We start from the raw sequence: 170076 nt of genomic DNA on the forward strand, positions 1-170076 counted from the left end.
TTCACATCGACGTGGATCATCGCTCCAGGAGTCTCATGCTCGTAGCGGCGGATGACCTCCCCGGTGCGCTTGTCCACGTGATGCAGCCGGTTCAGCCGGCACCGGACCAGAACCGCGTGCACGGTCGAGGCCGGCATGGCCAGCTTCGCCCCGATCGCGACCGGCCCCAGACGCTGCTTCCAGCGCAGATGCACGACCTTGCGCACCAGCTGCTGCGGCGTCCGGTTCGCCACCCGGTGCGGGCGCGAGGACCTGTCGGCCATGCCGTCCTGACCCATCGCGGCGTAGCGGGTCGCCCACCGTTTGGCCGTGGGCCAGGCGCAATTGAACTGCTCGGCAGCCCGGGACACCGGCCAGCCGTGATCTACGACCAGACGCGCGACGCGCAAACGTTGGCGTGGAGTCAAAGCGGCATTAGCGTGAGACATTGAGGACCTCCTGGTCGCTGCAGCGGTTGTCTAAGCAACTCCACTGTGCAACCGGAGGTCCTCACCTTTAGGTCAACGACTCCAGCGAGTCATCACATTCACCGAACCAACGTCCCTGGGCAGTACAGCTAGGGCTGCGGCTGGGGTTCGGCCCGCCGCGCGAAGGCCGGTGCGTGCTCGGGGCGCGGGCCAAAGGCGATGAAGCGGGGAATGATGGTGCGGAACACCGGAACGTGCCGGGCAAAGAACAATGCCGCGGCCGGAGCCTTGGACCGCTTCCCGGTCAGGATCGGGCCGAAGACTGCCCTCTGCATGAGCCGTTGGACGCTCTGCACAATGACGGTGGGCAGCCGGCGCCGCCGCTCGACTTTCTCCAGGTCTGCCGTGGTCACCCGGCCCCGGAGCAGTGCGGGGGCAAGGTACTCGGCGGCGGCGGCCGCGTCCTGGATGGCGAGGTTGATTCCGACGCCGCCGGCCGGGGACATCGCGTGCGCGGCGTCCCCGATGAACAGCAGCCCGTTGATGTGCCACGAGTGCAGCCGGTTCAGCCGCACGTCGAGCCAGTGGAGGTCATCAAGGGATTCGATGGCGTCAACCCGGTCCGCAAGATCCGGGCGGAGGGCCGCCACCCGCCGTCGGAAGCCCTCGACGCCTTCCGCGCGGATCCGGGCGTCGGCGCCCTTGGCGGCGAGGTAGCCCATTTGGTAGTAGTCGTTGCGGAACAGGGCCAGCAGCGCCTCGCCGGGGCCGAACGCCGGCACGAGCCCGGCCACCTCACCCGTTTCGGAGGGATAGCGGGGCAGCCGGAACCACCACGTGTCGAAGGGTACCGGGAACTCCTTTGGCGCCAGCCCGGCCGCGGTGCGCAGCGCGGAATGGCGGCCGTCCGTGGCAACCACCAGGTCCGCCAGGAGCTCGTCCTGTGTGCCGTCGGCGGTCCGGAAGCGGACTCCGCGGACACGGCCTCCGTTGCGGACCAAGCCCGTGGCGGTGTGGCTCATGAGCAGCGTAAACCCCGGCTCCTGGGCTGCGGCCTCGGCGAGGAAGCTCAGGAAATCCCATTGCGGCATCATGGCAATGTAGTTGTACGGCGGCGGCAGGGCGTCAAAGTCGCCCATGGTCACGGGCGCCCCGCCCGGGACCGGGAAAACGACATTCTTCAGGCGGCTCTGCGGCAGCCGGCGGAACTCCCGGCCGAGTCCGAGTTCGTCAATGAGCCGGATCGTGGACGGGTGCACCGTGTCGCCGCGGAAGTCGCGCAGGAAGTCGGCGTGCTTCTCCAACACCGTCACCCGCACCCCGGCCCGTGCCAGGAGCAAGCCCAGCATCATCCCTGCAGGTCCACCGCCCACCACCGCGCATCCGGTCTTCTCCATGGCCCCACGCTACGCCTGCGAGGGGTGCCGCGGGAGGGGTTTTTCGCGCCGGTTTCGGGCTTTCGCGGCGCAAAATACCCTGCGCTACGGGAATCCTCGTAGCGCCGGGTATTTTGCGCCGCGTCAGGTCAAGAACGCAGCGTGGCTTAGAGCCGGGTGTCGAAGGAGTCGCAGAAGACGTTCTCGTTGAACGTGCCCTGGAACTCCGACTTGCCCTGGATCTTCTCGATGGCGGCCCGGATGGCTGCCGGCGTGCCCGCGTGGGCGTGGATGGCGGTCTTGACCATCGGCACGTCAATGAGGTGGTTGGGCTGGTTGAGCGAGACGAACACCGTGGGGACCTCGGTGGTGTACCAGGGGATCTCGGCGGCCATCGGCGTGGACCACTTGATCCGGATCGCTGCCTCCTGCGCGAAGCCCTTCACATTGGCAAACACGAACGCGGCGTCATATTTGTCCGCGTAGTCCCCGGTGGCTTCCTCGGAGATGACGGACATGAAGTTCACGCCTTCCTCCCCTGCCGCCTTGCGCTGCGCCGCCGTCTTGAAGAGGTGCACCTCAAAACCGGCCCGCTCCAGTTCCTCGGCCACCACATCGAGGTAGGCCAGGGGATCCGCCATGGTGAAGTCCGAGCCGCCGGAAATGCCGTACAGCCGGATCCGCTTGTGCGTCCGCGGTGTGATGGGCAGGTTCTGCGCAGTGTCCTTCACCAGGGTGACGGTCTTGTCCGCAATTTCGGCGGCGATGGCCAGGTGCGCTTCGCTGCCGATTCGGGCCAGCGCCTCGGCTGGCGGAACCAGCGCCCCTCGGGACTTCAGGTGCAGTCCGAGCGAGGCCTTGAGGGCCAGGATCCGGCGCAGCGCGTCATGCAGCCGCGCTTCGGTGATGACCCCGGACTTGTAGCCGTCCAGCATGTACCCGAAGTCCTCGGCCGGGTTCCGGAAGAACAGGAACATGTCACACCCGGCCGCAATGGTGGCCGGGACGAGCTCGCTGCGCTTCATGGCCTGGGTGAGGCCGATCATCTGGGACGCATCGGTCAGGATCAGCCCGTTGAAGCCGAGCTCGCCGCGCAGCAGGTCCTGGAGGAGTTCCGGCGCCAGGGTCGCGGGCAGGATGTCCCCCGCCGCGAGGCCCGGGCGGAAATGCCGTGACAGGTCCGGCGCACCGATGTGCCCGACCATGATGGACTGCACGCCGTGCCCGATCATCTCCCGGTACACGTGCCCGTAGGTCGCGTTCCACTGCTCGTAGCCGAACGTGTTGTAGGACGTGACCACGTGCTGGTCCCGCTCGTCCAGGCCGTCACCGGGGAAGTGCTTCATGGCGCACACGGTGGGCGATTCGCTGATGCCGTCGAAGTACTCCTTGGCCCGTTCCACCACGATCTCCGGGGTGTTGCCGAAAGCCCGGGTGGAGATGACGGTGTTGCGCCAGTTGTAGTGGATGTCCACGATCGGCGCGAAGGCCCAGTTGCAGCCCAGCGCGGCGGTCTCCACCCCGGCAACGCGCCCCATCTGGCGGGCGATGCCCTTGTCCGGGTGCGAGCCCGCCTGCAGGTGGGTCGAGACGAACGTCCCGTCGTCGCAACTGCCGGCGCCGCCCATTTCCGGGTTCGATGCGATCAGCAGCGGCACCCGTGTCTTGGACTGCGCGTACCGGATGTGCTCCTGCACCTCGGCCGACGGCCCCGGCCGGTACCGCATGCCGCCCACGTGATACTGCTCCAGGACACCGTCGAGGTATTCCGGGGAGTAGTCGTTGTTGTGGTTGATGAACAGCTGCCCGATCTTTTCCTCGTCCGACATGGAGCCGATGGTGGACTCCACCCACGCAATCGCGGCATCGTCGAGGTTGAACGGCGCGGCCTTCAGGTCCACCAGGAACCGGGTGGCTCCGCCCTGCAGCCCGTCAAGGGCCGCAACAGTGTCGTCAACGATCTGGTTCACTGGCGTGGCGATATCCACTACAACACTCGCTTCATCCGTTTGGAGTTCTTCCAGGGTTTCGAGCTGCGAATCCAGCAGCGAGAGCGGCATGAAATGGCCCGGACGCGCTGCCATGCGGCTGCCGAGCAGTTCCCGGGTGCCGTGCAGGTGCACGAACACCACGGAGGAGTCCCCGCTGCGGATGATGTCGCGGTAGGAACGCTTGAGCGCGCTGCACGCGATGACCAGCCCGGAGTCCGACGCCGCGAAGCGCCTGCCGACCTCGGCCAGCCAGGGTGCCCGGTCGTCGTCGTCCAGCGGGGTACCCGAGGCCATCTTGTCGATGTTCGACTGCGGGTGCAGCGAGTCGCCGTCGAGGAATTCCGCCCCCAGGCGGTCGGCGATGGCCGCGCCCACGGTGCTTTTGCCGCAACTGGTCACGCCCATGACGACAATGTGGGCGGGACCGGCGGACTTCAGCTCACCAGTCATGGACGGTGCCGTCGACGAGGCGGTTGTAGGGCAGGTAGGCCTGCTGGTAGGGGAACGCGGCGGCGGCTTCTTCGTTGAATTCCACGCCGATGCCGGGCGCCTCGCCCGGGTGGAGGTAGCCGTCGACGAAGGTCATGGATTGTTCGAAGACCTCGTTGGTCGCATCCGAGTGCTGCATGTATTCCTGGATGCCGTAGTTGTGGATCGCCAGGCCCACGTGCAGCTGCGCGGCGAACCCGACCGGGGAGATGTCGGTGGGGCCGCCAGAACAGGTCGTAGGGTTCGAGGGCCTTGCCCAGCTTCGCGGCCTGGATCGGGGTCATCCGGTGRTGCCCGTCGTGCAGCARCGGGAGTTCCGGGCCGAACTCGTTGCGCACCGCCTCGAACACGGTGGGCAGGTGGCGGAGGTAGGCGCGGGTGTCCCAGTCCTCTTCCTGCGGGAACGCGCCGCGCCCGGCCGGTTCGTAGTCGTAGCGCTCCCCCGAGGCCTGGGCCTGGGCCGCGACGCCGTAGACGGCCTTGATCCCGGGCACCGCGGTCTGGATCCGGATCGACTTGTAGCCCAGTTCCAGGTGCTCACGGACCGAATCGAACAGGGACGGCAGGTCCGCGCCGGAGGCGTGCCCGTAGGCGCGCAGCCCGTTCCGGGACGCCCCGCCCAGGAGCTGGTAGACCGGCATCCCGGCGAGCTTGCCCTTGATGTCCCACAGCGCCATGTCCACCGCGGCGATCGCGGCCATCGTGACCGGGCCGCGGCGCCAGTACGAGGACCGGTACAGGAACTGCCAGGTGTCCTCGATCCGGTGCGGGTCCTTGCCGATCAGCAGCTGCGCGACGTGCTCCTTCAAATAGGCGGCCACGGCGAGCTCGCGCCCGTTCAGGGTCGCCCCAGTCCCCCGCGGTGCTGACGGCGAAGGCTCCCGCCAGGGCGCCGCGCTGCAGGCGGCCGGCGACGTCGGCGCCGTCGAGCAGGGCGGACAGGTAGCCGGCGGTGAAGGCATCCCCGGCGCCCACGGTATCGATGCTGGTCACAGGCACGGCGGGCACTTCCCATCGCCCGTCGGCGGTGTGGACACCGGCGCCGGCGGCGCCGCGCTTGACCACGACTTCGCGGACGCCGCGCTCCAGCAGTTCGGCGGCCATGGCTGTTTCGGCGGCATCTGCATCTGTATCGGCATCGCCGGGGTGCGGTGATCCCTCCGGGCCAGCCCCCACCGGGGCAGCGACCAGCCCGAGCTCATCGTCGGAGGCGATCACGATGCTGGCGTGCCGGGCGAGCGGCGAGAGCGCGGCGCGGGCCTCCTCCCGGGTCCAGAGCTTGCTGCGGTAATTGACGTCGAGGGAGACCTCCATGCCTTCGGCGGCGGCGCGCTCGGCCGCGTACTCCACGGCCTTGCGGGCGTCGGGGCTGAGGGCGGCGGTGATGCCGGTCAGGTGCAGGATCCGTGCCCCGGCCGCCAGGGCACGGTCCAGGTCCTCCCGACCGAGGGTGGACCCGGCGGATCCGGCGCGGTAGTAGAAGGCCCGGGTGACATCCGCGGTGCGCTGTTCAAGGAACATCACCCCGGTGTTCCTTGCCGCGTCAATCCGGTGCCGCAGCCCGATCCCCTCGGCGCGCAGCTGCCGCAGAATGTACTCCCCGTGCGGGTCGGCGCCGACAACCCCGGCCCAGGTGACGCTGTGCCCGAGCCGGGCGACCCCGACGGCCACGTTCGATTCGGCCCCGGCCACGTGCATGCCGAGGCTGCCGCCGGCGGACAGCGGGCCGGCGGACCGCAGCGAGACCATGGACTCACCAAACGTCAGCAGGTCGACGCCCTCCCCAGCCAAAGCCGGGCCGACGGCGGCCATCACCGCAGGCTCTCCGCGCGTGGGCGGCCGAACCCGGCGGCCAGGGTCAGGAAACCGCGGGCCCGCTCCCGCATCGGGGCGAGGTCGCCGCCGGAGCCGGCATCGCCGAACAGCGGTCCGCCGAGCCCCACGGCAATGGCGCCGGCTTCCCAGTAGCCCTCGGCTTCATCCAGCCCGACGCCGCCGACGGCGATGAACGGGATCCCGGGGAACGGGTCGCGGAGCGCCTTGAGGTAGCCCGGACCGCCGATGGAAGCGGGGAAGAGCTTGACGGCCGTGGCGCCGCGGTTCATGGCTTCGTGGGCTTCGCTGGGTGTCAGCGCACCGGCGAGCACAGGCAGTGCCAGCCGGGCCGACTCGGCAATCGACTCTGCCAGCGACGGGGTCACCATGAACTGGCCGCCCGCATCGGCGACGCGGGCAACGTCCTGGGCCGTCAGCACCGTTCCGGCACCGACGAAGCAGCCCGCGGGGGCGGCCGCGCGGACTTCACGGATGGCTTCAAGGGCCCGTGGCGTGGTGAGCGCTATTTCGACATACCGGAAGCCCTCCTCCATCGCCGCGAGGGCTGCCTTCGCGGCGGCCGCGCCGTCCGTGCCGCGCACAATGGCCACCAGCCGGCTTTCCTGGATCCCGGCCAGCAGCAGTTCGGGCGTCAGGGTGTTCTCCATGTCAGGCTTCTCCTTCGGGGCAAATACGTCAGGGCAAATACGCCGGGGCGACAGGTCCGGTCCCAGCGTTCCGGCGTTCACCACTCGGCGAAGGCGCCGTCGGGGTGCCGCCAGACGGGACCGCGCCAGGCATGCCCGCGCTTGTCCGCGGCCCGGACCACGGCCTCGTCAATCTCGATGCCCAGGCCCGGGCCGGTGAGCCGTTCAATGTGTCCGTCCACGAACTTCAGCGGGGACTTGTCCACCACGTAGTCCAGGACTTCGGCGCCCTGGTTGTAGTGGATGCCGATGCTTTGCTCCTGGATCAGGAAGTTGGGCGTCGCGAAGCCCACCTGCAGGCAGGCGGCGAGCGCCAGCGGGCCCAGCGGGCAGTGCGGGGCGAGCTGGACCTCGTAGATTTCGGCGAGCGAGGCGATTTTGCGGACCTCGGTGATGCCGCCGGCGTGGGAGAGGTCCGGTTGGGCCACGGCGATGCCGGCCTGCAGCGCGGGCAGGAATTCCTGCCGGCTGTAGAGCCGCTCACCGGTGGAGACCGGCGTCGTCGTGGAGGATGTGAACTCGCGCAGCAGGTGCGTGTTTTCCGGGACCACCGGCTCTTCGAGGAAGAAGGGCCGGTACGGTTCCAGCAGCGGCGCCACCCGGCGGGCGTTGGCGAGGCTGAAGCGGCCGTGGAAGTCCACGGCGACGTCGCGGTGATCGCCGAGGACCTCGCGGGCGGCGGCGACGCGGCGGACGACGCCGTCGAGCTCGGCCACGGAGGCGATGGGGCTCATCCGGCCGCTGGCGTTCATCTTGACCGCCGTCAGGCCGACCTCCAGCTGCGCGCTGATCTGGTCCGCCACCTCGTTGGGCTCATCCCCGCCCACCCAGCCGTACATCCGGATCCGGTCCCGGACGTGGCCGCCGAGCAGCTGGTGCACGGGCGTGTTGAAGTGCTTGCCGGCGATGTCCCAGAGGGCCTGGTCCAGGCCGGACACGGCGCTGGCCAGGATGGGCCCGCCGCGGTAGAAGGACCCTTTGGTCATGACCTGCCAGTGGTCCTCGATCCGGAGCGCGTCGTTGCCGATGAGCAGCTCGGAGAGCTGGTCGACGGCGGTGCGCACGGTTTCGCTGCGGCCTTCGCAGCTCGCCTCGCCCCAGCCGACGATCCCGCTGTCCGTCTCGATCCGGACGAAGAGCCAGCGCGGAGCGACGAGGAACGTTTCAATCCTGCTGATGAGTGTCATCTGTTGCCTAGCCCTTGGTCGCGCCAGCGGTCATGCCGGAGACGATGTACTTCTGCGTGAAGAGCGCAATGATCATGATCGGAATGGTGACCACGGTGGCGGCCGCCATGAGTCCGCCCCAGTCGATACTGGCGTAGGAGACGAAGTCGAAGATCGCGACCGGCAGGGTCTTGGTCTTGGAGCCGGAGAGCACCAGGGCGAACATGAAGTTGTTCCACGAGAAGATGAAGGACAGGATGCCGGCGGTGGCCATGCCGGCGACGGAGAGCGGCAGGGTGATGCGGCGGAAGGCGCCGATCGGGGTGAGGCCGTCCACCTGGGCCGACTCCTCCAGCTCCAGCGGCAGGGAATCGAAGTAGCTCATCATGATGTACACGATCAGCGGCAGCGCGACGAACATGTGGCTGAGGATCAGCACCTCGAAGCCACCCACCATCTTCAGGTTGGAGAAGACGTAGTACCAGGGCACCAGCAGGGAGACGCCGGGGATGACGCGGGCCATCAGGACCACAAGGGCCGAGCGGTGCATCGTGAACCGGCTCATGGCGTAGGCGGCGGGCACGCCCAGGACCAGCGACAGGGCAGTGGAGACGAAGGCCACCCAGAAGCTGTTGAAGATGAAGACGAAGTAGTTGTTCCGCTGCAGCACATTGGCGTAGTTCTCGAACGTGGGCGTGAACAGGAACGACTTGCCGGTGTCGTAGATGTCCACGTTGGTCTTGAGGGATGCCAGCAGCATCCAGAACAGCGGGGCGATCAGGAACAGCACCACGGCCACCAGTGCCGCCACGCGGAACACCTTGTACGCGCGGGTGCCCAGCGGCTTCCGGGGGCGCGGCGCCGGTGTGGGCCGGGCGGGGTCTGCGGTCCGGGGCTCGGTGTTTTCTGTGTTTTCTGTCAGTACGGTCATTTGCTTACCGCTTTCTTGCGCATGGTCAGCAGCCACATGGAGCCGATGATGATCATGAAGAACAGGATCAGCACCGCGGAGGAGAGCCCGTACTGGTTGTAGTCGAAGCTCAGCCCGTAGGCGTAGACGTTGAGCGTTTCCACTTCGTGGAAGGACCCGCCGCCCTTGCCCTTGGTGGCGTAGAGGATGTCGAAGGTCTTCAGGGCGTCGATGCCCCGGAGCAGGATGGCGACGATCACGGTCGGCATCATGAGGGGCAGCGTGATGAAGAAAAAGCGCTGGAAGGCGTTGGCGCCGTCCATCCGGGCCGCCTCGTCGGGTTCCTCGGAGAGCGAGGTCAGTCCGGCCAGGAGGATCAGGACCACCATGGGGGTCCACTGCCACACATCCATGAAGATGGTGGTGCCGAGCGCCGTGTCCTGGCCGGAGAGCCAGGGCTGGGCGGGAATCCCGACCATGCCGAGCAGCTGGTTGACGAAGCCGATGTTGGGATCGAAGATCAGCCGCCACATCATGCCGACGGCCACGGGAGTGGCGACGAGCGGGAGCAGGATGGCCACGCGGACCCATTTTTCGCCGCGGAACGGGCGCCACAGCAGCAGCGCAATGCACATGCCGAGGACCACTTCGCAGACAAGGGCAACGCCGGTGAAGCTCAGCGTGCGGCCGACGGCGGGCCAGAAGCGTTCGACGTCGGAGAGGACCGTGAGGTAGTTCTGCACGCCAACAAACTCGGAGGTCGCCCGGACCGAGCCCTGCGAATCGGTCAGACTCAGGTACAGGGTCCAGCCGAGGGGGAAAACGATCAGGACGCCGACGAAGATCATGGCGGGGGCGGCGAAGAGCCATTTGCGGTGCCGGTTGGCCCAGCCGGAGAAGTTCTCGCGTGCACCGGGGGTGCGGGCGCCCTTGCGGCCGGACGGCGGCTGGGTCTGGGCGCTGCGGGGAGTGGTCAATACAGACATGGTTCACCTAAGGAGTTGGGGGTGAAGTGAAAAGCTGGCCGCGGCGGGACGACATCGGACCGCCGTCCCGCCGGGCTGTTTGGTGCTCAGGCGCAGTGCTCAGGCGCGAAGCCTGGCTGGCGCGCCGGGGGCGCTACTTCTTTTCGCTGTCCAGGAACTTCTGGAAGGCGTCGTGCGCCGTGTCGGCTGCGGCGGACGAGTCAGAGCCGGTGATAGTGGCGACGATCGGGCCGCCCACGATTTCGCGGGCCTTGCCTACGGTGACAACCTCGGGACGGTCGTGCCCGACGCCGTTCTTGGCGCTGGCGGAGATGGCCTCGGCGAGGTCCTTCGGGTAGGTGGAGGTGCCGGCCTGGTCCGCCCAGACCGAGGCGCGGGGTCCGGGGACTCCGGCCTTCTGTGCCTCGAGGGTGCGTTCCTTGCTGGTGGCCCACTGGATGAACTTCCAGGCGTTGTCCTGGTTGCTGGATGCCTGGTTGATGGCGAGGCCCCAGGACGGGATGTTGTACGGCTTGGAGCCGGCGGGGCCGGCGGGCAGCGCGGCGAAGCCGACGGTGTCGGCGACCTTGGACTTGGCCGGGTCGGTGGCGTTCTTGTAGAGCGAGTCGGCCTCCGTGTAGAAGGCGGCCTTGCCCTGGGTGAAGATCGCCATTGCCTCGGGCCAGCTCATGTCGGTGCTGACGTTGGCGGGGCCGTAGTTCTTGATCAGGCCGCCGTAGAACGCGTAGGCCTTCTTCGCAGCGTCGGAGTTGACGGCGGACTTGCCGCTGGCGTCGGTGAAGTCGCCGCCGAAGCTGTACAGGAAGCTGGAGAACTGGGTGACGGCGGCGGACTTGCCGGTGCGGGCCACGAAGCCGGCCGTGCCCGGGGAGGAAGCCTTGATGGCCTTGGCCGCGGCTTCGAGCTCGTCCATGGTCTTGGGAACCTCCAGGCCGGCGGCCTTCAGCAGGTCCTTGCGGTAGTAGAGGACTTCGCGCTCGGTGATGATCGGGACGCCGACCACCTTGCCGTCAGCGGTGGTGGCCTTGACCGGGCCCTCCTGGTAGTCCTTCCAGTCCCACGCGGCGTCCGAGGAGACCTTGGACGTCAGGTCCGCGAGGTAGCCGTTCTTCGCGAACGCCTTTCCTTCCTGGAGCGGGCGGTACATCATGACGTCGATCTCGTCGCTGCCGGCGTTGAGCTTGACGTTGTACTGGTCCGAGAGCTGGTCTTCGCCCAGCTGGGTCAGTTCGACCTTGAGCCCGCTGGACTTCTCGAATTCCGGAATGGCTGCCTTGATGCCCTCGGTCCAGACGTGGTTGGCGAGGGTGACCCGGACGGTGCCGGAGGTCTTGGCGTCGGCGCTGCCGCTGGCCCCGCCGCAGGCAGTCAGGCCCAGGGACAGGACGGCGGCGACGGCCGCGTACTTCGCAATTGAACGTCGCTTCATTACGACTTCCTTTGGTTTTCAGGGCTGGGCGTCTCTGTCCAGCCGGCTGCAAATGCATCTTTACATCTGCTCTGGAAGTGATCTTAGGTAAATAAAGCAGATTTATACAAGACCTTGAGGGCTCCCAGTATGATTTATTTATGAAAACTCCAAAGGCGGAGCCAACAGCAGACCTGCACGCCGTGCTGCTCCAGAACCTGGGGCTTGCCATCGCCGAAGGGACGCTGGCACCGCACTCGATCCTGCGCCTGGACGAGATTGAGGCCCGGCACAACGTCTCCCGGTCCGTGGTGCGGGAAGCCACCCGCGTGCTGTCCTCCAAGGGGATGCTGGAGTCGCGGCGGCGGCTGGGGACGGTGGTGCAGCCGGAGGAATCGTGGAATGCGTACGACCCGCAGGTAATCCGCTGGCGGCTGGCCTCGTCAAAGCGGCTGGAGCAGCTGCAGGCCCTGAACGAACTCCGCGGGGCAATCGAACCGGCGGCCGCCCGCCTCGCCGCCGGGAGGGCTTCCTGGGATGCCGGGAGCGACCTCGTCTCGCTGGCCGCACGGCTGTGGGCATCCGGCCAGCGCGGAGACCGGGACGAGTTCCTGCGGCTCGACATCGAATTCCACGCGTCAGTACTCCGGGCCTCCGGCAACGCCATGTTCGCCCAGCTGCATAACCTGGTCACCGAGGTCCTGACCGGGCGCACCCAGCACGGCCTCATGCCGCACTTGCCACACCACGAGGCCCTGCAGCTGCACGTCGATGTGGCCAGCGCCATTCAGCGCGGCGAGGCGGACGCCGCGCACGCCGCCATGAGCAGGATCGTGGAGCAGTCCACGGAGGAAATGGGCGACATCTGGTCCAGCTATCATGCCGGCGGCCCCGCCTCCCCGGAAGGGCAGCACTCCCCCGAATGACAGCGCGGGGTCACTTCCGGCCCATTTGCGCCCCCCGGACCGGCGCTAAGTGACCCCGCGTTGCCTTGTTAGCCCGTTGCCTTGTTAGCGGCCGCCCTCGAGCTTCCGGCTGCGCTGTTCCTGGGCCATCGGCCCGTACGGATAGACTCCGACGCGCGGCCGGCTGGCCTCGGTCAGCCGCTCCGTCTCCCCCGCGGTGAGCCGCAGATCCGCGGCCGCGAGATTGTCCGCCAGCTGCGCGGTGGTGCGGGCGCCCAGGATCACCGAGGTGACCGCCGGCCGGTCCGCCAACCAGGCCAGCGCCACCTGGGAAGGGCTCACGCCGTGGCGCCCGGCGGTCTGCTCCACCTCGGCAATCACGTCCCAGGTGCGGGGATCGGCGTTGCGGGCCGCCCAGGCCTCCATCCCCCGTTTCGGGTTTTCGCCCAGACGGGTGGCCCCGGCCGGCGGCTGGTCGCGCTTGTACTTGCCGGACAGCCACCCGCCGCCCAGCGGCGACCATGGCAGCAGCCCGATCCCGGCGTCGAGTGCGGCCGGAACAATTTCCGACTCGATCTCACGGACCAGCAGGCTGTACTGCGGCTGCAGCGTCACCGGGGCACTCCAGCCATGTGCCTTCGCCACATGGACCGCCTTGGTCAACTGCCAGCCCAGGAAGTTGGAGAAGCCGTAGTAGGCGATTTTGCCGCTGGTGACGGCGTCGTGCAGGAACCGGAGGGTCTCCTCGAGGGGCGTAACAGGGTCCCACGCGTGCAGCTGGTAGAGATCGATCTGTTCTACGCCGAGCCGGCGCAGCGAGTCATCGAGTGCCCGGACAAGGTGCCGGCGGGAGGTTCCGACGTCGTTGGGGGCCTGGCCCATCGGGAAGCGGCCCTTCGTGGCCACCACCGCCCGGTCCCGGACCTCGGCCCGGTCCGCCAGCCACCGGCCGATGATTTCCTCCGACACCCCCGAGCTGTAGACGTCGGCGGTGTCGATGAAGTTGCCGCCCGCCGCGAAGTAGTCATCCAGAATCGCGCGGGATTGCTCCTCGGTGGCCTCGGCGCCAAAAGTCATGGTGCCCAGCGCATAGTTGGAGACGACGGCGCCGCTGTTGCCCAGGGTGCGGTATTGCATGGAGCTCCTCAAGTTGGGGTCAGTCTTCAGTGGGGGTGGTGCGCAGCGGGTGGTAATTCCGCCAGGTGTGCTCCGGCGCGTAACCCAGCAGCCGTTTGGCCTTGTCGATCGAGAGCATGGTCTCGTGCTCGGCCAGGTCCTTGACCACTTTGACGTTCGGGAACACCTCGGCGGCCAGGCTGGCGCTGGAGCGGCTCATCACCGTGTCCTCGTTGGCGATGATGAACGCCTCGAACCCGGGCTTACCGTGCTCCAGGGCTCGGGCCACGGCCTGGGCGCCGTCCCGGCCGTCAATGTAGCCCCAGAGATTCCACTTGCGCGCCCGCGCGTCGTGGTCGAAGGAGGGGAATTCCTCATAGTCCTCCGGGTCCATCACATTGGAGAACCGCAGGCCGGTGATGCTCAGGACCGGGTCCCAGCGGGTCAGCTGGATGGCCATCTGCTCCTCAAGGTGTTTGACCAGGGAGTACGTGCTTTCCGGCCGGGCGGGGTAGTCCTCGTCCACCGGGATGTAGGGAGGGTCGACGTCGAAAGGCAACCCCAGCACCGTCTCACTGGACGCGTAGACGATTTTCTTGATCCCGGCCCGCCGGGCAGCCTGGAACACGTTGTAGGTGGACTGCATGTTGTTCTCGAAGGTGGCGGCATCCGGGGCATGTCCCGGTGCGGGAATCGCGGCCAGGTGCACCACGGCGTCAAAGCCGGCATGGCGGTCCTCCAGGCCGAGGAACACGTCCACCACCTGGCCGTAGTTGCGCAGGTCCACCTCCGTGAAGCCCGGGCCGCGCACACCGGTGCGGTCAAGGTTGGTCACCTCGTGCCCGTCGTCGCTGAGCCGCCGCACGACGTTTCGGCCCAGCTTTCCGCTTCCTCCGGTAACAGCAACTTTCATCAGGAACTCCTCGGGTGGCAGGCTCGGCTGACCGTCATGGTCAGGCCGGGGGGCCGGCACCTGCTCCGGTGCCGGCGGTCACCGTTCCACCCTAAGCGGAGGCGGCCACGGTGCCCAGCCCCGCGTGACTTTCGGCCCTAGGCAGTCCCGGGGGCAGGGGCAAGGCTGGGGACCATGAACGGTGATCAGCGCATTGTCGTGGGTGTGGACGGTTCCGAGTTTTCGACGACGGCGCTCCGCCTCGCCGGGCGCATGTCCACCGCTCTGAACATCCCGTTGGAAGTCATCACATGCCTGGGAACTTCCGATTTCTTCCTGGCCTCCCACCTGCCCGAGGACAGAACGCCCACCCTCGATGAGCTGGAGGAGACCGCCGAACGCCTCGTGGACCAGGCACTGGAGCGGGCCTTCGGCGAATCGCGTCCGGAAGGACTTACCCGCTCGGTCAAGTTCGGGGCGCCCGCCAAGGTCCTCGTCGAGGAAAGCCAGCACGCCGAAATGCTCGTGGTGGGCCGGCGCGGCAAGGGCGGCTTCCTCCATCAGGTCATGGGCTCGGTGAGCGCGGCCGTAGCGGCCCACTCCCACTGCCCAGTGGTGGTGGTCGGGCCGGAATCGGACGACCCCAGGGGCCGGACCAGCGCATGAGGTCCCTCGCGTGAACGGTCAGCACGTCCCCGGCCGGTTGCGCGGACCGCTCGCGGCGCTGGCTGCGGCATCGGCGGGCGCAGCCTACGTCCTGGCCGTCCGGCCGCGGCTCCTGCGCTGGGGGGCTACCACCCAGGAGGCCGCCGGCCCGCTCGCCGGGGACGAGATCGTGCCCGCCCCGCGCATGCAAAGCACCCGCGCGATCACTATTGCGGCCCCGGTGGCAGAGGTCTGGCCGTGGCTTGTCCAGATGGGCGCCGGGCGGGGCGGCTTCTACTCCTACGACTGGCTCGAACGCGGCGCGGGTCTGGGCATCCGGAGTGCGGACCGGATTCTCCCGGAGCTGCAACGCCTGAAAGTTGGCGACGTCGTTCCGCTGTCCCCCGACGGCGGCCTTCCGGTCCGGCTCATCCAGTCCGGGGCGGCGCTGGGGCTGGGCGGAACCATCGATCTGCGCACGGGGAGGATGTCGCCGGCAGGGGTCCGTCCCATCGGGCGCCGGCTGGACGTCGGCTGGACGTTCGTGTTGCGACCTGCTGGGCCCCAGGCCACCAGGCTGCTGTCCCGCACCCGGTACGACTTTTCGCCCCTGGCGGAGGGTCTGGCCCTGCGTGCACTGCTGGAACCGGTGCAGTTCCTGATGGAACGGCGGATGCTCCTGGGGATCCGGTCCAGGGCAGAGGGCCGCCGGCGCTAGGGTCCGCGGGATTCGTGGTCCCGGCCCTCCCCGGTTCTGGCCACCTCAGACGCCCGCGGCCCCTCAGACGCCCGCGGCCCGCGCGCCGGCACCGTTCGGGGGCAGCAGGTAGTCGACAAACCAGTCCCGCGCCAGGATGGCCGCCGCCGCGAGCGTGCCCGGCTCTTCAAACAAGTGCGTTGCCCCCTGCACGACGGCGAGCTGGCTGGGACTGCGCATCATCGCCTTCGCCCGGCGGTTCAGTTCCAGGACCTCGTGGTCCAGGCTCCCCACAATCAGGAGCGTGGGCGCCTTGACGGCGGACAACCGCGGGCCGGCGAGGTCGGGGCGGCCGCCGCGGGACACGACAGCCGCGATCCGCGCCGACGGCTCCGACGCCGCCCACAGCGCAGCCCCGGCTCCCGTGCTCGCACCGAAGTACCCCAGAGCGCAGGAGGCCGTGTCCGCCCGGGTGGAAAGCCAGTCCGTTGCCGAGGACAGCCTGCGGGCCAGGAGTTCGATGTCAAAGACGTTGGCGCGGTGGCGCTCCTCCGCCGGCGTCAGCAGGTCCAGCAGCAGCGTGCCGAGACCGGCCTGCTGCAGGACGCCGGCCACGTACCGGTTCCGGGGGCTGTGGCGGCTGCTGCCGCTGCCATGGGCGAACAGCACCACGGCGCTGGCCGGCACCGGAAGGTGCAGCTGGGCCTGGAGCCGCACCGCGCGGGACGGGATCTCCACTTCCTCGTCGACGTCGGCGGCAGTGCCGGCGCGGGTCGCCGTCGAGGTCCAGAAGGGCGGCGGTGCGGCCTCGACGCGTTTGGCCGCAAGATCGAGCAGGCGCAACACCTCGTCGTCGTCAGTCGGCGAGAAGTCCCGGTAGTGGTATCCGACGGCGGTGAACTGGCGCGGCGTCGCCAGGCAGACCACTTCGTCCGGTTCCGTCAGGTCGGCGAGGGTCTCGGCGGGGGCAACCGGAACGGCCAGGATCACGCGGGCCGCACCCTGTTTGCGGGCGACCCGGCAGGCCACGCGGGCGGTGGAGCCGGTGGCGATCCCGTCGTCGACGATCACCGCGATGCGTCCGGTCAGGTCGTGCCGGGTCCGGCCCTTCCGGAACAGGACCACCCGGTTTTCCAGCACGCCGCGTTCGCGTTCTTCAACAGCCTGGAGTTCCGCACCGCTGATCCGCGCATGGGCCAGGACCTCCTCGTCCAGGACTTTGGCGCCGCCTTCACCGATAGCCCCCATGGCGAGCTCGGGCTGGTAGGGAAGCCCAAGTTTCCGCACCACAATCACATCCAGGGGAGCATCCAGGGCTGCGGCGACTTCGAAGGCCACAGGCACGCCGCCGCGCGGCAGGCCCAAGACCACAATGTCCTGGCCACGCAATTCCGCCAGACGCCTGCCGAGCTGCCTGCCGGCGTCGACCCTGTCTTCAAAAATGCTCATGGGCTATGGCTTTCAAGTCGAAGCGTGGGCCATCGGCCATCAGTCGTGTGCTGCTGAAACTGGTGCGCTCCTACGGGTTCCCCTAACCCGAACAGGACCAGGTGGCCGCTGACTCCAACTATCCGCCCGCGCCCGAAACCCTGTGAGGGCCTTTATGCCCGAGTTTGCGTCGGCGGCGCCAGCCCGGGCCACGGTGGACGAGCAGCGGCCTGGCCGCCGGGATGCTGAAGCGGGCGGCCCGGCGGGCGATGCGGTGGGTCTGGCCGCGGTGCCGGAGCGCCGCCGGCTCGCGTGAGACAGGCTGCTGGGCGGCCCGGGAGTAGAACCAGACTTTCGCCATTTCCACCAGCACCAGGTACACCACTGCCATCCCGAGCAGGGCGAGGAAGAACGGCACAGGCAGCGGATCGAAGCCCAGCACGCCGGCCAGGGGCGAGAACGGCAGGTACACCCCGAGGGCCACCACGCCCAGGGAGGCCCCGACCAGGCCCAGCGACGGCCTGCTCCGGAAAAAGGGCACGCGCCGGGTCCTGATGACGAAGATGATCAGCGTCTGCGTCACGATGGACTCGATGAACCAGCCGGCCCGGAATTCGCCCGGAACCGCGTCGAAGACGAAAAGCATGAGGGCGAAGGTCGCGAAGTCGAAGATGGAGCTGATGGGGCCAAACAGGAACATGAAACGCCGGATGAAGCCGATGTCCCAATGCGATGGGGCCACCAGCTGTTCCTTGTCCACCCGGTCGCCCGGAATGGCCAGCTGGCCGGCATCGTAGAGCAGGTTGTTGAGCAGAATCTGGCCCGGCAGCATGGGCAGGAAACTCAACACCACGGAGGCCGTGGCCGCGCTGAACATGTTGCCGAAGTTGCTGGACGTGCCCATGAGAACGTACTTGATGGTGTTGGCGAAGATCCGCCGGCCTTCCATGACGCCCTCGGCCAACACCCCCAGGTCCTTGTCGAGCAGCACGACGTCGGCAGCGTCCTTGGCGACGTCGGTGGCGCTGTCGACCGAGATGCCGATGTCCGCGGCATGCAGTGCGAGGGCGTCGTTGACGCCGTCGCCCATGAACCCGACGGCGCCGCCGCTTAGCCGCAGCAGCCGGATGATCCGCGCCTTCTGTTCGGGCGACACGCGGGCGAAGATGCTCGCCTCCCGTGCGGCGGCGGCCAGCTCCGGATCGGACATGGCCTCCACGGCGGCGCCGCTGAGCGTCCCGCCGGAGAGCACGCCGAGTTCGTCACAGACCTTTTCGGCGACCCTGGCGTTGTCGCCGGTGGCGATCTTGACCGTAATGCCGAGCGCCTCGAGCTGGTCAAGGGAGGCCCGTGCATTGGCTTTGGGCCGGTCCAGGAAGATGAGGAAACCGGCAAGGACCAGATCCTTCTCGTCGGGCGGCGTCAGGTCCTCCAGGCCGCCAGCGGGTCGCGTTCCGACAGCCACCACCCGGGATCCGGCGTCGAACTGCTTGTCCAGCATCGCCTGCACGTCCGCCGGCGTGCCCACGCAGAGGGCCAGGACGTCTTCCGGCGAGCCTTTTGTGATGATGCGGGCAGGTCCGTTCGCTTCGCGCACCAGCACGCTGGTCCGGCGGCGCTGGTGGTCGAAGTCTATGACGTCCAGGCGTTCGTAGCGCTCCGGCCGGAAGCCCGCCGCGTCGGGTGATTCCCAGAGGGCTGCATCCAAGGGGTTCAGGCCAACCGTAGAGAGCCTCGCCTCGGCGTATTCGGCCTCTGTCGCCAGCAGTCCGAGCGTGAGCAGCTCAGCGGGCTCGATGCCCGCGCCGACGGGCAGCGCGGCGGTGAAGCTGATCCGGCCCTCGGTCAGCGTCCCGGTCTTGTCCGTGACCAGGATGTCCATGTCGCCCAGGTCCTCGATGCAGACCAGGCGCTTCACCAGGACCTTGCGCCGGGCCAGCTGCCGGGTGCCCGTGGCCAGGCTGGTGCTGACCACCGCGGGCAGCAGCTGCGGAGTGATGCCGACCGCGATCGCCAGGGAGAACAGCAGGGATTCGATCACGGGCCGGTGCAGCAGCAGGTTCGCGACGAAGATGAGCGAGCTCAGTCCGATGGCCACTTGCAGCAGCAGGAAGGAGAACCGCTTGAGGCCCAGCTGGAACTCGGTCTGCGGCTGCCGTTCGCCCAGGCCCAGTGCAATCCGGCCGAATTCCGCCCGGCCCCCGGTGGCTACCACCACTGCCGTGCAGCTGCCGGACTGGAGCACGGTCCCCATGAAGACGCAGCTGGTCAGGTCCGCCAGCGGGGCATCCTGCGGCACAGGCGCAGGATCCTTGGCGACCGGCAGCGATTCCCCGGTCAGGATGCTTTCATCACACAGGAGGTCCTTGGCCGTCAGCACCCGCATGTCCGCCGGAATGATCGCGCCGATCCCCAGGTGGACGACGTCGCCGGGCACCAGCGCGGTGACGTCGATTTCGCCCGGACTTCCGTCGCGGACGACGACGGCGCGGTGCGTGACGCGGGAATGCAAGGCCTCCGCAGCGCGTTCGGCCCGGTATTCGTTGCTGAACCCCAGCCCGACGCTGACCAGCAGGATCACGCCGATGACGATCGCGTTCGTGGCGTCCCCGAGAAACAGTGAAAGCCCGGCGGTGATGAGCAGGAGGAGCAGGATGGGGCTTGCCAGCTGCCGGCCCAGCACCGACCACCCGCTGGCCATGTGGGTCCGCACCGCATTCGGCCCTATTTCCGTCAGGCGCCTGCCCGCTTCGGCACCCGTCAGTCCGTTCCCGCCCGAGCCCAGCTCGGCCAACACGGCGGCAACAGGCCGGCCCGCGGCGCGGGCGATCGCCAGCGGGGCGGAGGGTAAGTCCTTGACGTCCAGCTCTGGCATACGGAATCCGTTCGCGACATTTCGCCTAAGGCACAGCTTATGCCCGGGACGAACGGTTCAGGAGCCGTCCGGCCCGGAGCCCTGTGTGGAACCTGCGTTTCCCGGATGTATATACTCTCCCGGTACGGTTTTGCAGCGAGCCGTTGGATTGTTCTTCGATCCGGCCGCTGCCGTATCCGCTCCTTGCCGCGGTGGAAAGCACAGCCGGGTCGTCTTGACCTGAGTGAAACGGCACAACAGATAAGTGGTCAGCGAGTCAACCGCAAATTCAATAAACCAGCAGCTGCATGAACTGGTGCTCAGCAGCTCCGACGTCGAGGACTTCCTCTGGGAGCTGGCCCGCGTATCCGCGCGCAGCCTGTCCGAGCCCGGGGACGAGATCCTGTGCGGCATCACGCTTTTTCGGGAAAAGAAGGCGGCCACCGTCGCGAGCAGCAGCCCCGCCGCGCAGGCCATGGACGAAATCCAGTACACCTTCGGTGACGGCCCTTGCATGACGGCTTCCCGGGAACAGGTAACCGTCCACGTTGAGGACCTTGAACTCGATGGCCGTTGGCCGCAGTACGCCGCGGCGGTGCGGGGGCACGGCTTCCGGTCGATCCTGGCGCTGCCGTTCCTGCTGGAAGGCGAGACCCGGGCCGCCCTGAACCTCTATTCGCACCGGCCGGGCCGGTTCGATCACCGCGCCACGGAGCTGGCCCGTGACTTCGTCCACCAGACGTCCATGGCGCTGCGCCTCGCCGTCCGGTTCGCGCACAGCAGCGATACAGCCGCCAACCTCAAGGCCACCCTGGAGACGCGGACCGTGATCGACGTCGCCGTCGGCATCATCATGGCGCAGAACCGCTGCAGCCAGGACGAGGCGTTCGAGCTCCTGAAGTCGGCCTCGAGCGCCCGGAACATCAAGCTCCACGCCGTCGCGGCCGGGGTGGTCGAGTCACTCGGGCAGGGCCCCACCCGGACCCACTTCGACGTCTAACCCCGGCCCCGAGCAGCCAGTGCGGTCAGGCCGGGCTTCCGGGCAGCGGCTCGCCCGCCGCCGCGCCAAGGCCCGTGAACGCCAGAATGCCGTCCCGCACTTCGAGGGCCCGGTTGTGCTGGACGACATGCCCGGTTCCCTGCACTTCCAGCAGCCTCCCGCGGCTGGCGAGCCCGGCCAGCCGGCGGCACCAGTCTGCATCCGCGATGGGGTCGTTGGCGCCGCGCACCACGAGGACCGGTGCGCTGACGCCGGCGATCTTCTGTTCCATCGGGTACTCCATCATGACCTGCAGGGTCTTGAAGTACCAGGACGGGCCGCAACGCAGGTAGTCGGTGAAAACCAAGGCGTTCGAGGAGGGACTCTCGTAGAACAGGCAGTCACGGCCCAGCGCCAGGCCCATCTGTGCCACGGATCCGTGCCTGGGGTCCACCACGGGACCCATCAGCACCACATTCGAGATCTGTTCCGGCTGCTGAAGGGCCGCTTCCAGAGCCATCTGTGTTCCCATTGAGTGCCCCACCAGCACTATTTCCGCCACGCCAAGCTGTTCCATGGCGCCGAGGATGTAACGGGCGTGGTCGGCAATGGACAGCTGGTACGCGGGCTTGGGGGTGGCACCGAATCCCGGCAGGTCGATGGAGTAGGTCTCCCTCGACCCGGCCAGGAGCCGGTGCAGCCGGCGCAGGTAGCGGTGTGACGCGCCGATTCCGTGGATGAGCACGACGGCGGGCGCGGACCCGCCGGCCATTTCGCGCGAGGCGAAGACGTGGCCGGCGTGGCCCGCGGCTGAAATCTCCAGGCGGACCGGACCGGTCATGCTGTAAACGACCGCGGCGGGGAGCACGGGTACAGGAGGGACCGCGTGGCAGCTGCCGGGGTCATGAAGGGCTCGTTTCGTCGCCGGGTGGTCAGCCCAGTCTAGTAAGCCTGCTGGCTAGAACCCTGACGCCGTGCGGGGCGGCCGGCCCTTCAGGATGATCGGGCGGATCAGTTGTCCCGTTTGTCCCGCTCCTCGAACTCCTCATCGAGGTCATAGTGCCGGAATTCCGTCTCCGGATTCGGCTCCCCCTCCACCACGTACTCATAGTCCAGTTGGCGCTCGACTTGGCTGTCGAGTACCTGAAGATCCTTGTCCGGCAACTTGCTGAGATCCTCCGGGAAGTCATCTTCCGGGCTGAGGTGCAGCTTCTCGGTCATTGCATGGCTCCCTTGGCCAGGGGTTGGACTCGCGCTTGCACTGTCCTGGCTGCATTCAGGATAGCCCTTACTGCCGGCGCGGCCGAGGGCCCGTTTTAGGCGGGCTCGGAGCCTACGTTTACCAGCCAGTCCACACCAAACCGGTCCTTGCACATGCCGAAGACGTCGCCCCAGGGTGCCTTCTCCAGCGGCATGGCGACTGTGCCGCCATCGGCCAGCTTGTCGAAGTAGCCGCGGAGCTCAGCTTCGTTGGATCCGCTCAGGGACACGGAAAAGTTGTTGCCCGCGGTGTAGTCCATGCTGTTGGGCGTGTCCGCGCCCATCAGCACCATGCCGGCGTCCGTCCTGAGCTGGGCATGCATGATTTTCTCCTGCTCCGCCGGGTCTTCGCTGGCGTGGTATTCGGCGAAGGTACTCATGGTCAGTTCCCCGCCGAACACCGACTGGTAGAAGGTCATGGCGTCTTTCGCGTTGTTGCGGAAGCCGAGGTAGGGATTGAGCGTAGTCATGTCCGAAACTCCTTGCTGTTGGGGGCGCCGGCCGGGCGGCAACGACGACGGTGCACGGTACAGGGCATATCCTGCCGCAAAACCAACAGCGTGGGTAGATGTCCGGCCGCGGAACCGGGCAGCCCGCGACTAAGCAGGTGAACGGCCGGCCGAATGCGTCCGACGGCGGCCGGTGCCGCCGTCGGACGCTGCGGCGGGATTGCGGCTAAGGCGTCTGGCCTGCGTGCTCGCCTTCGGCGATTTCCTCAAGGAGTTTGGCGTTGAAGGCCGGAAGGTCACGCGGGCTGCGGCTGGTCACCAGGCCCTGGTCCACCACGACCTGTTCGTCAGTCCAGATCGCGCCGGCATTCCTCAGGTCCGTCTGCAGCGTGTGGTAGGAGGTCAGGTTCCTGCCGCTGACCACGCCGGCGTCGATGAGCAGCCACGGGCCGTGGCAGATGGCGGCGACGGGCTTGTGCTGCTCGAAGAAGGCACGCGTGAACGCCTGGGCCTCCTTGTCGACCCTGAGGTGATCGGCGTTGACCACGCCGCCGGGGATGACCAGGGCGTGGAAATCGGCGGCGTCGGCCCGCCCCACGGCGAGGTCGACGGCGAACCGCTGTCCCTTTTCGGTGCCGTCATAGCCCTGCAGCTCTCCGCTCTTGGGCGAGACCAGGGTTGGCACACCGCCGGCTTCCTTGACGGCATCCCACGGGCTGGTCAGCTCCACTTGCTCCACACCGTCCGTCAGCAGGAACGCGACTTTCTTGCCGGAAAGATTGTGCTCTGACATGTGTCCTCCTCGTGCCGGGCGCGGGCCGGCAACATTCGTTCAGTGCCGGCGCCACGCGCAGTGTCCCACTTGGTTTGCAGTGTTAACTCTAGAAAGCCGCCAAGTCGTAAGCAAGCTGATGATGCATTGCAGGGATCCCGCCGGCACAGGACGGGAAGCTGAGAGAATGGGCCCATGGAAGTCGCTTTCGGGCTGCTGGCCCTCGTCGCCATCGTCTGTGCCTGCAGCGCACTGGGCCAAAGGATCAACATCTCCGTCCCACTGCTGCTGGTGCTGGCCGGCGTGGTGTGCTCGTTCCTGCCGTTCGTTCCGACCATCGAACTGAACCCCGAAATCGTTCTGGTCGGGCTGTTGCCGCCGCTGCTCTATGCGGCGGCGCTGCAGACCTCGCTGTTCGATTTCCGTTCCAACCGCCGCTCCATCGGCCTGTTGTCGGTCGGCTACGTCATTTTCGGCACCGTCAGCGTCGGGCTGGTGGTCGCCTGGCTGTTTCCCGAGATCCCGCTGGCGGCCGCCATGGCCCTGGGCGCCGTCGTCGCGCCCCCTGACGCCGTGGCGGCGACGGCGATTGCGCGAAAGGTGGGCATGCCCCGCCGGGTTGTCACCATCCTGGAGGGCGAATCGCTGGTCAACGACGCCACGGCGCTGGTCTGCCTGCGTGCTGCCATCGCCGCGATCGCCGGAGTTGTCTCCGCCGCGGAGATTGCCGGCGGCTTCGTCCTGGCGGTTGGCGGGGGCGTGGCGGTGGGCGTTGCCGCGGCCTTCGTGCTCACGGCGCTCCGCAAGCGGATCCGCAACGTGGCCATCAACACTTCCACTTCCCTGATCGCCCCGCTTGTCGCCTACCTCCCGGCGGAAGCGATCCACGCCTCCGGCGTCCTGGCCGTCGTCGTCACCGGGCTGATCATGGGGACCAAGGCGCCGTCCATGCCAAACGGGGCGGCACGGCTGAGCCAGCGCAGCAATTGGCACACGGTCCAGTTCCTGCTGGAGAACTCCGTTTTCCTGCTGATCGGGCTGCAGGTCCGGACCATCATCGAGGGCGTCCGGGATGACTCGCTGGGGCCGGAACGGATCTGGTTCGGCTGTGCCGCCGTGCTGCTGGCCGTGCTGGTCCTGCGCCCGGTCTGGGTCTTCCCCGCAACGTACCTGCCGCGGCTCATTCCCGCGGTCCGGCGCAAGGATCCCGCGCCGCCCTGGCAATTTCCGGCGATCGTCTCCTGGGCCGGCATGCGCGGCGTGGTGACGCTTGCCGCCGTCCTGGTCCTGCCGGCGGAGCTGGAGCACCGGTCGGTCCTGATCCTGATGGCCCTCGTGGTGGTGGCCGGCACGCTGACCCTGCAGGGTTTCACGCTCCCGGCGCTGGTCCGGTTGCTGCGCGTGAAGGGACCGGACCCGCGCGAGGACGCGCTCAACGAGGCGTCGCTGATGCAGATGGCGACGGCGGCTGGCGTGCAGCGGCTCCAGGAACTGCGTTCGGACGCCGATCCCCCCGAAGTCGTGGCGATGCTCAAACGGCGCACCCAGGAGCGCGGGCTGGCCGCATGGGAGCGGCTGGGCCGGCCGTCCGCCGAAGCCGCCACCCCCAGCCAGCGGTACGCCCAACTCCGGCTGGCGATGCTGGACGCCGAGCGCACCAAGGTCCTCGAGCTGCGGCGCGGCGGCGGATACGCGCACGAGGTCCTGGTCAACGTCCTTGACCGCCTCGACGTCGAAGAGTCCATGCTGGACGCCGCACTGGAGGAACCGGATGCGGACGGCAGCGGCGGCGAGGGAATCGCCCGGCCCCGCGGCGTTTGTCCGCACCTGGAGTCCGCCCCCGATCTCACCGTCCCGTCTGGCCCCTTCTGCGAGGCGTGCGAACGGGAGGGGACGACGACGGTGCATCTGCGGATGTGCCTGCAGTGCGGCAACGTGGCCTGCTGCGATTCCTCGCCGGGAACCCACGCGTACAAACACTTCCAGCTCAGCGGCCACCCCGTCATGCGCAGCGTCGAGCCCGGCGAGGACTGGCGCTGGTGCTACCCGGACGAACTTCTTGGCTAGGCCGCAGGCGCCGGCCAGTGCCGTCCGGCGTCGGTCCCGGGCGCCCCTGTTCACCGCACCATCCCCTCCGTAGGCTGGAAGGGGACCTGCTGGAAGTGGACCCTGCGAAGAGAAGGCTGTCTGCCGCCGTCGGACGAAAAGAGGACACCATGGACAATCAAGACATCCTGGAGCGCATCAAGGCCCTGGTGGAGGAGGAACACGGCCTCCGCGAAGGCTCAACCCAGTCTGGCGGGACCGGAGGCCCGGACATCCTCCGGCTGCAGCAGGTGGAAGAACAACTGGATCAGTGCTGGGACCTGCTCCGCCAGCGGCGCGCGAAAAAAGACTATGGCGAGAACCCCGACGAGGCGGAAGTGCGGCCGGTCAGCGAGGTCGAAGGCTACCAAAGCTAGCCCCCGGGCCCTGACCTGACAGGCAGGCAGGCAGGCAGGCAGGCAGTCCATGCTGATCGCGCTGCTGGGAGACGTCATGCTGGGCCGGCTGGTGAACCGGCACCTGGCAGCGGCCAGGCCTGCCTATCCGTGGGGCGACACGCTGGCGGTCCTGGAGCAGGCGGACGTCCGCGTCGCCAACCTCGAGTGTGTCCTGGCGGCCGGCGGCGAGCCCGAACCCGGCAAGATCTTCCATTTCCGCTCGGACCCGAAGAACGTCGCCAGCCTCCTCGCGGCCGGGATCGACGTCGTCTCGCTGGCCAACAACCACGTCCTGGATTTCGGCCAGGACGCGTTCGGGGAGATGCTGCCGGCGCTGGACGGCGGCGGCATCCTCCATGCCGGGGCCGGCCCCGACCTGGAGGCCGCCCGCCGCCCGGCCGTGTGGCGCGTGGGCGCCGTCGCCGTCGGATTCATTGCCTTCACGGACAACGAGCCCGGCTGGGAGGCGGGCACCGCGGCTCCCGGGGTCTACTACGTCCCGGTGGAGGATGTCCCCATCGATGACGCCGGCCGGCGCGGCGGGACACGATTGGACGGACTCTTGGAACTGGTCGCCAGGACCAAGGCCCGCGTCCAGGTCCTCATCGTGTCAGCCCATTGGGGCGGCAACTGGGGCTACGACGTCCCGGCCGGGCACCAGGACCTTGCCCGGGACCTCATCGAGGCCGGGGCCGACGTCGTGTTCGGCCACTCGCCGCACATATTTCGCGGCGTCGGCATCCACCGGAACCGTCCCATCATCTTCAGCGCCGGGGACTTCATTGACGACTACGCTGTGGACCCGGTCGAGCGCAATGACCAGTCTTTCGTGTTCATGCTCGACACCGACGCCGGCGCACCCCGAACGCTTCGGCTGCATCCGACCATCATCGCCGGATTCCAGGCGCGCCTGGCCCGCGGATCGGCACCCGGCATTGCCGCCCGGATGCAGCGGCTGAGCGGTCAGCTGGGCACGCTGGGCTACTGGAACGCCTCCGGCCGCTGCCTGGAGATTCCGCTGCACCAAAACTGAATCGCTGTAGTGGGCCAGCCGGCGGGCTGATTGTCAGACTGGTTGCTTGCCGGTCCGGCTGCTTACCAGGGCGGCCGAGACCTCCCTGTTGACGGCGGGCATGATCTCCGTGGCCAGCAGTTCAATCGACCGGGCCGTCTCGGCATAGGGTAGGCCGCCCAGTCCGATCTGGGCCAGGTATCGCGAGTTCCCCAGAGTCTGGTGGATCTCCAGGAGCTTCTCGGTGATCTGCTGCGGGCTCCCCACCAGCAATCCGCCGCCGGGCTCGGTCCAGGAATCGAAGGTGGATCGGGGGAAGTGGTCTACGGGTCGCGGCATGTTTTGTTCGAAGTAGGCCCGGTAGTAGGGGTAGAACGTGTCGCGCGCCTGCTGTGACGTCGGCGCCGCGTAGAAGTGACCGCCGGCCCCCACCGGCAGCGCGCCGGCATCGTGGCCGGCCTCGGCAGCGCTCTCGCGGTAGAGCTCAACAAGGCGGCGGAAACGGGCCGGCCCTGACAGCAGGGCGATGAAAAGAGGAAGCCCGAGCCTGCCCGCCCGGGAAAAACTGGCCGGGGTGCCACCGACGCCCACCCAGACTGGCAGCTTCGCCTGCACCGGGCGCGGGGCGATGTCCATGTCCGGGATGCTCTGAGTCAGTCTTCCGGCCCACTGCACTGTGGAGTTGTCCCGGGCGTTGTCCCGCAGTTCCAGCAGCAGGCGCAGCTTCTCATCAAACAGGGCGTCGTAGTCGTCGAGCTTGTGGCCGAACAATTGATACGACTCCACGAACGCGCCGCGGCCCGCAATGATCTCGGCCCGGCCGTCGGAGATCAGGTCCAGAGTGGCGAACTGTTCAAAGAGCCGCACGGGGTCCTGGGTGGAGAGCACAGTCACGGCCGTGCCCAGCCGGAGATTGGATGTTTCCCGGGCGATCGCGGCGAGGACGACTTCCGGGGCCGAGAGGGCGAAGTCGCGCCGATGATGCTCCCCCAACCCCAGGAATCCGAGGCCCGCCTGATCGGCCAGCTTGGCGAGTTCGATGATCTCTTTTAGCCGCTGCTGCGGGGACAGCGCGATGCCGGTGCTGCTATCGCGGGTGAGCTCGCCGAAAGTGAAGATACCAAAGTCCATGTTTATTGAACATTCAATCATTTGAATTCATTCTTGGCCCACCCGGCAGCATCAAAACCGGCTGGTGATTGAGGTCCCGTTTACATTTCTGAAACACGCCGGTCACGCGAACTTCACGCCGTCGCGATTCCCGTAACGTGCCCGCAACTTTTCGCCTCACTGCCGGAAACATGGCTCCGCGAGGATTAAATCCGGATCGGGGGGCCGGCGGCGACGTGTCCCGGTACGGAAGACTGACGAGAAGGGACCCGCCGGTGGAGCTCACTGCTGGAAGCGTCTGGATGATTGTGTCGGCGGCGATGGTTCTGCTGATGACCCCGGCCCTGGGCCTGTTTTACGGCGGGATGACCCGGGCCAAGGCCTCGCTCAACATGATGATGATGAGCTTCGTCTCGGTGGGGATCGTCGGCGTGGTGTGGGTCCTCTGGGGCTACTCGATGAGCACCGGGCAAGGTGTCCTCGGCGTGTTCGGCAACCCGTTCGCGAGCTTCGGCCTGAGCAGCCTCATCGGTTCGCCGGACTTGATCAAGGCCGGCTACAGCGCCACTTTTGCCATCCTCACCGTGGCCCTCATCAGCGGCGCCATCGCGGACCGCGCGAAGTTCACCTCCTGGGCCCTCTTCGTCCCCATCTGGATCACCCTCGTGTACTGCCCCCTGGCCTTCATGGTCTGGGGCGGAGGCCTCATGAGTGCCGGCGGCGCGGTAAGTGCCGTCTTCGGCCAGGTCATCGACTTCGCCGGCGGCACCGTAGTGGAAATCGCGTCCGGAACGGCGGCGCTGGTCCTGGTCCTGATCCTGGGCAACCGGCACGGCTTCGGCAAGGACCCCGGCCACCGCCCCCACAACATCCCCTTCATTATGCTTGGCGCGGGCATCCTGTGGTTCGGCTGGTTCGGCTTCAACGCCGGCGCCGCCACCACAGTGGAGCAGGCCGGCCTGATCTGGGTGAACACCTTGGCCGCCCCTGCCGCAGCCATGATCAGCTGGCTGGTGACGGAGAAGGTCCGCCACGGCCACCACACCTCCTTGGGCGCGGCGTCCGGCGCCGTCGCCGGCCTGGTGGCGATCACGCCGTCGTGCGCCAACATCAGCCCTCTCGCCGCGCTGGGCCTTGGCTTCGTGGCCGGTGCGGCCTGCGCCGTGTTCGTGGACCTGAAATTCAAGTTTGGCTTCGATGACTCGCTCGACGTCGTCGGCGTCCACCTCGGCGGCGGCCTGATCGGCACGCTCGCCCTCGGTTTCATTGCGCTCCCGGTGGACGGTGCCGGCGGCGGGCTGTTCTACGGCGGCGGGCTCCACCAGGTCATCGCGCAGGCCGTGGCCGTCCTCATCACGGTGGCCGTGTCCGGCCTCGGGACCGCGGTGATCGGACTCGCCATCCACAAGACGCTGGGTTTCCGGGTCAGCCGCGAGGACGAACTCGCCGGAGTCGACCGGTCCGAACACGCCGAGACCGCGTATGCCTTTGCCGAGCTCGGTTTCAGCCGGTTCAACCCGTTCGGCCACCACACCGGCGCGGCCCACGCCGCGACGCCTTCCCACGCCGCGACGTCCGCCCACGCGGCCGGCCGGGCACCGGCCGGCCGGGCACCGGAAAATGCCTCCGCGCGCGCAAAGGAAGACAGCCTCGTCTGAGCCGGCCGCTGGGGCCGGCTCAAGTTTTTCCAAAGGGCCCGGGTGTAAGACGCGGTCGGAGGCTTAAGATATGGGCGGGGGGCACTCGAATTAGCGAACTCGCTTAATGGGAGGCCACGATGTTCAGCCAAGCCAGCCGCAAGGCATCAAAACCGAAGCTAACATCGGTGGCGCGGACCCCGCGCAGACACCGGCGCAGCTCCCTTCCCAGACCGGACACATTTTGGTTCGGGCGCGGGCTGGCCTCGCTGGCGGCCTTTGCCCTGGCGGCGGGCGGCGGCCTGGTGGCGGCAGCTCCTTCGAACGCCGCCAACCCGGCACAAAACTACATCGTGGTGCTCAAGGACGGCGTCGTGGACGCCGGAGCGGCGGCGGCCGCCCAGCAAAGCGCCTACGGATTCACGGCATCGAAGGTCTACCGCAACGCTGTGAACGGCTACTCTGCCACCCTGACGGCGGCCCAGGCGCAACGCGTCAAGGCCGACCCCAACGTCGACTTCGTCACGGCAGGCCGGACCTTCCAGCAACCGCGGGATCTTGGAACCGCGGCCACCCAGGAGACGCCGTTTTGGCGCAAGCGGATCGCCGGAACCAGCTCAGACGTCCGGAAGGCCCTCGACCGGGGGCCAAGCCGGATCAACGTCAACGTAGCGGTGATCGACAGCGGCATCGATGCGACCCACCCGGACCTGAACGTCAAGGGCGGCGTCGACTGCCAGTCCGGCTCGCCCGTCGATGTGACCCCCGTTGACGTCCTGGGGCACGGGACATTCGTTGCTGGCGTGATCGGCGCCCGGAACAACCGCCTGGGCGTCATCGGGACCGCCCCGGGCACTCCGCTGTGGTCTGTCCGGGTGGTTGACGACAACGGCCTGATCTCCGAGCAGAGCCTGATCTGCGCGATTGACTGGGTGACCTCGACGCGCAAGGACCATGACGACAGCAACGACATCGCCGTGGCCAACATCAGCATCGCCGGCGGCGCCGCGGACACGCCCAACTGCGGCAAGGGCACGGACGCAATGCACTACGCCATCTGCCGCTCGGTCCGGGCCGGTGTCACCTATGCTGTCGCGGCCGGCAACGCCGGTGAGGACTTCGCCAACACAGTGCCGGCCACGTACGACCAAGTACTGACCGCCACCGCCATGGGCGATTTCGACGGAAAGTCCGGCGGGGATGCCGCCCCGATCTGCGGCCCCGACGACTTTTCGAAGTACGGGCAAAAGGATGACCAGCCGGCGTTCTTCTCCAACTTCGCCACCACGAGTGACGACAAGGCCCACACGGTCGCCGGCCCCGGCGTCTGCATGCTCTCCACCTGGCCCGGCGGCTACAACGTAAGCAACGGCACCAGCTTCGCCAGCCCGGCCGTGGCCGGGTCCGTGGCCCTCTGCATCAGCCAGAAGGCCTGCACGGGCTCAGCCGAGCACGTCATGGAGCAGTACCTGGACCTGACAAAGTCGTACTCGAAGCGGCACCACGACTACGGCTTCGGCGGCGATCCCATCCACCCGATCGGGGGACAGTACTACGGATACCTGACCCAGACGGTGAGCTTCTGACGCTACGGCGGTGAGGAATCCGGCGGCGCAAGTCGCCGCGCCAGAGGCCCTCGGCGAGTCTCAGCCGGGGGCCCGGCCGGGTCTCAGCCGAGGGCCCAGCCGGGTCTCAGCCCAGCAGCCGGCGCTCATAGGCGAAGGCCACCAGCTGGAGCCGGGTCCCGAGGCCCAGCTTGCCCAGCACGCTCCTGAGGTGTGTCTTGACCGTCGCCTCGGATACGAACAGGCTTCCGGCGATCTCACCGTTGGCCAGCCCCTTGGCCGCGAGCAGGAAGACGTCCCGTTCCCGGACAGACAGCACCTCCAGCGCGGACAGGTCCGGTCCCCCGGCCGGCACGGTCCGGGCGGCATGCTGGAACAAATCCTGCACTGATCCCGGCGCAATCACGGAGTACCCGGCGTACACGGTCCGGATCGCGGCGAGCAGGAACTCCGGTTCGGCGCTCTTGAGCAGGTAGCCGCTGGCACCGGCGTGCACGGCGTCAACCACCGCCTGGTCCCGGTTGAAGGTGGTCAGGGCGATGATCTTCGGCGCGCCGGTGCCTGCGGCCTCCGCCTGCCGCACGATCCGCCGTGTGGCGCCGACGCCGTCAAGGACCGGCATGCGCAGGTCCATGAGCATCACGTCGGGGCACCGTTCGACGGCGAATGCCGCCGCCTGCGCGCCGTCGCCGGCTTCCCAGGCCATCGCCATGTCCGGCTGGCTCTCCACCAGCATCCGGATTCCCGCACGGAACAGGGCCTGGTCATCGACAATCGCCACGGTAATGGCCGCCCCGGCATCAGCCACGGTCGCCGGCTTCGGCCAGCTGCATTCCCGGGCGCGCTGCAGGGCTTCCCGCGGGAACCAGGTCCGGCTCCGCGCTGGCGGCGGCAGCATCGGCGTCGGCCGTCCTTGTGCCGTAGGGGATAAAGACTGTCACCCGGTACTGCTCGCCATCCGGGCCGGACGTCATCCAACCTCCTGCGAGGTGGGCGCGTTCCCGCATCCCGGCGAGGCCGCGGCCCACCCGCGTTTCGGCGGCGGGGTCCGGGCTGTCCCTGCCTGTGGTCTCCGGGATCCCGGACGCTGCATGCAGGGTCAGCCCCGGGCCGCTCCAGTCCAGGTGCAGCCGCACCGCGGTGCCGCGGCCGCCGTGTTTCAGTGCGTTGGTCAGGCATTCCTGGATGATCCGGAATACGGCGAGTTGCTGCCCGGCGGAAAGCTCGGCGGGTGCGCCGGACTCGCTCTGTTCGATCTCGAGGCTGCCCTGCATACGCGCCACGAGGGGCCCGACGTCGCTGAGCCGGGGCTGGGGCGTGACCATGCCGTCGTCGTGCACCCCCTCGATGACGCGCTGCGCGTCCACCAGGGCGCTCCGGGCCGACGTCGCGATGTTCTCCAGGGCGTTTAGCACTGCCCTCGGCTGGTCCTTGCTCAGGTAGCGGGTGCCATCCGCCTGCGCCGCGATCACGGCGAGTGAGTGGGCCAGGACGTCGTGCAGGTCCCGGCCGATCCGGGTCCGTTCCTGCTCCACGATCAGGTCCACCTCGGCTTCCCTGAGGCTGGTCTGGGCGATGGTCCTGGCCTGGAACAGGCTGCCGCGTTCCTGGTACATCGCCAGCAGAAGTCCGACGGCGGCGCAGGCTGCCGCGATCACCAGCAGCAGCGAAAAGAGTTGCCAGCCGTAGGCTTGAAAGGTCCACCGGTCGCCCATGTACAGCGGAAGGAACCAGCCGACGCCGTTGCCGTAGCGCCAGGACAGCATCAGGAAGGCCATGGCGCCGGCGAACACCACGTTGGCGGCCGCCGCGATGAAGCGTGTCCTTCGCCGGGCCGTCCATTGGATGAAAGCCAGGGACACGAACGCCCCGAGGTAAATGGCCCAGTGGTTGGCGTGCATCGCGGGAATGGCGTACCCCAGTTGGCCCGCGAGCAGCCCTGCCGTGAATCCAAGCGACGCGTAGGGCTTCCAGGCGGCGCAGGCAATCGCTGCCGTCATGAGGATCAGCGGCCACGTCCCCTCCCAGGTGTGGAGGCCGGGGCCCATCCGCCCGGCCTCGGCCACGCACCACAGCGTGAAGAAGAGAACGGCCGCCGCGGGGGCGCCCCAATGCCGCAAAACTTTCAGTAGTGGTTCCATGCTGTCACCCTATCCACGGCGGCTGTAACAGGCAGGTCACATCCGGCCGCGCTCCACCTTGGGGCCAGAAGATTCATCTTTCGAGCCAGCCCTCCGTCGATAGCGGGCGTAGTATGGCGGCCATGACCAAGGCAGCGGTTGAGGTCACAGCTCCCGCCGAAGCGGTGCCGTACTCCGTGCTGGACAGCGTGTTCTTCGTGGTGGGCGGCGTTGCGGCTGTGTGGCTGACCGCGCTGCTGGTGCAGTTGAGCTTCGAATGGGGCTGGGCGCAGGTCTGGTTCCTCTTCATCTTCTGGGCCCTGCTCGCCTATCTGGTGCTTCCCCGTCTGCACCGGATCCTGACCCGGCTCTACGTTCCGGACTACTTCATCGGCCGGGCGCGCACCAGCGACGGGCTGCTGGGCGATCCCGTGAACATAGCCCTGCTGGGATCGGAACCGCAGATCCATGGCGTGATGCGGTCCGCGGGCTGGACAAGGGCCGATGACGTGACCCTGGCCAGCAGCCGGCGGATCGTCTCTTCCACCCTCCTGCGCCGCAGCTATCTCGAGGCCCCGGTCAGTCCGCTGTTCCTGTTCGGCCGCCAGCAGGATTTTGCCTACCAGCAGGAAGTCGACGGCACCCCGGGCAAACGGCACCACGTCCGCTTCTGGCGGTGCCCGCCCGGCTGGCTGCTGCCGGGCGGGCTGGCCGTCGACTGGTTGGCGGCCGGCACGTATGACCGCAGCGTCGGGCTGTCCCTGTTTACCCTGCAGATCACCCACAAAATCGATGAGAACACCGACGCCGAACGCGACAATGTGGTCGGCGCCATTACCGGGGCCGATCCCGCGGCCGGGCTCAGGGTGATCCGTGATTTTTCCACCGGCTATCACGCGCGCAACGGCGGGGGCGACACCATCACCACCGACGGCAATCTCCCCATCGTCGATCTCAGGCCGACCGTCGCGGAGCCGACCGCCGCGGGCTCGCTTGGGAGCGACACACCCCCGGGCGAGGGCCGCGCCAGGCGTCCTTCGACCACGATTGTCGGGGCGGTCTTCGTCGGTGCCCGCGCGGCGGCGGCCGCGCTGCTGGCCCTGTCCCTGGTGCTCTTCAAGGACGCGCACGTCAGCTCACTGGTGCAGCCCGTAGCCGGCCCGGCGGTCACAGAGGCCCAGGCGGAATTGGCCGTCAGCGCCGCAACGGCGGTTGTCCTGCTCTTTGCCGTGGCAGAGATCCTGCTGGCGTGGTTCGTGTTCCTCGGCCGAAACTGGGCCCGGACGGTGGCCATGGCACTGAGTACGGCCGCCATCTGCTTCCAGGCCGTCGATGTTTTCCACGGCGGCCCGGACATCACCCTGAAGTCCAATCTCCCCGGCCTGACCCTGGACATCCTGTTGCTTCTGGCGCTCTCCAGCAAGCGGTCCCGCGACTATGCCCTGCGCCCCCGCAAGGTAATCAAACGGGATTCCAGCCTTCCCGGCGGCCGGACGCCCGTCTGAATCCGCAGGATCAACGGGCCCTTGACAGCCCTCTCGCAGCGGGAGCTAGATGTTCAAATAGCCAGCAATCCACCGCAGGAGCAGCTAAGGAGCGGACATGAGCGACGACTCACAGGCGCCGGAGCGCCACCACAGCGAGACCCCGGCCGAAGGTGATGCAACGGCTGAACCCTTCGACGACCGCGCCCATTCCCAGGACGCGGCAGAAGGCCCGGACACCGACGACGAACCGGGCCCCACGGCCTAGCCTCCCTAGGCGCTAGCCTCTCTACGAGCGAACTCGCCGGAACTCTGCGGGCTCGCCGGAACTTTCCGGCGAGCGGGGAGGCTTCCGGCGATTTGGACTCGCCTGCCCCGACCGGTGTCCTGTCGGTCCCCGGCGCACACAGTCCTGAACCGGCGAAATATCTTCGCTCGCCCGGCTGTTTCTCCGGCATGACAACAATCGGAATCATCGGTGCAGGACACATTGGCGGCCAGATCGCCCGCAAGGCCGTGGAGGTCGGCTACGACGTCGTGATCAGCAACTCGCGCGGGCCGGAAACCCTGGCGGAGCTCGTCGCGGAACTGGGGCCCAGGGCCCGGGCCGCAACGCCGGCCGAGGCGGCCGCAGCCGGCGACTTCGCCGTCGTCACCGTGCCGCTCAGGAGCCTCCCGGACGTCCCCGTGGAACCGCTGGCCGGCAAGATCGTCCTCGACACCAACAACTACTACTGGGAACGCGACGGGCATGTCCCGGCCCTGGATGCCGGCGAGGCCACCACGTCCGGCCTGCTGCAGGAGCACCTTCCCCAGTCCAAGGTGGCCAAGGCTTTCAACCACATCATGTACTCCCAGATCACCACGGACGGGACCCCGGCCGGCACCCCGAACCGCCGGGCCCTGGCCACGGCGAGCGATTTCCCGGAGGCGGCCGAGCTGGTGACCAGGCTCTACGACGAATTCGGCTTCGACACCGTCAACATGGGCCCGCTCGCCGAAAGCTGGCGCACGGAACGGGACCGCCCGGCCTACGTGATCCGGCAGAACGCGGCCGAGCTCACAGAGAACCTGGCCAAGGCTCCGCGCACCATCTGACCCGTCCTGCCCCGGGCCATCTGACCCGTCCTGCCCCGGGCGTGCGAATTCGCCGGAAGCTTGCGAGGTCGCCGGACTTTTCCGGCGGGCTCGCAGGCTTCCGGCGAATTCGGCCGGGGGGGGTTAGGGGTCAGCGCTGGACGGCGGGCTCGAGCTTGAGCATCTTGGCGATGACGTAATCGAGCTCGGAGTCGTCGAAGATCTTCTTCCAGTCGTCCTTGATGATGGTGTCCTTGCCGTACTGGATGGCGATTTCGCACGCTTCGGAGAACGGGTTGGAGCCGCGCAGGGCGTTGGTCAGGGCGATCTGGACGTGCCCGAACAGCATGGCCTTGGCTGCTTCCTCGGGGACGCCGGCGGTGTGCACAGTCTCGTGCAGGGCTTCCTTGAGCAGGGTCCCGATCATGCAGGCGACGGTCTCCACGAGGGTGGGCTCGAGGATGGCGAGCTGCTTGACGGTGACCCAGTGGACGTCGATCACCGGGGCGTAGATCACCTTGATGGTGGCCTCGGCGGCGGCGCGGGCGGCATCGGTGGCGGCCTCGTCGATCGCGGCAACCACGTTCTGCGGGGCGCCCTGGCCGCCGAAGGTGTCGGCCCATTCTTCCTTGGTGGTGCGCTCGAGGAAGACCGAGGGGTGGCACGGGTGGGCCACGGCCTGGACGACGTCGTCGCGCTTGGCAAGCAGGCCGGCGTAGGCGGCGGCCGGGTCGAGGGTGAGCAGGATGGCGCCGGACTTCATCTGCGGAACCACGCCGTGGGACACGACGCCCAGGACGGTGTCCGGGACCGCGAGGATCACGACGTCGGCGTCCTTGATGGCGTCCTCGGTGGCGCTGATTTCCCGGCCTTCGGCGCGGACGCGGTCCTGGCCTGCCGGCGAGTTTTCGCTGTAGTAGACGGTGTGGGCGCTCTTCTGGAGGTTGGCTGAAACACGCAGCCCCATTTTGCCTCCGGCTCCGATGACGGCCACGGTCAATTGTTCTGCTGACATTTCAGTTACTCCTTAGGAAATCGAGGCTTTGCTGGGTCCACTGCTTTTCGAGGCGGAGGGTCTCTTCTTCGGAGGCCTGCCACGGCAGCCAGTGCTCGATGATCTGGTTGATGTTTCTTTCTTTGGGCTGCAGCTTCCGGGCCATGTAGGCATAGTCCAGGAGGCCTTCGCCGAGGGGAGCGCCGGAATACGTGAACCCGACCCATCCCTCCTTGCGGCTGAACGCAAAGTCTTTGATGTGCATGTTCAGGACATACGGCGCGACGGCGTCAATCACCTCGCGCGGGGATTCCAGCGCCGCCACGGTGTTGGCGGGATCGCTGCAGATGCCCAGGTTCGGGCTGTCCACGCGGGCGATGACCTCCAGGACCCGGGCTGTGGGCACCTGTTCGTAGGTCTCCACGGCGATCTTCACCCCTGCGGCCTCGAATTCGGGCAGGAGACTGGTGAAGATCGCCACGGCCTCGTCCGCGTCCGGGGTGTGGCCCGGGACGTTGAACATGGTCCGCAGCAGCGGCGCGGCCAGGATCCCGGCGATCCGCAGGAACTTCTTCAGATGCTCCGGCCGGATGCCCTTGGTGCCGAGCTCCAGGGAAATCCCCAAGGCATCGGCCGTGGCCCGGACGGCGGCCAGTTCGGCGTCCGTCATGGATTCGAGCGGGGCGTAGTCGCAGATCTGGAAGAGGTCCACGCCCAGGGCCGCAGTATCGGCCAACGCATCCTGGAGGGTCAGCGGCGCGGAGACCTGGTCCGAGAGCTGCCAGAAGAAGGCGTAGCTGCTGAGACCGATTCGTGAACCCTGTCCGTTCTCTAAACCCTGCCCGTTCGTGGAGCTCATGGCCGGCCTCCCGCGGTCAGCAGGAGTCCGAATCGGGCGGCAGTTTCGTCCAGGATGGTCTTGAGCGCCTGCGGGTCGTGGGCAAAGCGGCCCAGGAACAGCCCGGCGACGGCGTCGTCGAGCCGGCCGATCAGGCCGGGGCCGGCGCTCCCGCCGTAAATGACCCGGCTCTCGGCCTGGCCGGGAAGGGAACGCAGATGCGCGTCCAGCCCGGTGATGACGGCGCTGATGTACTCCGGGGTGGCCGGTTCGGGGGCACCGATGGCCCACTGCGGTTCGTAGGCCACGATGGTCCGGGCCGCGGGTCCGAGAGACCGCGCCCGGTTGAGGGCGGCGTCGATGTCCGCAGTGCAGTGACGGACAGCCTCCTCCACGGAGCCGGGCTGCAGTTCCCCGACGCAAAGTACCGGCGTGAGGCCGTTGCGGTAGGCGGCGGCGGTCTTGAGGCCGACTGTCCTCTCATCCTCGCCGAAGATTCGGCGCCGCTCGGCGTGGCCCACTTCGGCGTAGCGGCCGCCGAGTTCGGCGACGGTCCGGCCGGAGACCTCGCCGGTGTAGGCGCCCTCGTCTTCCCAGAAGATGTCCTGCGCGCCGGCGCCCGCGCCGGCCACTCCGAGGACCCGGGCTGCCTCGGGCAGCGCGGGCAGGGCCGGCAGGACAAACAGTTCGATCTCGCCGTTCTGCACGGCGGGGTGTGCCAGTGCGACGACGGCGACCTCGCGGCAGTAGTCCAGCGTGCGCTGGTAGCCGAAGTACATTTTCAGGCTGACGCCGATGACGGCTTGCGGCTGCTTTGTACGGGCGGCACGGCCGGCGGCTTCGCCTGTACCGCCTGTGGCGGGGTTAGCAGGAAGTGACACCCTCGTAGTCCTTAATCAGTGTGACCTTCTCGGCCGAGGCGGAGGTTTCGTCGAACGTGTAGGTCAGCCATTCCCGGGCCAACCGGCGGGCCAGTTCCAGGCCGACGACGCGCTGGCCGAACGTGAGGACCTGGGCGTTGTTGCTGAGGATGGCCCGTTCCACCGAGAAGCTGTCGTGCGCCGTGACGGCCCGGACCCCCGGGACCTTGTTGGCGGCGATGGCCACGCCGAGGCCGGTGCCGCACACTAACAGGGCGCGGTCGGCCTCGCCGGAGGCGATGAGTTCGGCGGCCGCGATGGCCACGGAGGGGTACGGGGTGTGGCTGGTGGCGTCGACGCCGACGTCACGGACGGACTCGACGAGCCCGCTGGCTTCCAGGTCTGCCTTCAGGGCTTCCTTGTACTCGAATCCGGCGTCGTCGGCCCCGATGACCAGGCGCAGTTTGGCGCTCATGCGTTCTCCTTGACTGTTTTTCCCTCGACTGTTTCCGCGAGGAGAGTGTTGTGAATTGCTCGGACGATCAGTGCCATGGACACCGCGCCCGCGTCCGGGGTGCCAAGGCTCTTCTCGGCGTGCGGGCGGGCTCGGCCCACGAGGGGCAGGAGCTGGGCGGTGTCTTCTGCGGCCTGCTGCGCAACGGCGGCCGCGGCGCCCCAGGCCTTCGTGAGGGATCCCCCGGCGTCCACGCCGCCGGCGAGGGCGTCGCGGAACGGGACCAGGACGTCCACGAGGGTTTTGTCGCCCGGCGCGGCCTTGCCGAAGTCCATGATGGCGGCCGCGGCGCCGGCGACTCCGGCGGCGACAGCGCCGGCGTCGGGGGCAGCGGTGTTGCCGAGCGCATCCCCGACGGCCCGGAGGGCCATGCCCCACAGTGCGCCGGAGGTGCCGCCTGCTTTGTCGGCCCAAGCGTCGCCGGCAAGGTGGAGGGTGGTGGCTGCGCCGGCTCCGCGGGCGACGGCGGCTGCCGCGGCGTCGACGGCGGCGCGGACGCCGCGCTCCATGCCAATGCCGTGGTCGCCGTCGCCGGCGACCGCGTCGATCCGGCCCAGTTCCTCGGCGTTGGCGTCCACCACGTCCTTCGCGGCTCCCAGCGCGGCCAGGACACGGACGGCCGTGGCGCGGGATTCGTCGGAGGCATCCGGGATGGCCGCCTCGATCTCGGCGAGGTCGGTGAAGTCCGTGGCTTCCAGGGCCGCCGCCGTGACGGCGCCGCGGCGGAAGGCCGGGGCGTCGGCGGGCGCGTGCCAGAGGGTCTCAAGTTCGTCGTCGAGCCAGAAGAGGGTCAGGGAGGTGCCGGCCATGTCGAAGCTGGTCACGAGCTCACCCACCTGCGGGTCGACGGCTTCCAGTCCGGCCTCGGCCAGGAGCTGGGCGACGCGGCGGTAGACCACGAACAGTTCCTCGTATTTGACGCTGCCCAGGCCGTTGAGGATCGGGACGACGCGCCGTGTCCCGCCGGAAGCCATACAGCCTTCGACGCCGTCGGGAATTTCGGTGAGGAGTTTCGCGACGAGGAGTTCGGCGAGTTCATCCGCCGTCGGGACGCCTGTTTCGCCGATGCCGGGCTCGCCGTGGATGCCCATCCCGACGGCCATGCGGCCCTCGGGGACGGAGAAGAGCGGGTGGTCCGCGCCCGGCAGGGTGCAGCCGGAGAAAGCGACGCCGAAGGAGCGGGTGCGGTGGTTGGCGCGCTCGGCGATCTCGACTGTCTGGTCCATGGTGTACCCGGCCTCGGCGGCGGCGGCGGCGACCTTGAAGACCGTGAGGTCACCGGCGATCCCGCGGCGCTTGGCGTGCTCGGCCGGCGGGGCGGACGAGACGTCGTCGGTGACGGCGATGCTGCGGCAATCGATGCCCTCGGCGCGCAGCCGGGCCTGGGCCTGGTTGAAGTGCAGGACGTCGCCGGCGTAGTTGCCGTAGCCCAGGAGGACGCCGCCGCCGTTGCTGGCGGCCTTGGCCACGGTGTAGATCTGCTGGGCGGACGGCGACGCGAAGAGGTTGCCCATCGCGGCACCGTGGGCCAGACCCTGGCCCACGAGCCCGGCGAAGGCAGGATAGTGCCCGGAACCGCCGCCGATCACGAGCGCCACGGTGCCCGGGGTGCTCCGGGTGTTGCGGACGACGCCGCCGGAGACACGCCTGACCCAGCGGCTGTGGGAGGCGACAAAGCCTTCGATCATTTCGTCAGCGAAGGCTGCGGGGTCATTGAACAGGCGGGTCATGGGGGTACTCCTGGAAGAGGGAAAGCTGCTTGGTGGGTGCCCGCCGCGGCTGTGTGGCACGCGGCGGGCACCGGATTGTTGGGAGCAGGCTGCGTCCGTTAGCGAACGGCGGCTGACTCCGCGGCCGCTGAGTCTGCTGCTTCAGGGGCGGCCGTTGCGTTGCCGGCGCCGTTGCGGGCCAGCACCATCATGAGGACGGCGGAGAGGAGCATGAAGCCGCCGACGACGAACATGGGGACGGTGTAGCCGCCGGTCCAGTCCTTGAGCCAGCCGGTGACGTAGCCCGCGCTGAAGCCGGCCAGGTTGCCCACGGTGTTGATCAGGGCGATCCCGGCGGCGGCCGCTGCCCCGGTGAGGAACTGGGTGGGGACGGTCCAGAAGTTCGGCAGCGCCGCGAAGATGGACATCGCCGTGAGGGTGATGATCGCGATCGTCGCCGCCGGCGAACCCGCAAAGAGGGCCAGCGGGATGCTCAGGCCTCCGACGAGGGCGGGGACGGCGATGTGCCACGTCTTGACACCCCGTTTGGTGGCGTCCTTGGACCAGAAGTACAGGGCAAAGGCGGCCGGCAGGTAGGGGATGGCCGTGATGAGGCCCTTCTGGACGACGTCGAACTTGGTGCCGTACAGGCCCTCAAAGCCGGAGATGATGGTCGGCAGGAAGAAGCCGAGCGCGTACAGGCCGTAGATGAAGCCGAAGTAGATCAGGGCGAGCATCCAGACGCGGCCGTTGCCGAAGACGGTGCGGACGCTGACGTGCTTGTTGGTGGCGGCGGTTGCGTTCTTTTCCTTCTCCAGCGCGCCGGTCAGCCAGGTCTTTTCGTCCGATGTCAGCCATTTGGCCTTGGCCGGGGAATCCGCGAGGTAGAACCAGGCGGCGACGCCGATCAGGATGGCGGGGATGGCGACACCGAAGTACATGACGCGCCAGCCTTCGAGTCCGAAGAGGCCATGCTGCTGGATGAGGAGGGCGGCGAGCGGGGCTCCAATGACCGTGGTCAGCGGCTGGGCCAGGTAGAACAGTGCCAGGATCTTGCTGCGGTGCCGCGACGGGACCCACAGGCTGAGGAAGAGGATGGCGCCGGGGAAGAATCCGGCCTCGGCCACACCCAGGATGAAGCGCAAAATGTAGAGCTGCTCCACGCTGCCCACCCAGGTGAAGAGCAGGGAGACAATGCCCCAGCTGACCATGATGCGGGCCAGCCACCGGCGGGCTCCGAATTTGTGCAGGGCCAGGTTGCTGGGGACTTCCAGCAGGATGTAGCCGATGAAGAAGACACCGGAGGCGAAGCCGAACTGGGCCGCCGAGAGGGCCAGATCAGTGTTCATGCCGTTGGGGCCTGCGAAGGAGATGGCCGTGCGGTCCAGATAGTTGATGAAGAACATGAGAGCGACAAACGGCACCAGCCGCACTGCCACTTTCTTGATTGCAGATCTTTCGACCACTGATTGCGTGGTGTCCACATTGACTCCTTGATGTCGGGATCCCGCAGCCTCCTGCGCTGGAAGCATGGGGATTGGTCTCACCGCGTAGTTCCAGGGAGCTGGCCAGGCCCAACTAAGCGTGTGATAAAAACCATAAGGCGTCCAACTCGAATTGGTCAACCGGTTGACATGTTTATTTACTGCGGCGGCCGTCGGCATGGCCCGGGCGGTGCGTGTTGTTACGCTTTGAAGGTGTCCGTTAACTCCGCTAACTCCGCCGCTTCGACGGCCAAAATCAGTGCCGCGCTCGGTTCTATGGAGCAAGGCTCTGTCGTGTCCGAAGTCGCGGAACGCCTCTTGGGCTACTTCACGAGCGGTGAAATTGCCGTGGGAACCCGTCTGCCGGCCGAGCGCCAACTCGCCGCATCTCTGGGGGTCGGTCGCTCCGCGGTCCGGGAAGCCCTCGCGGCGCTGGAGATCCTCGGGATCGTCATTGTCCGGCCGGGCTCCGGAACGTACCTTCGCGACGGCATTTCCGAGCTCCTCCCCCGCACGCTGAGCTGGGGCCTTATGCTGGGCGCCCCCCGCACGCGCGAACTCGTGGAATTGCGCGGCGGGCTCGAGGTACAGGCCGCCCAGCTGGCGGCGCAGCGGATTACCGACGATGCCCTGGACCGGATGCGCGCCAATCTGGCCACGATGGACGGCAGCCTGGAGGACCTTGTGACGTTCGTGGAGGCGGATGCGGCTTTCCACCGTGAAATCGCCGCAGCCTCCGGCAACCAGGTCCTGCAGGAACTGCTGCAGAGCATCCGGTCGCTGCTGCGCATCTGGGTTGACCGCGCCCTGACGGACGAAGGGCACGCGGCATCGGCCCTGGCTGAGCACCGCGGGATCTTCCTTGCCCTGGAATCACGCGATGAGGCCGCCGTGACGGCGGCCATGCGCTCCCACATGGACACGGCCTCCCGGCGCCTCCTGGCCGGATTCGACGCGGACCAGGGCTCCGCCGGAGGCTGAACCGCCTAACGCCTTCGCCCCTCTGTTACTCCCCCCGACGCGCGCATTCGCCGGAAGCCCGCGAAGTCGCCGGACCTTTCCGGCGCTCTCGCAGCTATCCGGCGAATCCGGACGGGAGCGCGCGGCTACGCCACCGCAGTACCCGGGGAAACCCTGAACGGGGGACGATTCACGGATGGTCATTCCCCTATGCTGTAGTGGATCCATCTGGGGAGATGGGTTGCATGCAACGAGGGGGACAAGTTGCGTTCAGACTTTGGCGACCGGGGCTATCCGACTGCGGACGACTCACGCTTCCATGAAGGCGCCCCACGGGGCGGCGTCCGCCGCTCCGCCAGCGGGCGAATTCCACAGTGGGCAGTCGACGAGGCCCTGGGCAAGCTCGAGGACCCCGCCCCGTGGCGCGAAGTCCCCGGCACTGGCGGCAAAACTCCGAAAATTGTTCGGCCCCGCCGGAAGCGGCCACGGCGGCCACGTCAATGGGGCAAATCCGGCACCTTTGTTGCCCTTGCTCTGATCGTGGGGTTGAACTTCCTCCCTCCGCTGTTCGAGCAGTTTGTAATGGCCCCCGTGCGCCCCTACCTGCCCGGCGCCACCGCGCCGCCGCCCGGGGTTGACGCCGCAAATTCCCCGCTGGGAAGGCCGCCGGTCAGCAGCGGCTCGTATGCTTACGCACTGCATCCGGCTCCGGACGGCGTTCAGGGCTTCGCTGCCTACGACCCCTGCCGGCCGGTCCACTACGTCGTCCGGCCGGACAACGCGCCGCCCGGCGCAGAACGGTTGATCAGCGAGGCTGTGGATGAGGTTTCGGCTGCCACCGGGCTGCACTTCGCGGCCGATGGCGTCACCTCCGAGGCACCCACCGAGCAGCGCAGAACCTATCAGCCGGACCGCTACGGCCGGAGGTGGGCCCCCGTTCTGATCGCGTGGTCTTCTCCGGAGGAAGTCCCGCAGCTTGCAGGAAACGTTGCCGGGCGTGGCGGAAGCACAGCCGTGAGTGTCTCCGGACGCCCCGCCGTCCTGGTGTCGGGCCAGGTGGCTTTGGACGCTCCCGATCTCGCCAGGATCATGCTGCGGCCGGACGGTCCCGCCGATGTCCGCGCCGTCATCCTGCATGAGCTCGGGCACGTTGTAGGACTGGACCACGTGGACGATCCGACCCAGCTGATGCACGCCGAAAACAGTGGGCTGACCGGGTTCGCCGCCGGCGACCTCGCCGGACTGGCTTTGCTGGGCTCCGGACCCTGCGTCCCGGAACTCTGACGGACGCGACGACGACGACGGCGGCTGAACCTCCCGCCGTCGGGGTCCGCTAGCCGCGTCACCTGTCGCGGGCGGGCGCGTCCTTCCCGAACCATGCACTGACCAGCAGCCACACGGACCACACGAGGACGAGGACAATCCCAGCGAGTGTAGGAATGGAGTTGGCCGGAGAGAAGCCTTCGGCGCCGACGATCCAGCCCTGCGCGAGGTAGGCGAGCCCGGACAGCGCCATAAGGTAGCCGATCAGCCTGGAGACGCGGCGCGCCCCGACAACCACGGCACCGGTCAGGACCAGGGCCACGCCCAGCACAAAGCTCTGGTAACTGCGCATGCCCCACTCCAGCCAACGGATACCCTCGGCCGTCGCAAACCGCGCAGCTTTCTCCGGTTCCGGAGCCGCAACCCAGGCGTCCACTGCGTGCTTGAGGGCAACGCCGTCGACGGCTTGGAGCGCGGCGTAAAGTGCCAGCGCGGCGACCGCAGCGACAGCGCCGAAGCGGGCCGTCCAGGCCATGGCCCCGGCCGGTGCTTTCAAGACCACCAGCAGGACCAGCAGCCCGGAGATGAGAAGCGCCATGCCGACGAACTGGCCGAGGTGGACCCCCGTCCAAATACCGCTGCGGGCGTACTCCGCGAACGTCGCCGGGTGGTCATTTGCGCTGGCCGTATCGGCATGGAGCAGCCCGGCGACCACGGACAGCGCGAAGCCGGCAAACGCCAGGGTGGCGGCCAGGCGAAGCGGTGCACGGGCTGATGCCGGGCGCCCAGACCCGGCCGAAGCCGCCGGCCGCGGATTATGATCTGTGCCGTATTTCTTCATGGCATCGCCCGTTTCGTGCCGACGCGCCGGTGCGCGAAGTGCGCGCCTAAGCGCAGGCTACGCCGATTGCTTCCGCGGAGCCACGGGCCTTTGACCGGCATGTGGCGGCGGCACGTGTGACCCGGCGGGACCGCCCGTTAATCCGGACACCGCCGCACCCACTAGGACTGCGCTCGTCCGTGGCCCAACCGCGCAGCGAAGCGCGCGACCGCGTCTTCCGGAGTTGGCGCGGGGCCGAAGAGTTCTGCCTGGCGGCTCGTGTTGGCCACGTAGCGGCCGGTTTCGAACCACGCCGCCATGGCTCCCATGTCGCTCATGCGCGAGCCGGACTTTCCCGAAATCTTGCCTATCCTGAGGAGCAGTTCGGTGGGAAGGGAGAGCACCCTAATTTTCTTGTTCGCCAGCCGCGACGCCAGTTCAGCGCCTTCCCGCATGCTGATGGGGCGCGTCCAGCCGATTTCGATGCGTTCGCCGTCGGCGATGTCGGCGTCGACGGCTTCGGCGAGGTAGGTTGCGAGGTCGCTGGTCAGAACGAACGTCAGGGGGACGCTCTTTGAGCCGAGCCAGATGATGCGGCCCTTCTCGAACGGGTCACCGCCGAGCCGGGCAATCTGGTCGAAAAATGCTCCGGGGCGCAGCGCGACGAACGGGACGTTGAGTTCTTCGAGCTTGTCCTCGGCGAGCTTCTTGTGCCAGAAATGCGGCACACCGGGTGTCTGGTCACTCGTGAGGATGCTGGTGAGCACGAAGCGCGGCACCCCGGTTTTGCTGGCGGCGATGGCGAGATTGGCGTTGCCACGCGTGTCGATCTCGTGGGCGTTCTTGTTCTTCCCGGTGTACCCGGCCGCCGTCGTGATCACAGCGGCGGCGCCGGTCATCGCGGCGACGAGCGAATCGAGGTCGAGCATGTCGCCGCGGGCTATCTCGACGCCCTTGGCCTCGAGTTTGCCCGCGTCCGAGCTCGGGCGGACAAGCGCCCGCACCTTCTTGCCCCGGTCAAGAAGCCGGTCGACGACCTGCCCACCGAGCGATCCCGTTGCACCGACCACCAGCACGGGTTCCTGTTCAGACATTGTTATCTCCTAAATGTTATCTCTGCGGCAGTTGCGAAGGGCCGGCCCCCGGGTAATGAGCCGAAGGAGTTCGACGGCGCCCGTAGCCTGTGAGCGTTTAGTTCGGCGGCGCCTGGCCCGCCCCGCTCCACAGCCGCCGCCACCAGGGCCGCTTCGGCTCCGGCTCCGGAGGGGCGATGGCGGCCGCGGCAGCCCGGCGACCCCGCCAGCGGTCCAGTTCGGCGTCGACGTCCCGCGTTTTGGTGATCACGGGCGGCCCGCCCTGGAGCTGCCGCCGGGCATCGATGACCCGGGCATTGAAGTCCTCCACGATCTCGCGGACCTGCTTTTCGCTGAACTGGGCATCGAGCCGCGCGTCGAGCTCGGCGTCCTCGGTGCGGAGCAGGATCGCCTTCGGGCCCAGGCCGGAGATGTTCTCCCGCTGGATCAGGCCCTTGACCCACCAGTCGGGGTCGTACGCCTCGCCCAGCCCGGGAATGGGTTTGCCGGCGTACTTGAGGTTGTCGAACTTGCCCTGCGCCATGGCATCCCGGATCAGGTACTCGGCCTTGGCGGCGTCGTCGATCTTGGCGCGCTTTTGCCGGAGTTCCTCCTCGGCGGCGTTGAGCTCGTCGTTCTCCTGCGCCGTGCTGCCCGAGGCCCGCACGGCCCGGAGTTCCGCGGCACGCTCCACCCGGCGCCGGAAAGCGCTGTTGGAACCACTGAACCCGCTGCTCATCAGTCACCACCGTCCTCGCCTGTCGGAATCGCGGATCTGCCTTCCAGTATGAGGAACAGCGGGGCGGCGGCAAAAGGTCCGCGCGGCGGCGAACCGCGACGATGGCAACCCGCCCCCTCGCCGAGACGGGATCCTTACACTCCCGTAACCCGGCGTTAACTCACCCGTGCGAAGCTGGGGACTTCGGATAAAACTAAGCATCCTTCCCATCTTTTCTGCACAGCAGATCCCGAGGAGTTGCAGCCGTGAACAGCCAAAACCAGAGCGCGTCCGGAAGCCCCCTACAAACCAGCCGCGAGGAAGCGCCAGAGGATCAGAGCAGCACGCATGTCACGCATGTCCGCGAAGACGTGGCCATGGCGGGCCGGTGCGCCAACGTCCACCTGCCCACCGGGCGCACGTGCACGTTGCCCAAGCGCCACCCCGGCTCGTGCAATTTCGTCGGGCCCGAGGACGCGGAGCACGTCGCAAAGCAATAGATCAAAGCAGTAGGACGAAGCGCACGCCCTCCGCAGTTTTGCGCAAGGATTCCGGCGGCTCCGGTCACTGGTGCCATGCCGCGGCTACGCTGATCGGACATTGAGCACCGGATCTAGCTGAGGGAGATCACGTGCCTCGAGAGAATCTGCGTGAAGATCTGCAGCACGCCGAGAACGCATCGGCTCAAGGACTGCCGACTGGAAGATTATCCGCTGCGCCGCGGCCCGTACCACTGGACGCCACAGCCCTGACCCGGGCCGGCATTGCCGGCTGGGCCGCCCGGCTCGGACCTCCCGGAGCGGAAGCACCCCGGTCCCGGAGGCTGGCCCATGTCGGCGGTATCGCGGCCATCGCCGCCCTGGTCCTCTACCTGACGTGGCGCGTCCTGTTCACGATGCCGTCGGGGGAATGGAACCTGGCCATCGCCTGGATCCTGGTCACCTTCGAGGCCTTGCCGCTGGCCGGCCTCATCCTGAAGGCCTGGTCCGTGTGGAACATTGACAGCCATCCGCCGGCGCCCGTGACGGAGGCCCCGAACGGCATGCGGGTGGCGGTGCTGATCCCCACGTACAACGAGCCCATCGAGGTTCTGACGCCCACGGTCGCGGCGGCCTGCGAGCTGGCCCCGGCGCATGAGACGTGGGTCCTCGACGACGGCGACCGGCCTTGGGTCGAGGAAATGTGCGTCGCCTACGGCGCCCGGTATGTCCGGCGGCCCGTCCACGACCACGCCAAGGCCGGCAACATGAACCACGCCCTGGGCCTGATGGCCTCGGAGAAGGCCGCCGGCGGCCCCGGCATCGACATTATCGCCGTCCTGGACTGCGACCACGTCCCGCTGCCCACTTTCCTCACCGCCACCCTGGGCTGGTTCGAAGACCCCGGGATCGCCCTGATCCAGGGTCCGCAGTCGTTCTACAACGGCGGCGCGTTCGACGACGACGGAATCACGGGTGAGCAGGGCACCTTCTTCAACGTCCTCATGGCGTCCCGCAACGTACCCGGCGCCGGACCCTTCTGGTGCGGGTCGACGTCGTTGTTGCGTCTGAGCGCCCTGCAGGAGGTGGGCGGCGTGGCGACCGAGACCATCACCGAGGACATGCACACCACGCTCAAACTCATCCGGCGCGGCTGGCGGACCGTCTACCACCACCAGACGCTGGCCGTCGGGCTCGCGCCGGCGACCCCGGACCAGTACCTGCTGCAGCGCCGGCGCTGGGGCATGGGTGCCATGCAGATCCTCGTCCACGAGAAGCTGTGGGCGGCGAAGGGGTGGCTGTCGTGGCGGAATTACCACGAGTACCTCAACGGCACGCTGTGGTGGCTGGAGGGCATCGCCACGCTCGTGGCCTTCCTGATTCCGGTGGTGATCATGCTGTCCGGGGCGCAGACCTCCACTGCCGGGCCGCTGCTTTTCACCGGGGTCTTCCTGGTCATGTTCACCGTGCGCCTGGGGGGGTCCAAGCAGCTGATGCGCAACGAAATCCACTGGCCCACGGCCTTCGTCCTGCGGATTTTCCGCGTCCCGGTCGGCCTGGCGTGCCTCTGGTGGCTCATGTCCCGGAACATCCTGGAGTTCCAGGTGACGCCCAAGGGTGCCGCCGACCTCCGACTCCGGGGCCGGACGCCGCGCATCCTGATCGTGATGGTTGTCCTCATCTCCGCGGTGATTCTGTATGCGGCGGCCGGGTTGGCCGGGCTGGTGCCCTGGCGCACGACGCCCGGTTCTACGGTAGCGTCCGGTGCCTGGCTGGTGCTCGCCGGCGCGGTCCTGGTGCTCGGAACACGCAGGATCCGGGCCGCCGAATTCGCCACATCCCGCCGCAACGCCTACCGGATGGAGGTGTCCGCGCCGGTGGAGGCCGAGGGCACGAGCGGAGAGCTGCTGGACATTTCGGTCGGCGGCGCCGCAGTCCGCTTCCCCCACGGCACGCTGCCGGCTTCGGGGTCCGTCATGCTCCGGTTGCCGGAGGCCGCGCCGGTCCGGCTGCAGGTCATCCGCACCACAGGGCAACCCGACGGCACCGAGATCGCGTCCCTGCGGGCGGCCGACGACGACTGGGCCACCTACCGTGCGCTCTCGTTGTGGATCTTCCACACGCCCGCAGGGGCGTTGCCCGATTTCCCGCCCGGCGTCCCGGCCGCGGCGTCGCTGCGGGGGCGCTGAGGGCTGGAGGCCGGTGGTCCCGCCCGCTCATTCCCCCTCGAGGCAGAGGATGAACCCGGGAAACACATGCCGGCCGGGGCGTCCGCCCACCTCGTCGATGGCCCGGCGGATCTGCCGGAGCTGCTCCACGGTCATCTGCAGCGGTGGTTCGTCGGGCTGGTAGGTGGTGAAGATTGGATAGTCGACGCCGGGCTGCTGCGACATTTCGATGTGGCAGCCCAGGACATGGGTGACGGGGTGGGTGGCGCAGAACCCGATCAGCCGCTCGATGGTGCTCACAAACGCTGGCCAGTCCTGGATGTAGAGCCGGCCGGGATAGACCGTGTCTCCGGTGAGCAGGAACCCGGTGTGGGGATCGTAGAACGTCACGGCCGCGTTGTGGTGCCCCGGGCTGGGCCAGCATGCCAGGACGCGCCCGCCGAGGTCCACCTGCGCGGGCTGAACGGCGCCGCCGCCGGCGTCCGGGTCGCCGTCGTCCGAGTCGCTGGCGTCACTGAATCCGAAGAATTCCCAGGCATTGTCCCGGGCCGCGTCCACCAGAACGGTGTCGGGACGGCCCGCGAACTGGGCATCGCCTGCGACATGATCGCCATGCGGGTGGGTGTGGAGGACAAGGAGACCGTAGCCGTCGCGGGGATGGGCGGCAAGCCAGGCCGCCACAAGGCCGTCGACAACGCGGCGCAGCGGGAAGAAGTCCGCGGATGCGGTCGCGCCGGTATCGATGAGGACGGCCCGCGCGTTGCCGAACAGCAGGAACATGAACGGCGCCTCGTAGTTGACCGCCATGTTCTGGCGCAGGATGAACGTGTGCCGGTCGTAGGCGTGGACCTGGATGTCCGGGTCCGTGTTGTGCTTCGCCGATTCCGAGCCGTGGATCCAGGCCACCTCCAGGTCTCCGGACCGGGCGCGGCCTGCCGTGAAGTCGATCAGGTCCGGGGGCGTCTCCATGGGTTCTCCTAGGGGCGTCAGCGCCAGTGGCGGCGGGTGCGGCGGACGTCGGGTTCCGCAATGACGCACCAACACTCCATGATGACCGGTCCCCTTCCGGTCCTCAAACCCCGTCGGTTGCTCCGTAGTTGCCCTTTTGACGAGTGATTACGGCACTTACGAAGCAATCGATGGGGCCCCGCAGCTCTGCAGACCTCGCCTTGGTCCGTAGACCTAAAACGGGCCGCGTAATTTAGGAGCTTTTCCATACTTTCGGCGATGTCTGCTGGATAGGCTGAGGTGTCCGGACAAAGCCGTCCGGGCGGTGCCAATGTCAGAAAGAAGCCCATGGCCGCAGCTACAGTGGACGACATCCTCGCGGATCTTCCGCTGGGTTTCGCCAGCCTGATGCTTCGGCCGTCCCGCACGGATGCTGCGATCGAACGCTTTCTGATCGTCGACGCTGACGACGAGACCGCCGACGGCGGGTCTGCGTTTGTCCTGCTGATCGGCGTGCGCGGACGCTCCGCGTTGCCCGCAGTGCGGCGCCTCTTGAAAAGCCCGCCCCTGGTCCTGGCCGTCAAGGGCAGCCACGAGGAACTGGTGGAAGCGGAAGAGCTGCTGCGCGCCGCCGGAACCGGGCTGCTGCTGGTGGACCCGGCGGCAGACTGGGACCGATTGCTGTCCATCGCCAAGGACCGAATCCAGCCGCCCAGCTACCAGCGCGAAGTGCTGACCCTGCTCGAAGAAGACCTCTTCGCCATCGCCCAGACCACGGCCCGCCTGACCTCCAGCCACGTGGTGATCGAGGACGCCGCCAACAAGGTCCTGGCCTACTCCACGGTCACCAACGCCATTGACGAACTGCGCAAGGCCTCGATTCTGGCCCGGCGCGGCCCGCGCAAATACGAACTCCTCCTCAAGGACCTCGGCGCCTACCGCGAGCTGCACCGGACGCGCCTGCCGGTCCGGGTTCCCGCCCGGCCCCAGGACGGCCTGCGGGAGCGCGTCGCCATCAGCCTGTTCGCCGGTGACCGCATCATGGGCTACATCTGGCTCCAGGAAACCGGCGGCGGCTTCGGCGACGACGTCGACTATGTGCTCACCGGCTCGGCCGCGCGGGCCTCCGCCGAGCTGATCCGGTACCGCAACCAGCAATCCGTGCACATGCGCGAGGACCGGATCGTGCGCCTCCTTTCGGGTCCCGCGGAGGCTGCGGCGAGCGCGCACAGCGAGAAAATCCCTGCGGACCGCCCCGCGGCCCTGATCCTGATTGGCCTCTCGGCGTCCGAAGCCCAGGAGAACGACGCCGCACTCAAACACGGCGAGCTGGCCAACCTCGCTTCAATCCATGCAGCCGCCTACAAGTCCTCAGCCATCGTGGGACAGTTTCACGGCGACACCGCCGTGATCCTTCCCGGGCTGCAGTCCGCCAACGCCGGGGCTGGTCTGCGGAGCCTGGCCGAGGCAATCGTCAAGGACGCCAACAAGCACCTCGGCATCAGCCCCTTTGCCGCCGTCGGCCCCGCTGTTCCCGATCTGCTATCAATCCATTCCGTGACCGGAATATGCGAAGCGCTGCTGGGCTGCATGCGCCGCTCCGGCGAAGTTTCGGTTGCCACGGTGGACGACTTCGAAGCCGAGATCCTCTTCCACGACGCCGTGGAGAACTTTACGACGGCGGCCTTCCGGCACCGCAGCCTCTGGGCCCTGCTCCGCGACGACGCGGAACTGGCCGTAACCCTGCGTGCCTTCTTCGACGCGTCACTCGACGTGGCCGAGTGCGCGAAGCGGATGCAGCTGCATAAGAACACCGTCTACTACCGGATCGGCAAGGTCAGCCGGGTCACCGGCCTGGACTTCGGCAATCCCCGCCATGCACTGGTCGCGCTGCTGCATGTTCAGGAGTGGTCCGGCACGCAGAAGGAGCATGTGGGCAAGAAATGATGACAACACTTGATTCGCCGCCGCTTGCCTTATTACTGGATGACATTGTCCGCGGCCACCGGCCCCGGACGGAAGCGGGGTCAGTCCCCGCAAACATTCCCCACCTGCAGTCCCCGCCGTTCGACCGTTTCGGCATCGCGGTTGCCACGACGTCCGGGGAACTATTCAGTTCCGGCGACGCCGATCTTCCGTTCTCGATCCAGAGCATCTCCAAGGTCTTCACCCTGGCGATGGCGCTCAGCGCCGATGACTCCGGCTCGTTGTGGTCCAGGGTCCTTCGCGAGCCTTCAGGGACGCCCTTCAACTCTTTGGTCCAGCTTGAAGTCGAGCACGGGATCCCACGGAACCCCTTCATCAATTCGGGCGCCCTGGTGGTCACCGACCATCTGATGGAAAGAACTCCCGACGCCGCCGCCCAGGTCCTGCGTTTCCTCACCGGCCAGGTGGGACACCAGAATGGAAGACAGAGCCCTTTCATCGACGAGATCGCCGCAAAGAGTGAACTCTCCAGCAGCAGCCGCAACCTGGCCCTCGCCCACTTCCTGAAGGAATTCGGCAACCTGCGGCAGCCCGCAGAGGCAGTGGTCGAGAACTACGTCAGGCAGTGCTCAATCATGATGACCTGCGCGGAGGTGGCCAAGGCGGGTCTATTCCTAGCGCAGGATGGTCGTGGAGTTCAAGGCGCGGTGATCTCCAGGAGCGAGGCTAAGCGCATCGGTTCCATCATGCTGACCTGCGGCATGTATGACGCAGCCGGCGAGTTCGCCTACCGTGTGGGACTTCCCGGGAAAAGCGGTGTAGGCGGCGGCATCCTGGCGATCGTCCCCGGCCAGTGCGCCATCTGCGTCTGGAGCCCGCGGCTGGATTCCAAAGGAAATTCCCTGGCAGGCACGGCGGCTCTCGCTGACCTGTCCGACCGGACCGGGTGGTCGATTTTCTGATCTGATGTCCGGCTGTCCCCACAATCTCCCTCCAGAACCCCATTTAGATCTCTGACAGATCGAAAGGAACACCCATGCCCAACAACCCCAATGACGAGGTTGGCTTGTACCAGGCCGATGGCGGCCACGCCCACGCTTCGGATGCCCTGATCCACGCGGAGGACTCGGGCTACCACAAGAGCCTGAAGCCCCGGCAGATCCAGATGATCGCGATCGGCGGGGCCATCGGGACAGGCCTGTTCCTGGGTGCCGGCGGCCGGCTCAACGCGGCAGGCCCGTCACTGGTCATCGCCTACGCAGTCTGCGGCTTCTTCGCGTTCCTGATCCTGCGCGCCCTGGGTGAACTGGTGCTGCACCGGCCCTCGTCAGGTTCGTTCGTGTCCTACGCCCGCGAATTCTACGGAGAGAAAGCCGCGTTCATCTCCGGCTGGTTCTATTGGATCAACTGGGCCACCACCACCATCGTGGACATCACCGCCGCGGCCCTCTACATGAACTTCTTCGGCAAATACATCCCCTGGATGGGGGCCGTACCGCAGTGGGCGTGGGCGCTGATCGCCCTCGTCGTGGTCCTTTGCCTCAACCTCGTCTCCGTCAAGGTGTTCGGCGAGCTCGAGTTCTGGTTCGCCCTGATCAAGGTCGCGGCCCTGGTCGCATTCCTGTTGGTCGGCACCTACTTCGTCATGTTCGGCACGCCCGTGGAAGGCCAGGAAGTCGGATTCAGCCTCATCACCGACAACGGCGGCCTCTTCCCCAACGGCCTGCTGCCCATGATCATCCTTATGCAGGGCGTGCTGTTCGCCTACGCGTCGATCGAACTGATCGGTACCGCCGCCGGCGAAACCGAAAACCCCGAAAGAATCATGCCCAAGGCCATCAACTCCGTGGTCTTCCGGATCGCCGTCTTCTACGTCGGCTCGGTCATTCTGCTCGCCCTGCTGCTGCCCTACACCTCGTATGAAAAAGGCGTCAGCCCGTTTGTGACGTTCTTCGGATCCATCGGTATCCAAGGCGTGGACGTCATCATGAACCTCGTGGTCCTCACGGCCGCCCTGTCCTCGCTGAACGCCGGTCTCTACTCCACCGGCCGCATCCTGCGTTCCATGTCAGTGGCCGGATCGGCCCCGAAGTTCGCCCAGCGGATGAACAAGGCCGGTGTCCCCTACGGCGGCATCGCCATCACCGCCGGAGTCTCCCTCCTCGGGGTCCCGCTGAACTACCTGGTCCCCGGCCAGGCTTTCGAGATCGTCCTGAACGTCGCCGCCGTAGGCATCGTCGTCACTTGGGCCACCATTGTGCTCTGCCAGATCCAGCTCAAACGGTGGGCAGACAAAGGCTGGCTTGAGCGCCCCTCTTTCCGGATGTTCGGCGCCCCCTACACCGGGTACCTCTCCCTGGTATTCCTGCTCGGCGTCCTCGTCATGGTCTTCATCGATTCCCCGCTCACATTGCTGGTGACCCTGGTGGCCTGCGCGCTGATGGTAGGCGGCTGGTACGCCTGCCGGAAACAAATCCACGACATCGCCGAAACCCGCGACGGCTTCACGGGCGCCGCGCCCGTGCTGGCCAACCGGACTCCAATCCGCTAATCGAACATCCCAGTGCCGACCAATCCCGCAACCCGGCACCCAACGCGAAAGCCTTCATGAAGCCACTAAACCCGCTGAGTCCCGGCCGAACCAGCACTCTGCAGGAACGCCACCCGCCAGACGCGCACAAGGACAAGCCGCCGGCGTCGAACGACAGTTGCGAGGACGGCTGCTTCTTCTGCACCGGACCGGAAACAGACTAGCCACCGTTCCGCTGGATTCAGTGGACATGCCATGCCCGCCAACCCAACCCAAGAAGACAAGTAGTGATGAAAACCGAGTCTGCATCCACAATGACCGCAACCGACACGCACCCAGTTGAAGGCGACACCATCAAACCCCTGCAGACGGCCCCAGGGGCTGTCCTGGATAACCGCAACGGCGCCAGCACCCTCAAGTCCGCCGGCCACGTGATTGTTGATTCGCTCGCGGCGCACGGGGTGGAACGCACGTTTGTTGTCCCGGGGGAAAGCTTCCTGGACGTCCTCGACGGGCTGCACGGCTCTGAGATCGAGACCGTGGTCTGCCGGCACGAGGGCGGCGCCGCCTACATGGCCGAGGCCGACGGCAAGATGAACCAGCGCCCCGGCGTCGCCATGGTCACCCGCGGCCCCGGGGCAGCGAACGCCCATGTGGGCCTGCACACCGCGTGGCAGGACTCCACCCCGATGCTGCTCTTCGTCGGACTGATTCCGTTCGCGCACCGGGACCGCGAGGCGTTCCAGGAGTTCGACATCAAGGCGTGGTTCGACACCGGCGCCAAACGCGTGATGGTCCTCGACCACCCCGAGCGGGCCTCCGAAATTGTCGCGGAGGCAATGTTCGCGGCCATGAGCGGCCGTCCCGGGCCCGTGGTGGTGGGCCTGCCGGAGGACATCATCCGGGTCCCCATTGATCCGGCCCTGCACCCGGCCATCCCGGTTGCCGCGGGCGGCATGAGCAGCACCGATGCCGGTGCGCTGGCTGAGGCGCTGGCACAGTCGAAGAAGCCGCTCTTTGTCACCGGCGGGAACGACTGGACCCAGGAAGCCGCCTCGGAACTAACCCGCTGGCTCGAAAAGCACCACATCCCGGCCGCGGCGGAGTGGCGTACACAGGGGACCGTCTCCTTTGATTCGCCCAGCTACGTGGGGCCGATCGGCTACGGCCGGCCCCGCCCGACGTATGACCTCCTGGAGGAAACCGATCTGCTCGTTTTCGTCGGGACGGTCCCGGGGGACGTGATCACGGACGGTTTCGTCTGCCGGCAGGACTGGAACAAGAACAACTTCCTCGTCTCCATCGATCCCTCGCTGCGCGGCCGCTCCGGTCCGGTCTCCCGCCAGATCCTGGCCAAGCCGGACGCCTTCGTCCGGGACTTGGTCAACATCGACCTGCCCGTCAGGCAGGAGTGGAAGGCGTGGACGGCCCGGATGCGCGCCGAGCAGTGCTCCTTCGCCAGCCTGCCGCCGTCCGTCCCCGGTGCCGGTCCCGCGAAGATGGACACCCTGATGGCGAACCTTGTGCCGCTGCTGCCGCAGGACGCCCTGGTGACGTTCGGGGCGGGCGAGCACACCAACTGGGCGCACCGGTACTTCCCCACCCGGCGCTACGCCTCGATGATCAGCGCCCGGAACGGTTCCATGGGGTACTCGGTGCCCTCGGCCATCGCCGCATCCCTGGCTAGCCCGGAGCGCCGGGTGGTCACCATCGCGGGCGACGGAGAATTCCTCATGAACGGCCAGGAGCTCGCCACGGCCGCCCAGTACGGAGCCACGCCGCTGATCATCGTGATGGATAACCAGGAGTACGGCACCATCCGCACCCATCAGGAACGCCACTACCCGTCCCGGGTGTCAGGCACTCAGCTGAAGAACCCCGACTTCGGCATGATGGCCCGGGCGTTCGGCGGTTTCGGCATCACCGTCACCGAGGATAAGGATGTGCCGGCCGCCCTCGAGGCGGCGCTGGCCGCCATCGACCGGGACGGTGTGTTCGCCCTGGTCCACCTCATCGTCGAACAGCGGGTCAAGGCCTACTAAATCCACCCTGCCTAACCTGGTTGCGCTATCAGTCCTGGTCGTCATTCGGCGTCCATAACCGCCAAGACTGATAGCGCAACGGGTGGTTGGAGGGGTGCCTCGAGGCTACTCCCCCGTTTCGCCGCCTATTCCCCCGTCTCGCCGTCTAGGGCCTCGCGGAGGAGGTCGGCGTGGCCGTTGTGCCGGGCATACTCCTCGATCATGTGGCACAGGATCCAGCGCAGGCTCGGTGCCGAACCGTCCGGCCACGGGCGACGGGCCAATTGGTCCAGGCCGCCGGCGGCCAGGGCCTCCGTGACGCTGGCCCGGGACCGGTCCACGGCGTCCTGCCACAGGGTGCGCAGCTGGTCCGGGGTGTCCCCGGCGGCGGAATGCCACTCCCAGTCCGGGTCGGCCTTCCAGTCCACGGCGGCAAACGGGGCCTCCCGGTCCCGGGCGTGCAGGGAACGGGAGAACCATTCGCTCTCCACATAGGCCATGTGCTTCAGGAGCCCGCCCAGTGTCATCGATGAGGCAGCGGTAGTAGCCACAAGGCCGGCCGCGTCCAGCCCGGCGCATTTCCACGCCAGCGTGGCCCGCTGGTAGTCCAGGAATCCCAGGAGGGTCGCGGTTTCGTCGGAGGCGAGGGGAGGCTCCGGGCGGCCCTGATCGTCCACAATTGTCATGCGCGTGAGTCTAGCCGCCCGGCCTCCACGTCGCCGGAAACCGTCCGCTTCGCCGGAAAAGTACGGCGTGCCGGCACGCTTCCGGCGACTTCGACGACGGCGGCAGCAGGCATGGGGACGACGGCGGCAGGTTCGGGCACGGTCCGCCTGGAGCGCACGGTCCGCCTGGCGCGCCGGTGGATGACGTACTCCGCCACCACAAGGTTGATCACCCAGGCTGCCCCCAGGAGCACAGCCCGGGTCGGCTCGTCGGGCGGGCCCACCAGCAGCATCCACGGCAGCCCCGTCAGCGCCTGCGTTCCCGCGGCAACGCCGATCGCATAGCCGCGGGTCATCCACGCGCCGTGCCGCACAAAATCCCGGCGCACAACCGCCACGACTCCCAGGACAATGCTCGCCGCCATGGCCGAGCCGAAGACCAGCCGCAGCACCAACAGCGCCGGTCCGTCCCCGGGCGGCAGCGGATAGAAGACGGCCATCCACAGGCCGGACAGGGCGGCCAGCAGGCCCGCCGGCGCGAGGATGCGGCCGGCGATGCGGTGCCAGCCCCGGCGGCCCCGCAGCGCGGGGAGGAACTGAAACGCACCGAGCAAGCTGTAGGTGGTGACACTGAGGATGTGGGTCACCACGGGCACGGGTGAGGCGAAGAACCGGGCGTTCTGGGCGGTGACGGCGGCACCGCCGGTCAGTTCCGTCAGCCGCGCCGCACCGGCGATCACCGGGATGAGGCTGAGAAGGATCAATCCGGCTGGCACTGGCCACTGGGGGCGGCGGCGGACTCGGGGGACGGGGGCGCTGCTGGCGTGTGTTGTCACGGCGTGGTCCTTGGCTGGTATGGCTGGCGGCGGCGGTACATGATACGCGAGGTGTACGGCGTACACCTGATGCGGCCACGTTAGGTGTACGGCGTACACTTGTCAATAGGGAACCGTTAGGGAAGGGTGGCCGGATGACCCAGCAAGCGGAGCGAACGCGCCGGATTCCGTTGAGCCGGGACCGCGTCCTGGCTGCCGCCGTCGTGCTGGCCGATCAGGTGGGGATCGAGGCGCTGAGCATGCGCCGGCTGGCGCAGGAACTCGGCGTCGTGCCGATGGCGCTTTACAAGCACGTGGCCAACAAGGAGGAACTCCTTGACGGCATGGTGGACGCCCTTGTCAGCGAGATCGATCCTCCCGTCCGCGATGCCGGCTGGAAGGACGCCGTGCGCCTGAGGGTGCTCTCGGCGCGGGGGGCGCTGCTGCGGCATCCGTGGGCCCGGCAAGTGCTGGAATCGCGCACGAATAAAACTCCAGCGGTCCTTGGCTACATGGACTCGTTCATCGGCATGTTCCTGGCCGGAGGCTTCTCCGTGGACCTGACCCATCACGTCATGCACGCCCTCGGCAGCCGCATGTGGGGGTTTACCCAGGAGCTGTTCGACGACTCCGCCGGCGGGAACGCCGCAGGGCTGGCCACCCTTCCGCCGGAGGCGCAGGCGGCCATGTTCCAGGAGATGGCCGAGCGGTATCCGAACATCCTGAAGGTCGCCACCGCCTCCGCGCACCAGGACTCCGTGGTGGGCCAGGGGTGCGATGACCAGTTCGAGTTCGAGTTCGCCCTGGATCTGCTCCTGGACGGCTTCGAGCGGCTGCACCGGCAGCACTGGACCTCCAGTCCGGCACAGACCAGCCCGGCACAGACCTCGACGCCGGCGAGGCCCTGACCGGGCCCTACTCCTCCAGGAACCGCAGCAGGTACGGGAGAGTGGTCCGCATGGCCCGCAGGTCGCCCCCGCTCGCGGCCAGCTCGCCCAAATAATCGCCGTGGGTACCCGGCACGATCATCAGGCGCGCCCCGGGAATGACCCGTGACATCCGCACGGCGTGGTCAGCGCTGACGACGTCGCGGTCGGCGCTCAGCACCAGGGTCCGGGCCGTGATGCGGCGCAGGTCCTCGTCCGACCATCCGGGGAAGCTCAGGATCCGCTGGCGGTCCAGTTCGAACATCCGCTCGAGGTGTCCGGGGTCCGGGTTCAGCCGGCGGTCCGCGTCCTGGTACACCTCCGGCATGTCATCGAGGGTTGCCTTTTCCATCCCCTCCCAGAATTCATCGCCCACAGCGTCGCGGCTGGCGAAGGTGGAGGCGGCAATCAGGCACCGCACCATGGACGGATGCCTCATGGCCAGCGCGAGCGCGGTGTGGCCCCCGGCGCTGAACCCGAGCACGTCCACGGAGTCCACGTTGAGCTCATCGAGCACGGCCTTGATGTCCCCTGCCGATCCTTCGGCGGTGAGCGGCCGGGCGGTAGCCGCGGTCCGGCCGTGGCCTTCCTCTTCGACGGCGATCACCTGCAGGCTCTCGGCCAGCAGCGCGGGGATGAGGCCGGCGAAATTGGTCTCGATGCTCGAGCCTCCGCCGGGAATCAGCAACAGCGGGGGCTCGCCGACCCGCGGGTGACCGTGGACCTCGTAGTACATGCGGAGGTCGCCGTTGGCCGCGTAACCGTGGGTGAAAGTCACATGGCATGTTACCGCCGCTAATACCGGGCTGAATAGGGCCTTGCGGACGACGGCGGGAGATTCCCGCCGTCGTCGTGTTGCGTTGCAGGTCAGGCGTTGACGGACTCGGCGATGATCGCGTCGACCTGGCCCAGCGCCTCCCTCATGCCTTCTTCCATGCCCATGGCGACGATCTTCTCCATCTGCTCCTCCGCCTCGAAGGTGGACAGGATGGTCATTCGGGTGCGGTCGCCGATTGGCTCCAATGTCACAACTCCGTGGATCGTTCCCATATCGGCCACGGGGTCGCCGTTGTCGTCCGCGAAGCCATCATCGAACTCCAGCCGGTGCGGAGCGTTGATGGTCACGAACCGCCACCAGCCGCGGGCCTTCTCCCCCTCGGGTCCCGTCATGTAGTAGCTGGCCTCGCCGCCCGGGACGAACTCGTGCTTCTCGAACGTGGCCGGCCACGTGGGCGGCCCCCACCAGCGCTCGAGCTGGCGCGGGTCTTCCCAGATTTGCCAGACGCGCCCCACTCCGGCATCGAACTCGGCGACCACGGTGAGGCTCAGCGCCTCAAGATTCTTGACTGAACTGACAACCGTCATGACGAACTCTCCTATCCTTCAGTTTCCTTCAGCTTGGCCTTGCGATTTCTTGATTGGTCTGGCGCCTGCCTGCGTCTCGTCAGATTCCGGGGCGGCCGCTTCGGCAAGCAGGTCCGCAATCCGGTCGGCGCGCTGGCGCCAAATGACCTCGTAATCGTCCAGCAGGCGGCGGGCCCGCTGCAGGCCGTCATGGTTGGCCCGCACGATCTGCTCCCTTCCCCGCTTCTCCTTCGAGACAAGGGAAGCGCGTTCCAGCACCGCCACATGCTTCTGGACGGCCGCGAAACTCATGGCGTAGAGGGCGGCGAGCCCGGAGACCGAGTACTCGCCCACTGTCACCCGGCGCACGATGTCCCTGCGGGTCGCGTCGGCGAACGCGTGGAAAAGACGGTCGAGTTCGTCGTCGTTGAGCTGGGTTCTGAGCTGATCTACAACCATTTGGTTGTAGGATAGTCCGACCGCTCGGGGGTGTCAATGGTTCACGAAACGACCCCGGTGGAGACAAGGACCGGGCGGCAAGAGGGCGGTGTGCGGAGCGTGTGCCGAGCGTAGAGTGAGCCCATGAAGCGTGTGGTGATCGACCGCTTCGGCGGCCCCGAGGTCCTGCAAGTGGTGGAGGTCGACGATCCACGGCCCGGCCCGGGCGAAGTCCGCGTCAGGGTCCTGGCTTCGGGGGTCTCTTTCACCGACGCCCAGCTGCGCGCCGGCACCTACCTCGGCGGACCGAAGCCGCCTTTCACGCCCGGCTATGAGCTCGTCGGCATCGTTGATGAGCTCGGGCCCGGTTGCTCGCGGGTACGGGTCGGGGACCGCATCGGCGCGCTGACGGTGTGGGGCGCCAACGCCGAGCGCGTCTGTGTGCCAGAGGCATACGCGGTGGATGTGCCTGAGGACCTCGACCCGGCCGAGGTCGTAAGCCTCGTCTTCCCCTACATGACCGCCTACCAGCTGCTGCACCGAACGGCCCAGGCGAAGCCCGGGGAGAGTGTTCTGGTTCACGGCGCGGCAGGCAGGGTAGGGGCCGCCATCCTCGAGCTCGGAGCACTGGCCCGCCTCCGCCTCTACGGGACCGCCGCCGGCCGGGACCGCGCCGCAGTGGAGCGGCTGGGCGCGGTGGCTATCGACTATCAGAACGAGGATTTCCTGGCCCGGGTGCGCGGGCTCACCGGCGACGGCGTAGACATTGCCCTCGACGGGATCGGTGGGCCGCTGTCTCTGCGCTCCTTCCGCGCGCTGCGGCCCGGCGGTCGGCTCGTTGTGTTTGGCCGCTACGCCACCATCGCGCAGGGGCGCAAGAACTGGCCGGGCGTGATCGCCTGGTACGCGGCAACGGGGAGCGTCGCCCTCTGGGGCTGGCTGTCACCCCGCCGAAAGGTGCTGTCCTACCGGATCCAGAAGCTGCGCATCCACCACCAGGACTGGTTCAGGGCAGACTTCTTCGCGCTGCTCGAGTTGCTTCGCCGCGGCGAGATTCACCCGGTGGTGGCCGAGCGCCTGCCGCTTTCCGACGTTCGCCGCGCCCATGAGCTGCTGGGGAGCACCGCGTCGAAAGGGAAGATCGTGCTCGTACCCTGATCCGGCATGGTCGCCGCCGAGTTCGCGGGAAGCCTGCGAGGTCGCCGCAATGTTACGGCGTGTCCGCACGTTTCCGGCGACTTGGCGCGCCGGCGCTGCGAGGGAGGATAGTTTTAGGGCATGACGGCAAGCTACAGGTACGACGTCGAGATTCTGCACCTCCTTGTCTCGCCGGCGCACGCCTACTTCGGCCGCGCCCGCGATGGTGCGGCGCAGGTTCCCACGACGGACGCGGACCAAGTGGAACTGGTGGCCGGCAAGGGCATCGTCGGCGACCGGTTCTTCGGCAAGGCCGCGCACATGGACGCCGCCGTCACCCTCCTCTCAATCGAGGCCCTCGAGGCGATGGCCAAGGAACTGGCAGCCGGCCCCTTCGACCCGCTCCTGACCCGGCGCAATGTGGTCCTCCAGGGCGCCCACCTCGCTCCCCTGCTCGGCGAAGAGTTCGCGCTCGAATCGAAGGGCAACGTGATCCGGCTCCGGGCCGGACGGCCAGCCCACCCCTGCGCCTGGATGGACCGGATGCTTGCCCCCGGCGCGCACGCCGCCATGCGCGGCCGGGGAGGCGTGCGCTGCCAGCCGCTTTCGACCGGCCTCCTGAGCCGCGGCCCGGCCGTGCTGGTCAGCCCCCTCCCGCTCGACCCCGGGCAGGCCGGCGTCCCCACACTGCTGCGCCCCTCCCGGCTGCCGTAGCGGCGCGGACGACGTCGAGCGTTGCGTGATCCGGCGAGCGGCGATCATGTTCTTTGCCGCGGAGGTGGAACAAATGCTCATCCGAATCGTCGGCAGGAAATAGGCTCGGACTCATCGATCAGGCGGCCGCACGGCAACCGTCAAGCGCAAAAACCGGTGAAGGAGCCAGGGTGGAGACCCGAAAGCTGAAGTATTTTCTGGCTGTTGTTGACCACGACGGGTTCAGCCGGGCCGCGGAGCACCTGCTCATCGCCCAGCCATCGCTCTCGCAGACCATCGCCGCCCTCGAGAAGGAGCTGGGCGTGCCGCTCTTCCACCGGATCGGGCGGCGGGCGGTGCTCACCGAGGCGGGCAAGGAGCTGATCGGGCCGGCCCGGCTCGTGATGCGCAACCTCGATGCGGCGCAGTCCGCGGTGCAGTCGGTGCGTGGGCTGCGCAGCGGACGGCTGGACATCGTCACGATGCCCTCACCCGGGATCGAGCCCCTGTCCTCGATGATCGCCGCCTTCACCCGGGCGCATCCCCTGGTCAGGCTCAATGTCAGCGCCGCCTTCACCCCGGAGGACGTCATCGAGTCTGTCCGAAGCGGCAGCACGGAGATCGGGCTGGCAGGCTCCCCCACGCCCATCAAGGTTCCCGGCGTTGAGGTGCTGGAGCTCGATCGCCAGCCGCTGATCCTTCTCGTCAATCCCCAGTCCGATACGTTTGGCGCCGCAACAACGATCCAACGCGAGGAGCTGGCCGGCCACCGCCTGGTCGCGAGCCAGCGCGGTTCGCTGATGCGCTGGCTTGTGGACGACGCACTGGCGCGGGGGATCGACGCCGAAATCGTCGTCGAGGTCGCCCACCGGACCTCGATCCTGCCGTTGGTCCTGGCCGGGGTCGGCCACGCCGTGATGCCGTCGTCATGGGCGCCTCTGGCCCACAAATCGGGGCTGCGGACGCTGCTGATCGAACCCGTGTCCTACCTGGATGTTGCCGTTCTCAGCCGGAGGGACGACCTGACCCCCGCAGCCCGGTCCTTCCTGGCGGTGGCGCGGCTGCACGCGGCCCCGCAACCGCAAGGAGGGACAGAAACGCCTCCCCCGGCGCATCATCAATAGGCTGAACCTATCTAGCGGATCGGATCTTGGTCTTGGACGGCATGTGGTGCCGGCCCGTCTACTTGAAGAGGAAGGCAGTGTGACGCTGCTAACACACTCAACGAGGAGGTAGGCACATGAGCGCCACCCAGACATTCAGCATCGCTTCAATCCCCGCAGACGGAGTCGGCAAAGAGGTCGTCTCCGCCGGACGCCGGGTCCTGGACGCCCTGGCGCAGAATTCCGGCGGCAAGTTCGCCTTCGAATGGACCGAGTTCCCATGGGGCTGCGAGTACTACGCCAAGACCGGCCAGATGATGGACCCCGACGGACTGGACACCCTCAAGGACTTCGACGCCATATACTTCGGCGCTGTCGGCTGGGAAAACGTCCCGGACCACATCAGCCTCTGGGGCCTGCGCCTGAATATCACGCAGAACTTTGACCAGTGGGCGAACATCCGTCCGGTGAAGTTCCTCCCGGGCGTCCAGTCCCCGCTGCGCAGGGCCGACACCACCGAGCTCGACTGGATTGTGGTCCGCGAAAACAGCGAAGGCGAGTACGCCGGCCTCGGCGGGCGGAACCTCAGCGGCCGCGGTCCGGGCAACGAGGTCGCCCTGCAGACCGCACTGTTCACCGAGAAGGGCTGCGAGCGCATCATGCGCTTCGCGTTCGATCTGGCCCGGACCCGCACGGTGAAGAAGGTCTCCTCCGTCACCAAGTCCAACGCCCAGCAGTACGGCATGGTCCTCTGGGACGAAACCTTCCAGCGGGTTGCCCTGGACTACCCCGATGTCGCCACCGAGAGCGTCCTGGTCGACGCGATGAGCGCCAAGTTCATCCTCCACCCGGAAGACCTCTCCGTGGTCGTCGCCTCCAACCTGAACGCCGACATCCTCTCCGACCTCGGCTCGGCCCTGGCCGGCAGCCTCGGCCTGGCGGCCAGCGCAAACCTGAACCCGGAGCGCCGCTTCCCGTCCATGTTCGAGCCCGTGCACGGCTCGGCCCCGGACATCGCGGGCAAGGGCATCAGCAACCCGATCGGCGCGATCGCCAGCGCAGCCCTGATGCTGGACCACTTCGGCCTGCACGAGGAAGCCCGCCGCGTCGAGGCCGCCATCGAAGAGGCAACCGGCGCGGGCCACCTGACCCGCGACGTCGGCGGCGACGCCACCACCGCGGACGTCACCGACGCCATCATCGAGGCCCTGGCCCGCACCCTGGCGGCCGTCTAACGCTTCCGTCTGCCGCTGCGGCGCACTGAAACGGACGACGGCACTGAAACGGACGACGCCGGCCGCGCGGCCGCCGTCGAACGCTACACACTGCACGGGGCGGCTGCGCCGAACTGGCACCCGCCCCGCGCAAACCCCCACACTTAAAGCATCTCCAGAGAAATTCCACAATGAGGTAGGAATCATGGGACACATCACCACCGCGGGCACGGAAATCCCGGCCCCCAAGAAACGCTGGTACAGGCAGCTGTACTTCTGGGTATTGACCGGCATCGTCCTCGGCATTCTGGTGGGCTGGCTGGCCCCGGCCGCGGGCATTGCCATGGAACCGATCGGCACCACCTTCGTCAACGCCATGAGAATGCTGATCGGCCCGATCGTGTTCCTGACCATCGTCGGCGGCATCGCCAGCGTCGCGGATCTGAAGAAGGTCGGCATGACCGGGCTGAAGGCCCTGACGTATTTCCAGATCGGCACGATCTTTGCCCTGCTCTTTGGCCTGGTCGCCATCAACATCTTCCACCTCGGCGACGGCGTCAACGCAGACGCCAGCGCGATCAAGACGACGGACTCCGCGGCCAAACTCATCGACGCCGGCGCCCACCAGGAATGGTGGCAGTTCCTGACCCACATCATCCCCACCAGCGTCGTCGCGCCCTTCGTGGAAGGCGACATCCTCCAGATCATCTTCATCGCCGTGATCTTCGGCGTCGCGCTGAACGCCATGGGCAAGGTCGGAGCGCCCGTCCTGGACGGCGTCCAGCGCCTCACCGGGGTCATGTTCAAAATCCTGGGCTTCATCATGAAGGCCGCCCCGCTGGGTGCGTTCGGCGCGATGGCCTTCGCCGTCGGCAAGTACGGCGTCTCTTCCCTCTCCAGCATGGGCGGGCTGATCGCCCTCTTCTACGCCACCTCGATCCTCTTCGTCGTCGTGGTCCTCGGCTCCGTCATGGCCTTCCTGAAGCTGAACATCTTCAAGATGATCCGCCACCTCAAAGAGGAGTACCTGCTCATTCTGGGCACCTCCACTGCCGAACCGGCCCTCCCGGGCCTGATGCGCAAGCTCGAGCACGCCGGTGTGAAGAAGGAAACGGTCGGGCTCGTGGTCCCCACGGGCTACAGCTTCAACCTCGACGGCGCCGCCATCTACCTTTCGCTGGCCGCCGTCTACATCGCCCAGGCAACCAACACGAACCTGACCATCGGCCAGCAACTGGGCCTCATCGCGGTCATGCTGCTCACCTCCAAGGGCGCGGCAGGCGTCGCCGGCGGCGGCTTCATCGCCCTGACCGCCACCCTGGCCACGCTCGGCACCATCCCTGCCGCCGGCATCATGCTTATCTTCGGCATCGACAAGTTCATGTCCGAGTGCCGGGCCCTGGTGAACTTCACCGGTAATGCCGTCGCCACCTTGTTCATCGCCTGGTGGGACCGCACCCTGGACGCGGACCGCGTCCGCCGCGTCTTCAACGGCGAAACTGTTGAGCCGCTGCCCAGCGAGGATCCGATCCTCCCGGACGGCTACGGCGACATCGACGATGACCTGATCGAATACGGCCACCACACGCACCCGGACAACCACCCGGAGCGCACAGAAGCCGCCGATGCCGATTCGACGGCCAAGGACACCCGCCGCCCCGCCTACTCGGAAACCATCTGACATGTTCAACACCACCGCCCCGAAAACCGTGCGGACCCTCATCGCACCGGACAAGTTCAAAGGCAGCCTCACGGCCGGCGAGGTGGCCGACGCCCTGGCCGCAGGGCTCCGCGCCGGAGCCGGCTCCACCGGCGGGGCCGGAGCGGTCCACTGCGAGCTGCTTCCCCTGGCCGACGGCGGGGACGGCAGTGTGGACGCCGCCGTCGCCGCCGGCTTCACCCGGCACCGCCACACTGTCACCGGGCCCACCGGCCAGCCCGTCCCGGCCGGCATCGCGTTCGACGGCACCACCGCCGTCGTCGAGGTCGCCAACACCTGCGGCCTGGCGCTCCTGCCGGCGGGCCGGCTGGAACCCTTGGCGGCCTCCAGCCGGGGCTTTGGGGAAGCGATCCTGTTCGCCCTCAGTCTCAACCCGGTCAGGATCGTCCTGGCGCTGGGCGGAAGTGCCAGCACCGACGGCGGCATGGGAATGCTCACCGCCCTGGGCTACGGCTTCCACGACGCCCGCAGCCGGCAGCTCCACGGCAGCGGAGAGTCACTGGCGCAGATCCACACCATCCGCCGGACCAGGTTCCCCGAACTGGACAGCACGGAACTCGTGGTCGCCAGCGACGTCCACAATCCACTGCTCGGGCCCGGCGGCGCGCCGGCGGTCTTCGGACCCCAAAAGGGCGCCGGACCGCAGGACGTTGCGGCACTGGAGCACGGGCTGGCGCACCTCGTCGCCACGTTGACGGACGCCGGGTTTGAGGACGCCGCCGAACTGGCGCAGCGCGAGGGCGCCGGAAGCGCCGGCGGGATCGGCTTCGCCTGCCTGCTGCTGGGCGCCAAGCAGGTCTCGGGCGCCGACTACTTCCTGGACCTGCTCGATTTCAACAACCGCAGGGACAGTTGCGACGTCGTCATCACCGGCGAAGGCAGCATCGACGAACAGACCCTCGCCGGCAAACTTCCCGCGGCCGTCGCCCGGAGGTCCGGAACCCGCCCGATCATCGCGGTGGCCGGCCGTTCCCTCCTCCCCCGGGAAAGGTGGTCCGAACTGGCGCTCACCCGGGTCTACACCCTGGCCGAGTACACCGACCAGGACTCCGCCAAAGACCCCGGACTTTCCGCCGCCCTGCTGCAGAGGATCGGGAGGGACATCGCGGCAAGCCTGCTGTAGGCGCTCTTCCGCCGACGAGGGGAACGCCCGCCGGGGGAAACCCGGGCGGGCGTTCCTGTCGCGTTCCTGTAGCGTTCCCTTTGATGTCCGCTTGCTGTCCGCCCAACGGCGGGCCGTTGTCAGCAGTAGCGGAATCTGGCCCCGCGGTCCTACTGCCTAATCGCGCCCTGGCTCTTCCCGCCCTGACTCTTCCCGCTCGGCGATCGCCTTCACGCTCTTCACCAGGCTGTCCCACATGCCCTTGGAGTGGTCGGCGTCCTCGGCACTGGCGTTGTTGTCCTGGGCGAGCGTCAGTTGCGTGGCACCGGCCTGGTCCTCGAGCGTCCAGGTCAGCGTGTGGTAGTTCTCCGGCGCATCCGCCTGGCCGCTCAACGGGCTGAAGTGCGTGACAACAAGCCGCCGTCCGGGTTCAAACTCGAGGATGCTGCCCCTGTCCTCGTACTCCTTGCCGTCCCAGGTGCCCCGCCACAGGATGGGTCCGCCTACCGTCCAGTCGGTCACGAGTTCGGTGCCGAACATGAACTCCTTGGCGGCATCGGGATCGGTGATCACGGACCATACGCGGCTCGCGGGCGCCCCGATGGTGATGGTCGAGGTCGCCACATACATTCCAGGCATAGCTTCCTTTCCTCGCGGAGTCGCTCGGCGCCGGCAGCGCCCGGCACCGAGACTACTCCGCCGGGCGGAACGTGCGGAAGCTCCCTAGGCCGGGTAGATCGCGATGGCGGCGGCCTTGATGACGAAGTAGACGCTCATTCCGGGGATGAGGCCGAGGTCGGCTGACGCGGCCGGGGTGATGTCGGCGGAGAGCCGACCGGCACGGACACGGATCTGATCGCCGTGGGGCTCCAGGTCCGTGATGATCACTTGGAATGAGTTTCGCGGACTGCCGTGCTCTTCGGTGAGGAACACCGATACCGCCGACGGCGGAAAGACCGCTACTCCGTCCTGCCCGGGCTCGATGGTCTCGTCCCGGTGGCCCGCGACGACCATGCCCTGGGCGGTGGTCACCCCGGCGTCGCTGACAGTCCCCGCCACCAGGTTCAGCCCGGCCAGCCCGGCGGCGAACCGGCTGCGCGGTTTTTCCAGGACTTCGCGGGTGGGGCCCTGTTCGGTGATCCGGCCGTCCTCGAGGACGATCACCCGGTCGGCCAGCATGAGGGCGTCGAGGATGTCGTGGGTGATGATGATGGCCCGGCGGCCGGCGAGGACGCGCTTGAGGAGCCGGCGGAGCAGCGGGGCGGCATGGATGTCGAGCGCGGCCATGGGCTCGTCCAGGAGCAGCAGGTCGGGGTCGGCGGCGAGGGCGCGGGCCACGGCCACCCGCTGGGCCTGTCCGCCGGAGAGCTGTCCGGGGCGCCGCGAGGCGAGGGAGCCGGCGTCGACTTCGGTGAGCCAGTGCATGGCCGTTTCGCGGGCCGCTGCGCTGGAAGCGCCGGCGCTGCGTGGCCCGAACGCGACGTTGTCCAGTGCGCTGAGGTGCGGAAACAGGAGGGCTTCCTGGGCCAGCAGCGCCGTGCCCCGGGTGTGCGGGGCGCGCCAGATGTTGGTGTCCGCGCTCAGGTCGAAGAGGACTTTTTCGCCGATCGTGGCTTTGCCGGCATCGGGGCGCAGCAGGCCCGAGATGATCGAGAGGAGCGTCGATTTACCGGCCCCGTTGGGCCCGAGGATGGCGATTGTCTCGGCGGGTCCGAGGCTGAAGGAGACCTCGAAGCCCCGTGCGGCAAGGGTTGCGTCCAGCTGAAAGGTCACCGGAATGCTCCTTCCGGTGCCACGCCAAGGCGCGGGCGCCGGTAGGAGAGCCCGACGACGGCCACCGCCACGGCGACCAGCAGGAGGGAGAGCGCGACGGCGGCGTCGGCGTCGGTTTCGCGCTGCAGATAGATCTCCAGCGGCAGGGTGCGGGTGACGCCCTGCAGGCTGCCGGCGAAGGTCAGGGTGGCACCGAATTCGCCCAGGCTGCGGGCGAAGGACAGAACGGCGCCGGAGGCCAGGCCGGGGAGCACCAGCGGGATGGTCACCCGGCGCAGCACCGTGCCCGGGCGCGCCCCGAGGGTGGCGGCGACCGCCTCGTACTTGTTGCCGGCGGTGCGCAGGGCGCCTTCGAGGCTGACCACCAGGAACGGCAGGGCAACGTACGTCTGAGCGAGGACGACCGCGGTGGTGGAGAAGGCGATCTGGATTCCGGCCAGTTCCAGGCTTTTGCCCAGCAGTCCCTGGCGGCCGAAGGTGTAGAGCAGGGCGATGCCTCCCACCACGGGGGGCAGGACCAGCGGCAGCAGGACGAAGGCCCGGAGCAGGCGCTGGCCCGGGAACGGGCTTCGGGCCAGGATGAGTGCGAGCGGCACGCCGAGGACGATGCAGGAGGCGGTGCTCGCCGCGGAGGTACGCAGGCTCAGGCCGAGCGCGGTGAGTGAGGATTCGGAGGTGATCAGCGGGATGAACTGGGACCAGTTGACCTTGGCGACCATTGCAACCAGCGGCAGCAGGACGAAGAGTGCCCCTGCTGCCGCGATGGCGTAAATCCATGCCGGGATGCCTGTGTACCCGGTGCCGCTGCGCCTGTGCATGCCGTTTACGGGGTGCCGAATCCGGCGTCGCTCAGCACCGTCTTGCCCTCGCCGCCGGTGACCGCGGCGATGAAGGCAGCGGCGAGCTCCTTGTTCTTGCTCGTGCCGACCGTGGCGATCGGGTAGGTGTTTACGGCCTGGTCCGACTCGGCGAAGGGGATGCCTTTGACCTTGTCTCCGGCGTTCCTGACATCCGTGACATAGACCAGCCCGGCGTCGGCCTCACCCGAGGTGACCTTGCCCAGGACATCCGTGACGGACGATTCCTCGCTGACCGGCGCCAGGGTGGTGCCGGTGGCTTTTTCGACGGTCTCGGCAGCGGCGCCGCAGGGAACCTGCGGTGCGCAGACCACCACCTTCACGCCCGGTTTGGCGAGGTCGGCGAAGGAGCTGATCGATGCCGGGTTGGACGGCGGAACCGCGATCTCCAGGACGTTCGTGGCGAAGTTGGCCGGGGCGCCGTCGATCAGTTTCGCATCGGTCAGCTTGGTCATGTTCTTGGTGTCGGCGGAGGCAAAGACATCGGCCGGGGCGCCCTGGGTGATCTGCGTGACCAGGTCCGAGGAGCCGGCAAAGTTCAAAGTGATTTTGGTGCCGGGGTTCTTCGCCTCGAAGTCGCTGGCCAGCTTGGTGAAGGTCGATTTCAGCGAGGCCGCGGCGTAAACGGTGATCGCTCCGGACAGCGTGGGGGTCTCACTGGCCCCGGCGCTGGAGTTGGAGGCGGTTCCGGCTGCCCCGGGCGTGCCGGCGGCACAGCCGGCCAGGCCCGCGGCCAGGGCGCCGGCCGCCAGCAGTGCGGGGACGTGCTTGCGGGCGGTCCTCATATGAGGCTCTTTCCGTGGGGCGTTTCGATGATGACGGTGGTGGCTTTGACCACGGCGGTCGCCACGGATCCAAGTTCCAGGCCCAGTTCCCGGACGGCTTCGCTGCTCATCAGGGACACGACGCGGAAGGGCCCGCACTGCAGCTCAACCTGTGCCATGACTTTGTCAGCGGTGATGCCCGTGACCAGGCCGACGAACCGGTTGCGGGCGGAGCGGCCTATCTTGGTGGGGTCATCGGGAAGCTGTGCCTGGTCGCGGGCCAGGTGGGCAAGTTCCAGGCCATCCACGGCCAGCCGGCCGGAGTCATCCTTGACCGGGGTCAGTATCCCATTCTCGGTCCAGCGCCGGACGGTGTCGTCACTGACCCCGAGAAATCGTGCTGCTTCGGAAATGCGGATTTTCGGCATACCTCCATAATCACCTATTTGCGGCAATTATGGGGAAACTGATCCGCAAATCAGTAAATAATCCTCGTTTGGGGTCATCCGAGGCGCAGCCGGGTCCGGCCCCCGGGATCCTCGAACTTAAGGCGCATTTCAGGCCGGCCGGTGGCGCCGCCGCCGGGCGCCGCCCGCTGGGTGGCCACCAGGAGCGACGGCGGGTCGATTTTCCCGCCGCCCGGGACGATAATCGGAGGTGACCGGACAGCTTCTGCCGAGAGGAGCCGGCCGTGGCACCCACCACCCTGCTGGCAGGATTCAGATCTGCGATCGCCGCCCTCACGTTGGGGGTGCTGCTGCTGACCGGAACCGGCTGCTCCTCCGACAACCCCGCGGAAACCACGAAGATCACGCCGGCGACCAACGGGATCAACACCGTGGTCGGTCCGATGAAGCTGGCGGACATGCTCATCCTCTCCCACGGAGCGGACCAGCCCGGACGGATCATGGGCACCGTATTCAACACGTCCGCCAAGGACGCGGTTGTCACCATCTCCGGCGCTTCCGGATCGACGGTATCGATTCCGGTCAAGGCCAACGGAGAAACGTCTTTGGCCCAGCCTCCGGCCATGATGCTGGACCCCACCACGGGATCCCCCGGGTCCCTGGTCACGGTCCGGGTGAGCGAGGACTCCACAGGTACGTCGGCCGAGCTGCAGCTTCCGGTCCTCGACTCCACGCTGCCCGAATACCAGTCGTACATGCCCGCGACGCCCGGATCCGGGGCTGCCTCCGCCAGCCCGTCACCCACGCTGCCCGGGAACACCACCACCCCATCCGGTACCGGGTCCCCCAGCCCCTCCCCCAGTCCGTAGCCCGAAGCCCGGCCCCAGGCGCCCGCTAGGGAATCGCGGCGACGACGTCGATCTCCACGAGGAAGTCCCCCAGGACAGGGCTTAGTTCTCTGGCGCGGTCCCGGGCCGGCGGATTAACTTGAACTGCAGGGGAACGTTTAGTGCAATCGGCGGAGGGAGCGTGATCCCTGTGGGCGGACCCACCCGGCTGCTGGAATCGGGCCGCCCTCACGCTGCGCCCACGGAAACGGGCGCCGATCCGCCATGGAGCTGACGGTCATTGTCCTCATCACCGCCCTCCTGTTCGCGTGGGCGCTGGTGTCGGCGCAGCTGCAGCAGGCGGACCTGACCGCTCCTATTGTGTTCACCGCTGTCGGCGCAGCCCTGGCCTGGTCCGGGCTGGTTAGTGGCCCGTCGCCCTTGGCGAGTATCACCCCGGTTGTCGAGGTCACCCTGGTGTGGGTGCTCTTCTCCGACGCCGCCCGCTTGCCGCTCCAGCAATTGCGCCAAGACGTGAGCCGCTACGTGCGGCTGCTGGGAGTCGGTCTGCCGCTGACGATTGTGTTCGGGTGGGCCCTGGCCGCTTGGTTCTTTCCCCAGTTCGGGTTCTGGCTGGCCCTCCTCGTCGGTGCTGCGCTTGCCCCTACCGACGCCGCACTCGGAATACCCGTGGTGACGAATCCGGCGGTGCCGTCGCGGATCCGCCAGCTGATCACGGTCGAAAGCGGCCTCAACGACGGCATCGCCACCCCGGTCGTCATGCTCGCCATCGCCGGCGCGGCCGCCGCAGCAGGCCTGGAGAGCGCCGAAGGCCCAGGCAGCGCGGCCATGGAGCTGCTCATCGGCGCCGGTGTCGGCGCAGCGGCCGGCGCCGCGGGAGGGTGGCTGCTCCAGCTGGCCCGCCGGCGCGGGACCGCAACCGAGGATTTCGCCGGCATCGGCGTCCTGGCCCTGAGCCTGCTCTCCTACAGCGCCGCACTCGCGGTGGGCGGCAACGGCTTCGTCGCCGCGTTCTGCGCCGGGCTGGCGTTCGGCACCTGCGCCGGGGAACGGGGGCCGGCCGAACTGGCTTTCGTTGAGCAGATGAGCGGCCTGGTGTCCCTGCTCGTGTGGCTGGCCTTCGGAGCCATCACCGTGCCGATCATGCTGGAGCACTCCCTCCCCCTGACCATCGCGTATGCCGTGCTCAGCCTCACGGTGGTGCGGATGCTGCCGGTGGCGCTGGCCTCAATTGGCGCCGGCCTCGACCGGAAAACCGTCCTGTTCGTGGGCTGGTTCGGCCCGCGCGGACTGGCGTCGCTCGTGTTCGCGCTGCTGGCGCTGGAAGCCCTTGGACCATTGTCCGATCAGGCTGTGGCCGTCATTGCCGCCACCGTACTGCTCAGCGTCCTGGCCCACGGCTTCAGCGCCGCACCGTTGGCTGCCCGCTACGGACGGGCCGCTGCCGCAGCGGGACCGGAGCCCGGCGGACCGGTGCCGGTCTCTCCGGCCCCCGCCCGGGGGCTGAGCCGCATGCACATCCACCCTCCGCATTTTCGGTCGAAGCGGTCCCGTCCCTAGACCGCACTGAACCGTCCGTGCCGGACTCGGGTGCCGTCGTCGCCGTCCACGTTCCGGCACAGCGGCTGTGATGAGTCTCACGCGCAAATTTCGCCATCTGGCTTGAGCCTCCCGCGCGGCGCTGTGCACTATGGAAAGGCAAGGCAGGGACTGCGACGTTCCTGCCGGTGCAGCCTGACGAATTTCTGCGACGTTCCGCGTCCGCAGTAAACGCCGGGCACCCATCCTGGTGGACGCAATGAGGCCAAACCGGTGAGCTCGCAGAGCTGCCCACGGTCTCAGGCGTTCCTGGTTTGGCCCCTACGGCGGCTCCGCATCGGTGCGGCAGCCGGACATCCGGATTCATGAAATGGAAGCACTGAACAATGACGTTTGAAACTGCCAACTCTGTAACCCACAAGCTCTGGGACCGCTCCACCATGCACCACGAGCTGGACGCGCTGGTCCACGAGCTCTCCGAGCGCCACAACACAGCCAAGAGCAACATCGCGGTCCACGCCAGCGGCCCGAACACCTTCACCCTCAGCCTGAACCACGGCGCCTAAAGCCCGGGTTCCAGGCAGCAAAGCCAAACGACGACGGCGGGAGCCACATCCCGCCGTCGTCGTTTGACCTTAAAGCCCGCGGATCAACCGGCGCCCACGGCCCCGCGCATTTCCGTCTTGACCCGGTACATGTCCTGATCTGCGGCCAGCAGCAGGGCCGTGGCCAGTTCTTTGTGCGCGGCCGGATCCGCGTCCGCCGGAACAGCCGTTTTCGCCTGGCCAACGGACATGCCCAGCCGGAGCTCGCTCCCCCCGATGGTGACGGCGCCGGCCAGGCAGCTCCGGACGCGCTCTGCAACCGCCTCGAGCTCCGCCGCGTGCTCCAGCCGAGGGATCAGGACAACGAACTCGTCCCCGCTGTAGCGCGTGACGGTGTCCGCGCCGCGCACGGCCTGGGAGAGCATCAGCGCCACGTGTTCCAGGACCTGGTCGCCGGCCGCGTGGCCCAGGGTGTCGTTGACCTGCTTGAACTTGTTGACGTCGCAAAAGAGCACGCCGACGCGGTTCCGCTGTTCGCCGGCGCTGGCCAGGGCCGCCAGCAGGTTTTCCTCGAGGTGCCGCCGGTTCGGCAGGCCGGTCAGCGGGTCATGCAGCGCCCGATGGTGTGCTTCCCGCAGGAGCGTGGCGCGGTCCGCCTCGGCATCCTCGAGTTGCCGGTGAGCGCTGGCCAGTTCGCGCTCATACCGCCGCCGCTCGGGGGCCGCGAAAAAGATCATCAAATCCCTCGGTTCTGCCCCGTCCACGGTCCGGGTGACGGACAGCAGGACGGCCCTGCGCTGCCCGTCCTGTCCCAACAGCTCGATCGAGAGTTCGGCGAGGTGCCCGTCGCGTTCCAGCTTCGGCCCGGCGTGCGTCCGGTACATCAGCCTGTCCCCGGCCGGCATGAGGTCCAGGAGGCGGGTGCCGTCGAGGCTGCCTTCGGGGATTCCGGTCCAGGCGCACATGGTGGCGTTCGCGGCCAGGATGGTCCCGTCGGTACCGGCAACGATGTAGCCGGCGGGCGCCTGGTGGAAGAGCTGCCCGTAATCGACGGCCGTGGTGCTGGTCCGGGTCATGCCGGCTTCAGGAATTCGAGGATGGCGGCAGACGTTTCCTCCGGCGCGCTGCTTTGCGGGAAGTGGCCTGTGGCCGCAAGCCGGACCAGGGTGCTGTTCGGGAGCGCGTGGTGCAGGTAGGTTCCCACGTGGTCCGGCGTGACGACGTCGTCGGTGCTTTGCAGGACCAGCACCGGGATGGTGACCCCGCCGAGCAGGTGCCGGACATCGGAAAGGAACGCGACCCGGGCAAAGTCACGGGCAACCCGGGGGCTGATCCGCCCGAAGCTGCCCTGGATCTCATGCTCCAGTTCGGGAGCGTGCGGCGTATTCATGTAGACCGGGGCCATCGACTCGGCCCAGACCACATAGTTGGCATCCAGGGATTCGAAGACGTCGTCGATGTCCTGCCGGGTGAACCCTCCCACGTAGCCGTCCTCGGGGTGGTCAAGATAGCTCGGCGAGGCCGTGACCAGCACGAGCCGGCCGAACCTGCGCCCTGCGTCCCGGGCGGCCGCGCTGATGGCCATCATGGACCCGACGCTGTGGCCGATGAGGGTCACGTCCTGCAGGTCGAGTTCGCCGCAGACTTCCACCAGGTCACCGACGTAGGCGTCAAGGGTGGCGTAGGTGGCCGAATCGTAGGCGGACTGGTCGGAGCCGCCGGAGCCCACATGGTCCAGCAGAACCACCCGGTAGCGGTCGGTGAACCGGGGCAGAATCTTGCCCCACATGCTCTGGTCGGTGCCGAACCCGTGGGCGAACACCAGCGCCGGGCCGTCTTCTGGCCCGTGCACCTGGACGTTGTTGCGCGCTGCCGCACCGGACATCATCGGCCAACCTGCTCTTCCAATTCACACATGGACCCACCTATCGAGACCGACGGCTGCACAATTCGTCCGGGCCTCGGGCCCAGAAAAATCCGTCCGGCGCCTGCAGGCGCCGCCCCACGAAAATTCCCATATTACAAGGATGTATTTCGACGACGTGGATCCATCTTAGTCCGGTGGGCCGCGGGCCTGGACATGCGTCTTCGCAGGTCACGCGGGGTTTCTGGCGTGGATGCTTACAGTCGAAAACTGGCCGTAGCAAGCTGTTCCTGCGCGCGCGGCCGATCCCGGATACACGTATGGACCTCCTGTTCCCGCCATGAGGTCCGGCACACGGCGGCAACTGGGCAACCAAGCGGGCACCCCTGGCACGCGCCGCCCTCCTGCTGGCACACTGAGCCGATGAGTGATCCCCTCCCCCAGTCCCGGCGGCCTGGCATCCGTGCCGCGATGTTCGTGGACTTCGACAACGTCTATACCGGCCTGATGGCCTTGGACCCCGCGGCCGCGAAGAGATTCGCCGAGGACCCCAAGCACTGGACGGAGGCGCTGGCCGCCGGCGGCGCGGGCGAAGAATCCCGGCGCTTCCTGATCCGCAACTGCTACCTCAATCCGGTGATCTACTCCAAGTACCGGCCGTACTGGACCCGCGCGGGCTTCCGCGTGATCGACTGCCCCTCCCTGACCCAGCGGGGCAAGTCCAGCACCGACATCAACCTGGTGCTGGACGCAATGGATGCCCTGGCCGGCGCGGCACATATTGAGGAGTTCTTCGTCGCGTCTGCCGACGCCGACTTCACGTCGCTGGTCCAGCGGTTCCGGGCGGCCGACCGCATGACCACCGTCATCGCTGCCGGCGCCGTGGCGTTCGCATACCGGGAGATGGCGGACAGCGTGGTGGAGTCCCACGACTTCGTGGCAATCCTCAACGGGACCGCGGCCGGCATCCCCCGCATGGTCCCGTCCGCCGGACTTGGCACCCCGCTCCGCACCGCCCAGGGCACGCCCGGGTCCGCGACGTCGGCCGCCGACGAGGTCCGGGCCCTGGTGCAGGCCGCGCCGGGTCCGGTCACGGGAGCGGTCGCGGCGCACCGGGCCCTGACCGCGGACCCGTCGCTGAAGACCGATTGGGGCGGGCACGGCAAGTTCGGGGCCTGGATCGCCCAGATCGGCCAGGGGGTCCAATACTCGTCCACGCCGTCGCCCGGCTGGGTGTGGGACGCGAAGCGGTTCTCCCCGGAGCCCTCCTCGCTGGCCTCCGACGCCCGGCCCGCGATCGAGGAGCAGGTCACCCGGGTCACGGACGTTCCGGCGCTGTCAGCAGAACAGTTCAGACAGGTCTTCCTGTCCCTGGCGGCGAAGCTGCGCGACCATTCGGGCAACCGCAGCGAATTGGCACGGTCCGTCCGGGACGACTGCGTGGCGGCCGGGCAGCCGGTGTCCCGCTCTGCCGTCAACTTCGTGATCCAGGGCGTGGTGTACGCCGGCGGCTCCCTCGCAGAGGAGATATCAGCGGCGGAACTCGCTGCCGCGTGGACCAGAAACGTGGAAGAGCTGTGCCGGCTGGCCCTCATGGAGTTCGACGACGCCGAAAAGCTCGCGCTCAGGCGCTGGGCCGGCGGCGGGCTGCTGGAGTCCGGCCCCGGCGGCTCCCGGGCGTAGCGAACCTCCCGCCGTCGTGGGCTTGCGTCGGGTGCCAAACCGATCCACAGTGTGATCTATCGACATCGGGTACTCCCAAACGAATTCGGAAAGGAGCTGGAAATGCCCAACGACCTTACGGAGCTGGTCAGCGTCCGATATATGGTGGCCGACGTCGATGCCGCGGTCGACTTCTATACAGCGCATCTCGGATTCACCGTCAGGATGAGCGCCGCGCCGGCGTTCGCCGATGTCACCCGCGGCCGGTTGCGGCTCCTCCTGAGCGGGCCGGCCAGCTCTGCAGGCCGGCCCATGCCGGACGGCACGGTGCCCGTGCCGGGGGGCTGGAACCGCATCCACCTCATCGTGGGCGATATCGCGGCCGAAGTGGAGCGGTTGCGCGCGGCAGGCGTCACGTTCCGGAACGACATTGTCAGGGGCCCGGGCGGACAGCAGATCCTGCTGGAGGACCCGTCCGGGAACGTTGTCGAGTTGTTCCAGCCCGCCGGCGAATAGCGGCCGTTTAACACGCAAGCGGACGACGGCGGGATTTCTTTTCACCGAGGTCGCCTAGCTGGGCTCCCGTTCCTGTCTAATGGGGAGCCCAGCTGCGCTTGGGTCCGGCTGACGGAAGACCTGAGGAGATCTCCCGGAGCGGGGACATCTTCGCTACGGCTTCAGGACCACCTTGATGCAGCCGTCTTCCTTTTTCTGGAAGATCTCGTAGGCGGCCGCGGCACCGTCGAGGTCGACCTCGTGAGTCTTCAGGTCCATGACGCCGAGCGGGTCTGCGGAATCTTCCACGAGCGGGAGCAGCTCGTCCGTCCACCGGCGGACGTTGCACTGGCCCATCCGGAGTTGGATCTGCTTGTCGAACATGCTCAGCAGGGGCATGGGGCTCGCTGTACCCCCGTACACCCCGCTTAGCGAAACGGTGCCTCCCCGGCGCACGGAGTCGATCGCTGCATGGAGAACCGTCATGCGGTCTACACCCGCAGTTTCCATGGCCTTCTTTGCCAAGGCATCCGGCAAGAGCCCCACCGCATTCTGCGCAAAGGCGCCGACGGGCGAATTGTGCGCTTCCATGCCGACGGCGTCGACGACCGCGTCGGGGCCCCTTCCATCCGTCATATCGCGAAGCTGGTCGCTGACGTCCTTTGTGAAATCGATCGTTTCCACCCCGTGCCGCTCGGCCATGCGGCGGCGTTCCGGAACCGGCTCGATGGCGATGACGCGCTGACCCAGGTGTCGACCGACGCGGCTGGCGAACTGCCCCACCGGGCCGAGACCAAAGACCGCCAGGGTGCCGCCGGCGGGGACGTCGGCGTATTTCACTCCCTGCCAGGCGGTGGGAAGAATATCGGAGAGGTAGAGGTACCGCTCATCAGGCAGTTCGTGCCCGACCTTTATCGGCCCGTAGTCGGCGTGGGGCACGCGCAGGTATTCCGCCTGCCCACCGGGGACCGAACCGTAGAGCTCGGAGAACCCGAACAGGCTCGCCCCGCTGTTGTGGGCATGGACCTGGGTGGTTTCACACTGGGACTGCAGCCCCTGTTTGCACATCCAGCAATGGCCGCAGGAGATGTTGAAGGGGATGACCACCCTGTCGCCCGGCTTGAGGTTCCTGACCTCGGAGCCGACCTCCTCAACGACGCCCATGGGTTCGTGCCCCAGGATGTCGCCGGCCTTCATATAGGGGCCAAGGACCTCGTACAGGTGGAGGTCCGAGCCGCATATGGCCGATGAGGTGATCCTGACGATGGCGTCCGTCCCCTTCTCAATGACCGGATCCGGAACCATCTCCACGCTGACCGACCGCTTTCCCTGCCAGGTAAGTGCCCTCATATTCGCTCCTTCAGTCGCAACCAAATTAGTAAGTCTACTGATCAATAAGATCATTCCTTGTTCGCGCCCGGATGGGAAGGAGCGTCGGGCTGAGTCCTACGAGGACGGCGACTTAGATGGTCGGACCGGCTGGCGATGAGCTCGTTCGAAGGGCGGGTGCCCGCGGCTGAGGGCAGGGTGCGGTCACGGCCTGGCATCCGCCCTGGCCGCCCGCCCCAAATAGCCGCCCGGCGGCTCAGCGGCACCTTCGCACAAAGCGGACGACGGCGGGACTCCCGGCCGTCGTCCGTTGCGTTTGGTCTCGTTTACCTACAATGCCGGCGCTCGAGTGGTTGTGACGATTTCGGCTGCGTCCGTGCTCGCTATTATGCGAGCACCGCCGCCACTGCCACCGCCACCGCCGCCGCCGCCCTCGTTAGTCAGAACATCGTTAATTGCGTCCCAAGCGCGACCGGTGAGGTCCTTAGCCGCGTCCCATATACCCGACAGACTGAACGCAGCTGCGTCAAACCCAGGGCTCGCTGTCCTTGAGACCACGAGATCTGGCGTCTTGCGTTCTGCATCGCATTCGGCTGTTAACAGTGCTGCCCGACCGTGCACCATTGCACGAATTCGATCGCTCTGGCCGGACGCTAGAGGTTCAGATGTAAAAACACCGGGCGCGTCTGCAGCCGGCTTTAAGGAATTGCTAATCATTTTCTCTCCGTTGATCCCCAGATTCGGAGCTGTCTAACAGACGCGGAAACACGAGCTTCGGCGTAAGTGATATTCCGCAGCAGCCTAAAATTTGGCGCGGGAATAATCGGCACACATACATATTTTCGGCAGGTCAGAACTTTGAGTTATCCCCCCATCATTGACTTTCACTCGTCATGGTCCTCGCAGGAGACGCGAAAGTCAACGGGCTGTTTACACGTGATTCCGCGCGGAAGTTTTAACCAAAGCAACTCGCGAGGCAAAGCACCGGAACCGGGCCGCCGCTCCCCCGAAAATCAATCGGCTATCGATCTTTGGGGCGATGTTCAAGGGAGGTTTGTGGTGGTTATGATTCGGTCATGCCGAACCCGCGATTGTCTCTCGCCCTAGAACGGATTGGCCCTGGAGACTGGGAGATATTCGAATCGTTCGCGTCGGAGTTCTTAGCCGTCGAATATCCGGCCCTGCGGACGATGGCAGCTCCGAACGGAGACAAGGGTAGAGACGCCGAAATATTCACGATTGATGGGGTGCCTAAAGTTGCATTTCAGTACTCTGTCACGGCGGGTTGGAAGTCGAAAATTGCGAGCACGCTGGACACCCTCAAGAGGAATTTTCCTTCGGTCAGCACCATGATCTACCTGACTAACCAGGTGATTGGTCCGGCTGCCGATGAACTCAGGGAAGAGTCTCGACGTGATCGGAATATAACCGTAGACATCCGGGACCGGTCGTGGTTTGTGGACCGCGAGAAGTCCTATCCGCAACGACGAGTGGCCAGTGAAGAGCTGGCTCAGCGATTTGTGGATCCGCTCCTGTCCAAACGAGGGGTCCTCGAAAGAATATCGACCTTGACCGCCGATGAGAGCAAGGTCGCGGTGCTGCACTTGGCTCTCGACGGCGAAGATCAGGCAACCGATCAGAGTCTTACCAAGAGCTGCTTCGAGTCATTGGTCTTGGCGGCGCTTCACGATTCGAACACATACAACAGGCTCAGCCTTAGCGAAATCAAAGATGGCGTCGCCCTCCGCATGCCCGTGGGGAAGCGAGGGCAGGTCGATGCTCTGACCCTGAGCGCATTGAACCGCCTGTCTCGGAAGGGCCCCATCAAGCAACACAAATCAGCGTCCGGGGCCGAGGACACGTACCATCTCAGTTTTGAGGAGGCCAAGAGGATAAATGATCAGACGGCCAAGTTCCTTCTTGATGAAGCTGCCCTCGATGCGAAACTCATTGCGGCGGTTCGAGCCGTCGAAGCACCGAAGGCACTGAGCGAAGCACAGTTGACCGAGATTTCTCGGGAACTGCGAACAGTCTTGGAAGAAACACTCCTGGAACGAGGTGAGTCTTTTGCCGAAGCCGTGGAAACAGGAGCACCGTTCCAACTCAGCCCTGTAGCCATAGCGGACCGAATCACAGCAAATGGTGGCATCCGTGAGCTCAGTTCTGATGCCGCGGCCGCGGCCATAATGCACCTACTGGAACAGCCTTCGCCGCAAACACAGTCGCATCTTCGGCGACTAGCCGACGCATACACGCTTTTCGCGTTCCTGAAACAAACCCCGGACGTCCAGAAAGTCGTGCTCAACGTCTTCAGTGAAGGCGACATATGGATGGACACCACCGCGATCCTGCCCCTTATCGGAGAGAGCCTGGTAGACGATCCGGAAGAGCGCCACTTTACGATTCTGATGCGCGCAGCGGTCGACGCAGGGTTGCTCCTATATGTAACGGACGGAGTCGTTGAAGAAGTTGAAAGACACCTCAACCTGGCGGTTGCTTATGGTCACAACAGAACGTCGACTTGGTCAGGAAGAGTGCCCTTTCTTTATTCGGCCTTCGTGCTCTCGGGCCGACCGGAGACCGAATTCCTGGACTGGCAACGGAACATCTGTGGACGAGAACAGCCGTTGCAGGACGTCAGCGACTACCTTGCCGACGAATTCTCTATCGAGACCAAGAGTCTTCTTGAGCACTCGAATGCCGCATCGACCGAACTCCGGGGTGCAGTTCAGGAACTATGGAATGAGACTCACGAGAGAAGGCGTCAACGAGGTGACTACGGAGCCGAGCAAGGGACGCGGTCTCGCTTGGTTGCCCACGACGTCGAAAACTCAGTCGGCGTCATCGAGTATCGGCGGACGATTGGACCATCACCCATGGGCTACCTTGCATGGTGGCTGACGTTCGACAGAACAGCCATGAAGATGAAGGACCACCTCCGGGAGCGCCTTGGCCCGCAAGCGCCTGCGTCGCCGGTGTTGAGCCCGGATTTCCTCACTCAATTGCTTCGGTTGGGCCCGCTCCGCACCGCCATCGAACAGGATCTGAGAGTGCAGCTACCCCTGCTCACGGACATGAGCGTCAATCACTACGCTCCGCAGGCTCTGCTCGATTTAGCCAGGGAAACGCGAGAAAAGTCGTCGAGCCAGAATGAACGGGTAGTGCGTCGCGAAGTCCGCGACGCGGTGAACCGCGCAAGGCAGCAGATGGGGCCCGCGGCGGTCGGCGGCGTTCGAGCCATGGAGGATCGAATTTCAGCTTCCATCAGACGACAGTCACCCGGATGAATCCCGCCGGCGGACGCACATAACCGGCAGTCGGACGGCAGCCAGGACTGCTGATAGCGGAATGGTTTCGCTCCGATCTGGGCTGCCGCAGCCGCACGCTCACTGCTGTCGCATGGGAGTATTCACCTATGACTATCGATAATGATGCTGCCAACCTCCCGGCGCAATTGGACTCTCGCGGCACAGACGACTCGATCGAAGTCAGTCGTGGCTGGGGCCACATCGGGGCCATCGTTGTCGATGCGACCCTGCAGCGGCGACAGAACTACCACGCGACCGTTAGGCCGCGCGTTGTCGCTTTGGTCGGGGCATGGCCTGATGCCGCCACGACCAGTGGATTCCGGCGGCGCCTCGATACCGGGACGCTTTCCGAAGTTATCAGCTGGCCTTCCCCTGGCCGTCTCGCCCAGGTAGAGGACATGACGCGCGTGTTCGAGAGCCAGGGCATCGAGACTGTAGTCGAACTCCGAGGAGCACTTGGTGACGACGCCAGCAGAGCCGTTCTCCGGGAGGCTCTTGGGGCCGTGCGGCATGTCAGTCCCAAAACGCTCGATTACATTGACACCCTGAGCGGAGTGTCCACGGGCGGGGCCGTCGAAGTGTAGAAAGCGGGGAGTGATCCAGGTTCGCCAGCGGACTCCAGGTCCACCCCGAGCGGCGGAGTTGTGGGCACTCAAACGTCGATTGTGACGATGGCACAGGAGGCTGCCGAGTCTGCACGGGCGCCGGATTTTAAGCTGACGGCCCGGGAGACGCAGCAGCACATCTTGGCTGCGGAATGCTGCTGGCGTTCGCTGTAGAAGACATCGCGGTGGTCGATGGAGCCCCGCAGGCCGAGCAAACGCACTTCACACAGTCCGCATTCGCCCTTGCGGCAGTCGAACATCATGTCGACGCCGGCGTCCTCGAGCGCTTCCAGCATGGACTTTCCGGCGGGGACGGTTGCCTCGACGCCCAGGCGAGGCACGCGCACCACGAACTCCTCGGGGTCGAACCAGCCGCTGTTGCCAAAGGTCTCGTAGCGGAGGTTTGTCACGTTGAGCGCCCGGGCATCCCAGCCCCGTTTGACGGCGTCCATGAGCCGGATGGGGCCGCACATGTACAACTCAGTGTCCGGCTCAATCGTGGCCAGCAGCTCATCTACGTTGAGTGCTGTGCCTTCATCGTCCACGTGGACTCGCAGCGCGTCGCCATGCAGCTGCTCCAATTGCGCCAGGTAGGCCATGGCGGGGCGGCTGCGGCCGGCGTACACGAAGGTGTAGTCGGCCTTGATGTTTCGGAGCACCCGGGCCATGTTGATCATGGCGGTGATGCCGATCCCGCCGGCCAGCAGGACGTAGCGCGGAGCGCCGATCCGCAGAGGGAAATTCTGCAGCGGCTGCGTGATCTCCACCCGGTCGCCTTGCTCTAGGGCCTGCATGAAGTGGGAGCCGCCCCGGGATTGAGGGGCCCTGAAGACGCTGATCGCCACACGTCGGCCGTCCCCGCTCGAATCGACGATGGAGTAGGAGCGCCTGTGCTGCTCGCCGTTGATCGAGACCATCACGTCAATGTGCGAGCCCGGCTCGGCTTTCATGGGCCTGGACTGTTCCAGGACCAGGCGCCGGGTCTTTGCGGTAATGTCCTCCGCCTCGACCACAGTGCCGATCTGCCAGACTTCGATGTTCGTTGCAGCCATGTCTTCTTCTAACTTCCTGGGATCGGGCGATCGGGTCAGGCGGTGGGGATCAGTCGGCCTTCGGCGGCGAGTTGTCGCTCTATCAGCCGTCGCACCCACATGCCGCCCGCGTCGATGTTGAGGTTGTAGAACTCGTAGTCCGGGTTGGCGTCGATAGCATTCTGCTGGGCCGCCAGCATTTCTTCGTCCTCGCCGAACACGCCGTGTACGCCGTTGCGCAGCTGGGTGGTGATCAGCTGGCTTTCCAGCCGGTAGTTGCGCATGAAGGCCCAGAAGTAGTGGCATGTTTTGGCGCTTTCCGGCGAAATCGTGTTCATCACGAAGCCGTTGACGCCCTGGCTGCGGTCGCCTTCGGGGGCGCCAGTGCCCGCCTTGGCTACTCCGACGTCGATGTTGATGGTCGAGGGCGACTGGAAGGTGATGATCTGCCAGCGGTCAACCCGCCCTTCGAAACCCGGGAACTTGTCCCGCATGTTTTTGAGCCAGAACGGCGGAGCCTCGATGTCGAGCATCCAGCGCGATACCGTGACGGTGTTGTCGTCATGGGTCACGACGAAATCGGACTCACTCAGCTCGTCCTGGCCGATCGAGGAAGAGTGGACGAATTCCTCATGGGTGAGGTCCATCAGGTTGTCCAGAACGAGCTGGTAGTTGCACGGCGCCAAAATGGTCTCGCCATCACCGGCCCAATCATCCGAGCTCATTTGGTGCATGTCCGGGATAAGGGCCGGATCCGCGAGGGTGGCATCCCCCAGCCACACCCACACATAGCGGTAGCGCTCGATCACGGGGAAAGACGGTACGGTGGCGCTGGGATTAATGGTTTCCTGGGCGGGCATGGAGACACAGCGGCCGGCGGAGTTGTAGATAATGCCGTGGTACGGGCACTGGATTTGGTCCTTGCCGAGGGTCTTGCCCATGGACAGCGGGGCTAGGCGGTGCCAGCAGGCGTCCGCCAGCGCCACTGCCTTGCCATCCTCGGTGCGGTACAGGGCGAGCGGGCGGTCCGCAATCCGGCGCGACATCGGCTTGCGGGTTACCTCGTGGTCCCACGCGGCGACATACCAGGCGTTAAGCGGATAACCAAGCACTTTGTTCGTTGTAGAGCTCATGGACTGCATCAGCGCGGTCATGATCGATCCTTCCCCTCACGGTATACCTATGCTCATAGGTAGTGGCTTGGATCACAGCATAACTATGTTGATAGGTAGTGGCAAGGCCCCCCAGCTGCCCCCATAAGCGAACCGCAGAAGGGTACGGCAAAAGGCCCGGACACCCGGGCGGGCATCCGGGCCTTTCGGCACTCAAGACTCGAGCTTGTCTATCAGTTCCAGGCCGCGCCTGGCCCACTCGATCTCCGCTTTGGCGCGTTCGATCATGCCTTCATAGGTGAAGATTTTGTAGCCGGCAATCTTGGCCCGGTCCTCCTCAGGCGCGGCCTCGAGGCGGCGCGCAAGCGTGGGGTTGCTCCGGTCTTCCAAGGCGGCAACCATGTCCTGCCATTGCTGCGCGCGCGAGGAGTGATAGGCAATATGGGCGCGCATCTGCGCTCGCGCGGCTTCGGGGTCGGCCCACTCAAGGTAGGCCGCCTTAAGATGGATCGGGTCACGCTCCCGGGCGTAGTCCAGGGTGGTATTCATCCATGCCCGGAAAGCCTCGACTCCTTCCGGAGTGATGTGATAGCGCTTCTTTTTGCCTTTCTTGCCCCAGGGCTCTTCCACTCCGCTCAGCAGGCCATCCTTTTCCATTCGCCGGAGTTCGGGATAGATCTGCGAGTCCGGTGCGTGCCAGACGTAGCCGACGGATTGTTCAAAGTGCTTGAAAACGTCATAGCCCGTGAGGGGCTGAGACGTCAGCAGCGCAAGCAGGGCATAACGCAAACTCACCCGTCACCGATCCTCTCCGTCAGGGCGCCCTGCTGCCGATGCCTTGCGGCAGGGCCGGGCGCCGCCTCCATTAAACCCCTTGTCAACTAACTACGTTCATAGTTATGCTGTGTCCCGCGCCACATTTACCTATCAGTATAGATAGTTTCCCGGCTGCCAGCCTTCAACGACGAGGCCCGGCCTCCGCCTCCAGAAGAGCCACCAGATCTTCTGCACTTCAGTTTCAGCATCTGCCCGGACCGTCCGTGGCCTCTAGAAAGTAGTCCCATGCAACTTCAAGAACGCATCGACGCGTCCCGTATGTCTCTGTATCAATGGCTGATCGTGGGCCTGTGCATCGTCCTAAACGCCCTCGATGGCTTCGATGTGCTGGCCATGGCCTTCACCGCCAACAGCGTGACCCGGGACTTCGGCCTTAGCGGCGCCGAACTGGGTATCCTGCTAAGCGCCGGACTGGTCGGGATGGCCATCGGCTCGCTGGGCCTCGCGCCCTTTGCCGATGTCATCGGGCGCCGGCCCATGGTCCTGATTTCGGTCGGTCTCGCAACTGCCGGGATGCTGCTGGCCTCCGTAGCGCACTCTGCCGTGGAACTCGGGATTTGGCGCGTGGTCACGGGCCTCGGTATCGGCGGGATACTCGCCTGCACAAATGTCATCGCCAGCGAGTACTCCTCCAAGCGCTGGCGCGGGCTGGCCATCAGCATCTACACCGCGGGATATGGCATCGGGGCAACGCTCGGCGGCGCAGCGGCGGTGACTCTGCAGGCCAGCTTCGGCTGGCGTTCTGTGTTTCTATTCGGCGGCATCTGCACTGCCGCCGTCTTCGTACTGCTCGCTGTCCTTCTGCCCGAGTCTGTGGACTTCCTCGCTAACCGGCGTCCCCGCAATGTCTTGGACCGCCTGAACAGGATCGCGCGCAAGATCGGACAGCCCGCCGTCACCGAACTGCCCGCAGTGGCGGCCAAGAATGATCGCAGGAACAAGGTCTCCGAACTGTTCACAGCCGGCAACCGCCGCTCCACCTGGCTCGTCTGGCTTGCCTTCTTTGCCACCATGTTCGGTTTCTACTTCGTGAACAGCTGGACCCCGCGGCTCCTCGTCACGGCCGGCATGACCGAAAGCCAGGGAGTCGTCGGCGGGCTGATGCTGACCTTAGGCGGCACCTTCGGGTCGTTGCTCTATGGACTGCTGACCATCCGCTGGAACAGCCGGAAGGTGATGGTCATCTTCGCCGTCCTGTCGGCGGCCACCATGGTGATGTTCATTTCCACCGCGGGTATGCTGGTCCTCGCCTTCGTCGCGGGCGGCGTTGTCGGCATGCTCATCAACGGCTGCATCGCGGGCATGTACACAATTACCCCGGCGCTCTATGGCGCTTCCGTCCGGAGCACCGGCGTGGGCTGGGCCATCGGGATAGGCCGCGTTGGTGCCATCGTCGCTCCGCTCATCACCGGAGCCCTGCTCGACGCGCATTGGACAGCGTCCATGCTGTACATGGGCGTCGGCGTAGTAGTCCTGGTGGCAGGCGGCGCAGTCGCGGCAATGCGGCCATCCCAGCAAGATGGCGACGCCCTAATCGACGGAGAGAAGGAACTAGCTCTGCCTGCATAATCCAGGGTCAATGTGCGAGGCTCAGACGGCCGTAGGCGATGTTGTTCCGGATGCTCCCGCCGAATCAGACGGCAGCACAACGCTATGCGCCTCAACGCCGACGAAACCAGACCCACACAGTGCGGACGACGGCGGGACTTCCCGCCGTCGTCCGCTCCTCCCTGCTGAACCCACAGCACATGACTCTGCGGCCCGCCATCCCTTGAACGCGTCGACGGTCTTGTAGCTAACCCGGTGGGGGGAGAGCGCCATAGGTATTTGCCAGCGCATGAGGATTGACGGGCCTGTCCGCGTCGGACGCGGATGGCTCCCAGGTGTCGTAGGGTCCCTCAGGTCTGGTCCTCTGTGGAGGCGGCGCGCAGGTCGGGGTCCACGCCCCTGGTTCGCTGCGTATCCACGGACGGCACCGGCTCGTTATCCGCACGGTGAAAATAGAGCCAGGCCGCGACTCCCGCGCTCACCGCGACGGCCGCCACTCCGGCAATCACCCAGGCCTTCCCGGACGCCGTCCGCCGCGACTTAGCCCGCGCGGGTGCCGTGACAACACTCGGTGCAACCCGTTTCAGGCCCTCTTGAACACGGGGAGCCAGAGTTTCCACTCCACCGGCGAGGTCGTCAGCGAGCCGCCGTAGTCCGGTCTGGATCCTCGGAGACGCAGATTCAATCCCGGCATCGAGCCCGGCCACCACTCTTTTCAATGCCGCCTCGACTCCGGGAGTGGCCCACTCCCTCCCCTCGGTGAGCTGAGAGATGAGATTCTCTGAAAGATGGCGGATCTGGTCGGCCTGGTTCTTGGGTGCTGCCGTGCGCATGAGTGCCTCCTCGATGTGGTGGATGCCCATAGCCTACGGCGGTCGGCACCGTAGAAACAGGCCCTTCCGGCCGCAGCCAATACGAACGCGCGGGTTCCTCGGTGCGCTCCCCTCCTACAGGAACGCGGACGACGGCGGGACCTCCCGCCGTCGTCCGCCTGCGTTCTGGTGAGGTGCTTTACAGGGCGGACCAGCCGCCGTCGGAGGCGAGGATGGCGCCGTTGATGTTGGTGCCGTCGTCGCTGAGCAGGAACGTGATGGACGCGGCGAGCTGCGCCGCGGTGGCGGGCGCCGGGACGGTGGCCTGCATCAGCGGGCCGAGGCGTTCGGCCGCGAGCTGGGATCCCCAGGTGGCCACGATGTTGGTGATGGTGGGGCCGGGGGCCACGGCGTTGAAGCGCAGGCCCCTGGGCCCGTACATCACGGCCGAGTTCTTGGTCAGGCCCACGACGGCGTGCTTGGACGCGGTGTAGGCGGCGCCGGCTGCGGACCCGCGCAGGCCGGCCTCGGAGGCGACGTTGACCACGGAGCCGGTCCCGGCGTCCAGCATCAGCGGCACCACCGCGCGGGTCAGGCGCATCAGGGCGGTGACGTTGATCCGGAAGACACGGTCCCAGAGGTCGTCGTCCACCTCGTGGATCGGGGCGAAGTTGTCCATGATGCCGGCAACGTTCGCCAGGGCGTCGATGCGTCCGCCGGCGGCAGCGACGACGGCGGCCACGGTCTCTTCGGTGGAGATGTCGCCGGCCACGGGGACCAGGTCCAGCGCGGCGTTCTCGGCCACGAGGTCATCGAGGCGTTCCTTGCTGATGTCGGCGGCGATGACGCGGCCGCCTTCCCTGGCGATCCGCAGGGCGGTGGCCTGGCCGATGCCGGAGGCGGCACCGGTGACGATGACGGTCTTGCCGGCGAACCGGCCGGTGGTGGTGGCTTCCTGCCATGAAGCTTCGTTGCCCATGATGTCCTTCCAGACGTTGCTGACGGTGATGCGATCCACCTTATGACACTCTGTGTCATTATGTAAGGGTGAATACTGGTGGGATGCCTTCGGATGCTGTGACCACCGCCGTTCCGCGCTCCGCCGGGCGTCCGGTGACGATTGATCCCGACGCCGTGGCCGCGATCGCGCTGCGGCTGTTCGCCGAGCGCGGCTACGAGCAGACCTCCATGGAGGACATCGCCCGCGAGGCCGGGATCGGGCGCAAGAGCCTGTACCGGTACTTCTCCAGCAAGGCCGAGCTCGTCTGGGGCGGCATGGAGCCGGTGGTCGAGGCCTCGGGCCGGGTGCTGGACTCCGCCCGCACTGCTGGCGCGGCCGACGGCGATGTCCTGGCCGGGCTGCGCGACGCGGCCGTCGCGGGCGTTACTGTCCTGCCCGACCTGGCACTCACGCGCGGCCGGCTGCGGCTGATCGCCGAACACCCCGAACTGGCCAGCCGCAGCCACGAGGCGCTGGCGCCGCAACGCGGGCGGACCAGGGCCTACCTGCTGTCCGCGGGCGTCTCTGGGGACGTCGCGGGGTATCTGTGTGCCGCGTTGATCGGCGCGACGTTCGAAGCGTGGATGCGGTGGGCCGCCGGGACGGACCCGGATCCGGTGCCGTATTTGGTGGCGGCGGTGGGGGTATTGCGGGTGCCGGAGTCGACGCGGGCGGGGTGACAATGGGGAGATGAGATCCGCATCGAACCGAAGCCGGCCGAACGGCCGCCGCCTGCCGGTCCGGACCCGGGGTCCCGCCGTCGTAGTTTGGCTGGTGCCACAATGAGCACCTTCGTCCTGATCCCAGGAGCGGGCGGCGCGGCCTGGTACTGGAGCCGCATTGTTCCGCTGCTGCAGGGGGCCGGCCACGAAGCCGTCGCTGTCGATCTGCCCGGCGACGATGATAGCGCCGGGCTGCCCGAGTACGCGCGCCTGGTGCTCGAAGCCGTCGGTGGACGCCAGGACGTGGTGCTCGTTGCGCAGTCGCTGGGTGGCTTCACCGCCCCGCTCGTGTGCGAAAAAGCCCCCGTCGCCGGGCTTGTCCTCGTGAATGCGATGATCCCCTTACCGGGCGAGACCCCCGGCGCATGGTGGGGAAACACCGGCTGGGCTGCGGCGCAGCAAAGCGCGGCCCAGGCCCACGGGTACAGTGCCGAGTTCGACACGGACACCTATTTCCTGCACGACGTTCCGCCGAAAGTGGCCGCGGAAGGCGAACCGCATCAACGCCCCGAAGCAGAGGCGGTGTTCGAATCGGTCTGCACGTTCACGGCCTGGCCCGGGATCCCGACCCGCGTCCTGGCCGGAGAGGGAGACCGCTTCTTTCCGCTGGACTTCCAACAGCGGCTCGCCCGCGAACGCCTCGGCATAGAGCCCGACGTCCTGCCCGGCGGCCATCTCCTCGCCCTGGCAAATCCCGACGGTGTGGCCGATTACCTGCTGCGCCGCTGAACGTGGGAATTCCGGCCTAGCGGCTGCTCACCTGGCCGAACAGTTTCGCGATGGGCGCGAGCACCAGCGGGCGGGCGGCGTACCATCCGGCCGCCGTGATGGCGATGGCGGCCGCGAAGAGCCAGAACCCGACCCAGTTCACCACGTCGGTGCCGCCGAACATGTGGTTCAGGTTGCGCAGCGCACCGGTCGCGAACACGAGGAACACGTGGACGAGAATGAACAGCACGAAAAACAGCATGGTCGGGAAGTGCACCGCGCGCGCAACCTCTAACGGGTAGACCTTGTTCAGCGTTTTCGCGTTCTTCGGCCAGAACTCGCTCATGCGCGCACCCGTGATCGCAGCGACGGGGGCTGCGATGAAGACCACCACGAAGTACATGATCTGTTGCAGGCTGTTGTAGTTCACCCAGCCGGTCTCAACGGGCCAGTCGAGTGTCATGTACTGCAGGAGCGCGGAGAGCGCGTTCGGGACGGCCTCCCAACTGCTCGGCACGATCCTCAGCCAGCGGCCCGAGGCAAACAGCAGCACCACAAAGATGAGCCCGTTGGCCAGCCACAAAATGTCGAGCGACTGGTGCAGCCACAGGTTGATGCTGATCTTCTTGCCACCGCGCTTCGGCGTCCAGTACGCCGGCGGCTTCTGCTGCGTGCGTACCTGATAGCCGGAGCGAATGATGAGCACCATCAGGAAGATGTTCAGGAAGTGCGCCCACTGTGCCCACCACGGGAAGCCGGGCTCCACCGTATCGGGCAGGTCATAAGCGCCGGGGTATCTCTCAAGGAACTCGGGCACGCCCGGCAGCGTCGTCACGCCGCGTGCGGCGAGCACAAGAATCGCTGCGGCGGCCACTCCGCCGATGCCGAAGAGCACGACGAGCTTGATCCACTGGCCCAGGGTACGTGAGCCGTAGAGCCTTGCCTCGGCCTTGGGCTTCACGGGCTTTTCGACGGCGGCGGGCCGTGCCGCGGGCGCCGGGGCGGCGGCCGCGGGTGCCGCGACGACGGCGGGCTGTGCCACCGGTGCCGGGGCGGTGACGGCGGGCGGTGCTTCGGGCGCCGGGACGGCGGCGGCCGCGGGTGCGGGTGCGGGTGCGGGTGCGGGTGCACTCGACGCCGAGGGCTCCGTCTCGACGTCGGCCTTCACCACGCTGGCAGCCGGGGCAGGGACAGCGTCGGCAACGCGTTCGGGATGTGTCTGCACCGCAGGGGCGGCAGCGACCGCCGGAGCAAGCCCAGCCGGCGGCCACGGCTCGCCACCGGGAACACGGGGAAGCCCGCGACGCAGCGAGGCGGTTCCGGTCGTCCGTGTGGCAGGCGCGGCTGCCGGAGCAGCTGCAGGCGCCGCCGCCGCCGGCATTGCTGCTTTCTCAGCAGCACCAGCCACGGCAGCATCTGCGGCCACATCTACGGCAGATGCCGCCGTGGCGCCGATGGCCGGAGCCCCGGACAGAGCCGCCACCGGTACCGGAGCTTCTCCCGCTGGCGGCCAAGGTTCACCGCCCGGCACGCGCGGCAGGCCGCGGCGAAGCTGCCGCGCCACCGCGGCGCCTGGAATCACCGCCGGGACCGGCGCGGACAGCGCCGCACCCGGCGCCGTTTCCTGGACAGCAGCCGGGGCGGAGGGCGCGGCGGCAGCGGGGGCGGAGGGCGCGGCGGCAGCGGCCGATTCCACCCCGGAAACTGACGTCGACAGATCGGCCGCTTCTGCCGCTTCTGCCCCTTCTGCCGCTTCTGCCGCTTCTGCCGCTTCTGCCGCTTCTACCGCTCCCGCCGCGGCAATGCTGGCGGGCGCCTGGCCCGCTGGAGGCCAGGGTTCGCCACCTTCGACGCGCGGCAGGCCCCGCCGGATGGACCGAGACAGAGTTGCCATCGCTACTTCTTCCGGGCCTCAAGTGCGCTAATGAGCTGGGGAACAACCTTGAAGACGTCGCCCACCACACCGTAGTCCGCGACCTCGAAGATCGGCGCGTCCCCGTCCTTGTTGATGGCGACGATCATCTTCGCGGTCTGCATGCCGGCCCGGTGCTGGATCGCGCCGGAAATGCCCAGCGCGACATACAGCTGTGGTGACACGGAAACCCCGGTCTGGCCGACCTGATGCGACGTCGGGACGTAGCCGGCATCCACCGCGGCGCGCGACGCACCAACGGCGGCACCGAGGGTAGCGGCGAGCTGTCCAACGAGTGCGAACTGTTCTTCCGAGCCGAGGCCTCGGCCACCGGCGACAACCTTCGCGGCACCACGCAGCTCCGGCCGCGAGGTGGCGGCAGTTGCCTCCTCGAAGGAGTCGATCCGCGCGGCCGGTTTCGCGGAGCTTGTCACGGCCAAGGTCTCGGACTCTTGCGGCTGAGCCGCCGCCCGCGCCTCGATGGAGCCCTGGCGGACCGTAATCACCGGTGCCCCAAACGTGGACGTCGACGTCACGTTGTAGGCGCCGCCGTAGACGGAGTGCTGTGCCACGACGCCCTCGTCATCACGGGACACACCGACCGCATCGGCGGAAATCGCCGCACGCGAACGGGCAGCGTAACGTCCGGCGAGGTCGCGCCCGTTCAGGGAATGCGAAATCAGGATGGCGTCCGGCTGCACCTGCTCCACGGCGGCTGCAAGCGCGTCAACGCCCGGCACCCCAAGCGCGGAAGGATCCGGGGTCTCCGCGATGAGTGCGCGGGCGGCACCAAGGACCGCGGCCTCCTCGGCGGCGGCGCTCCCGGCGCCGGGTGAGGCAAGTACCAATGCAATCGGAGTGCCAACGGCAGCGGCGGCACCGAAGAGCCCGGCCGCGGCCTTCTCGAGTTCACCGGATGCCCGGGCTTCTACGACGACGAGGATTGCGTCACGAGGGAATTCAGTCATGTCGTTGATCCTTAGGCCAGTCGGTTTTCGATCAGGAACTCAGCGAGCTTCTCGCCGGCATCACCCTCGTCGATGATCTTCACGCCCGCCGCGCGCGGGGGCCTCTCCGCAACGGTCAGCATGATCGAACGCGCCGCCTCCGGATTGTCGGCCGTGACCCTGAGGTCCGCGAGGGTCAGGACCTCAAGGGGCTTCTTCTTCGCGGCCATAATGCCCTTGAAGTTCGGGAAGCGCGCCTCGGGAAGTGCCTCGGTAATGGAGATCACCGCGGGCAGGTTGGCTGAGACCTTCTGCACGCCGGAGTCAACGGCCCTGGAGCCAGACACCGCACCGTCGCTGATCTCGACGAAGCTGAGGCCGGTGGCATGCGGCACGTCAAGCAATTCTGCAAGCATCGCGGGAATCATGCCGCCGGATCCGTCAGTGGAGACGTTGCCCGTGATCACCAGGTCAAACCCCATGCGGCGGATCGCTGCGGCGAGGGTTTCAGCGGTAAGTCCAAGATCCGCACCCCGGAGCGCCTCGTCAGAGACGTGGGTGGCGCTTCCCGCGCCCATCGCAAGCCCCTTGCGGATGGTTGCCGTCGCACCTTCGGGGGCGAGGGAAAGAATCGCGACCTCAGTGCCCTCGTTCGCGTCGGCGTGCGTCAGTGCCAGCTCCAGGGCCCGCTCACCGATCTCATCAATGACTGCCTCGCTGACTCCTCGATCGGCGAGGCCGGTTTCAAGGTTCAGTTTTCGGTCCCCGTACGTGTCGGGGACCTCCTTTACTAGGACGATAATCTTCATCGATGGCTCTTCCTGTGGCGGCTTGTCCCTGGAGAGGAGACATTGTCGAACCCATCGAGTCTACGAAACTAGTGCCCTTTCCGGCTGACAGAGCCCGTGTCGTGAAGTGAAGTGCCTGGCCATGGGACCGGGATCAAGGTAAAGCCGGACGTCCCGTTGACAACTGCAAAACGTTTTGTGTAACGTGTCTCACACCAGATACAAAACGTTTTGCAAAGGGAAGTCAATGACGACAAGAGTGGGAATACGCGACGTGGCCAAGGCCGCCGGGGTCTCCGTCACCACGGTGTCGCATGCCCTGAACGACGCCACGAGCTTCCGGGTGAAGGCAGCGACGCAGCAACTCGTCCGGGACGTGGCCAGGGATCTTGGGTACGCCCCGAACAAGATGGCCAGCGGACTGCGCAACCAGCGCTCCCAGATCCTTGGCCTGGTCAGTGACGAAATCACCACCACCCCCTTTGCCGGGGCCATGATCCGCGGGGCGCAGGACGCCGCCTACGACCGCGGCTACGTGGTGATGGTGGTCAATTCGGGCCTGGACAGCGAGCTGGAAAACCGTGAAATCAATATGCTGCGGCAGCACCAGGTGGACGGCGTGGTCTACGCCAGGATGTACCACCAAAGCGTGCAGGTCCCCGCGGAACTGGAGGGACTTCCCACCGTGCTGCTGGATTCCATCACTGACGACAAGTCCATTTCCTCGGTTATCCCCGACGAGGTGGGCGCCGCCGAGACGGCCGTTGAAGCAATCATCCAGGCGGGCCACACCCGGATCGGGATGATCAACAACATCGACGACATCCCCGCCACGCACGGCCGCAGGGAGGGCTTCCTCAACGCTCTCCGGCGGCACGGCCTGCAGCACGACCCCCGCCACCTCGTGATCGGCCAGCCCGAAACCACGGGAGGCCGCGAGGCCGCGCTGGGCCTGCTCGGTCAGCCCGACCGCCCCACAGCACTGTTCTGCTTCAGTGACAGGGTTGCCATGGGCGCCTACCAGGCGGCCACCGCATTGGGCCTGCGCATTCCGGAGGACGTGTCCATTGTGGGAATCGACAATCTCGAAATCATCGCGGACGCCCTTTGGCCGGGGCTCACCACCGTAGCCCTCCCCCACTACGAAATGGGCAGTTGGGCGGTCCACCGAATCCTGGACGACATCGAAAATCCCGGCGCACCCGCAGTCCAGACGCAACTGGACTGCCCCCTGATTGAGCGGGGGTCGCTCGGCCCGCCGCCAAGTTAGCCGATTGCCGGCATCAAGCCGGCAGCACCACACCGTTCCACTGCTCCGCCGCCCGGGGACCGCAATAAGAAGGGACGCAGCCGTTGCACCGGCCGCGTCCCGAAGGACCCGGGGCAATCTCCCACGCCAAATTCAGCAGAAAGATTGACCATCATGAACAAGCGATTCACCCGGATCCTCGCCACCAGTGTAGCTGCGGCGGCACTTGTCGGCTCCCTGGGCGCCTGCGGCAAGGGCAGCGCCTCCGCCCCGTCCGCCGGCTCCAATGAGATCACCATGTGGACCCACAACGCGGGCAACGCCGAAGAACTCAAGGCGGTTGAAAACATCGTCGATTCCTACAACAAGAGCGCCGGTGCCAAGGCCAAGATCAAGGTCCAGGCGTTCCCGCAGGACTCCTACAACGACTCCGTGGTCTCGGCCGCGGCCGCCGGAAAGCTCCCCTGCATTGTTGACATCGATGGCCCCAATGTTCCCAACTGGGCCTGGGCGAAGTACCTGACACCCCTGAAACTCGACGCGGATGTTTCCAAGAACCTGCCGAGCACGGTGGCCAAATGGGAGGGCGAGACCTACGCCGTTGGCACCTATGACGTCGCACTGGCGATGCTCGCACGCGCCTCTGACCTCAAGGCAGCCGGTATCCGCGTCGCCACGGTCGAGAAGCCGTGGACCAAGGACGAGTTCCAGGACGCGCTGACCAAGCTCAAGGCGCTGGGCAAGTGGGAATACCCGCTGGACATGGGTACCGCCGGAACCGGCGAATGGCTGCCCTACGCCTACTCCCCGTTCCTGCAGTCCTTCGGTGGGGACCTGATCAACCGCGACGGGTTCCAGTCGGCAGACGGCGTCCTCAATGGCGACAAGGCCATCGAGTGGGCCCAGTGGTTCCGCGGCCTTGCCGACCAGGGCTTCATGGCTAAGAAGAGCGGCAAGGACTCCACCCAGGACTTCCTCAACAACAAGAGCGGCCTTCTCTACACCGGCTCCTGGGCCGCGGACAAGGCACGCGCAGCGGTAGGTAAGGACCTTGTGGTCATGCCGTCCGTGGATCTCGGGACCGGCCCCAAGATCGGCGGCGCCTCCTGGCAGTGGGGCGTGACCAGCGGCTGCAACAACTCCGCGGCAGCCATGGACTACCTCTCCTACTCACTGAAGCCGGAAAACCTGGCCGCGGTGGCTAAGGCAACGGGCACCATCCCGGCCACCGACGAAGCCGCCGCGCTCATCCCCGCATATGCCAAGGACGGCACGAACCGGATCTTCATGGAACTTTCCCGCAACTACGCGGTGATGCGTCCCGAGACCCCGGCCTATCCCTTCATCGCCACCGAATACGGCAAGGCGGTTCAGGACATCCTGGCCGGCGCCGACCCCAAGACGGCGCTGGACAAGTCGGTCAAGGCCATCGACGCCAACATCAAGTCCAACGGCGGCTACAAGAACTAGCCGGCTGCCAAACGGTACTTTCGACGGCGGTGCGCAACCGCCGTCGAAAGTACCTCAGGCCCTGACTGTCGACGGAGAAAACCATGACAACCACCCAACTCCCCTCCCCCGGCCGCCGTCTGGCGGACCCGGCCCCGGCCGCACCGCCCAGCAAACCGCGTCGCCGGCCGCGCCACCTTCGCGAACAGATCAGCGGGTGGGGCATGATCGCCCCGGCCGCGGTCCTCCTGCTCGCCTTCGTCTTTCTCCCGGCGATCCTGGGCTTCGGCCTGGCATTCACGAACGCCAGGCTTGTTTCCCCGCGGCCCGTCGAGTTTGTCGGCACGGACAACTTCGCGCGGCTCTTCGCGGATCCCGTGTTCTGGCGCTCACTGCTGAACGTCAGCTACTTCGCCGTCGTGGTGGTGCCCGTCCAGTCCGGACTCGCCCTGGCGATGGCCCTCCTGATCAACAAGAAGTTCCGCGGCGTGAACTTCTTCCGCACCATCTACTTCCTTCCCGTGGTGACGTCCATGGTGGTGGTGTCCCTGCTGTGGATGTTCATGTACCGCAAGGACGGCCTGATCAATGAGTTGCTGTCGGCGGCCAGTTTCGGCCTCATCAACGGCCCGGACTGGCTCAACGATCCCGCCACCGCCATGCCGGCCATCATTGCCCTGTCCATCTGGCAGGCCGCAGGCTTCCACATGATCATCTGGCTCGCAGGCCTGCAAAGCATTTCCGGGGAACTCTACGAGGCCGCCCAACTCGACGGGGCCAGCCGCTGGCACCAGTTCCGCTTCGTGACCTGGCCCGGCCTCACCCACACCCGCACCCTGGTCCTGGTGACCATCACCATCCAGGCGCTCGGGCTCTTCGACCAGGTCAGCGTCATGACCCAGGGCGGGCCCCTCGATTCCACCACCACCATCATCTACGAGGCGGTGCGCTCCGGCTTCAAGCAGCAGGAGACCTCCTACGCCTCGGCCATCTCGCTCGTGTTCTTCGTGCTCGTCCTGCTGATCTCCGCAGTGCAGCGCTACCTGACCCGAGAGAAGGACTGACGTGAAACAGACACTCATTTCCAAGGGTCTCGGCAATGCCGCGACCACGGCGGTCCGCCTCCTGTTCGCCGCCGTCGCCGCCTTCCCCATCGTGTTCATGATGGTGTCCTCGCTCAAGCCGGACCAGCAGATCTTCGGCGACATGTCCTCGGTGGCGGCGTTCCTGCCGGTCGGCAACATTTCGCTGGACAACTACGCGGCCGTGTTCGACCGGGTGCCGGCCGCCCGCTTCCTGATGAACTCCATCGGCATTTCCGCGGTCACGGTGGTGCTAGGCATCTTCATCAACAGCCTATGCGCGTTTGCCCTGTCCCGGATGGAGGTCCGCGGCAAGCGCGTGGTGTTCACCGCGATCCTCGCCACCCTCATCGTGCCCTTCCAGACGCTGGCGCTGCCGCTGGTGTGGTGGGTCAACCAGCTGCCGTACTTTGAGCTCAACGGGTTCAGCCTCGAGATCTCGAAGGGCTGGCTGGACACCTACCAGGTCCAGATCATCCCGTTCATCGCCAACGCGTTCTCCATCTACCTGTTCCACCAGTACTTCGAGTCCATCCCGAAGGAACTGGACGAGGCCGCCCGGATCGACGGCGCGGGCTGGTTCACCATCTACCGCAAGGTGGTCATGCCGCTCGCGGGACCGGCCACCGCCACCGTGGCCATCCTGACTTTTCTGCCCGCCTGGAACTCCTACCTCTGGCCGCTCATGGTGGTCCAGTCCGAGGAACTCCGCCCGGTGATGATCGGCATCCAGTACTTCTTCCAGCTCAACGTCTCCTGGGGCGAGGTGATGGCTTACGCGTCCCTCATCACCATTCCCGTGGTGGTCCTGTTCATCGCGTTCCAGCGATCCTTCATCAACAGCATCGCCTCCAGCGGCGTCAAGGGCTGACCAGCCTCCTCACGCGAAAGCCTGCAAAGAACCCTCATGAAAGCACTCACAGAACTCGACTGCCAGTACCGGCCAAAGTGGCACTACTCGGCGGAACGCAACTGGCTCAACGACCCCAACGGACTGGTCTACGCCAACGGCACCTACCACCTCTTCTACCAGCACAACCCGCACGGCGATGGGTGGGGCAACATGTCCTGGGGCCACGCCACCTCCACAGACCTGCAGCACTGGGACGAGCAACCCGTGGCCATCGCGTGCGATGAGCAGGAAGCCATTTTTTCCGGCTCCGCAGTGCTCGACGTCCATAACACCAGCGGCTTCGGCGTCGGAGGCGTGCCTCCGCTGGTGGCCATCTACACCAGCGCGTATTCGCCCGCGTCGCCGCTCGCCGGGCGGCAGGCACAGTCCCTCGCCTACAGCACGGACGACGGCGCCACCTGGACCAAGTACGCCGGGAACCCGGTGCTGGACCGCGCCTCCGCGGACTTCCGCGACCCCAAGGTCTTTTGGCACGACGGCGCCGCCGGCAGCTACTGGGTGATGGTCGCCGTCGAGGCGGTCCACCACGAGGTGGTCCTTTACAAGTCGGCTGACCTGTTGACCTGGGAGTACCTGAGCACCTTCGGCCCGGCAAACGCCACGGAAGGGGTGTGGGAATGCCCGGACCTGTTCGAACTGCCGGTGGACGGCGACGCCTCCAACACCCGGTGGGTCCTGGTGGTCAACCTGAGCCCCGGCGGCATCGCCGGCGGATCGGGCGGCCAGTACTTCATCGGAACCTTCGACGGCGTGACGTTCCGTTCCGAAACCACCGTCACCGACGGCGTGCAGGCCGACGACAGCCGGATGGCCGACTACGGGTGGCTCGACTGGGGCCGGGACTACTACGCGGCCGTGTCGTTCAGCAACGTCCCGGACGGACGGCGGCTCATGATCGGCTGGATGAACAACTGGCAGTACGCCGCCTCAACGCCCTCGGACGGCTGGCGCAGCGCGATGTCCCTGGTCCGCGAGGTCAGGCTGGTGTGCCGCGGCGGCCGCCCGGTGCTGGTGCAGGAGGCGGTGGACCCGTTCCACACCCACGGTACCGAGGTGTTCGCCCTGGACCGGCAGCCGTTGGCGGACGGGGTGACCTGGCTTCCGGCCGAGGCCTGCGGTGATGTGCTGCGCATCGATGCGGACTTCGAGCCCGGCGCCGCCGGCAGGGTGGGTCTGGTGCTCCGGGCCGGCGGCTCAACGGACGGGGAATCCGGCTCCAGGTCCGGGCCCGGAGCCGGAGCCGGAGCGCGCACTGTCCTGGCCTACGACTGCCGCACGGCGGAGCTCAGCCTGGACCGGACCGAATCCGGCAACGTGGGCTTCCACGAGTCGTTCCCGTCGGTGGAGCACGTTGCCGTGTCCTTGGAGGACGGCCGGCTAAGGCTCCGGGTCTTCCTGGACCGCTGCTCGGTCGAGGTCTTCGCGCAGGACGGCCTGGCCACCATCACCGATCTGGTCTTTCCCGCGAACTCCGGCACCGCCGTCGGGCTGCTGGCCGAAGGCGAGGGCAGCACCCTGGCGGGCCTCGCCGTCCTCGCCTGAGCGGCTGAAAGGGCCCAAAGCCAGCGACGGCGGGGGCAGATCCGTGTTGAAACGAAGCCGGTCCGCCGGACCGCTGCCGGCCATCTGCCGTTCACCTGCCCGTATCGGGGATTAATTACCGGGAAGTAACGTTGCGATCTCTTGTTGAGATCCAACCTTTGAGAGGCTCCCGAATGAGCACGACTCACACCCGAGGCATCCTCACGGCCGCCGCAGCAATCGTCCTGGCCGCGTCCGCAATCAGCATCACCGCGGCCGCCCAGGCCGCAGACAACCCCACCGGCGCCGGCAACCACGGTGACAGGAACACGGCCCTGGCCGACGCCTTCAACGGCGTTGACCGGAACACGAACTGGCAGCAGACGTCGAAGCTGAAGCTGAATTTCCCGACCTACCACACGGAGGGAATCGCCTACAGCCAGGACCACATCTTCCTCTCGGCCGTTCAGATCATCGAACCGACCGTGAAGTTCCCGACCCCGCAAAACGGCTTCGACCGAACCCCCGGCAAGGGCGTCGGCCACCTGTTCGTCATGGACAAGTCCGGCGCCCTGCAAAAGGACATCGTCCTGGGAGAGGGCGACATGTACCACCCCGGCGGCATCGACTTCGACGGCACCAACGTCTGGATCCCCGTGGCCCAGTACCGGCCGGACAGCAGCGCCATCATCTACCGAGTCGACGCGACCACCCTGGACGTGCACAAGCAGTTCGAGGTGAAGGACCACTTCGGCGGCATCGTGATGGACAAACAGACCGGCCACCTGGTCGGCAACACCTGGGGCTCGCGCCGCTTCGCCGAATGGGATCTGCAGGGCAGGCAGCTCTCGACCTGGCAGAACCCGAACAACTTCATCGACTACCAGGACTGCCAGTACGTGGCCAACTCCCGGATGCTCTGCAGCGGGATCACCAACCTCCCGCAGACCCCGCCGGCCGGCGGCACCGGCGCCACCTACGAACTCGGCGGCATGGCGATGATCGACCTCAAATCCCGCAGCGTAATCCGCGATGTCCCCTTCCAGCAGTGGTCCACCGCAGGCCATGTGGCCACGCGCAACCCGTTCAAAATGACGGCCGACGGCGGGCACCTCACCATGAAGGTGGCCCCCGACAACGGCGAGGAAGGCAACGGCACCGAAATCCTCACCTACGAGGCCACGGTCACGCCGGCCAAGTAACGCAGGCCGGTCACCCACGCAGCATACGAATGCCTGCCATCAGCCGCCGGCATCCCTGAACACCAACGATTGGCTACCCCCATGCCTCATCCAGCACAACGATTCACCCGGAAGCGGGTCGCCGCCACGGGCGCGGCAGCCCTGGCCGCCTCGGCACTGACAGCCGGAATGTTCGGTATCGGCGCAGGTCCGGCCTCCGCCGGTGAAAACCACAACGGTACCGCGACGCCAATCAAGCACGTGGTGGTGATCTTCCAGGAGAACGTTTCCTTCGACCACTACTTCGCCACCTACCCCAAGGCCGCCAATCTCCCGGGTGAAACCCAGCAGGGCACCGGCACCGCGACGGCCTCCTTCACCGCCGCCAAAAACACCCCCAAGGACATCAACACTCTGGCCACCGCCGGCCTCCTGGCACCGAACAACCCCAACTCTGCGCAGCCTGCCCGGCTCTCGCCGGCGCAGGCCCTCACCTGCGACCAGGACCACGGATACACCGCCGAGCAGAAGGCATACAACGGCGGGGCGATGGACAAGTTCGTCGAGTTCACCAGCCGCGACGCCTGCGGCACCAACCAGTACGGCCGCCCCGGCCTCACCATGGACTACTACGACGGCAACACCGTCACCGGCATCTGGAACTACGCCCAGAACTACTCCATGAGCGACAACCACTTCAGCACTGTCTTCGGACCCTCCACACCCGGGGCGCTGAATCTGGTATCCGGCCAGACCCACGGGGCCACCGCGTACACCGCCGCAGGACAACCTGTGGCCACCCCGGCGGCCGGCAGCAGTGCCGTCAGCCTGCCGGATGCGAACGGCGTCGGCACCGTCATCAACGACCCGGACCCGGTCCACGACGACTGCTCGAACAGCAGCCACGCCAAAACCGGCAACCTGGCCGGCATGAGCGGCAGGAACATCGGCGACCTGCTCAACGCCAAGGGCACGTCCTGGGGCTGGTTCCAGGGCGGTTTCACGCCGACCACCGCCGCGACCGCGGACTCCCCGGCGTCGTGCCTGTCCAGCCACACGAACGCCGCCGGCGCCAGCGTGGTTGACTACTCCCCTCACCACCAGCCGTTCCAGTACTACGCCTCCACCGCCAACCCGCACCACCTGGCACCGGCGTCCGACGCGGAAATCGGCCACAACGGACAGGCGAACCACCAGTACGACCTCACCGCGTTCAACAAGGTGGTCAACACCGACAACATGCCCGCCGTGTCCTTCCTGAAAGCCGGAATGTTCCAGGACGGCCACGCCGCCTACTCTGACCCGATCGACGAGCAGAACTTCATCACCAGCACCGTGAACCAGATCCAGAAATCCCGGAACTGGGACAACACTGCCGTGGTGCTTGCCTACGATGACTCGGACGGCTGGTACGACCACGTCGCCGCCAAGACAAAGAACTCCTCCAACACCGCCGACGACGACGCCTGGTGCCAGCACGCCGCAGCCAGCGGCGTCCCGATGGCCGGCGGCTACGCTGACCGCTGCGGCCCCGGCCCGCGCCAGCCGCTGGTAGTCATTTCCCCCTACGCGAAGAAGAACTTTGTGGACCACACCCAGACCGACCAGACCTCGATCCTGCGCTTCATCGAGGACAACTGGCACACCGGCCGGATCGGCGACGCCTCCGCCGACGCCACCGCCGGGTCGGTGAACGCCATGTTCAACTTCGGCAGACAGCGCAACGACCAGGTCCTGCTCAACGAACAGACCGGCGCCGTCGCCTCCACCGAACACGGCAACAACAACTCCCACAACAACTCCGGAAAGTAAACACCTGCAACAGCACGGTCATGGACCGCCGGCAAAACACCCCCTTGGAACGCCACCCGGCCAACAGCCGGGTGGCGTTCCTGTCCGCGCCGCCTCAACGACTCGTCCTCCCACCGAAGCATCAACAGTTTGTTGACAACAGGATGTTGATGCCAGAAGCTGGTGGTGTCGAGGGGTGCCGAGCCGACGGGAAAATGGAGTCTGGAATGAACGAGACCGACTGGACCCGTCCGGGCGGCGACGCTGCGGAGGCTCAGCGCCAAGGCCAGGCCACGCGGATGTTGCTGGACCGGGGCGCCGCCGAACTCCCGCCCCGGCCCTGGCTCGGTGAGCGGCAGCCCCCTTCGGCGAGTGACCTGATCCAGCACGTTTTGTGGCGGGCCAACGGGACCGGCCGCGGGGAGGCCGTGGATGGGCTGGATGTGCGGGCAGCCCTCACCCTTGTGTCAGCCGCGCGGGCAGAGATGGATGGCCTGGAAACGGCACTCCTGTTCCTGGCGCGGGCCGAGGGGCTGACCTGGCCCCAGATTGCCCAGAGCCTTGGTCTCCGCTCGGCGCAGGCCGCGCAGCAGAGACTGGATCGGCTGTCCGGCAGGCCCGAGACGGGTGTGGTGGGCTGACGTGGAATTCACTCCTCAGGCCAGTGCCGGAAGGGAAGGCCGCGATCCCGCCGGCGCGGTTCTCACCGGCATCGGCGCCAGCCCGGGCACCGCCTGCGGGACGGCCCGGACAGTTCACAGCGTCGACGAATTCTCCGCGGTGGCCCCCGGCGACGTTTTGGTCTGCCGCACCACTGACCCCGCCTGGACGCCACTGTTCGGGATCGCCGCCGCCGTCATCACAGAAACGGGCGGGATGCTCTCGCACGCCGCCATCGTGGCCCGCGAACAGGGCATCCCCGCCGTTCTGGGGGTAACCGGCGCGCTGACCCGCATCACGGACGGAACGACGCTCGTGGTCGACGGAACCCACGGAACCGTCCACGCGAAACCAGCAGGTCCCGGAGCGGGTCCATGAGCCCGCAGCAGCCATCCATGCTGCTCACCCTCCACGCCCTGAGGCTGCTCGGCTTCGCTGACACTGAGTCAGTTGCCGCCCGGTTCGGCCAGGATCTGCACGACGTCGAACGGCTCCTCATTGACGCCGGCGCGAACGGGTGGGCGTCGAGCTCCTCATTCGGCGGAAACCGGGGCTGGTCCCTGACCGTGGCCGGAAGGACTGAAAACGAACGGCTCCTGGCCGAGGAGCTGGACAGCGTGGGCGGCCAGGCAGCAGTCACCGCCGTGCACGCGAAGTTTGCACCCCTGAACGCAGGAGTCGTGGCCGCCTGCAGCAAACTCCAACTCCGCTGGCTCGCCGAGGGAAGTCAGTCCAACGATGGGATCGACGAGCCGACACAGCAAACCTTCACCCAGGCGTTGGTGTCCTTCAGCGATCTGGAAGTCCGCCTGACCGCTGTGTTGCCGCGGTTCAGCGGATACGCGGAACGCCTCGAGCTGGCAGTGGAAAACGCAGCCACGGAGCCGGCATGGCTCACCGCCTCAGACCGCGACTCCTTCCACCGCATCTGGTTCGAATTGCACGAAGATCTCATCTCCACCCTCGGCATCCGGCGATGAACGCCCCAGCACTACCCCAAAAGTGACAGCGGAACCGCGGTCACCCGGTGCTGGATGACCCGCGCGCGGCGGCTTGGACCTGTGTGGCGGGTTTGGTGGCGGGCATGCCGAGCACGGCGATGACGGTGAGGACGGCGGCGATCATGACGGCCAGGAACACGGCGGATGAGGCCGCCACGATGGTGTGGGGATCCGTGTCGCCGTGCGGGGTGCCGGCGTAGACAGCGTTCGCTATCGCACCGAAAACGGCGACGCCGATGGAGCTGCCGATGGATCGGGCGAAAAGGTTGGTGCCCGTGACCACGCCGCGCTCGTTCCATTCGACGCTCGTCTGGGCGGCGATCAGGGTGGGGGTCGCGACCAGGCCGAGTCCGAGCCCGACGATGAAGCAGCTGACGGCGACCAGCGCAACGTTGGGGACGGAGGCCGTGACGGCCAGGACTGCTGTGCCGATGACGGTGACCGTGATGCCGATCAGGGCAGTGTTCCGGAAGCCGATGCGCAGATACAGGCGCCCCGATTGGGAGGCACTGATCGGCCAGCCGATGGTCAGCGCTGCCAGGGCGAGTCCGGCCACGATCGGGGAGGTCGAGAGGGCTCCCACGAGGAACGTGGGAACGTACGAAGTGATGCCCAGCATGACCGCTCCGACCCCGAAGGCGACCATCGCCGTCGTCGCCAGCAGCCGCCGGGAAACCACCCACGGCGGCAGCACCGGCTCCGCCGCCCTCCGTTCGACGAGGATAAACGCGACGAACAGGAGGGCACCGCCGGCGAACACTGCGTCGCTGATGGGGGAGTCCCAGGCCCAGGCCTGGCCGCCCTCGAGGGCCCCGAGAATGAGCAGGGTGAGCGACACGGTGAGCAGCCCCGCGCCGAGATAGTCGACCCGGTGCTTTACGGGCTCGATGTTCTCGTGGAAGGACCGGACCAGCATCCAGCCGGCCACCAGGCACAGCGGGATGTTCACAAGGAAAATGCCGCGCCAGATGCCGAGTGAGGCAAACACTCCCCCGAGCGTCGGACCCACCACTGAGGAGACCGCCCACACGCTCGCCAGGTAGCCCTGCACTTTTGCCCGTTCGGCCAGGGTGTAGATATCGCCGGCGATGGTGATGGCCATCGGCTGGACCGCGCCCGCGCCCAGGCCCTGCACCACGCGGAAGGCGATGAGGACCGGCATGCTCCAGGCCACTCCGCACAGGATCGAGCCGAGCAGGAACAGACCGATTCCGATCAGCATGATCGGCTTGCGGCCGATGGTGTCGGAGAGCTTTGCGTAGACCGGAACGGACACGGCCTGCGCCAGCAGGTAGGCGGAGAACAGCCAGGGGAACGAGCTGAACCCGCCAATGTCGTGCACGATCGCGGGCACGGCTGTCGCCACCACGGTCGCGTCGATCGCCACCAGGCCGGTGGAGAGCATCAGGGCAATGAGGACGGGTCCGCGTTTGGAGCGGAACCCGACTCCCTCGGCAGGCATGGTGGTCACGTGCATCACTCCCATCGGCGCCCGAAGCGCGGTGCGTGAACCGGTTACGGCCCCGACAACATAACTTCCCCGTTCGACAAATTAGTCCCGGTCCAGGATCTTGCAGCCCGGGCAGACGGGAGATTGACCGGCCTGTCCCTTCAAAAGGCGTTCCACTGCGGCTTCCTGATCTGTGAAATATTCCGAAGAACTCCGATGACACAAATGATCAGAAGGCTTAGCATTATGGCGGGGGACGGGCTGATCAAACCCACAGGCGTATCCGCGTGACGGTCTCATATTCGACCAGAGGATCCGCCATGAACCAAAAGCGAGTTGCTGCCACCGTCTTCTGTTCCCGCCTCACGTCTCGCGACACGGGCATGGCCGTCGTCACGTATCTGTTCATGGCGAAGCTTTGGATGATGCACAGGCGCACTTCCGGCTTCCTGGTCTTTCTCGTCGGCGTCGCCGCTGCATTGACGCTGACATCGGCGGCCAGTCCTATGCCTACTCCATCTGCCACATTGAAGAGCGATGCCGAGGGGTCCAAGGCTGCTCTCGTGCGAATCGACCTCCTTGCCATCGCGGAGATCGCCCATATTGACCACAGCACAGGCGAGGTAGTGATCTCCCGTGGCCGGTCCACAGTGCCGCTCGGTTCCGCTACCGGCGTGGTCGTTTCAGCAGACGGGATTGTGGCGACCACTTGGGAGAATCTTGCCGTCGACGAGGGCGCTGTGGCCGCATACAGCGCGAACGAGCTCTTCGCCAAAGTGATCGGAGTGCCGATCGTTGGAAACGGCGGGAATCCGCTGCGGCGAGGCTCGACGCCTGATCGATACTGGGCGGCGCACCTGCAGCACTGCTACGACCAGGTGGAGCACTGTATCGTCTTTCGCGTCCCCCAGTACCGAGTGCACACTTACACGGCGGAGCCTGCGACCGTCATGGCCGAGCTGCTCAACCACCCGACCGGGCCCAAGGACATCGCGTTGCTCAGGATCAGTGGCGGCGGTGGCGCGCCGACAGCCACGCTGGCCGCGCCGGCCGCAGCACCAGGTGCGAATCCCGTACTGGTCGGCTTCACCGAGGATCCGAGCCCTAAGGCGGGACCGGCGCAGTTTCCGGTGGCGGTGGACACCGCCGCGGGCCGAATCCGCTCTAGTCAGGACCTTGCCGGGCCACTCGAAGCCGGCGTGTCCGGCGGCCCCGTGCTGGACGGGGCAACCGGCCAGGTCCTCGGCCTGATGGGGCCCCGCCAGCCAGACGGCCAGGGCACTCTGGTGCCGGCCGCGTCCATTCAAGCAGCTATGGCCGCGGCGGGCGTTGAGGCCTCCCCATCGAAGTTCGATGCTGTATTCCGGCGGGGCATCGATCACCTCTCATCGGGCATGGGCGGATCGGCCGAGAGCGCACTCGAAGAGTCCTTGACCTACTTCGATTCCGCCTTGGCGACAAGTTATCTTGAGCAGGCCCGAAAGATGAGTAGCGAGCACCCGATGGGAGACCAGGCGACCGCCGCCGCAGACGCTGGCAAGGACGGCCCCCTGCAGGCTGCCCTCCTGCCCGGCTTCGCCGGATTCCTGCTCCTGGCCGGAATCCTGGCCGTCCTGGTCCTGCGTCGCGGCAGGGCGTCAGCCGCTCGGGGCGTCCGCGGGGCCCCGCCTCGCCCCGCTGACCGTTCAAGCTCAAAGGGTGCCGAAGGGAGACCTGTTGCCCCTCTGAAACCCCAAACCGGCGATAGCCAGACCGCAATGACCCGGGCTGCGCGCGCTGATGAAGATCAGGTCCTGCGACAGCAGGCCGGACACGGCGGGACGGGCCCCGTGCGGACCGAAGCAGCCGGGCACAAGAGTTCTCCTCCCTCGCAATCTCCGGCATCTGGCGGGCGAGGTCAGCCGGCTTCGGGGGCGACCGGGGACGTAAATACGGGCCTGAACGGTGGCGAAACCCGCACGGCCGGACCGCTGGCACCCCGCTCCGCGGAGAGACAGGGCAGGACGTTTTGTTCCCAGTGCGGCAGATCAGTGCGCCCCGGAGCGCGGTTCTGCTCCAGCTGCGGTTACCCGGTCGGGTGAACCGTGGAGCCCGTTCAGGATTACCTCTATCCCGGGGCAGAATTCGCGGGTTACCAAATCCAGTCCCTGGTCGCCCGCGGCGGCATGGGAGTCGTTTACCGGGCGCTGGACGTGCAGCTCGGCCGACCCGTCGCCCTCAAGCTCCTGGCCCCGGAACTTGCAGCCAACGAGAAGTTCCGTCAGCGGTTTGTCCGTGAGTCCCGGCTCGCCGCCTCGGTGGACCACCCCAACATCTTGCCGATCTACGCTGCCGGGGAATGGTCGGGACTGCTCTACATCGCCATGCGCTTTGTGCACGGCACTGATCTCAAGGCAGAACTTGACGCACGCGGCCCTCTCCCGCTGACCGAGGCCCTGGGCATTCTTTCCCACACGGCCGCGGCCCTGGACGCCGCGCACGGGGCGGGCCTTGTCCACCGGGACGTCAAGCCCGGCAACATACTGCTCTCTGACGACCCGGCAAACGGCCACCGGCTCGTCTACCTCACGGACTTCGGTCTCACAAAGCGCACCACCTCCGCCACCGGCGTGACGACGGCCGGTCACTTCCTCGGCACCTTGGACTACGTCGCACCCGAGCAGATCCGCGGCGGGACCATCGATAGTCGGGCCGATGTGTACGCCCTGGCGTGCGTGGCCTACACGCTGCTCGCAGGCCACCCGCCGTTCGACCATGACGACGACTCGGCCCAGCTGTGGGCGCACATGACCGAGGAGCCGCCGCGCCTCACCTTGGAACGGCCGGAGGTCCCTCCTGCAATGGAGGCTGCCATCGTCAAAGGCATGGCGAAACAACCCGAGGACCGGCCCCCAACATGCGGCGCCCTCGTTACCATGATGTCCGGCGGCCCGCCTGGCAAGGTTGTTCCAGCGCAGCCCCGAGGCGCGGGGAAACACGCGGTCCCGCCCCGCGCCACTAGACCCGGCAAGGACAACGTCGGCGGCGCCCCGGTGGAAGCAGGGACCCTCGCCCGCGCGGGCGGGAACGCCCACTTGGGCGGACGATCCACCGGGTCCCGGGGTAGGCGCGCTGATCGGCGGCCGGGCCGGGCCGCGCGGCTGGCTGTGCTAGGCGGGGCGCTCCTCCTCCTAATCCTCGCCATCCTCGCCGGCGCGCTGCTCCCGCCGATGCTGTCTGGAGAAAAGTACGTAACCTTTCGCGCGGATGGCGTCCCGTACACCCTCGATGTCCCGCAGAGCTGGACTGCCCGAACTCACGAAGCGGGCGACAGCACCGTCAGTGTGCTCTCGGACGCAGACCTGACGGCGCTTTTCGCCGACGAGCCGGACGCTCCGGCTGCCGCGGCCCGAACGGCCAGTGAACCGGAGAAAGTCGCCGGACTCGCCATCTACCACCGGCCCGCCGGGCTGACCAATCAATCCCCGACCGCCCGCGTCCGCACGGCGGAAGCGCTCCTGCCCGGCCGGGACGCGCATCTGGTGGACCGCGGGCCAGCTACCGTCGGGGAGGTTAAGGGGCAGGCCATGGAGGGGACGATTCCCCTCTCATCCGCCGTCACGCTGCAGGTCCGGGTCTTCGTCGTTGAGACCGATCCGGTCCAACTCCTGGTCTTTTTCGCCCCCTCGTCGCTGTTCGAGCAGCGCACGGAAACTTTCGATCACGTCGTCGGTTCTCTACGCCGGACGAAGTAAGGAAGGTCGCCATGCCGGACCAAGTGCCACCCCCGGACGGAACTGCGCTTTTCGTGCGCGCAAATGGCCGTGAGTGGAGCTTTCCGCCGCAGCAGACAGTTCAGGTTGGTCGGGATGCTGGCGCCGATGTTTCTATCGATGACGATCGTGTCAGCCGCGAACACGTCCGGCTTTGGCACAGCGAGGGCAGATGGTGGGCGGCAGATCAGGCAAGCCGCAACGGCACCTGGGACATGGAGTCGGACCGGGTGCTGGACGGCCCGGTGCCGCTACTCACCGGCGGGCTTCGGCTCCGTCTTGGCGCTATGGACGGACCCGAGGTGCTCCTCATGCCCCACCCGCCCGGACAGCTGGTGAGGCCACGCGTGCTCACTCTCGGGCGGTCGCACTCGTGCGACGTTGTGGTGGATGACCCCCTCGCGTCCCGGAGTCACGCCGTGGTCGAGGTCGGCGAAGCCGCCGTCCTGCGCGACGCCGGCAGCTTCAATGGAACATTCCTCAACGGGGAACGCGTCCACGGTGACGCCCTGCTCTCAATCGGTGACCTCATCGGTATCGGATCGAGCACTTTACTCTGGGACGGCGCCACCGCGGCCATGCCGCCACCGCAACGTCCCGCGTTCAGCGCCCGGCACCTGGAGGTCACCACCAAGACTGGCGCCCACCTGATGGACGATGTGTCCATCACCGTCCCGGCCGGGACGCTCGTGGCGGTCATAGGGCCTTCCGGCGCTGGCAAATCCACCCTCCTGGGCGCCCTTACCGGGCTGCGCCCGGCCACTCGCGGGCACGTCAGCTGGAACGGGCGGGACCTCTACGCCGAGTACGCCCAGCTCCGGTTCCTGGTGGGCCTGGTTCCCCAGGAGGACATCCTCCACCGGCAACTCACTGTCCGCCGCGCGCTCCATTTCGCCGCTCAGTTGCGCCTGCCCCCAGACACTAGCTCCGCAGAGCGCGACGAACGGGTCAATCAAGTCGTCTCCGAGGTCGATCTGACGAACCAAATCGACCAGCGCATCGATTCCCTCTCCGGTGGGCAACGAAAGCGGACCTCGATCGCCCTCGAGCTGCTCACAGCGCCCCAGCTGCTCTTTTTGGACGAGCCTACCTCCGGGCTCGACCCCGGCCTGGACAAGCAGGTCATGGGCAGCTTGCGCTCACTCGCCGACGCCGGCCGCGTCGTGCTGGTGGTCACCCACAGCGTCCTGGCCCTGGACGAATGCGACCGTGTGCTGGTCCTCGCCCGCGGCGGACGCGTGGCGTTCTTTGGACCACCGGCCGAAGTACTCCCATTCTTCGGTGTGGACAACTACCCTGCGGCGTTTGCGGCACTCGAGGACCCGACGTGGGTGGGCAAATACGCCCAATCGCCTGCTCGTGACGCGTACATAGGAAGGACCGCTTCAGCCAACGTGCCCGTACCTGTGGGCGACGCGCCCCCTCCGCCCCGCGCGGCCCCGCTGCGCCAGTTGTGGACGCTGATGCGGCGCAACGCCGCCGTCGTCGCCGCAGACCGCCTCTTCGTCGTCCTCCTTGTCGGCATGCCGATGCTGCTCGCCCTGATGGCGCACGCCTTCCCCGGCGAGGCCGGGCTGTCCATGCGGGAGGCCGGGGGCGATCTGTATCAGGTCCAACAGCGGCTCATTGTCCTCGTGGTCGGAGCAGCGCTCATGGGAACAGCCCTCACGGTGCGCGAACTGGTCGCGGAACGGCCCATCTACCGGCGGGAACAGGCCGTTGGCCTCTCCCCTACGGCTTACCTGCTCGGCAAGTTTGTGGTGCTTGGCGCCTTGGTCGCAATCCAGTGCATCCTGTTCACCGTGATGGCTCTCCTCGGTCTGCCGGGACCGGACGATGCCTTGGTACTCGGCAATGGGCACCTGGAGATTGCGGTGGCTGTGGCAGCGGTTGGCGTCGCCATGACCGCCGCCGCGCTGGTGATCTCGGCTGCCGCGACATCGACTGAACAAACCATGCCTGCGCTCGTCGCCTTGGTGATGGCTCAATTGGTCCTTTGCGGTGGGCTGTTCGCTATCCAAGGCCGCGCCGGACTTGAGGAGGTGTCGTGGCTGCTCCCTGCACGTTTTGGCTACGCGGCTGCGGCGGCCACTGTCGGGCTCCAGAAACCGCCAGCACCCGAAGTGGACACGCTCTACGACCCGACAGCCGAGCAATGGCTCACAGACACCGGGTTCCTCGGAATTCAGGCCGTCGCGTTCCTCGCACTGGCCTATTGGGCGTTGCACCATTCTGTCAACCGAAACCCTTGGCGGTGAGATCGAACTGCGGTCAAACCCCGACGGCGTGGCCAATTACCCCCCCCCCCCCCCAGTGGTGGAGAGTCGCCGCGGATCTATTGGGCCCAGTCGGCGTCGTCGTAGGGGCGTCCGCGGAAGTGGGCGCGGAGGTACTCCCCCACCACGGCAGCGCCCAGGTCTCCGGCCTCGGGCGCCACCACGCGGCCGTCGATGCGGCGGGCCATCCGCTGGACGAAACGTTCCAGGGAAGGGTCGTCGCCGAGCCGGAAGAACGTGGCCTGCGTGCCGGCGCGGGCCAGGCGGTCCAGTTCGGCGACCGTGACGCGGATGGTCTCCGGGTCCGGCGGCCAGCAGAACCACGACTCGCCGTCGGCCAGCAGGTGCGCGGTGGGTTCGCCGTCGGTCACCACGAGGAGGACGGGCTGCATCGACGGGTGCTGACGAAAGAACCGGCCAGCCAGCAGCAGGCCGTGGTGCAGGTTGGTTCCCTGCTCCCGCAGGGCCGGCAGGGCCGTGAGCTCGCCAATGTCCATGGTCTGCGCGTAGCGGCCGAACGTGATCAGCTGCAGCCGGTCGCCGCGGAACCGGGTTGAGACGAGGTGGTGCAGGGCGAGGGCGGTGCGTTTCATGGGCACCCAGCGTCCCTCGGCGGCCATCGAGAAGGACACGTCCGCAAGCAGGACGACGGCGGCCTGCATGCGCGCCTCCGTCTCCGTGACTTCGATGTCGCCCACGGCGAGGCGCAGTCCGCGGCCCGGGTCACCGCCGTCGGCGATCGTGCGGCGGATCGCGTTGGTGATGGTGCGGGTGACGTCCCACGGTTCGGCGTCGCCGAACTCCCATTGGCGGCTGGAGCCGGTCTGCTCCCCGGCCGCCCCGGCAACCCGCGTGTCCCGGCGGCCCTGCCGGCCGGAGAGCTGCTTGGCGGTGTCCCGCAACAGCGACCTGCCGAGCCGCCGCATGGCCTGCGGGGACAGCCGGAGATCGCCGTCAGCGCCGCGCTGGAGAAAACCGCCGTCCTGCATGGCCCGTTCGATCTCCGCGAGGGTGCGGGCCGTCACGGCAGCATTCTGTCCGAGCTGGCGGGCGAGGGCGTCCAGGTCCAGGTCATCGAGGCGTGACCCGCTGTAGGCCTGGGAGAGCTGTTCGGCCAGCTCGTCCAGTTCGGCGATGTCCTGGAGCACGCCGGTGCCGTCGCCGAGTCCGAGTCCTTCCTCGCCCTCGAAGCGTTCGGAGCCGGACCAGTCCTCGCCGGGGCGCAAAGCCTGCAGGTTGGAATCGAGTTGGCCCAGCTGTGCCATAAGCTCGGGCGAGCCGAACGCCTGGGCGGAGAGCCGCATCAGCTCCTCGCGCTGCTCGGCGGACATGGATTGCAGGAGCCGCTGGGCGGCGGCCGCGCGCTGGGCGAGCGCGTCCACCAGCTCCTCGACCGACTGCGGGTTCTCCGGGAAGAACTGGCCGTGCTTGGCCATGAATTCCTGGAAGTCCGCGTCGGTGTCCTCACCGCGGCGGTGTTTGCCGAGGAGCCCGTTGAGGTCCTGCAGCATCTCGGCCACGGCCGCGCGGTCCTCCTCGGTGGCGCCCTCGAGGGCCTCCTTCATGCCGGCGAACCGCTGGTCCAGGAGTTCGCGGCCGAGCAGGTCCTTGATCCGCTCGTAGGCCTCCCGCGCGGTGCTCGACTGCCAGTCATAGGAGGCGAGTTCGTTGACCGCCGCCGCCGTGGAGCGCGGCAGGTTCTGCAGCTGCATCTCCCGGAAAGCGCGGTCGGTGTTGTCCATCATCGCGTCGCGGGCGAGCTGCTTGCGTTCCTCCAGCACCGCAGTCTCAAGCAGCTTTTGGACTTCGCTGAGGGTGCCGTCCAGGTTGTGCCGGCCCAGCAGTTCACTGCGCCGCTGCTGGACGCGGCCGGCGAGGTCGTCGAGGCCTTCCCGGTTCCGGCCGCCGCGGCGCAGGAACTCCCGGAGGGCGTGCCGGGGCGAGTAGCCGGCCATGACGTCCTCGGCGACGGCGTCCAGCGCCTCCGCCAGGTCCACCGGCGGGGCGAGCGGATCCGGTCCTCCCGTGTACCGGCCGTACCTGGACCGGTTGTGAGCGGTCATGAGGCCTCCTTAGCCGTAAAGCTGCCTACCCGTAGATCGTCTCCTCGTCGTCGGACTCCTTGGAGATCCGCCGGGCGAGGTAGAGCCCTTCCAGTGCAAGTTCGACGGCGGCGGCGCGCTGCCCGTCGTTTTCCGCGCCCAGGCGCTCACTGATGTCGTCGTAGAGGCTGGATCCGTTGAGGGACGGCAGGTTGTGGAGGAACTCCCGCGCAGTGACCAGTTCACCGGTGGTGACCGTGGCGTGGCCGTCGAGCGCGGCCACGAGCGGGCCCATGTCCAGGCCGTGGAAGTGGGCCCGCACGGCTTCCGCGGTGGCCATGCGCAGGAGGTGGTCCAGGACGTCCTGTTCCCGGCCTTCCTCGCCGGATTCGAACTCGATCTTCCCGGCGAGGACGTCCACGGCGGCGTCCAGGTCGATGATCCGGGCGACGGCCTCGTCTTCGCCGCGCACGCTGGCCCGGCGCAGGGCCGCCGCGGCAACGGTTTCGGCGCCGGCGATGGCGAACCGCGCGGAAACCCCGGAGGTCTGGTTGACCGCCGGCGACTGCCGCAGCGCCCGGGTGTAGCGGGCCAGGATCTCGAGGATGACGGGCGGGACGCCGGCCACCAGCTGCCCCTCCTGCCGGATGACGGCGACCTCGTCGTCGAGCTCGATCGGGTAGTGGGTGCGGATCTCGGCGCCGAAGCGGTCCCGCAGGGGCGTGATGATCCGGCCGCGGTTCGTGTAGTCCTCCGGGTTGGCGGACGCGACCACCAGGACGTCCAGCGGCAGTCGCAGCACGTAGCCGCGGATCTGGATGTCGCGTTCCTCCATCACGTTGAGCATCGAGACCTGGATCCGCTCGGCCAGGTCGGGCAGCTCGTTGATGGCGATGATTCCGCGGTTGGAGCGCGGGACCAGGCCGTAGTGGATGGTTTCCGGGTCCCCGAGACGGCGTCCCTCGGCCACCCGCATCGGGTCGACGTCGCCGATCAGGTCCGCGACGGAGGTGTCCGGCGTCGCGAGTTTTTCGACGTACCGTTCCGAGCGGTGCCGCCACGCCACCCGAAGCCGGTCCCCCTCGGTGAGGGCCTGGGCGCGGGAGTGCTCCGTGATGGGTTCGTACGGGTGTTCGTTCAGTTCCGAGTCCTCGATCACCGGCGACCACTCGTCCAGCAGCCCGGCCAGGGTGCGCAGGAGCCGCGTCTTGCCCTGGCCCCGTTCGCCCAGCAGGACGACGTCATGCCCGGCGAGCAGGGCCCGCTCGAGCTGGGGCAGGACGGTCCGGCTGAACCCGAACATCCCGGGCCAGGGATCCCGGCCGGCGGCGAGCGCGGCGAGCAGGTTGTCGCGGATTTCGCGGCGCAGGTCCTTGTGGACGTGGCCGGAGGCACGCAGTTCACCAACAGTGAAGATATCGGGGCGATCACTCACTCCTCCACCGTAGACCTCTACCGTGCGGTGAATCGAGGGATTCTTGCAGATTCCTGCGCATTGGGGCGGGGTGCAAGAGAGCCGCCCGGGGTCCCCGGTCCGAGGCTGCGAGGGACGGGGCAGGCGGTGAGCGTTAGGCTGATTCTTGATGACTGCATCAACCGCGCCGAAACCATCTGCCGGGCCCTCACCCGAGCAGCAGGGCACGCTCCTGCTGCTGGTGCGCCACGGGGAGACGCCGACGACGGGCAGGTTGCTGCCGGGGCGGGCACCGGGGCTGCATCTGTCCGACCGGGGCCGGGACCAGGCTGACCGGGTCGCGGAACGGCTCGCGGGACTTCGGGTCGACGGCATCTACTCCTCGCCGCTGGAGCGCACCCGCGAGACGGCGGAGCCGGCGGCCTCCCGCACCGGATTGGGCGTAAAGCAAGATGCCGGCCTGCTCGAATGCGACTTCGGCGAGTGGACGGGCGCCTCGCTGGCCGAACTGGCGCGCTTGCGGGCGTGGCAGACAGTCCAGCACAGCCCATCGACCTTCCGTTTCCCGAAGGGCGAGAGCTTCACGGAAATGCAGGCGCGGATTGTCGGAGCGCTTGAGGTGCTGCGCACAGCCCACCCCGGCGGCGTCGTCGTGTGCTTCTCCCACGCCGACCCCATCAAGGCCGCCGTCGCCCACGCCCTGGGCACGCCCCTGGACCTCTTCCAGCGGATCGTCATCAGCCCTGGCTCGGTGTCCGCCATCTCCTATGTGGACGGCCAGGGACCCGCCGTGCTCATGGTGAATTCGACGTCGGAACCCCTCAGCGGGCTGAGGACGCCGTGAATTCGGGACAGACTGTGGGACCGCCAGTGATACGGTACAGCCGGTGTCCGGCCGGGAGCTGACCCTGCTCGCCGAGGGCCGCGTCGAGCTGCTCGGACGCATCCCGCGCAGCAGCAACGAGACGTTCCTCGCCCAGGTCTCCTGCGGGGACGACGCAGCCTATGCGGTCTACAAGCCCGAGGCCGGCGAACGGCCGTTGTCCGATTTCGAGCCCGGACTGTACCGGCGAGAACGCGCCGCCTACCTGCTCAGCGAGTCCCTGGAGTGGGGCCTCGTGCCGCCGACCGTGATCCGCGAGGAAGCTCCGCTGGGGGTCGGGTCGCTGCAGTGGTTCATCGAGTGCGACTTCCGCGAGCACTACTTCACGCTGTTCGAGGACGCCCCAGAGACGCACCGCGACCTGGCGCGGATTGCCCTGTTCGACTACGTCGCCAACAACACCGACCGCAAGAGCGGGCACGTGCTGCGCGGCGACGACGGACGGGTCTGGGGCATCGACCACGGACTGTGCTTCTCCGCCGCTTTCAAACTCCGCACCGTGATCTGGGACTTCGCCGGCGAACCTATCCCCGATGCCCTGCTCGAGGACATCGCCCCGCTCGCCGAGGCCGCTCCTCCCGAGGTGGCCGAGCTCCTCGACGACGACGAGGTCACCGCCCTGCAGCGCCGCGTCCAGCGCCTGCTGCACGCCCGGGTCCTGCCGGTTGACCGCACCGGCATGCGCTACCCCTGGCCGCTCGTTTAGGCACCCGCCCGTCCGGGTGGCTCGGATATGCCGCCGGGGACCGCGGCCTGTCCAACGATCCCGCCATCTGGCGCAACGTCCGGACGGACGGCCAGCTAGAATCGGGCCCGTAAAATGGGGCCATGGTGAAATCCGCTCCGCGGTTCGCGGGATGAAGAGCGCTGGTGGCCGACTGCTGGCCGGACTTGAGCTCGACCGCGCAGCGGCTGAGCCTTTGCACCAGCAGCTGTATGCGCAGTTGCGCACCCAGATCCTGACGGGTTCAATGCCGAGCGGAACCCGCTTGCCCTCGACCCGCACACTCGTCACCGAGCTGGGAGTATCGCGGATCACTGTCGTGTCTGCGTTCGAGCAACTCACTGCTGAGGGCTTCCTGCGCTCACGTGCGGGTGACGGCACATACGTCGACACCCTGTGGAGCGATGCCGCCCCGCAGCGGCCGATGTCCCGGCCGCCGCTGTCCGAACGCGGAGCCGCCACCTCTTCGCGGGGCACCGACCTGTTCAGCGAGGCGCCGCACACGTGGGCGCCCGCCGAGACCGAATCGTTCGTTGCCAGCCAGGTTGCGTCCTCGGCTTTCCCCGCGGCGACCTGGAAACGCCTGTTGGGGCGCCATGCCGGGCGCACCGATCCGCTTGCGATCGGGTACAGCGATCCCCACGGCTACCGCCCACTGCGGGAAGCGATCGCGGAATACGTCAACGACGTGAGAGCCCTGGGGTGCACGGCGGACCAGGTGGTCGTCACCTCCGGTGCGCAGCAGGCCTTCAACGTGCTGGCGGTTCTCCTGCTCGACGCCGGCGACCCCGTCGTCGTCGAGGACCCGGGGCACATCTCCGGACGGCTCGCCTTCCAGTCCCAGGGCTGTCCTGTCCGAGGCGTCCCAGTCGACGACGAGGGAGCAGTCCTCCCGGACGACGACGCGGCTCCGGCACGCCTGGCCTGTCTGACCCCCGCGCGGCAGCATCCGCTCGGCATTGCGATGAGCCCGGGGCGAAGGGCGGAGTGGATCGCGTGGGCGCAACGGAACGGGAGCTGGATCGTCGAGGACGACTGCGACAGCGAGCTGCGCTACCGCGGGAAATTCCTCCCCACCCTGTTCGGGCTCGATTTGAGCAGGCAGGTGATCACTGTGGGCTCCTTCAGCAAGGTGCTCGCGCCGTCGATCCGCCTCGGATACTGCGTGCTGCCGGAGGACCTGGTGAAGCCGTTCGCATCCGCATCATCGGTCATTGGGCGCCCGCCCGCGATGGTGCTCCAGATGGCCCTCACGGACTTCCTGTCGGAAGGGCATCTGCACGCCCACCTTCGCCGCACCCGGCGTCTCTACGCGGCACGTCAGGACGCCCTGCTCGAAGCAATCGATCACCAGTTGAGCCACAGGATTGAAGCCGCCCCGGTCGACGCTGGCCTGCACGTCATGGGTTGGCTCCGTGAACCGGTCGACGATATCGAGGTAGCCAGGGGACTGGCCGCGGGCCGGGTGTACACCTACCCCCTCGGCGAGTACCGGCTCACCCGGCAGCTCCCCCCGGCGCTGCTAATCGGGTTCGCCGGCACCGCGGAGGAGCACATGCCGCAGGCTGTCGGCAGGATGGCCGCCGCGTGGGACCGATGGGAGCGCATCGCCGCAGGTTCCTGAATGGACTTAACGACTGTGGCCTTAATGGACCTTTTTTGCGATCCATTACCGGCGTACAAATGATGAGTGACATTCGCCACCACCCCTGACACGCCTCCCGAGGAGCCAACGATGCCCCCTGCCGACGCCCAATTTAAGGCGCTCCTAAGATCCCGCCTCAACCAAGAGGAGATCGACTCCCTGCCCCGCCTGACCGACGAGCTGGCCCGGACCCTGATCGAACGGATCGACCGCGCCCCTCTGTTCGCCCACGCCTACGCCCTCCTTGGCAACCTGACCTACGGCGGGTACGGGCCCGATGACGTGCTCGACTTCGCGCATCGGCACGGCCTGGCCGGCGCCTGCATCCACCTCCTCGACGGCGAGGAGCGGAGCCTGGGCCGGATGAGCGAGAACAGGCTTCGCGAGTTCGCCGACCGCGCGCGCCACCTGGGCCTGGGGATCCACCTCGAAATCAGCACCACCCTGCGCGCGGACGTGGACGAGGTAGTCCGCATCGCGGGGGTTCTCGGCGTCCGGCACATCCGCGTCTACTCGCGCTTCGAGGGCACGCTCTCGCAGGTGATGACACTGATCGAGCAGGACCTGCGCCGCCTCGCCGTGCTCGCAGACGAGCACGATCTGCACTTCTCCTTCGAGCAGCACGAGGAACTGCGCTCCACCGAGATCGCCGAGTTGCTGCGCCGGGTCTCCCATCCGCGCCTGCACGCCATGTTCGATTTCGGGAACATGATCAATGCCTGCGAGCGTCCCATGGATGCCCTCTCCGCGCTCGCGCCGCACATCCTGCAGGTTCACCTGAAAGGGGTCCATGTTCTTCCCGAGGGAGACGGATACGGTCACCGCGGTGTCCTGCAGGGAAGCCCTGAGGACGACTTGCCCGGTGCGCGGATGCTCTTCGAGCTCCTGATGCTCGGCGAGGACGAGCCTCAGGTCATCGCCCTGGCCCTCGAACAGGAAAATCTTTACTACGCTCCCGCCTTCCGCCACGCCGGCGAAGGCGCGGACCCGTTCATCCCGTACCGCGATCTGAGCACTACCGGCATCCCGCCCGGATGGACCCGGGATGAACTGCTCGCTGCAGAACCCGGCTGGGCCGACCACCAGGTGGCCCACGTGAAGGAGCTGCTCGCCTCGCTGCGCGACATCGCCGTCGCGCAGCTCGACACAACGAAGTCCCTGGCAGGTGCACTATGACCACATTGACTCAGACCCCCGGGAAGTCCACGAACCGCGTCGACTGGAGCAAGTGGATCCGCTTCGCTCTGCTCGTCATGGCGGGCGGCACCATCTACAAGCTCGCCAACCTCAAGGACGCGTTCTACGTCCCCATGCAGGAGGCAATGGGCCTCAGCCACACTGAGATCGGCACCCTGCTGAGCGTCAACTCGATGGTCGCGACGGCGCTCTTCATCGTCGGCGGCTACCTCGCCGATCGCTTCTCCACGCGGATCCTCATCCCGCTCGGACTCGTGGGCACCGGAGCGCTGGGCCTGTTCCTCAGCACGTTCCCCGGCTTCAGCACGCTCCTGCTCCTGTTCGCGCTGCTCGCCGTGTGCTCGGACTGCCTGGTCTGGCCCGCGTTGCTGAAGAGCATCCGTCAGCTTGGCGGCTCGAAGGAACAGGGGCGGCTCTTCGGCCTCCTCGAGGGCGGTCGCGGCGTCGTCGACACTGCCGTGGCGTTCTCCGCGCTGGGAATTTTCGTCCTGCTCGGTTCGGGTACCGGCGGATTCCGTGCGGCCATTGCCTTCTACGCCATCATTGACGTCGTCGTCGGCGTGCTGTTGTTCCTGCTGCTTCGCAGTCAGCCAAGCAATCAGACAAGCGAGCAGGCGAGCGAGCAGCCCGTGGCGAAGAAGCAGAAGGCCGGCCTCGGCGAAATCTGGCGTGCCGCTCAGCAGCCGCAGCTGTGGTGGGTGAGCTTCACCGTGTTCATGGTGTACGTCGTGTACTGCGGCCTCACCTATTTCATCCCGTATTTGACCTACGTGTACGGGCTGCCTGTCGCGCTGGTCGGCGCCTACGGCATCATCAACCAGTACGGCCTGAAAATCATCGGTGGCCCGATCGGCGGAGTCCTCGCGGACAAGGTGGTCAAGGGTGCGAGCCGGTACATCCGGTTGGCGTTCCTGTGCCTGATCCCGGTGGTGGCGGTGCTGCTGCTCCTCCCGGCCGATCCCGGCAGCCAGATCCCGGCGATGATCGTGACCCTGCTGTTCTCGCTTATCGTCTTCACCATGCGGGGTGTGTTCTGGGCGCCGATGGACGAGGTCGGGATTCCGGAGGAGACCAGCGGCACGGCTTTCGGAATCGCATGCCTGGTCGGTTATGCACCAGGGATGTTCGCTTTCATCGTCTACGGGACAATCCTCGACGCAAATCCGGGAGCCGCCGGTTACCACATCGTGTTCCTCGTGCTCGCGGCGCTCGCCCTCGTGGGAGCGGCCGTGTCCAGCGGGCTCGTGCGAGCCGCCCGGGCCCGACGGGCTGCGGCCGAGGTTTGATCGTGTACCGGACGACGGCGGGGACTTCCCGCCGTCGTCCGCTTCCGTTTTGGTGAGGTGCTGGACAGCGCGGGCGAGCCGCCGTCGGAGGCATGGATGGCGCTGAAGATCTACCGTGAGAAGCGTCTCAAATTATTACGGAGGCAGCCGGGGGCAACCCGCCGGCAGGGTAAAGTTATCTGTTCGTAACATTTATCTGACTGAAATGTGTTTGAAGATGCCTGCAGACTCCGCTATTGAAGACAAGCCGAAACAGCTCCTCGGGCTAAGTGGCACCCAGACTATTGGCTCGGCGTTGGCCGCGGTGACCTCTGCCTTGGTGGGGTCCTTTCTAGGCGTTGCCGGGACGCTTATTGGCGCCGCACTCGGCTCCATCGTTGCCACGGTGGGCGCCGCCCTGTATGCCCGGACACTCAGTTCGGCCGCCACCGTGGCAATGACGAAAATCCCAAAGCGACGCAGGGGTGGACTGCCCGCTGACGACGCCGGCGTGCTGGCCGCCAGCGCCCCGGCCGAAAGCGACGGACCTCAAGCCAACCGGCTGAAGAGGCAGGTCACCCCAAAGACCTGGATTAAGATCGGGGCGGTCAGTGCTGCCGCATTCGTGATCGCGATGGTCGGTGTCACTGCAGTCGAATTCGGAACCAATAAGCCCATCTCCAGCCTGGTCTCGTCGGCGTCGAGCATCGACGGTGCGGCTGGCCCCACGACGACGCTGGGCACGGCCCTGGGTGGCACTCCGACTGTCCCGGACAAAACGGACGCATCGACCAAGGACGTGACGGAAGGACCCGGGCAAGTCGCGCAAGTGCCCGGGCAGGTCGAGCAAGGTGCCACCAAGACAGATGGCCTGACCACGGAGGGTAGCCCCAGTGGCACGGACAGCGGCTCGGCCGGAACCGCAGTGCCGGGAGCCGGCGCACCAAGCGACACCACGCCGGCGGACGTCGCCCCCGCAACCGAACAGACCCCGCAGCCTGCCCCCGCAACCGAACAGACCCCGCAGCCCGAGGTGTCCTCGGATTCGGGATCGGCCGAGCAGCCCGCACCGTAATGGCGATGATAGGGATCAAGGACCGATAGGAACCTGTTAAGGATGGCGGGGTCGGGGCCGCGGTGTTGTGGCGGCTGGCACATCCGACGAGGACCACCGTATTCTCAGCGGTCAGCCGGCATTTCGTTGCCGCGTTGAAGCAAAGGCATTCACGAGCTCCGGCTCAGTTGCCGGGGTCAACGCGACTGCTCGCCCGCAGGTAGTTTTGCCTGATGGCCGGGTGGAAGTCCGGGGCGGGTGCGGCGTCCACCGCGACCGGCCAATCCGGCCGGTTGCCGCTGGAGGCCCAGACTGCCTGGACGGCAGCACCCCGGGCCACGTACTCCCCCGGGCTCGGGACCACGACCGGCAGGTCGAAGACCTGGGCCGCGATGGCCTGCACCGCGGGGTTCTGCACGGCGCCGCCGATCAGCAGGAGCCGTGTTGCGGGGCTCCCTTGCGCCCGGAGGGCATCCAGGCCGCCGGACAGTCCGCAGAGCATGCCTTCGATGGCGGCCCGGGCCAGATTGCTCCTGGTGCTGGAGGCAATGCTGAGCCCGTGGAAGCTGGCCTTGGCGTGGGGCAGGTTGGGCGTGCGCTCACCTTCGAAGTAGGGCACGAGCACCACGCCGCCGGCGCCGGGTTCGGCGCCCAGGGCAAGTCGCGCAAGTTCGTCGAAGTCCACGCCCAGGATGCCTGCCACGGAGCCGAGCACGCGCGCGGCATTAAGCGTGACGGCGATGGGCAGGTATTCTCCGCTGGCGTCCGCGAAGCCCGCCACCGTTCCGCTGGGATCGGCGACGGCACGGGACGCCACCGAGAACACCGTGCCACTGGTGCCGACGGACACCACCACGTCCCCGGGTTCGGCCCCCAGACCCAGGGCGGCGGCCGCATTGTCTCCGGCGCCGGCACCGAGGAGAATGCGGTGCCCGGGTCCGGCCGGGCTTGATCCGGACTGGCCGGGCAACTGAGTCGCGGAGCCGAAGCAGCCGGGGTGAACCGCCCCGGCGGAGCCGCCGGGGCCCAGCACCCGCGGCAGAACCACGGTGCCTGGATCCCGGTGCCCGGCACCCCCGCCGGCTTCCCTGGCGTCCCGGCCGAAGGCCAGTTTGAACAGCTCCACATCGTATTCGCCGGCCGAAGGGCTCCAGTATCCGGTGCCGCTGGCATCGGAGCGGTCGGTGGTGAGCTGGTCCAGGTCCGGGCCCAGCGGGCTGGTTGCTGCCGGGCCGTAACCGCGGAGCCGCCAGGTCAGCCAGTCGTGGGGCAGCGCAACAGCCGCCACCCGGTCCGCCAGGTCCGGTTCGTGGTCCCGGACCCAGCGGATCTTGGTGATGGTGAAGGAGGCCACCGGGACCAGCCCGGTCCTGCGGGCAAAGTCCTCCGCCCCCACTTCGTCGGTGAGAGCGGCCGCTGCCGACGCCGATCGGGTGTCGTTCCACAGCAGCGCCGGGCGCACCACGTTGCCGGCGTGGTCCAGCAGCACCATGCCGTGCTGCTGTCCCCCCACCGAGAGCGCGCTGACGTCCGCCAGCCCGCCGGCGTCGTCGAACGCCGCTGACAAGGCCCGCCACCACTGATCCGGGTGGACTTCCGTTCCGTCCGGGTGGGCGGCCCGGCCCTCGCGGACCAGCGTGCCGGTGCCGGCGTCGAGGATTACCACTTTGCAGCTTTGGGTGGAGGAGTCGACGCCGGCAACAAGGTTCATGGAAGCAGCCGTCACGGTCTTAGCGGGCGCCGAGCAGGTGCTCGATGAAGAGCTGCTGCAGCTTCACGAAACCGAAGCCCTTGCCGCCGAAGTAGGCGTCGGCGTCGAAGTCCTCGTAGGAGGCGCGGTCCGCGCGGAGCTGTTCGTAGCCTTCGCCCGGGTTGAGGGTGGGTTCGTTGATTTCCGCCACGCGGGAGGCCTGCAGCGCGGCCTGGACCTCGGGGTCGGCGCGGAAGGCCTTGGCGCGTTCCTTGAGCAGCAGGTAGGTCTGCATGTTGGCGGCCGCGGAGTCCCACACGCCGTCGATGTCCTCGGTGCGGCTGGGCTTGTAGTCGAAGTGGCGCGGGCCGTCGTAGGCCGGCCCGCCGTCGGGGCCGCCGTTTTCGAGCAGGTCCACGAGCGAGAACGCGTTCTGCAGGTCGCCGTGGCCGAACACCAGGTCCTGGTCGAACTTGATGCTGCGCTGGCCGTTGAGGTCGATGTGGAAGAGCTTGCCCTGGTAGAGCGCCTGGGCGATGCCGTGGGTGAAGTTCAGTCCGGCCATCTGCTCGTGCCCGGTCTCGGGGTTGATGCCCACCAGTTCGGGGCGCTCGAGGGTTTCGATGAACGCCAGGGCGTGGCCGAGGGTGGGCAGGAGGATGTCGCCGCGGGGTTCGTTGGGCTTGGGCTCGATGGCGAACCGGATGTTGTAGCCCTTGTCCGTGACGTAGTCGCCCAGCAGGTTCACGGCTTCGCGGTAGCGTTCCAGGGCGCCGCGGATGTCCTTGGCGGCGTCATATTCGCTGCCTTCCCGGCCGCCCCACATGACGAAGGTTTCCGCACCCAGCTCGGCGGCGAGGTCAATGTTGTCCAGGACCTTGCGCAGGGCGAAGCGCCGGACGCCGCGGTCGTTGCTGGTGAAGCCGCCGTCCTTGAAGACGGGGTGGCTGAAGAGGTTGGTGGTGACCATCGGGACGATCATGCCGGTGGCCTTCAGCGCGCCGGTCAGCCGGTCGATTTCGCGCTGGCGGTCAGCCGCGGAGCAGCCGAAGGGAAAGAGGTCGTTGTCGTGGAAGGTGATGCCGTAGGCGCCGAGGTCGCTGAGCCTGTTGACGGCTTCCACCGTGTCCAGCGGCGGGCGGGTGGCGGAGCCGAACTGGTCCTGGGCCTCCCAGCCCACTGTCCAGAGGCCGAAGGAAAACTTGTCGTCACGGGTGGGCTGAATCGCCATTGAATGCTCCGAAGGTAGGTGTGGCTGCTGTTGCGCGGCTGGCGGGGAACCAGAGGGAATTGTTCTTGACCCAAACATATTATGAATTTTTGCGGTGTCAACCCCACCAAGCACGGAATGGATACCCGGCTCTGGCCCTGCGGGTGGGTGAATGTTAAGTTGTTCGTAACAGCAATTTGGCCGGCAGATCAAGCAATGAGGCCCTTGGGGGAAGGATCCCACCGTGATTGATCAGATGGTGACCGAACGCAACTGGCCGGAAAACCTCAGCTACGAAACCCATCCGCGCACTGCGTCGGAACCGCAAGACCTCCGGCTGGATTCGGATGAGAAATTCCGCAACGCCTTCCTGGACCGCGCGGTGGCCGGCCGCTGATAGTGTCACGATGATGCCTCCACGTACTCTTGCTTCCGCGGCGGCGAGGGAGCCGGATCCGTCCCGCCGCAACAATTTGTCGCTGCTGACCTCCCTCGTCCACCACCACGGCGTCCTCAGCCGTGCCCAACTGACCCGGCACACGGGACTGAACCGTTCCACCGTCGGGACGCTGATCGGACAGCTCGTTGCGTTGGGCCTAGTCTATGAAACGGCGCCCGCCGGCGAAGGGCACGTCGGCAGGCCGAGTCCGAACGTCCATCCGAGCCCGTCGGTCGCGGCGTTGGCAGTCAACCCAGAAATCGACGCCGTCACTATCGGCCTGGTCAGTCTCGGGGGGAAGGTGCAAAAGAAGATCCGCTTCGACACGGAACGGATACCGAGCGCCCGCGAAGCGGTGAATATCGCATCGGCCGTGATCGCCGGGATGCGCTCCGAGCTGGATGCGTCCTACCGGATCACGGGCATTGGCATGGCCGTGCCGGGCCTGGTCAACCGCGACGACGGCGTGGTCCGGCACGCTCCGCACCTGGGCTGGCGGAACGAGCCGGTCGCCCGAATGCTGAGCGAAGCCACCGGCTATCCGTGCCAGGCCGCGAACGACGCCTCCCTCGGCGCCGAAGCGGAGCTGATTTTCGGCGCCGGCGCCGGGCAGGGGAACCTGATCTACCTCAACGGCGGCGCCAGCGGCATCGGCGGCGGAATCATCTCCGACGGGCAATTGCTCAGGGGCGCCTCCGGCTACGCAGGGGAGATCGGCCATACCTTTGTCCGCTCCGGAGGAAAGCGCTGCCACTGCGGCGCCACCGGCTGCCTGGAAACCGAAGTCTCCCAGTCCCGCCTCCTCGAACCGGCCGGGCTAAGCCGCGGCGACACCGCCGACCTCGAAAAGGCGCTGGCAACCAGCAGCAGTGCTGAGGTGAACGACGAAGTGGCACGCCAGCTCATGTTCCTGGACATAGCCCTGCGCAATGCCGTGAACATTTTCAACCCCGAGGCAATCGTCCTGGACGGCTTCCTGGGAACGCTGTACGCCCTCGCACCGGAGTCGGTGGACGGAGTGCTGCTGTCCCAGGCAATGGACGGCCCCGCCGGGCAGGTCGAGATCTACCGTGCAGCGCTCGGTTCTGACCTGATGATGATCGGGGCCGCGGAGCTGGCGTTTACCCCGTTCCTGGCCGACCCCGCGGGCCTCGGCACAACCACCCGCACCGCGCCCGCGGCGGGCTAGGAACCCGACACTGGTTCACCCGACACTGGTTCAAAAGCCGGAGCAGCCGGTACGGCGTTGCGCGCGGATCGACCCCTCAGGCCAACTATCCGCCATACAAATAGGTGGCATCAGTAAACGCCTCTTCACCGAATACCTCTCTTGCCTCAGTCTGGTTACTAGACCTGCAGCGACCCCACTCAAGGCAATCAGTACTTAGAAGGAATTCAACGTGGAAACTCCCCTCTCCCATCTTGCCCACCTCGAGATCACCACTCCCGACGTCGAAGCCTCGGCACGGTTCTACGAGGAAAAGTTCGGCATGCGCATCATCGACCGGGTGGACGGCAACGTCTACCTGCGCTGCTGGGGTGACTACTACCGCTACAGCCTGGTCCTCACCGAAGGTCCGGAAGCTTCCCTGGGCCGGATGGCCTGGCGCGCCAACTCCCAGACCGCCCTGGAAGCCGCAGCCCAGCGCGTCGAAGCAACCGGTGTCCAGGGCAGCTGGACCGCCGGCGGCCACGGCTACGGCAAGGCCTACGAATTCACCGGCCCCTATGGCCACCCCATGCGCCTCTTCTTCGACGTTGAGAAGTTCGTGGCTGAGCCCGGTTTTGAATCCACCTACCCGGACCGGCCGGAGCGCCGCAGCAGCCACGCCGCAGCGCCCCGCTTCCTGGACCACGTCACCGTGGCCTCCTCCGATGTCCGAGGCTTCGCCAAGTGGTACAACGAGGCCCTGGGCTTCCGCGTCATGGCCTTCGTGGACCTGGACGAGGCACCCATCACCGTCTTCTCCGTGCTCACGACCAACGAAAAGTCCCACGACCTGGGCGTCGTCCTGGACACCTCCAGCCGCGCGGGACGCGTGAACCACATCGCCTTCTGGGTGGACGCCACCGAAGACCTGCTGCGCACCGCGGATGTCATGATGGAAAACGGCACCGCCATGGAATACGGCCCCTCCATCCACGGCGTGGGCGAGCAAAACTTCCTCTACTTCCGCGACCCCTCTGGCCTGCGCGTCGAGCTCAACTCCGGCGGATACCGCAACTACGTCCCGGACTGGGAAGCCAACACCTGGAAGCCCTCCGAAGGCTCCAACAACTTCTACAAAAACGGCGCCATGCCGCACTCCATGACCGAGTCCTTCCCTCCCGCGGAAGGCTTTACCGCCACCGAAGAAGGCGCCTCCCCCGAAATGAAGGAAGCCCTCCTGAACCCCTACGCCAAGCAGGGACGGGGCTAGGACACCATGGCCGAAACACAATATGCACTCATCCGGTTCCAGGAGACCGGTGACAGCAAGGCCCGCGCGGGCCTGCTGGTCGGCGACCGCGTCGTGGCCCTGAATGAGGAGATCAATACACTGATCGAGCACTGGGACACCACCGAGAGCCAGCTGGACGCCATCGCCGCATCGGCCGGCGAGGACACCGGCCTGGCGATGGCCGACATCGAGGTCCTCGCCCCGGTAGAGCCTGTCCAGGTCCTTCAGACCGGCGCCAACTACCGCAAGCACGTCATCGACCTCGCCGCAGCCCACCGCGAACCCGGCCAGGACGAGGACGAAGTCCGGGACCGGACCGCCGCGATGATGGACAAGCGCGCGGGCCAGGGAACGCCGTACTTCTTCATCGGGCTGCCGACGGCGATCGCGTCCGCCACGGACGACCTCACTCTTCCTGCCTACTCCAAGTCCCACGACTGGGAACTTGAACTGGCCGCGGTGATCGGCAGGACGGCGTTCCGGGTCACCCCCGAGGAAGCCCTGGACTACGTCTTCGGCTACACCATGGTCAACGACATCACAACCCGTGAGTACGTGTTCCGCAAGGACATGCCGGCGATCGGCTCGGACTGGTACCGCGCCAAGAACGCCCCCGGCTTCCTGCCCACCGGACCGCTGCTGGTACCCGCCAAGTTCTTCGGCGACCCGCAGGACGTCCAGGTCACGCTGAAGCTCAACGGCAAGGCCATGCAGGACGAGTCCACCTCAGACATGATCTTCGGTGTCGCCAAGCTGATCAGCGAGGCCTCCCAGATCATGCCGCTGCGCCCGGGAGACCTGGTGCTCACCGGAAGCCCCGCCGGCAACGGCCAGCACTGGGGAAGGCTGCTCCAGGACGGCGACGTCATGGAGGGCACCATTACGGGCCTGGGCACCCAGCTCATCCATTGCAAGGACGAAGTTGTCACTGAAGGCAGCCAGCAGTGACCAGCCAGGACACAGCACCAACCACCACCGGCACCGGGGAATCAGCCACCGATTCCCCGGTCATCCGGCGTGAGGATCCGCTCGGCAGCATCCGCGCCATGGCCGAATCCCACAACAACTGGGGCCGCTGGGGCCAGGACGACGTCCTTGGGACCCTGAACTTCATCGACGCGGACAAGCGCATTGAAGCAGCAGCCCTGGTAAAGACGGGCGAGGCCTTCTCGCTGTCCCAGCCGTTCGACACCAACGGCCCGCAGAAGGGCTGGCGGCGACGCACCAACCCTGTCCACACCATGACCGACACCGGCGTGGACGCCGAACGCGGCAACCAGGGCTTCCCGCACGGCTTCGGCGGCGCGGACGACGTCATTGCCATGCCGCTGCAGTGCTCCACCCAGTGGGACGGCCTCGGCCACATCTTCGACCAGGGCAAGGCCTGGAACGGCCGCGCCGCAGGGGACGTGGTCACCTCCGAAGGCGACCTGGTCACCGGCATCGAAACCGCCGCGGCCAAGATCGTCACCCGCGGCGTCCTGCTGGACGTCGGCCGCGCGCTCGGACCCGAACTGGGAAGGAACGACGGCGAGCTGCCGGACGGTTTCGCCATCACCCCCGAACACCTCCAGCGGACCATCGACCTGCAGGGCCCCAGCTCAAAGGTTGGCCGGGGCGACATCCTGGTGATCCGCACCGGACAGCACACCCGGGTGCGCCGCGACGGCTGGGGCGACTACGCCGGCGGCTCAGCCCCGGGGCTGTCCTTCAGCACCGCACCCTGGCTTCACCGCAGTGAAATCGCGGGGATCGCCACGGACACCTGGGGTTTCGAGGTCCGGCCCAACGAGTTCGACGGCGCCTTCCAGCCCCTCCACCAGATCGCCATCCCCAACCTTGGGCTGTTCCTCGGCGAAATGTGGGACCCGGACGGCCTCGCGGAGGCTTGCGCGGCAGACGGCAGGTACGACTTCCTGCTCACCGCGGCGCCCCTGCCCATTACCGGCGCCGTCGGATCGCCCGTCAACCCGATCGCCCTCCGGTAGCTTTCAGTACAACAGCACGACAACCATCATCAGTCAGGCCGTCAATACAAAGGAGTCAGCGATGGCAGCAGTACAGAACGTCGGAATCGTCGGGGCGGGAGCCGCGGGACTGACCGCCGCCATCCTGCTGGCCGACGCGGGAATCCAGGTTGAAATCCTGGAGAAGGCCGATGCCCCGCAAACCCTTGGCTCTGGAATCACATTGCAGGGGAACGCCCTGCGGGTCCTCCGCCAGCTGGGCGTCTGGGAGCAAATCGAGGCGAAGGGCTACGCGTTCAGCACCCTCGGCCTGCGCGCCCCAGACCCCGCCGGCACCGTCATCGCCGTATTGGATGACATGCGGACCGGCGGCGACGACCTCCCAGCCACCCTGGGCATGTACCGCCCCGACCTCACCGCCATCCTCCGCGAGCGTGCCGGGCAGGCAGGCGCACGGATCAGCTACGGCAAGACGGTCACCGAAATAACGGACGACGGCGGTTCCGTCACCGTGAGCACCTCCGACGGCGGCACCGACCGCTACGACCTCCTGATCGGCGCCGACGGCCTGCACTCAGCTGTCCGCAAGGCCATCGGCATCGATGTTGAACCCCGGTCCACGGGCATGGGCATCTGGCGCGCGTTCGTGGAACGGCCGCAGGACGTGGTCCGCACCGACCTGACGTACGGCGGCCCTTGCTTTATTGCCGGCTACTGCCCCACCGGCCCTGACACCATCTATGCCTACCTCGTGGAAAGGGCCCAGGAGCGCAAACACGAGGACGGCCCGCGCATTATGGCCGAACTCGCCGCAGCCTACGGCGGCCCATGGAACGAGATCCGCGCCAACCTGGACCAGAGCGCCCGTATCAACTACACCTGGTTCACTACCCACCTGGTGGACGGGCCGTGGAACCGCGGCCGCACCGTCATCATCGGCGACGCCGCCCACAGCTGCCCGCCAACCATCGCGCAAGGTGCTGCCATGGCAATGGAAGACGCAGCCGTGCTGGCCGATCTCCTGATCGGCGCCGACGAGATCACCGAGACACTCTGGAAAGAGTTCACCGACCGCCGACTGGACCGGGCAAAAGCAGTGGTCGACGCCTCCGTCCAGCTGGGCCAGTGGATGCTCGACGGCGTCCGGGACGCCAACGTTCCGGGCCTCATGCATTCAGTCTCCAGCTTGGTTAGGGAGCCCGCATGAGCACCGGCCCTGCTGAAAAACCCACCGTGGACGTCCACGCCCACATCCTGCTTCCGGCCCTGCAGCAATTGGTGGCCGAAGCTGATCCCGAGGGCTTCGGCGCTCAACAGGCTCTGGAAGTCCGGCGCAACGGACCAGAGTCGATGGCCGCTTCGGGAAAAATGATCAAGGAGCGCTGGCCGCAGCTGACGGACCTGGACCGCCGTCTTGCGGACATGGACGCCCAAGGCGTGGACGTGCAGCTCGTCTCGCCGTCGCCGTCGCACTTCTACTATTTCGCCGCGGAAGAGCTGGCCCTGCAGGTTGCCAGGGCCGCCAACCAGGCGGTGCGGGAGTTCGTGGCCCGCGCCCCGGAACGGCTGAACGGCCTGGGCCTGGTCCCGCTGCAGCACCCTTCCTTGATGGTCGAAGCCCTGGAACACGCCATGCTGGAGTGCGGGTTGCTAGGCGTGGAAATCGGCTCGTTCGCCGCCACCCCCGCCGACCCGGAGCGCAGCACCGTTGAGCTGTCCGACCCCAGGCTGGAACCGTTCTGGAGCCGGGCCGAGGAGCTTGGTGCCCTGGTCTTCCTGCACCCGTTCGGCTGCTCGCTGGACGAGCGGCTGGACCGCTTCTACCTCGCCAACACCGTCTCCCAGCCCGCGGAAAACGCGGTGGCCCTGTCCCACCTGATCTTCAGCGGTGTCCTGGACCGGCACCCGAGCCTGTTGGTTCTGGCCGCGCACGGCGGCGGCTACCTTCCCACCAGCCTTGGCCGCTCCGATCGCGCCTGGAGGGTCCGGCCGGAGGCACGCGGCTGTGCTGAGCCGCCGTCGTCGTATGTGAAGAAGCTGTTCTTCGACTCCCTGGTCCACAGCCCGGCTGAACTGCGGGCGCTCGTGGCCGCCGCTGGCCCGGAGCAGGTCCTGCTGGGCTCGGACTACCCGTTCGACATGGGCTCCGACCGCCCCGCGGCCGAGGTCATCGAGGCACAGCTTTCCGCCGAGGACGAGGCCAGGGTGCTGTCCGGCAACGCCGCTGCCCTCGGCATCACGCCCGCTTCCCTCCTCGCCGCCCGCCGCACAGCTTAAGGACTTTTTTATGGTCAAGATTGCTAGCTGGAACCACGACGGCGGGACGCAGTCCGGCTTCGTTGACGGCGGTAACTGCTATGCCCTCCCCGCAGGCCACACGGTCCAGACACTCCTGGAAGCAGGGCTCGAGGAGACCCTGGGTTTGGCCCGGCGGATCATCGGGTCTGGCCCGGCCGTTAGACTGGCGGACGTGCGGCTGCTCGCCCCACTGGCGCCCGCCACCATCCGGGATTTTGTCGCGTTCGAGGAACACGTCGAAGGCGTGCGGAAAAGCATCGACGGCGTGGCCGGCGTGGTGCCCGAATGGTACGAGGCGCCCACCTTTTACTTCACCAACCCGCATACGGTGACCGGCACCGGCGAGGTGATTGGTATTCCGGCGGGTTGCGAGGATCTGGACTTTGAAACCGAAGTCGCCGCCGTCGTCGGGCGCGTCCCCGGAAGCGACGGCCGGAACCTGACTGCAGCGGAGGCGCACCGGCACATTTTCGGCTACACCGTCCTCAACGACTGGTCGGCGCGGGACCTGCAGCGCCGGGAGATGAGAGTCAGCCTGGGGCCGTGCAAGGGCAAAGACTTCGCCAATACGCTGGGGCCTTGGATTGTCACCGCGGATGAGTTCGAGGACCTGCACGACGCCGAAGGGTTCCTGCCGATCTCCATGGCCGTGGAAGTCAACGGGAAAGCCATCGGCCAGGACCTGCTGTCCAATATGGGTTGGCCGTTCGCCGAGCTAGTGGCCTACGCCTCGCAGGACTCCGTGGTCCGGCCCGGCGATGTGCTGGGCTCCGGCACGTGCGGCAGCGGTTGCCTCGCGGAGCTCTGGGGACGGAACGGCGCGAAGACTCCCCCGCCGCTGAAGACGGGAGACGTGGTCCGCATGACGGTGGAAGGCATCGGGACCATAGAGAACACGGTAGGTGAACGCCGTAACGCCGGGACTCTGGTGCGTGCCCGGCAGCGTCCGCGCAACCGGGTTGCCGCTGCGGTTCCTTCCGGGACGTAGGGTGGTCTCCCTTCAGCTCGATGGCCGGACCGTGGTGGTCACCGGCGCTGGCCAGGGCCAGGGCGCTGCCGAGGCTCGCATGCTGGTGGAGGCCGGGGCCCGCGTCATTGCCACAGACCTAGCAGTGGACAAACCGGCCGAGCTGGCCGCCATGTCATTGCCTTCGGCCGGTGCGCTGGTGTACCGGCAGCTGGACGTCAGCGATGCCTCCGGCTGGTCCGAACTCGCTTCCTGGATCGAGTCCCATGGGTGGCAGGTGGACGGGTTGGTCAACAATGCAGGCATCACCCAGCGGAGCCGGTTGCTGGATGCCTCTGTGGCTGACCTGCAGCGCGTCTATGAAGTCAATGTCGCCGGATGCCTGCTGGGGATCCAGGCGCTCGCACCGCTGATGGGCAGTGCCGCATCCATCGTCAATGTCGGTTCCGTCGCAGGCCTGACCGCGCACTATCCGGTGGCCTACACCGCCAGCAAGTGGGCGTTGCGGGGACTCTCGCAGGTGGCCGCCATGGAACTCGGCCCGCGGGGGATCCGCGTTAATACTGTCCATCCGGGCTTCATCGAAACGCCCATGACGGCGAGCGCTAAGCCGGAATTCAGGCAGGCCACCCTGGCCGAGACCCCGCTGGGCCGCACTGGAAGCGTGGAGGAAGTGGCCAGCGTCGTGCTGTTCCTCCTCAGCCCGCTCTCGTCCTTCGTGACCGGCGCCGAGATCCCGGTGGACGGCGGCCAGTCGGGCCACGGCGGAGCAAAGTCTGTCTCCGACGCCATGCGCTGACGCGGTGCACGATTCCAACTAGCCCGGCAGCACGGCCGACCAGCCGCCGTCGACCATCAGGTTGGCGCCCGTCACGTATGACGCTTCGTCGGAGGCCAGGAACAGCGCGCATTTGGCCACTTCTTCCGGCGTGCCGATCCGGCCCAACGGGATGCTGCCGGCGATGGACCGCATGGGGTGGTCGGCGGCCAGGAGGTTGCCCTCGGTCGCTGCGGTGCGGATCATTCCGGGGCTGACAGTATTGACGCGGAGTCCATGCGGAGCCCCTTCGGCCGCGAGCTGCCTGGTCATGGCCACCACGGCCCCCTTCGTGGCGGTGTGGGCCAGCCGGCCGTTGGTCATGGAACCGCTAACTCCTGCCGTGGATCCCACCAGCACGATGGCGGCGTCCCGCACCCGGATCAGTTGTGGCCAGAAGTATTTGACCGGCAGGAACACCACATCCATCTCGTGTTCGACATTCCACTTCCAGTCGGCAAACGTGAGCTGCTCCACCGGGGCGAAGCGGGTGACCGCCGCGTTGGCATACAGGATGTGCACCTGGCCGTGGTTTGCGGCTACGTCCTGCGCCCATGCCGCCACAGCGGCCTCGTCTGTGAGGTCAACCCGGCTGCTGCTCATCCGGCCCCCGGCGGCGGTGACCTGGCGGACGGTGGCCGCGGCGCCGTCGTCGTCCATGTCACAGCCCACCACCACGGCGCCCGCCTCGGCGAAGGCGAGCGCCGCCGCCCTGCCTTGGCCGCTGGCCGTTCCGGTGATGACGGCGGTCTTGCCGTCGAGGCGCTGGCTGGAGACAGGCATGGGGGATCCCTTTCGAAAGTGCGTTTCTTCGACTTTCGCAGGGATGGTCCGGATGGGGAACGGCGCTTTGGTTCTAGGTGGTATCCGCCGCGTGGATAGTTACCGGGTGCGCGGTGATGGGGAAAAGTTCGTGCAGCCGCGAACAGGCCCGCTGGACCACGGAACGCAGCCAGACGCTGGCAGGGTCCTCCGCCTGGGACGGGTGCCAGTACATCGCTTCCACGAGGGACGCTTCAGCGCCTTCGGAGAACCCCAGCACAACGATATCCGCGCCGCGCTGGGCCCGTGCTGCCAGCATCCCGGGGACGAGCGCCACGAGGTCTGTCCCTTCCACCAGGAGTGGCAGGGACAGGAACCCGGCCACCACAGCCGCCACGCGGCGCTGGATACCTCGCGATTCGAACAGCTTGTCCGCCGGGGTGCTGATTCCCTCACCGAAATAGCCGACGGCGTGGGGAACGGTGGCCAGGTCCTCCACAGTGAGCCGGGGCCGCTGGAGCAGGGGATTTCCGGTGTCAGCCACAGCAACAAAGCTGTCCCGGAACAGCTGCTTGCTGGCGCCCTGCATCTGGTATCCCGTGGGCCCGACGAGCAGGTCGATTTTTGAGTAGTCAGCCATCTGGCCCTGGATCCCGGACTTGGCTGTGGGAACGAAATCCACCGACACTCCGGGGGCCTCCTCGCGCAGGATCCCCCGCAGCGGCCCCACGATCAGGGCCGCCGCGTAGTCCGAGGCGGCGATAATGAACTCCCGCTCACTCGTGGCGGCGTCGAAGCCGGACCGCACCCGCGTGGCCCGCTGGATGTGCAGCATGGCTTCATCAACCAGCGGGACCAGAGACTGTGCGAAGGGCGTGAGGTCATAGGTGCGGCCGTTCCGCACCAGGAGTTCGTCGTCGAAATGGCGCCGGAGCCTGGCCATTGCGGCGCTGGTGGCCGGCTGGCTGAGCTGGAGCCTCTCGGCTGCCCGGGAGATGTTGCGCAGTTCCAGCAGGACCTGCAGTTGGGGCAGCAGGTTGAGGTCCAGGTTCTTCATACCCACAGGTTATCCGTGCCTCGACGTCAGCCCGGCCACAGCTGGCGGGCGTCTGAGCCCCAACGAGCAGCTGACCTAGGCACTCTGCGAACCAAGCTCCTCAGCAACCTTCCGGGCACCGCGGACGGCGATGGCCACGCTCATCAGCGTGGGATTCATGGCCGTTGCCGTCGGAATGAGCGCATTTCCGCCCACCACCAGGTTGTTGTAGCCCCACACGCGTGACCAGGGATCCGCCACCGAGGTGCCGTCGTCGGTTTCACCCATGCGCATGGTGCCCTGGTAGTGCAGGCTCGAGCCGTTCGGCATGAGCCTGGGCTCGGCCACGAAGGCGCCAAGGGCCTTGCCGGCCCGCCGCAGCCGCTCGGTTGCCTCGGCGATTTCCGCGTTTTCCCGTTCTGTGAGCGCATACTCGATTCTCATGTTGGGGAATCCCCGGTAGTCCGGCTCATTGTCGTCGAACGTGACGGCATCCTCGTAGCGCGGGTGCTTGCGCATGCCGTAGCCCATGTTGACGTAGCCCCAGCGGTTCTCGGAGTACGGGGTTCCCGGCTCCATTGGGAACGGCGTGGTCTCTGTGTACATCACCTGGACGGAGAAGGGGTGTTCCGGCTCTGAGAACGGGATGCGGTTGACCGCCGCGACGGGGTCTGCCGGGTTCAGTGCGCGCCGGGCCAGCTCGGCCTTAAGGTCCTCTTCGGTGGCGTACCGCCCCATCCTTTCGGCGTCCAACGCCACCGTGGAGATGACCACGGGATGCTCGGTCAGGTAGTGGCCGAGGGCCTGCGGCCGCACACCGGATGCCCAGAGGAGCTGCGGGGAGCGGAAGGCATCGGCGGCCACCACCACGATGTCTGCTGCCACGAATGACTTCTCCCCGGTGCGGAGGTCCTCGACGGTGACCCCGGTGACCCGGTGTCCGTCCAGTTCCACGCGGCGGACCAGGGTGAGGTCACGGAGTTCGAACTGCTTCGAGAGCGGGCTGTCCTTGTCGATCAGCGGGCCGAGGACGACGTCGGCCCCCGCCCAGCGCACGGAGCCGTCGGGCTGCGGGTCCCCGGCAACCGGAAGGGTGCCCACGCCGTACCCTTCCGGCAGCTCCGCGCCGAACTCTTCATCGAGGAGGGTCCGAATGGCCTCACCAACGGCGGAGTCGGCAAACGCTGCGCTGTGGACGTGCAGCAGCTGCTTCGCGTCCTCAATCAGACCGTCCCATTCGTCGTCAGCTATGAAGGGGACTTTTTCACTGAAGGCGGGCGACGGCGTCGCGCAGGTCCAGTGCGCACCTTGGCCACCCACGTTGGTGGCCGCAGCCGCCGCGGGAAAACTCGGGGCGTGGGCGGAGCCCGCGCCGCCGAAGTCCAGAAGGTGGGTTCCCTGGCGGGCGGTGAACATGCCCTCGGTGACTGTGGCTGCCGGGATGCCGAGCGACTCCCGGTAGGCGCCGGCCTGCGGCCCCTGCGACATTTCGCGCGCACGAGCCTTTTCGCCAGGGTCGGCAATGTTGCGGACGCTTTCGCCGGGAACCTCCGTCACCTGCGGTCCGGCTTCGAACATCACCACCCGCGCGTTCGGGACCTGCTCGAGGAGCACCCGCGCATAGGTGGAGCCGATGGGCCCGCTGCCGACGATGGCGATGGTTGGGTTGGACATGATGTCTCCTTTGAAATCAGGCCGAAAGGGATTCGGAAGTTGTTTGGGGGGCGGGAACGGGTTCGTCGGAGAGGCGCCCGTGCGGAAGCAGGACCGCCGCGACTATTCCCACGGCGTACGTGGCCGCCAAGGCAATAAAGATGGGGGCGAAGACTGAGCCGTAGATCTGAGCCACGCTGGCCTGCACTGCCGGAGCGGCCCCTTTGACCAGTTGCGGGGTCAGGGTGGAAGCGTCCAGGCCCGCCGGCAAGAGGGCCGCCACGCCGAAGCCGATCACCCCGCCGATAATCGCCGTCGCCACTGTTGAGCCCACCTGCCGCACCAGGTTGATGGTCGCGGTGATGGTGCCGGTCTGGCTGGCGGGAACAGCTCCCTGGACCACAGTGACGATCAGGCTCATGAACGCGCCGGTGCCCATCCCAACAACGGCCATGACGATCATGGGAACCCACAGCGGAAGCCCGGCGGGCAGCACCGCCATCACAAAGAGTCCGGCGGCCCCCAACGATGTTCCCAGGATGGGGAAGATCCGGTACCGCCCCGTCCTGCTGGCCAGCCATCCGGTGAGCAGGTTGCTGGTCAGCATGCCGAACACGGTTGCGATGGGCACGAGCCCGGACACGGTGGCGGTTGTCTGGTACGCCATTTGGACGTATGTGGGCAAATAGGCGGTGATGGAGAAGAGGCCGACGCCGATAATCGCCGAGAGTGCGGTGCCTGCCGCGATGGTCCGGTTGGCGAAGAAATGCAGGGGGACGATGGGTTCGGGTGCGCGGCGCTCAACAAAGTAGAAGGCAACAAAGCCCAGCATGCTGACCGCGAGCGCGGCAGCGGTGGCGGGGCCCGCGCTGCGTTCTGCGGCCCAGGTGGCGGCGAGGACTAGGGCCACCAGTGCGGCGGTAAATACAGCCGCCCCGGCAACATCGAAGTGGCGGGGCATGGGGCCAGGCTCCAGGTGGGGAACGGCAACCAGGGCAAGGGCCAGGGCTGCAGCGCCCACCGGGATGTTGATCCAGAAAACCCACTGCCATCCCCAGTAATCGGTGATGGCGCCGCCGAGAACGGGTCCAACCAGGACCGCGATGGGGAAAGCTGCGCCAATGATGGCCATGTAGCGCGGACGTTCCCGCTGCGAGGTGACCCTGGCGATGATGGTCTGCGACATCAGCTGCAGGCCCGCGGAGCTCATCCCCTGCAGGACGCGCGCGGCGATAAGCCAGGCCATGTCCTGCGAGAAGCCGCAGGCCAGGGAGGCCGCCAGGAACATCACCAGCGAACCGAGGAAGATCCGGCGGGCTCCCAGGACATCACCTAGTTTGCCGAGCACCGGCAGCAGCACTGTGCTCGCGAGGGTGTATCCCACAACAACCCAGCTCATGAGCTTCAGCGCGCCCAGCTCACCCGCAACCGTAGCCAGGGATGTGGACACCACGGTGTGGTCCAGGGCCCCGAGGAACGAAACCGTGAGCAGGGAGATAACAAGGAGACGGAGTCTCAAAGGTGAAAGTGGCATAGTGATCTACCCGAACGATCGGGCCGTCGACGCGACGTATTGTGCCTCCGGCGCACCATCACGACGGAGAACGGGTTCGGAAGGAACCCCGGCGCCGTTACTCATGCTACCGCACTTTAGTTTGAAAGCAACAAAAGAATGCGTGAATTAGACGCGTATGGCGGGTGCCCATTTATGTAGCAAGCACGGCGCGCGTGAGGGACATGTCCTCGAGCAGCTCATCCAGGTCCGTTCCGGGCTGACCGGAAGACCGCGCCTCGATAGCCCGGCGCAGCGCCAGACGGGCTGATGATTCATAGCGCTCCGGAGCCCTTAGTGTCCCGTCCCCGGTGGACGTCTCCAGCCGCGTCAGCCCGGCCTGCTGGTCCATGGTGACTTCGGTTCGCACCTCGCCGAGGCCCAGCACCTGGAGCAGGCCGTCGGCGTGAAGGCCCGCTGCCGCCGTCGCCCCCAGGGTGACGGGTATTGCCGCGCCCGCGGATCCCCCTGAATCCAGCAGGGCAATCCTGGCTTGCGCCGTGGCACTGCACACCTGGAGCGTCAACGGGCCCCGGACCAGTGACCGGGCCCAGCCCAAGCCGTCGCGGATTACCGCTTCAAGACCTGCCGCGGGGGCAGCGCACTCGACGGTGACGATCCGGGCCGGCCTGCCTCGTCTGGCCCGGAGGGCATCGGCAACCACATCCGGGCGCAGCCGGGGACGCTCAACGATGACCGGGATGTCACCGGGCCACGGGTAGGCTCCGATTCCTTTCTGCGGGAGCGCAGCAGGGTCCGCAATCACCACGGCCGCCGCTCCCCTGGCCCGGGCGTCCAGCATGCCCTGCCACCAATCGCCGGATCCAGGCACCACAGCCACCGCCCCGCTGACGTCTCCGGTGAGTGCAGCGCTGACGGAAAGCTCGGCGACAGCCGCGACATAGGAGGGCAACACCGTGAAGATGCCGAGCCCTGGATCTGCCGAACTCATTGCGGCACCCCTTCCAGAACCTTGGCTGCGGCAGCATCGGCCAGGTCGATTGCAAAGTGCGAGTCAGCCAGCAGCTCGTCGTACTCCACCGGGACCCCGCCTTCAAGGAGCGAGGCAAGCAGGCGCCACTCAGCCATATAGCCGTCTTCCGGATCCCGCCTGTACTCCGTCCACTGCCCGTCCGTGCTTCGCACTCGGGTGGCCGCGCTTCCGGCATGGACAAAGGCGGGCGGGAAATTCACCTCGATGCGGTCGTGGGAGGTGGCGATATTCATCCTCCAGAGGGCATCCGGTCCTTCCGGAAGCATGGTAAGCGCCAACTGGACCAGGATTCCGCCGGCCCGATACCCCACAAGGTAGCCGACTGGCGGAGCGACCCTGGCGTAGACAACCTCGTCGATGCCTGGCGCGATGTCCCTCACGGCCGGGAGATCATGGATCGCAAGACCGGTCAGCAGCTGCCGCAGGACGCCGGCCGCAACCACAGGACTGTCGAGGTCCAGGCGTCCCCGCCGGGCGGCCTGGAAAGGGCCGCCCTCGGCGACCAGCCGGTGGTACCTGTCATTCGGCGGGAGCGCCAGCGTCACGGAGATCGCCTGTACCCGGCCCGCGAGGGCCACAAGATGATGCCTGGCCCGCCCCCACGCGGCGTCAAACAGGTGGTTCGTCCCCACCAGAAGGACCGTTCCCGCGAGCCGGCAGGCAGAGATGACTTCGTCGGCTTCTTCCCTGCTGGTGGCCAACGGCTTCTCGCAAAAGATGGCAGGCTTCCCCGCGGCTACAGCCGCCAGGATTTGGCGGGCATGTTCAGCGGGCGGGCTGCAGATGGCCACCAGGTGGACAGCCGGGTCCGCAAGCAGGTCCGCCTCCCCCACTGACCACCGGGCACCAAGCCTTTCGGCCAGGTCCTGGGCGCGCCCACTTCCCGCATCGGCAATGTGCACCACCTTGAACAGCTCCGCCAGGCGCCCCAGCACCGGCAGATGCAGGGCCGCGACGCCCGGCCCGGCCCCAAGAACTCCTATATTCCAAGGCATCGTCGCCTCCCCCTCTTTTGTCCTTATTATTCATAAGTACGAAAATATCCGGCTATAGTCGCGTTCAACCCCACCTTAGTCCCCCCTTATGTGTGAGAATTGTGATCATGACGACAGAGTCCACACTCCGCTTTGGAGCACAAACGGATGAAGTGACGAGCCTGCTGAGGATCGTCAACCTGGTGCGAACGGGCGAGGCAACAACGCGCCCTGAAATCGGCAAGGTCACCGGGCTGGGCAGGGGAGTTGTCAGCCAGCGTGTGGACCAGGCCATTGAGATCGGCTTTCTCGGGGATGGAGAATTCGGTGCCTCCTCCGGTGGCCGCGCGCCCCGGACCCTTCGCTTCCGCGCGGAGCAGGGCCGGATCGTCATATGCGCCCTCGGAGCCGCTCATATAAGGGTTGGCGTCACTGCCCTGGACGGCGACATTCTGGCACACACGCACCGCACCTGGGACATCGCCCAGGGCCCCGAGAAGACCATTGACGCCGTGATGGCGCTCGTTGACGACGTGCTGAAAAAGGATCACCAAGTGCCCGTCTGGGGTGTGGTGGTGGGCCTCCCCGGCCCGGTTGACTTCGCCACGGGACAACCGGTGGCACCTCCGATCATGCCCGGGTGGAATGGATTCGATGTCCGCACACCCTTCGAGGACCGCTTTAACGCACCGGTGTGGGTGGATAACGACGTCAACCTGCTTGCCCTTGGTGAGCGCGCCCGGCGTCGCGAATCCCTCGCGAACCTCATCTATTGCAAGATCGGTTCCGGCATCGGTGCCGGCCTGCTGTCCCAGGGCAGGATCCACCGCGGCGCCAACGGCGCGGCCGGCGACATCGGCCATGTCCGGGTTTCCGACTCCCATGCCCAATGCCGCTGCGGCAAGATCGGCTGTCTCGAAGCGGTGGCCAGCGGCTGGGCCCTGGTCAGGGACGCGGAAGAGGCTGTCAGGGAAGGCACCCACAGCTCCGTGGCTCCGCTGGCAAAAAAGGGGACACTGACCCTCGAGGAGATCACCCTCGCGGCCCAGGCCGGGGACCCGCTGGCCATCACACTGATTCAAAAGTCGGCCCGGGTAGCGGGTGAGACCATTGCAGCCCTGGTGAACATGTTCAACCCCGGAATCATCGTCATCGGCGGGGCCATGGGATCGGCCGGCGAAGTATTCCTGGCCGAAGTGCGCCAGCGGGTCTACGAACTGTCCCTGCCGCTCGCCACCCGCGACCTCACCATCACCTTGTCCGTCAACGATGAGCGCGAACCCCTGCGCGGAGGAGCCGAGCTGGCGCGCGAGCAGCTGTTCGATGTCACCTTCCCGCGCTGGTTTGCTGACGGCAGGCCCTCACCGGAACGGCACGCCGTTCCCGCATAGGGTCCACTGCGTGGCCTGGGCATAGCCGCTCAGGCCACGTCGCGGGAGACGCTGGGTACCGGCGCCCGGTCAAGCTCCAGCTGGGCCTCCAGATGGAACGGCAGGACCAGCGGCGAACCGGGACGCGCCTGAAGGTAGGGCACCAGCAGCTGGAAGTCGACGGCGATGGCGTGCACCCCGAGGGAAAGCTCGCGCCTGCCGGCCAGGACCAGCCTGTCCTGCACGAACCACCACCCGGACTCCGCCTGCAATGCGTACGCACCCACGCGTCGGGCCCCCAGCACCACCACCAACTCCCGTGGTGCCACCGGGATGCCGTCGACCTCAACTGCGAGCTCAGCCACGCTGGAAAGGGGCATTGAGCGGATCCATGACAGGCCGAGCCGGAGTTCAAAGCCTTCCGGCGTGGCCGTCAGCGCATCTTCGCGCAAAGCGGTTTGCAACATGGCTTTTGTCCTTTATCCTAAAAGTGACATAAGTTTGTCATTAACAAGCATAAATGGGAAGGCATCTCATGGCCTCCGCACTTCCTGAGAACTGGACCCTCTGCGCCAGCTCGTTCAACTGGACTCCGGAGATCACGGCAGCCCGGCGGACAGCCGCGGACGTTGTGATTGGCATCGCGGAGTCCGTGACGAAGACAATAGAGCTCGAACCTGGGCTGCTGTGGCGGTCCTTCCCCGCTCCGCAGGACGCCGAGGTAGACGAACTGCGGGATTCGCTGGCGGCAAGAGGGGGACGCGTCAGCATCGTTGGCGCCAGCCTCGACGACTTCACGTCCGCAACCGACCGCCGCTCGTTGCAGGAGCGTTTGGACTTCCTGGTCCCCCAGCTCAGCGCCGCCAGCCGAGTGGGTGCCCGCGGGATCCGGTTACCGATCGGACAGGCAGGCACGGAACTGCTCACGTTGCTGCAGCCGCTGCTGCATGAACTCGACCTGGTGCTCTACGAAGAAATCCAAGGGCAGCAGGCTCCAAACAACCCTTCGGTGGCACCAGCACTGGATGCGATAGCCGGACTGGCAGATGAGCGCGTGCGGGTACTCGTCGACATCAGCATGCTCATGCCGGCCCTTCCCGTCACCTACCTTCATGAGTTGCGGCAGGGCGGCGTACCTTCCGATCTTCTGGCGCGCCTGGAGAACGACTGGCGCGATCCCGCCACCCACGATGCTGTCACCGCCCTGCTCCGCGCAGGGAAGATTCCGCCGCGCATTCACACCCTCTTCATGAACCTGCTCATCCGCTTCGGCCGCAGTGACGCCGCAGACCTGCAGCGCATCCTCCCCCTGGTGGGCGCCTTCCATCTGAAGTTCTGGGATCTGGACGACGACGGCGGCCGGGTTTCCCAGCCGCTGCATGACCTCGGCAGCCTGCTGCGCGGGACCGGCTTCACGGGCACGCTGACCAGCGAGTGGGGCGGCCACGAGTGGCTGCAGGACGACCCAACGGAGATGACGCGGAGTCACCTGGCCCTGGCGGGGGCAGCCCTCACGGAGCCAGCATTGGTGGAGCCGACACCAGCGGCCCGGGCTGCCCTCTGACCGATATAAAACGCTGACCGGATACAAGAAGCTCATGGCACAGGAAAGGCCGGCCCCGCGGGGCCGGCCTCACTTGTCTGCGAATTATTTCGTGCTGAATGCGGCGTCGAAAGCTGCGGCGGAGGGTTCATAGCCGGAGAGCCGGCGCACGAAAGCCAGCGCCTCGGGGGCGCCCTTCAGCCGGTCCATTCCGGCGTCCTCCCACTCCACGGACAGCGGCCCGCGGTAGTCGATGGCGTTCAGCATCCGGAACGCATCCTCCCACGGCACGTCGCCGTGGCCGGTGGAGATGAAGTCCCAGCCGCGGCGCGGATCAGCCCAGGGCAAATGGGAGGACAGCCGGCCGTTGCGCCCGTTGGACAGACGCTTCTTCGTGTCCTTGCAGTGCACATGGTAGATCCGGTCCTTGAAGTCCCACAGGAACCCCACAGGGTCGATGTCCTGCCACACCATGTGGCTCGGGTCCCAGTTCAAGCCAAAGGCCTCGCGGTGCCCGATCGCCTCGAGGGCGCGCTGCGTTGTCCAGTAGTCGTAGGCGATCTCTGATGGGTGCACCTCATGGGCGAACCGGACGCCCACCTCGTCAAAGACATCGAGGATGGGGTTCCACCGGTCGGCAAAATCCTGGTAGCCGGCGTCGACCATCTTTTCGGAGGCGGGCGGGAACATCGCCACGTACTTCCAGATGGACGATCCCGTAAAGCCGGTCACCGTTTTCACGCCCAGCTTTGCGGCGAGCCGTGCAGTGTTCTTCAGTTCCTCGGCGGCACGACGGCGGACCCCTTCAGGATCGCCGTCGCCCCATACGACGTCCGGCAGGATGCCGCGGTGCCGTTCGTCGATCGGGTCGTCGCAGACGGCCTGGCCCTTGAGGTGGTTGGAGATGGTCCACACTTTGAGGCCGTGGCGTTCAAGAATGTCCAGCTTGCCCTGCACATAGGCGTCGTCGTCCCAGCGCCAGGGATCCAAGTGGTCACCCCAGCAGGCGATCTCCAGCCCGTCGTAGCCCCACTCGCCTGCGAGCCGGGCCACCTCCTCGAACGGCAGGTCGGCCCACTGGCCGGTGAACAAGGTAATTGGTCGTGCCACGTACTTCCCCTCCTCAACTGGCCGGCACGGGAACGCCGGCAGCGACCCGTGTCCAGGCGGAATCATTTTCGGAACTGCGCTCGACAGCGTCGAGCACCCGCTGCACCCTCAGCCCGTCGGCGAACGACGAATGCGGGGCGGAGCCGCCCACGATGCCCTCCACGAGGTCCTTGACCTGGTGGGAGAACCCGTGCTCGTAACCGAGCATGTGGCCTGCCGGCCACCACGCCGAAACGTAGGGATGCACCGCTTCCGTGACCAGGATCTTCCGGAAGCCCTGGCGGTCCGCAGGGGCCGTGCGGTCGTAGAACTGGACGCTGTTGAGGTCCTCCAGGTCGAAGGCCAGGGCGCCCTTGTCCCCGGAAACCTCAATCTGCAGCGCGTTCTTCCGGCCGGTGGCAAACCGGGTGGCCTCGAACGACGCCAGCGCGCCGGATTCGAAGCGGCCCGTGAAGATGGCGATATCGTCCACCGTCACCTGGCCGGAGCCGACGCCGGCAGCGCCGGAAAGCCCGGTATCGGAAGGGCCGGAGCCTGAAGTGGAGCCCGTCAAAAGAGGCCGCTCCCTCACGATGGTGTCGATAACGCCGGACACCTTCTCCAGGTTCAAGCCGGTGACGAACTGGGCCAGGTCGATGGCGTGGGCACCGATGTCCCCCAGGGCCCCCGAGCCGGCGTGTTCCTTCTGCAGACGCCACGCCAGCGGCATCTCCGGGTCCACCAGCCAGTCCTGCCGGTAGGAGGCACGCACCTGGTTGATCGTGCCCACGGCGCCTTCGGCGATGAGGTTGCGGAGGAAGGTGACGGCCGGAACGCGGCGGTAGGTGAACCCGACCATTGCCTGGATGCCCCGGGCAGCCGCCCGTTCGGCAGCTTCGGCCATCGCTTCGGCTTCCGCCACCGAGTTGGCGAGTGGTTTTTCGCACAAAACGTGCTTCCCGGCCTCCAGCGCGGCGATCGCGATTTCGGCGTGGGAGTCGCCGGGGGTGACGATATCGACGACGTCGATATCGTCACGGGCGATCACGTCCCGCCAGTCTGTTGCTGACTCGGCCCAGCCCCACTTGCTGGCAGCGGCGGCGACCGCTTCAGCGTTACGGCCGACGATAACCGCCATTTCCGGCTCGGCAGGCAGGCCGAATACCCGCGGCGCCGTCCGCCAGCCTTGGGAGTGGGCAGCACCCATGAAGCCATAACCGATCATGGCCACGCGCAGGGTTTTCATGCGAGCACCACCGTCCGTTCAACCGCGACGCGGTTGCCCACGTAGCGCATCGGCGCGATCTGCATATACAGCAGGCGCAGGGTGAGGATGACCTCGACGTCGATCTCCTCGCCGGCGTCGGGGACGCGGTCCAGCGGGATGATCACGTCGGGCTTGTCTGCGACGAACCACAGGGTTTCCCATTGCTCCGGGAGTTCAGCTATGGAGTAGGACTTGTCCTGCAATTCGAAGCGGAGGGACTCCTTGGGAATCTCCACGCCATTGACCGTTGCAACGACGTCGTCAACGGCGGACAGCCAGAGGCTGCGGTACCAGGGCAGCTGCACCGATACGGCAATCCCCTCGGGGTGCCTGCGGACGTCGGTGTCCTGGAACAGGGAATTGTGAGTAGCCATGGCTTTCCTTACTTAACAGTCTCGACCAGGGTCGCGTGGGAGTCGGATGCATTTGGATCAACGGCCTCTTCGATGGCATGCCGCATCAGCGTGTGCTGCTTCTTGACGAGGTCGATCGGATCGGATTCGCCCAGGTCGGCGAACGCGTGGCCCTCCCACTCGCTGGACAGGTAGCCCTGGTAGCCGCCCTTGACGAACTGGCGCACAATGCGGGGAATGTCCATCGCGGGTTCATTGCCGTGTTCGTCGATGTCGTAGAACTTCGCATGCACATGGAAGATCTGCGGCATGATATCCAGCCATTCCTCCGGCGGAACCAGTCCATGCATGTTGAACGCCAGACGGGTGAAGGGACCAAGGCGCGCGGGGTCGAAGTTGTTGGCGTTCAGGTAGTCCTCGAACTCCTGGTTGCGCTCCTGCATCGGCAACGGCTTGCGCCAGATCTCCTGCATGACGGCAAAGTGCTCCTCGGGCAGCCCCATTTGCGTCAACGTGCGGAAGAGGGTCGGGGAAAGGCTGTGCATCGTCGAGCTGAAGTCTGCGGTGAAACCGAGCCGGTCGCTTCCCAGTTCCTCGTACATCTCGCGGATCTGCAGGATCTTGGGATCGTTCGGCCCCTGCGGCGCGTGAATTTCGTAGCCGAGCTTCTGGTCGTACTTCTCGGCCAGGGGAAGCAGCCGGCGGAGCAATTCCTTGCCCGCGGAGCGGATCACCACGCGGTGAAAACCAAGCTTGTTGGCCGTGTGCAGCTGCGCGGCGAAGAAGTCGTACTCCTCATCGGGTGTCATGTCCCGGTCCTTGCGGCGGCCCATGTCCAGGTTGGTGCCCAGTGCGCTGGGGGTCAGGCCGTAGCGGTCCATGCTGTCGCGCCACAGGCGGACGAAGTCGTCGTCGACGTCCGGGTAGGTGCGCAGCATCTGGGCGATGTTGAACTCAACCCCCGGGCCGAGGCCTTCATCTGCAACAGCTTTGATCAGCGTCTCAGGGGTGTAGAGCCCGGCGGCGAACTCGGAGGTGAGCGAATAGAGGGTAATGCCAAGCTCGATGCCCGAGCCTGCGATGCCTTCTGACATGATTTCTGGTTCCTTCGTTGTCAGCCGCGGACGGGCTGGGCGAGATGGCTGTTGAGGATGCGGCGGGCTTCTGAAGCGTCGGTGATCATGGCCGAACCGGCGTTGGCGGCCGCTGAGCGCTGGACGGCCTGCTCGCCGCGGATAATGTCGAACGGGTCCTGCCAGTTGTTCCAGTGCCAGCCTTCGTATTCGCTGGAGATTGCGCCGGAGTAGCCGTGCTCAACCAGTTGCCGGACAAGGCTCCGAACCGGCACCGAGGGCTCCTCGCCGGTCTCGTCGATGCCGAAGAACTTGCCGTGCACGTGGCGGACCCAAGGCATGATCTCCAGCCAGGTGTCCAGCGGGGCAGGACCGAAAAGCCCTGTTCCGTTGATGGCGAAGTCAATGCCAAGGTCGGGCCGGCCGTTCCGGGCGGCCAGGCCGATGAAGGCACCGAAGCGTTCACCGTGAACCTTTTGCGTGTTTGGCGGTCCGTCGACGTAGAAACCATTCCACAGGTCAACCACCTGTCCGAGAAGTTCCTCCGAAGCACCACGGCGGCGGTAGGCCTCCAGCAGGGAGGGCGCAAAACCGGTAACGGTGGCACCCCAGTCGGCGGTGAAGCCGAGCAAGGGGGAATTGAGTTTCTCGTAGCGGTCGCGAAGGGCCAGGACACGCTCGTGGGCGCCGTGCTGGTCCGCGTGGACTTCGAGGGCCAGGGTGACGCCGTACTTCTCGGCCACGGGCAGCAGGCTTTCCATGGCGTCCGGAGTCAGTGAGATCTGCACCCGGGCGATCGGGAAGCCGAGCCTGGCGGCTACTTCGATCTGCTTGCGCATGTATTCGACAAGCTCGTCATGGTTCATCAGCCGGTCGCGGCGGATACCGGTGTCAACGTTGACTGCGAGCGAGGTGGGGACCAGGTCAACCTCGGCCACAAGATCACGGAACTGGCCCACGAAGTTGTCATCGATCCGGTCCGGGAAGCCGCGCAGGCTGGAGAATCCGATGACTTCGAGCCCTGGGCCGAAGCCTTCGGCCGCCACTTTGCGGATCAGGCCATCGAGGTCGTACTGCCGGGCGTGGAAGGCCCGGGTGAAGCTGTAAAGGGTGACGCCCTGGATCGGCGTGCCGAGGCTGGTCATCGCTGTCCCACCTTCATGGTCTTGGTGTCGTGCTCTTCGATGTGCAGCACGCCGTGGTCGGTGATGATGTAGGGGATGTAGAGCTTCAGGTCCACCCTGACCTCGTGCTCGGTCCGGCTGTCCGGGACGGGAAGGTCGCCCGAAAGGACTGCCGAGTCCAGCGGGAACCACCATTCGCCGGTCTCGTCCACGAGTTCCTCGAAGCTGAAAGTGCGGTTGTTCATGGTCCAGCGCAGTGAGCCCTCGGGGGCGGCGACGCCGTCCACTGTCAATGCAGCTCCAGCGATGCAGGAACCCGGCAGGGCCCGGTACCAGGGGATGCGGACTTCGACGGCGGTACGGCCGTCCTGGGTGATCAGTGTTCCCTGCTCGATTATGCGGTCGGCGATCATCGAGACCTCCTTGTCTGCGGCATGCCTTGCCTGTGATGGAACGAAATAGCAGCGGCATCGCACCACTTATTCATTATTTAGTCAGTCTATTGTCTGATTCAGACATAAGTAAAGAGCTGTTGAGTTCTTCTCTGAGTTTCCGGGCCCCGCGCACTGCGAGCGCCACAGCGGTCAGCGTGGGATTGCAGGCCGTGGCGGTGGGAATGACGCCGTTGCCGGCCACGAAGAGGCCGGGGACCTGCCACACCTGGCTGTCGGGCGAACACACGCTCTCGCCGTCGTCCCTTGCACCCATCCTGGTTGTGCCCTGATAGTGAAGCGAAGCGCCGGGCGGCATGACGAACGGACGCTCGTCGAGCGGTTCACCCACCGCCTTGCCCAGGCGGACAATTTCCTGCTTGGCGCGGTCCAGCACCTCGTGATCCCGCCCTGTGAGGCGATAGTGGATGCGCATGGCGGGCATCCCGTACGAGTCGCGGACACCGTCGTCGAACGCCACCCGGTCCTCGCGCTGCAGATCCTTGGCGCAGAACAGGCCAAGCCCCACGATAGAGCCCGGGACAACGGGGTCATCGTCGGCCAAGGGAACCGGTGACGCATCCAGTTGCATGATCTGGCCGTGGAAGGGCGCCCCGTCCGTGTAGGGAACCCAGGCAACTCCGCTCTGCTCACTGAGCGCGCCGTTGACGGCTGCCCGGCCCTGCGGAGCCGTGACATCACGCAGCCGGCTCGCGAACACCACCTGCGCCTGGTCGTTGAGGTAACGGCCCAGGGCGTCAGGCCGGATCCCGGAAGCCCACAGCAGCTGCGGCGTGCGCAGGGCATCCGCACCCACCACAACGTAGCGGGCGGTCACCTGATGGGTTTCGCCGCTGCGGCGGTCCTGGACTTCGATGCCGGCAGCAGCGCCATCCTCCAGGAGCACACGCGTTACCAGCGCCTCATCAAAGAGTTCAAACTGCGGATTTTCGCGGGTCACATCCCCCATCACGACGTCGGAACCTGACCAGACCAGGCCGCCGTCCTCCCGCCGGTGTACAGCAAGAGGCATGGGCTGGACGCGGTAGGCGGTGCCACGGCCCGCGTCCACGGCGGCGGCGAGTCGTTCCCGGACGAGGTCAGAGAACGGAGCCCCGTCAAAGGCGCGGGTGGTCACCCCCAGCAGCCGGTCGGCGTCCTCAAGAAGCTCTTCAAGGTCCGGCAGGAACGGAATGCGCTCTTTGCCGCCCGGGCGGGGGCAGGCAGCGGTCCAGTGAGCGGCCATGCCGCCCACGTTGCTGGACATGGCGGCAACGGGCATCCCGTCCTCGCCGGGGAAGACGTAGCCGTCCTGGAGCAGGTAGGTGCCGGGCCTGGCCCTTCGCTCCCCGCTTTTGACGGCGCCGGGTGAGTTCACCGTTTCGGCACCTGCACCGGGGCCTTCCGATGCCCGCTGCGCGAGGCTGCGGCGTTCAGGATCCTCAATGTTCTTGACGTGCGCCCCGGGTGGATTGCTGACCGTGGGGCCCACCTCGAACATGGCGATGGTGGCACCAGGGGCTTCCTCGCTGAGGATCCGCGCGTATGCCGATGCCGTGGGGCCGCTGCCGACGATGGCGACGTCGACCGCAGCGGGATACCGGTTACCGCTCACCATCCCGCCACCAGTTCCTGGATGCGCCGGACGGACTTCGCCGAGTCGATCGTGGGGTAGTACTCGAGCCCGATGGGGCCGCCATACCCGCTGTTCCCCAGGTCCGTGAGCCGGGCGTGCCAGTCGATGGATCCCGAGCCGGGTTCGCCGCGCCCCGGCGCATCGGCGATCTGAACATACTTGATGAGGTCGCCGGCGTTGGCGAGCTCGGCGGCCACGTCCTCGCCCTCGACCGTGGAGTGGTAGAGGTCGTAGAGAACGCCGAAGTTGGGCGAGTTGACGCCCTTGGCGACATAGACGGCTTCCGAGGTCCGGTCCAGGAGGGCTCCCGGGTGGTCAACCCTGACGTTGACCGGTTCGAGGACCAGGGTGATGCCGGAACCCTCGATGTGCGCGACGCCTCGGGTGAAGATCTCGATCAGTTCGTCCAGCTGGTCCTGCCGCTTGCGCCCGCCGAATCCGGTACCGCTGCCCACTACCATCCGGGGGCAGCCGAGCTGCTGTGCCACTTCGACGCCGGCGTCCAGCCCGGTGTAGAAAGCATCGTGGTTGCGGGGCGGGATCATGAACTGCATACGCGGTTCCGCCAGTTGGGAGGTGAGCTGGACTCCGGTTTCCTCGAGTGCGTGCTTCAGGGCCGGGATGTCTTTGCCCGTTGGGCCCCACATTTCGACGGCGTCGAAGCCGGCTGCTGCCGCCGCGCGAACCCGATCGGCAGCACTTTCGCCTGCTTCGGCGAACAAAAGGTCGATATTGGGCGAAAGTTGAAACATGGATGTCTCCTAGAGAATTGAGATGGTGGTCTAAAACATGGGGTGGTCGTGGACCGGGTGCTCGGGAACCGGCTGAAGCACGTCCCAGTGCTCAACAATCCGCCCGTTTTCGAAGCGGTAAATGTCTGCGACGGCGGCGTCGGGACGCCCGGGACCTGAAGCGCGCACATGCACCAACGCCAGGTCACCGTCCACCAGGATGCGCTGAACCTCGAACCGGGAGTCTGGCGATCCGTCGAACTTCGGCGTCAGCATTCGTACTGCCGCCTCAGGCCCGTCAGGAATGGTCGGGTTGTGCTGCCGGTAGTCGTCGGCCACAAGGAAGTCGAAGGCTTCACGCACCCGTTTTTGGGTGTAGAAGATCTCCACGAAGCGCTCAAACGCTGCGCGGTTGTCAACCATCGCGGGTCAGCCCTTCAGGCCGCCGGAGAAGCCCTGGATGAACCGTTTCTGCGCGAACAGGAACAGCGCCAGGATGGGAATCATGGAGACGATCACTATCGCGAAGATCGAGTTCCACTGGGAGACCAGGGAGCCGATGTAGTAGTACATGGCCACCGGCAGCGTCTGGTTGGCGGAGCCGCCCAGGAAGATCAGCGACGTGAAGAAGTCGTTCCACACGATGAGCCCAGCGAAGATGGTGACCGTTCCCGTGGCTGGGGCCATCATGGGGAACACCACCTTGGAGAAAATCTGGGATTTGCTGGCGCCGTCGATGGTGGCCGCTTCTTCGTAGTCCGTGCCGAGGCCGCGGAAGAAGTTTGCGTAGAGGAAGATCGACAACGGCAGGAGCATGCCCGTGTAGAGGATGATCAGGCCCCAAGCGGATCCGGTGAGCCCAAGGGCCCGTGCACCCATGTAGAGCGGGACGGCGCCGAGCTGGCCGGGGAGGATGATGGCGATCAGGAAGAGGTAATACGCGCCCTTGCTCCAGCGTCGGGTGCTGCGGGAGATGACATATCCGGTGATGGAACCGAGTGCGATCAGCCCCACGATGCTGCCTGCGGTGATGATGGCGCTGTTGACCAGGCCCATCACCACGTTGGAGTTGCCGGTGGCGGTGAGGACGTCGATAAAGTTGCTGAAGTCGGGGCTTGTTGGCGGAGCCAGGGCCGAGGTGGTGAACAACTCGTTGTCCGGCTTCAGGGCAGTTGTCACCAGGAAGTAGAACGGCGCGAGGAACACCAGGGCCAGCGCCCAGAGGCCGACTTCGCGGAGCAGGGTGAGCTTGGTGTAGCGGAACATGGCTTAGTCCTCAGGGTTCGAACGCGTCAGCCGCTGCTGGAGAACGGCGAAGATCAGGATGATGGCGGCGAGCACCAGGGCCAGGGCGGCACCGCCGCCGAAGTTCCCGAGCGCAAAGGCCTGCTTGTAAACCAGCGTGGCCAGCGTTTCCGTCGCTCCGGCCGGTCCGCCGCCGGTGAGCGCCATGATGGGATCGAAGACGCGCAGCCCCTGGACGATTCCCAGAGTGGTGGCGATGGCGACGGCGGGGCGGATGGCGGGCAGGGTAACGTTGCGGAACCGCTGCCACAGGTTGGCGCCGTCAATGGCCGCCGCCTCCTCCACTTCCACGGGGACACCGGCCAGGCCGGCCATAAAAATCACCATGGCAAAGCCGGTGGAAGACCAGACCAGCACCACCAGCACGGTCCAGATGGCCCACTGCGGGTCGGCCAGCCACGGCCTGGCCTGGTCGCCGGCGCCTATTGCCGTAAGGAAGGCATTGAGCGGACCGTCGAAGTCGAAGATGTATTTCCAGATGTAGGCCGTGGCTAGCGGGCTGAGCACCACCGGCATGAAGAAGAGGGTCCGGAGGATGTAGCGCGTCTTGACGACGCGGTTCAGGCCCAGCGCAATGACCAACCCGGCGATGTTGCCCAGGAGAACCGAGCCAAAGGCCAGAAAGAGGGTGTTGGAGAGGGCTCCGAGTTTCGTGGGGTCCTTGAAGATGGCCTCAAAGTTTGTCCAGCCCGTGATTTTGAACGAGCCGATGCCCGTCCAGTTGGTAAAGGCGAAGAATCCGCCGATTCCGGTTGCCACGTAGTGGATGGCAAACACCAGGGCGATCCCGGGCAGCGCCCACCACCAGTGTCCGAACTCCATGGGCCCCCGCCGGGGACGGGTGTTCTCACCCGTCCCCGGCGTCCGCTTGCCTCGCCGGGGTGCTTCAGCTGCTTCGCTTTTCGGTTGCATCGTCGCAGTCATTGGTATTCCTTGCTTGTCCCTTTGAGTCGTCGGAACGTTGATGGTGAAGAACTCTACTGTTCCCAGGCCGCGTCCATGGCCTGCAGGACCTGGTCAGGGCTCTTCTGGCCGGTGATGATGCCCTGGACCCCCGTGGCCAGTGCGTCGTAGACGGCGGAATTCGGCCACTGGATGTTGGGCAGCGGGCCGTACTTGCCGTCCTTGATCAGGCCTCCGACGTTCTTGTAGGCGCCGCCGTCGAAATCGTACTTGTCGAGTCCGCTGACCGGCAGGGCACCGTCGATTTCTGCGAAGGCCTTGGTCTGCTCAGGCTGGGCGGCCCAGTCGAGGAAGGCCTTGGCAGCGTCCTTGTTCTTGGAGGCCGCGTTGATGGAGAAGGCGTAGTTTGCACTGGCAAATACGTAGCTATTACCTGAGCCCTGTTCCGCGGGGAACGGCCGTACGGCAAACTGGGAGCCCCCAGCGGCGGACTGCAGCTGCTTCCAGCTTGGGGCCGGGATGAAGCCGCTCACGGACGTTCCGCTGGCAAGCCCCTTGGTGATGGCATCGAAGCCGCCGCCGGCAGCACCCTTCTGGAAGCAGCCCGCGTCCTTCAAGGTATTAACTGCTTCGAGGGCCGACTTCCAACCGTCCGAGCCGGCGAAGGTGGCTTCCTTGGCAGCGCGCTTATCGTTCCATTTCGGGTCTTCCGCGTAGACGCGCGAGGCTGCCAGGGACATCGCCATCAGCCCTGTGTTGGGAGGGGCTGATCCGGCAAGGGCAAAGAGGGATTTACCGGAGGACTCCAGAGCCTTGCACTGCTGCTGGAGGGAGGAATAGTCGGCAGGGAAGCCGCCGGCTGCAGCTGCAGCCGTCTCATTACTCACCAAGGCAGAGATCGTAATTTCCGTGGCCTGGCCGTACACCTTGCCGTCGGTTCCAAAGGTGCTGGCGCTTCCCTCGGGGAGCAGTTGCTTCGCGGCATCGTCAAGCGGTTCAAGGAAACCTGCCTGGACGAGCGGCAGGATGCTGCGGCCGGTGCCGGAGCCGGGTGAGGTCACTACGACGTCTGAGGCGTTTCCGGCCTGGAGCTGTGTGCGCAGGGTCTGGTCATAGGAGTCGTTCGGCTGAGGATTGAAGGTGATTTTCACGTTCGGGTGTGACTTCATGTAATTTTCTGCCAACACCTGGAAGGGGCTCTCGATGGTGTTGGATGTCGCGAAGGACAGTGAAAATTCCTGGGAACCACCCGAAGAGGAGCTGCTGCCGGTGGAGGCCGAGCAACCGGTAAGAATGAGTGCTGCGACGGTGGGGACGGCGAGGGCGCCGACCTTCAGGCCTGAATAGCGACGGTGCTGTGTCATGTCCAGCCTTTCTGACTTCATTGTCCAAAAATCCGGGTGTCGTGACCCCGGTCACTCACAAGTATGCAGGAGATGTGCCTAAAACACACATAAGTCTTTGCTATGACGGACATAAGTTTAACGGGGGTCCGCGGAAGGTCTATCCAGATCCCTGATGACTTCGCCTACGTTATTGATCCCGCTGATACACTCCCTTGAAACGGTTCCACTCCCAAAGGATCGCTGCGCCGTGACGAAACATGTCCTGCTTTCCCGTCTCGACCTCAACCTGCTGATCTCGCTGGATGCCCTCATTACCGAGCGAAGCGTTACCAGGGCGGCCGAGCGGCTCCACCTCAGCCAGCCGGCGCTCAGCGCCTCACTCGCCCGGCTCCGATCCCACTTCGGGGACCCGATCCTGGCCCGCCGCGGCAATGCTTACGAGCTCACCCCCTTCGCCCTCCGGCTCGCCGAACACACCACCACCGCGCTGGAGGCCGCACGCCGCGTCTTCGAAAGCCAGGCCACCTGGGAGCCCACAGAATCCGAGCGCGAGTTCTCCATCTACGGCTCGGATTACGGCTTCACCACCATTGGCCGGGTTGCTTCCGAGCTTGCAGCCGAGCGCGCCCCAGGAGTCCGGTTCCGGTTCATGCTCCACAATCCGATGGTGGTGGAGGATGCAGCCAACCGCCTTCGATCGGTGGACGGCATGGTGATTCCCCATGGATTCCTCACCGGGCTGCCCTACCTGGACCTGTGGAGGGACGGGTGGGTCGCCGTGGTCTCCACGTCCAATGAAGCCGTCGGCGAGCAAATCACCATGGAAAACATCGCTGAACTTCCCTGGGTGATGACCTATCAGACGCGCTCAGCCTCAACGTCGGCGGAACGGCAGATCCAGCAGCTGGGCGTTGAGCCCCGCGTAGACGTGGTTGTTGAAAGTTTCCAGTCCTTGCCGCACTTTGTGGTTGGAACCAACCGGATCGCGCTCATCCAGGCGGCCCTGGTGCCGTTCGCCCTGCGCGTGGGCGGGATTCGGATCCTGCCGCTGCCCTTCGATGCCACGCCGCTGGTTAATGCCTTGTGGTGGCACCCCGTGCACAACCGCGACTCCGAGCATGAGTGGATGCGGGGCCTCTTCAAAGAGGCTGCCGACATCGTGGCAGCCGCCGCAACCAAGGAAGCCCCTTAAATGCCTCGATGCCCGGCCGGCTAAACGGACGGGCATCGAGGCTATGGGACGTCGGCCTTTCAGGTCAGGCTGATGCCAGCGCCGTCCGCATGCTCTTGCGGATGAGGTCATGCTGCTTCCGCACCAGCAGCAGCGGATCCACCTCACCGAGCTCAGCGAAGGCATGGCCTTCCCATTCGCTGGACCAGTAACCGCGGTAGCCGCCTTCGACGAATACGCGGACCAGTTCCGGATAGTCGATGGCCGGCTCGTTGCCCTGCTCATCAATGTCGTAGAACTTCGCGTGGACGTGCATGATTTGCGGCATGATGTCAGCCCACTCCTTCGGGTTGACGTGGCCGTGCATGTTGAACGCCAGGTGGGCGAAGGACCCAAGCCGGGCAGGATCGAAGTCATGTCCCCGCAGGTACGCAATGAACTCCTCCTGCCGCACCCGCATCGGTGCCTCAGTGCCCCATATAGCCTGCAGCCTTTCGACAGCTTCATCGTCCAGCCCGGCACGGCGAACCGCGCGCAGGAGCGTGGGAGACATGCTGTGCATGGTTGAGGAGAAGTCAGCCACGAAGCCCAACAGCGGTGAATCCAGCTCGGCGTAGACGTCGCGGACCTTCATGATCTCGGGCGAGTTGGGTCCCAGCGGTGCATGGATCTCGTAGGCAAGTTTGAGTTCGAGGTCCTCGGCGAGCGGCAGCAGCCGGCGAAGCAGGTCCGGCTTCGCGCTCTGGATGCGGACCAGCGGAAAACCGAGCTTCTTGGCGCCGTGGAAGAGTGTCTGCGTGAACTCGTACTCCTCGTCCGGGGTCATGTCGCGGTCACGGCGGCGTCCCATGTCCAGATTGGCGCCGAAGGAGCTGGCGGTGAAGCCGTGCTTGTCGAAGGCGCGCTGCCACGAGCGCACGAAGTCGTCAGTCACGTTGGGATAGGTAGGCAGGACCTGCGATGCCACAATCTCGATCCCGGGGCCGATGCCGAGCTCGGCCACGCGGTTCAGCAGACCGTCGAAGTCGTACCAGCCGGCCCGGAATTCGGCGCTTGCCGAGTACAGGGTGAGCCCCAGCGAGAACGGATCTTCCTCCGCTTTCGGTGGGGGCGGCGTGACCGCCGTCGTCAGTTCCGGTGCCGCCGCAGCCCTGTCCGTGACGGTCAGCTCCAACGTCTGGTTCACGAAGTTGGGAACGTACATGCCGGGACCGCCGTCCTGGCCGGGCACAATCTGCATGTACGGCAGGCGCAGCTCACCGATGAGCCGGACGGTGTGCTGCTCGCCCAAGGCAACAGGGCTCTCCGTTGTGGCGATTAGCAAGGGATGTTCCTGGAGGTACCAGAGCGTTTCGCTTTGAGCGGGCAGGTCCGGGAGCGCATAGCGGACACCGCCCAGTTCCAGGGACAAGTTCCCGGCGGGGATATCCTGGCCGTCGACGGTGAGCCGCAGGCTGGAGACCGAGGAGAGCCACAGACTTCGGTACCACGGCAGGGTCAGGGCAAGCGCGAGACCGTCGGGATGGGTGCGGAGGCTTGCATCGTCAAGAAGTCCGTTTGGCATTGTTGCTCTCTTTACTGGGAAAAGGGGATGGGTCAGGTAAGTTCGCCGGTGATGCGGCGGATCAGGGCGTGTTGGCGCCGCACTTGGTCAATGGCGTGCCATGGCGTGCGTTCGCCTTCATATTCACTGGAGAGATAACCGGTGTAGCCGGAGTCCTTGAGGGCCTTGAGCACGGGCAGCCAGGGAATCTGCTGGTCTTCCAGCCGCTCGTTGATGTCGTGGAACTTCGCCTGGACGAACACCACATACTGGGCGATATCGGCGAAGTCGGCGGGGTCGACGCCGATGCCGTCGAGGAAGGCGGGCCGGGTCTCGCGGGTCTCACCTGCACGCAGCGGAATGGGCCGGTCCTGGAAGATTCCGGTGTCGATGAGCAGGCCGAAGTTCTTGGTGCCTGTTCGTTCGATGAGGCCGATGTAGTCCTCGACGACGGGGTGCCTGATGGGAGTCGGCGAATGAATCTCCGGGCAGATGATGATCCCCAGCTCGTGGGCCAGATCAAGGGAGCGTTCCACGGACTCGGTCCAGATGGGGTCTGGGACCAGATCGCTGGACACCACGCCGATCTTGGGGCGCACGAAGCCGAAACCCAATTGGTTGGCAAGCCGCAGGTCCCGTTGCAGGGCCTCCGCACCCTCGGCGACCGTCATGGTGCGGCCCGGGTGAAGACGGGTGTCAATCCAGGAACCGTAGTTCGTCGGCTCCAGCGAATACTTCTCCAGCAGGCCGAACCAGTTATCGATCCAGGCCGGGGACGGTTCCGGATAGTTGGGAACGTGGCCCTCGCCGAGAATCTCGACGCCGGTGGCGCCCACGTCGGCGACGGCGGCCAGCGCCGTCTCAAGGTCCATCACCGTGCCGTAATCGCCCATAAAGCTGTAGAGGGAAACGCCGTAGCGGAAGGTACCTTCGCCGCCTTCCGGCGCGAGGGTCACCTTGCGGCTGGTCCGGTGGGTGGTGGGCTGGTGCTCGACTGGTATGTAGGACATCCGCAGCCGCAGCTCGATGGAGAGCTCGTGGACGCCCTGCGGCAGGCCGCCATCGAGGGGAACGGTGACCACTGCCGCTTCCTCAAGGGGCCAGCGCACGCCATCACTTTCCCAGAGCTGCTGCAGGGTGTAGGTCCGCCCGCCGAAGGTCCACAGCGGAACGTCAGGTCCGACGTCGACGATGCCGCCCACGCGAACGGCGATGCCATCGATGAGGGACGCGGCCATGCCCCGGTAGGAAGGCATCCGGACCCGGAACTGAAAGCCGGTTACACGTCCGCCGTCCATTACGTTGCGGAAGCCGACGGACTGGATGAGGTCTCTTTCGAGAAGCATCATTGCTCACTCTCTCTAGGTGCAGAATCCAGAGTAGCAATCATTCTGTCGCTTTTACACCTAAGTGAGCGGCTAACCGGCAAAACATGCCAAGGGCTCGCCGGGCTGGCCGCTTCGAGGGCCTCAGCTCCTTTCGGCCCGTTCCGCGAGGACGCCGATGGCCAGAGAGAAGCGGCCAGGTAGCGGCGAAAGTGCCAGACGGAGCCAGATGGCGTCCGAGTACGCATCGAACCGGGCTGGACTGACGCGCAGTTCCTCGGCCACGGCCAGCACCTGCGTGTGAGCCGTCAGGTAGCGTGCCGGCGTCATGCGGTTATTGCGTAGATGAAGCTCCAGATGGACGTCCAGGCCGGCCAGATCCCGGGCGGCCTCGTGCCGGGCCGTACTGTCGAAGTCCAGCAGTCCGGGCGGGATGTCGCCGTCAGGAACGATGATTTGCTTGTCGTACAGGTCTCCGTGGGCCCATACCACCGGATCCGGTGCCGTCCCTATCAGGTTCATGGCCACGTGCTCTGCGGCGGCGCGCAAGACAGCGCGCTGAGACGACAACTCGGGGACGTTTTCATTGTGCCGCAACCAGTCGTCCACCCGTCGACACACCTTCGTCGCTTCCCACTCTGCTGAACGGAGCGGAAGGCTGTCGAGAGCACCTCGTGCTGCTGGACCATGGGAGCCGTTCAGTTCCGCGACCCAGGCGCGCGACCATTTCTCCCATGCCCTGGCGAACGCTTCATCGCAGACGGCCGCTTCCACCCGGCCCAGCTCGTTCAGAGTCGGTCCCGGTATGGCGCTGAAAACGATGACGTCAGACTGGGAACTCTGACGAAGGATTCTGGGCGTTGTGAAGTTGCCGGCGTCCAGCAGGACCTCCATTTGCGCGCAGCGCTCGGCCGGTACGACGGCGCCCCCGGGCCCGAAGATCTTTATATAGCGGCCCTCCGCCCGGACGACAGCCTGGTGGTACGGCCAATACGAAATCAGTTCCCCCTGCTGCGCTTCCCCCCGCAAGGCGGGAAGTCCCGGATCCTCCAACGGGATTAGTTCGAACTGCCCGTGACGCAAATAAGCTCCCCGGACGCCGGGCACTCCCGGCGTCCGGACCTCCAGTACAAATTCTCCCGGTGTCTTTTCTGGCCAAGCCCGCTGAACCAGCCAGGACGTGCCGGTATCGTCGTCGGCAGACGCCGGAACGGCGGAGGGCCAATCCATGGAATCAATTCCATGGACCGGCGGAGGCGCCAGCCAGTGGTGCGACGCATCAGATTGACGCGTTCCAGGCGTGCCGTGCCCCCGAACAGTAGACAGCCATGCTCCGTCCACCATGCCCCCGCTTCCCCATACCCAGGCTCTTCCGGCGCAAGCCGTTCGTGTGTCCAGCGTGAACCACAACAATGAGGCAGGGATGAAACGGTCATGAAGAAACTTTCATCAGGGCCTTCTTCCCCGTCCATTCGGCGTCATGCGTCGCATGATCGCCGCAGCAAGCAGACCCGACGAACCCGTCCGGTGAATCGAGATTGACCCGGACCGTGATGGGCGTGGGGACAGTGGCCTGAATCGCGCTGGTCCTGGCCGATCCGGCCTTTCAGGGTCACGGCTCAGGGTCACGGCTCAGGGTCACGGCGGAGGCAGGGGTGCAGGCCAATGGCCGGCACATCCTTTCGAGCCTCTCATTGGACGGGGAGGGAAACATGGAGCCCCGCTCCTACGCCGCGATGAACAGTGCCCAGTCAGGAAAGGGATCCACCGGCAATGGCGGAGCGGCTTCTCCGGGTCCGACGGTCTCTCCGGGTCCAACAGCGCCGACAAGTACGTCCGGCCAGTCGGGCGGTTCCAACTCCCGGCCTTCACCCGTGTGGCCGAGGTGTTGCGGCCAGCGTGGTGGTTCCCAGTCTTGTTGTTCGCTTGGATAGGAGCGTCCCGCAGGTGAGATCCAGCCGGGTGGCTGGTCCCGGGTCGCGTCAACCGGCCTCCATGCTGTGGTGTGTCTGAGCCGGTGGTGCCGTCGGCATGGCTGGCCCAGGTTGGTGACGCCGGTGCCGCCTCCCTCGGACCAAGCCAACAGATGATCCGCTTCGTTATCCAGGGAATGGTTGTTGCAGCCGGGAAAAGGGCACCGGCCATCCCGAAGCCGCAACCATTGGCGCATCGCCTTCGGAACCCGGTAGCTGGTCCGTCCGATCTCCAGCGGCGCTCCATTGCGCGGATCGGTCAGCACACGCAGGAACGATCCGGCGCCATCCCCCACAAGCCGGCGGGCCATGCTCGGCGGAACGGGACCATACCCGTCCAGCGTGGCCGGTTCCGACTCGGCGCCCAATAGAGACAGCACCGGCACGGTCACCAGGACCTGCGCCTTGGGTGACGGAGTTCCCTCCGCCACCCCCGCCAGCAGCCAGTCAGCGGCGACGTCCGCACGGAGCTGGGTCAAGGTCCGGGATTCATTCGGCTCCTGCAAGGCACGCGCCGCTTCCGTGGCACGGGACCATGCAGCCACCGCAACATCCGCAGTCAGATATGCCGAGAGCCAGGCCATGCCGTCCCGGTCCGGCACATACTCCAGCCGACGGTCCTCCACACCCTTGCGGTGGCGGGCTTCGATGCTTACGGGATGGTGCAGCTCACGCCATCTGCGCGCCTTGGCCCGGAACCTGCCCGGCACCAGCTCCCCCGCCGGGCAGCCACGCGCGGCAAAGGCAGCTTCGGGGTCCAGGAAATGAGCCTCCAAGGCAGCCGCCGCGGCGGGGTCCAGACCGGACGTTTCATCACACATCACCCGCGCGTGTTGCCATGAAATGCTCCCTACTTGCAGCGCAGACAGCGTCAGGGGCAACTTAGTGGTCAGGGTGGCCGACTCTGCCAGGAGCGCCGCCGCCGATCTTTCACTCACGGTCAGGACACAGGCCACCTCTGCTGTCACGGCCATTTCCTGGGCGGTGCGCTCCTGCGGGGAAACGGCTGGGCCCGCCATGGCGACGGCAGCGCGGGCATATCCGCCGGCGAAGTGCACTTTCAGCGCGGCCAGCCTGGCTTCCATGCTGGCCACCTCAGCCATACCGTCCAGGCACGCGTCGGCTTCGTCCCGAAGAGGGTCAGCGCCAGTCGAGGCCGCGTTCCCGGCTCCGCGACCTGCAAATGCACACAACCTGGCAAGGGAGGCCTCCATGGCCTCCAACGTCTCCGCAGCTGCTTTGCCTTCCACACCCTCAGCATGGCAGGCGCCACTGACATTTAACGCTGGCGTCAGAGTTGCAGGCGAAGTCCGTCATCCAGGATCTGCCTGACCCCGAACTTTCCTACGGCGAACATCCGCGGATTATCGTCGGAGTTGCTCAGCATGGCCGTGGACAGGATGAGGGCCCAACCACGCGCCCTCATCCAGATGTCCCCTTCTACTGCGGAGCCGAAGGCGCCCATGAAGCGGTGGCGGGTGCCGGCGTCGAACATCAGCCACCCCACCGCAAGATCGACAGCCGGGTCCCCTGCCCCGACGTCGCCGAAATCGATGACGCCGGCCAGGGAGCCGTCGTCGGCCAGCAGGATGTTGCCAGGGTGGAGGTCCCCGTGGAGCATCATCGCCGGACCATCCCAGGCTTTGGCGGCACAGGCCTGCGCCCACACTGCTCTCAGCGCGGCCGCCTGCGGGTAGCGTTCGCGGTCCCCGAGCCGTTCCACCAGCACAGCGTCACGGTCCGCCAGCGGCACGCCTCGGAAAGGGTTGACCGGGACGCCCGTTTCGGCGGGCACGTGAAGGGACAGCAGGAAATCGGCCAGGCCTATAGCCGCCGGCCCGCGGTCTGCCGGGCCGACGTCGGCCGCAGCGGCTCCGGGGACCCACCGTACGATGCTCCACGGCCATGGAAAGTCCGACGTCGGCCTGCCGGCATGGACGGGGACAGGAACAGCAACCGGGGAGCGGCGGGCTATGTCGGGAAGGTAGCGCTGCTCATGCAGTATCAGCGGAACGGCCTCCACCCTGCGCGGAAGCCGGACGGCCAGGCCGTCACCGAGCCGGAAGGTCGCGTTGTCCCAGCCGTTGGCAACCCGCGCTAAAGGAAAATCGCCGAGGTCGGGCCGCTGGTCCCGGACGAGGCGCTGGACCACCGCGTCACTCACTTCCACCGTGGCTGGCGGCATTCGAGCCATTCAGAAATCCGCCTTCCTTTGTGCCGGCAATGCAGTCCGATCCTTTCCCCTCGTCCGAATATAGGTCAAGAGCCCAAGAGCCGACGGGGCGCGGGAGGACATGGAATCCGACGGCGGCGGGACGTCCCGCCGTCGTCCTGGGACGACATGAAGTTGCGGCTAGCTCATCCGGCGGGGACCACCGGATTCTCAGCGGTCAGCCCGCGCCCTGGCCCTCGCGGGCCACCTCTTCCAGAACCCTGGCTGTCGGCGCTGCCGTCATCAGCTGCCCTATAACCTCGGGCTTGTCCCACACCTGGCTGCGCAACTTTTCCAGAAAGCCGGTCGCGGCGTCCGGAGGGTGGACTTGAACCGTCGCTGCGCCGCCCTCCTGACGCAGGTAAACGAGCGACGGTGGCGCCGTTGACGTTGGTGCCGTCGTCGCTGAGCAGGAAGGTGATGGAGGCGGCGAGCTGCGCGGCGGTGGCGGCCCAGCCGAACTTCACTACCTCGGAGCGAGACTGTGGCGCAACGCAATCACCAAGGTAGTCGGCGGATGGATCGACGACGACTGTTCCGAGGCGGACGCCCGCAGGATCGTGCAACGCGTCGGACGCGACAACGCCCGACGCGTGTACGCGCTCCCCTGAGCGCCGACCGAGATCCCGAGCAAGCAGAACGGACATCATGCTGACCCCGGCCCAGCAAAATCGAACCAGTCTGAATTCGACGGACTCTGGTGCCGTCGTCTTGACCTTCTATGGAGCCCAGTCGGCGTCGTCCGCTGGCGTTTTGTCAGTTTCCATAGGACAGTGCCTGCCACAGGATCACTGCCAACAGGGCACCGGCGGCGAGAATGACAGCCCAGGTTTCCCTGCGCAACCGCCGATCAGCGCGCTTCCGGTGCGATGACTCGCGCGCTGGCCGCGGCCGGCTACGCGCTAATTTCGACCCGAACATAATCCTCCCGGTGGAACATTCGCCGTTCGGACCAGCCGTCAAGGACAACCCAGATGATGGATCCGTCTGGCGTGGTTCCGTCCACGGTGCCGGAGCCGATAGGGCGGCCGTCCTGCGAGAGCCTCACCGGCTGCCCGACGGGCAAGGCGTTCCACGACGCTGGGCGCCAGCGTGGCACATTTGTCGGTTTCATGGCCTACCGCAAGATGACGGTGCGGTTGCCGAGCAGCAGGATCCTGCCTTCACAATGCCAGCGGACGGCGTTGCGGAGGGCCGCGCATTCGGCGTCCCGGCCCACCGCCACCAGGTCATCAGCGGTGTACGTGTGGTCCACCTCGATGACTTGCTGGGAAATGATCGGGCCCTCGTCGAGTTCGGCGTTGACGTAGTGAGCCGTGGCGCCCACGGTCTTGACGCCGCGGTCGTAGGCCTGGTGGTACGGCTTTGCGCCTTTGAAGCTGGGCAGGAACGAGTGGTGGATGTTGATGGTCCGTCCCGCCAGCTGAGCCGAGAGCTCATCGCTCAGGACCTGCATGTAACGGGCCAGGACCACGAGTTCCACGTCGAAGGCGTCCACCAGCTCCATTAGCCGGGCCTCCGCCTCGGGCTTGGTGTCCTTGGTGACTGGCAGGTGGAAGAACGGGATGCCGTGCCACTGGACCAGGCCCTCCTGGTCGCGGTGGTTGGACACCACCGCCACGATTTCCACCGGGATGTCGCCGGTTCGTGCCCGGAAGAGTAGATCGTTGAGGCAGTGGCCCATTTTGGACACCATCACCAGGACACGGCGTTTGCGGCCGTGCGGTTCCAGCTGCCAGTTCATCTCCCACTTTTCGGCCACAGGCGTGAAGTCGCGGCGCAGGTCCTCGGTGCTGAAGGAATCCTGCCCTAAGGAGGCGTCGGAGGAGGAACCCGAGGAAAAGTGGACGCGCATAAAGAAGTGCCGTTGCCCCTTGTCCCCGTACTGCTTGATGTCCAGGATGTCGCAGCCGTGGTTGAGCAGGAATCCCGAGACCGAATGGACGATGCCCGGCGACTCAACACAGTCGACGGTCAGGATGTGCTCTGCCGTGGCACCGGGTTCCACGGCTGCAGGCTCGGGGCTGTTTGGGGTCTGTGCGGTCATTTCTGCACCTTCTCAAACTTTCGCGCAACAGCTGATTCCTCGTCCTGCGCGAGCTCAGCCTGGAAGCTTTCATAGCGGGCCAAGTGCGCGGGGCGCCGGCGCAGCACGAACCACGCGGCGCCGAGCAGAATGAACCAGACCGGCGTTACCAGGAGTGCCAGAAGTGTGTCCGGCTGCGTGGTCAACGCCCAGAGGACGAAGGCGAAGAACGCGAAGACCACGCAGACCATGGGGATTCCGCCGGGCATCTGGAACTTGGACGCGTCATGCAGGTGCGGGCGGCGACGGCGGAAGGCCAGGTAACTGGCCAGGATGATGGACCATACGAACACGAAGCAGACGGCCGACACGGTGGTCACCATGTCGAAGGCCTTGCCGATGTCCTGTCCGGCGTACATCAGCACCACGCCGGAGAGCAGGAGGACGCAGGACAGGAACAGGGCGTTCTGCGGGACCTTACGCCGGGACAGGCTGCTGAAGACTGACGGCGCGTCGCCCTCCTGGGCCAGCCCGTAGACCATGCGCGACGTGGAGTAGATGCCGGAGTTGGCCGAGGACATGGCCGAGCTGAGCACCACCAGGTTCACGATCGTTGCCGCGGCTCCGAGCCCTGCCAGGGAGAACATGGCGATGAACGGGCTGTGGCCAGCCTGGAACTGGGTCCAGGGAGTGACAGACATCAGGATGATCAGGGCGCCCACGTAGAAGAGCAGCACTCGGATCGGGATGGAGTTGATGGCCTTCGGCAGGCTCTTCTCCGGGTCTTTGGCCTCCGCGGCGGTGGTGCCCACCAGCTCAATGCCCACAAAAGCGAACACGGCGATCTGGAAGCCGGCCACAAAACCCATGAACTCGTTCGGGAAGAATCCACCGTGGCTCCACAGATTTGTGAAGCTGGCAGGGCCGGCATCGGACTGGAACCCGCTGAAGATCATAAACAGGCCCACCACGATCAGCGCCACGATAGCGACGATCTTGATCAGCGCGAACCAGAACTCCGTCTCGCCGAACGCCTTCACCGTGGTGAGGTTCAGGAGCAGGAGGATGGCCACGGTGGCCAGGCCCGGGATCCACAGCGGCAGCCCCGGCCAGAGTTCCTTGGAGTAGCCGGCAATGGCGATGACGTCCGCGATTCCCGTGATCACCCAGCAGAACCAGTACGTCCATCCGGTGAAGAAGCCGGCCCAGGGCCCGAGGAGGTCCGCTGCGAAGTCGCTGAAGGATTTGTAGTTCAGGTTGCTGAGCAGGAGCTCGCCCATGGCCCGCATCACGAAGAACAGCATGAAGCCGATGATCATGTAGACGAAGATGACGGAGGGTCCGGCCGCGGAGATGGTTTTGCCCGAGCCCATGAACAGGCCGGTGCCGATGGCGCCGCCAATGGCGATCAGCTGGATGTGCCGGTTGCTGAGCTGCCGCTCAAGATGCGGTTCCTGGTGGGAAGTTACGGTTTCAGTTGTCACGTGCTGCTCCTCGAATCAATGCTGTCTGGAGTGCTGCTGAGATGGGCGCCTGACCCGGTCCGCCGGGAACCGAGTCAAGGCTGTTGAAGCTGTAGAGATGTATGCCCGCGAGGTTGCCAGGCTGGTTTTCCAGCCCGGACACCAGGCTTTGCGGCGAGTAGTGGTCGCCGCTCAGGAGTTTGCGGGCCAGCGGGCCCTTCCGGCTCAGGAACTTCAGGGAACTTCCGACGCCGATCTGCGTAGCCAGCGAGACCAGTTTGGTCCGGGGCACGGACCCCGCCACCCCTGCCCAGATGGGCAGCTCAACGCCTTCGCGGCGCAGGAGCGCCGCGTAATCAAGGATTTTCTCCGGGGCGAAGCACATCTGGGTCACAACGTGCGAGGCCAGGTGCTGTTTTGCCAGGAGGGCGTCCAGCACCTCCACGGGGCCGGCGGAGGGGTGGCCCTCCGGGTAGCCCGCAATGCCTGCCCGCATCAACCCGCCTGTGTACTGCGCGATGTCCTCCAGCAGAGGAAGGGCGGACTCATACGGGCCGGCCGGCTGCTTCCGGTCCCCGCCGATGACAAAGACCTCCCGGATGCCGGCGGCATCGCAGTCGCGGAGTATTCCGGTCAGCTCGGCCCGGTCATGCAGGGTCCGCGCGGCGAGGTGCGGGATGACGGTGTAGCCCAGCACACCAAGCTGCACGGCAGTGCGCATGGTCCGCTCGATGCCGTGATGGGGCAGGCACGTCACCGTGAGCGTCGTGGTCAACGGCACCAGGTCCGTGACGCGCTCAACGATTCCCCCGGAAGGGATGATTTCTATTCTGATGGGGAACATCATTGGTCCTCTCTGAACATCAGATTTTTTGGGCATCAGGTTTTTGGGTATCAGGTTTTGGGCATCAAGGTTGGGTTGTTCAGGCCGTAGCTGCCAGCAGCGAGCTGGCTTCCTGGCGGGTGCTGCCGGAGCTTTCGATGTGCGCGAGCTCGGCCGGGATTTCCCAGCCCTTCTTGCGCATCGCGGTGGCCCAGAGCCGGCCGGCGCGGTAGGAGGAACGCACCAGGGGCCCGCTCATGACGCCGAGGAAGCCGATCTCGTCCGCCTCATTTTGCAGGTCGACGAATTCCTGCGGCTTGACCCAGCGGTCCACCGGCAGGTGCCGTTCGGAGGGGCGCAGGTACTGGGTGATGGTGATCAGGTCGCAGCCGGCCTCGTGCAGGT

The 170076-nt window shown here is 66.7% G+C and carries 150 protein-coding genes and 5 pseudogenes; 69 read left to right on the forward strand and 86 right to left on the reverse strand.

Features of this window, described 5'->3' with window-relative positions; genetic code table 11:
- The 10 genes and pseudogenes from AC1DNG_RS13230 to AC1DNG_RS13275 form a co-directional block, all read right to left on the reverse strand.
- Positions 1-428 (reverse strand): helix-turn-helix domain-containing protein (locus tag AC1DNG_RS13230; RefSeq protein ID WP_476887555.1); only part of this gene is annotated, 428 nt, incomplete at its 3' end.
- A 128-nt stretch (positions 429-556) separates the two neighbouring features.
- Entirely contained in the window at positions 557-1804 is a 1248-nt protein-coding gene (locus tag AC1DNG_RS13235) for an FAD-dependent oxidoreductase (RefSeq protein ID WP_476887556.1), read from the reverse strand.
- Positions 1805-1950: 146 nt separating this feature from the next.
- Positions 1951-4224 (reverse strand): gluconokinase, GntK/IdnK-type, encoded by a 2274-nt coding sequence (locus tag AC1DNG_RS13240; protein ID WP_476887557.1) that lies wholly within the window; start codon positions 4222-4224, stop codon positions 1951-1953.
- Positions 4214-5111, reverse strand: a pseudogene (locus tag AC1DNG_RS13245) (enolase C-terminal domain-like protein); the annotation flags it as partial. The gene AC1DNG_RS13240 and the pseudogene AC1DNG_RS13245, both read right to left, overlap by 11 nt.
- Before the next feature lie 19 nt (positions 5112-5130).
- A pseudogene (locus AC1DNG_RS13250) lies at positions 5131-6075 on the reverse strand (sugar kinase); the annotation flags it as partial.
- Positions 6075-6746 carry a bifunctional 4-hydroxy-2-oxoglutarate aldolase/2-dehydro-3-deoxy-phosphogluconate aldolase gene (locus AC1DNG_RS13255; RefSeq protein WP_476887558.1) on the reverse strand — a complete coding sequence of 224 codons (672 nt, stop codon included), beginning with the start codon at positions 6744-6746 and terminating at the stop codon, positions 6075-6077. The gene AC1DNG_RS13255 and the pseudogene AC1DNG_RS13250, both read right to left, overlap by 1 nt.
- 77 nt (positions 6747-6823) lie before the next feature.
- Complete coding sequence (gene dgoD / locus AC1DNG_RS13260; RefSeq protein WP_056430100.1) at positions 6824-7972, reverse strand: galactonate dehydratase; 1149 nt, start codon at positions 7970-7972, stop codon at positions 6824-6826.
- 7 nt (positions 7973-7979) lie between these two features.
- On the reverse strand, positions 7980-8882 hold the full coding sequence (locus AC1DNG_RS13265; protein WP_476857978.1) for a carbohydrate ABC transporter permease: 903 nt from the start codon (positions 8880-8882) through the stop codon (positions 7980-7982).
- Positions 8879-9847 (reverse strand): carbohydrate ABC transporter permease, encoded by a 969-nt coding sequence (locus AC1DNG_RS13270; protein ID WP_476887559.1) that lies wholly within the window; start codon positions 9845-9847, stop codon positions 8879-8881. The genes AC1DNG_RS13265 and AC1DNG_RS13270 overlap by 4 nt, the downstream gene beginning before the upstream one ends.
- A gap of 133 nt (positions 9848-9980) precedes the next feature.
- On the reverse strand, positions 9981-11276 hold the full coding sequence (locus AC1DNG_RS13275; protein WP_223913573.1) for an ABC transporter substrate-binding protein: 1296 nt from the start codon (positions 11274-11276) through the stop codon (positions 9981-9983).
- 140 nt (positions 11277-11416) lie between these two features.
- Here AC1DNG_RS13275 and AC1DNG_RS13280 point away from each other — a divergent pair, with 140 nt between their 5' ends.
- Complete coding sequence (locus AC1DNG_RS13280; protein WP_476857979.1) at positions 11417-12181, forward strand: FadR/GntR family transcriptional regulator; 765 nt, start codon at positions 11417-11419, stop codon at positions 12179-12181.
- 84 nt (positions 12182-12265) lie between these two features.
- Here the strand turns inward: AC1DNG_RS13280 and AC1DNG_RS13285 are convergent, their stop codons facing one another.
- A complete protein-coding gene (locus AC1DNG_RS13285) occupies positions 12266-13297 on the reverse strand; it encodes an aldo/keto reductase (protein ID WP_476871361.1) in 1032 nt (343 codons plus the stop codon).
- A gap of 19 nt (positions 13298-13316) precedes the next feature.
- Positions 13317-14189 carry an NAD-dependent epimerase/dehydratase family protein gene (locus AC1DNG_RS13290; RefSeq protein WP_476887560.1) on the reverse strand — a complete coding sequence of 291 codons (873 nt, stop codon included), beginning with the start codon at positions 14187-14189 and terminating at the stop codon, positions 13317-13319.
- Between the two features lie 174 nt (positions 14190-14363).
- Here AC1DNG_RS13290 and AC1DNG_RS13295 point away from each other — a divergent pair, with 174 nt between their 5' ends.
- Entirely contained in the window at positions 14364-14834 is a 471-nt protein-coding gene (locus AC1DNG_RS13295) for a universal stress protein (RefSeq protein WP_223913569.1), read from the forward strand.
- 10 nt (positions 14835-14844) lie between these two features.
- Complete coding sequence (locus AC1DNG_RS13300; protein WP_476887561.1) at positions 14845-15531, forward strand: SRPBCC family protein; 687 nt, start codon at positions 14845-14847, stop codon at positions 15529-15531.
- 63 nt (positions 15532-15594) lie between these two features.
- On the opposite strand, the gene AC1DNG_RS13305 is transcribed toward AC1DNG_RS13300, so the two are convergent.
- Positions 15595-16959: a phosphoribosyltransferase family protein gene (locus AC1DNG_RS13305; protein ID WP_476873386.1), complete on the reverse strand. Its 1365-nt coding sequence runs from the start codon at positions 16957-16959 to the stop codon at positions 15595-15597.
- Between the two features lie 118 nt (positions 16960-17077).
- Entirely contained in the window at positions 17078-19813 is a 2736-nt protein-coding gene (gene mgtA, locus AC1DNG_RS13310; RefSeq protein WP_476887562.1) for a magnesium-translocating P-type ATPase, read from the reverse strand.
- Between the two features lie 244 nt (positions 19814-20057).
- Here mgtA and AC1DNG_RS13315 point away from each other — a divergent pair, with 244 nt between their 5' ends.
- Positions 20058-20792 (forward strand): GAF and ANTAR domain-containing protein, encoded by a 735-nt coding sequence (locus AC1DNG_RS13315; protein WP_476887563.1) that lies wholly within the window; start codon positions 20058-20060, stop codon positions 20790-20792.
- 25 nt (positions 20793-20817) lie between these two features.
- On the opposite strand, the gene AC1DNG_RS13320 is transcribed toward AC1DNG_RS13315, so the two are convergent.
- The 4 genes from AC1DNG_RS13320 to AC1DNG_RS13335 all read right to left on the reverse strand — a co-directional run bounded on the left by AC1DNG_RS13320 (position 20818) and on the right by AC1DNG_RS13335 (position 23273).
- Positions 20818-21639, reverse strand: coding sequence for an alpha/beta fold hydrolase (locus AC1DNG_RS13320; RefSeq protein WP_476887564.1), 822 nt, complete (start codon positions 21637-21639; stop codon positions 20818-20820).
- A 143-nt stretch (positions 21640-21782) separates the two neighbouring features.
- Positions 21783-21992 (reverse strand): hypothetical protein, encoded by a 210-nt coding sequence (locus AC1DNG_RS13325; RefSeq protein ID WP_028276113.1) that lies wholly within the window; start codon positions 21990-21992, stop codon positions 21783-21785.
- A 95-nt stretch (positions 21993-22087) separates the two neighbouring features.
- On the reverse strand, positions 22088-22501 hold the full coding sequence (locus AC1DNG_RS13330) for a VOC family protein (RefSeq protein ID WP_476887565.1): 414 nt from the start codon (positions 22499-22501) through the stop codon (positions 22088-22090).
- A gap of 205 nt (positions 22502-22706) precedes the next feature.
- Positions 22707-23273, reverse strand: a complete 567-nt coding sequence (locus AC1DNG_RS13335; RefSeq protein WP_476857985.1) for a type 1 glutamine amidotransferase domain-containing protein — start codon at positions 23271-23273, stop codon at positions 22707-22709.
- A gap of 174 nt (positions 23274-23447) precedes the next feature.
- On the opposite strand from AC1DNG_RS13335, the gene AC1DNG_RS13340 reads away from it, so the two are divergent.
- From AC1DNG_RS13340 to AC1DNG_RS13350, 3 genes are all read left to right on the forward strand, one after another.
- The gene (locus tag AC1DNG_RS13340; protein ID WP_476851742.1) at positions 23448-25319 is read left to right on the forward strand and encodes a Na+/H+ antiporter; all 1872 of its coding nucleotides are present in this window, start codon (positions 23448-23450) and stop codon (positions 25317-25319) included.
- 149 nt (positions 25320-25468) lie between these two features.
- Positions 25469-25714, forward strand: coding sequence for a DUF2630 family protein (locus AC1DNG_RS13345; RefSeq protein WP_223913561.1), 246 nt, complete (start codon positions 25469-25471; stop codon positions 25712-25714).
- Between the two features lie 49 nt (positions 25715-25763).
- The gene (locus AC1DNG_RS13350; RefSeq protein ID WP_476887566.1) at positions 25764-26768 is read left to right on the forward strand and encodes a CapA family protein; all 1005 of its coding nucleotides are present in this window, start codon (positions 25764-25766) and stop codon (positions 26766-26768) included.
- A 33-nt stretch (positions 26769-26801) separates the two neighbouring features.
- On the opposite strand, the gene AC1DNG_RS13355 is transcribed toward AC1DNG_RS13350, so the two are convergent.
- Positions 26802-27878: an LLM class flavin-dependent oxidoreductase gene (locus AC1DNG_RS13355; protein ID WP_476887567.1), complete on the reverse strand. Its 1077-nt coding sequence runs from the start codon at positions 27876-27878 to the stop codon at positions 26802-26804.
- 254 nt (positions 27879-28132) lie between these two features.
- Here AC1DNG_RS13355 and AC1DNG_RS13360 point away from each other — a divergent pair, with 254 nt between their 5' ends.
- Together AC1DNG_RS13360 and AC1DNG_RS13365 are read left to right on the forward strand one after the other, a co-directional pair.
- On the forward strand, positions 28133-29515 hold the full coding sequence (locus tag AC1DNG_RS13360; protein WP_476887568.1) for an ammonium transporter: 1383 nt from the start codon (positions 28133-28135) through the stop codon (positions 29513-29515).
- A 119-nt stretch (positions 29516-29634) separates the two neighbouring features.
- The gene (locus tag AC1DNG_RS13365) at positions 29635-31080 is read left to right on the forward strand and encodes a S8 family peptidase (RefSeq protein WP_476887569.1); all 1446 of its coding nucleotides are present in this window, start codon (positions 29635-29637) and stop codon (positions 31078-31080) included.
- Positions 31081-31186: 106 nt separating this feature from the next.
- Here the strand turns inward: AC1DNG_RS13365 and AC1DNG_RS13370 are convergent, their stop codons facing one another.
- Positions 31187-31867: a response regulator gene (locus AC1DNG_RS13370; RefSeq protein WP_476873393.1), complete on the reverse strand. Its 681-nt coding sequence runs from the start codon at positions 31865-31867 to the stop codon at positions 31187-31189.
- On the reverse strand, positions 31860-33200 hold the full coding sequence (locus AC1DNG_RS13375; protein ID WP_476887570.1) for a sensor histidine kinase: 1341 nt from the start codon (positions 33198-33200) through the stop codon (positions 31860-31862). The genes AC1DNG_RS13370 and AC1DNG_RS13375 overlap by 8 nt, the downstream gene beginning before the upstream one ends.
- A 122-nt stretch (positions 33201-33322) precedes the next feature.
- Between AC1DNG_RS13375 and AC1DNG_RS13380 the strand changes: the two genes are divergently transcribed.
- From AC1DNG_RS13380 to AC1DNG_RS13390, 3 genes are all read left to right on the forward strand, one after another.
- The gene (locus AC1DNG_RS13380; RefSeq protein ID WP_476887571.1) at positions 33323-34684 is read left to right on the forward strand and encodes an LssY C-terminal domain-containing protein; all 1362 of its coding nucleotides are present in this window, start codon (positions 33323-33325) and stop codon (positions 34682-34684) included.
- 97 nt (positions 34685-34781) lie between these two features.
- Positions 34782-34931: a hypothetical protein gene (locus AC1DNG_RS13385; RefSeq protein ID WP_164468554.1), complete on the forward strand. Its 150-nt coding sequence runs from the start codon at positions 34782-34784 to the stop codon at positions 34929-34931.
- Between the two features lie 188 nt (positions 34932-35119).
- Positions 35120-35761: an NADPH-dependent F420 reductase gene (locus AC1DNG_RS13390; RefSeq protein ID WP_476887572.1), complete on the forward strand. Its 642-nt coding sequence runs from the start codon at positions 35120-35122 to the stop codon at positions 35759-35761.
- Between the two features lie 130 nt (positions 35762-35891).
- Here AC1DNG_RS13390 and AC1DNG_RS13395 read toward each other — a convergent pair whose 3' ends face one another.
- The 6 genes from AC1DNG_RS13395 to AC1DNG_RS13420 all read right to left on the reverse strand — a co-directional run bounded on the left by AC1DNG_RS13395 (position 35892) and on the right by AC1DNG_RS13420 (position 42139).
- Positions 35892-36755, reverse strand: a complete 864-nt coding sequence (locus AC1DNG_RS13395; RefSeq protein ID WP_476887573.1) for a phosphogluconate dehydrogenase C-terminal domain-containing protein — start codon at positions 36753-36755, stop codon at positions 35892-35894.
- Between the two features lies 1 nt (position 36756).
- Positions 36757-37593 carry a sugar phosphate isomerase/epimerase family protein gene (locus AC1DNG_RS13400; RefSeq protein ID WP_476857995.1) on the reverse strand — a complete coding sequence of 279 codons (837 nt, stop codon included), beginning with the start codon at positions 37591-37593 and terminating at the stop codon, positions 36757-36759.
- Positions 37590-38453, reverse strand: coding sequence for a triose-phosphate isomerase family protein (locus AC1DNG_RS13405; protein ID WP_476887574.1), 864 nt, complete (start codon positions 38451-38453; stop codon positions 37590-37592). Before AC1DNG_RS13405 ends, AC1DNG_RS13400 begins: the two co-directional genes overlap by 4 nt.
- Complete coding sequence (locus AC1DNG_RS13410) at positions 38437-38907, reverse strand: ribose-5-phosphate isomerase (RefSeq protein ID WP_079551080.1); 471 nt, start codon at positions 38905-38907, stop codon at positions 38437-38439. The genes AC1DNG_RS13405 and AC1DNG_RS13410 overlap by 17 nt, the downstream gene beginning before the upstream one ends.
- A complete protein-coding gene (locus AC1DNG_RS13415; RefSeq protein WP_476887575.1) occupies positions 38904-40676 on the reverse strand; it encodes a dihydroxyacetone kinase family protein in 1773 nt (590 codons plus the stop codon). The genes AC1DNG_RS13410 and AC1DNG_RS13415 overlap by 4 nt, the downstream gene beginning before the upstream one ends.
- Positions 40677-40774: 98 nt before the next feature.
- Entirely contained in the window at positions 40775-42139 is a 1365-nt protein-coding gene (locus tag AC1DNG_RS13420) for an MFS transporter (protein WP_476857999.1), read from the reverse strand.
- A gap of 276 nt (positions 42140-42415) precedes the next feature.
- Here AC1DNG_RS13420 and AC1DNG_RS13425 point away from each other — a divergent pair, with 276 nt between their 5' ends.
- Both AC1DNG_RS13425 and AC1DNG_RS13430 read left to right on the forward strand, forming a co-directional pair.
- Entirely contained in the window at positions 42416-43120 is a 705-nt protein-coding gene (locus AC1DNG_RS13425) for a FadR/GntR family transcriptional regulator (RefSeq protein WP_476887628.1), read from the forward strand.
- A 561-nt stretch (positions 43121-43681) separates the two neighbouring features.
- Positions 43682-44383 (forward strand): matrixin family metalloprotease, encoded by a 702-nt coding sequence (locus AC1DNG_RS13430; RefSeq protein ID WP_476858001.1) that lies wholly within the window; start codon positions 43682-43684, stop codon positions 44381-44383.
- Positions 44384-44441: 58 nt separating this feature from the next.
- Here the strand turns inward: AC1DNG_RS13430 and AC1DNG_RS13435 are convergent, their stop codons facing one another.
- From AC1DNG_RS13435 to AC1DNG_RS13445, 3 genes are all read right to left on the reverse strand, one after another.
- Positions 44442-45203, reverse strand: a complete 762-nt coding sequence (locus tag AC1DNG_RS13435) for a DUF4386 family protein (RefSeq protein ID WP_476858002.1) — start codon at positions 45201-45203, stop codon at positions 44442-44444.
- 161 nt (positions 45204-45364) lie between these two features.
- Positions 45365-46276 carry an SDR family oxidoreductase gene (locus AC1DNG_RS13440; protein ID WP_476858003.1) on the reverse strand — a complete coding sequence of 304 codons (912 nt, stop codon included), beginning with the start codon at positions 46274-46276 and terminating at the stop codon, positions 45365-45367.
- Between the two features lie 97 nt (positions 46277-46373).
- A complete protein-coding gene (locus tag AC1DNG_RS13445; RefSeq protein ID WP_476858004.1) occupies positions 46374-46994 on the reverse strand; it encodes a DnaJ family domain-containing protein in 621 nt (206 codons plus the stop codon).
- A gap of 245 nt (positions 46995-47239) precedes the next feature.
- On the opposite strand from AC1DNG_RS13445, the gene AC1DNG_RS13450 reads away from it, so the two are divergent.
- Together AC1DNG_RS13450 and AC1DNG_RS13455 are read left to right on the forward strand one after the other, a co-directional pair.
- A complete protein-coding gene (locus AC1DNG_RS13450; protein ID WP_028276090.1) occupies positions 47240-47473 on the forward strand; it encodes a hypothetical protein in 234 nt (77 codons plus the stop codon).
- Between the two features lie 131 nt (positions 47474-47604).
- Positions 47605-49641, forward strand: coding sequence for a glycosyltransferase family 2 protein (locus AC1DNG_RS13455; RefSeq protein ID WP_476858005.1), 2037 nt, complete (start codon positions 47605-47607; stop codon positions 49639-49641).
- Positions 49642-49668: 27 nt separating this feature from the next.
- Here the strand turns inward: AC1DNG_RS13455 and AC1DNG_RS13460 are convergent, their stop codons facing one another.
- A complete protein-coding gene (locus AC1DNG_RS13460; RefSeq protein WP_476858006.1) occupies positions 49669-50589 on the reverse strand; it encodes an MBL fold metallo-hydrolase in 921 nt (306 codons plus the stop codon).
- Between the two features lie 327 nt (positions 50590-50916).
- Between AC1DNG_RS13460 and AC1DNG_RS13465 the strand changes: the two genes are divergently transcribed.
- The 4 genes from AC1DNG_RS13465 to AC1DNG_RS13480 all read left to right on the forward strand — a co-directional run bounded on the left by AC1DNG_RS13465 (position 50917) and on the right by AC1DNG_RS13480 (position 57066).
- Complete coding sequence (locus AC1DNG_RS13465; protein WP_476858007.1) at positions 50917-52515, forward strand: PucR family transcriptional regulator; 1599 nt, start codon at positions 50917-50919, stop codon at positions 52513-52515.
- The gene (locus AC1DNG_RS13470) at positions 52512-53456 is read left to right on the forward strand and encodes a glutaminase (protein ID WP_476887576.1); all 945 of its coding nucleotides are present in this window, start codon (positions 52512-52514) and stop codon (positions 53454-53456) included. The genes AC1DNG_RS13465 and AC1DNG_RS13470 overlap by 4 nt, the downstream gene beginning before the upstream one ends.
- Positions 53457-53530: 74 nt before the next feature.
- Positions 53531-55045: an amino acid permease gene (locus tag AC1DNG_RS13475; protein WP_043435285.1), complete on the forward strand. Its 1515-nt coding sequence runs from the start codon at positions 53531-53533 to the stop codon at positions 55043-55045.
- 293 nt (positions 55046-55338) lie between these two features.
- Complete coding sequence (locus AC1DNG_RS13480; protein ID WP_476871381.1) at positions 55339-57066, forward strand: thiamine pyrophosphate-dependent enzyme; 1728 nt, start codon at positions 55339-55341, stop codon at positions 57064-57066.
- Between the two features lie 125 nt (positions 57067-57191).
- On the opposite strand, the gene AC1DNG_RS13485 is transcribed toward AC1DNG_RS13480, so the two are convergent.
- Complete coding sequence (locus tag AC1DNG_RS13485; RefSeq protein WP_476859918.1) at positions 57192-57731, reverse strand: DinB family protein; 540 nt, start codon at positions 57729-57731, stop codon at positions 57192-57194.
- Positions 57728-58546, reverse strand: coding sequence for a DUF2306 domain-containing protein (locus AC1DNG_RS13490; RefSeq protein ID WP_476887577.1), 819 nt, complete (start codon positions 58544-58546; stop codon positions 57728-57730). The genes AC1DNG_RS13485 and AC1DNG_RS13490 overlap by 4 nt, the downstream gene beginning before the upstream one ends.
- Positions 58547-58680: 134 nt before the next feature.
- Here AC1DNG_RS13490 and AC1DNG_RS13495 point away from each other — a divergent pair, with 134 nt between their 5' ends.
- Positions 58681-59433, forward strand: coding sequence for a TetR/AcrR family transcriptional regulator (locus tag AC1DNG_RS13495; protein ID WP_476858125.1), 753 nt, complete (start codon positions 58681-58683; stop codon positions 59431-59433).
- Positions 59434-59440: 7 nt separating this feature from the next.
- On the opposite strand, the gene AC1DNG_RS13500 is transcribed toward AC1DNG_RS13495, so the two are convergent.
- From AC1DNG_RS13500 to AC1DNG_RS13510, 3 genes are all read right to left on the reverse strand, one after another.
- Positions 59441-60229 (reverse strand): alpha/beta fold hydrolase, encoded by a 789-nt coding sequence (locus AC1DNG_RS13500; RefSeq protein ID WP_230009667.1) that lies wholly within the window; start codon positions 60227-60229, stop codon positions 59441-59443.
- A gap of 89 nt (positions 60230-60318) precedes the next feature.
- Positions 60319-60816, reverse strand: a complete 498-nt coding sequence (locus tag AC1DNG_RS13505) for an SRPBCC family protein (RefSeq protein ID WP_230009669.1) — start codon at positions 60814-60816, stop codon at positions 60319-60321.
- Positions 60817-60834: 18 nt separating this feature from the next.
- A complete protein-coding gene (locus AC1DNG_RS13510) occupies positions 60835-61254 on the reverse strand; it encodes an ArsR/SmtB family transcription factor (RefSeq protein WP_476887578.1) in 420 nt (139 codons plus the stop codon).
- Positions 61255-61377: 123 nt separating this feature from the next.
- Between AC1DNG_RS13510 and AC1DNG_RS13515 the strand changes: the two genes are divergently transcribed.
- From AC1DNG_RS13515 to AC1DNG_RS13540, 6 genes are all read left to right on the forward strand, one after another.
- A complete protein-coding gene (locus AC1DNG_RS13515; protein ID WP_476858123.1) occupies positions 61378-62391 on the forward strand; it encodes a medium chain dehydrogenase/reductase family protein in 1014 nt (337 codons plus the stop codon).
- Positions 62392-62511: 120 nt separating this feature from the next.
- Positions 62512-63084, forward strand: coding sequence for an MOSC domain-containing protein (locus AC1DNG_RS13520; RefSeq protein ID WP_476887579.1), 573 nt, complete (start codon positions 62512-62514; stop codon positions 63082-63084).
- A gap of 170 nt (positions 63085-63254) precedes the next feature.
- Entirely contained in the window at positions 63255-64187 is a 933-nt protein-coding gene (locus AC1DNG_RS13525; RefSeq protein ID WP_476887580.1) for a LysR family transcriptional regulator, read from the forward strand.
- Between the two features lie 116 nt (positions 64188-64303).
- Positions 64304-65401 carry a tartrate dehydrogenase gene (locus AC1DNG_RS13530; protein WP_476887581.1) on the forward strand — a complete coding sequence of 366 codons (1098 nt, stop codon included), beginning with the start codon at positions 64304-64306 and terminating at the stop codon, positions 65399-65401.
- Between the two features lie 184 nt (positions 65402-65585).
- Positions 65586-67061 (forward strand): C4-dicarboxylate transporter DctA, encoded by a 1476-nt coding sequence (gene dctA, locus AC1DNG_RS13535; protein ID WP_476887582.1) that lies wholly within the window; start codon positions 65586-65588, stop codon positions 67059-67061.
- Between the two features lies 1 nt (position 67062).
- Complete coding sequence (locus tag AC1DNG_RS13540; protein ID WP_476887583.1) at positions 67063-68223, forward strand: glycerate kinase; 1161 nt, start codon at positions 67063-67065, stop codon at positions 68221-68223.
- Positions 68224-68379: 156 nt separating this feature from the next.
- Here the strand turns inward: AC1DNG_RS13540 and AC1DNG_RS13545 are convergent, their stop codons facing one another.
- From AC1DNG_RS13545 to AC1DNG_RS13565, 5 genes are all read right to left on the reverse strand, one after another.
- Complete coding sequence (locus AC1DNG_RS13545; protein WP_476887584.1) at positions 68380-68841, reverse strand: SRPBCC domain-containing protein; 462 nt, start codon at positions 68839-68841, stop codon at positions 68380-68382.
- Positions 68842-68925: 84 nt separating this feature from the next.
- Positions 68926-69975: a sulfate/molybdate ABC transporter ATP-binding protein gene (locus tag AC1DNG_RS13550; RefSeq protein ID WP_476887585.1), complete on the reverse strand. Its 1050-nt coding sequence runs from the start codon at positions 69973-69975 to the stop codon at positions 68926-68928.
- Positions 69972-70793, reverse strand: coding sequence for an ABC transporter permease (locus AC1DNG_RS13555; RefSeq protein ID WP_476871393.1), 822 nt, complete (start codon positions 70791-70793; stop codon positions 69972-69974). The genes AC1DNG_RS13550 and AC1DNG_RS13555 overlap by 4 nt, the downstream gene beginning before the upstream one ends.
- Positions 70794-70798: 5 nt before the next feature.
- Positions 70799-71617 (reverse strand): molybdate ABC transporter substrate-binding protein, encoded by an 819-nt coding sequence (modA, locus tag AC1DNG_RS13560; protein WP_476887586.1) that lies wholly within the window; start codon positions 71615-71617, stop codon positions 70799-70801.
- The gene (locus AC1DNG_RS13565; RefSeq protein ID WP_223913528.1) at positions 71614-72024 is read right to left on the reverse strand and encodes a TOBE domain-containing protein; all 411 of its coding nucleotides are present in this window, start codon (positions 72022-72024) and stop codon (positions 71614-71616) included. Before AC1DNG_RS13565 ends, modA begins: the two co-directional genes overlap by 4 nt.
- Before the next feature lie 263 nt (positions 72025-72287).
- Here AC1DNG_RS13565 and AC1DNG_RS13570 point away from each other — a divergent pair, with 263 nt between their 5' ends.
- The 3 genes from AC1DNG_RS13570 (at position 72288) to AC1DNG_RS13580 (ending at position 74956) form a co-directional block, all read left to right on the forward strand.
- Entirely contained in the window at positions 72288-72872 is a 585-nt protein-coding gene (locus AC1DNG_RS13570; protein WP_476887587.1) for a hypothetical protein, read from the forward strand.
- A gap of 243 nt (positions 72873-73115) precedes the next feature.
- Positions 73116-74411 carry a cation:proton antiporter gene (locus AC1DNG_RS13575; protein WP_476887588.1) on the forward strand — a complete coding sequence of 432 codons (1296 nt, stop codon included), beginning with the start codon at positions 73116-73118 and terminating at the stop codon, positions 74409-74411.
- A 365-nt stretch (positions 74412-74776) separates the two neighbouring features.
- On the forward strand, positions 74777-74956 hold the full coding sequence (locus tag AC1DNG_RS13580) for a hypothetical protein (protein WP_018775517.1): 180 nt from the start codon (positions 74777-74779) through the stop codon (positions 74954-74956).
- 83 nt (positions 74957-75039) lie between these two features.
- Here AC1DNG_RS13580 and AC1DNG_RS13585 read toward each other — a convergent pair whose 3' ends face one another.
- Complete coding sequence (locus AC1DNG_RS13585) at positions 75040-76011, reverse strand: PAS domain-containing protein (protein ID WP_476887589.1); 972 nt, start codon at positions 76009-76011, stop codon at positions 75040-75042.
- Positions 76008-76823 carry an alpha/beta fold hydrolase gene (locus AC1DNG_RS13590; protein ID WP_476858106.1) on the reverse strand — a complete coding sequence of 272 codons (816 nt, stop codon included), beginning with the start codon at positions 76821-76823 and terminating at the stop codon, positions 76008-76010. The genes AC1DNG_RS13585 and AC1DNG_RS13590 overlap by 4 nt, the downstream gene beginning before the upstream one ends.
- A 399-nt stretch (positions 76824-77222) precedes the next feature.
- On the opposite strand from AC1DNG_RS13590, the gene AC1DNG_RS13595 reads away from it, so the two are divergent.
- The gene (locus AC1DNG_RS13595; protein ID WP_476849671.1) at positions 77223-78482 is read left to right on the forward strand and encodes an NYN domain-containing protein; all 1260 of its coding nucleotides are present in this window, start codon (positions 77223-77225) and stop codon (positions 78480-78482) included.
- Between the two features lie 102 nt (positions 78483-78584).
- Positions 78585-78977 carry a VOC family protein gene (locus AC1DNG_RS13600; RefSeq protein ID WP_476858105.1) on the forward strand — a complete coding sequence of 131 codons (393 nt, stop codon included), beginning with the start codon at positions 78585-78587 and terminating at the stop codon, positions 78975-78977.
- 153 nt (positions 78978-79130) lie between these two features.
- On the opposite strand, the gene AC1DNG_RS13605 is transcribed toward AC1DNG_RS13600, so the two are convergent.
- Positions 79131-80306, reverse strand: a complete 1176-nt coding sequence (locus AC1DNG_RS13605) for a zinc-dependent alcohol dehydrogenase (RefSeq protein WP_230010888.1) — start codon at positions 80304-80306, stop codon at positions 79131-79133.
- A 1055-nt stretch (positions 80307-81361) separates the two neighbouring features.
- Here AC1DNG_RS13605 and AC1DNG_RS13610 point away from each other — a divergent pair.
- On the forward strand, positions 81362-83572 hold the full coding sequence (locus tag AC1DNG_RS13610) for a hypothetical protein (RefSeq protein WP_476858104.1): 2211 nt from the start codon (positions 81362-81364) through the stop codon (positions 83570-83572).
- 128 nt (positions 83573-83700) lie between these two features.
- Positions 83701-84177 (forward strand): hypothetical protein, encoded by a 477-nt coding sequence (locus AC1DNG_RS13615; protein ID WP_476887590.1) that lies wholly within the window; start codon positions 83701-83703, stop codon positions 84175-84177.
- A gap of 68 nt (positions 84178-84245) precedes the next feature.
- Here AC1DNG_RS13615 and AC1DNG_RS13620 read toward each other — a convergent pair whose 3' ends face one another.
- The 3 genes from AC1DNG_RS13620 to AC1DNG_RS13630 all read right to left on the reverse strand — a co-directional run bounded on the left by AC1DNG_RS13620 (position 84246) and on the right by AC1DNG_RS13630 (position 87136).
- Positions 84246-85250, reverse strand: a complete 1005-nt coding sequence (locus AC1DNG_RS13620; protein ID WP_476871403.1) for a PDR/VanB family oxidoreductase — start codon at positions 85248-85250, stop codon at positions 84246-84248.
- Between the two features lie 35 nt (positions 85251-85285).
- Positions 85286-86383 carry an aromatic ring-hydroxylating oxygenase subunit alpha gene (locus tag AC1DNG_RS13625; protein ID WP_028277775.1) on the reverse strand — a complete coding sequence of 366 codons (1098 nt, stop codon included), beginning with the start codon at positions 86381-86383 and terminating at the stop codon, positions 85286-85288.
- A gap of 171 nt (positions 86384-86554) precedes the next feature.
- A complete protein-coding gene (locus AC1DNG_RS13630; RefSeq protein WP_476849676.1) occupies positions 86555-87136 on the reverse strand; it encodes a PadR family transcriptional regulator in 582 nt (193 codons plus the stop codon).
- 267 nt (positions 87137-87403) lie between these two features.
- On the opposite strand from AC1DNG_RS13630, the gene AC1DNG_RS13635 reads away from it, so the two are divergent.
- Complete coding sequence (locus tag AC1DNG_RS13635; RefSeq protein ID WP_043436471.1) at positions 87404-88747, forward strand: MFS transporter; 1344 nt, start codon at positions 87404-87406, stop codon at positions 88745-88747.
- 329 nt (positions 88748-89076) lie between these two features.
- Here AC1DNG_RS13635 and AC1DNG_RS13640 read toward each other — a convergent pair whose 3' ends face one another.
- Both AC1DNG_RS13640 and AC1DNG_RS13645 read right to left on the reverse strand, forming a co-directional pair.
- Positions 89077-89559, reverse strand: a complete 483-nt coding sequence (locus AC1DNG_RS13640; RefSeq protein ID WP_476887591.1) for a hypothetical protein — start codon at positions 89557-89559, stop codon at positions 89077-89079.
- A 178-nt stretch (positions 89560-89737) separates the two neighbouring features.
- Positions 89738-90517 carry an SDR family NAD(P)-dependent oxidoreductase gene (locus AC1DNG_RS13645; protein ID WP_476887629.1) on the reverse strand — a complete coding sequence of 260 codons (780 nt, stop codon included), beginning with the start codon at positions 90515-90517 and terminating at the stop codon, positions 89738-89740.
- Between the two features lie 83 nt (positions 90518-90600).
- Here AC1DNG_RS13645 and AC1DNG_RS13650 point away from each other — a divergent pair, with 83 nt between their 5' ends.
- Positions 90601-91218 (forward strand): TetR family transcriptional regulator, encoded by a 618-nt coding sequence (locus AC1DNG_RS13650; RefSeq protein WP_476887592.1) that lies wholly within the window; start codon positions 90601-90603, stop codon positions 91216-91218.
- Between the two features lie 102 nt (positions 91219-91320).
- Positions 91321-91989, forward strand: a complete 669-nt coding sequence (locus tag AC1DNG_RS13655) for an alpha/beta fold hydrolase (protein ID WP_476887593.1) — start codon at positions 91321-91323, stop codon at positions 91987-91989.
- 16 nt (positions 91990-92005) lie between these two features.
- Here AC1DNG_RS13655 and AC1DNG_RS13660 read toward each other — a convergent pair whose 3' ends face one another.
- The 3 genes from AC1DNG_RS13660 to AC1DNG_RS13670 are packed head-to-tail and all read right to left on the reverse strand — an operon-like array spanning position 92006 to position 95636.
- Complete coding sequence (locus AC1DNG_RS13660) at positions 92006-93862, reverse strand: cytochrome b/b6 domain-containing protein (protein ID WP_476887594.1); 1857 nt, start codon at positions 93860-93862, stop codon at positions 92006-92008.
- A 2-nt stretch (positions 93863-93864) separates the two neighbouring features.
- Positions 93865-94848, reverse strand: coding sequence for an electron transfer flavoprotein subunit alpha/FixB family protein (locus AC1DNG_RS13665; protein ID WP_476887595.1), 984 nt, complete (start codon positions 94846-94848; stop codon positions 93865-93867).
- Between the two features lie 11 nt (positions 94849-94859).
- The gene (locus tag AC1DNG_RS13670) at positions 94860-95636 is read right to left on the reverse strand and encodes an electron transfer flavoprotein subunit beta/FixA family protein (protein ID WP_476859950.1); all 777 of its coding nucleotides are present in this window, start codon (positions 95634-95636) and stop codon (positions 94860-94862) included.
- 226 nt (positions 95637-95862) lie between these two features.
- Here AC1DNG_RS13670 and AC1DNG_RS13675 point away from each other — a divergent pair, with 226 nt between their 5' ends.
- The 10 genes from AC1DNG_RS13675 (at position 95863) to AC1DNG_RS13720 (ending at position 106441) form a co-directional block, all read left to right on the forward strand.
- Positions 95863-96885: a LacI family DNA-binding transcriptional regulator gene (locus AC1DNG_RS13675; RefSeq protein ID WP_476859951.1), complete on the forward strand. Its 1023-nt coding sequence runs from the start codon at positions 95863-95865 to the stop codon at positions 96883-96885.
- A gap of 153 nt (positions 96886-97038) precedes the next feature.
- The gene (locus AC1DNG_RS13680) at positions 97039-98334 is read left to right on the forward strand and encodes a sugar ABC transporter substrate-binding protein (protein WP_476859952.1); all 1296 of its coding nucleotides are present in this window, start codon (positions 97039-97041) and stop codon (positions 98332-98334) included.
- An 83-nt stretch (positions 98335-98417) separates the two neighbouring features.
- The gene (locus AC1DNG_RS13685) at positions 98418-99377 is read left to right on the forward strand and encodes a carbohydrate ABC transporter permease (RefSeq protein WP_476849686.1); all 960 of its coding nucleotides are present in this window, start codon (positions 98418-98420) and stop codon (positions 99375-99377) included.
- A 1-nt stretch (position 99378) separates the two neighbouring features.
- Positions 99379-100266 carry a carbohydrate ABC transporter permease gene (locus AC1DNG_RS13690; protein ID WP_439954127.1) on the forward strand — a complete coding sequence of 296 codons (888 nt, stop codon included), beginning with the start codon at positions 99379-99381 and terminating at the stop codon, positions 100264-100266.
- A gap of 36 nt (positions 100267-100302) precedes the next feature.
- Positions 100303-101850: a glycoside hydrolase family 32 protein gene (locus AC1DNG_RS13695; protein WP_476887596.1), complete on the forward strand. Its 1548-nt coding sequence runs from the start codon at positions 100303-100305 to the stop codon at positions 101848-101850.
- A 173-nt stretch (positions 101851-102023) separates the two neighbouring features.
- Complete coding sequence (locus AC1DNG_RS13700) at positions 102024-103031, forward strand: DUF6454 family protein (protein WP_476887597.1); 1008 nt, start codon at positions 102024-102026, stop codon at positions 103029-103031.
- An 81-nt stretch (positions 103032-103112) separates the two neighbouring features.
- On the forward strand, positions 103113-104822 hold the full coding sequence (locus AC1DNG_RS13705) for a phospholipase C (protein ID WP_476887598.1): 1710 nt from the start codon (positions 103113-103115) through the stop codon (positions 104820-104822).
- Between the two features lie 206 nt (positions 104823-105028).
- Complete coding sequence (locus AC1DNG_RS13710; RefSeq protein WP_476887599.1) at positions 105029-105442, forward strand: hypothetical protein; 414 nt, start codon at positions 105029-105031, stop codon at positions 105440-105442.
- A 1-nt stretch (position 105443) separates the two neighbouring features.
- Positions 105444-105839: a PEP-utilizing enzyme gene (locus tag AC1DNG_RS13715; protein ID WP_476849691.1), complete on the forward strand. Its 396-nt coding sequence runs from the start codon at positions 105444-105446 to the stop codon at positions 105837-105839.
- Positions 105836-106441, forward strand: coding sequence for a hypothetical protein (locus AC1DNG_RS13720; protein ID WP_476887600.1), 606 nt, complete (start codon positions 105836-105838; stop codon positions 106439-106441). Before AC1DNG_RS13715 ends, AC1DNG_RS13720 begins: the two co-directional genes overlap by 4 nt.
- 40 nt (positions 106442-106481) lie before the next feature.
- Here the strand turns inward: AC1DNG_RS13720 and AC1DNG_RS13725 are convergent, their stop codons facing one another.
- Positions 106482-107939, reverse strand: a complete 1458-nt coding sequence (locus tag AC1DNG_RS13725; protein WP_476887601.1) for an MFS transporter — start codon at positions 107937-107939, stop codon at positions 106482-106484.
- 293 nt (positions 107940-108232) lie between these two features.
- On the opposite strand from AC1DNG_RS13725, the gene AC1DNG_RS13730 reads away from it, so the two are divergent.
- The 4 genes and pseudogenes from AC1DNG_RS13730 (at position 108233) to AC1DNG_RS13745 (ending at position 113922) form a co-directional block, all read left to right on the forward strand.
- Positions 108233-109993: a zinc ribbon domain-containing protein gene (locus AC1DNG_RS13730; protein WP_476887602.1), complete on the forward strand. Its 1761-nt coding sequence runs from the start codon at positions 108233-108235 to the stop codon at positions 109991-109993.
- A gap of 3 nt (positions 109994-109996) precedes the next feature.
- On the forward strand, positions 109997-111646 hold the full coding sequence (locus AC1DNG_RS13735; protein WP_476887603.1) for a serine/threonine-protein kinase: 1650 nt from the start codon (positions 109997-109999) through the stop codon (positions 111644-111646).
- Positions 111647-111657: 11 nt separating this feature from the next.
- A pseudogene (locus AC1DNG_RS13740) lies at positions 111658-111864 on the forward strand (FHA domain-containing protein); the annotation flags it as partial.
- Between the two features lie 111 nt (positions 111865-111975).
- Entirely contained in the window at positions 111976-113922 is a 1947-nt protein-coding gene (locus AC1DNG_RS13745; protein WP_476887630.1) for an ATP-binding cassette domain-containing protein, read from the forward strand.
- 77 nt (positions 113923-113999) lie between these two features.
- Here AC1DNG_RS13745 and AC1DNG_RS13750 read toward each other — a convergent pair whose 3' ends face one another.
- Positions 114000-116003: a vWA domain-containing protein gene (locus tag AC1DNG_RS13750; protein WP_476887604.1), complete on the reverse strand. Its 2004-nt coding sequence runs from the start codon at positions 116001-116003 to the stop codon at positions 114000-114002.
- Positions 116004-116028: 25 nt separating this feature from the next.
- Entirely contained in the window at positions 116029-117417 is a 1389-nt protein-coding gene (locus AC1DNG_RS13755) for a sigma 54-interacting transcriptional regulator (protein WP_476849697.1), read from the reverse strand.
- A 148-nt stretch (positions 117418-117565) separates the two neighbouring features.
- Between AC1DNG_RS13755 and AC1DNG_RS13760 the strand changes: the two genes are divergently transcribed.
- From AC1DNG_RS13760 to AC1DNG_RS13785, 6 genes are all read left to right on the forward strand, one after another.
- On the forward strand, positions 117566-118240 hold the full coding sequence (locus AC1DNG_RS13760) for an MSMEG_4193 family putative phosphomutase (RefSeq protein WP_476849698.1): 675 nt from the start codon (positions 117566-117568) through the stop codon (positions 118238-118240).
- Between the two features lie 43 nt (positions 118241-118283).
- Complete coding sequence (locus AC1DNG_RS13765; protein ID WP_476871421.1) at positions 118284-118985, forward strand: SCO1664 family protein; 702 nt, start codon at positions 118284-118286, stop codon at positions 118983-118985.
- Positions 118986-119136: 151 nt separating this feature from the next.
- Positions 119137-120627 carry a MocR-like pyridoxine biosynthesis transcription factor PdxR gene (pdxR, locus tag AC1DNG_RS13770; protein ID WP_476857603.1) on the forward strand — a complete coding sequence of 497 codons (1491 nt, stop codon included), beginning with the start codon at positions 119137-119139 and terminating at the stop codon, positions 120625-120627.
- 66 nt (positions 120628-120693) lie between these two features.
- Positions 120694-121824, forward strand: coding sequence for a sugar phosphate isomerase/epimerase family protein (locus tag AC1DNG_RS13775; protein ID WP_476887605.1), 1131 nt, complete (start codon positions 120694-120696; stop codon positions 121822-121824).
- Positions 121821-123131, forward strand: coding sequence for an MFS transporter (locus AC1DNG_RS13780; RefSeq protein ID WP_476857605.1), 1311 nt, complete (start codon positions 121821-121823; stop codon positions 123129-123131). The genes AC1DNG_RS13775 and AC1DNG_RS13780 overlap by 4 nt, the downstream gene beginning before the upstream one ends.
- 217 nt (positions 123132-123348) lie before the next feature.
- Complete coding sequence (locus AC1DNG_RS13785) at positions 123349-124185, forward strand: hypothetical protein (protein ID WP_476887606.1); 837 nt, start codon at positions 123349-123351, stop codon at positions 124183-124185.
- 163 nt (positions 124186-124348) lie between these two features.
- Here the strand turns inward: AC1DNG_RS13785 and AC1DNG_RS13790 are convergent, their stop codons facing one another.
- Together AC1DNG_RS13790 and xylA are read right to left on the reverse strand one after the other, a co-directional pair.
- Positions 124349-125875 carry a xylulokinase gene (locus tag AC1DNG_RS13790; RefSeq protein ID WP_476887607.1) on the reverse strand — a complete coding sequence of 509 codons (1527 nt, stop codon included), beginning with the start codon at positions 125873-125875 and terminating at the stop codon, positions 124349-124351.
- Positions 125876-125894: 19 nt separating this feature from the next.
- Positions 125895-127085, reverse strand: coding sequence for a xylose isomerase (gene xylA / locus AC1DNG_RS13795; RefSeq protein ID WP_223981120.1), 1191 nt, complete (start codon positions 127083-127085; stop codon positions 125895-125897).
- Positions 127086-127308: 223 nt separating this feature from the next.
- On the opposite strand from xylA, the gene AC1DNG_RS13800 reads away from it, so the two are divergent.
- The 9 genes from AC1DNG_RS13800 (at position 127309) to AC1DNG_RS13840 (ending at position 135975) form a co-directional block, all read left to right on the forward strand.
- Entirely contained in the window at positions 127309-127461 is a 153-nt protein-coding gene (locus AC1DNG_RS13800) for a hypothetical protein (RefSeq protein ID WP_230010248.1), read from the forward strand.
- Between the two features lie 10 nt (positions 127462-127471).
- A complete protein-coding gene (locus tag AC1DNG_RS13805) occupies positions 127472-128692 on the forward strand; it encodes an ROK family transcriptional regulator (protein ID WP_476887608.1) in 1221 nt (406 codons plus the stop codon).
- Positions 128693-128903: 211 nt separating this feature from the next.
- The gene (locus AC1DNG_RS13810; protein WP_476857609.1) at positions 128904-129923 is read left to right on the forward strand and encodes a VOC family protein; all 1020 of its coding nucleotides are present in this window, start codon (positions 128904-128906) and stop codon (positions 129921-129923) included.
- A 6-nt stretch (positions 129924-129929) separates the two neighbouring features.
- Positions 129930-130892 carry a fumarylacetoacetate hydrolase family protein gene (locus tag AC1DNG_RS13815; protein WP_476871427.1) on the forward strand — a complete coding sequence of 321 codons (963 nt, stop codon included), beginning with the start codon at positions 129930-129932 and terminating at the stop codon, positions 130890-130892.
- Positions 130889-131932: a cyclase family protein gene (locus AC1DNG_RS13820; protein ID WP_476887609.1), complete on the forward strand. Its 1044-nt coding sequence runs from the start codon at positions 130889-130891 to the stop codon at positions 131930-131932. Before AC1DNG_RS13815 ends, AC1DNG_RS13820 begins: the two co-directional genes overlap by 4 nt.
- Before the next feature lie 61 nt (positions 131933-131993).
- Positions 131994-133118: an FAD-dependent monooxygenase gene (locus AC1DNG_RS13825; protein WP_476871428.1), complete on the forward strand. Its 1125-nt coding sequence runs from the start codon at positions 131994-131996 to the stop codon at positions 133116-133118.
- Positions 133115-134188, forward strand: coding sequence for an amidohydrolase family protein (locus tag AC1DNG_RS13830; RefSeq protein ID WP_476887610.1), 1074 nt, complete (start codon positions 133115-133117; stop codon positions 134186-134188). The genes AC1DNG_RS13825 and AC1DNG_RS13830 overlap by 4 nt, the downstream gene beginning before the upstream one ends.
- Before the next feature lie 10 nt (positions 134189-134198).
- Positions 134199-135197, forward strand: coding sequence for a fumarylacetoacetate hydrolase family protein (locus AC1DNG_RS13835; RefSeq protein ID WP_476887611.1), 999 nt, complete (start codon positions 134199-134201; stop codon positions 135195-135197).
- Between the two features lies 1 nt (position 135198).
- Positions 135199-135975 (forward strand): SDR family NAD(P)-dependent oxidoreductase, encoded by a 777-nt coding sequence (locus tag AC1DNG_RS13840; RefSeq protein ID WP_476887612.1) that lies wholly within the window; start codon positions 135199-135201, stop codon positions 135973-135975.
- Between the two features lie 18 nt (positions 135976-135993).
- Here AC1DNG_RS13840 and AC1DNG_RS13845 read toward each other — a convergent pair whose 3' ends face one another.
- The 6 genes from AC1DNG_RS13845 to AC1DNG_RS13870 all read right to left on the reverse strand — a co-directional run bounded on the left by AC1DNG_RS13845 (position 135994) and on the right by AC1DNG_RS13870 (position 142985).
- On the reverse strand, positions 135994-136776 hold the full coding sequence (locus AC1DNG_RS13845; protein ID WP_476887613.1) for an SDR family NAD(P)-dependent oxidoreductase: 783 nt from the start codon (positions 136774-136776) through the stop codon (positions 135994-135996).
- A 73-nt stretch (positions 136777-136849) separates the two neighbouring features.
- On the reverse strand, positions 136850-137812 hold the full coding sequence (locus AC1DNG_RS13850; protein WP_476887614.1) for a LysR family transcriptional regulator: 963 nt from the start codon (positions 137810-137812) through the stop codon (positions 136850-136852).
- Between the two features lie 75 nt (positions 137813-137887).
- On the reverse strand, positions 137888-139465 hold the full coding sequence (locus AC1DNG_RS13855; protein ID WP_476887615.1) for a GMC oxidoreductase: 1578 nt from the start codon (positions 139463-139465) through the stop codon (positions 137888-137890).
- Between the two features lie 16 nt (positions 139466-139481).
- Positions 139482-140963, reverse strand: a complete 1482-nt coding sequence (locus AC1DNG_RS13860; RefSeq protein ID WP_476857617.1) for an MFS transporter — start codon at positions 140961-140963, stop codon at positions 139482-139484.
- Positions 140964-141150: 187 nt separating this feature from the next.
- Complete coding sequence (locus AC1DNG_RS13865; RefSeq protein ID WP_476887616.1) at positions 141151-141948, reverse strand: hypothetical protein; 798 nt, start codon at positions 141946-141948, stop codon at positions 141151-141153.
- Positions 141945-142985, reverse strand: coding sequence for a Gfo/Idh/MocA family protein (locus tag AC1DNG_RS13870; protein ID WP_476887617.1), 1041 nt, complete (start codon positions 142983-142985; stop codon positions 141945-141947). Before AC1DNG_RS13870 ends, AC1DNG_RS13865 begins: the two co-directional genes overlap by 4 nt.
- A gap of 107 nt (positions 142986-143092) precedes the next feature.
- Between AC1DNG_RS13870 and AC1DNG_RS13875 the strand changes: the two genes are divergently transcribed.
- Positions 143093-144355 (forward strand): ROK family protein, encoded by a 1263-nt coding sequence (locus AC1DNG_RS13875; protein ID WP_476887618.1) that lies wholly within the window; start codon positions 143093-143095, stop codon positions 144353-144355.
- A 29-nt stretch (positions 144356-144384) separates the two neighbouring features.
- Here AC1DNG_RS13875 and AC1DNG_RS13880 read toward each other — a convergent pair whose 3' ends face one another.
- Positions 144385-144801 (reverse strand): C-glycoside deglycosidase beta subunit domain-containing protein, encoded by a 417-nt coding sequence (locus AC1DNG_RS13880; RefSeq protein ID WP_476849716.1) that lies wholly within the window; start codon positions 144799-144801, stop codon positions 144385-144387.
- Between the two features lie 53 nt (positions 144802-144854).
- Between AC1DNG_RS13880 and AC1DNG_RS13885 the strand changes: the two genes are divergently transcribed.
- The gene (locus AC1DNG_RS13885) at positions 144855-145898 is read left to right on the forward strand and encodes a restriction endonuclease subunit R (protein WP_476887619.1); all 1044 of its coding nucleotides are present in this window, start codon (positions 144855-144857) and stop codon (positions 145896-145898) included.
- 84 nt (positions 145899-145982) lie between these two features.
- On the opposite strand, the gene AC1DNG_RS13890 is transcribed toward AC1DNG_RS13885, so the two are convergent.
- The 12 genes from AC1DNG_RS13890 to AC1DNG_RS13945 all read right to left on the reverse strand — a co-directional run bounded on the left by AC1DNG_RS13890 (position 145983) and on the right by AC1DNG_RS13945 (position 157153).
- The gene (locus tag AC1DNG_RS13890) at positions 145983-146987 is read right to left on the reverse strand and encodes a sugar phosphate isomerase/epimerase family protein (protein WP_476849718.1); all 1005 of its coding nucleotides are present in this window, start codon (positions 146985-146987) and stop codon (positions 145983-145985) included.
- A 13-nt stretch (positions 146988-147000) separates the two neighbouring features.
- On the reverse strand, positions 147001-148212 hold the full coding sequence (locus AC1DNG_RS13895) for a Gfo/Idh/MocA family protein (protein ID WP_476887620.1): 1212 nt from the start codon (positions 148210-148212) through the stop codon (positions 147001-147003).
- A complete protein-coding gene (locus AC1DNG_RS13900) occupies positions 148209-148607 on the reverse strand; it encodes a C-glycoside deglycosidase beta subunit domain-containing protein (protein ID WP_223913478.1) in 399 nt (132 codons plus the stop codon). The genes AC1DNG_RS13895 and AC1DNG_RS13900 overlap by 4 nt, the downstream gene beginning before the upstream one ends.
- Before the next feature lie 8 nt (positions 148608-148615).
- Positions 148616-149680, reverse strand: a complete 1065-nt coding sequence (locus AC1DNG_RS13905) for a sugar phosphate isomerase/epimerase family protein (protein WP_476887621.1) — start codon at positions 149678-149680, stop codon at positions 148616-148618.
- 20 nt (positions 149681-149700) lie between these two features.
- Positions 149701-150804 (reverse strand): sugar phosphate isomerase/epimerase family protein, encoded by a 1104-nt coding sequence (locus tag AC1DNG_RS13910; RefSeq protein ID WP_476871442.1) that lies wholly within the window; start codon positions 150802-150804, stop codon positions 149701-149703.
- On the reverse strand, positions 150801-151196 hold the full coding sequence (locus AC1DNG_RS13915; RefSeq protein WP_476859983.1) for a C-glycoside deglycosidase beta subunit domain-containing protein: 396 nt from the start codon (positions 151194-151196) through the stop codon (positions 150801-150803). The genes AC1DNG_RS13910 and AC1DNG_RS13915 overlap by 4 nt, the downstream gene beginning before the upstream one ends.
- Before the next feature lie 73 nt (positions 151197-151269).
- Positions 151270-152832: a GMC oxidoreductase gene (locus tag AC1DNG_RS13920; protein WP_476887622.1), complete on the reverse strand. Its 1563-nt coding sequence runs from the start codon at positions 152830-152832 to the stop codon at positions 151270-151272.
- Positions 152826-153602: a TIM barrel protein gene (locus AC1DNG_RS13925; protein ID WP_476887623.1), complete on the reverse strand. Its 777-nt coding sequence runs from the start codon at positions 153600-153602 to the stop codon at positions 152826-152828. The genes AC1DNG_RS13920 and AC1DNG_RS13925 overlap by 7 nt, the downstream gene beginning before the upstream one ends.
- A gap of 30 nt (positions 153603-153632) precedes the next feature.
- On the reverse strand, positions 153633-154004 hold the full coding sequence (locus AC1DNG_RS13930; RefSeq protein WP_476849724.1) for a nuclear transport factor 2 family protein: 372 nt from the start codon (positions 154002-154004) through the stop codon (positions 153633-153635).
- Positions 154005-154010: 6 nt separating this feature from the next.
- Entirely contained in the window at positions 154011-154847 is an 837-nt protein-coding gene (locus AC1DNG_RS13935; protein WP_223913472.1) for a carbohydrate ABC transporter permease, read from the reverse strand.
- Positions 154848-154850: 3 nt separating this feature from the next.
- Positions 154851-155810, reverse strand: coding sequence for a carbohydrate ABC transporter permease (locus AC1DNG_RS13940; protein WP_476887624.1), 960 nt, complete (start codon positions 155808-155810; stop codon positions 154851-154853).
- Between the two features lie 53 nt (positions 155811-155863).
- Entirely contained in the window at positions 155864-157153 is a 1290-nt protein-coding gene (locus AC1DNG_RS13945; protein ID WP_476887625.1) for an ABC transporter substrate-binding protein, read from the reverse strand.
- A 229-nt stretch (positions 157154-157382) separates the two neighbouring features.
- On the opposite strand from AC1DNG_RS13945, the gene AC1DNG_RS13950 reads away from it, so the two are divergent.
- Complete coding sequence (locus tag AC1DNG_RS13950) at positions 157383-158327, forward strand: LysR family transcriptional regulator (protein ID WP_476873462.1); 945 nt, start codon at positions 157383-157385, stop codon at positions 158325-158327.
- 64 nt (positions 158328-158391) lie between these two features.
- Here AC1DNG_RS13950 and AC1DNG_RS13955 read toward each other — a convergent pair whose 3' ends face one another.
- From AC1DNG_RS13955 to AC1DNG_RS14000, 10 genes and pseudogenes are all read right to left on the reverse strand, one after another.
- Positions 158392-159870 (reverse strand): sugar phosphate isomerase/epimerase family protein, encoded by a 1479-nt coding sequence (locus AC1DNG_RS13955; RefSeq protein WP_476887626.1) that lies wholly within the window; start codon positions 159868-159870, stop codon positions 158392-158394.
- A 32-nt stretch (positions 159871-159902) separates the two neighbouring features.
- Positions 159903-161195, reverse strand: coding sequence for a C-glycoside deglycosidase beta subunit domain-containing protein (locus AC1DNG_RS13960; RefSeq protein ID WP_476887631.1), 1293 nt, complete (start codon positions 161193-161195; stop codon positions 159903-159905).
- Positions 161196-161318: 123 nt separating this feature from the next.
- Positions 161319-162068: a hypothetical protein gene (locus tag AC1DNG_RS13965; RefSeq protein WP_476873464.1), complete on the reverse strand. Its 750-nt coding sequence runs from the start codon at positions 162066-162068 to the stop codon at positions 161319-161321.
- 832 nt (positions 162069-162900) lie between these two features.
- Positions 162901-164361, reverse strand: a complete 1461-nt coding sequence (locus AC1DNG_RS13970; protein ID WP_476887632.1) for an HNH endonuclease signature motif containing protein — start codon at positions 164359-164361, stop codon at positions 162901-162903.
- Between the two features lie 77 nt (positions 164362-164438).
- Positions 164439-165341, reverse strand: coding sequence for an aminoglycoside phosphotransferase family protein (locus AC1DNG_RS13975; protein ID WP_476887627.1), 903 nt, complete (start codon positions 165339-165341; stop codon positions 164439-164441).
- Between the two features lie 386 nt (positions 165342-165727).
- Positions 165728-165808 (reverse strand): annotated as a pseudogene (locus tag AC1DNG_RS13980) (short-chain dehydrogenase); the annotation flags it as partial.
- Between the two features lie 668 nt (positions 165809-166476).
- Positions 166477-167406: a formyltetrahydrofolate deformylase gene (gene purU, locus AC1DNG_RS13985; RefSeq protein ID WP_230007914.1), complete on the reverse strand. Its 930-nt coding sequence runs from the start codon at positions 167404-167406 to the stop codon at positions 166477-166479.
- Positions 167403-168869: a D-serine/D-alanine/glycine transporter gene (cycA, locus tag AC1DNG_RS13990; protein ID WP_476849732.1), complete on the reverse strand. Its 1467-nt coding sequence runs from the start codon at positions 168867-168869 to the stop codon at positions 167403-167405. Before cycA ends, purU begins: the two co-directional genes overlap by 4 nt.
- Positions 168859-169695 carry a methylenetetrahydrofolate reductase gene (locus AC1DNG_RS13995; RefSeq protein WP_476859991.1) on the reverse strand — a complete coding sequence of 279 codons (837 nt, stop codon included), beginning with the start codon at positions 169693-169695 and terminating at the stop codon, positions 168859-168861. The genes cycA and AC1DNG_RS13995 overlap by 11 nt, the downstream gene beginning before the upstream one ends.
- Positions 169696-169771: 76 nt before the next feature.
- Positions 169772-170076 (reverse strand): annotated as a pseudogene (locus AC1DNG_RS14000) (lipoyl synthase); the annotation flags it as partial.

The sequence above is a fragment of the Arthrobacter sp. 01T425 genome (assembly GCF_056398725.1).

Excerpts from the sequence above, each read along its gene's own strand:
- AC1DNG_RS13540 (WP_476887583.1), top strand. The coding sequence starts at position 67,063 with ATGTTCAACACCACCGCCCCGAAAACCGTGCGGACCCTCATCGCACCG.
- AC1DNG_RS13665 (WP_476887595.1), bottom strand. The coding sequence starts at position 94,848 with ATGACTGAATTCCCTCGTGACGCAATCCTCGTCGTCGTAGAAGCCCGG.
- modA (WP_476887586.1), bottom strand. The coding sequence starts at position 71,617 with ATGAGGACCGCCCGCAAGCACGTCCCCGCACTGCTGGCGGCCGGCGCC.
- AC1DNG_RS13825 (WP_476871428.1), top strand. The coding sequence starts at position 131,994 with ATGGCAGCAGTACAGAACGTCGGAATCGTCGGGGCGGGAGCCGCGGGA.
- AC1DNG_RS13345 (WP_223913561.1), top strand. The coding sequence starts at position 25,469 with ATGGACAATCAAGACATCCTGGAGCGCATCAAGGCCCTGGTGGAGGAG.
- AC1DNG_RS13580 (WP_018775517.1), top strand. The coding sequence starts at position 74,777 with ATGACGTTTGAAACTGCCAACTCTGTAACCCACAAGCTCTGGGACCGC.
- AC1DNG_RS13390 (WP_476887572.1), top strand. The coding sequence starts at position 35,120 with ATGACAACAATCGGAATCATCGGTGCAGGACACATTGGCGGCCAGATC.
- AC1DNG_RS13975 (WP_476887627.1), bottom strand. The coding sequence starts at position 165,341 with ATGGCTCGAATGCCGCCAGCCACGGTGGAAGTGAGTGACGCGGTGGTC.
- AC1DNG_RS13750 (WP_476887604.1), bottom strand. The coding sequence starts at position 116,003 with ATGACCGCTCACAACCGGTCCAGGTACGGCCGGTACACGGGAGGACCG.
- AC1DNG_RS13610 (WP_476858104.1), top strand. The coding sequence starts at position 81,362 with ATGCCGAACCCGCGATTGTCTCTCGCCCTAGAACGGATTGGCCCTGGA.
- AC1DNG_RS13970 (WP_476887632.1), bottom strand. The coding sequence starts at position 164,361 with ATGGAGGCCTCCCTTGCCAGGTTGTGTGCATTTGCAGGTCGCGGAGCC.
- AC1DNG_RS13910 (WP_476871442.1), bottom strand. The coding sequence starts at position 150,804 with ATGACCAGCCTCGGCACGCCGATCCAGGGCGTCACCCTTTACAGCTTC.
- pdxR (WP_476857603.1), top strand. The coding sequence starts at position 119,137 with ATGAAGAGCGCTGGTGGCCGACTGCTGGCCGGACTTGAGCTCGACCGC.
- AC1DNG_RS13760 (WP_476849698.1), top strand. The coding sequence starts at position 117,566 with ATGACTGCATCAACCGCGCCGAAACCATCTGCCGGGCCCTCACCCGAG.
- AC1DNG_RS13655 (WP_476887593.1), top strand. The coding sequence starts at position 91,321 with ATGAGCACCTTCGTCCTGATCCCAGGAGCGGGCGGCGCGGCCTGGTAC.
- AC1DNG_RS13660 (WP_476887594.1), bottom strand. The coding sequence starts at position 93,862 with ATGGCAACTCTGTCTCGGTCCATCCGGCGGGGCCTGCCGCGCGTCGAA.
- AC1DNG_RS13900 (WP_223913478.1), bottom strand. The coding sequence starts at position 148,607 with ATGGCTACTCACAATTCCCTGTTCCAGGACACCGACGTCCGCAGGCAC.
- AC1DNG_RS13865 (WP_476887616.1), bottom strand. The coding sequence starts at position 141,948 with ATGAGTTCGGCAGATCCAGGGCTCGGCATCTTCACGGTGTTGCCCTCC.
- AC1DNG_RS13425 (WP_476887628.1), top strand. The coding sequence starts at position 42,416 with ATGGAGCAAGGCTCTGTCGTGTCCGAAGTCGCGGAACGCCTCTTGGGC.
- AC1DNG_RS13830 (WP_476887610.1), top strand. The coding sequence starts at position 133,115 with ATGAGCACCGGCCCTGCTGAAAAACCCACCGTGGACGTCCACGCCCAC.
- AC1DNG_RS13555 (WP_476871393.1), bottom strand. The coding sequence starts at position 70,793 with ATGCACAGGCGCAGCGGCACCGGGTACACAGGCATCCCGGCATGGATT.
- AC1DNG_RS13870 (WP_476887617.1), bottom strand. The coding sequence starts at position 142,985 with ATGCCTTGGAATATAGGAGTTCTTGGGGCCGGGCCGGGCGTCGCGGCC.
- AC1DNG_RS13590 (WP_476858106.1), bottom strand. The coding sequence starts at position 76,823 with ATGATGTCCGGTGCGGCAGCGCGCAACAACGTCCAGGTGCACGGGCCA.
- AC1DNG_RS13530 (WP_476887581.1), top strand. The coding sequence starts at position 64,304 with ATGAGCGCCACCCAGACATTCAGCATCGCTTCAATCCCCGCAGACGGA.
- AC1DNG_RS13380 (WP_476887571.1), top strand. The coding sequence starts at position 33,323 with ATGACCAAGGCAGCGGTTGAGGTCACAGCTCCCGCCGAAGCGGTGCCG.
- AC1DNG_RS13565 (WP_223913528.1), bottom strand. The coding sequence starts at position 72,024 with ATGCCGAAAATCCGCATTTCCGAAGCAGCACGATTTCTCGGGGTCAGT.
- AC1DNG_RS13470 (WP_476887576.1), top strand. The coding sequence starts at position 52,512 with ATGATGACAACACTTGATTCGCCGCCGCTTGCCTTATTACTGGATGAC.
- AC1DNG_RS13510 (WP_476887578.1), bottom strand. The coding sequence starts at position 61,254 with ATGGTTGTAGATCAGCTCAGAACCCAGCTCAACGACGACGAACTCGAC.
- AC1DNG_RS13955 (WP_476887626.1), bottom strand. The coding sequence starts at position 159,870 with ATGCCAAACGGACTTCTTGACGATGCAAGCCTCCGCACCCATCCCGAC.
- AC1DNG_RS13605 (WP_230010888.1), bottom strand. The coding sequence starts at position 80,306 with ATGAGGGCACTTACCTGGCAGGGAAAGCGGTCGGTCAGCGTGGAGATG.
- AC1DNG_RS13415 (WP_476887575.1), bottom strand. The coding sequence starts at position 40,676 with ATGACCCGCCTGTTCAATGACCCCGCAGCCTTCGCTGACGAAATGATC.
- AC1DNG_RS13790 (WP_476887607.1), bottom strand. The coding sequence starts at position 125,875 with ATGAACCTTGTTGCCGGCGTCGACTCCTCCACCCAAAGCTGCAAAGTG.
- AC1DNG_RS13430 (WP_476858001.1), top strand. The coding sequence starts at position 43,682 with ATGGCCCCCGTGCGCCCCTACCTGCCCGGCGCCACCGCGCCGCCGCCC.
- AC1DNG_RS13305 (WP_476873386.1), bottom strand. The coding sequence starts at position 16,959 with ATGAGCATTTTTGAAGACAGGGTCGACGCCGGCAGGCAGCTCGGCAGG.
- AC1DNG_RS13335 (WP_476857985.1), bottom strand. The coding sequence starts at position 23,273 with ATGTCAGAGCACAATCTTTCCGGCAAGAAAGTCGCGTTCCTGCTGACG.
- AC1DNG_RS13960 (WP_476887631.1), bottom strand. The coding sequence starts at position 161,195 with ATGCTTCTCGAAAGAGACCTCATCCAGTCCGTCGGCTTCCGCAACGTA.
- AC1DNG_RS13710 (WP_476887599.1), top strand. The coding sequence starts at position 105,029 with ATGAACGAGACCGACTGGACCCGTCCGGGCGGCGACGCTGCGGAGGCT.
- AC1DNG_RS13645 (WP_476887629.1), bottom strand. The coding sequence starts at position 90,517 with ATGGGCAACGAAGCTTCATGGCAGGAAGCCACCACCACCGGCCGGTTC.
- AC1DNG_RS13270 (WP_476887559.1), bottom strand. The coding sequence starts at position 9,847 with ATGTCTGTATTGACCACTCCCCGCAGCGCCCAGACCCAGCCGCCGTCC.
- AC1DNG_RS13650 (WP_476887592.1), top strand. The coding sequence starts at position 90,601 with ATGCCTTCGGATGCTGTGACCACCGCCGTTCCGCGCTCCGCCGGGCGT.
- AC1DNG_RS13240 (WP_476887557.1), bottom strand. The coding sequence starts at position 4,224 with ATGACTGGTGAGCTGAAGTCCGCCGGTCCCGCCCACATTGTCGTCATG.
- AC1DNG_RS13295 (WP_223913569.1), top strand. The coding sequence starts at position 14,364 with ATGAACGGTGATCAGCGCATTGTCGTGGGTGTGGACGGTTCCGAGTTT.
- AC1DNG_RS13730 (WP_476887602.1), top strand. The coding sequence starts at position 108,233 with ATGAACCAAAAGCGAGTTGCTGCCACCGTCTTCTGTTCCCGCCTCACG.
- AC1DNG_RS13845 (WP_476887613.1), bottom strand. The coding sequence starts at position 136,776 with ATGCCTGTCTCCAGCCAGCGCCTCGACGGCAAGACCGCCGTCATCACC.
- AC1DNG_RS13675 (WP_476859951.1), top strand. The coding sequence starts at position 95,863 with ATGACGACAAGAGTGGGAATACGCGACGTGGCCAAGGCCGCCGGGGTC.
- AC1DNG_RS13725 (WP_476887601.1), bottom strand. The coding sequence starts at position 107,939 with ATGCACGTGACCACCATGCCTGCCGAGGGAGTCGGGTTCCGCTCCAAA.
- AC1DNG_RS13545 (WP_476887584.1), bottom strand. The coding sequence starts at position 68,841 with ATGCCTGGAATGTATGTGGCGACCTCGACCATCACCATCGGGGCGCCC.
- AC1DNG_RS13255 (WP_476887558.1), bottom strand. The coding sequence starts at position 6,746 with ATGGAGAACACCCTGACGCCCGAACTGCTGCTGGCCGGGATCCAGGAA.
- AC1DNG_RS13475 (WP_043435285.1), top strand. The coding sequence starts at position 53,531 with ATGCCCAACAACCCCAATGACGAGGTTGGCTTGTACCAGGCCGATGGC.
- AC1DNG_RS13265 (WP_476857978.1), bottom strand. The coding sequence starts at position 8,882 with ATGACCGTACTGACAGAAAACACAGAAAACACCGAGCCCCGGACCGCA.
- AC1DNG_RS13410 (WP_079551080.1), bottom strand. The coding sequence starts at position 38,907 with ATGAGCGCCAAACTGCGCCTGGTCATCGGGGCCGACGACGCCGGATTC.
- AC1DNG_RS13465 (WP_476858007.1), top strand. The coding sequence starts at position 50,917 with ATGGCCGCAGCTACAGTGGACGACATCCTCGCGGATCTTCCGCTGGGT.
- AC1DNG_RS13685 (WP_476849686.1), top strand. The coding sequence starts at position 98,418 with ATGACAACCACCCAACTCCCCTCCCCCGGCCGCCGTCTGGCGGACCCG.
- AC1DNG_RS13585 (WP_476887589.1), bottom strand. The coding sequence starts at position 76,011 with ATGACCCGGACCAGCACCACGGCCGTCGATTACGGGCAGCTCTTCCAC.
- AC1DNG_RS13885 (WP_476887619.1), top strand. The coding sequence starts at position 144,855 with ATGGGAAGGCATCTCATGGCCTCCGCACTTCCTGAGAACTGGACCCTC.
- AC1DNG_RS13695 (WP_476887596.1), top strand. The coding sequence starts at position 100,303 with ATGAAAGCACTCACAGAACTCGACTGCCAGTACCGGCCAAAGTGGCAC.
- AC1DNG_RS13280 (WP_476857979.1), top strand. The coding sequence starts at position 11,417 with ATGAAAACTCCAAAGGCGGAGCCAACAGCAGACCTGCACGCCGTGCTG.
- AC1DNG_RS13905 (WP_476887621.1), bottom strand. The coding sequence starts at position 149,680 with ATGTCAGAAGGCATCGCAGGCTCGGGCATCGAGCTTGGCATTACCCTC.
- AC1DNG_RS13355 (WP_476887567.1), bottom strand. The coding sequence starts at position 27,878 with ATGGACTTTGGTATCTTCACTTTCGGCGAGCTCACCCGCGATAGCAGC.
- AC1DNG_RS13925 (WP_476887623.1), bottom strand. The coding sequence starts at position 153,602 with ATGTTTCAACTTTCGCCCAATATCGACCTTTTGTTCGCCGAAGCAGGC.
- AC1DNG_RS13895 (WP_476887620.1), bottom strand. The coding sequence starts at position 148,212 with ATGAAAACCCTGCGCGTGGCCATGATCGGTTATGGCTTCATGGGTGCT.
- AC1DNG_RS13440 (WP_476858003.1), bottom strand. The coding sequence starts at position 46,276 with ATGTCTGAACAGGAACCCGTGCTGGTGGTCGGTGCAACGGGATCGCTC.
- AC1DNG_RS13365 (WP_476887569.1), top strand. The coding sequence starts at position 29,635 with ATGTTCAGCCAAGCCAGCCGCAAGGCATCAAAACCGAAGCTAACATCG.
- AC1DNG_RS13635 (WP_043436471.1), top strand. The coding sequence starts at position 87,404 with ATGCAACTTCAAGAACGCATCGACGCGTCCCGTATGTCTCTGTATCAA.
- AC1DNG_RS13520 (WP_476887579.1), top strand. The coding sequence starts at position 62,512 with ATGACGGCAAGCTACAGGTACGACGTCGAGATTCTGCACCTCCTTGTC.
- AC1DNG_RS13835 (WP_476887611.1), top strand. The coding sequence starts at position 134,199 with ATGGTCAAGATTGCTAGCTGGAACCACGACGGCGGGACGCAGTCCGGC.
- AC1DNG_RS13235 (WP_476887556.1), bottom strand. The coding sequence starts at position 1,804 with ATGGAGAAGACCGGATGCGCGGTGGTGGGCGGTGGACCTGCAGGGATG.
- AC1DNG_RS13625 (WP_028277775.1), bottom strand. The coding sequence starts at position 86,383 with ATGACCGCGCTGATGCAGTCCATGAGCTCTACAACGAACAAAGTGCTT.
- AC1DNG_RS13930 (WP_476849724.1), bottom strand. The coding sequence starts at position 154,004 with ATGGTTGACAACCGCGCAGCGTTTGAGCGCTTCGTGGAGATCTTCTAC.
- AC1DNG_RS13350 (WP_476887566.1), top strand. The coding sequence starts at position 25,764 with ATGCTGATCGCGCTGCTGGGAGACGTCATGCTGGGCCGGCTGGTGAAC.
- dctA (WP_476887582.1), top strand. The coding sequence starts at position 65,586 with ATGGGACACATCACCACCGCGGGCACGGAAATCCCGGCCCCCAAGAAA.
- AC1DNG_RS13915 (WP_476859983.1), bottom strand. The coding sequence starts at position 151,196 with ATGATCGCCGACCGCATAATCGAGCAGGGAACACTGATCACCCAGGAC.
- purU (WP_230007914.1), bottom strand. The coding sequence starts at position 167,406 with ATGACCGCACAGACCCCAAACAGCCCCGAGCCTGCAGCCGTGGAACCC.
- AC1DNG_RS13515 (WP_476858123.1), top strand. The coding sequence starts at position 61,378 with ATGAAGCGTGTGGTGATCGACCGCTTCGGCGGCCCCGAGGTCCTGCAA.
- AC1DNG_RS13680 (WP_476859952.1), top strand. The coding sequence starts at position 97,039 with ATGAACAAGCGATTCACCCGGATCCTCGCCACCAGTGTAGCTGCGGCG.
- AC1DNG_RS13285 (WP_476871361.1), bottom strand. The coding sequence starts at position 13,297 with ATGCAATACCGCACCCTGGGCAACAGCGGCGCCGTCGTCTCCAACTAT.
- AC1DNG_RS13920 (WP_476887622.1), bottom strand. The coding sequence starts at position 152,832 with ATGGTGAGCGGTAACCGGTATCCCGCTGCGGTCGACGTCGCCATCGTC.
- AC1DNG_RS13385 (WP_164468554.1), top strand. The coding sequence starts at position 34,782 with ATGAGCGACGACTCACAGGCGCCGGAGCGCCACCACAGCGAGACCCCG.
- xylA (WP_223981120.1), bottom strand. The coding sequence starts at position 127,085 with ATGGCGATTCAGCCCACCCGTGACGACAAGTTTTCCTTCGGCCTCTGG.
- AC1DNG_RS13485 (WP_476859918.1), bottom strand. The coding sequence starts at position 57,731 with ATGACAATTGTGGACGATCAGGGCCGCCCGGAGCCTCCCCTCGCCTCC.
- AC1DNG_RS13745 (WP_476887630.1), top strand. The coding sequence starts at position 111,976 with ATGCCCCACCCGCCCGGACAGCTGGTGAGGCCACGCGTGCTCACTCTC.
- AC1DNG_RS13330 (WP_476887565.1), bottom strand. The coding sequence starts at position 22,501 with ATGACTACGCTCAATCCCTACCTCGGCTTCCGCAACAACGCGAAAGAC.
- AC1DNG_RS13855 (WP_476887615.1), bottom strand. The coding sequence starts at position 139,465 with ATGTCCAACCCAACCATCGCCATCGTCGGCAGCGGGCCCATCGGCTCC.
- AC1DNG_RS13340 (WP_476851742.1), top strand. The coding sequence starts at position 23,448 with ATGGAAGTCGCTTTCGGGCTGCTGGCCCTCGTCGCCATCGTCTGTGCC.
- AC1DNG_RS13375 (WP_476887570.1), bottom strand. The coding sequence starts at position 33,200 with ATGGAACCACTACTGAAAGTTTTGCGGCATTGGGGCGCCCCCGCGGCG.
- AC1DNG_RS13615 (WP_476887590.1), top strand. The coding sequence starts at position 83,701 with ATGACTATCGATAATGATGCTGCCAACCTCCCGGCGCAATTGGACTCT.
- AC1DNG_RS13575 (WP_476887588.1), top strand. The coding sequence starts at position 73,116 with ATGGAGCTGACGGTCATTGTCCTCATCACCGCCCTCCTGTTCGCGTGG.
- AC1DNG_RS13935 (WP_223913472.1), bottom strand. The coding sequence starts at position 154,847 with ATGTTCCGCTACACCAAGCTCACCCTGCTCCGCGAAGTCGGCCTCTGG.
- AC1DNG_RS13780 (WP_476857605.1), top strand. The coding sequence starts at position 121,821 with ATGACCACATTGACTCAGACCCCCGGGAAGTCCACGAACCGCGTCGAC.
- AC1DNG_RS13395 (WP_476887573.1), bottom strand. The coding sequence starts at position 36,755 with ATGTCAGCAGAACAATTGACCGTGGCCGTCATCGGAGCCGGAGGCAAA.
- AC1DNG_RS13400 (WP_476857995.1), bottom strand. The coding sequence starts at position 37,593 with ATGAGCTCCACGAACGGGCAGGGTTTAGAGAACGGACAGGGTTCACGA.
- AC1DNG_RS13670 (WP_476859950.1), bottom strand. The coding sequence starts at position 95,636 with ATGAAGATTATCGTCCTAGTAAAGGAGGTCCCCGACACGTACGGGGAC.
- AC1DNG_RS13600 (WP_476858105.1), top strand. The coding sequence starts at position 78,585 with ATGCCCAACGACCTTACGGAGCTGGTCAGCGTCCGATATATGGTGGCC.
- AC1DNG_RS13495 (WP_476858125.1), top strand. The coding sequence starts at position 58,681 with ATGACCCAGCAAGCGGAGCGAACGCGCCGGATTCCGTTGAGCCGGGAC.
- AC1DNG_RS13805 (WP_476887608.1), top strand. The coding sequence starts at position 127,472 with ATGATGCCTCCACGTACTCTTGCTTCCGCGGCGGCGAGGGAGCCGGAT.
- AC1DNG_RS13275 (WP_223913573.1), bottom strand. The coding sequence starts at position 11,276 with ATGAAGCGACGTTCAATTGCGAAGTACGCGGCCGTCGCCGCCGTCCTG.
- AC1DNG_RS13620 (WP_476871403.1), bottom strand. The coding sequence starts at position 85,250 with ATGGCTGCAACGAACATCGAAGTCTGGCAGATCGGCACTGTGGTCGAG.
- AC1DNG_RS13640 (WP_476887591.1), bottom strand. The coding sequence starts at position 89,559 with ATGCGCACGGCAGCACCCAAGAACCAGGCCGACCAGATCCGCCATCTT.
- AC1DNG_RS13965 (WP_476873464.1), bottom strand. The coding sequence starts at position 162,068 with ATGGAGGTCCTGCTGGACGCCGGCAACTTCACAACGCCCAGAATCCTT.
- AC1DNG_RS13815 (WP_476871427.1), top strand. The coding sequence starts at position 129,930 with ATGGCCGAAACACAATATGCACTCATCCGGTTCCAGGAGACCGGTGAC.
- AC1DNG_RS13875 (WP_476887618.1), top strand. The coding sequence starts at position 143,093 with ATGACGACAGAGTCCACACTCCGCTTTGGAGCACAAACGGATGAAGTG.
- AC1DNG_RS13705 (WP_476887598.1), top strand. The coding sequence starts at position 103,113 with ATGCCTCATCCAGCACAACGATTCACCCGGAAGCGGGTCGCCGCCACG.
- AC1DNG_RS13880 (WP_476849716.1), bottom strand. The coding sequence starts at position 144,801 with ATGTTGCAAACCGCTTTGCGCGAAGATGCGCTGACGGCCACGCCGGAA.
- AC1DNG_RS13290 (WP_476887560.1), bottom strand. The coding sequence starts at position 14,189 with ATGAAAGTTGCTGTTACCGGAGGAAGCGGAAAGCTGGGCCGAAACGTC.
- AC1DNG_RS13505 (WP_230009669.1), bottom strand. The coding sequence starts at position 60,816 with ATGACGGTTGTCAGTTCAGTCAAGAATCTTGAGGCGCTGAGCCTCACC.
- AC1DNG_RS13445 (WP_476858004.1), bottom strand. The coding sequence starts at position 46,994 with ATGAGCAGCGGGTTCAGTGGTTCCAACAGCGCTTTCCGGCGCCGGGTG.
- mgtA (WP_476887562.1), bottom strand. The coding sequence starts at position 19,813 with ATGCCAGAGCTGGACGTCAAGGACTTACCCTCCGCCCCGCTGGCGATC.
- AC1DNG_RS13700 (WP_476887597.1), top strand. The coding sequence starts at position 102,024 with ATGAGCACGACTCACACCCGAGGCATCCTCACGGCCGCCGCAGCAATC.
- AC1DNG_RS13325 (WP_028276113.1), bottom strand. The coding sequence starts at position 21,992 with ATGACCGAGAAGCTGCACCTCAGCCCGGAAGATGACTTCCCGGAGGAT.
- AC1DNG_RS13595 (WP_476849671.1), top strand. The coding sequence starts at position 77,223 with ATGAGTGATCCCCTCCCCCAGTCCCGGCGGCCTGGCATCCGTGCCGCG.
- AC1DNG_RS13460 (WP_476858006.1), bottom strand. The coding sequence starts at position 50,589 with ATGGAGACGCCCCCGGACCTGATCGACTTCACGGCAGGCCGCGCCCGG.
- AC1DNG_RS13785 (WP_476887606.1), top strand. The coding sequence starts at position 123,349 with ATGCCTGCAGACTCCGCTATTGAAGACAAGCCGAAACAGCTCCTCGGG.
- AC1DNG_RS13850 (WP_476887614.1), bottom strand. The coding sequence starts at position 137,812 with ATGAAGAACCTGGACCTCAACCTGCTGCCCCAACTGCAGGTCCTGCTG.
- AC1DNG_RS13435 (WP_476858002.1), bottom strand. The coding sequence starts at position 45,203 with ATGAAGAAATACGGCACAGATCATAATCCGCGGCCGGCGGCTTCGGCC.
- AC1DNG_RS13995 (WP_476859991.1), bottom strand. The coding sequence starts at position 169,695 with ATGATGTTCCCCATCAGAATAGAAATCATCCCTTCCGGGGGAATCGTT.
- AC1DNG_RS13480 (WP_476871381.1), top strand. The coding sequence starts at position 55,339 with ATGACCGCAACCGACACGCACCCAGTTGAAGGCGACACCATCAAACCC.
- dgoD (WP_056430100.1), bottom strand. The coding sequence starts at position 7,972 with ATGACACTCATCAGCAGGATTGAAACGTTCCTCGTCGCTCCGCGCTGG.
- AC1DNG_RS13945 (WP_476887625.1), bottom strand. The coding sequence starts at position 157,153 with ATGACACAGCACCGTCGCTATTCAGGCCTGAAGGTCGGCGCCCTCGCC.
- AC1DNG_RS13940 (WP_476887624.1), bottom strand. The coding sequence starts at position 155,810 with ATGACTGCGACGATGCAACCGAAAAGCGAAGCAGCTGAAGCACCCCGG.
- AC1DNG_RS13720 (WP_476887600.1), top strand. The coding sequence starts at position 105,836 with ATGAGCCCGCAGCAGCCATCCATGCTGCTCACCCTCCACGCCCTGAGG.